Below are 230,686 nucleotides of genomic sequence, written 5' to 3'. Positions count from 1 at the left end.
GATGGTAAGCCATTTAGTCGTAATCACAGAGCGCTGGTTTACCGAAGATCGAAAGGAGTAAATGATACACATCCATTCGGTACACAATTGGAGATCAACAATGATCACTATGAGGCGATCAGGCATTCGATGTATGCGACTCCTCCGGTGAAGGAATTTCCAAGAGTAACTATTGGAAGTGGTGAATGTCGTCAACCCTACAGTGCCTCGGTATTGAATGTGTCGGCTATGAGCTATGGAGCACTTAGCAAGAATGCGACCATGTCGCTAAACCTGGGGGCGAAAAAAGGGAATTTCTATCATAACACTGGTGAAGGCTCAGTCTCGCATTACCATTTGCAGGGGGGAGATTTGGTCTGGCAAATAGGTACTGGCTATTTTGGATGCCGCCGTGAAGACGGTGGTTTTGATCCGGAAAAGTTTGAAGAAAAAGCCGCACTTCCGGAAGTGAAGATGATAGAGATTAAGTTGTCTCAAGGTGCTAAACCTGGTCATGGAGGAGTACTCCCGGCTTCTAAAAACAATGAAGAAATTGCCAAGATACGTGGTGTACAACCACATACCACAATCATTTCACCTCCAAGTCACCGGGACATTCATGGGCCGGAGGATTTGCTTCATTTCATTAAGCAGCTGAGAGACCTATCGAAGGGTAAACCTGTAGGGTTCAAGTTGTGTGTTGGCCGAACAGAAGAGTTCATTGCTTTGGTTGAGAAAATGGTGGAATTGCAGATTTGGCCGGACTTCATCACTGTGGATGGTGCTGAAGGAGGAACTGGAGCTGCACCGCTCGAATTCTCGGATTCCGTTGGTTTACCTCTAGAGCCGGCACTAATTTTTGTGAATCGCACGTTGGTTAAATTCAAACTTAGAGACGAAATTAAAATCGTTGCAAGTGGTAAAGTGCTTACTGCTTTTTCTATTCTTAGAATGCGTGCACTTGGTGCAGATATCTGTAATTCAGCAAGAGCGTTTATGTTTTCTGTGGGATGTATCCAGGCGCTTCGATGCAACAACAATTCTTGTCCAACGGGAGTAGCTACTACCAATAAAATGCTTACGAAAGGACTCGTGGTGAAAGACAAAGCCGAGCGAGTGTACAAGTTTCATCACAATACAATTCATGCCGTTTTGGAGCTTTTGGGTGCCTGTGGAGTGGCTCATACAGATGATATTACCATCGATATGTTTGTAAAAGGAGATGAAATGGTAGCGTTGACAAACAAATACTTCCCGGATTCGGTTCTTAATCGAGTGGAATAGCCAATTAAAAGGGAAAAATTTTGATCCTAATGATTTGTGTCGGATATTGTAACCTGCTCACATTAAGCAATCTATCAACAAACCATCGACATAATTATGAAAGGAACTATTCACTATTGTCTTGAAGAGACAATTATTAAATACCATGGTGAAGATGCCTGGACGCAGGTAACCAAAGGAGCTGGTCTTGGAGAAGACTTTAGCTATGGCACAAAAATAAGAGATGATATCGACGAAGTTCAAAGCATTGAATTGTTTGTCTTATCGGCTAATATTATTGGAATTGAGCTTAGTCAATTGTTTGATGAATTTGGAGAACATTGGTGTGTAGAATACTCTCCAAAAGTTTATGGAGTGTTTTACCGTGGGATGAATTCTACCAAGGAGGCTGTGACCAAACTGGATAGAGTACATGAAACAGTAACCAATCATATCCCGAATGCCTATCCTCCAAGATTTGTTTACAATTGGAAGGCAGACAATGTGCTTGAGTTGTTTTACAAATCTGATCGCAATCTGATTGATCTGTTTATTTCTCTTGTGAAAGGACTAAATAAAAAGTTCGGGGATTATACCGAGATTGAAAAGAAAAGTGAGCACATCGTTTTATTAACATTTCATCAGGAAGTTCCAGAATACCTTATTGAAAATCAGTTACAAGCCCAAAAAGCTTAGTTTTTGGGCGTATTGTAGATCAGGTTACCCTCGGCATCTTTTTCAAAAGCAATTCCTGCACCAGTAATGGTTATAGAGTAAAACCCTGTTATTTGAGAATAGTCGAGTTCCTTTTGAATGTTGGTTTTCTCAGGTTGGATTAATTCTATTGCCACTTCATCTCCACCTAGGACACGGATGAATACCTCTGGATTCTCCCGATCAAACACGTGTGTTCTATCCAAAGGGAAATTCATTTGATACCACTTTTCCTGACCGCCGATATCTTCTGTAATTAAACTGATGAAATAGGGCATTAATTTGTCTTGACCATTGTCTTCGAATAGTTGGATATAGTTGGCCTCAGGGTCTTTAACAAGAATCATCCTTCTATTGAGAATGGTGTCTTGCATAATGCCACCATGAAACTCTACTCCATTTTTTTTCAAATGCTCCACTAGCCCATCAAATTGATTGGTTTTGAAGCCGAATTTAAATATTCCAGGGAGGTAGTTGACATTGTAAGCACTCTCAACCGAGTCACGATATTTTGCCTCAGTGTTTTGAGTAAGCTTAATGGTCACATTTTCATGGTAAAGCAGTGAGTGATCCTTGCTATCCATAAAGCCAAAGTTTTTGGAATACCATTGACTCAATGCTTCAGAATCTCTAGTGACGATAGTTAATTCGTCAAATTTGAATTCCTCAGGAGTACTACAGAATGTAAATAATAAGGCGGTTGCAAAAAATATCACCAATGATCTCATGTCATAAAATTAATTGAACAGATTAACATTAAAATCAAGGTGGCCCGATTATTGAGTTTTAACCCGTAATATTCAATTGAATATTGACGAAATAATTCTTTAATCAAGAATAATTTGTCAGGTGATGACGGAGCTTTGCTTGTCACACCCTGACTTTACGTCATGGGGTAACCGCTGCGGCGGACCGACCTGACATTCGCCTTTTAGCGATTCGTCAGCCCAAGGCAAATTATGCATTAAAGCATAATTTGGGTTTAATATCTGATAAAACGTATCATCTTTGAAAAAGGATAATAAAAATTGAGAGAATGATTAGAAAAGGGGGCAGTTTATTAGCAGTATTTTTCATCAGCACTTCATTGTTTGCACAAATCGATGAGGCAAAAGTTTCGGAATTTGTTAGGCAAGTTGCTGAGCGGACGGATTATTCCAGAGAGGATCTGACAGTCATTATGAATGCTGCGAAATATGACCAGTCAATCATTGATAAAATTAGTAAGCCTGCAGAAGGCACCATGACGTGGGAGCGCTACCGCAATATCTTCATGAAAGATGAGCGTATTGAAGCTGGGGTTAAATTCTGGGATGAATATGCAGACGTGATTCGTCAGGTCAGTGAAGAATCCGGAGTAGCTGAGGAGGCTATTATCGGGATTATTGGTGTGGAAACCTATTTTGGGAGAATCAAAGGTTCTTATCGGGTTCTTGATGCTTTGTATACCCTGGCTTTTGGTTATCCAAAGCGTTCATCTTTCTTCAAAGCGGAGTTGGAAAACTATCTAACACTTGCTAAAAAGGAAAACCTGGATATCTACACGGTGAAAGGATCTTATGCGGGTGCCATGGGGTACTGTCAGTTCATGCCGAGTAGTTATGAGGCGTATGCGAAAAGTTTCGATGATGGTACGCGAGATCTGTTGACTCCAGAAGATGCCATTGCATCAGTAGCTAATTATTTGAAAGTCCACAGATGGGAAACAGGTGAGGGAGTGACTATGAAGGTTTCAAGTATTATCAATCCACAAGAAGTAAGTGCCAAATCGGTAAAACCAAGTAATTCATTGAGGTATTACAGCGATATGGGATACATGCCGTCTGGCAATATGTCGCCATCAGCAAAAGCTGCGTTGATAGAACTCGATCATGAAGATGGATCAAAAGAATATTGGTTTGGGTTCAATAACTTTTACGTGATAACTCGATACAATCACAGCAAGCTCTATGCAATGGCTGTTTACCAATTGGGGCAGGCTGTAAAAGCGGCAAGAGAGGGAGCTTAAGAGGAAAGTAATTACAAAAAATTGTGAAAATCTTTATAAGAACAGTTAACTGGTGTTAAAGTGCTAGTTAACGATTGTTAAAATCATTCTGCTGTTTTTAGATCTGTGATATGTTTGATTCATAGCTATTTAATCAAACTCACTTATTTATGAAAAACACAGCTTTAATGATCCTAATGCTATTGGCTAGCATGGCCTATGGTCAATCGAATAGGGTGAACCTAAAAGGAACCAACGAGATTGGTCTAAACTATAATCGGTGGAATGAGATCTACAATAGTAAGATCAATTCTCCAGCGTCTAATGATTACTTTACCATCGGGTACGGAAGATGGATTACCAATCACAGTGTGGTTGGTTCTAATATTGGTTATTCATACCAGGGTGTTCATCAACATCAGTGGAGTGCTAGTTTATTCTTAAAAGAATATGTTGTTTCAAGCCACCGATTTGGAGTTTATGGTAAAGCGGAAATTGGGATGCAGCAGCGAATAGTATCTACGGGTACGAGCAGAGATAGGGATCATATCACAACCACTTTATTAATCGGTCAAATAGGTGCCGGTGCCGAATATCGAATCACTCCCAAGTTTTCTGTCTTTGGAGAGGGAAATTACCTCCGAGCAAAACACAAACAAGAATCCAGGGGGTATTTCTCCTGGACTACTGGTCTTAGATTTCGATTTTAGAAGACATTGATGTTTTTACAAAACAGTTAATTGAAATATTACGTGTCAATTAACGTTATCTGCTAAATCAAACTCTCAATGTAATGAAAAACACAACTTTAATGATACTAATGCTATTGACTAGTTTTGCCTATGGTCAATCGGAACGAATTGAAATGAAAGGAACCAATGAGATTGGACTTAATTACAACAGTTGGCATAGAATATATGAAGATGGCATCGATGCCGCCGCAGGATATACTGAACTGGCGGTAGGTTATGGTCGTTGGGTTTCTGATTATATGGTGGTAGGTGGTAATCTAAGTTATACCAGAAATGGGGCTATCGCCGAGACATGGAATTTTTCAACTTCGAGTAAGTATTATTTCATTTCTAACAAAAGACTAGGTCTATATGCTAAGGCAGATGGAGGAGTTCTTTATCAGGAAAGAACACGAGATCGTGCTGGAGAGGAATCAACCTACGTCACTCCATACTTGTCTGCAGGAGGTGGAGCCGAATATAGAATAACTCCTAAATGGGTGGTGTTTAGTGAAGTGAGTTATCTACGAATGTTTAGTGATAATGTAATTTCACCAAAACGGAATTTTATGACCTGGACTCTCGGCTCAAAATTGAGGTTTTGATTAATCTCTTAAAATCCATTGATACAGTTGTGGTGAAGAATAAGCTTCCCTCTTGGAATTGTGGTCTTGTTTTGGAAGTTGGCTGAATAGTTATTCTCCACTTCAGAATATGATTCGGACAGTATTTGGGATTATTTTATTGAACCAGCTGGGATGTTACATAAACATCCCAGCTCCCATTCTTAATTCAGTCACTAGGCATCTGATTCATTGACGAGCCTTTCATCTACCTAGACTTACGCTTCAGATCCAGGAGAAGTGCAGCTTATAAGTAGAGTTGTGGCTTTGATGTTAATAGGTTCTTTTATTCATTTCTGAGGATTTGAGCTGGATTTACTCGTACCACTTTGTAGGATCTCAATGCTGCAGTGAGTAAAATAAGCATCATCAAAAGAAGTACTGGTAGTGTCAATAATATAGGCTGTAAGTTGATCGCATAGGCGAAGTTTTCCAGCCAGGCATTGAAGACATAGTATGCTGTAGGGATAGCAATAAATGCCGCTAGCAAAGACAGTACGCCAAATTCTTTGGTCATCAAACTAAGAATCTCAATAGTGGAGGCTCCGTGTACTTTGCGAATGCTCATTTCTTTCAGTCTTCGTTGTACGGTATAAGTAGTTAAGCCAAATAATCCTGCCAGGGAGATGAAAATGATTAGGAAAGAGAATCCTGCGAAAAGCTCCGCTCGCTTTTGATCTTTTTCGTATTGCTTCTGAAAGTGCTTGTCGAGGAAAGTGAATTCGGCTTGTTCGGTTCCTGCCGTTTCTTGCCAAATCTGATCAATTTCAGACATGAGCTTTTGATAGTCAGTGCTGGCACTTTTGATTAATAAGTCTCGCCCACCAACAATGTGTCGGATCACCATTGGTTCGATAGCGTGATGAAGAGAAACAAAGTGGAAGTCTTGCACCACACCAATGATTTTGTCTTCCCAACTTGTTCCAGATTTAAGTGTCTGTCCTACGGCTTCTTCTGGTGTCCAACCGCTTTCTTCTGCGAAAGCCTCATTGATCAATACTCCAATTCGTTTGCCGTCGTTGCCTCTGTAATCTTCAAAATCTTCACCAGCAATGATGTTCAGCTGAAGTGCTTCCACATAATGTTGGTCTGCCCAGATATGAGGGCAAACGACCTTTTTTACGCCATCTTTTGTGTTGTATTCGAAGTTATTAATCGGTGCCGTCTCACCTGGAGAATGTTCTGCTGAAGCTACAGTCTTCACTTCAGGCAACTGCATCAATTTATTATGGATCACCCAATAGTTCTTAATGGCTACATCATCCATTTTGGTGGTGATGATTTGATTCTGATTGAAGCCGAGTTGTTGGGAGGTCATGAATTGGTATTGCTGATAAACTACAGTAGTTCCAATCAGAACCAGGCAGCTAAGTGATAGCTGAAATAGGATCAATATGCTTCTAAATCTATTGGTTTTCGTCTTTAGTTCTTTTTGAAATGCTTTGATGCTGGAGAGTTTCAATGATGGGTAAATGCCACTGAAAAGTAAAATGAATAGGAGTACAGCAACGACCATTAAAATTGCTTTCCAGTTGAGCATCTCGAAGATGCTTAATTCAATTCCTGCGTAGCTCTGGAATAAGGATTGACCGCCAAGGATTATTAATAGGGAGAAAACCACTGATAAACTGATCATTAAGCCAGATTCGAAAAAGAACTGGCTAATGATTTGCATCTTTTGTGCACCAAACGTTTTTCTTACACCTACTTCTTTTAAGCGTTGGTGTGTTTGAGCGGTGGTTAGGTTGACATAATTTATAATGCTCATGGTCAAGATCAGAATCATTAATATCGAGAATCCTTGAATGTAGATTCTGTTGCCATCATTCGTCTCCATTTCAAATTTTCGATCTGAAATGAAATGAATGTCCGTAAGTTTTTCTGGCTGAATTATGATTTTGCCTCGTCCGCTTCCTCCTTTCTCTCCAAAGATTTCTGTACTTATATCTGCAAGGGATTGAGCAAACTTATTTGCATTAAATGATTCGGTCACTTTGACGTAGGTCACCCACCTCCAGGCATCCATTTGATTTACTACGTTAGGGTCTGATAGCGAGATGAATGCTTCCGGTTGAATATGAGAGTTGATCGGAGGATCAGCAATTATTCCAGTTATTGTGTACTTGTCTTCATTGTCTCTGGTAATGATCTGACCGACTGGATTGGAGTTATCGATTAATAGTTTGTCTGCTAGAGATTGGGTTAACACGATCGAATAAGGTTCTGACAGTGCTTTTTGAGAGTCTCCTGAGAGCCATTGATAATCTAGTATGTTTTGAAGTCCTGCTTCTGTTTGATAGACATGGCTGGTTTTTACCAATTCAGTTCCTTTCTTGAATTGAAAATTGCTGAATTTACGTAGCATGCCAAATGCTTCTACTTGTGGAGCTTTTTCACTTACCGCTTTCCCAAAACCAGACGGGGATATAGCTAGTTTGGTCATCTCGTCACCAAACTCCATGTCTAGCGTTAGGCGATAGATCCTATCATAATTCGCAAAATGGCGATCATAACTCCACTCTTGATAGATGTATTGGGCCAAAAAACCGCATGCAGTTAATCCCAATGTTAGACCAAGAAGATTGACCAGGGAGGAGGTTTTGTTTTTTAAAGCAGTTCTGATGCTGATTTTGAAGTAATTGCCAAGCATTGTGGTGAGTTGATAAGTGATTGATTTTCTTTTGTTAATAAAGGATGCTCTGAAGAAGCCAAGTGCTCTCCAGGTGTAGCGTCTTCTTGCTTTGGATGTGGAATACTCTTTGGATTCTAATTCGAATAATTCGAACAGGTCGCCTTCTATTCCTTCGATAAGATCCTGATCACAGAACCTTCGGAGCCACTTGACGATCCATTTGGGTTCTTGTCGGTCCATTACTTTTTGTTAAAAGCCATGTCTGGGATTGCATTCCAAAGTCCATTTCTGATTTCTCGAGAAGTATGAAGGACATTTTCTCCAGCTGTTGTGACACGAAACAGATGCTTGCGTCTTCCACCACGTTCATTGGTAGCTCCATCGTATCGAGATTCGCAATAGCCCTTCTCTTCGAGACGTTTCAGTACAGAGTGGACTGTGCTAATGGTGATCTTACGACCTGTTCGTTTCTCCACATCCTGCATCACTGCCACACCATAGGCGTCATCATACAGTGCTCCTACAGTCAATAAGATGATTTCTTCTAATTCTCCGAGCTGAGATCCTTTCATAATGTGTTACTATTAGCCTAAATGATTTACGCTAATGTAAATGATTAGTTTCGGTTTTGTCGAATTTGATGAAAATATTTGTTTCGTTTTTGTCGAAAAACTAATTTTTGAGCCTTATTGGTTGATTTTAGAAAATAATGAGTCGTACTCAGCGAGGTAGTTTTTGTGAAGTATGTGGTCTTCACCGAGTACTTTTTTACTGATTTCGATTGCTTGTTGATAGTGAAGTTCGGATTTCTGTAGCTGGTTCATTTCCCAGTAAAGTCTTCCAAGCAACCAATTCGAGTAGCTAATTTTTTGATGTTCCTCACCAAAATTCTTAGAGTAAATGGCATAAGCATTTTGGTAATATTCTTCAGCTTCTTTCCAGTTCTGAAGGTAGAACTGAACATTGCCTAAACTAACATAATCACCTGCTACGTAGGGGTGGTTATTACCCAATGTTTCCATGTCTGCATCCAGCACCTTTTCGAAATAACTATTTGCTTCCTTGTATTTGTCTTGACTAAGTTTAGAGTTACCTAGATTGTACAAAGTAGAAACTGTGTACTGGTTGGTGGGGCCATATTTTTCCAAATAGGTCTGGTAGGCTATTTCGGATAAAGAATCTGACATTTTATAATTCTCAATTTTATAATAGGCAGATCCTAAATTGGTCATAGTGACCATTAAACTGGGGTTGTGAACTTCATAGACTTCTAATTTCCTCGTGAGTTGTTGTGATAAAATTTCAATTTGTTTTTGATAAAGTCCAAGGCGCTCATATGCCAGGGCGATATTGTTTTGAGCTATAAAAAGAATATCGATGTTGGAGTTTTGATATTCCAACCCTATTTCGAGGGCTTTTTTGGCGTACTCTAAAGCTTCATTGTACTCTGATAATTCTCGTAGGTTGCTACTGTGGTAATTGTAAGCCATAGCTAATACCGCTTCAGGAGCTTCAGTATAATTTTGATTGGCAGCTATACCTTTTGAGATGGTTTCTTCAAGGAGGTTAATGGATTTTTTCGTAATGTCTTTTCCTTCTTCATATTGACCTAGAGAGTATTTGATATTCCCTTTGGTATGATATGCGAATGCCAAAGCCACGGGATAATCATTGCTTTGTTTCAATAGTTCAATACATAAGTCTATAGCAGAGTCGGCTTGTTCATATTGAGATACGTTTCGATAGTAACCGGCCATATTGCTGTACCCATTAGCTATGTCTATATCCTTACTTTCCGAACTATTCAAATAAATAAAGAGAGCCTTTTCATAAATTGGTTTAGTTTCTTTCCAGAGACCTATTTCTGAATAAATTTCTCCTAGTTGTGTCAGTGCATATGCTTTCACTTCTGTGTCCTCAAGCTTGTCAATTTCCAGCTTTGAGTTATTAAGCAGATCCCTTGCGGTCAAATCTGCCAGTTGAGTTTGGTTGGGATTATTAGCTAAAAATATGCTTTTGAGAAACTTATTAGCTTCTTCAACTTTGGCTTTCTCTTTTTGAGTTCTTTGAATTTGAAGTTGATTGGTTATGGCAGAGCTCAACGAAACGGCCAAAATTATGACGGTTAAACTCGCAGCGACCTTATTTCTACGGACGTAAAGGATCGTTTGCTCCAAAAAATCCGCTTCACTTGCCTGGGTAGGATGGAGAGTTTGATAATTGACTAAATCCTGTGCAAACTCAGAAGCAGATAGGTAGCGTTTTTCAACTTGAATTTCTAGTGATTTCTGGAGGATATCATTTAGTCTTCTTGAGATTATTGCACTAGGCTTGTTGTATTGCCAGTTTACTTTTTCCTTTTGAAGATCATCTTTGTTAGTGCTTATAAATGGGGAAGTCCCATTCAGTAATTCAAAGAGAATTAACCCTACTTGATAAAGATCTGATTGAGTGGTTGCTCGTTTTTGGTTTATAACTTCGGGAGGCATGTATCGAAGAGTGCCCGATTCACTGGCGCTATACTCAGTCTCAATATTCTGTCCAATTCCAAAGTCCACTATTTTTGGATCTCCTTCGGAAGTTATAAGAATATTGGCAGGTTTTAAATCACGGTGTAAAATGAATCTGTTGTGTACATGCTGTAATGCTCCCAGAATCTTAATGATTAAGGCGATTTTTTGGTCGATAGACAAATGTTTGGAAGAGCAATATTGATCAATAGGAGTTCCTTCGATGTACTCCATTACGATGTAGGGGATACCATCTGGAGTGATTCCTCCATCGAATATTTTGCCTATGTTGGGATGATTAAGGTTAGCTAAAAGCTCTCTCTCTTTATTGAAATGTACAATATGGCTTTCCGTCAGGTTATGCGGAGGGAGTAGTTTAATGGCTACTTGCTGTTCGAACAAGTTGTCGGCTCTTTTGGCTAAGTAGACATAAGCCATTCCCCCTTTACCTATCTGTTCTATCAGGGCATACTTGCCTATTCGATAACCTGGCTCCAGGTTAATCTCCAGACTGTCGGCAATCTCTTTTTCCAGGTTTTTGCTGAAATTATCAAAGAAATCATCTGCCTTTTCCTGATGAGTCAATAGATCATCTAGATCGGTATTTGCATCGATGGATGTGATGAATGCTATCCATTCATCACGAGAAATGTGATCTGACATGACGGTGATTTTGCTTATACTGGAACTGCAGTGATTTGCTGATGAAGCCATGTTTTGGCCATGGACCATTGTCTTTTTACGGTACTAGGGCTTGAGCCAACCACAGAGGCTGTTTCTTCAATGCTGAGTCCAGCAAAAAAACGACATTCCACAATTTTGGTATAATTGGGCTGCTTTTGTTCCAAGATATTTAGTGCATCCTGTATTTGTAATATGATGGATTTGCTTTCTTCTGATAAGCGAAGCTGCTCTTCCAAATCATCTATTTGCACTTTTTCTCCTGAACGTTTTTGTGTGCCCTTGCTTTGGCATGCATTCACCAGTATTTGACGGATGGCCTTGGATGCTAGGTTGAGAAAGTGAGCCTTGTTTTCAAGTTTTGATAAATCCGCTTTGGATAATTTCAAATAAGCTTCATGCACGAGGGCGGTCGTATTAAGTGTATCCTGGTTTCTAAAGCGAATTCGAATAATGTGGGCACTTTGTCTTAACTCTTGATAGACAAGTGGAAATAAGTGATCCAATGCTTGTTGATCACCAGCGTTAATTCGCTCAATGATTTTATTGAGTTCAGTTTCACTGATCATATGGACTAGGGCGTTTAGGCGAATTGGAAAGTTACTAATTATTATTTGAATAGTCCTGCTTAACTAATGCTATTAAATACAAAATCCCAGCCGAAAAGGCTGGGATTAGGAAACATATGAAGATGGGTTGGTGACCGCCTAGTTGCTACTACCATCTACATTGTCAGTGAATGTGTTATTAGCACTGGCATCTAGAATATTATTCAAATTGCCTATGGAGTATACTCCATAGGAGCTACTGTTAGAAATGACTGAATTGGTCATGGTTAGTTGAGCGTCTAATTCTACCCCAACATTGGCCGAGAAGTTGGCGCCGGTAAAATCGTGTGGAGAATTACCTCCATAGCTTACTTCTACAAAGTCTAGCTTGTTCAAGCTATTGCTAGATGTGAAAAATAACCCTTGCCAGTGTATTCCGCCGGACAGGTTTGCCGTAGTAAATGTGATCATCTCGCTGGCTGTTCCTTCTGCAATCAGCGCACCTGATCCACCAATGACCAATTGCACATCTTCGTTCATTTCGAATAATGCTCCTGCAGCTATATTAACCGTTCCTGTGAGATATAGATCTCCGGTTACGCGGTAGGCTGCATCTGATGAGAGTTTATTCCATGTCACATCTTTTGTTTCTGAAAGCGTAGTAGCAAAAACTTCCACTTCTGCATATGAATTTTGACTAAACGTGGTAGCACCATCTATAGCATCTACTTCGTCCACAGGAAGACCAACGGCTCTAACGTTATTGCTAAACGTATTGGTAGAGAAATCACCCAGCTGACCGCCATCATTGTCAATATACAGACCATAGTAGGCATTGTTAGAAATGGAGGAGTTAGTAACTGAAACTCGTGCATCATCTTCTACGCCAAGTGCTGCGGCATAATTTGCACCGGTAAAGTCCATTTCGCTATTTCCAGCATAGGAGATATCCGCAAAATCAAACTTGTTAAGGTTACTTGATGACTGAATGTAAATACCTTTCCAAAGAAGTCCTCCTGAGATATTGGAAGAAGTAAAGGTGATGTGGTCAGAAGCAGAACCTACTGCACTTATGGACCCTGTTACATGAACTAACACGTTTTCATCCAATTCAAAATTTGCTCCTGGATTGATTGTTAGTTCACCAACAATGTAAATAATACCTGAGATTCTGTAGGTGGCTGATCCAGTCAGTTTAACCCAGCTACTGCTTTTAGTGTCGGAGTAAGTAGAGCTAAATATTTCCACTTCAGCGGATGTGTTGTTCGTGAAGGTAGTTGCTTCATCAATGGCATCTACTTCATCTGCTGGTAAACCAACGGCTCTCGGGTTATTCTCGAAGTGATTAGCGGTGAATGTTTCCAGCTGACCTCCATCGTCATCAATGTATAAGGCATAACCATCATTATTGGTAAACACACTGTTGGTTACTGAAACTTTTCCACTTGCATCTACTCCGATTCCTGCTTTTACATTCGGGCCTGTGAAGTCCATTTCGGAATTTCCAGCATAAGAAATCGTGGTGTAATTAAATAGGTTTCTACTATCCCCAGAGTCTATATAGATTCCTTTCCAGTATAGATCCTGAGCTTCATTTGCAGAAGTGAAGCTAATCATGTTGGTTTCTGAACCATTTGCAATGATTGCTCCATACACACGAAGTATCACATCTTCTTCTACTTTGATCGAGGTTCCAGGCTCAATGTTCAGAGTTCCGTTAACATTTAAATTACCAGAGATAGTGTAAGAAGCATCTTCACTAAGCGCATGCCAGGTTATTTCTTCTCCTTCTGCTAAGTTGGAGCTGAATATTTCTACTTCTGCTCCGGTATTGTTGAGAAAAGTCGTTGTGTTGTCAATGTCTGCAGCCTCATTCATCCATACGGCTACTCCATTCACATTTGCTTCGAAATGGTTGTTGGCGAATGTGTTGAGTTGTCCACCATCATCGTCTGCATAAACTGCGTAGCCTTTGTTGTTGGTGAAAGTCGAATTGTTGATTTTAATGTTACCTGTAGATTCAATGGCGATTGCTGCTGGATAGTTTGATCCCGTTACGTCAAAATCAGAATTCCCTGCATAACTAACCTGTGCATATTGAATGCTGTTGACATTACTTCCTGAAGCTACATAGATTCCTTTCCAGTAAAGTTCACCGGCATCATTTGCTGAGGTAAAGATGATAGAGTCTGATGCGGTGCCTTCTGCTGTGATTGTTCCGGTAGAGGTGATGCTTAGAGAGGTGTTTTCCTGAAAAGCAATTTTTACACCTGGCTGAATGGTGAGGCCAGCCAAAACTTGTACATTGCCATCTACTAAGTAATCAATAAGAGAAGGATCCTCTTCATTAATGTTTTCTAGAATTCTGTCTGCTTCAATTGTTCCATTTAGTCTGATGAATCCTCCTGGAATCACCGTGATGGTGGATGATTTGGTGTCGGTTACTTCCCCGTCAAAACTTGTGATAGTCAGCTCAATAACGTAATCACCGATTTTATCTGGGGTAAAAGTGGCTTGAATGCCTGTGGAATTTGATAATTCTACATCACTTTCTTCTGGCATGGCGGTAAATGCCCAATTAATATCAAAACCGGTGGTTGATTCATCAAAAGACGTGGTTGCGTCTAGAGTTACTTCCTCTCCGATGGTAGGCGACTCTGGTGTGAAAGAGAAGGCTGCTACCAGTTTAACTTCATCAGTTGGATCTTCTGGCTCTGGATCTTCTTCAGTACAACTCGTCCAAATAATCATGCTAAGCATTGATAAAATCAATGCGAACATCTTGATAAGTTCTTTTTTTGATTTCATAGTTTCATTGTTTTTATGTTCCCTTTACAGGCCATTACAAGAAACTATGTGACATTGGGTCAACTGATCGAAAAAAAATCAAAAATTCTTTCCAAGAAATAAAATTGGGAAGGAGTTGTTGAGATGATTAGGAAAAACTCACACGAATTATTTCTAATTAAATAAGGGTAATGTGAAGGTCTGAGTTTGGTTAATGTTGAAGCTTCGTTATAAAATGCAGAGGTTAAAGCGTAATTGCCAGTAGCTAGTGAAGTAAATAGGGTAGGAGTAGCTCCTTCATTTCTTCTCTGGATGTATTCTTGTTCTCAATTAAAAAGCCAACAACATCAGGTGAAAAGCCTAATTTTTTAGCCATTTGCAGCACAAAATACTCTTCAGAGTTGGCAATGGTTTCGTCAGCAAGAACAACTAGCATACAGTCCATCATGAAGTCCATTTTGTCAATAACAGACATTGGTGCGAGACTTTCAGTATAACTTGGAGCATCGATGATTTCCTGAAGTTCGGCTTCTGTGGCGCCGTACTTATTGCTGATTTTTTGGATAACTGCTTTTTCCGCGTCAGCAAAGTCTTCATCAACCATGGCTATCTTTACCAGAATGCTTAGTTGCTTTTTTTGTTGGAAGTCTAACATATGTCTATTTTAAGCAATTTTCTTGATTTCTGTATGATGAACTTTTTGAATTTTTATAATTGGCACCTGGCAATGTCTTTTCTTTGAACTATGAATAAATGTGTTTTTCTGGATCGAGATGGAGTCATTAATAAAGACCATTCCAATTATACCTATTCACTAGATCGCTTTATCATTTTGCCAGGCGTACCTGAAGCAATAACTAAAATAAGGGCTGCTGGTTTTAAAATTGTTGTAATCACAAATCAATCTGGAATCTCGCAGAGCATTTACACTAGGTTTCAAATGCAGGAGTGTCATGATTTCATGCAAGAAAAGCTTAATTGCGAAATTGATAAAATTTATTATGCTCCCTGGCATCCTTCGGTATCTGATTCGTTAAGTCGAAAGCCGGGTACGCTCATGTTTGAGCGAGCCATTTCCAGGTTTGATATAGATGTTTCACAGTCCTGGATGATAGGAGATAAAGCTCGTGATATCACTCCTGCAAAGAAAATGGGCTTGCAGACCATCCAGGTTGGAGGTGATAATGATGGGCTGGCGGACTTTGTTTCGGAAGATTTATTATCTGCGGTTGAAATTATTATTTCATGAAACTGATTGCTAAAATTTCATAGAATATAATTCTATGAATAATTCATTATAAAGAATAATATTACATATTTAGGTCATTGAGTTAGGGAAAGTGTTTCATTTAGTTGTTATTGACTATAATTAATATCAACTAAACATAAAACTTATGAAAAAACATTACTCAATGATGTGGCTGATGGCCATATTACTGACTTTTGCTGTGCTTTCGGTGCATGCACAAGGGGTAGAAATTCAGGGGACGGTGACCTCTGGTGCCGATGGCGAAGGATTGCCTGGTACTACTGTTCTTGAAAAAGGTACAACCAATGGTACCATCACTGATCTGGATGGCAAGTTTCGATTAAACGTAGCACAAGGAGCCATAATTGTGGTCACTTCTGTCGGTTACAAAACGGTTGAAGTTAGTGCAAGTGCCAATATGACTGTATCTCTGGAAGAGGATGTGACCAAGCTAAGTGAAGTTGTTGTTTCTGGTTTGGCGTCAAGTGTTAAAAGAAGTAATCTAGCCAACTCCGTTGCTTCTATATCTTCCAAAGAGTTAACTTCCATGAGTAACCAAAGTACCATGGATGGAGCACTCTATGGTAAATTCAAAGGAGCCAACATCGTATCCAACTCTGGTGCTCCTGGTGGAGGTATTTCCATGAAACTCCGTGGTTTAACTTCTATCAATGGATCCAATGAACCTCTTTACATTATAGATGGTATTTATTTGGATAATTCATCGATTTCTGCAGGTTTGAATGTTGTTTCAGCTGCTGCAGGCGGTGGAAGCCAATCCAATCAGGATAACCCATCCAACAGAATTGCGGACATTGATCCAGAAGATATTGAGTCTATAGAGATATTGAAAGGTGCCAGTGCGGCTGCTATTTACGGTTCTCGTGCATCTGGTGGTGTGGTCATTATCACTACCAAAAGAGGATCTGAAGGGAAAACATCTGTTACTTTCTCTCAGGCATTAGGTGTTACTCAAATGCTGAATCCATTAGGAACCAGACAATGGGACGCTGCAAAAGTGGAAGCTGCCTTCGGTGCTGGTGAGGTGGCTAACTTCCAGGCTGCTCAGGCTGCCGGAACACTTCGAGACTATGAGAATGAACTGTACGGAAACAAAGGGCTTCTCTCTACTTCTAGAATAACTGCAACAGGAGGAACTGAAAGAACAAGTTATTTCCTCGGCGTGACTAGAAAGGATGATGAAGGGATCGTAAAAAATACAGGATATGAAAAAACTTCCATCCGTTTAAATCTAGATCAAAAAGTAGCTGATTGGTTGACTTTAAATGCGTCAACGAATTACATCAACTCATCTGCAGATCGTGGATTTTTTAATAATGACAACTCCGGTACTACAATGGGAGTTGCATTTGTAGCAACTCCATCATGGGCTCAATTGCTACCAGATGCTAATGGTAATTATCCTAACAACCCGTATGCGGCATCCAACTTCTTGCAAACAAGAGATCTGATCACTAACAATGAGACAGTGAACAGATTCCTGGTAGGAGGTAAGTTGACTGCTCGTTTGCTACAAAGAAATAATCAGTCGTTAAGATTGACTGCCAATGGAGGAATCGATCAATATACACTTTCAACTACTGCACTTTTCCCGAATTCATTACAGTTTCAGAAAAATGGTAATGGCTTGAATGGTGTAAGTGTGCAAGGGACAACAGTAACACAAAACAGTAACTACTCTTTCTTCCTGGTTCATGATTATTTCTTGTCATCAGGTTTGTCGTTTACCACTCAAGCAGGTTTGACATTCATTGATTTTGATCAAAACAATATCATTGCTACAGCAACCAATATGAATGGTTCTCAAACCAATTTAGATCAGTCAGGATCTGTAAGTGTTGCTCAAAATAGAATCATACAAAAAGATAGAGGGTTCTTTATACAGGAAGAAATCAATTTTAATGACATGATCATTGGTACTCTTGGTGTACGTGGGGATAAATCGACCAACAATGGAGATGTCAACGAACTGTATTACTATCCAAAGGGAGCATTAGCTGTAAATATTCACAAATTTGGGTTCTGGAATACAGGCTTCCTTGAAACCACCAAGGTAAGAGCTGCATACGGTGAAGCTGGTAATTTTGCGGTTTTTGGAGATAAATTCTCCGCATTAAACTCTATTAATATTGATGGATCAGGAGGATTGGTAATTGCCAACCTAAGAGGTAATGATGCGATTGGCCCAGAAAGACAGTCTGAGTTTGAGACAGGGATTGATTTCTCATTCCTTGGAGGAAAAATCGCCATCGACGCGACCTATTACATCAAAAAAGTGGATGATCTTTTGTTAAGATCACAAGTGCCGAGTTCAACAGGTCAGACCACAGCCGTGGTAAATGCAGCAACTATGGAGAATAAGGGTCTTGAAATTGGATTAACAATGAACCTTGTTAATAAAGAGGATTTGAAATGGTCCAGTACTACACAATTCTGGAATAACAGATCTAAAGTGACGAGATTAGATATTCCATCATACACGACTGGAGGTTTTGCAGATTTCTTAGGGCAGTTTAGAATCAAAGAAGGACATAGTCCAACAGAGATCATCGGTGTGGGTGATAACCCTGATGAAGATGGTTTGGTCGTTTTCGGTGATGCACAGCCAGATTTCCAAATGTCATTCCTGAACTCTGTGACTTATAAAAAATTGGAGTTTATGATGTTGTGGCACTGGAAGCAAGGTGGTGAAAACATCAACTTATCCGCACTGCTTTCTGACTTGAGTGGTACCAGTCCAGATTTTGATAAGATTGATCTGGATCCTGAGAGTAATTTAGGAAACGGTGATTATAGATTGTCTCAGTTGGGAGCCAATACAGGTCCTTATATTGAAAACGCAGGTTATATGAGAATGCGTGAAGTTGCATTGTACTACACGCTACCAAATTTCTTTGGAGATGCAGTTAAGTCAATTAAGATAGGAGCGTCAGGTAATAACCTGATTAACTTTTTTGAATATAGAAGTTATGACCCAGAGGTGTCCAACTTCGGAGGACAAGGCTTATCTACCGGTGTAGAAGTAACTCCGTTCCCATCATCTAAGAGATACAATTTCCACATCATCGCTAAATTCTAAGAACTATGAAGACTTTAAAATATACATTTTTGATTATGCTCATAGGTCTTTTCTCTTGTGAGCTGGAAGAAATTCAGGACCCAAATAATCCAAGTTTGGGGCAAATAGAAGCGAACGCTACGCTATCAGATATACAACTACTTGTTTCCGGAACAGAAGATCTTATGCGTTCGGAAGTAGGTTTTTATTATGACGTATTGGGAATCATGGGAAGAGAATATTATTTCTTTACCAATAGTGATCCGCGTTATACTGGGGAGTTATTAGGCAAGGGTGAGGCAGTGTTGGATGATGCCGGTTTTTATGGAACTCGTCCATATGCAGGTCGATACAAAGTGATTCGAAACGCGAACGTTTTGTTGACAGCTGTTGCTAATACCAACGAGTCCCTGACTAACGAACAGAAAAATGGCTTGACTGGATTTGCAAAAACTTGCCAGGCTTATTCTTATTTGTTGGCGCTGAACATGCAATATGAAAACGGAATCAGATTGGATGTATCAGATCCTCAGAATTTGGGGGAATTCGTAGGCTATGATCAAGCATTAACTGCTATAGCTACTTTGCTTGATGCAGCTCATACAGAGTTGACAGGTGCTGGTTCTGAGTTTGTATTCTCTCTATCAACTGGATTTGCGGGATTTGATGATCCAGCATCATTCGCAGCTTTTAACAGAGCTATTAAAGCTAGAGTTGCTTTGTATCAGGATAATAAATCAGGCGCATTGACGGCTTTGGATGATTCTTTTATGGATATGGCTGGCGACCTGGATATGGGGCCAGAGCATTATTATTCTGTTGCAGGAACTGATAAAGTCAATCCGGTATTCCGTACACCAGATCAAAGTGAAGCTCTTGTAGCACATCCATCATTTGTTGCCGATATCATGGCAGGTGATGATCGCATGGAGAAAGTAACTATGCGAACAACCACAGCAGTGCTTGATGGTCTTAGTGGAGATTATGACGTGACCATTTATTCTTCACTTGCATCATACATTCCTATAATTCGCAATGAAGAGTTGATCCTGATGTATGCGGAGGCAAATATTGGGTCTAACAATGTAGAAGCAATTGCTGCACTTAATGTGATTAGAACTGCACATGGTTTAGGCGCCTATACTGGTGGAACAACAGATAGTGAAGTGCTGACAGAGCTACTTTACAACAGAAGATATTCGTTGTTTGGTGAAGCGCATAGATGGATCGATATGAGACGATACAATATGTTGAATACATTGCCTATCGATCGTGCAAACGATGATGTGTGGTCACAATTACCAAGACCAGTTTCTGAAGTGAATCAATAATCAAATATCCCTATAGATAAAGCCAGTTTGACATTAGATTCAGACTGGCTTTTTTTATTGTTGGAAAGATTTAGTCATTACAGTGAGGTCATGACCAGCAACACTGAATCTGGAATCAGCAACTTCTTCATATCCTCTTTTTCCATAATAGGCCAATAAGTCCAAATGAGGAGTAAGTTTGACAAATGCTAAATCTTGCTCTTGAGCATAAGATTCTAAAAGATCCAGAATCTGAAAAGAATATCCTTTACCCCGATGTTCGGGGAGAACAGCAATTCTTGCTATTTGATTTTCTTTTAACGACAGACGACCTGTTCCTACGGGTTGTTCCTGGTCATAGATGACTACAATGAAACAATTAGTATCAGTGCCATCATCATCGAGATGAAAAGGAATACCTTGTTCTTGTTGAAAGACTAGATTTCTCACCCATAGTGAGTCTTTTACCAATTCAGGTTTGCCGATTCCATTTTGTATGGTAATCATCACTCACAAATCATGTACTCGGTGTATCCTACACCTAATTCTTTGGCCTTTTTCCAATCTTTTTCGGCAGCTTCTTTTTCGTTGATCATGCAATTGGCTGTGCCTCTGCTAACATAGGCTTCTGCAAACTCAGGATTGTATTTGATCACTTTGTCAAATTCTTTGATGGCCAGTTCTGCATTTTTATCTGACAGATAGATGTAGCCTTTTTCATAGTAAGCATCTGCATAATCTTCCTTAAGCTCAGTTGCTTTATCTAAGTCGTCCATAGCTCCTTTTTTCTCACCTGAAGCTGACTTGCAGACGCCTCGGAGATAGAATACTTCGGCATTATCAGGTGCGTAAGCTGCTGCTTTATTGAAATCTAAAATTGCCCCTTTGTAGTCCTCTTCCAGGTATTTGTCATATCCTGCATTGAGGTATTTTTCTGCACTATCTTGTAATGGAGAAAAGCTAAGGCTTATGAGTAATATTAATAGTTTCATCATCTCAAAGATATCAAACGCCAGTTATTCCATCTTGTTGCTCCTTATCCTAGTGTCTTGTCCAGATTGTAAGCCGCGCTTATTAGTGAAAGGTGTGTAAATGCTTGTGGGAAATTGCCTAAAGCTTCACCTCTAGGGCCAGTTTCTTCAGCATATAGTCCCAGGTGATTGGCGTATGTTAGCATTTGCTCAAACATTAATCGAGCTTTTTCCAACTTGTCTTTGTCCTGCTGGCCTGCACGGGTCAGTGCCTCCACCATCCAGAAGGTACACAAATTAAATGTTCCTTCCTCACCAGTAATACCATCATCCGTTTCATTGACATTGTATCGGTATACCAAACTGTCCATGAGCAAGCCTCCTTCTTCCGGAGATTTTAAGATGGCATTTATGGTCTTAATAATTCTTGTGTCGGAAGGAGAGACGAAGAAAGTCAGCGGCATCATTAAGTTAGAAGCGTCAAGTGTTTTACTTCCATAGTGCTGCACGAATGCTCCAATTTCAGCATCCCAGCCCTTGTCCATGATTTCTTCATAGATCTTGTCACGCTCTTTCATCCAAAGGTCTCGATCAGAAGGGAATGAACGTTTGTCAGCCAAACGAATTCCTCGATCCAAGGCTACCCAGCACATCAGTTTGGAGTAGACAAAGTGTTGTCTTCCGCCTCTTACTTCCCAGATTCCTTCATCTTTTAAATGCCAATTATTGGCAACCCAGTTAATGAGTTTTCGAAGTTGCTTCCAAAGGTCATAGGAGATGGGGTTGCCATATTTGTTGAAGAGGTAGACTGAATCGAGCAGCTCTCCATAGATATCTAACTGCAATTGGTCATAGGCTCCATTTCCTATACGTACAGGTTTTGATCCTTTGTAACCATCCAGGTGATCTAGTGTGTGTTCCTCCAAATGATGCCTTCCATCTATTCCATACATAATTTGGATGGAGCCGTCTTCATTCAGTTCGTAGCAGCGCTCTTCTACCCATTTCATGAAGTTTTCTGCTTCTTTGGTGAAGCCTATGCGCATCAATCCGTAAATGGTGAAAGCAGCATCCCTAATCCAGGTGTATCGATAATCCCAGTTACGAACACCACCTAATTCCTCAGGTAAGGCACAGGTTGGTGCTGCTACAATGGCCCCAGTTGGTTCGAAGGTCAAAAGTTTTAAAGTGAGAGCCGAGCGGATGACAATTTCACGCCAACGACCTTTGTAGGTGCATTGCTTTACCCAATCAGTCCAGTATTCTATAGTGCTAATGAGCCCTTCGTGTGCAATATCATCTGAAAAGCTTGTATCTCCTCCTTCAGATTCTTTGATGACGAAATTAGCAGTCTCACCACCTTGAAGTTCAATTTCGGTTGCCACTCCGGTACTAAAATTTTCGAGAGGTATGGAGGTGGAAAGCGTTAGTGATAGGTTTTTGGATTGAAAAGTGGCTCCCTGACTACTTATGATAGTCTGATGTTCATCTCTGGCATAATTAAAAGCAGGGATACACTCCACGCGCATCTTCATGCTACCACGGACCATTTTAACCCAGCGAACTAGTCGGTTTTGCTGCTCGCCTATTTTGGTTTTGCCTACAGGCATGAAGTCAATCACTTCACAAACGCCATGTTGCGCCAAGAATCGAGTGATCAGTACATTGGTGTCGGGCCAATAAAATTGTTTTTGGGTAACCTCTGAATCAGCCGGACTGATTTTGAAATAGCCAGCTTTTTTATCATCGAGAATTCTACCAAATACACTGGGAGAGTCAAAATGTGGGAAACAAAACCAATCAATAGAGCCATCGACACCTACCAAACAGCTTGTTCGCATATTGCCAATGATTCCGTAATCTTCAATTTTTTTATATGCCATAGCAACTTTTTACATCTTAGGTAACAAGAGCGCAGGTCAATATTGTTTTAGATTTTTTGGAAAGGGGTGAACCTTAAAGATAAGAATCGAAAGATAAACATGGGTTTTATCTACTGTAGAAAGTCGGTAATCTTCAGTTTTCCTGAAGTTGGGGTAAAGCGCTTTTTAACTCATCAGGATGTTGAGTGCCAATCATTATTTTGCGATTGTCTTGAAGTGTAAGTTCCAATCCCTTATTGCCATCTACATTATAAGCTATTCCACCTCTTCGGAAGCGGATTCCCCATCCGCCAAACTCTCCAAGAGCTGAATATTTACGAACAATCATGTTGTTTACCTCTTTCCAGTAGATTGATCTGTTGATAAATGGAAAGAATTTAATATTGATGTGATCACTGTAAACACTTGTTTCGAGTCTCATGACTAAAAACAGAATCAGCAGGCTCCCCGATATAGCAAGCCCATAGTATGAATCATTGCTTGAGATTGCTTGATAACCAGAATATCCAGTTACACTGATTAATATTAACCAAATCCACCATTGGCGGAATTGTTGTTTTTCATGAAAAAGTGGAGTTGCCATAATCGTCTATTGTGCTAATCAATACTTTATAAGTAACTGTTAACTAACAATTATGTTGAGAATCACATATTATAGCTGATTATGCTTCTACTTTAATTCCGTCATTTCCGATGAGGATAGGCTCTCCAAATCGACCATCTTCATCTTTGTTTTCTAAGTTTAGTACACCTCTAGGACACACGGCTGAGCAGACGCCACAACCTACACAACTTGAGCGAACGATGTTTTGTCCTCTCTGAGCGTACCATCTCACATCTATCCCCATTTCACAGTAGGTAGAACAGTTTCCACAAGAGATACACTGACCACCATTTGTGGTGATTCTAAATCTGGATTTGAATCGCTGTACTATTCCTAAATAAGCCGCCAATGGACATCCAAAACGACACCATACTCTGTTTCCCATAATTGGGTAAAAACCCGTTCCGATTACTCCAGAAAACATAGATCCGATTAAAAATCCATAGGGTTTGCGTAAGTAGGTATAAGTGTCAATTCCAAACATGGTATTTGATCCTGTAATGAACGAATACAAGACACCAATCGTCATGATCACGGCAAAAACCAGGATGGCATGAATAAGATATCGCTCGATATTCCAGGCTTTGAGTGACTTGTCAGATAATTGTCTAAATGAATCTCCTGCAGTTTCTGCTAGTCCACCACAGCCACAAACCCAGGAGCAGTACCATCTCTTACCGAAGAAAAACACAAAAACAGGGACTCCAACTGCAAAAAGGGTGATACCCCAGGCGAACATAAAGATCCCTAAACCTCCTGCTGATGTCAACGTGTTGATGTGCCATGCATCGAAGAAGTCGTAATCTAGAGGCCACATGTTTTTGAAATCAAAGTATGGTTGATTGAGCCGAACTAATATTTCAGGAAGCAAGAATGCGAAAGCGGTTTGAAAGAACATAACCGAGAGCGTTCTCACAATTTGGTATTTACTTTGTCGGTATTTGATGATCATCCGAATACCCATCACCAAAACAGAGAAGGTGTACAGGAATCCGTATAAGAACCACTGACTGGCTTGTGCGCCTGGGTTGATGAGTTTCTGAATTAGATCCACAAGAATGATCCAGTTCATGATGTATGCATCGAAGAAATAGAGTAATATGTAAAAAGTTACCAGTAGCACGCCAATGCTAATCCCTAGCCATCCTCGGTTATTCAGTGCATTGTGAAAAATGCCCGTGTTTTTGATGCCTGCTGGGCCTGCTAGTTTTACTTGAGGAGTTAAATACATCAATGCTCCAATGGTGCCAATGACGAATACCAATATGAAAAGCATTGTTGTTTGTTCTTTGATCAGGCCATGTGTTGCTGCCCGAGTTAGGCTGCTGGCATATTGATCATAAATGACCTTGTTCCACTGTTGCTTAGCACGCATTTGGGAGTTATTCTCGTCTATTGCGCCGTTCACTGCATTGACAAATGGGATGCTAAAGGAATATTCCTGATCGATGATATTATCAAACTTGTCAGCAAGCAGTTCCTGATGTTCTGGCTTGACAATATTTTGAAAATCTTCACGAGACAGAGTGTAGCTGGACATGAAAAATATTCCTAGAAAAAGAAAAAAGGAGAAAAGGAATAATAGAAGTCCTGTATATCTAATTGCTTTCATAATTATATTATCACCACAGAGAAACATAGAAAATCGAGCTATTTCTTACTCAGCGGTTCAGTTTTAATTAAATATTCTTTGGAAGAAAGTTGGCTTGCTGATTATTATGCTGTCACCATATTCTTCATTGTATTGTTGTTGAATTTCTGGTTCAAACCGCTTGAAAAACTCTGGATCAAAATTGGCTTTAGGTAAATGCTCCACAACATATGACAAGGTTTTTCCATCATTCAGCCATTTGTCCCAGACTTCATGCCTCATTCTAATTCCAAAGGTGTTAATACCTGTTACCTTTTGGTCTGCCTTTTCATACACTATATGTATGCATTTCTTTCCATCAGCTGCTTCCCAGTAAAATGACTCATGATTTTCATCCAACCGAGCAGGAACGGAGCCATATGTTTGATACTCAATATCAAAGAACTTCGCAGAGTTAAACCATATCCCTGGTTGGTATTTAGTAGGAGTTCCTGTGATCGTTTTGGCTACCGTTTCACCCATCATTCGACCCACATACCAAACCGCTTCAATTGGTCTTCTGTGGGATGGAGCAGATTTTAGCTGCGCACAATCACCAATCGCATAGACATCCGGAATGTTGGTGGCGAGGTGCTCATCTACCAATATGCCTTTATCTATTTCTAATGAGGTGTCTTTTAGAAAATCAATATTTGGTCTTACTCCAACTGTTAAACCAACGAACTGACAATCGATGACTTCACCTGATTTGGTTTTTATGCCTTTTACACTTCCTTTTCCGTCATCAATAATTTCTTCCAGTTCGGTTTCTTTTCGTAGATCAATATGGTGCTCTTTCAAGTGGCGATCTATGAGGGCTCCTTCTTTTTCAGGTAATACATTTCCCCAGAAACGAGATTCTCGAATTAGGTAGGTGACGTGAATTCCTCTGGAATGAAGCATTTCTGCCATTTCTACACCGATTAGTCCTCCACCAACGATAACAGCTCTTTTAACATGTTGAGTGGTTGTTTCCATCATGTCCAAATCTTGAAGGTTGTACAAGCCTTGGACTCCCCTTAGATTTTCTCCTGGCCATCCAAACTTGTTAGATTGGCTGCCAGTAGCCAAAATCAATCTGTCATAAGTTATTTCTTCAGAAGTGGAGGTAATCAGTTTTTTAGAATCAAAATCAATAGTCTTAATCCAGGCTTTTAAAAGATCAATCTTGTTTTTGGCCCAAAACCAATCTTCATAAGGCTTAGTGTGTTCATACTTCATATGTCCCATGTAGATATACATGAGTGCAGTTCTGCTAAAGAAATGATCAGATTCGCCACTAATAACTGTAATGGAGTCATTAGTATGTTTTCTGATATGTCGAGCAGCAGTGATTCCTGCTATTCCATTTCCAAGAATGACAATTTTTGACATTGCTGATTTTATTGAGTTTCAAAAGTACCTTCTTTGTCTCCCAAAATAATCACAGAAGTCTCACATGAGGCTCTATTGTCAATGAGTTGACACTTTTCGGCATTTCATCAGAATTTAGTGATTATCGATGAAACTAAATTCTTCATAGGGTTGAACCTTGTATACACCTAAATAGTTAATAGAATATCTGGAGATTGGAATCTAAAAGAATACATCTCTCGTATATTAAAAGACTGAGAGACAATAAAGTAGGTGTAAAAGGCTGCTTAGTTGTTTTGAAAGTATTAGAGCATTTAAAAACTTGGTGGGTTACTGATAAATAGGTTAGGTTAGGTTTGAAATCCCATCAATAAACAGCCCCGCCCGGATCAGCGGGGCTACTTTTTTCTCCATTAGTTAGTTGAATATCAGTTAGAAATTGCGTTACATGTCTTATTTTTGGACGATACCTAACTGTTACAGCCACAATGCCAACTAATCTTCCAGCTAGAGCTATCATTAGCTTTTTTCTGTTAATTATATCCTTGAGCACATTCTCACAATCGAGAGATACCATTTCCTCAGTAACAGGTGCTGCGAGATGTGGTGCGGGTACATCCGTGTTAAGAGCGAAAAGTGGATTTGATGGAGTAGCTCCTGTTACCTATCACTGGTTTGAATTTCTGGGAGGTGAATACAGGTCGGTAGGTAGTTTAGAAACAGGGATTTATGTTACTCCTACACTTATTCGATCCAAAGATTATTACGTGAGCGTGGAAGTGGGCGGAGTAATGAGTCGTCGTGAGAAGGTTTCAGTAATTATCAACAACACGGCTGGAATCTACGAAAATCCAGCTGTTAGTTTATGTGATTCGGTTATTCTGAATTCGTACACCACGTTTACCGACAAGCAGTTAGAAACTGCAGCTTTTCAATGGCAGCGATATGTGGTGGAGGAAAATGGAGATGGATATTACATTGATCTTGAGGACTCTGCCAGCAGAGTAGGGCTAGATCTTACAGTATATGATGCTGGGTTTTATCGAGTTATTATTTCTTTGGATAATGGATGTGAGGCTATTTCTGAGAGTGTGGAGGTCACTCCTGTTAATATTCTGGAATCTGTAATAAAACACGATTCAATTGTTTGTTTTACACCTAATGTTTTATCGGACTATACTGTAATAGAGAGTAAATATGCTCGTGAGATAACCCATTTTGAATGGGAAGAATCCGTTGATTCCGTGAATTTCTTTAGTGTAGGGAATGACTCTTCAAGAATTGCTGTATTTAATCCCATAATTGGAGATGATAATTTCGAAGAAAGATTCTATAGGTTAACTGTACTAGAGGAAGGGTGTAAGTTAGTATCCGAAATAGTGAAAATTATCTGGGCAAAGAATCCAGAGGGAAATATAACTCGACTTGGGAGTGAAGACGATTTCTTTTATTGTCCAGATGACCCGGAAAATTCAAGAGTCATAAAGTTCAATACAACAGATCATCCTGATTCAATTGATCATAATTGGTATCATTTTCAGTACACTTTGTGTGACGCATCTCTACAAAGTATAGAAGATTCAGATATTTTTGAATATGGGGATAACTTAGGAAGTGCAGATAGCATATTACTTGGAGAAGGGGCTTGGGGTACCTATGTTGTGTTGATGATTAATCCTATTACAGGATGTACCGAATTTACCAATCAGATTTATGTAGACAGTGCAATTCCTGATATAATTCAAAACCCTTTTTATCCTCAAGGGGCTGAAGGCTCTGCTGAGTTGTATGCCTACGATAGTGAAGCAGATGAGTATCAGTGGCTTTATAGCAAAACCGAATTTGGCACCTATTCCCAGGTAGGTACGGAGCGTTCATTAACAATCTCATTTTCAGAGGAAGTAAGTGAGGGATATTATAGATTAAGAGTGGTGAAAAATGGATGTGAAGCTATTTCTAATTCTTATTTCGTTGAAGAAAATAATACTCCTTACCCCTATATAGAGCTTACCGGAGGGGGCGATGAAATATCTGTATGTCCGGGGGAAATGGTTGAAATGTCTTCGTCGGTTGATGATCCTTCCTATTCTTATAGTTGGCATAGAATAGATACCTCAAGAATTTATTCAACAAATACTGTTTTCCAGACAGATGAGCCTGGTGAATATTACATGATTTTTAGAAGAGAATTATGCGAATTTAAGACTAATACAATTGATGTTGATTTATTTGATTTACCATCTACACGATTTATTGGATTAAAATCTGATTCCCTGTATTGCCAACCGACAACAATCGCTTTGGAGGAATCTCGTGAAGGTGATCAATATGAATGGTTTTATTCTGATGGAGGTAATTTTGAATTATTAACCAGTGATACTGCGGCTATTTATGCAGATAGTGTTGGTTCATATTATGTGGAGATAACTACAGTGGATGGATGTTTTCTAGCATCTGATACCATCGATATTTCTTCTGTACTTCAACCAGCAATGCTCGAAATTGGAGATTCAATTATGCTTTGCGGAAGTGATCCTCAATATATCCTGCAAACTCTTCCTTCTCCCGGACACCAGTTTACCTGGCTTTACAAATCCGATGAAGCTTCTGACTTTTCACAGTTTGCTCAGGGAGAAAACAGGTTTTCAATTACAGTGGATGAGCAAGGACTTTATCGAGTTCAAATCGATGAAGGGGGGTGTGCTGTGTCATCAGAAACCTATGTGACGATAAATACAGACCCACTTGAACCCTTTGATAGTGAAATTGTTGGTGATACAATCATCTGCGGTCATGATGCTATTTTAGAAAGTTCTTATACTTCTGATGCCGCCATTTATAAGTGGGAATATTCATTAGATCAAACGAATTATACTGAATTTGAAGCCGATAGTAGTCGTTTGATCTTGGACTCTACTTTTTTAGCTTCCATTCGTACGGAGGACTCTACTACTTTTTCAGTACGGTTAAACTTGAATGATGGCAGATGTAGAAATCTATCATTGGTTCATACAATACAATTATACAATGACTTGTCTCTGAGTATTTACAATCAGGGTGATCTCAATGATGAAGAGGCTATTTACTGTAATCAAACAGCTCCTACAGTTACTTTACAGGCTTCTACAGAGTGGACTACCTCCCTGGTGGCCTATCAGTGGGAAATGCTTAACACTGACAGTGTTTTCGTTGAAATCTCAGGAGCAACGTCAGATACATTTCAGCCAAATCAGGATGGGATCTATAGGTGTGTTGCTCAGCCAGCGATTGACGGAGTTTGTGCCGATACGAGCAATGTAATGTCAGTTGCTGTCTCCCATCATGTAGAGATTTACTCTAATCCTACCATTACTTTATGTGGAGATGCTCCATCTCATATATTGACAGCCAATACGGTGGAAGATGGGGATTATCATTGGTTCTTCAGGCCTTCAATAACCGATGCATTTACCTCTTTAGTTCAGGGGCAAGAATTGGAGCAAATTGAGGTGGTCAATGAGGGTGAATATATGCTGAAAATTACATCAGGTGCTTGTGAGTTATCTTCTGATACCATTACAGTGGAGATTGATGATACTCGAGAAGCTCCTGAAGTTGCTATTGAGGGATCATCCTATTTCTGTGATTCATCTGAGTCTTATTTGTACAGTTCATACACCTCAACAACCGCCTCATACAGCTGGTCGATAGCCATAAATGGTGGAGATTATGTCGATTATTCTTCTGTGGATAGCATTTTATTCGATCAGGATTTTATCAATGAACATTTGGTTCGTGATTCTCTGATGATCTCAGTAAGGCTACAAGTGAATGATGATGGATGTGATGCTGTTACAGAAGTTCATGAATTGGTTTATTATCAATCATTAAATGTGTCAATTGAAGCTCCAGATGGTTCTAGTAGTGATTTTTACTATTGTGATGATTCAGAACTAGGGTTTCTCCTGGAAGCAACTTCTAATGTGAGCATTGCTCAATATAGATGGCAGAAATCCAATGAAAACGGAGTGTTTGAAGATATACCATTAGCCATTTTGTCCTCCTATCAGCCGCCAGGTCCAGGTTTGTATCGATGTGAGATCAGTTTTGAGGGTAGTGATTGCGGTGCATTCAGTAATGGAATTCTTGTAGAAACTGCCCCGAAGCTAATTTATACTTCCAGTGATGATCAGCAATTGTGCGAAGGTGAGTCTATTGAGTTACTCGTAGACCCTGGAGAGCAAGATGAGTCTATTATATCGCTATTTGACATTCAATGGTATCGAGGTGATCAAAATGGGTATGTAGCTCTTGATGGAGAAACAACAGAAAGTTTATTCCTGGATTTTGGAGATCCTAATTATGGGAGTGGTGAGTTTTTTTATACAGCTACGAATGAACATTGTTCCACCTCTTCCGATACTATCGTCTTTTATGTAGAGCCCTTGCCACAGTACAGTGTGAATGTGGTTAACGCTACTTGTTTAGGGATCGAGGATGGAAAATTGTCAATTGTTCCAGCCATGGATTCGTCAATTGAAATGGGTTTTTACACCTATATCTTAAATGATACTTTGGTTGGCAAAAGTTCGCAGTTTGAGTCATTGAGTGGAGGCGATTATAAAATTAAAATTGTCACTCCATTAGGATGTGCAGATTCGTCAAGAATCGAAGTTGGTTTTGGTGAAGTAGTCGAAATGATAGTTGATGAATTTGAGCCTCAGCGACCTGGAATACCATTTCAATTGTCAGTAAGTGGAATTGATAGTGCCAGATGGACACCTGAGGGGTATTTTCACGAATCCTCAGATATGAACCCTACGGTTTTGATTCCATCAAATGTCGAATCTGATACTGTATATGTTGATTTGTATGGTTATTCCGACAAGGGATGTATGGCTTATGAACGCGTGGCAATACCAATGGAATATGAAGAGGATTTTGTTTTCTCGACGGTTGTAACTCCTAATGGAGATGGGTTTAATGATGTTTTTGAGGTGTTGTCCATTAAGGACGCCCAATCGGTGGATCTTACCATTTTAGATAACTGGGGACGTGAAATTTTCTATGGAAAAGATTATTCGAATAATAGTGATCAAGCCTATCGCCTAAGTTCCCTTCTAAAAGAAGGTGTCTATTTCTACATCTATAAGGTGGATAATCAAATTTTTAAAGGTAGTTTTTATTGCAAGCCATGATGAGAAGTAATCGACTAATTTGTAGCTGCCTGATGATTGTTTTTATGGCAATAGGGTACCATGGACTGGCTCAATCGGTGAGTATTCTTGGCCATCAACAGGACTTGCCAGGATATTATAACCCAGCATTAGCTAAGAATAATAAATATAGTGAAGTGGCAGCGGTGTATAGATCTCAATGGTCTGATCTGTCTTATCCAAGTGTAAGTACTTTGTATTTCCGCCATCCTCTTAAAACGGATCTGTCATTTTTAAATTTCCGATCTGTTGGATTGATTCTTCAAAATGAAGAATTTCAGTTGTTGACGAGAAATTCTGTTACACTTTTCACATCGAATACCTTATTTGAAGAAAAGGATTTTTCATTAACTGTAGGTTTTGGTGCGCAGTTAAGGATGCAAGGAATCAATCAATCTGAGTTAAGTCAGGAAGTGCTTTTGGACCCAGAAATTAGTGGGATCTCAAATTCTTATCAGGTAATTCCACACTTGGGATTAGGCGCTGAGATCAAAGGAACCAAAATGGGAGTGTCTCTTGATATGACTGCTGAAGATCCATTTCATACATTGCTTGGATATGCAGAGAAGCGCTTTCGACTTAAGTCTTCGAAAATAATGCTGGTTCCTAGTATCCTATATAGATATTCCCCAACAGGACAATCTCAGTTTGAAACACAATTTCGTACTGTTTATGATCGAAAAGTTGCTGTTACATTAGGATATCGGCAAGATTTTGGTCCAGTTGGTCAACTAGGTTTTTTGATTGGTGCATTTAAAGCATCCTATGGTGCGGAAACTCCTTCCAATGGAAGAAATGTATTGGGCTACACTCAAGAAATTTTAGCTAGTTATCAGTTTGAGTTTACACATAAGAAACAGCATAAACGTGATAGCGTGCTCAAACATCAGCGCGATTCTATCAATCAGGTAAGACTTCAGCAGCTCAAAGAAGCCAGGTTAGAGAATCTCAAGAAGAAAAAGGAGATGGCTAAAATTTCAGCTGATTCAGTGGCGGCTGATTCTACACAGAATCAGCAAGTTGCAGAGAAACGGATTGATCCTAAAAACCTCAAAAAGGTAACAGAAGATGAGGTAATTGATTTTGAGGAAATGCCGCTCCATTTGAAAGAAAAAATTACTCATGTAGTGCTTAGGGACATACGGTTTGAAACTGATTATGATATCTTGAAGCCATATGCTTATAAGGAGTTGGACAAACTCAGTGCTTTCATGCATCACCATCATCATTTCTTCATAGAGATACAAGGTCATACAGATGATGTAGGTACTGCGGAGGATAATTACGATTTGTCAAGGCGAAGAGCATTAATTGTGTTCAATTATCTGGTGCACAAGGGAATTGATGAGGCACGAATGAGTATTGTGGGATATGGTGAGGATAAACCCCTGGTAGAAAATACTTCAGACGAAGCAAGAAGCTATAATAGAAGGATTGAGGTGGTTTTTATTCGATCTGATGAATAGATTAAATAGATAATATATTATCTATTTAATACTATTATTGGTATATTTGGATAATATATTATCTATTATGTTTCCAAAGCTACCATCGGAAGTTATTCAGGATATTGCTACAAAGGTCAGAGATCTTCGCAAAATCAAAAAGCTCAGTCAGGAAGAGCTAGCTGAAAAATCTGGTGTCTCTTTTGGGAGTATCAAGCGATTTGAATCAACCGGAAAGATTTCCCTGGAATCATTGTTAAAAGTTGCTTTTGCACTCGATTCGCTAGGTGATTTTGAGAAGTTATTCGTTCACAAAGAGAGTCCAAAGTCGCTTGATGACATCATCAAATCACAAAATAAGCGATGAAACTGAATCCAATAGACGTACTAAATGTGTCCATTCACCTGGATAATGAAATGTGTTCCGTTGGAAGGTTGGCCATGTATCGTGGACAGATATTTTTTGAATATGATGCTGAGTTTTTGAATAGGAGAATTGAAATTTCTCCTTACAAGCTTCCACTTCAGTCCGGTGCTATTTCTTCGGAAGATCATGTTTTCGAAGGTCTATTTGGAGTGTTCAATGATTCGTTGCCTGACGGCTGGGGACGTCTCTTGCTGGATAGAGCTGTTCAGGCTAAGGGAATTCCGCATCAAAAGCTTACTCCACTCGATCGTCTAGCTCATGTAGGGCATCATGCAATGGGGGCATTAGAATATTCTCCTGATTACTCGGAGGTGTCAGAGAGTGATGAACTACTAAACTTATCTGCTCTTGAGCAGGAGGTCAATAAGGTAATAGAAGGAGAGCCAACAGCAATCTTACATGAATTGCTGGAGTTGGGAGGAAGTTCTGCTGGAGCACGACCGAAGATATTGGTAGGACTTAACCCTCATACAGGTAACCTGATCCATGGAGTGATGGATTTGCCACAGAGTTATGAGCATTGGATGGTTAAGTTTCCGTCTTCTCTGGATCAAAAAGACATAGCGAACATTGAATATGCTTATTCACTGATGGCTAAAGAAGCTGGAATCGAAATGCCTGAAACCAGATTGCTTGAAGGAGAGAATGGAAAATCTTACTTTGGAGTAAAGCGTTTTGATCGAATAGGAAACCAGAGAGTACACATGCATACTGCAGCTGGTTTATTCCACGCAGATCATCGTATTCCAAGTTTGGATTATGAAAATTTGTTGCGAGGAACTATGGCATTGACCAAAGACATGTCTGAGGTGGAAAAAGTATATCGTCTGGCTGTATTCAATGTATTCGCTCATAACAGAGACGATCACAGCAAGAACTTTTCCTTTCTAATGGACGGAAAAGGAGTATGGTCGTTTGCACCGGCTTATGATTTGACATTTTCTTATGGTCCTGGCAGAGAACATTCTTCTATGGTGATGGGAGAGGGCAGAAGCCCTGGAACGAAAGAACTGATCAAGCTGGGGGAGAAATTTCAGCTAAAGAAATCCAAACTGATCATTGAGGAAGTGCGAGAAGTGGTGAACAAATGGCGTGAATTTGCAAAAGACTCTAGTGTGTCTAATCAGTCTTTAGAAATCATTGACAAAACATTACCTACAATTCACTAAGGATGGTATCGTTATTGCAGTAAGTTTGATTTTTAAACTGCCTTGATGATGCTAATACTTCGCTTTACTATTCTCAGTATTCTTGCTGTTTTCTTATTTTCTCAATCTTCTTTTGCTCAAACAAGCAAATATGATACTTATCGTTGCTACGGAATAATAGTGGATAATGAAACAAATGAGCCATTACCTTTTGCACATATTGTTCTTCAGGGAAGTACCTACGGTACGATCGCCAACAGTGAAGGGAGGTTTTCCCTACCGATCGATCACGGAGTAGAGGTGGTTTTAGAAATATCCATCGTGGGCTATCAGAAGCGGATTTACAATATTGGAATTCTAACAGAAGATAAATACATCGAATCAAAGCATGCTTCTCATGAAAAGTTGCTCAAAGAGGTCGTTGTAAAACCAAAGAATTATGAGCAAAAGTTACTTAAAGCAGCGATCAATAAGATCCCAGATAATTATCCAGATCAAGAGGAGGTATTGAGGTTTTTTGCGAGGAATATAGGCAGAGCAAAGGATGCTCCTTACTATGTAATTGAATTTACAGGTTTGGCAGAAAAGAAACCCTATACCAGCGCTTCAAGTAGTGGAAATGTACAGGTGCTAGAAAGTCAGAAAGTTGAGTTTCAAGCTTTGGATTCGCTTGGTATTCGATTTTTCTCAGGGGGACATATAGCTCATTGGACAGATTATGTGGCTATGAGAGCTGCGGTTTTGAATTTAGATAAGCTTTCTGACTATGAATTGGAACTGACTGATACTATTCCATCGGAAAGTAATCCTATCTATGTGATCGATTTCTGGCCAAAGAGCAAAAGTGAAGTGCACGGTAAAGGTCAGGTGTTTATAGAGTCTCAATCTTATGCAATTGTCAAATTTAAGATAAGACATGAAGATGGTGATTTTGGTGCTTTGGAAGGACTAAAGACCGCATTAAATGGATATAATAGGCTATACAAAGACCTTGAAGTGTCTTACGTTCGTTCCGCCGATCATTGGCGACTGTCCAATGCTCATTATGAGACTGCTTTCGAAAAGAATGGTCAGCTAAAAGTGGAGCTCAAAGATGAACTCGTGGTATTAGGTGTAGACACTGTAAAGCAGATTGAGTATCTCGATCGTTTAGATTACCGAGATATTTTATTGGAACAAGTTGATGAGTATGATTCCAACTATTGGAAAGATCAAAATGTACTGTTGGCTAGCGAGGATGTGAAAAGGGCGTTGAGTGAGGCGGATGTGCGTGATAAACAGGAGCCTACCAAGCCGGAAAAGTTATTGAATTTACTAAGTCGTATTGAATTTTATTTCGGACTTGGTGTAACCGACTACAGGCTGTCAGCGACCAGAGTGGTATATAGTGTTCAGGAACAAAGGATTCTACATGACTGGCTAAGGATATTTCATGCCAATTATTACTATAGTTATGCATTGTCGGATCATTGGTCTGTGGGGTTCAGTGGATTATCGGCATATGGTGAAAGGCATAGATATGAGGCATATATGCCTGGTATAGCGTACCAAATTAATTTGAATAAAGGAGGAAGACCGATCAAAGTAAAACCTATGCTGTCAGCTGGTTACATGAATATGGAATTGAGAATGGGTTCAATTGAGAAGGAAAATTATGTGGGAGAGGCACTGCGTAAATTTGATGCAAATCATGCTAAAATGTTCTTAACTCAATCCTCCTTGACTGTAGGGACTCAACTAGAACTATCAATAGAATTTACGTCTCGATTAAGTTTTGGCATACAAGGAGGTATCAACCAGTTATTCTTTCCCCAGCATCGGCTAAAGTTGAAAGAGGATCAGTTTTTTCTTAAGCAGAAGTCAATCAAGTTAAAAAATGGTGAGGATGGTTTGATTATTGAACCATCCTCAGGTTTTGTATTGAAAAGCAACTGGAATTTAAGTGCCGGTTTAGTTTGGGGCTTTTAAGGAATTGAAATTCTACGCTCAGTTTCTTCAAATTCCAGGTCGTTGCGTAGGTATTTATCCAACCAGTTTTTTACATTTTTTTTGTATGGAGTGCCGCGCAGAGAGTGACCTCCTCCATCTACGGTTATGAATTGAAAGTCCCTATCCAAACTGTCGAGATTATGAGCGACCGTTTCGGCTTCTTCATAGGTTACTCGATCATCAGCTGTTCCATGCACCAATAAAATAGGAATGTCATCAAGCTTTTCCGTCCACTTGACTACAGAACGATTGAAGAGATGTTCCTCTTTGCGATTGTAATAGTCAGGCATTGTTTCAGCAAATACATAGGTTTCCATGTTTGGTCGGTGTGCTATGGTGGAGTATTTGTCTGCTGATCCGGCTAGAACCACTGCGGTCTTGAAAATATTATGATTTTGAAGAGCGAGGTATGTCATCATCCCTCCTCGACTATGTCCTATTAGACCTATTCTAGAAGTGTCTGCTTGATCTATTTCTGGCAGTACTTTTCGAAGATTCATAACGTCATTAATATCTGAACCTCCGAATTCATCTTTGCCTTGTCCACCGTTATTTCCACGATAGTTGGATGCGATGACTACATATCCTTCATTGGCATAAGGAATCATGAATTCAAATGCCTGGTGAAAGGTAAGTCTGCCTGAATTTCGATTTCCACCACGATTATAAATTAGACAAGGGAGGTTTCCTCCTTTTTCTGGTACTGCAAGTAATCCGTGAACTATTAGATCATCGCTTTTATAGGCTATAGCATATAGTTCCGTAGAATTTAATGAATTGAACTTCTCCTTTTGCTCAGGGAAGACAATGCTGGCCAATGAAATAACCCAGATTTTGAATGGTGCTATTTTTTCTTTTTTAAGAATTTCCCCTTCCTCAAAAGTGCCAAATTCAGCTTGAAGTTCTTCTGGAGTTTCAAGGTAGATGTTGTTGTTAATGGTAAAAAAGCAATAAAAAAAGACACCAACGACAGATGCAACGATTAGAAGTAGAATGCCTAGATATTTGAGTGTTTTTTTGATGATCTTCATGAAATATAAAAAGTTGCTTGAGTTATGAAGACGCTAAGTTCTTTTATTAGTTACAGCTTGAATAGACCTATTATTAGTGGTTTTTAAGTCACTAATTATAAGTAGTTTGTATAGCTAAATGAAAATTCTAGAGTTATAAGTGAAAAAGTGTATTTTAGCTAGACGATGATTGACTATTTGAAAAAACCTTTCACTAAAACAGAGCTGATATCAGGATCAATTTGGGCTGTTTTGAGCGTGCTGTTCTGCATTGTTCTATTCAATATTCGAGGTTGGGATAGGTCAGTTATCTATTATGTCACCACATTTATTTTTATTGTACTTGTGAGCTATGGAATAATAATAGGTGCTGTGGCATTATTCTTCAAGATTAAAGAGAGCTCCAATGTGTTGATAAAACTAATGACGATTATTCTGTTTATTCCTATTGTCTATTTTGCGGGATGGGTGTTATTTCTTGCGAAACTTTATCGTCAGGTCGGACTTTCCACTATCTAATTTTTCACTTTCACTAAACTAAATGCTAGAATGATTAGACTAATTATCGCCATCATATTAATACTTGTAGGATGTCTTTGGATCTTCATGAGCAGTCAAGTCGATGTATTTAAAATTATAATAGGATCATTGTTCATTATTTCAGGACTCCTTTCAGTTTTAAGTTACTATCAGGCCAAACGATCTTCCAATTAGTAAGCCTCATATCCCAGCAATTCTCCAGTTATTTAATAGTCTTTCTTGAAGAAGTGTTTATTGATTAATTTCAATTCAGTTGAAAATACATGGTCTCCATGTGACTAATTCAAAAACACTGAATACATGAAAAACTTATTATCACTTTTGATAAGTATATGCAGCGTTGCCGGAGCTATTGCTCAGGGAACTATGCTGCTTCGTGAACCGACATTGTCCAAAGAGAGTGTCGTGTTTATTTATGCCAACGACCTTTGGAAAGCTCCAATAGCAGGTGGTGATGCCATCAGGCTGACTTCTGGGGAAGGATATGAATCGTTTCCACACTTTAGTCCTGATGAGCAATGGATTGCTTTTTCCGCAGAATATGATGGCAACACCGATGTGTATGTCATTCCTGCAGAAGGAGGAACACCTAAAAGACTCACTTTTCATCCTGGAGCTGATATAGTGCAGGGCTGGTCACCAGAAGGTGAGGTATTGTTTAGATCGTCCAGGAATGGTCGACCAACCAGATTGAATCAACTGTTTACAGTGGATAAGGATGGCGGACTTCCCGTTGAAGTAGATGTGCCAAGAGCGGCATATGGTGAACTGTCTCCTGATGGCAAATTCATAGCCTATACACCAATCACGTTTTGGGATCCAGAGTGGAGAAACTACCGAGGAGGACAAGCTATGCCAATTTGGATTGTGAATTTGGAAACTAAGGAATTGGTCAGAACTCCCCAATTGGACAAAGAGCGGCATTTGTATCCAGTTTGGATTGGAAATAAAGTCTATTATACTTCAGAAAGAGACTATGCTTCCAACATCTGGAGCTTCGATATCAATACGAAGCAAGAAGAGCAAATCACTTTTCACAAGCAGTTTGATGTGAAGAGTTTAGATGCTGCAGGTGATAAAATTGTCTATGAGCAAGGAGGTTATCTTCATTTGCTAAATCCTTCAACTAATGTATCAACTCAGCTTAATATCAATGTAGCAGGAGATTTGAACTTTAGCCGTGAGCGTTGGGAGAGTGTTACATCTGGAAGCGTTACGAATCCAAACGTATCTCCAAATGGTAAACGGGCGATTTTTGAATACAGAGGAGATATTTTCACATTCCCGAAGGAGGAAGGAAGTTGGAGGAACTTGACTAATACCAGTGGAGTAGCGGATCGTTCACCTATCTGGTCACCAAATGGCGATCAGGTGGCGTGGTTCTCCGATGCAAGTGGTGAATATCAGTTGGTCGTTGCGGATCAGTTTGGGCAGAATCAAAAATCTTTTCCATTAAAAAATCCTACATTCTACTTCAGACCTGATTGGTCTCCAGATGGTAAGAAAATAGCTTATACCGATACTGATTATAATATTTGGACCATTGATTTGTCAACAGGTGGAGTAACTAAAGTGGATACGGATCGCTATGCACATCCTAACAGAGCAATGAATCCTGTTTGGTCTCCGGATAGCCGATTCCTGACTTATGAAAAGCAGCAAGATTCTCATTTCAAAGCCATTTTTATTTATGACTCTCAGTCTGGTCAAACTTATCAAGTAACTGATGGCATCGCTGATGCAACCAATCCGGTATGGGATCAGTCTGGTGAGTATTTATACTTCCTTGCTAGTACAGATTATGGCTTACAAACTGGTTGGTTGGACATGAGTTCGTATGATCCTGGTGTGACTAGAAGCTTGTATGCTTTGGTATTGAGTGCTTCAGGGAAAGCTCCAGGGCTTCTAAAAAGTGATGAGGAAGAAGCGTCTAAAAAAGAGGAAGCTTCTTCAGATTCAAAAAACGATAAAAAGTCTAAAGACAAGGAAGAGGAAAAGTCTGAGGACAAGGCTACGAAGATTGATTTCAGTGGAATCCAGCAGAGAGCCGTAGCACTGCACATGCTTCCAAGAAATTATGTGTTTTTAGTGCCAAGCAAGGCCAAACATGTACTGGTTGGGGAAGCCATTCCAAATGAGAACGGGATTAAGGTCATGGACTATGATGTGGAGAAGCAAGAAAGTGAGGAATTTACTTCAGGCGTGTCTTCTATGGTAGCATCTACTAATGCCGAACACGTATTGTTTCAATCCAATGGAAACTGGAGTGTTTCAAGTTCATCAGGTTCACCAAAGTCAGATGACAAGCTGACTGTTTCAGCACAAATGAAAGTGTCACCAGAAGCGGAATACGCTCAAATCTTTAAGGAGGCCTGGAGATATATGCGTGATTTCTTGTACGTGGACAATGTCCATGGTGCTCCATGGGATAAAGTCTACTCGTGGTATCAACCATGGGTGAAACATGTGAATCACCGAACTGATCTGAATTATCTAGTTGATATTTTGAGCGGTGAAGTTGCCATTGGACACTCTTATGTGTCTGGAGGTGATATGCCAGATGTAGACCGTGTGCCTGTTGGGTTGTTAGGAGCTGATTATGCGATCAAAGACGGTTATTATGTAATAGAAAAGATCTACACAGGTGAAACCTGGAATCCGTTTATTGATTCTCCACTGGGTTTACCTGGACTTGGAGTGAAAGAAGGAGACTTTTTGGTAGCAATAAATGGTCAGCCTCTTACGGCAGATCAAAGTATCTATCAAATGATGGAACAGACGGCTGGTAGAACGATCAGAATCTCTGTGAATAGCAAACCAGGAATGTCAGGAGCGACGACCGTAAATGTAAAACCGGTATCTAATGAATACATGCTTCGATATATTGATTGGGTGGAAGGAAACCGAAGAAAAGTGGATGAGCTTTCTGGAGGTAAGTTAGCCTATGTGTATATCCCCAACACCTCAGGCAACGGCTTCCAAAGTTTTAATCGCTACTACTTTTCACAACAAGATAAGAAAGGTGTCATTCTTGACGAACGAAACAATGGCGGTGGTTCTGCTGCGGATTATATGATTGATATTTTGACTCGTGAACCAATGGGTTATTTCAATAGCAAAGCCAATGATAGAAGACCATGGACTACCCCGATTTCTGGACTTTGGGGGCCCAAAGTGATGTTGATCAACGAGCGATCTGGTTCAGGAGGAGACTTGCTTCCGTATATGTTTAAGTTCAAGGATCTAGGTCCATTAGTCGGAACCAGAACCTGGGGTGGACTTGTAGGTACATGGGATACGCCACGCTTTATAGATGGAGGTAGAATGGTAGCTCCACGAGGAGGTTTTTATGATATCAATGGAGAGTGGGCAGTAGAAGGTGAAGGTATTGCTCCAGATGTGGAAGTGATTCAGGATCCAAAACTCGTTTTGGAAGGTCATGATCCGCAGCTCGAAAAAGGAGTTGAGGAAGCGCTGAAGTTGTTAGAAAAAGAAGGTGAATTTAAGCTAAAGCCAGAACCGGCTGCACCAGTTCGCTGGAAGCGTCCAGAAGGTTGGGAGAAGGAATAAATATGATTAAAAAAAGGGTTCATACCAGGTGTTTGGACCTTTTTTGATTTTAGTAGCACCAACTCTCAAAGTCTTAAAATAGCTTCTTTTTGCTCTCTGGCCCACATGGAAAGTTCATAAGCTTGCCCTGTCAATCCAAGTTTAGAAATGATGTTGCTTCTATGTTTTTCAATGGTGCGCTCGGATACGTGCAGTATTTCGGCGATTTCCTGAGAACTTAAAGGTTGAGCAATCATTTTCAGGATTTTCTTTTCAGAAGGAGATAACAACTGCATTTTGTCTAGTCTGTTCGAATAATCCTCAAGGCTACCTTGCGATATCGATTTGCTGATGTAGCGTTGGCCATTCATGAGATGTTCTATGCATTTGATAATTTCCAGGCTGGTATCTTCTTTCACCAGATATCCCGATATGTTCAGGTCTTTTGCTTTTTGAACCAGGTGAGGTTCCTTGTGGTAGGTCAGTAGTACAAACTGAGTTTTTGGAGACATTTCAGCACATTGCTTGGCAATATTGAATCCACTGAGGTACGGCATTTCTATATCAATGATAGCAATATGCGGTTGGTGATCAATAATTGCCTGCAATGCGGCAGCACCATCTTTTGCAGCGGCTAAAACTTTAATCCCATGTTTTTCCAAAGTCGTTTCCAGACCTTGTAGCATCATGGGGTGGTCATCAGCAATGACCACTCTGAGCTGTTGAATACTTACCGTCATTAGGGCTATTTAGGTAATTCCAATAAAATACTCGTTCCTTTGTTGTTTTCCGAATGGATGACAATTTTTCCATTCAGAATTTGAGTTCGTTCTTTGAGCGTTTTCATCCCAAGACTATTAGTAAAACTAGTACTTGTTAGGTCAAAACCAACGCCGAAATCACGAATATGTATGGTTACTTTGTTTTCTTGATTGGTGACCTGAATGTTGGCCGAAGGAGTATTGGCATGTTTGATCAAATTATTGATACTTTCCTGCACAATACGGAATATATGGAGTTCGTGCTCTTTGGTGAAAATGCCATCAATTTTATCGACTTCAGCGGTAAAAAAGATGTCTGTAGACTCATCAAACTCAAGGATCAACTTTTCGATACTAGCCGTAAGGCCGATTTCTTCCAGAAGTGCCGGATGTAAGGCTTTGGAGATACTTCGCACTTCTTCCAGCGCCTGACTGACCATGTCGGCCGTGTCGCCACCGCTATCCAGCAGGATTTTGTTTTTGATGAGCATAAGGCTTTGACCAACAGAGTCGTGCAGGTCTCGCGAAATTCTTTTGCGCTCTTCTTCATGAGAAGTTAGTAACATTTGTGAATAATGCTGATGTATGTCCTTCTCTTTCATGGCAAATCGCCTGGAGCGGATGACAAGAATTAATCCAAATAACAGGACGAGTCCTGATCCACCCATCCACAGCAGTTTTTGACGGTATGAATTGGTAGCATCCAGTAATGTGATCTGATGTTTCTGATCGGCAATTTGTCGTTCTTTTTGCTCAGACTCAAATTGTACCTGAAGCTGTGCCAATTGCGATGAAGTTTCACTATTCAGTAAACTATCGCTTAATTCAGTAAACTTTATCTGATGTGCGTAGGCCAGTTCATGGTTTTTGAGTTTGGAGTAAATCCTGGCAAGAATATAATGCGTGTCTTTTTGATAGATGATTTGATCTACTTGCTTCAGTTTCTCATTGGCACGCTCAGCATAGTGAAGAGCTTCTACATAGTTCTCGAGATCGTAATAAACAAAGGCCAATCCTTTCAATGAGGTGACAATCACCGGGCCATTTCCGATTTCTTCTGCCAGGCTTAAAGCTTCCTGAAAGTTGGCCAGTGCTTCGTTGAAGTTTTTCGATTTACGTTGAAGGCTGGCTATTGAATTGAGACAAGTAGCCAATCCACTTTTAACTCCTGTAGACCTTCTCAGCTCCAGGGCTTGTTCATAATACATCATGGCAGAGTCTGCATTGTTCAATTGCAGATGTAGTTTACCCAGATTATGAAGCGCATCCGCCTGACCATATTTGTCGCCACTTTCGGCCCAGATTGCAAATGCTTGTTCATATTGGGGGAGTGCTTCTTTAAATCTGCCTTGAAGCCTTTGCATGTCACCTATATTCATCAGTGAGGTAGCCATGCCAAAGGTGTCACCAATCTCTTTTCTGATTTCCAACGTTTGCTGATAGACTTCCAGCGCCTTGATAAACCAGCCTTTGTCATAGTAGTTTTGACCGATGTTATCCAGTGTTCCAGCCATGTAGCGCTTGTTTCCTGTTTGTGTATGTAGTTCTAAGGCCTTCTGATAGGCGTCCAGAGACTTTTCACTGTTGCCTTGCATGCCATAGACTATCCCGATATTGTTCCAGTTGATCGCAGCTCCGCTCAAAGCACCAATTTTTTCATTGAGCTCCAGAGATTTAAAGTAGTAGTCAAGTGCTTTTTCAAACTCTCCTTTGTAGTCGTAGACCAGTCCCACATTGCCTAGAGAGGAAGCTATGTCAATTTTTGAATTCAGTTTTTGACGTATATCCAGTGCTTTAAGAGCATGCTCCAGCGAAGTGTCAAATTCACCTTTTTGTTGGTAAACCAAACCTATCACATTGTGTGCGTAGGCTATCCAATAGTCGTTTTTGAGATGTATCGAAAGCTCAAGTCCTGATTCCAAATGGGCGATTGCTTCATCGAAATGTCCCTGGTATCGTTTGGTAATTCCAATCCGGATTTTGCCTTGTGCGATGGCGAGCTGGTCATCATTTTTTTGTGCCAGGCTTATTGCTTTATTGTATAGATACAAAGCAGTATCATAGTTGTTCTTTATATCGTAATAATTCCCCATTCTCAAGTAGGAAATAGCGACACCATGAGCATGATTAATCGTTTGGGCCAAATGAAAAGCCTCCTGCGCCTTTTGCAGACTTAGTTCTGGGTTAGAATTGATGAGTAATCCAGATAACTCATTCAATAAGGTTATTCTTTCAAGCCCATCATTTGTTTTGTTCAACAGATTTTCCAGACTGTCCTGTTCATTCTGAGAATGTACATGTCTAACGAGTAATGCAAGGAGTATCAAAACGAAATAGCTCTTGGTCGCCATAGGAGGTTAGGGTGAACTCAATTTAGGTTTAAAAATAGTGTTATCGAAAGATTATGTCACCGGTTTGTACCATCTCTTTGTACTACCTCTTATATAATTACGTAGTACCACGTATTCCTCAGGTTCTTGTTCATAGCTTTTTTTACATTTCAATAATCCGAGCATAAAGCCGATATCAAAATGTTATTTAAGACTATGCCAGCTATTAATCTAATAATCCAAAATTTCTTGAGTATTTCAAAAACGTTATTTGCAAGAAGGTGTGTTTTGCTTTCCTTGCTCTTGTGCACTTTGTCATTGCATGCCCAATCTCAGGGATTATCATTCTCACAGTCATCATTCTCACTTGAAGCTGAAACCGAAGAGACCGATTATGGATACTTTAGTATCATTAATGACACAGATAGTGCTATTGTCATTACAGAGGTTGTGATAACAGGACCCAACGCAGATGATTTTTCATTTTTAGGAGGAAACTATGGCTCTCCTCCTTATACTTTGGGTGGAACCGAGTCATTTGATAATCAAATGATGGTCTCTTTGGTTTTTAGCCCTATGGTTGCTGGAAGTAAAACAGCCACACTCAATGTGGTCACAGAGCAAAATGGTACTTATGAACTACCTATAGTAGCAATCAGCGAGGTAGCTATTAGGCCGGAGATGGAGATCACTATTCTTAATCAGCCATCTGGAACTACCATTTTTGATGCTTTAGCGGTGACGGTAGGAACTCCTGATACCATTCAGGCGATTATTAAGAACTTGGGGAATACCGATTTGAATATCAGTGATCTTTCATTGGAAGATATCACAGAGCAATACACCTTTGTTTCAGATTATACTACACCCCTGTCAATTGGTATTGGAGATTCCATTATCGTGAATATTCAGGTAGAGGCTACTTACCCTATTAGTATTCCTGGTCCTGGGATTACATCTATAACAGCAAAATTAGTTATTGAGCATGATGACCCAAAACAGGTTTCACCTTCCAAGAGTCATCTTGTTTTTTATGAAAAAGCTCCCAATCCGGTATTTAGTCCAGAGACTTTGGCCTATGGAAATGTTTTAATTGATACTGACAGTACTCTTACGTTCGATGTGTCCAATGAATTTATCAATCACAATATCAGCGCAGACCTGACAGTTACAGGGTTTGATTTTGGTGATTATGAATCAGTGTTTAGTAGCTCTACCTCATTTCCATTTACTCTAGCCACAGGTGAATCAACTACTGTTAGTTTAACTGTTTCTCCTGATGTTCATGAAAATCTCAATGGCCAGGTTACACTTTTGGGCAATGTCAATAAAGCGATCAATTTTACTGCATTTGGTGCGATCAGGGAATTGACTCTATCCATGGATACCTTAGATTTTGGAGATGTGCACAAGGATGTTGAATATGGTCAGAGTGTAGCGGATTTTGGATTGTCGCCAACTGGTGGGGCTCCTGTGACCATTACCGGATTGACTTTTTCGGGGCCAAATGCTAGCAGTTTTGAGTATTTCGGAGGTTTTCCATTTGAGGTTTCTGCCAGTAGTGTAAGAGGTATCTCATTCTTTCCAGGAGTCCGTGGTAAAGGAGAGAAATATGCGGTAGCAACAATTACTTCCAATGCTGAAAACAGCCCGCATACACTACATTTGGTTGCCAATGCAGTTTATCCTCCAATTCTAAATACAAGTACATCCTTAATTTCATTGGAAGCCGAAAGGTTAAAAGCTACAGACACCACTTTCATAATCAGCAATTCAGGAACTGAAAACCTAACCATCCATTCGGTTTCATTTGGTAGCAGCTCTTCTACAAGCGGTGAGGTTCAGTTTGTGGACTTTCCTACTTTTCCAGTAGTACTTGGAGATGGTGAGGAGTTGCCGATTACAGTCCGTTTTGCGCCAACTGGTCTGAATGATTTATATGCTACAGTCAATATCGTAAGTGGTCCTAATTTTAAAACAGTCAGCCTTCAGGCCGATGTAACCTACCCGATTGCATATATCTCAAATGAATTTGACTTGCCCTTAGATTCGCTCAATTTTGGAGGCGTATCCATAGAAGAAACAGTGGTTGATTCGCTAAAAGTAGTGAATGAAGGAGATGGTGATCTGGTTATTTCTTCTATCAACATTGTAGGTGCTGCTGGTGGTGACTTTGCGATTGATGCAGAATTATTCCCAATTGTAATACCGGCTGATACCGTAATTCGCATACCAATCAATATGAATCCTGCTATTAAGGGATCAAGATCTGCCACTTTGACCACAGTGAGTAACAACGTGCCGTCAGAAATGAGTGTGTCCTTGACTGGAAACGGAATAGAGCCCGTTTTGTCTTTTTCAAGCAGTATTTATGTTGGGCGAACCATCCAGGGAGATTCTGTAGAGTATGCTCAGGAGATTACCAACTTTGGGGACGATCCAGCAACGATATATGGCTTTGAACTGACTGGAGCAGATGCGGATTTGTTTTATGTGAATGATTTAGGATTCCCTCTTACTCTCGAAGCAGGGCAAACTACAGCTGTTCTCATTGGTTTTACTCCGGATGGAGATGGAAGTGCTACGGCTACTTTGACCATGAATTGCAATGTGGTGAATGGACCACTAATCGCAACACTTACAGCTGCTGGTTTTACGGCTCCTGATTTCTATGTTGCTAACGATACGGTGATAGTAGGTGGTGTAGAAGTAGGTCAAATGCAAACAGTTAAGTTTGGAGTTGAAAACAAGGGCAACCGTGATCTGGTTCTTACTTCTGCAGGTTTTGATGTTGGATCCAGTGGTGCTTTCAGTGGAGGGTCTAATGCCTTTGGTTTGCCTATGACAATTGCTCCTGGAGAAGTGGACTCCATTGAATTCCTCTTTTCTCCGATTGTTGGAGGATTATTTGAAGGTACACTTAGCATATTAACCAATGATGATTTTGCTTCAGAAAATTCACCAACAAATTATGCGAGGGTGCCTATCGTGGCAGAGGGTTTAGGGCCAGTTCCTGTTTTATCTCAGTCTTCATTCGATTTCGATAGTTCTTTCTATGGTTTTGAGCATATTTTGCCTTTTGTCTTGACCAATGAAGGTCAGGCGGACTTAAATTTTGATTTTGAGTTTCCAGATCCTGATGCTTTGTTTCATGTTTTGTATAGTGGGTATGATGCTCCAACAGTTGAGGGATCGTTCATTCCATTAACGTTAGCGCCTGGAGACTCCCAAGTGGTCAATGTGGTATTTCGTCCAGTTGATCTTGGTCTGATTCAAGATTCTATTCGTTTGGCTTTTCGCAATGCGAGAAATGAAGTGTATTATGAGAAACTTCCTGTTTCTGGTATTGGTGTTGAGCCACCGATTGTAACAATTGGTGCACTCACTTTTGTAGGCGATGACTTCCGTAGAGAAGGAGCAGTAAAAACACTGATAGGAAATGTACACGTGGGTGACCTTCAGCTGGGTGATGAAGTGGATATAGATTTGGAAAATGCCACTATAGAAGGGAATGGGAATGTATATGTGACGGATGTGCCGCCTAATGGAAACATGGCACATGGCATAGTGAATCTCCGAACAGGTGGATTTAAATACCACATCAACGGTGAAGATTCTACGCTTATGTTAAACCCAGAAGATGAATCAAGAGGGGAGAGTTTCTTTGAAATTATCGGCCTGGAGGTTAAGCTGAATGATTTAAAAATTAATGCAGAAGGTGTAAGAGCTGGTGGAGGACTATCGCTTCCTGAGGTAGTATTTGGTCCAGATGCAGGGTTCAATATGGATAATTTCTTCATCTCTAAAGACAGTGGAGTGTATGTTTCTGGAAAATTCGCTATTTCCAGTCCTCTGACTGTTTACGAGCTATTCAATATTGAGTCTGTCGAGTTTGAGTTTGATTCGTTTAAGGATGAATTCAGAGGTGCAGGATCCATTACATCTGAGGCAGGAGCTTTTGAGTTGAGTATCAATGCGGAGATTGTGATGAAAAAAGGCGGTCTGGATGGCGTATCGCTAGAGATTGAAACCCTCCCGGGAGTGCCACTTGGTACCACTGGGTTTGCTTTAGCTGGAGGTAATGGATCTATTACAGGTTTACAAGTACCGCCGCTTGCCATCGCCCTGGGAGTTGATATAGTTCCAGTGGCTCCCGGAATCAATAAAATTATTCGATTAAATAATGTAGGGTTTGAATACACCTTTGGAGTATCCATGAAGGCTGGAGGAACCCTCCAGTTGTTTAGTATGGACATAGCAGAAGCAGGTATTGAAGGAAACAATACTGCCATCAGTGCGGAAGCGTTTTTCTCTTTGTTAGAAATATTCAAAGGTAATGCTCGGATCAGTGTCATGCCGTTTGGAGATCAATTGAAAATATCCGGAAACGCAAGCCTGGCTTACACCATTCCTGAAATGCAGGAAGGTTTTCCTGATTTTATCAGAGGAGTTGTCAATGAGTTTTTGCCGATCACTTTGGCTGAAGTGAGTGTGGCTTTCAATGAAGAGCGTATTACAGGTGCGACAGTAATTCCTCCTGTTCCAATAAAAATATCTGCTACCATTACTCTAATTGGTGAAACTCCAACAATCACTTTTGGGGCTGAATTCACGATTTTGAATGATGAAGCCAGTTCGAGAAACGGAGCCCGATTCGCAATGGAAGAGCTTCCATATGCGATGAGATTTGAGAATGATTTTCTAACCGCAAAAAAACATCATCTGGAAGGTCAGAGTATTGTGATCAATAGCAACATCAATCCTCAAGGAAGACGATTGGATATTGAAAATACGGAGTTCCCATTCAGTTTGAGCAATAGCCTGGAAGCTGTGATCATTCGAGTGGAAGGCGAAGATGATATGCCGACTTTTAGCATGGTGTTGCCAACAGGACAGGAGGTAACTAAGGAAAATGCGTTTGAGATGGGCTATGCGTACACAGAGTTTGATGAGCGTAATCAGGCACACATCGTATTGACCAACACAATTCCTGGAGACTATCTAGTGAAAATAGCAGGAACAGGTCAGTTTGAGTTGGATATTGCAGGTGCTGAATTTGGTCCAACATTAACTATTGAAAGTGTCACAAATGATGGTGAATCAAATGAAATAGATATTCGATGGGAAGATGAAGATTTAGATTCTGATGCCACCCTTTCATTCTACTATGATATGGATGAGCAAGGAGCTGATGGCGTGCTGATCGCTGGTGGTATTTCTGAGGATGATGAATCTGACTTATTAACCTGGGATGTATCTGAGGTAGATAATGGTACTTATTATGTCTATGGTATTATTGATGATGGTAGCAATGCGCCGGTTATAACTTATTATGATGAAGCTATCCAGATCAATAAAGCTTCTCAGATTGAAGTGCCTGTATTGGAAGAGGCTGTGGTTAGCAATGATAACGTGTCTTTGAGCTGGTCAGCGAGTGCAGGTGCCAGTCGGTACCTGGTGTACCTACAAGAAGGTGAAGCGTTGACTTCAGCTAGTCAATCCTATAACTCAGGTAGTAAAACGACATTTACGTTTGTGGACTTACATCCAGGCAAATCCTATCAGTTTGCCGTTAGTGCTATGAATGCCGAAAAAGAGAGATCCAATCTGTCCAACATTATTTCCTTGGATTATATCAGTACTATTCACAATAACGAACCTGAGATTATGACTTCAAACATTCTAGACCATGTTCGGCTTGGTGATGTCTACACTCAAACGGTTGAAGCTTCAGATGCAGATGGAGATAATTTGACTTATCAATTAGTTGTTGCACCAGAAGAGATGACGATTAATAATGAAGTGATTTCGTGGACTCCAACCAGTAGCCAGGTAGGGGTAAGTCAGGTCAAAGTACTAGTTACTGATCCAACGCTGGCTAAGGACTCATTGATTTATACAGTGACCGTGACGGATGAACAGAGTTCCAGGGCGTCTTTCAATTTTAGCAGTACTAAAGTGAATGGACTTGATAAGAAAGTGACCGTTACACTTAAAGATGGGGGTGTTAACCAAAACCCATCTTTGAGAGAAGTTCAGGATGTAACAATTAGCTCAGTCAGTGATAGTGATGGAATCAACCTTACGCTGCAGGAAACAAGTTCTAATTCAGGGATATTTACTGGTTCGTTCGGGTTTACTGATGAAGTAAGTTCTGATAGGCAAATTCAAGTTGGAGTAGCTGATAGTGTATATGTGTCCTATTTGGATGATTATCCTGCAGAGGAGTTAGTTGGATTGGTGTTGTTTGAGCGAGCTACAGTACCTAATCAATTACCTACGTCTATCTCATTGAATAATCAGATTATTCAATATGCGTCTACTTCAGGAGATTTAGTAGGAGTGTTGTCGACAGAGGACGCAGATGATAATTCATTCACATATACACTTGCTTCAGGAGTTGGGTCTGAGGATAATGACTTATTTACCATTGATGGGCAATCACTAATTCTCAATACCGATGTGAGCGAGTTGGAGACTTCTTTTTTAAATGTGAGGATTAGAACCACAGATACAAAGAATGGTATTTACGAAAAGACGTTTGAGTTGGAGATTTCTTCCATACTTAGTGAAAATGATTCACCTGTCTTGCAGGAAGTGAGGCTATATCCAAACCCAACTTCACGAAAAGTGTACGTTCGCATTGATTCAGAAAAAGGAGCTGTAAAACTGACGTTGTTGTCATCAGATGGTCGTATCATTCAGACTGAATTATTCGAGAAAAACTGGAATGATTCAAAGGTGTCTATGAATATTTCAGACTTACCAAATGGCGTGTACTTTATGATGATAGAGCAAGAAGATAAGTTGATTACCAAAAGGCTCGTAAAGGAGTAGCATAGTCCACATGTCGTGGTTAGTGGTTGAAAACGCCTTGGCTTTTAAGCCAGGGCGTTCACATTTAAGTGAGCTACTGTTTTAATTTTTATCAATAATTGCATCGACGAAATAATTGTTTTCTTCGATAAATAACAGATATTAGCCGATTAATGATATAACAACCAATTTATGAAAAACGTAATTCGATTAACTTTTGTAGCAGCGGTAATGCTACTAACCTATTCGGCTAAGTCACAGGAATTTGTGACACCTTCTAACATGTTTTCACACCAGAAGGATGCTTTTGTGACACTAACTGATGGAACTGAGCTAGTGTGTAAAATTGATAAGATCAAGAGAAAAAAAGGATTGATCAAATTCATCCGAGTAGAAGTGGATGGTGTTGAGAGAGATCTTCAACCGTCAGAAGTGAGCTTCATGTACTTGCCTCCAAATGCTTTGGATAATTTGTCAAAAGCGACAGAATTTATCAATAAAGCTAACAAGTGGACAAATGAAAAGTTGAACAGAGATTTATTAAATCAAGGTTTAGCGTACTTTGAACAAACAGAGGTTCAAATCAAAAAGAAAAAGACGATGACTATGTTGATGCAGTTGCTCAACCCTTCATTTAGTGGTGGTGTGAAAGTATACCATGATCCGTTTGCTAAAGAAACTGCTTCTGTTGGAGTAGGTGGTTTTACTGTAGCTGGTGGCATCGCTAAGTCATACTTTGTTCAGAAAGGTGATAAACCTGCTGAAATGTTCGAAAAGAAAAAGTACAAGAAGAATTTTGACGAATTCTGGTCAGACTGTGAAGCAGTATTAAATGCTGAAAAGAATAATTGGGGTAGCTTCAATGAGCACGTTTACACTTACGATCAAGAGTGTATTAAATAAGCTATTCTAAAGATTGTAAAAAATCCCCAGCTCACCAGCTGGGGATTTTTTGTTTTATGATTCTGGTTTTTCTTCCTCTTTCTCGTCAACCGTTTTCGTGTTGTCCTGTGGATTTCGATCAATCAATTTATTGATTGGGTCGATTCCAGCTTTGGTTGGTTTGGCTCCAACTGTTAACGCGAATTTATTTTCTTCCTGGGTTATCTTATGCTTCTGCAGGTAAATCAAACTGTCTTTTCCTTTGCTGTCTTCCGTGAAGACTCCAATGTCTATCCAGTCTTTTAGGACTTGCTCTTCTTCATTTCCAAGACTATCCGCTTGATATTTGATGGTGCTCACCGTCAAGTCCACAACGTACTCTGAATCTGAGATTTCTTCATATTCAGCTTCAGTAGTTTTGTTTTCAAACAAAGTAATTGTCTCAAACATGTCTTTGATGATGTATTGCAGACTATCTGGAGTGACTGCTCTGTAGTACTTGAGCAAATCCTTGGAAGTAGGGTATGGAGCATCTTTGAATGCCCAATCCTGATTGAATCGCTTCAAAGCAGCATTCACGCTATCCTCTCCAATATAATCCTGAAGAGCATACATCACTAGAGATCCTTTTCGATAATGGATATAACCCTGTCCCTCTACCTGGTAAAGTGGCATTTCTTTTTTCTGTTCAAATGTTCTTCCCATCAGGTAAGAATTCAATTCGTATTTCAAGAATTCTTTGATGATCTCTTGAGGGAAATTGTGTTTCATTACCATCAGTGCAGAGTATTGCGAAAGCGTTTCTGATAACATCGCATTACCTTTTACTCCAGCTTCTGTCACCTGATGTCCCCACCACTGGTGAGCCACTTCATGTGCTGTTACATAGAATGGCAGGTCTACATCATCCGTTTTAATGTTTTGGATGAATCCAATTCCTTCAGAGAATGGCACTGTATTAGCAAACGACTGTGCAAAACTTCGATACTTCGGAAACTCCATAATTCGCAACTGTCTGAACTGATACGGACTGAAGTTATTGGTATAGTAGGTCAATGCTTCCTTCATACCACGCATCATTTTATCCGTATTGTATTCATGACCTTTATTGTAGTAAATTTCCAAAGCAACTTCAGGAAGTGAATCTACAGGTGGCTGCCACGTGTCTTTAATGACGGTGTAATCGGCAGAAATCATCGAATAGAAATTGACCATAGGAGTATCCATTTTGTAGTGGTAATACACCCGATCTCCTTCATTCCATTTTTTCTGAAGATATCCCGGAGCGATGGCTATTTGGCTGCTATCAGTGGATACGACAATTTCAAAAGTGATTTTGTCTGCATCATCTCCAAAAAGACTTTGAGCAATCCCTCTTGGATCATCCGTTTCCATCATTCGCTCTTTAGGTTCTAGCTTCTGCTCTTTCCGGTCATCATCACTACTCAACTCCGCAGCATCGTTGTATCCGATGGACGGAAAATACTGAGTATTATTAAAGAAAGTACCATTGTATACAATGTCAGTATTGGATCCTCCTTCTTTAAACCCAACAGTTGTGAAACTCACATCGATATTCATTTTGATTGTATCTCCTGGATACATCGGTTGGTCCAAAGTGTAAATCACATACCCAAATTCATTATTGGTCGTATCCTCAGTTACTCCTTTATCAAATGATAAGACTGTACTAACCTGATCATCTGCAGCATTCTGGATGTGAATAGCAGGTATGGTATCATTACTTTTATTTTTCAAAAGGAAATATCCTGATGCCTTGAAGTCTCGATTCTTAGGGAAGATGTCAACGTCCAGTTTCGTTCCAATGATTTTAGGCTGAACGAGCGTTTCATATTGCTTCAATGTGCGCTCATACTTAGCTCTCTCAGCTTTTCCATCATCGGAGTTTTGGTACTCATTCAGCACGTTGGTGTTGTAATAAATGTATCCTCCACTACCAGCAAAGACGATCAGGGCAAAAACAATCACCATGATCACTTGACCATTTACTCGTTGCTTTCCAAGTTTCAGTCGAATGAAGAAATTAGAGTCAATCCCTCGAACAGTGAACAGTATAGCTACCGAATACAGGATGACTGCAAAACCAAACCAATAGACATTGAGCCAGGAGAATGGCTGGAAGTAATGACCGAAATTGTTCATTTCTGAATATCCACCTAAGCCTGTTCTTCCGAAATAGAACATGGTGTGTTCAATTCCAAGTTCGCTCATTACGATCATGGAAATGTAGAAAATGAACATCAACCCAAATCCTATGAATTTATGATTCACTACTGCCTGAATAAATAAGCCAAGCATCAAGTAAAGAATCATAGTCCCGAGTGTGTCTATGAATAGCTCTGTGAAGTATAATGACCAATCGATTTCTGGATAACCACTTATCAATTGGATAATGATACCACAAAACATGAGTAGAAGCATAAGGGAGATACTCATCAGTACCATACCCAGAAACTTACTAGCCATGCTGATATAGTTTGGATAAGGGAGTGCATCATAGATGAGATTCATTTTAACATCTCGCTCTTTCCAAACCACTTCACCTGTGTAAAAAACAATGATGATGATAAAGAATAAGTTGAAAATCCCGATGAACTGTGTCACTCTGGAAGAGGTCATATACAGCTCAATTCCATAGCTTCCTTCAGCTCCTACAAATGCAATGATGAAAACAAAAGCTACACCTGCAAGCGCAATGAAAATAAATGGAAGTTGCTTGATGATCCATTTGAAATAAAAAATGGAAAGACTCTTGAGCTGAGTGATCTGCGCAGATAATCCAAATAGTTGATTGACGACAGGTGAAAGAATTTCTTCTTTATCCTCTCGGGCCATTTTTTTGGCTTTTTTCTTTGTTTTGGAAGAAGCATTTCCAGTAAGGTTAAAATCAAAGCGGATGTACAGGAAGATTAAACACGCCACACCAATAGCCAGCCAGATTAATCTATTGGATAGAATATAGCCTGAAAATGGCATGTATAATGTGTTTTGTTCAGCAACTGTCCAGTACTGTGTGGTCACTTGCAATGCTCCAAAACCAAACGGATCAAGAATGGCTGCCGTTCCTTGATTATCTAACTGGGCAATGAATGTTTGAGCTACCAGGTAACCCATAAATAGGATGATACCTTGCGCATATACCACCACCATTCTTTTACCCAAAGCGCCTCCAAGAAAGAATATTGCACTAAAAAAGAATAAGTTGGGTAGGACAAAGACCAGGTAAGGATTGATATATGCCATAATGTCAAAAGGCATCAATCGGTCTGCATTGTCCATCCATGACCAATCACCAGTTTGTCCTACTATCATCCCAATCACCAAGCCGGCAGTAATAATGAGTGTGGTTATGAAAGACCCAATAAACTTACCGGTGAGGTATTGAAATTTGTTAGTAGGAGTAGTGAATATCATGGAGTCTGTCTTGTGTTCGAAATCACGTAAAACAGGAACCCCCATTACAGCGGAAGTGATAAATGTTCCAAAGATCATCATGGCCACCATGAGCTGTGTGATCACAATAGGAGCATTCTCCATTACTTTTCCTCCGCTACCTCCAGCTCTTACGATATCCGTTCCTCCTGCAAGGAAGCCCATCAATATCATTAGAATGAGGTATATGTAGGTTGCCGGCCTGTTGAGGCGGTAACTCAATTCAAATCGTATAAACTCTAGCATGTGAAGTTTAGGTTAGTATTTTAATAATACGTTTATCTATTTTTTGGCAGAGTGGTATTCAGTAAAGGTTAATTCTCTATTTGGACCTGAGTCTGCCAGTTCGTGTTAGACTGCTTCAGCAGTTTGAGTTGTTTCTTTGATTTTGGAGAAATAGACATCCTCCAGGTCAGCAGGCTTAGGAGCGAAGCTGTCATCTGGACGTGAGTCACTATACACATGAATCTCAGGCTTTCCAGCTATCAATCGCTCAGAGATGACATTGTACTTGTCCTGATATGCTATAAGCTCCTCTTTATCGATGGTTTTGCTCCAGATTTTACCTTCTATGCTATTGATGGACTCGATTGGGTTCCCGGTTAGGAGCACTTCACCTTGATTGATGATGGCCATTTTAGTACATAGTTCTTTTACATCATCTACAATGTGTGTAGAAAGGATGACTACAGTGTTCTCACCAATCTCGCTCAATAGGTTAAGGAAGCGGTTTCTTTCCGCCGGGTCCAATCCAGCTGTTGGTTCATCCACGATGATAAGTTTAGGATCAGAAATCAATGCCTGGGCGATACCAAAGCGTTGCTTCATACCTCCTGAGTAACCACCAACACTATTTTTTCGGTGTTGCCAAAGGTTTGTCTTTTGAAGGAGTGATTTAACAAGCGCCTTACGTTCTTTACCGTTGGTAATTCCTTTAAGCACAGCAATGTGATCCAATAAATCGAGTGCTGATACTTTTGGATAGACCCCAAACTCCTGCGGAAGATATCCCAAAACTTTTCTGACCTCAGTTTTTTGAGTCAGTACGTTGAGATCGCCAAGCTGAATGCTTCCTGAATCGGGTTCTTGAAGAGTAGCAATGGTTCTCATCAATGATGATTTTCCTGCACCGTTTGGTCCAAGAAGTCCAAACATGCCGACAGGAATATCTAACGTGACGTTTTTCAGTGCTTGAACACCGTTAGGATAGGTTTTACTTAAATTCTGGATGGATAAATTCATAATGGTTAGCCTTGATTTTTGTGATTAGTAGATATAATCATGAGAAACTTACATTTCGATCTAAAAAAAATCTGATAGAGCGAAACAAATACTATTCTCAATTGGAATCAAATAAAATATATCAACAATGTCAAATACTCTGCAAAGGCATTAAAACAGTCTGCCAACCGGGTTGCAGATTTTAAAAAGGTGTTGGCAGACCGGATATTGGAGTTGGTAGATTAGGTGAGATTTCGCTGTTTTAACAGCAGCATATCTCTCTATATTTGGCCAATAACTTAAACTATGAAAGAAAAAACGCTCAAAATATTTGCTCAAGTATCGTACTGGCTAGTCCAATTAATTGTTGTTCTTTTCTTTATAAATATCAATGAAGAAAGAGAGATTTCATATTCGATCATCTGGGTTTTGATTTCCTTTCCATTCAAGTTGATCCTGTTTTACTCTTTCTTTTATTATTTCATTCCAAAATGGCTGAACAGTAAATCATTGCGATTTGCCTTAGTGTCAATTGGGATATTGATGCTTTACCCTTTACTCAAAATGAAAATTGACGATTGGGTAGGGATTGAATCCTTAGATGCCCTTCTCATTGGGATTGAAAGTGATAGCACCCTTAATTTTTGGTTAGAATTTATAAGGCGAGCCTTGACAGTTCTGCTAAATATTGCAAGTGCATTTATCGCTCGATTTACCGTTGATTGGTTTCGGAATCGTCAGTTGGCTTCACAGATGGAAAAGTACCGATTGCAAAGTGAGCTTGCGTTATTGCGAAACCAAATCAACCCACATTTCTTATTCAATACGCTCAATAATATTGATTCTCTTGTTTATAAAGTGTCAGAAGAGGCTTCTGATGCTATTATGAAGCTTTCAGCAATTATGCGTTATATGCTATATGAAAGTACTGCTCCATTTGTGCAGATAAATAAAGAAGTCGAGTATTTGCAAAGCTATTTTGACCTGGAGAGAATGAGAGTTAAACGAAAAGATCTTATTGAATTGGAAACTAACCTGGAAAATCCAATGACTCAGATTGCGCCAATGATGTTTATTCCATTTGTTGAAAACGCCTTCAAGCACGCCACTTCAACTCCCGAGGGTATCAAAGTCTATGGAAAGATTGTAGAATTAAGTGGAAAAGTGGAACTAACTGTAATTAATAGTTTTGATTCTGAAATGATCATCCAAAAAGACAAGACCGGAGGTATTGGGCTTCAGAACGTGAAACGACGTTTAGAGTTGATTTACCCTGAAAGACATTCAATGTCTGTGGAGATTTTAAATAATGAATATGTTTTGAACCTTAAAATTGATCTCAATGAAAATTAAATGCATTGCCATAGATGATGAGCCACTAGCATTGGAGAAATTGGTGGATTATATAGGACAAGTTCCGTTTTTTGAACTTCTAGGTTCTTTTGAAAACGGGTTGGATGCACTAGTCTTTTTACAAGATACCGATGTTGATCTGATTTTCTTAGATATTCAGATGCCCCAAATTTTGGGGACACAACTGGTTCAGGTGTTGACCAAAAAGCCTCAAATCATTTTTTCAACTGCATACAGTGAATATGCTGTAGATGGTTTTGAGCTGGATGTTACAGATTATCTGTTAAAACCGCTAAACTTTAGAAGATTCTTGCAAGCTTCTCAAAAAGCACTCCAACGAGCTAAAAATCAAGGAGTCAAAAAGGAAGCGACAGTCGAAGAAGTTGTAAAGGATTATGCTTTTGTCAAAACGGAGAACCGCTTGGTAAAGGTAATGCTGGACGATATCCTGTACATAGAAGGTCTGAAAGACTATTTGAGTATTTATACTTCTTCGGAGCGTATTCTGACCTTGCAAAGCTTTGCTGAGTTACAGTCTCAACTTTCATCCGATTTTGTACGAATTCATAAATCTTATCTAATTCCAATTGCTAAGATTGATGAAATAGAAAAGAACAGGGTTAGAATAGGTGATAAATACTTGCCAATTGGTGAGACTTATCGAAAGGCTTTCATGACCAAAATCAATTGATTGGTTAATGGGATGTCCTGAAAGTTGAGTTCATCAGATAATGGCTTGTTAGTATAATCGTACAAAACACGTTTATAACACTTTACTATATTATCTAATATTCAATTAAATCAGCTATTTGTTAAATAATATTTAAATATTTAGCTGATTATTGATTTGTAAATCAATCATGTCTTACTTTGTTGTAGAAATTAAAATACTCAAGGACATGGCTAACTCTAAATTCAGACTTTATTCTTTCCTGGATCTATCGATATCCATCATCGGAATTGCGTTGTGTGCATTTACCGTTTATTGGCTGTACACAGGAGTAGCTTTTGAGTTTTTACTATTCTGCGGGACACTTGGTGCAGTCATGACTGTGTTAGGTACTTCTTTGTTTATTGACCTAATCAAATTCAAAAACCGCCTAAACAAGCGCGGGATTTATTTCACCAATTGATTTAGTAAAAACTTCTAAAGGTGGGTTTGATACAGAAACCCAAACGGACTTTGGAAGTGAGCTCGTTGTAGTTGAGTAGATTTTCTGCATAGCCCTGATACCATTGTAAAAACACGTATTGATTCATCGACTCGAAAGGTCTGATGCTTACTTCAACAATCGTATTAACTCTCCCTCTTTTTCTTGGATTGATAGTAGCCGATACGTACAAAAAGTCATCTTTGGAATGATAATTAAAGGTTAGCTGGCCAATTCCTTTGTAACCAAACAGATCTTGATTTTCTTCAGCTAAGAAACCCATCCAGACTTTTCCAGTTAGAGAAATAGATCCATTTAGATAATAAGTCACATTACCCATGAGGTAATTCCAGCTTCTAGAGTAAATGGAGTCTCGCCCATTGGACTCATGCTCTAATCCTATATTAGCAATTCCCCAAAGTTTTCCTTTAGTGATAAGATGTCTGGAAAAAGCAAGTCCTGGATTAAAATTAGAATCTTTAAAGGGTAGAGACTCTTCATACACATTCCAAAATGATCGCTGCGTATAGGTAAGGAATAGTGCCGTGTTAAGCGGGAGCACTGTTTTGGTGACCCGGTGTCTAAAACTTACTTGGTATTTAGCATCGGCAGTATGTTGTGTCACTGCTTCATTGATAGGAATCCCAGTAATGAAATAGTTGTCCTGGTAAATGCCAAAAACAGGCATGTTATCAATGATATTCAGTATTTCTTCATCATCGATTTGCTTGTATTCTGGAATGAAAATTTCTGCAATGGATGCCGAATCTTCTCGAGTTAAGCTTGTGCTATCCGATTCGCTCTGAGCCGTTAATTGGTAGCGAAAACAGATTAACAAGAGGCAAAATACTAAGAGTCTTGTTGATTTATTGCGTGTTATTCGACTGAAGAATAGATGGTTGTAATTCGAATCTAAAAAAGTCATGAATGGCTATGAATGCGGAATATCTCCACTCCATAACGCCGGAGCCAGCAAAAAGTTAGGATCCGGATTTCTCATAGCATTCAAAATGCTTGATTTAATTTGTGGATTGTCCTCTTTCAGTTTGACTAATAAGTTTTTGATGTACTGGCGTTTCATACCATCTTGTGAGCCACACAGGTTACAGGGCACAATCGGCCACTCCTGATGTGCAGCATACTGCGCTATGATTTCTTCCTCAAGTGCATAAAGAGGTCTGATAACGCTGATGCCTTCTTTTTCTGTTTGGTAATGTGGTGCCATCGAGGCTAGCTGTCCGGAATAGAAGGCATTCATCAAAAATGTCTCTATCAAATCATCCAAATGATGACCTAGAGCCAATTTGTTGCACCCAAATTTCTTTGCCAGGTCATACAAAACCCCTCTGCGCAATCTGCTGCAGAGTGAGCAGTAGGTTTTTCCTCCCTTGATTTTATCAACGACTACCGAATAAGTATCCCGAAACTCGATATGGTGTGGCACCTCCCAGTTTTTGAACAACTCTGGGAGAATATGATCTGGAAAACCAGGTTGACCCTGATCAAGGTTTACTGCAAGTATTTCAAAATTGATAGGTGCTTTACTTTGGAAAGCTTTCAAAAAATGAAGCATGCATAAGCTGTCTTTTCCTCCACTTACGGCGATCATGATTTTATCACCTTCTTCGATCATTTTGAACTCAGCAATAGCTTTGCCAATCTCAGAATTGATGCGATTGTGTAATTTTTTGATTTCCGGGGGAGTAACAGCTGTTTCCATATCAGCCGCAAATATCGCCTAATGATTTAAAATCTAATTTGGTATTGACCAATAATCATGTATTTGTAGTCATCGACTGCTACTTTATCATTGATTTCGGCAAGAACAGGTCTTCTTTGAGCAGAGATTGATAGCTTAGATTTGTGACCATCTAGGTAATAACTCACTCCACCTTCAATCAAAAGCAAGCTGTCGTCAATAAATTCAAGTGTAGAAAATTGAGCAGAAATATTAGGTTGAACCACCCGATCGTTTTCTAGTTTGAAGCCCAGTCCAACTTGCGTAAATACTATCTGTCCGGTTCCTGTGATCGGGAAACTATTTCCTTTTCCATTCAGTGAGCCTAACCCAGACGAGCCATCAGCAGGGTTATTAGCACCTACCATTCGTATGAACTTTGGTCCGAAATTGTGATTGATGAGACCTATGTAGCCGGTGAATATTTTGTTGTTGTTCAATGGCATATCGGCAAACACGTCTATCGCCAAGGAAGTCATGGAATGAAATGTAGTGTCGCTGTTAATTAATGATTGAGTAGCTTTTTCATGTTGGTAAAAGCCTGCTCCGAAGGCGAGAATCTTCTTACTGCCTAGATATGACCAACTGCTCCATGCACTGGATAATGATTCATGATCAAAGAACTGGTATTTTAAATAGGTACTATAGATAAATGCTGTTGGCTCGTTCACAAAAGTTGCCTGATCACTCAGTGTTGGTGTGAGTGAATTGGTAAACGGCTTAGCCACTATTGCTCGATAATCCAATTGGCCAATTTGCCCATGAAAAGCGATAGCAATTCTTCTAAAGAAATCATCATGAACATTTAGGGAAGGTGTTGCAGCATAATTGATGTCTGAAGAAATGGCTCCAAAGGTAGATGGAGCTGCATATCGGGATAGGCCAGTCCATGCATGTTTCCCTGCAGTGATTTTCGTGTTATCGTTAATGTGCCAGGTAGCATATGCATCCAGTAGTTTAGGAGGCTGATCCTTTTGATATCTGCTCAGGTTGTTATTTCCGAGCTGGATATTGAAACTCAAATAGTCATAAGGTTGAGCTTTGAGTCCAATCCGATAACGTCTAATACTGAAGTCGAGAGAATTTATAGCTTCATTCGAGCCGATGGTAGAGCCTGGATTTAGGTCTGTATAGCGACCCCAGATTTGCATTCCTCCGTAGAGTGTTACTTTTTCTTGTCCGTGAAGGATCAACCCACAAACAAAAGTTAGTGTGTATAAAACAATTCTTTTCATCACTGATGATGTCAAATGGCAATATGAAAATCTTGATCGACCCACGACCTTTTAGGTATGGTGATAGTGGTCGTGAGCCGAATCAAACTCTTTATCTGGGTGAGATTATGTTGTCTTTCTTAAGTTGTTCAAGAGAACCGATTGATCTAAAATATCCATGTAAGATTGATATTCAAGACCTTTATCCAAAACGAATTGAGTAATCAACGTTTTGATAGTGGCGTGAAGATCGTCTTTTTTCCACGGTTTTTCAATATAATGATTCAAATGAGCACTGTTGATCGCCTCAATGGTGTCTTTATGGGTAGCCTGACCGGTCAAAAGGATCGTTTTGGTAGCCCCAAATCTTATGTCAGCACTAAGTTTCTTCAATAAATCAACACCTGTATTATTGGGCATTACCTGATCTGTAATGAGTAGGGCCACATAGTCGCCTTCGTTATCAACTTCTTCCATGACATCCCAGGCTTCTTTTACAGATTCGCATTCTTCAATTTTCACATGATTTTCAAAGACTTCCAGATCTTCCGTCAATGCATTGAGCACTTCACGCTGATCATCTACACATATGATATATAACTTGTCCATGACTATGAAATTAAGGGGATTTTTACTGTGAACTCTGTATGGCCAGGTTCGCTGTTTACTTCTATTACAGCATCGTGTTCTGTCACAATGCGCTGAACTACTGCCAGCCCAAGACCTAACCCAAAGTTTAGACCATCGACCTTAGTAGTAAAACTGGGCTCGAAAATTCGTTGTTTAATATCTTCAGGTATGCCTGGCCCATTGTCAGTAACTGTTATAATGATGTTTTTAGCATCATGGCCAGAGGCAATCCTGATTTGAGGGTCCTCTGTTTGGCTGGAAAGCATACTCTCAATGCCGTTTTTAACCAAATTGATCCAGACCTGAACGAGTTGTCCAGGGCATGCTTCAGTATTTGGGATATATTCATCCAGAAAGACTGTCGTTTTGACCCGCTTGGTTAAATTCTTCAAGATGACCATTGCTTCAGAGATGGTGTGATTGATGCTCACATCCTTTGACCACTGATGCTCAGTGACTCCAAGTTGCTTGACAGATCTCACAACATGCGTAGAGTGATTTGCTGCAATTTCCATATCATGCAGCGTACATCCCATTTCCCAAAACTCGTTGATACGATCAGCAGCTGATGGGTCTTTTTGCAATGTTTTGATTACTTCGTTTGCAGGAATGCCAGTTTTAGAAAGCTTTCGAATTTGACCATCGGTCAATCCCTTGATCTTTTCATATTGCTTTCTAATAGTTCTTGCTTCTTCTGAACTAATCTCCTGACCTTTTTTACCTGTTTCAAAGACATCTCGTAAATGATGATCTCCGTGGGAGTCTACGCATTTGTTGATAAACTCAGCAAGCCTTCCCATACTGCCGTCAATTACCCCAATGGAGTTGTTGAGCTCATGTGCAACTCCAGCTGCCATCTGACCAAGAGTTGACATTTTTTCAGCTTTCAACAACCGTTGACTATCGTTGTGGCGCTCCTGGGCCATTTTTTTAGCAAAGTATTGTCTGGCGTATAATTCATTTACCACGATGGATATATGAAATTGGGATAACCGCTGCATCTCCTCAGGAGTGTGCGCTTCCCTCACCTTGTCATAGTAATAAACTTCACTGTCTTCCACAGCTACTACTTTGGAATAGCTATAATGATCATCTGAGAAGTAACTGTATACACCAATGAACTTGTTTTCAGAGGCCTCAAAAACGGGGTAATTTCCAATTTCAGCATCACTCAGATAGCCCAAAAACTTACCTTTGGTAACCAGAAAGAGTCTGGTGTTTTTATGTTGGGGGTCCAGTAATACTTCTCCTTTCTTTACGTAAAGTTTCTTATTCTCATCAGAGAAAAACTCTTGTTTGACCCAGTTAAAACTTACTTTATCTTCCATATTCTTAATGATTTAGAAGAACCCAATGATGTCAAGAACATACATGAGTGCGTAATTCAATATCAATCCTACGATGGCGATGATCACTCCTGGTTTGGCCATTTGCTTTGTTTCAAGAGTTCCTGTTGCGAAAGCTAACGCATTTGGAGGTGTACTAATTGGCAAAGCCATACTCATAGAACAAGAGATAGTAGTAGCCAACACAATCATTTTATTGCCACCAAGTGGTCCAAGACTCATGATAGAAGTACCAAGAGCGGCTACCAATGGCAGAATTAAGTTAGATGTAGCCGTGTGAGACATGAAGTTGGCCATTAGCATCGCTATCACAGTGACAGACACGATGATGATCAATGGAGAAAATGTGCCAAACGGAATGGTGTTTACCAAACGTTCAGCCAGTCCACTCGCCTCAAGAGCCAGACCTAAAGCGATACCTCCAGATACCAACCAAAGCACATCCCAACTGATATTCTTCAAGTCATTTTTGTTGATGATGCCAAAAGCAGAGAAGACTGCTACAGGTACCATGGCAACTGTGTAAGAGTTCATTCCATGTATGAAATCTGTCAACCACAGCAGGATCGTTAATCCGAAAGTAGCATAAACGATGTAGGCTTTTCTATTCTTCAACCAGCTTCCAGTAATGGTAAGCTTGATTTTTGGCGTGCTAATTGGATAAAATAAAAGAAGTAAACCCCAGGCAAACAAAAGTAACACAATCACATAAGGAAGTGCCATTGCCATCCATGATCCAAATGAAATGTAATCTGGCCCGGTTAGGTATTTTAGAGCTACTGCATTTGGTGGTGTTCCGATTGGTGTACCAATTCCTCCAACGTTTGCCGCAAATGGCACAGCTAGTGTAAAGGCTACCTTTCCTTTATCTCCAGGTAAGAAAACCGCAAGCACTGGCACTAGTATTGAAAGCATCATGGCTGTAGTTGCTGTATTACTCATAAACATGGAGAAAAGCGCGGTGATGATCATTAATCCAAGCATTACCCATTTTGGGTTCTCACCGAAAGGCTTCAACAACACTTTGGCCAGGTTTTGATCCAGACGATATTTCGTAGCAGCCATCGCTAGAAAGAACCCTCCCAAAAACAGAATGATGATTGGAGAGGCAAAGGTGTGCATGATGTCCTTGTAACTGATTAAGGTTCCAAATTCCTCAGGTGAGTCCGGTGTAATAATGAACTTCAATCCTTTGGTGGATACCATGATCAGTTCCAGAAAAATGATCAACAGAGAAGTAGCATAGATTGGAATAGGTTCAAGAATCCAAAACAATGCTGCCATCAAGAAAATTGCTATGACACGTTGTTCAACTATTGTCAGACCTTCTATTTGAAAAGCTGAAATAGGTAACAATAATACAGTGACAGGTAGCAAAATTGAAATCAGTAATTTGATTCGTTGGCTAGTCATAACTCGTGGTGTTTAACGAAGACAAAGGTATGTTAGGCAACTCACTCAGGGGCTAAAAAACGTGAGCTGTACAGGTGACCTTTATCAGAGCACCCTATGGGTTTTGTCAGAGGTGTTGAATTATGAAAATAGTAGCTTTTGCCGTATACGCTATCGTTATTTTGAATAAAATATTTAATTCATTGAATGATTTGGTAATAAAATGCAATCGTTCTCATGTGCTTAAATCACAAGATAGCGAAGTTTTTAAAGAACGGAATTAGGTTGTTTAGTATCGGAATTCACTGTTGGAATCGTTCAATTCCCAGTTATAATCATAGGTGGTGATCTCATGCTCGGCTGGAATCTTGATCACTCGAAATTGGTTGACATAGTCCAAAACGGTCGTTGAATCAGAAACAAAATCGGGACGATACCATTCGAATACTTTGGAAACTGCTGTTTGCTTTTTCGAAACACGCACATACCAATCAATGTTGAGTACTTCCTCTGTTTTGTTTTGGAGAGTAGATTCCAATGAATCTGGTACAAATGCATAATCAGCGATTGGTGGGCATCCTACAGCTGCACAAACCAGGACAAAGTGAAGTCTAGGATCAGGAAATGCTGAGAAAAGAATGTTTTTCTCTAGTTCATCCAGTGTGACCATCTGGCCGGCTACCTCAAATTTTTGCGTGTCAAAAAAACCATTGACATCCCATGGGCCTTTAATGGGTAAATTATCAACCACTTGTTTGATGACCAAAATGTTGTAAGCATTGGTATAAAAAGCCTTCTGCGTTACAGGTTCTTTGCCAGCGATTAGATAATTGGCTATTTGATCAGTTAAGGTATTTAATAGGCTCGGGTTTTCATTTATTGACTGGTAATCTACCAATCCGTACTTGACCGAGTTTTGGAAAAATTGATTAGCGTTCGTGAAAAATGGGTCGGACTGAGCAGAAGATAGAAGTGTTATGAATAGGAGGTAGGAAGTGAATAAAACTCTCATTTTAGGTCAGATCAATGTTTACTAAACCGCCGTTATCTTCTCACTTAAATAAGAAGAACATTGGACTTGAGTTTAAACTATAAATCATTGAGTTTAGATACCAATTCTGTAATGGTATTCAGTTCAAATGTCTGCTGGGCAACATTTAATTTCCATGAGTTTGGATTAGCAAGAACTGTTACTTCAGCATTCTCTTCCAGTCGATAACCGTTTCTTTTTAGAGCTTGCTGAGTCCAGTAAACGACTTTTTCATCACCTGTTACATGAATAGAGCGTCCATTTTGATCAAGATCTACCGTGCCATGAATCATGTCATAGCCATAATCTTGCAGGTAAAGCGTTTGCTCCAGCGTGCCATCGAGAATCAAGTCTTCTGGACTTCCCTGCACAACAGGTTTGTTGAAGTTGAATAACCAAAGCTTATCTGAAAGCTGCGTACTGACTTGCATGTCATGCGTAGAAATAAGAATGGCCTTTCCCTTTCGAGCAATTTCTCTTAAAAGAACCATCACTTCTATTTTGTTGTAAAGGTCCAGGTGAGCGGCAGGTTCATCTAATAGAATGATGTCTGTTTCCTGTGCCAGCGCTCGAGCAATCATTACTTTTTGGAGCTGACCATCACTTAGTTCGTAAATTTTTCGATTTGCCAGGTAATTGATATGTGTTTCAGAAATAGCCCAATCAATGATTTCTTTATCATGAGATGAAAGTGTGCCCAGCCAACCAGAATAAGGGTGTCTACCAATGGCGATAAGTTCCAAAACTGAGAGGTTTTGGCTGTAGGGTTTTTCTGTGAGTACCACACTCAATTGCTGCGCAAGCTCAAGTTTGGAGAGCTTTGCAATGGACTTTCCTCCATATAAAATCTCACCTCCAAGTTGATCGAGCAGCCCTGAGATGGTTTTAATGAAAGTAGTTTTTCCGACACCATTTTGACCCATCAAGGAGATGATCTGTCCTTTTTCAAGGCTGACATTGATATCATGTTGGATGACCTTAACCTGATCCTTATTCCGGTATCCGATGGATAAATTTTTAACCTCCAAAACACCCATCAGTAACTATAGTTTAGGTTTCGTTTACGCATCAGGATGTAGATGACAAAAGGTGCTCCGAAAAGTGCGGTAACAGCATTGATTGGTAAGGTCGTTTCTAGTCCCGGAAGCTGAGCGATAAAGTCAAAAACCAACATGAGAGTTCCTCCAAAGAGGATCACCAATGGCGTTAAAAATAAATGGTTTGAGGTGTTAAAAAGCATTCTGGTTAAATGGGGAATGGCTATTCCAAAGAAAGCAATAGGACCACAAAAGGCTGTGACTGTTCCTGCTAAAATCGCCGTATTGATGATGATTAATAGTCTGGTTCGCTTTAGGTTTAACCCCAGGCTAACTGCATAGTTTTCACCGAGCAACAATGTATTAAGCGGTTTGCTCAATAGAATTGAAAGGATCAGTCCAATCACTAGAATAGGGATGAAAACAGATAATTCAGCCCAACTCAAACTGCCTAAGCTTCCAAATGACCAGATTACATACGCTTGAATGTTTTCTGCCTGGCTAAAGAATTGCAAAATGCTGACAAACGCTCCAGAAGCAGCACCAAACATTAAGCCGATGATCAGTAATGTGACGCTATCCTTGATCCTGGAAGCAGCGAGAGATATAATCAAGAGCACAGAAAGAGATCCAAGTCCCGCTGCTGCAACTAGCAACCAACTTCTTCCTATTCCGCTAAGTTCAAGAAATCCTCCAATGTAAAACCCTAAAAAGATGGCTATGGCTACTCCAAGACCTGCTCCAGAGCTGATTCCCAGTACATAAGGCCCTGCTAAAGGATTTCTAAAAAGGGTTTGCATTTGCAATCCGCTCACACTTAGTGCACTGCCAACAAGCAAGGCCGTAAGCGCTTTTGGAAGTCTGAAGTTTCTCAGGATTAAATCCCAGCCATTGTTTCCAGTAGAACCTGAGGTGAAGAAATCAAATACCTCTCCAAGACCAATTGATACAGATCCAAAGCATAGGTTTAGTCCAAAACAAAACACCATGGTTATGCTCAGGCTGATCAATACCTTAATCCATTTCTGTTTCGATTCTTCCAGGTGCTGATGGATCATTGAAGTTGTTCGTAATAGTAGGTTTCGTATTCTGGAAGTAATTCTGGGTGCAGAATCTTAATCATATCTGCTAGTACCAAGTCAGGTCTCGCATAGCCTGATTCAAAAAAATCATAGCCTCCAAATTCATTCAATCTCTTGCTGTAATTATACAGTTTGCCATTTTGGAATGCGTCAAAATCAGCATAGCGTTCGTCTTGACCTTTTAGGGCAGTTGCAGAATTGAAGGTACTTGTTCCGATCCAGTAATCGGCGGTTCTAGCCTTATCAAAAACAGACTCGAAACTTAGTTCCAGCCATCCGCCAGTAGAATCTTGTTCCCATAAATAATGTCCACCAGCATCTTTGAAGAAACCGGAGGCCCAGTTTTTTCCGCCCGGTAAAAACCACACATCACCATATAGTACTCCACTAACTATGCTAGGACGATTTTCTATTGATGCAGTTAATGTCTTCAGCGAATCATAGGTGTTGACAATCGTTGAGAAAATAGAGTCTGCTTCAGCTTCTTTGTGAAACAATGCCCCGAAAAATTTGATCCACTCGGCTCTACCTAGAGCAGACGATTCCAGATAGTCCGCGTCGTAAATCACCGGAATTCCAGCTTCAGCGATTTTGTCCAAGGAAGAAGATTCACTTCCCATATCAAAGGCGATCACTGCATCTGGATTGAGTGATATCAGTATTTCCAGATTAATATTTCCATCCGTTCCCAGGTCTTTTACTTTTCCTTCATCTACTAAGTTTCTGATTTTGTCCGAACTGATGTAGTTGGTGTTTGGAAAGCCAACTAATCGATCTTCAAGACCTAACAATTCCAAATAAGGGAGGTGTGTCGTAGAAGTAACAACGACTCGTTTGATGGAATCCTGAAGAGGATAAACCTTTGGTTTTACGGCTCCAGGCCAAGGTTTTGAAACGACTAATTCATTATTGGAGAATGTGAAATTGGTGGCAAATTCTAATTGGCCAGACGTCTGATAGGTTGACTCAGTAGACTGCTCTTGCTGATTAGATTGACAGCCAAAAATATAAAATGTGGTAAATGCTAAGACCCAATACTTCATGGGTCAAAATTGAATAAAAAATTTAAGACCAGTAAAAAATCTCAAGGTACTGCCTACATTTGCATCCGATTATGGTTATTGACGATGCTTCGCATGTCAGTATTAAAAGGGAATTCGGTGTAAATCCGAAGCTGTCCCCGCAACTGTAATTTCCGATTGACGATTTGTCTCATCATGCCACTGCGCTGACTATATCGAAGTGTGGGAAGGCGACAAATCAGGAAAAGCCAGGAGACCTGCCACGATCTTTTTTAATTCCAAGCTTCGGGTTGAAAGCAAAGGAGATAGAACACCTCTGGGTTTTCCATACTCTAATACTTTTTTCCGATGGCTTTGAATGAACTGTTAAGGTTTGATTCATGGTCTCGAGAATATGTGTGTATGTTGTTTTGTTGTCGCTGACACGCTTCGTGTTAGCTCAGGAAGATACCGTCCAGCTCGAGGCGATCACCGTATCCGCACTTCAGTTTGAGCGATTTACCACAGGGAGCCAGCTACAATCAATTAGCTTTGACGAAAGCTCATCTCTTGAGAAAGCTCTTTCTCAGCAAAGCAGCATTTATTTTAAGTCGTATGGCAATGGACAATTAGCTACGGTAGCTTTTCGAGGTACTTCTGCTAGCCAGACCAATGTCCTGTGGCATGGAATTCCTGCAAATTATCCCACGCTAGGGCAAATGGACTTTTCACAATGGCCAACATGGATGATGGATCAATTGCAACTAAGTCCTGGTGCCAATTCCTCTCTTTATGGAAGTGGAGCAATAGGAGGTTCCGTTTTAGTCGATTCTGATATTGCTCATCAGTCCGACAGGGCTTCACTTTTACTAGGATTAGGAAGTTTCGGTGAACTCAAGACGGGTATCAAAGCAACCTATGGTCAAGGTAGGTTCAAAGCACATACGAACCTTTATCGTTCCTTTTTACAGAATGACTTTCAATACGATTACAATGGTGAAACCCTTCGTCAGAACAATGCATCGTCATTGATGAAAGGCATCAAGCAGCAGTTTTCTTATTCAACTTTATATGGAACAAGTCTTTTCGCTGACTTTCAATATTTCGTAAATGATCGAGAGATACAACCGACCAAGAGTGCTCCAACTTCTCAAGACGAGTTGTTGACCAAAAATACTCGCTTGGCCTTCGGAGCAAATCAGGAATGGTCTAAAAGTAGCCTGAATGTTACTTTGGCGTATTTGCAAAACGATCAGGTCTACAATGAAACGGATCAAACGACAGGAAATCAATATTCTTCCTTAATCTCATATTGGTATCAGCTGAATGATCAATTGGAAATTCGGGTTGGGGGAAATACTAACCTATTTACTGCTTCCTCAGATAGTTATTCGGATAGATTTCATGATTTGCAGGCTGATGCTTTTACTTCTGTCAGTGCAAAGCCATTTCTTTCGTGGCAGTCGGTTCTTAATCTTCGTCAATCGTTTTATGCAGATCAGTCTCCATTTGTTCCTTCTTGGAGCAATCAGTTTGCTATTGTTCAAGGCGAGAAGGTTAAGCTTAGTTTCAATGAAAGTTTTGCCTTCGGGTTTCGATATCCTACACTAAATGACCGGCACTGGACACCTGGAGGTAATCCTGATTTGCAGCCTGAAAAGAGTAAAACCCTGGATGGTGAATTCGACCTGCAATTACCCGTTGTGTTGAATGGTGTTTCCATTAAGATAGGTGGATATCAAACATGGTCTGAAGATTGGATCGTCTGGTTGCCATCGGAAGCAGGATATTGGGTTCCGCAGAACTTTAGAGAAGTGGAGATCTCTGGATTAGAATCCTCGCTTGCAATTACAGGTGATCTTTTGGGTGTCTACACACTGAACGCTTCCTATACTTTTAATAGATCTGTTAACAAAACAGGTTCCAATTCAGGAAAATTACTCCCTTATACTCCAGAACATAATGCTCGAATCAGTTGGCAGCATCAAGTCAAAAAATATTTTAACTATAGCTTGAATTCCAATTTTACAGGAAAGCGATACACGACACTTGACAATACAGAAAGGTCATCGGTAGCTCCATTTTTTATTCTTGATTTTACATTGGGTCGAGAGTTTGAGCTACCACTTTTTGATATTTCAACTAATGCATCCATCAATAATCTGTTGGATGCCAATTATGAGAATTTAAACAATCGGGCCATGCCTGGTAGAAATTATCAGTTACAATTAATTATCAATTACAATCGATGAATACGTTTTTTAAATCACTTTTCTTTTTAGCGGTTATTTCAATTTTAGCTGCATGTGATGGCAATGATCCAGAGCCGGAAGTTGTGGGTCAGTTTGATGGAGGTGTTTTTGTTTCCAACGAAGGGAATTTTGGTGAGGGTGATGGCTCTTTAAGCTTTATCAGTAGCGAAGGTGAAGTAAGCAATGATTTATTCGCTAGTGTAAATGCGAAAGATCTAGGCGATGTAGTTCAGTCACTTCATATTTCTGGTGATTTGCTTTTTGCTGTGGTAAACAACTCCAATAAAATAGAGGTCGTAAGCCTATCTGATAGTTTAAAGAGTCAGTATACGATAGATGATGTAGCTCTTCCTAGATACATGGATTCTGATGAAGATAATGGGTATGTAACCGAATGGGTGAGTTTCACTGATCCTGGGCAAGTGACCATTTTTGATTTGGAATCGGGAAATATTTCAAAGTCAATAGAAGTAGGGTACGGTGCTGAAGGAGTGAAATTAGCAGGGGAGAAATTGTTCGTAGCAAATAATTTTGGAACCACAGTTAGTCTAATTGACCTAAATTCTGAGACAGTTACTGCTGATATTGAAGTGGGAACTTCACCTAAATTACTTGTAGTAGATGCTCAAGGTGATGTATGGGTGTCTTGTCAGGGGGGATATGACGAAAATTGGGCGCCAGCAAATGATGGAAAATTGGTTGAATTGGATGCAGCAACTGGTGATATTAAAACAACAGTAGAACTTGAGGCTAATTTCAATGGAAAGATTGATGTGAATGTAGATGGCACTAAGTTGTTTTATTCAGTAGGGCCAGCTATTTATTCTATCAATACATCAGGAACAGCTGATGCTCAGGAAATATATACATCTACTAGTCTGTTCTCTTATTATGGTTTGGCAGTAGGTCCAGATGACGTTCTTTATGTAACTGACGCTGCTGGATTTATCGAAGCGGGATCTGTATTAAAAATTTCAAGCGAAGGGTCATTAATCGGAACCTTCGATGTAGGTCGAGGACCAAACGGCTTTGCGTTTAACTAAATAACTGTGTGACTGCATGGCGGACTGATAGTTCGCCGGCAGTTACCTGTTTTTCCATTTCTTTGATGTTGTCGATTTTTTCTGGATTATGATAAAAGCTCTCTTCCAATTTTAATTTGATGAGCTCATGCATCCATTTTAAGTTTTGTCTTCTTCTGTTCTCTATTAAGAAGCGATTTCCAGAAAGTTTAGCTTCAAAATCACACATCATTTTCCAGATATTATCAATGCCTGTTTCTTCAACGGCCGAACACAGTTCTACAGGTACTATCCATCCACCTTCATGAGGAGGAAGTAAATGAAGAGCGTTCGTATAGTTCTTTTTCGCTCGTTTGGCTGAATTGATATTGTCACCATCGGCTTTATTGATCACCAAAGCATCAGCCATTTCCATAATGCCACGTTTTATTCCTTGAAGCTCATCACCACCACCAGCAAGCATTAGCAGTAGGAAGAAATCTACCATGTCTTTTACACTCGTTTCAGACTGTCCCACACCTACTGTTTCTACAATGATGACATCATATCCTGCAGCTTCACATAATAGTATAGTTTCTCGGGTCTTCTGAGCCACTCCTCCCAGCGAATTTCCAGATGGAGACGGTCTGATATACGCATTTGGATCCTTGGATAATCTGTTCATTCGAGTCTTGTCACCAAGAATACTTCCTCTGGTGATAGAACTACTGGGGTCAATAGATAGTACGGCCACTTTTTTTCCAATAGATGTGAGGTAAGATCCAAACGTGTCAATGAACGTGCTCTTACCTACTCCTGGAACACCTGTAATGCCTATTCGTATGCTCTTGCCGGTTTGTGGGATGATTTGATCCAATAAGTTCGCTGCTAACTTCTGGTCAAATGCTAATTTGCTCTCTATGACCGTGATAGCCCGACTAAGGATGATTCGGTTAGATTGATCGATACCTTTGGCCAGTTCGTCTAATGAGGGTCTGTTTATTGCTCGATCTTTCATTTTTTTATATGTATTTTGATTGAAAAATTGATTAATTTCAATAAAAAATTATATTTTACTTATATTGCATTTGATCTGTGGCCGAATGCTGGTTAATTGCGGGTAAAGTAAAATCTTTTTTAATCACCCGCTAACAGTTAAAAAGTATGTTTAGAAAGTTCTGGTTAGATGTAATATTCGGAACCATATTCATTTTCGGCTTGATGGGACTGTTCAACAGTTTCACAGCATTCAAGATCTTTGACGTATTTGACCCTATTGGTAATGCTTTTGGTGATATGGAGCTTACTGACATTGTGTTTTCACAACTTCGGGATGATCCTGTGGCAGATGATCGAGTAGTACTGGTCAACCTCAGCAACCTAAGTAGAGGTGAAATTGGGATGATGTTACAGATTATTGCTAAATACAATCCTGCATGTATCGGTATTGACTCCTTCTTTTACGATCCACATGAAGATGATCCAGAAGGTGATATGATGTTGATGTCTGGTCTTGAGAGTGTAGAAAACCTGATTTTGGCAGAAAAACTTCTGCTGGATGAGGAAGATCCGACCAATGATACGGTGGCTTATTCTTGGGAAGTATTTAATTCTTTTGCCAATCACAATGCTTTTGTGAATTTGGTGACGGATGCCGATACACAAGAAGAGTTGAAAATGTGTAGAACATTCATTCCTCAACAAGAAATCAATGGAGTGAATCATGTGGCATTTGCAGTTAAAATGGCAGAACAATATGATTCTTTAGCTGCAGCTGATTTTTTAGCAAGAAACAATCTTGAAGAAATTATCAACTACCGTGGCAATGTGCTTGATTATGGAGCTACCAAGTTTGGTAATAAATATTATGCACTGGATGTAGCTGATGTATTTGAAGAAAACTTCACTCCAGATATTATAGAGGACAAAGTAGTAATGTTTTGTTATTTAGGAAGATATCTGGGAGACAGAGAGTCTTTCGAAGATAAATTCTACACTCCATTAAATGAGATTTATATCGGTAGAGCATTTCCTGATATGTATGGTGGAGTTGTCCATGCCAATATCATATCAATGATCTTAAACAGGGATTATATCGATGATATGAGTGATGGAGCAGGCTATATTTTTGCGATTGTATTATGTTTTTTAAATGTGGCATTATTTTCGCTTATCTATCGCAAGATTCCAAAATGGTATGACGGGATCACCAAACTATTCCAGCTATTAGAGATTGGTGTTTTGACATATGGGGTCATATATATACTAGAGTTGTACAGCTTCAAAGCAGAAATCGGAGTAGCCCTGGCTGCAGTGGCCTTAGCAGGTGATTCTTTGGAGGTGTATTACGGAGTAGTAAAAAATTCATTTACCAAAGAGGGGCGAAAGTCTCTTTTTAAAGTTGATAAATTATAACTTTACAACACATTTTATACAAACGCTAAATGATTATGAGAAAGTTTATTTCTTATGCTTTTGTTGCTGGTATGATGCTAGTAAGCACTATCGTCACCGCTCAGGATTATGCTTTTAGAGTATTAGCAAACAAAGGTGAAAACCAAATTAAGAAAGCTGGTAGCGCTCAAGCTGAAACGCTAAAGACTGGTGCCAAGCTTAATTCAGGAGATGAGATCATTGCATCGGAAGGTGCATATATTGGTTTGATGCACAAGACTGGTAAAACCACTGAAATCAGAGGTGCCGGTACTAAAAAGGTGTCAGACATTGAGAAGAATATCAGTACTGGAAGTTCAAGTATCGCTAGCAGATACGCTCAATTCGTAATGAACAAAATGAACGAAGAAGAGGGTGGAAGCTACAGATCAAGAATGAATGCAACTGGAGCGGTTTCCAGAGCTACTGGTTCGGCAGCAATCAATGTGATGGCTCCATCACAAGCAGATCTTCTTGGTAGTACAGCTATCCTTAGATGGGATGCTCCAGAAGGTATGGAAGAAGGAGATCTTTACGTAGTGAAAATTGAGAACATCTTCAATGAAGAGATTTTCTCAAAAGAAACTGACAAAACTTCTATCGAACTTGATTTCTCTGATGAGGCATTAGCTTATGATATGGGCTTATACCTTGTTAAGATTCAAAAGAAAGGTGATGAAGAGATCTCTTCTGGTGAAATCGGAATCAAGAAAGTTAAGTCTGGTGACAAAGTTGAGGTTCAAGAAGGTCTTGCTAACTTGAAGAGCGAGGTTTCTGAGGATTCTCCGCTTAACAAAATCATCTACGCTTCTTTCTATGAAGAAAATGGTTTGATTCTAGATGCATTGACTAAGTATGAAGAAGCAATCAAAATGTCTCCAGATATCGAAGATTTTCAGGAGCTTTACGAAGGTTTCTTGATCAAAAATGGTCTTGCTGAGTAATTAGAAAAGTTCTTATAAAATATAAACCCTGACAGATTTGATTTGTCAGGGTTTTTTTATGCTCTTTGGCAAGTAGTCAAATGAGTTCTATTACAGCATATTGTCAAGAATCTCACTTGCTGCCTTGGAGATCACTGTTCCTGGGCCAAAGATGAATGATACACCAGCTTCTTTTAAGAATGGATAATCATTTTCAGGAATGATGCCTCCTGCTATTACCAGGATATCTTCTCTACCAATTTTTTTAAGTTCTTGTACCAATTCGGGCACCAAGGTTTTATGTCCTCCAGCCAGGGAAGATGCACCTACCATGTGAACATCATTTTCAGCTGCTTGTAGAGCTACTTCTTCTGGTGTTTGGAATAGTGGTCCCATATCTACGTCAAAGCCCAGATCAGCAAATGCTGTGGCAATTACTTTAGCTCCTCTGTCATGACCATCCTGACCCATTTTAGCGACAAGTATTCTTGGTCTTCGACCTTCCATTTCTTCAAACTTATCGGCCAGTTCTCTAGCGTTTTTGAAGTGTTCGTCTTGTTTGATTTCTGATGAATACACGCCTGATATTGTTTCGTTTTTTGCCTGGTATCTTCCGAATACCTCTTCCATAGCATTTGAGATTTCTCCTAAGGTTGCCCGTTCGCGTGCAGCATTTACGGCAAGTTCTAATAAGTTGCCAGTATTGTTCTTGCATGCTTCGGTAATCGCTTTTAGAGTTTGATCTACTGCTTCCTGATTTCTAGAGGCTTTGATTGATTCAAGTCTGGCTATTTGCTTGTTTCGTACTTCATTGTTATCAACTTCCAGTAGATCTATTTCGGTTTTTTCATCCGTGGCAAATCGATTGATACCTACTATTATTTCTTTTCCTGAATCAATTTTAGCCTGTTTTCTCGCCGCGGCTTCTTCGATTTTCATTTTCGGATAGCCAGATTCGATGGCCTTGGCCATACCGCCCATTTCTTCAACTTCCTGTATGATTTCCCAGGCTTCATTGATTAGATCGTTGGTCAATTTCTCCACCTCGTGAGATCCACCCCAAGGATCTACTACTTGTGTGATGTTAATTTCACTTTGCAGATACTTCTGAGTTTCTCTGGCGATGGCTGCAGAGTAATCTGTCGGTAAAGCGATGGCTTCATCTAGTGCATTGGTGTGCAAGGATTGCGTATGCCCAAATGCAGCGGCCAAAGCTTCAATAGCGGTTCTACCAACATTGTTGTATGGATCTTGAGCTGTTAAACTGTATCCTGATGTTTGGCTATGTGTTCTAAGTGCGAGTGATTTATCACTTTCCGGATTGAATTGATTGACCAATTTCGCCCATAGGATTCTTCCAGCTCGCATTTTGGCGATTTCAGTAAAGAAATTCATGCCTATTCCCCAGAAGAAAGAAAGTCTCGGAGCAAATGCATCGATTTTGATGCCTGCTTCCAGGCCTGTTTTGATGTATTCTACGCCATCCGCAAGGGTAAAAGCGAGCTCAATCGCAGCAGTAGCGCCTGCTTCATGCATGTGATAGCCACTGATACTGATAGAGTTGAATTTCGGCATTTTCTCTGAGGTATATCTGAAAATATCTGCGATGATTCGCATGGAAGGTTTAGGAGGGTAGATATACGTATTGCGCACCATGAACTCCTTGAGAATGTCATTCTGAATGGTTCCAGTCAATTTTTCTGGAGTTACTCCATGTTCTTCTGCGGCTACTATATAAAAGGCCATTACAGGAATTACCGCTCCATTCATGGTCATGGAGACTGACATTTCATCTAGTGGAATTTGATCAAACAAGATCTTCATATCCTCAACGGAATCAATAGCAACTCCCGCTTTACCCACATCTCCAGAAACTCGAGGGTGATCACTATCATAGCCCCGGTGCGTTGCCAAATCAAATGCCACAGAAAGTCCCTTTTGACCAGCTGCTAAATTGCGTCTATAAAATGCATTAGACTCTTCTGCTGTGGAGAAGCCTGCATATTGTCTGATAGTCCATGGTCTTACGGCATACATCGTTGCGTAGGGTCCACGCAGGAATGGGGGAACCCCAGCGGAATAGCCTAACTGAGAAAAATTAGGGCTTGGCGAAGTTTTTGCAATAGTAAAGGCTTCTTCAAAAGACTTATTTAATGTAAATACATCATCCAATTGTGTCCAAACTAAGCGAGCAAGCTGATCCGTAAGTGTGTCAATAAAGAAAGATCCGTTTGCTGCAGATTGAATGGTGCTCATCTTGGACTCATGACGAATCAGATTTCCGATATTTCTGCTGATGCGATGTGATCCTTTGGCTGCCCAGGAGGTTTCTCCTGGATTGAAGGTGATGCTGTCTACTCCACCAATAATGGCTGCAATACCAGAAGTAGTTTGTCTTAATAAGTGATTGCTCTCATCAGTTCCTTTTAATAAGGTGGCATGGATGGTGAAATCAAATACTTTTTTATGGAGTTTTTCAAGTCCTTTAGCTAAAAGCTTAATTGCTCGAATTTTGGATAATTCATGGAAGAAATCTGTTCCGATTTCCAACGAGATTGTCAATTTGGCCTTGGACTCGAAAAGATTCATCATGGCAAGAACTACTTGCTCGTTGATTTCACTGTTATCAATTTCAATCAATTCTCTAAACTGATCTCCAAAAGCAGTGCATCCTTTTCCAAAACCATCAATAGATTGGTTGATCGTTATCGGTACTCCAGAATTGTTGAAAGCCAATTGGCAATGTGCTGGTTCGATTCCGTCCAGTAACTCATCTATATTATAGGATGTTAAATCACCCTGAAATAAAATGCCTGAGCACCCATTCATCAATGCCTGTTTCGCATGCGCATTGGCTTCTTTTGTATTGACAACAATGACTCTTTCGTATTGAATCCACTCTGAAGAATCAGTTGGCTCTAGGATTTCGTTGATATAGTTAGTGGATATGGAATTGGACTCATCATAATAAGCTCCTAAATTGATGCCGTTTACGATTGACCATTGAAGCGCTTCTTTTGGAGATTTGCCTTTCAGTAATTTTGTGGCAGCGTTTTCCCACTCTTGGTAGGATGTTTTTGGGAATTCGTTAAAATTGGGGATGTTGTTTTTCATGATGGTCAAATTTATGAAATCACCAAGCCGTCTCACAGTAAATTTAGCTCTAAAAAATCTACTTGTATTTTTTCAAGAAAATTAGAGTTAAACCGTGCTTTTTTAGGCGGATAAAAGGATTATAAAAAGTCAAGAGCAAATGTCATTTTTTTCTTAAAAAATTTATCCACAATTTTGATGTCCCCCTAATCTGAAAGGGTATCTTTTTTGGTCTGTTTTCCAAAGTAAAAATTTAAATCGCCGATGCACGTAGAGACATGGGAAAAATGCCTCTTATTTATAAGAGAGCGCATTCCTGCTCAAAGTTTTTCAACCTGGTTTGAGCCAATTCAGCCTGTCAGACTTCATAATGAGGTGTTGACAATACAGGTTCCAAGTCAATTCTTTTACGAGTGGCTGGAGGAAAACTACGTGCATTTACTAAAGCAGGCAATCAAATCTCAAATCGGCGAAAATGGGAGATTGGAATATTCTGTTGTAGTAGATCGTGGTAATGACTCTGTGCAGCCAACAACGGTTAGCGTATCAGGAGGAAGCAATAATCACAATAAAAATCGTGTCAATGGATACGATGCCTACAAGAATCCAGACTTTTATCGTGAGTTAAAGAACAACTCAAATCTTAACTCTTCTTATAGATTCGATAATTTTATTGAAGGTGACTGCAACCGTTTAGCAAGATCAGCAGGTTTTGCCGTTGCACAGAAACCAGGCATTACTTCATTCAATCCGTTGATGTTTTACGGTGGAGTAGGCCTTGGGAAAACGCACCTTGTTCAGGCTATTGGTAATGAAATCATTTCAGCAGATAATACGAAAAAAATTATCTACGTTGCTTCTGAGAAGTTTACCAATCAATTCATTGATGCTCTAAGAAACAACAACCTTCAGGATTTCATCAACTACTATAAAGAAGTAGATGTCCTTATTCTGGATGATGTTCAGTTCCTAAGAGAGAAGGAAAAGACACAAGAAATTTTCTTCCATATTTTCAATCACTTACATCAAGGTGGTAAACAAATCATCATGACTTCTGATTGTGCTCCTAAAGATTTGAAAGGTCTTCAGGAAAGATTGGTGTCTAGATTCAAGTGGGGATTAACTGCCGATGTTCAGGCTCCTGATTTTGAAACAAGAATGGCAATCATCCAAACCAAGATGCAGGCTGATGGTATCAGTATTCCTGATGAGGTAGTTGAGTATATTGCTTATACAGTTGATACGAATATTCGAGAGCTAGAAGGTGTGGTAATCTCGCTTATCGCCCATGCTTCGCTTGCTAAGACCCAAATTGATTTGGAGTTGGCCAAGCAAATCTTGAAAAATATCGTTACTGATATCGATTCTGAGGTAGGTATTGACTACATCCAGAAAACCGTATCTGATTACTTCAAAGTAGAATTAGAGGATTTAAAAGCCAAGACTCGTAAGAAGGAGATTGTAATTGCTCGTCAGGTAGCCATGTATTTCTCTAAAGACTATACGAATCATAGCTTAAAGTCTATTGGATACCATTTTGGAGGAAGAGATCACTCTACTGTTATTCATGCAGTACAGTCTGTCAATGACATGATCGATACGAATGCTAAATTCCGATTTGCCATTGACGAACTAAAAAAGAAGCTGAAGATTAGAACTGCCGTAGCTTAAAAGCGGTACGGATAGTATACTTTTCTTCCTCTTTTGTCTATTCCTGCGATAATAACTCGTCCTTGAATTTTTTCTAGTATTTCAGCGAACTCTTTTGGGCTTTCGATGAGGGTGTTGTTAATATTGGTCACAATGAATCCTTCTGGAATTCCTAGTTCAGCAAACGGGCCTGTGCGTTTATAATCAATCACTTTGATTCCGTTTTTAATGCCCAGAAGGTCTCGTTCTACTTTAGATACATTCTCGAAACGAGCTCCGAGCCATTCTGAAGTGAATATCTCTCTTTTCAGGATGCCAGTACCGCCTTCTCTATTGGTTAAAGTGATTGACTTTTCGATCTGCTTGCCTTCACGCTCTACAGTTAGGTTGAGTTTGTCACCAGGATATAGATTTCCAATCATTTCTTCCAGATAAGCTTTGCTTTCTATTCGCTTGCCATTCACACTTCGAATGACATCTCCTTTTTCCAGGTTACTACTGGCTGCAGCTCCCTCACGCTGAACATTAGCCACTATCACACCATTGAGGTTTTGCAATTCCATACGGTCAGCCAACTCACTATTGATGTCAACGAACTCAGCTCCGGTGAATGCTTTTTGTACTTCTCCATATCGTTTGATGTCCTCATAAACTTTCTTGACGATGTTTGATGGTACTGAAAATCCATATCCTGCATAGGTGCCAGTTCTAGAAAGAATGGCTGTGTTGATACCAACAAGTTCACCTTGAGTGTTAACTAGCGCGCCTCCACTATTTCCAGGGTTGATGGCAGCATCAGTTTGGATGAAAGATTCTATTGGGAATTTGTCTTTTAAGATGTTGATGTTACGCCCTTTGGCACTAACAATTCCAGCAGTAACCGTAGATGTTAAATTGAATGGGTTTCCTACAGCAAGTACCCATTCTCCTACATTCAAGTCATCTGAATTACCAAATGCAATGGGAGGGAGATCTGAAACATTCACTTTAATAACTGCTAAATCAGTACTAGGATCGGTGCCTACCAACTCCGCATCATAAGTTCTTTTGCCATGTACCACTTGAATTCGATCAGCATCATCAATCACGTGATTGTTGGTGACGATGTATCCATCTTTCGATAGAATTACACCGGAACCACTTCCAATCTGTTGAGAGTTTCTTGGTTCGAAAAACCAATCTAACCAACTCCCTGTTCTGTATTCGTACTCATTGAGTGTTTGGATAAACACTACACTCGATTGGCTTTTATTGGATGCCAAAACAAAATCCTCGCTATTATCTGGAAGATAAGTTCTCGCGCTCGTCAATTGCGGGGTAAACCCAGCAATAGCTTCGTCGCTCTGACTAGTGTTTGTAAATTCTGTTTTCGGTGTTTCTTGATTGTTCTTTAATAAATGAACAGTGATTATGCTCCCACCAATAGCGGAGAATATGCTTGATAATGCGACAATATAGATGTATGACTTTTTCATTTGTATAAACGTTAAGAAACTCTAATTCCTTAATTACACTCATATATATGTGAATTCCGTAAAAATGTTATGTTAAATGATGCTAAAATTTTAATCTGTCAATTACCATTTTGTGTTTGTTAGGAATTAGAAAGGGCATTATGTTATTTTGAGCTACAGTAATTTTCACTATGGGATTCAGATCTGTATTAAGTAAGCCATTTGCGGCCTATATCAATGGACAAACCAAGAAATGGTCTTCCAATCCAGGGCTCTATCAGCAGAAGATTTTTCACGAGATAGTATCGAGTGCATCCAATACTCAGTTTGGAAAGGATCATGGTTTTGGAGATATCAAATCTCATGATGATTTTAAAAAGCACGTGCCGGTACAGGATTATGAAGGCTTGAAGCCTTATGTGCAGCAGGTGCTGGAAGGTAAGAGCGATGTGTTGTGGCCAGGTAAGCCAACTTACTTTGCGAAAACCTCAGGGACTACAAGTGGCACCAAATACATTCCTATTACTAAGGAGTCCATTCCCAATCACATCAATTCGGCAAGAAATGCACTTTTATCGTATGTGCATGAAACAGGCAAGGGGATGTTTTTGGATGGTAAACTGATCTTCTTGTCAGGAGCACCAACACTGGATCAAAAAGCTGGGATTCATACTGGAAGACTTTCAGGAATTGTGAATCATCACGTGCCAGGATACCTGCGCACCAATCAAATGCCTAGTTACGAGACCAATTGCATTGAGGATTGGGAGCAAAAGGTAGATACGATTGTTGAGGAGACCTATAATCAAAACATGACACTCATTTCAGGTATTCCGCCATGGGTGCAGATGTATTTTGATCGATTAAAAGAGAAAACTGGGAAGTCTATCAAGGACATCTTTCCCAACTTTGAAATGTTCGTTTATGGTGGAGTGAATTTTGAGCCCTACCGAGCGAAGTTGTTTGAGACAATCGGAAAGGTGATTCCTTCCATAGAGACTTATCCTGCTTCAGAAGGTTTTATTGCTTATCAGGACACTCAAACAGAGCCAGGATTGTTGCTTTTAGCCAACTCTGGAATCTTTTTTGAGTTTATTCCTGCCGATGAGTACTTCAATGAAAATCCTTCTCGATTATCTATTGAGGAAGTGGAGTTAGGAGTTAATTATGCTTTGGTGATCAATAGTAACGCCGGCTTGTGGGGATATTCTATCGGAGATACTGTTAAGTTTGTCAGTAAGGATCCTTATCGATTATTGGTAACCGGTAGAATCAAGCATTTTATCTCTGCCTTTGGCGAGCACGTGATAGGTGAAGAGGTGGAGCAGGCTATGAAAGCAACTTGTGAGAAGTTTCCAGAAACCGAATTAGTAGAGTTTACTGTGGCGCCAAATGTTACTCCGAAAGAAGGACTTCCATTGCATGAATGGTATGTTTCTTTTGCTTCAGAACCGTCAGATATATCGGCATTCGAAAAAGAATTAGATTTGCAGCTTCGCAAACGCAACACGTACTATGATGATCTCATTACGGGCTCTATTCTGAGACCTCTGGGAATTATCAAATTGCGCAATGATGCGTTTATCGAGTATATGAAATCAATTGGCAAACTAGGAGGACAAAATAAAGTTCCTAGACTATCTAACGATCGTAAAATTGCTGATGAGATCATTAAATTCAAGCTATGATATTAACACAGATTACCAATTTCAGAGGATTTAATGGATAAAGTGAAGCATATAGCCATTCTTGGCTCCACTGGCTCCATAGGGACCCAAGCTCTGGATGTGGTAGAGAGACATCCAGATCATTTTACTGTTGAAGTACTCACAGCTCAAAATAATTGGGAGTTACTAGTACAACAAGCCATCCAGTTCAAGCCAAACACTGTGGTTATCACCAACGAAGATCATTACGATAAGGTGTTTGATGCTTTGGATAGTCGTGACATCAAAGTGTATGCTGGAGACAGTGCACTGAGTCATGTAGTACAGATGGAAGATGTTAATGTAGTGCTGACCGCTTTGGTTGGATACTCAGGACTAGTTCCAACAGTAAAAGCCATAGAAAGTGGTAAGGATATTGCTTTGGCTAACAAGGAGACACTTGTAGTTGCTGGTGAGCTGGTGACTAAACTAGCCATGGAGCATAAAAGCAATATTCTCCCGGTCGACTCTGAGCATTCTGCGATTTTCCAATGTATAGTTGGGGAGTATCAAAATCCAATTGAAAAGCTGATTTTAACAGCTTCTGGAGGACCATTCAGGGGAAGAAAACGCGAAGAATTACTTCAGATAACTAAAGAACAAGCACTTAAACACCCTAATTGGGATATGGGAGCTAAAATCACCATAGACTCAGCAACTTTGATGAATAAAGGGCTGGAAGTGATTGAAGCCAAGTGGTTGTTCGGAACAGGTTTAGATCAAATTGAAGTAGTAGTACATCCACAAAGTATCATCCATAGCATGGTGCAGTTTGAGGATGGATCTATAAAAGCGCAACTCGGATTGCCGGATATGCGTTTGCCAATACAGTATGCGCTGACATTCCCGGATAGATTCAAGGCAGATTATCCTAGGTTTGATTTTGCCCAATATCCCCAGCTTACTTTCGAAAAGCCAGATACTGAGACATTTCGTAATTTACAGCTCGCTTATGACGCTTTAGGAAAAGGAGGTAATCATCCTTGTATTCTAAATGCAGCCAATGAAATTGCTGTAAGTGAATTTTTGAAAGATAAGATTGGTTTTTTAGAAATATCAGACGTCATTGCAGATTGCTTGGCGAAGGTTTCGTTTGTGAAACAGCCAAGTCTGGAAGACTTTATTAATACCGATAAGGAAACAAGAATTAAAGCATTAGAATTAATTAAATAGAATAAATGGAAGGATTGATTATGACCGCCCAACTGTTGTTGGGATTATCAATTTTAGTAGGGCTGCATGAATTGGGGCACTTATTAGCTGCCAAGGCTTTTGGAATGAGAGTGGAGAAATATTCTATTGGATTCCCTCCAAAAATTTGGGGTAAGCAAATTGGCGAAACAGAATACTCTATTGGAGCTATTCCTTTAGGTGGTTTTGTGAAAATCACTGGAATGATCGATGAGTCATTGGATACCAAAACACTTAGTGCAGAACCTGAACCTTGGGAGTTTAGAGCCAAGCCTGCATGGCAACGATTGATTGTAATGCTGGGAGGCATTATTGTTAATGTGATCACCGGTGTGTTCATTTTTATTCTTATCGTTTATTCTAGAGGTGAAAACTTCATCACCAAGCAAGAATTAAATAAACACGGTATTGTGGCTTATGATTTGGCACAACAACTTGGTCTTCAGACCGGTGATAAGATGATCAATGTCAATGGTAAGGATTTTGAAAAGTTGATGGATCTTAGAAGCCCGGAAGTTTTGTTAGGAACTGATGGATACTATACCGTAGAGCGTGATGGACAGCAACTAAGAGTTGATATTCCTAATGATATTATGGATAAACTGTCTGACAAGAACGTTGATTTCTTTAGCGTGAGAATGCCTTTCATTGTTGGGCAGATTCAAAAGGAAAGCAATGCTGAAAAAGGTGGTTTACAGCAAGGGGATAAGTTTATCTCACTAAACGATCAGAAGATTCAGTATTTTGATCAATTCAGTGCTGTTTTGGATGACATGTCAGGAAAAAGTATATCTGCCGTTGTTCTAAGAGATGGTGTTGAGAAAGAACTGAATCTGGATGTGACTGAAGAAGGCACCTTAGGTTTTGGTGTGGTACAGGATACCTCCATGTTGGCTTTGTCACATAGAGATTTCACACTGGGCGAATCTTTAGGTGCTGGTACTGCTCAGGCATTCAACGTGGTATTTTTGAACATCAAGGCGTTCGGTAAGATGTTCTCAGGAGACGTTTCTCCTTCTAAATCTTTATCTGGTCCAATTGGAATAGCTCAGTTCTTCGGAGGTGAGTGGGATTGGGCAAACTTCTGGAGAATTACAGGATTGCTTTCGATGGTATTGGCTTTCATGAATTTGTTGCCGATTCCAGCACTTGATGGAGGTCACGTAATGTTCTTGACCTGGGAGATTGTAACTGGCAGAAAGCCAAGTGATAAATTCCTTGAAAATGCTCAGAAAGTAGGGATGGTTCTACTTTTAGGTTTGATGACCTATGCTATCTTCAACGACGTTTATAAGTTATTTTAAGATATGAAATGGAGAGGAAGGATTAATTTTCTTCCTCTTCTTCTTGATTTCCCTCACGGAATATTTCGAATTCCACTCGGCGATTGATCGCCTTAGCTTCCTCTGAATTTTCTTCAATAATAGGCTTGGAACTTCCGTAACCTTCCCAGCTTACTCTGTCAGGAGCTACACCTGCAAACTCAACAACATAGTCTCGAATATTTCTAGCACGATCTTTAGATAACTGAAGGTTGAAATCCTCTGATCCGTAGCTGTCTGTGTGTCCAGAGATTTTTAGTTTAAAGTCCGGATTATCATAGAGGAAGTTGATGATTTTGTTGAGGTCACCATACATCTCCTGTTTAAGGGATGACTTTCCATTGTCAAACTCTATGGATTCAAACTTCACACGACTTGCCAAGGGCTCAGTAACCTTCTTGAGCTCCATGTTGCCATCCAAAAAGAAAGCATCTTCTATTCTAAAGAAATCATCTCCTTGTATGACCAATAGGTAGTTGCGTTGATCTATTAAATCAAACTCGAAACTACCATCATCCCTTAAGTATTTAGGAGCCACTTCAATTCCTTCATCTAAATCGATAATAGACACGATTCCTTTAAATGGCTTTCCTGTAATTGAATCGGTTAACGATCCAGTTACCCTGGTTGTAGCCAATGGCTGAGCAGACATTGGAAGTGGAAAAGAGTAAATGTCTTGTTTGTTCAGGTCACGAGATGTAGATCTCGCATAGAACAACAACTCACTTTTGTTGTCAATCGTGAAGTAATACTCACTGCCACGTCCATTTACCAAAGGGCCTATATTGATTGGCTCAGACCAGTTATTATTGATCAAGTGAGACTTGAAAATGTCATATTCTCCAAAATTGTATAACTGACCATTCGACCCGAAGTACAGTACGTCATAAATGGGATGATAGAATGGGCTGACATCATTGTTTCTGGTATTGATCACCGGACCCATGTTCTGAGCTTTTGACCACAATCCGTTTTTGTCTTTGTAAGTGAAATAGATGTCAGATAATCCAAACCCACCAAGCCTATCAGATGCGAAGTACAGTGTGTCCTCGGTATGAGATAGCGAAGGGTGTGAATCCCAGCTAACACTATTAACTCTAGAACCTAAATTTTTCACTTCGCCCCAGGTACTGTCTTGTTGAAGTTTAGCAGAGAACAAATCACAATCCCCATAGCAATCTGAGCAATCACATCTGGAGAAATAAATGGTTTGCCCGTCTCGAGTTAAAACCGCTGAGCCTTCTTTATATCTCGAATTCAATTGTGTCAGTTCTTCAGCAGTGGTCCAGTTTCCATAGTCATCTTTGATACTGAAGAATAGATCCTCACTAAATGTTCGTTTGATGCTAATTTCCGTCTCATTCCGTTGAGAGGTGAATATCAAAACATTGTTTTGTACGTTCAGAGAAGGTGCGTAATCTGCTTTATTGCTGTTGATTTCCTTGCCCATGTTGAGGAGTATTCCTCTTGGAGGTCTCAGGGTATCTATTAGTTTTCTGTACTCAACTAACTCGTAGTAATAATCCAGAGGGACGTACAAATCAGCTTCTTGTTTATTTAGTGAGTCATAGTACAATTCAATTTCTTGAATATTAATACCTGTATAGTGATGGCGAAGTACTAACCGATACAAATGCTTAGCCTCCTCCGGATCTCCGAATAGCTCTGTTAGTTTTGCTAATCTCCAAATGAGTCGAGTGTCTTTGTAGAAGTTTTGAATACCAAAATTTGCCACATAGTCTTTTAAGACTTCAAACAGCTTTTCCCAATCCTTGGCCTCTTCTAGTTTTCGGATTTGTTTCAACTTGTCTGCATCATAAAAATCAGCTTTCTGATTGATGTTTTTGAAGTTGTAAATATTGAGGATGACATTTTCAGGCAGAGAGTCGGTGCTTATTTTTTTGGTGGCGATTCTCTGTGCAGTTGAAGGCTGCAAAATGTAGGCAATACATATGATGGCTAAAAATATTCGCATTCAGGCTCGATCTTAAAACATGTCTAACAGACAGTTTCTTTCAAATCTGGTTAAAGATAATACCATTTATGGCACAGTCGCTAATTTGGCACAGGTATTGACCATTATATGATCAATCTTTTGTAAGTTGAATTAAATGGCAAAGTCTGCCATATTGACACGATATATAACTTTATGTTTGAAGATAATTCCAATGAGCCTATCATATTGACAGATTACCTGGATGATGAGTCAGGAGAACTGATTCAGTTGGTATCTGAAGATGATGAGGGTCCTTTAAGTGATGAAAACCTACCTGACGAATTACCGATTCTACCTATCAAGAATACGGTATTGTTCCCGGGAGTAGTAATTCCAATCACGGTAAGCCGAAATAAGTCCATTAAGTTGGTGAAGAAGGCTTATAAAGGTGATCGCATCATCGGGGTAGTAGCTCAGAAAAATCATAAAAAGGAAGAGGCATCATTTAATGATCTGTATGAGATCGGTACAGTTGCCAAAATCTTAAAAATGTTGGTTTTACCAGATGGTAACACCACTATCATAATTCAGGGGCGTCAGCGTTTTCAATTAGTAGAAGCACTTCAGGAAGAACCATTCCTCAAAGCTTCTTACACGGTTATTGAAGAGGAAGAAGATATTACTGAAGATGAAATGAAAGCCATCACTAGCTCTTTGAAAGAAGCTGCTTATAAAGTGATGAAACTAAATCCAGAGATTCCTAAAGAAGCTCAGGTAGCATTGGAAAATATCCAGAGCTACACTTTCCTGACTCATTTTCTTTCTAGTAATGTCAATGCAGATGTTTCAGATAAGCAAAAGCTTCTAGAGTCTAATAACCCTAAAGCCAGGGCAGAGTTGCTACTGAAGTTCATGCTGAAGGATATCCAAATGCTAGAATTGAAGCAGGAGATAGCTAGTAAGGTGCACTCGGATATAGATCAGCAGCAGAAGGAGTATTTTTTGCGTCAGCAAATGAAAGTGCTTCAAGACGAGCTTGGTCAGGATGGTCCAGATCAGGAAATCAATGCGCTGAGACAAAAAGCAAAGGATAAAAAATGGCCCGACGAAGTGAAAAAACACTTCGCTAAGGAATTAGATAAGATTGGTCGAATGAATCCTGCTGCCGCAGAATATCCTGTTGCGATGAGTTATGCCGAATTGTTGGTGGATTTACCATGGGATGAAGGAACTGAAGATAACTTCGACTTAAAGCATGCTCGTAAGGTATTGGATAGAGATCACTTTGGACTTGAAAAAGTTAAAGAAAGAATCTTAGAATATTTGGCAGTAAGAAAGCTGAAGAATGACCTGAAAGGTCCTATTCTTTGCCTTTATGGACCTCCAGGTGTTGGTAAAACATCTTTAGGGAAGTCAATTGCCGACGCACTAGGTAGAAAATACGTGCGTATGGCGTTAGGTGGTGTTCATGATGAAGCAGAAATCCGTGGACATAGAAAGACCTACATCGGAGCGATGCCTGGTAAGATCATTCAAAACATCAACAAGTCTAAAAGCTCAAACCCAGTTTTCATCCTCGATGAGATCGATAAAGTAAGTTCAGACTTTAGAGGGGATCCATCCAGTGCATTACTTGAGGTTTTGGATCCAGAGCAGAACAGTACTTTTAAGGATAATTACCTGGAAGTGGATTATGACTTGTCAAAAGTCTTGTTTATCGCCACTGCGAACTCATTAGAGTCTATACAGCCTCCATTGAGAGATCGTATGGAGATCATTGATATCACTGGATATACGCTGGAGGAGAAAGTTGAAATTGCTAAAAAGCACTTGATTCCAAAGCAGCGAGAAGAGCACGGATTGAAAGCAAAAGACGTTGCTTTTGATAAATCAGCAATCGTAAAACTAGTAAACGATTATACACGTGAATCAGGAGTAAGAAATCTGGAAAGAAAGGTAGCGTCAGTCATTCGTAACATCGCTAAATCCATAGCAATGGAAGAGGAGTATGATGCGAAAATCACAGAGGATCAAGTTAGAAAAATCCTGGGAGCTGAAGTCTTTGATAAAGAAGCCTACGAGGATAACAAAATGCCTGGTGTAGTAACAGGTCTGGCATGGACCCCTTCCGGAGGGGATATTTTGTTTATTGAAACTAGTCTGAGTAGAGGAAAAGGTAAATTAACCTTATCCGGTCAGCTTGGTGATGTGATGAAAGAGTCTGCAATGACTGCCTTGTCATATTTAAAGACACATGCGGATTCTCTAGGTATAGATTATCGTGTTTTTGAGCATTATGATTTGCATGTGCACGTACCCGCAGGAGCCATTCCAAAAGATGGACCAAGTGCAGGGATAACCATGCTTACTTCGTTGGCTTCCGTCTACACGCAGCGATTGGTGAAGAAAAAGCTAGCGATGACTGGTGAGATTACCTTGAGAGGCAAAGTGTTGCCTGTAGGTGGTATCAAAGAGAAGATTTTGGCGGCTAGAAGAGCAGGTATCAAAGAAATCATCATGTGCGAGCGAAATAAAAAGGACCTTGAAGAAGTTAATGAGAAGTACATCAAAGGTTTAGAGATACATTTCGTAAGCACAGTTGAGGATGTATTGGAAATTGCATTACTCAACCAAAAGGCCAAAGAGCCGATGGAATTTATCTTGCCAGAATCAGGTAAATAATATTTGAGAATACTTAGCATCATATTCGTACTGCTGAGCTTGTCAGTGCAGGCTCAGTTTAACACTTACCAAAGCGTCAATACTCCGTTTGGAGGTAGAAATGCTGCTTTGGGTGGAAAAGTTGTGAGTCTTGGAGATGGTGATGTGATGCAGTTTACTGATAATCCATCTGTTTTGGATTCAGTTGCCACTGGTGCTGTCGGCTTGAGTTATAGTCCGTTTTTTTCGGGGATATTTGGATTTCAGGGAGCTTACAGTCATCAGTTTGATCGGATTGGTAATATGTCTTTTGCTATCTCCTATCTGGACTATGGGGACTTTACCCAAACTGCAGATAATGGAGATGTAGAAGGCGAGTTTTCGGCAAATGATCTCATGATTGCCGTAGGAAAGAGTCACTCTGTAGGGAGTTTTTCGCTCGGAGTGAATCTCAAATATGCGCAAAGTGGCATTTCAAGCTACGGTTCTTCGATGATATTGGGAGATTTAGGTGGAGTATATCGTGCACCAAATCTGGACTGGACAATCGGATTGGTTTTGAGAAACTTTGGTTTCGTATTTAATCAATACACCGCAGCTAATTTGTCTGTGCCATTTGACGTAGTGATTGGAACTTCCATTAAACCGGAACATATGCCGTTTAGATTCTCAATTACAGGATATAATCTGGTGGAGCAGGATGTTTACTTTCAAGAATCGAACGATGTAAGTACTTCGAAATCAGTAGAAATTGCTGATCGATTCTTAAGACACATTACTGTAGGTACTGAACTGATTATTAGTGAAGGGCTGCAATTCTTGTTGGGATATAATCATTTGCGAAGACAAGAGCTAAAGGTGAATGATAATGGTTATGGTGCTGGATTTAGTTTTGGTTTAAAGCTGGCCATAAAACAATTTCAACTTCGGTATACTCATGCAACTTATCATGCAGCTGGAGGAACCGACTATTTTACGTTACAAACGAACATTAATTCCTTTAAAAAGGTATTATAACATATGAACAAGAATTTAACACCAAGGCAAATAGTTGCCGAGTTGGATAAATATATCATTGGTCAAAAAGACGCCAAGAGAAACGTTGCCATTGCACTCCGAAACCGCTGGAGACGCATGAATGTGAAGTCTGAAATTCAAGGAGAAATTGTGCCGAACAATATCTTGATGATTGGTGCTACTGGTGTTGGTAAGACAGAGATTGCTAGAAGATTGGCTTATTTGGCAGATGCTCCTTTCACTAAAGTGGAGGCTTCTAAATTCACTGAAGTTGGATACGTGGGTAGAGATGTGGAAAGCATGATCCGTGACCTGGTAGAACAAGCTGTGGATATGGTGAAAACTACCAAGAAGAAAGAGGTTGAGGAGAAGGCAAAGGATATTGTAGAAGGAATCATTTTGGATGCCTTGATTCCACCACTAAAAGGTACCCCAACTCCACACGCGTCTGGAATGGGTAAAGACCAACCTGAAGATGAGCGTGAGCTGAATGAAAAAACTCGTGAGCGATTCCGTGAAAAGATCCGTGATGGAGAGATGGATGAGCGTAAAATCGAGATAGATGTCAAACAAAATGCTAGTCCCGGCATGGGAATGATAGGTGGAGGTATGGACGAGGCTTCCATGATCAATCTACAAGAGATGCTGGGCAACATGATGCCGAAGAAAACTAAGAAACGTAAGGTTACAATCGCTGAGGCGAGAAAAATTCTTCTTGAAGAGGAGTCTTCTAAACTCATTGATATGGATGAGGTGAAAGAAGAGGCTCTTAGGAAGGCTGAAAATACAGGGATCGTTTTTATCGATGAAGTAGATAAAATCGCAGGAAATGCACGTGGTGGCCAGGGTGGCCCAGATGTGAGTAGAGAAGGAGTGCAGCGTGATATGCTGCCAATTGTTGAAGGGAGTTCTGTGAATACAAAATATGGTATTGTTCATACAGATCATATCCTTTTTATAGCTGCAGGTGCTTTCCACTTTAGTAAGCCGTCTGATTTGATTCCTGAGTTACAGGGTAGATTCCCAATTAGAGTAGAGCTGGATAATTTGACTAAAGAAGACTTCTTGAGTATTCTGAAGGAGCCAAAAAATGCTTTGACTAAGCAATACATTGCTTTGATTAATGCTGAGGATGTTGAGTTGACATTTCAGGATGATGCACTAGAAAGATTAGCGGAAATCGCCTTCCAAATCAACGAGGAGGTTGAGAATATTGGTGCCAGAAGGCTTCATACGGTTATGAGTAAATTACTCAATGATATCTTGTTTGAAATACCTGATACAATAGGGCCAAATGCACGCATCGTGGTAGATAGTGCTTTGGTTGAAGAGAAATTGAGTGGACTGGTCAAGAATAAGGACCTGAGTCAATACATACTTTAAGAATTAAGCCGCTTCTGCGGCTTTTTTTATGTCTTTACGTGTAGCCATCTCATAATCATCGTCATAATCCTGACGTATGGTTCCAAATAATCGATCCCAGACCAACGTGTAAAGACCGAAGTTGCCTGTAAACTTCTTATGATGTTGGTTATGTGCTACGGAGGTGTTGATATACCGGCCTATTTTGGTTTTATGAAATCCGCTAGGAAATAGCTCAAATCCGAGATGACCATAGACATTGTAAATGATCTGGAATATCATGAACAGCACAATGATAAAAGGATGTGTTGGTACAGTAAATACCAGTATTGGAATAATTAACGTCTCGATTACAGCTTCCAATGGATGAAAAGCATAAGCTGTCCAGGGAGATGGATTGGTTGATAAATGGTGCACTTTATGAACTGATGTGAAAATTTTTGGATGATGCATCAGACGATGTGCCCAATAAAAATAGAAGTCGTGAATGACGAAAATGGGTGCTACTGTAAGTAGCCAGTACCACCCAGACTTAGCATTCCAATCATAAATCAAAATGTTGTAACTTCTGAAGGTCACAAAACTCAAATGAGCGATTACTGTGAATATGGCAATAGTTACCAGGCTATAGACTAAATCTCGATAATAGTCTTTTTGTTTGGGGAATTTAGCCTGGATCTTTTTGAAGAACTTTTGCCTTCTAAAAATCACATAGAATAAGAGAAAAGCGATTCCGGCAGCTATCACATATCTGATACCTATTCTATAGTAGGTGTACGGAAAACTATTTAGGAAATCTTCCATTTCTGAAATTTAGCGAAAGTTCTCTTATTTGCTATGAAGTCTTTTTGGAGCGATATAGACCTTTTTCTCGGCGTTATCTTCTGAAATATCGGACCATTTTTTAGCTCTGAAGGTAAAGGCATAGACTCCACCTGTAGGTAGGTTGTCTAAGTATTCAGTGCCTAGAATGTTCACTAACTCAGTAAAGCCAGGGTTGTGTCCAAAAATGGCGATAGACTCCAGGTCATCACTCTGTCCTTTCAGAAAAGCTAAAATCTCGGAAGGTGCTGTGTGGTATAGTTCCTCACTTAGCTCGATTTCATTCTCTGGAAAACCCCACTCATCTGCAATGATTAAGGCTGTGTTCAATGCTCTGGCCGCAGGACTTGTGATTATATGATCAGGCGTTTCTTCCGTTTGACTCAGGTGAGCGCCGACACGCGGTGCATCTCTTCGCCCACGAACCCCTAATGGACGATCCTTATCTGGTAAATCAAATGACCAGGAAGATTTTGCATGACGTATGATATATAGGGTTTTCATTTTGATGTTAAAGGGTTAATCTGGGATGTAAAAGTCAAATTTCAGGTCGTTCATGCATTTGAAATGGCCTTTTGGGCATTTGTTATATCCAATCTTGCTACATGGTCTACACGATATCTTCTTGTTTTCAAAGATGGTAAACTTTGTTCTATACGGATACATCCCAAACTCAGGAATAGTACTGCCCCAGATGGTATAAATTGTTTTTTTAAAAGCAGCAGCCACGTGCATCATCCCAGTGTCATGGCTAAATACCCAATAGGCCTGTTTTACCAAAGATGCAGATTGATTAAAATTGAATTTTCCACAGCCATTGTATACGATAGTTTTTTTGCCGAGTTCCTCCAATCCTTTATCAAATTCAGTTGGCTGATCATACGGCTTGAAAAATTGTTCAATTTCGGCACCGGCTTCAGCGTCCTCTTTTCCTCCAATCAAAACGACTGGTTTGTTGATTCTATCACAGAGTTCAATTAGACGAGAAGTGGGTAGTTTTTTAGTGTTGTATTTACCTCCAATAATCACTGCAGCGAAGCCCTGTTGATATCCTTCAGGTAACCATTCTAATTCTACCTCATCTTTTTCTGGGATGAAGTAGTCTAGACCAAGATTGTCATTCGATACTTTTAATTCTTTTACAGTGTCAAGATATCTATCTACGATGTGTCTGTTAGGCAGCTTATTGATTTTAAAGGTTGTTAGCAGCCACTTACTAAGGTTTAGTTTATTTACTGAATAGGACTTGACCCCTAAAGCACGCTTGATCAAGAAAGTTCTTGCATTGTGATGTAAGTCTATAATCACATCAAAACGCTCTTTTTTCAGTTTCTTAATAAGGTTCCATATCCCTGAGTCATCCAGGAGATGCAGTTTGTCTACATAAGGGTTTTCTTGTAGAAGAAAAGCATTTCCTGACTTGGTAGCATAATGCACTTCCATGCCTTCGCTGGTGGTCTTTAAATTTCTAATGACCGGGGTGGTAAGTACAATATCACCAATGGAGGAAAACCGAACTACTAAAACTTTCATTATTGGGAAGATAATATCCTGAGTTGAATATTTATTACATTGTAATCAAAAGGTCTGATCATTTGTTCAATAGATGTTGATACTTTTTTTTATTAGTGTTGGTATAAGGTATTCTGTATTATGAGATGTCCTATGAGAGTGAAGACTTCCCTATTTCTGTTGTTATTTATTAACGTATTGATCCTGAGTGCTCAGCGCAAAAAAGATCAGGATACCAGTGCCGTTATTGTACAACCTGGACGAATCGAATTTAACCTGTATGATTTTAGCATGCAGTATGACATAGTCAACGGTGAAGACAATGGGCTGTTGGTGTATCTCGAAACAGAAGATCGGACCGATCATGGCTACAATTGGACATTTAATTTATTAGATACTGCTCTGAATCAGGTATGGACTCGGATTTTTCCTATTCCATTTGATTCCTATCTGACCGGTACGGAATATCATGATGGTAAATATTACTTACTATACAATGCTTCTCGATATCGGAATGAAGACCTTTTGCTGCTAGAGTTGGATGCAGAAACTGGAAATATTCAGATGATCGAAATCAATACTGTATTTCCTATTCAATTGACATTCTTTGAAGTTATTGATGATAATATTCTCTTGTCTGGATATACTAATTTTCGTCCTGTATTGCTTACTTTCAATTTAAATGTTCAGAAGCCACGTGTGGTGCCTGGGTTTTATGACAACAAGAGTGATATCATTGATATAGTTATCGATGATGAAGCGCATATGTTTACAGTGGTGCAGTCTGAGAAGATGAGGAATAATCACTACACTATGCGAGCTAAAACATTTACATCCGAAGGTGACCTCATTCAAAATAACATAATAGAGCCGGGGGAAAAGAAGAATTTAGTTGACGGAGCTAGCACTTCTTTTTACGGTGGATTTCAATACATCGCAGGAACATTTTCGAAAAAACCATCACAATATAGTCGAGGACTATACCTAACCAAATTTGTGAATGGTAGACAGCAGTTTACCAAATACCATTACTATGCGGATCTGACCAATTTTTTTGGATACATGAATTCTCGAAGAGAGCAACGGATTAAGGATCGAATAGAGCGTAAGAAAGAAAAAGGCAAGAAGCCAAAGTTTAGTTATCGGTTGTTGGTACATGATATCATTCAGAGAGATGGAGAATACCTTATGATCGCTGAGGCATATTACCCAAGATATTCATCTTACAGCTCTCCAGGGACATACGGCACAGGTGCGTATGGTGGATATAACTCATATAATCCTAGTTTCATGGGGTACAAGTATACCCATGCAATCATTGTTGCCTTTGATAGGAATGGAAATATCATCTGGGATAACAGCTTTGGAGTAGACGGAGTAGAGACATATTCTCTTGAAGAAAACGTTGCGGTAAATCATACCAATGACAAGACGGTGCTTATGTACCTGGATGAGAATACTATACGGTCGAAAATTGTCAAAGGAAATGAAGTGTATGAAGGTAAAACATTCAATCCTGTAAGACTCACTTATCAGTCTGATGAGATTAAATCTAAAGATCCTGAGATCGAAGGCTTAAAGAACTGGTATGGGAATGTGATGTATGCTTATGGTGAACAACGAATTCAAAATGATCAGGGAGAAGGTGGGCGAACTAGTAGAAGAGTCTTCTATATCAATAAGATAACCTACAACCTTCAAGAGGAGACAAATTAGCGATCAAAAAAATAAATCTCACCTGAGGAGGTTCGAGAAGATGCCTTTATATTTGCGCCAATCTGATCATGCAAAAACGTCTCCTGTTCAACAGTAAGCTGCTCCAGATCACAATCAGCCGATTGTGTCAACACCTCATTGAAAATCATGGTGATTTCGAAAATACGGTTATTCTTGGTATGCAGCCAAGAGGTATTTATCTGGCAGAAAGAATCCGAAAAGAGTTAGAAAAAGTATTAGGCATCAAGATTAATCTTGGATATCTGGATACTACTTTTCATAGAGACGATTTTAGACGAAGAGATCAGCCGATCACACCCAATCAAACAAAGGTTCCATTCTTAATTGAAGACAAAAAGGTCATCTTAATCGATGATGTGCTGTATACTGGGAGATCAGTTAGAGCTGCTCTGGATGCGATGACCATGTTTGGTAGACCAGCAAAGGTTGAGCTTTTGGTGTTGATCGATAGGATGTACAGTAGAGATATACCTGTTGCGGCGGATTATATTGGTCGCAAAGTGAATACCATGCCATCTCAGCGTGTATTGGTTGAGTTGGTAGAGCAAGGAAAAAAGGACAATATTTGGTTAATGAACGAAGCTGAATGAGTCAGTTAAAAACAAAACACCTCCTAGGAATTAAGAACCTCACTCCAGAGGAGATTCAGCTTATTTTCGAAACAGCTGACAATTTTAAAGATGTTTTGAACCGACCAATAAAGAAAGTGCCTTCGCTTCGGGATGTCACCGTGGCGAATGTGTTTTTCGAAAACTCTACCAGAACCAGATTGTCATTTGAGTTGGCTGAAAAACGACTTTCTGCTGATGTAATTAACTTTTCATCTGCTTCCTCTTCTGTAAAGAAAGGGGAGACGCTACTTGATACTGTAAATAATATTCTTGCGATGAAAGTGGATATGGTGGTCATGCGCCATAGCAGCCCCGGAGCTCCCAACTTTCTTGCAAAACACATAGATGCTAACATCATCAATGCGGGTGATGGTACTCATGAGCATCCTACACAAGCCTTATTAGATACTTTCTCTATTCGAGAAAAGCTGGGCGATGTGGCTGGTAAAAAAGTTGTGATTGTTGGAGATATCTTGCATTCACGCGTTGCTTTATCGAACATCTTTGCCTTGCAAAAACTCGGAGCAGAAGTAATGGTTTGTGGCCCTGCAACACTACTACCTAAATACATTGGTGATCTTGGAGTAAAAGTGGAATTGGATATACGCAAAGCGCTAGAGTGGTGTGATGTGGCCAATGTGCTTCGAATCCAATTAGAGCGCCAGAAAATGAGATATTTCCCATCTCTAAGAGAGTACTCACTTTACTATGGGATCAATAAGCAATTATTGCAGTCTTTGAATAAAGAGATTGTGATAATGCATCCAGGTCCAATCAATAGGGGAGTAGAGATTACCAGTGATGTGGCTGACTCTGAGCACTCGATCATCCTTGATCAGGTAGAGAATGGAGTAGCTGTACGAATGGCAGTATTATACCTTCTTGCTGGTAAGAAGGCATAATTGCCAATGATCTTTTATTTTCCTGTGTAGTTGAATGGAGTGATTTGCATCAATTCTTCTTTGATGCTAGCACTTACATCCAATCCTTCGATGAACGTATGAAGCGTTTCTCTTGTGATTTTATCTCCAGTTCGTGTCAAAGCTTTAAGCGCTTCATATGGGTTTGGATATGCCTCTCTTCTTAGGATCGTTTGGATAGCTTCAGCTGCCACTGCCCAGTTGTCATCCAGGTCTTTTCTTATCGCTTGCTCATTCACTTCCAATTTGTTAATTCCTTTCTTCAAAGAAGTTAATGCAAGCAAAGTATGTGCAACTGGTACGCCCACATTTCTCAATACCGTCGAGTCAGTTAGGTCTCTTTGAAGTCTTGAGATAGGAAGTTTAGCGCTCAAGTGCTCGAACAATGCATTGGCAATACCTAAGTTACCTTCTGCATTTTCAAAATCGATAGGATTGACTTTGTGTGGCATGGCAGATGATCCAACTTCATTTGGATTGATTTTCTGCTTGAAATAATTCATTGCTACATATTGCCATACGTCTTTGCTGAAGTCAAGAAGTATAGTGTTGATTCTTTTGATCACATCAAATAAGGCAGCGAATTGATCATAATGCTCAATTTGAGTAGTTGGGAAACTTCTTTTTAGTCCCAATTTCTCGCTTACGAATTTGTTGCCGAATGCATGCCAATCATTGTCTGGATACGCCACATAATGTGCGTTGAAGTTACCTGTAGCTCCTCCAAATTTAGCAGCATAAATGATGTCATTTAGCTGATCCAATTGGCCAGAAATTCTACTAACGAATACTTCAATTTCTTTACCTAAACGAGTAGGAGAGGCTGGCTGGCCGTGTGTTTTCGCAAGCATAGGAATAGTTTCCCACTGCTTAGCCACAGCACCAATCAACTGGTGAATTTCCTTCAAGTAAGGAATAAATACTTCTTCCAGCGCATCTTTAGTTGACAATGGGATAGAAGTGTTGTTGATGTCTTGAGAAGTCAATCCAAAATGGATGAATTCTTTGTATTGTGATAAGCCTAATTTGTCAAATTGCTCCTTAATGAAGTATTCAACGGCTTTTACGTCATGGTTAGTTACTTTCTCAATCTCTTTGATCTTCAAAGCGTCAGCTTCTGAGAAGTTTTCATAAATCGCTTTCAGCTGATCAAAAACACCATGATCTACCTCTTTCAATTGAGGTAGCGGGATCTCACAAAGCGCAATGAAGTAAAGAACTTCTACTTTAACTCGATATTTGATTAGAGCATATTCAGAAAAGTATGGCGCAAGTGCATCCACTTTACTTCTATACCTACCATCTATTGGTGAAATCGCTGTAAGATCGTTTAACTGCATGACGTTAGTTTTTTTAGAGCTGCAAAAATAGCTGTTTCGGATAACCAACGACTATAAAAACCATTTAATTGATCTGATAGTTATTCGGTCTTATCGATCATGATTTCCACTGGTGATTTGCTTCAAAGGAATTGGGCAATAATCGAGGGAATCATTGTCTGCCAAAACTAGGAGATTTACCTTTGCACGACTTTTAAAAACACAGGAATTATGGCCTTCGGATTTTTCAAGAAAAAGAAAAAAGAGAGTACAACGGATAGTAGATTTCAGAACTTCACTATTCGTGAGGTGGTTAACATTGCTGAAGAAGCAGTAAACCTTGTTTTTGAGAAGCCAGAGGGTGATTTTTCTTATAAGCCGGGTCAGTTTCTTACTTTAATTAAGGAAGTAGAAGGTAAAAAAGTTAGAAGAGCTTATTCCCTGTGTACTACTCCGTTTATCGATGAATATCCAGCAGTAACCGTAAAGCGTGTTCCTGGTGGGATTATGTCAAATTATTTGAATGATCACGCTAAAGCTGGTGATGTCATCGAAATCATGGAACCGATGGGAATGTTTACTACGGACTATGATGCAAGTGCATCAAGACATGTGGTGTTCCTTGGAGGAGGAAGTGGTATCACCCCACTTTATTCTATTCTGAGATCGGTGTTGCTAAAAGAACCTAACAGTAAAGTGTCTTTGGTATATGGTAATAGATCTAAAGACTATATCGTATTCAGAGAGGTATTGGAGCAATTGAAAAGCGAACATGGAGATCGTTTCCAGTTGGTTCATATTTTAGAAGAGAATGATGGCTATGCTGCTCACAGCGGTAGACCAACTGCCGAAACTATGAAATCCATCATTGATGGACTAAGTGTAGATAGTTCTACTGAGTTCTTTATTTGTGGACCTGAGCCAATGATGAATATCGCTTCTGAGGGATTAGGTTTACTAGGAATTGCGGCAGATAAAATTAGAATGGAGAGTTTCGATTCAGGAAAAACGTCTCCTTCTGTAGTTGTTGAGGAAAAATCTTCGAACTCAGATTTCGACAAGAGTCAGGTCACTATCATCATGGATGGTGAGGAGCACGTGGTTCAGGTATCCAAAGATGCAACTATTCTAGATGCAGGTTTGGATCAGGATATCGATATGCCGTATTCCTGTCAAAGCGGACTTTGCACTGCTTGTCGAGCTAAATGTCTGGAAGGTGAAGTTGATCAGGAGGACGCTCATGGTGTAAGTAAGTCGGAGCAGGAAGAAGGCTATGTTTTGCTATGTGTAGGAAAGCCTTTGTCTGATAAGATTAAAGTAGAGGTTGGTTAATCGCCTGTTTTCTTAGGTAATCTTCCAGCCTCCTTGAGTGCTTTATGAATCATCCATTCTAATTGTCCATTGGTGCTGCGAAATTCGTCCGCAGCCCATTTCTCAATGGCTTTGAATGTTTCTTCATCAATTCGTAATACAAATGGTTTCTTTTTAGCCATGTTTAATGCTGATTCCAGTTGTCTTTGAGCTGGTCTATCGCTCGTTTTAATTCTTCTGGTTTTTGGGTGCCAATTAATAATCGGTCTCCGTTGTTGAAGACCAACTGAAGTCCGTACGATCCCTTCATGTTATAGGCTTTGCCGTTTCTGGCGCTTATTCGGTATCCCCAACCTCCATACTCCAAAATTGGGTTGTACTTGCGAACTTCCACTTGTTTTAAGTCGTTTTTTCGAAGCTGTTTTTTGGATCTCACAAAAGGATAATAGGAATAGTAGAGGTTCTCGGAATCTATCTCTACTATCAACTTCATAGTGGTGAATAACCAATGTACTCCGCCCAATACAATTGCAGTGATGGTTGCAGCAATGATATTGGTGGGGTTGCCTAACGGCGTATTTACCCAGTCTTCTCCTGGAGAAAGGTTTATACTGATGCCATAGGCTAATCCACCGAGTGTGATTAATCCAACACCTACCTCAATCCACCAGAATATGGTGTTTTTGAAATGCTGCGTTTCACTGAAAAGTAATTTGCCTTTCATGACTAGTGATGTAAAGTGCCTGAATTCACAACTGGAGAAACGTCTTTATCAGCACAAAGAACCACCATCAAGTTGCTAACCATAGCTGCTTTTTTCTCTTCATCCAAATCGATCAATTGTTTTTGATTGATTTCGTGAAGCGCCATTTCTACCATGCTCACTGCGCCTTCAACAATCTTATGTCTAGCAGCAACAATAGCGGTTGCCTGCTGTCTGCGAAGCATCGCTCCAGCGATCTCCTCGGCATATGCTAAATAGCCAATTCGTGCTTCAAGTATTTCTATTCCAGCTATGGAAAGACGCTCTTCGATTTCTCGCTCCAGATGTTCGTTCACCTCATCTAAACCGGAACGAAGTGTAATTTCGGCTTGCGCATCATCAAAATTGTCATAAGGATAACTTCCAGCCAATTTTCGAACAGCAGCGTCAGTTTGCACACGTACAAAGTTTTCATAATCATCCACTTCGAAAGCAGCAGCAAATGTGTCTCTTACTCGCCAGACTAAAATGACAGAGATCAATATCGGGTTACCGATGCTGTCATTTACTTTGACTCTTTCACTGTCAAAATTTCTAGCTCTTAGTGAGATTTTCTTTTTGTAGTAGAATGGATTCACCCAAAAGAAGCCATTTTCTTTTACTGTGCCTTTGTATTTACCAAATAGCACCAATACTACTGAGCCATTTGGGTTGACGAAGAAAAAACCTGGTGTCATTATCAATCCCAATAGGAGGGTGATCCCGAATAAAGGGAACTTGGTTGCTATTAATAATCCAAGTGACCCTAGTATCAAAGCGATTGTAATTGTTAGGACCACATAACCCGATATAGGTGAAGATGATTTTTCTTTCGATTCCATAACTGTGAAGGTTAGTTGATTTATAGTGATATTAAAATGATATCATATCAATATACGGGAAATGAATTGAAAAGGTTATCAATTGAATTGTGATTAGTTTTGAGCGAAGTAAAAACTACAGGTATTTATGGCTGGGCAATACAATAGATGGGAACGATTTTATAACAGGTTGAATCTATGGTTTAATGGAACTGTAGCGCTATCAATCATTCCTTTTGGAATAGCTTTTCTGGACACACAAGATGAATTTCCGAGTCCACCAATAGTTGATAAATCCACTACACTTGGGCTGCAAATTGTCCTTAGTCTGATAGTTGCAGTGGTAATTTGGTTTGGCTTACATTATTCCAAGAAGAAGTTAAAAGCCATACCTGACGGTGAAATTGAAACGAAACTTCAGTCATATCTCACTATCAAAATGCGGTCATTTTTTATTTTGGAGATTGGGGCTGTACTAAGTGTGGTAGGTTTATACTTGACCAAAGATCATCTTTTCACTGGCCTATATTTAGTGGTAATGTTTGTGTTTAGTTTAACTAGACCGACTTTTGAAAAAATATCTTCTGACATCCGAGTAAGTCAAAAGTCTTTGACCGAATGGGGAAAAGAGGAAAACTAAAAGCATAAAAAAAGCTGCCAAAGGCAGCTTTTCATGTTGTATGCGGATTGCTACAGGGTGATTCCAAATGTTATGGCTTGCAATCCCTGGCCTCCTTCCGGTCCTCTGACACCAGTGAACACATTGTTTAAGTCATACATTGCAAATAGGTCTAGTCCTTTATAACCTACTTGTGCTCTCACGCCGTATCTGAAGTTCTCCAGGTAGTAATTTCCTCTGTCTTTGTCTTTTTGTTTCTTACCATCTTCACGGTATACGAACTTGGTGTTTCCTCCTATTCTGTAGCCGGCGTAACCACCTACACCGAATCTAATACCTTGCTTTTTGTAAGTCTTGAAGCTCACGCTACCTCTTTCAAGGTTTTTTACTTTTCGTTTTCCCTTGGCAAAATCAAGCATTGGAACGAATGATACATTTACATATGGTGCTGTTAATCTGCTTTTGATACCACTGATATCAGGGTTAGCCAACTGAACGTCGATAAATTCGATATTGTCAGGGCCTTTTTCTGCTACAATGTTGGGATCTTCCATTTTCCAATTGTACCAGCTGAATCCAAATCCCCATTCTGCAAACAATGGTCCAGTTACCCAGGTACGATTTACACTATTAAGCGCTACATACCAGCTTCCCCATGGTTTCACTGTGTAATTTTCTGCAGACGGGAATTTTCCACCGTTGTTTAGCCAGTTATTCATTCCAATGTCTACATTGAAGAAATGACTTGTTCTGTCGATTGATTTTTCCTCGTAATTGTATCTTGTGACAGGAAGATCATCATCAAACTCATCTTCTACTTCATCCCAATCATCAGCATCAACCATTAGCTCCAGGTTGCCAATCTTGATTCTCGTTTTTACTTCACTTTCTCCAATGATAAGCGTGGTGTCTTTCATGTATTTGTTGCCATTCTCATCTTGCAACTCAACTTTTTCGATTTTCTTAGATCCTAAAGCTTTGTTTAGGTCAGCAATCATTCGGTTGATATCATATTGCTGAAGATCCTTTAGTGCTTCCTTATCTTCGGTATAGATCAGAATCTTGCTTTTGTTGCTCAATTCTATGATTACCGTATCGCCTTCTGTTCCCGATGCTTGTGTGGTCTTTGGCAAAGCGAATAGCGCTATCGCCAAAAGAGTAGTTATTATCGCTTTCATGATCTTTTATTTTGAGTTTAGTTTCTGCTAAATATATTGTCCTTTGCATCTCTGATGTCTGCAAGTATTTCTATAGGAGATGCGTCTTTAGAAATAGTAGTGATAAGTGAATTCAACTTGTTCTTTTTCTGAACAGGGTCGTTTTCTGCTATATAAGTAATTTTTACAGTTGGTTTTTCTACAGTCATTACTTCAAAGCCGTAATTAAATTTTGGTTGAGGCAACTCTTGTAATCTTACTTCTTGAATCGCTACCAACTCCAGTGTTTCCATCTTAATAGGCTCTGTTTCTTCTATTTTCTTGTCAGTCTTAGTTGAGTTATTTGCGAATAAAACTGTTTGCTTGGTAGAAGGTGCAGTGATAGGTTTATCAGCCGGTGTTTCCACTTTTACTCCATTTTTTGGAATTAATATTCTGTCTGGATCAAGTGTTGGTTGCGGATAATCTATGTCAGCTACCTGAGGTCCATCCATAATTAAGCCTTGCTGATAGTTTTTCACTAGTAGAGCAGCAGTTATCAGTAAGAGTATTGCTGCCGCAATGCTTATAGGTAGCCATGCCGCTTTTTTCTTCTTATTGAGTATACTTTGAACCTCCTTCCAGCTTTGTGCCTGCGGAGTGACCTCATATTGGTCAAGTCCTTCCCGAAATAGTCTGTCTGTGTTATTTGCCATGACTATGATCTTTTAATTCTTTATTCTGTATTTCTGCCAGTCTGGTTTGAAGCAACTTTCTGGCCCTACTTAGCTGTGACTTGGAAGTGTTTTCATTGATCCCAAGGGTGTCAGCAATCTCTTTATGGTTATAACCTTCTATTGCATAGAGGTTAAATACTGTTCGATATCCCACTGGCAGTTCAGCAATCAAATTCATCAAATCCTGTGCCTCCAGTGTCTTTTCTAGTGTTTGATAGTTAGGTTCAAACTCCGCATGCTCTACATCCACTTCCAGAGACATGTTTTTATTCTTTCGGATGTACATCAGGGACTCATTAACCATTACTCTGCGTACCCATCCTTCCAAACTTCCTTCTCCTGAGAATTGATCTAGCTTTTCAAACACTTTTACCATTCCACCGATCATTACATGTTCGGCTTCTTCTCTGTCATGTATGTATCTGATACATACTCCCAACATCTTTGGTGCGAATCGCTCATAGAAAGCTTGCTGCGCACTAGACTTGCCTTTTCGGCAATCTCGCAGTAGAGCTTCTTCAGAGTTAGATTTGTTAATTCGCAACATTTTCAAGTTGGTTTTCATGAGGAAGATGCACGAAGGCGTATGGAAGTTGCGTGGGTTGTGAGATTTTTTCTAAAAAGTTTAAGGTAAAAGTAGCTAAACACGTGCTTTTTTTAGTCTCATGGCCCAGATAAGCCATTTTGGGACACTTTTGTGAGGTGATTTATTTTTTAAATTAATAACCAAACCAAGCTTTTTAATGATTGGAATGTAGTGAGCCTCCACCATTTCGATGAGAGTAGCATCTGGATCCTCCAGATATCCCCAATGCCCCTGAGCTTCACCCATTTTAAAATCTTCATTCGATAATATGGTGAATGGTGACTTGTTGCTAAAGTGATTTACCCATGATTTTAGATTGTAAACATCAAAGCATAAATGAATGAACCCTGGGTCTCCCCAATATCGGTTTTCATAGATTTTGTTGCCTCTATTGTCCTTTCTTTGAATAAGTGTAATAGCACTATTTCCGAAAAATGATCCAAATCGGCCAGAGGACTTGTCTTTAGAAAAAAGTGAAGCCTCTAAAAGATCAACATTATCAACTTGCTCGGTTAAACTATAGCCAAACTGCTGATAGAATTGAATAGATGCCTGAAGATCTGCTACACCAATTGTGCATTCTTTTACGCCAGTTACCAATACTTTAGGAGCTAATTCATTTGTTTGTTTTACATGAATCTGATTCCCGAAAGGATCAATAAGGAGAAGCTCGGAATCGGAAATGTCTTGATAATCTTGAAGATGTTGAGCGAGGTGATTTCTAAAGCCGTCTAAATTTCCTGAATGTAGGGAAATGAAGTTAATCCCAAGATCTCCGGCTTTAATTACTCTGTTTGGAGGTTGAGGAGTATGTTCTGTATGTTGCCAGAGTTCAAAGCCGCCACCTCCATTTGGGTTTAGTAAAATGATGGCCGACTTGTTTCTGCTTTTTCCTCCCATGTATGGAGCCATGTGAGTGGCAGGATTATGATCTTCAATGACTTTGATGTTGGCTTTTAAAATTAGAGCATACCATTTCTCAGCCCTAAATACATCGGTTACGCCAATTCCAACTTGTTGAATTCCATACAGAAGTCTGTCCGTCATAGAAGGTTAAAGCTAATCCGTTTTATAAAAAGATACGTGGTTTCTGATTGGATGGATTGTGATCTTAATGTTCATGTTGAAAACTTATCTTAAGATTAATTCATAAATCCTTCGACCATTCCCACCAATTCAATTAATTTTCCGCCGTGGAAAGTTTCGTAGTATCGGCACGGAAATACAGACCGCTAGGGTTTGACGAAGTAGTAGGCCAGGAGCATATTACTACTACGCTCAAAAACGCCATTGATAACAATCATTTGGCGCAAGCTCTCTTGTTTTGTGGCCCAAGAGGTGTCGGTAAAACCACTTGTGCCCGAATCATGGCCAGAATGGTCAATGGTTTTGAGGCTGAGAATGGTGAAGCTGCTGCAAACAATTTCAACATCTATGAGCTTGATGCCGCGTCTAACAACTCGGTAGACGATATCAGAAACCTGATCGATCAGGTGAGATATCCTCCTCAGCAAGGAAAGTATAAAGTTTATATCATAGATGAGGTTCACATGCTTTCGACACAGGCCTTTAATGCCTTTTTGAAGACATTGGAAGAACCGCCATCTTATGCGATCTTCATCCTGGCGACTACAGAGAAGCATAAAGTAATCCCTACGATCCTTTCAAGATGTCAGATCTACGATTTCAATAGAATCGAGATCAATGACATGGTGGTGCAATTGCAAAAGATTGCTTCAATGGAGGGAGTAGATGCTGAACCTGAGGCACTGCATTTGATTTCGCAAAAGGCGGATGGAGCAATGCGTGATGCCTTATCCATTTTCGATTTAATTGTTACTTTCTCTTCTGATAGCAAAGTAACCTATCAAAATACGATCAAGAATCTTCATATTCTTGATTACGATTATTACTTCAAGCTGTGTGATTTCTTCGTTGCAGAAGATATGTCTGGAGCCTTGTTGCTTTTTGATGAAATCCTCAGAAATGGATTTGATGGACATAACTTCCTGGTAGGATTGCAGGAGCATTTTAGAAACCTTTTGGTTTGTAAAAATCCAAATACACTTAAGTTGATGGAAGTTCCTGAGAACTCAATGGATAAATACCAGGAGCAAGCCAACGCCTTGAACTCATCTTATCTACTGACTGGTTTGAATTTGATGAATCAGGTGGATCTGAACTACAAGCAAAGTAAGAATCAGCGATTGCATGTGGAATTGTGTTTGATGAAGCTATCTCAGCTGAATAACGCAATTAAACTCAGCCAATTTGGCGGCTCCAATGGTGATGGGGCAAAAAAAAAAGTAGCAGTGAATTAAATTCACCTAAAGCGGAGAGTGCACCGCCTCCTGTTGCCGAGTCTGCGCCTCCACCAACTATACCTGTTTCATCTGCTCAGCCAAAACCTGCGCCTTCTACACCTAAAATTAAATTGCCTACTGCTCCTGGAGCAGAGAGTAAGGAAACACCAAGTCTATTTAGGCGTGATAAGGGAGTTAAATCTGCTGAAGAACAAGCAGAGAAGCAGGAAGAGTCTAAGCCATTATTAGAAGAAAGAAATTCTGAGTTCAGTGAAGAGCAGGTGGTAGCGGCCTGGGAAGAATTTAAATCCGAACGAATCGGAGCTGGTGCCTCTGAAACAGAAAAACTGGTACTGGATAGAAATGTGACTAAATCGGGAGATAAGGCGGTCAAGATAACTCTGGAAAGTCAGTTGGAAAATAGTATTCTTGATAAGATAGAAGTTGAATTAATTCGCTATTTCCGTAAAAAACTGGACAATACCTTTGTCCAACTGGAACGTGAAGTCTCTGAGATAGTTACAGCTAAGAATTTGTACACATCTAAGGAAAAATTCGAATATATGGCGAATTTGAATCCTGCGCTGCGAGACATGAAAGATCGATTGGGTCTTGACTTTGAATACTAAGATTTTACTTAGTGTAAGCATTTGTGTTGTTAAACCACAGATATTCGTCATTAGACGATAAATACTTGACCCTTTAAAATACTCTAGCGATCTTTCAACCTTTAACGAACTATGTATGAAGTTACGCGCTATTTCTATTGACGATGACCCAACATCAATCTTGATGGTCAAGCAATTGGCAGATAAAACCGAAAATTTGGAATTGGTTAATACCTATCAGGATGCCGTGAAAGGTGCGGCTGGGATTATTCTTGATAAGCCTGATGTATTGTTTTTGGACATAGAGATGCCAGAGTTCAATGGCATAGAGATCATGCGATCTTTGATGAAGCCACCCAAAATTATTGTAATCTCTGGTAACCCTAATTTTAAAGATAAAGCGCTGGAGTTGAATGCTGTGACTTTTATTTCCAAACCACCTGAGGAAGGGGAATTCAAAAGGGCAGTAGATAAGGTGCGAGATATTTTCAATCAAGAGTTAGCTAACGCCTGATCACCAACCTTGGTGTTAGCAATATGATTGAGGAAGTCAGGTTGTTCACAGCCTGACTTTTATTTTTTACGCACTTTCAATTCAGTTCCTACAGATAGGTTAGAGTTAGACATGTTGTTGAGTTTCATTATTTCATCAACTGTCATGTCAAAGTCTTTACTGATTTTATAAAGGCTATCTCCACCTTTTACAGTGTAAGTAGTATATCCGTCTTCCTTTTTCTGGGACTTCTTTTTTCCTATAACTAGCTCCTGACCTGGACTGATAGGATCGGACTCTTTCAGATTGTTCCAGTCTCGAATTTCTGCAACTGTCACGTCATACTTTTTAGAGATTCCCCATAAAGATTCACCGGCTGCAACAACATGTGTTTTGGAGTTTGAAGATGTCGATTTTTTAACCTCATCTCTTACATCTTTCTTGCCACCTAGTTCTGCAATGGTTTCATTTTCTGGAGTCTTAACTGGAGTTGAATAGTTACGCTTAGGGCGATAGATTACGATCTCTTCACCAATGCTCAAAGTACTATTGGTTTGGCGGCCATTCCAATCAGCAATATCACCTACTTCAACATTGTACCTTTTAGACAAGCTATAAAAAGAGTCTCCTCCTTGGATGATATGAATGATTTTGTCTCCATCAGGGATGTTTTTTGGTTCAAAACGTTCTTCGTTGGTGATTTTTTCAGGTTCCTCAGGTCTGGTCTCTACCACAATAGGTTTGCGAGTGATTACTTCTGGCTTTTTCGCCACATAAGTATTCTTTCGTTCTACTTTATGGTATTCCACAGGAGTGTCAGAAGGACGTTTTTTGCGCAACCACATCAACCTGCCTGGTTTAAGTGATTCATTGTCACTCATTCTATTCCTCTTTTTCAGCTGATCGAGTTTGATTCCATACTTCTGGGAAATATCCCATAGACTTTCATCATATTGAGCTACATGGTGATAAATGGACGATTTGTTTTTCTTGCTACGTACATAATAGATCTGTCCAGCTTCCACGGTGGCGGTGCTTTTCATGTCATTATAGTCTAGGAATTTACCTGGATCTATGCCCGCTTTCTTTGCTATGGACTGCACATTGTCATTTTTAGAAGCCATGGTGGCTTCAATGCCATTCACTTTTAGAAAAATCGATTGCTTCTTGGAAATAATATCTCCAGCTATTCTATCCGGATAGTTGCTTTGTTCTGGTTCCTTAATTGTCCTGGATAGTGGAGGGTTACTTTTGTCTTTAGAACTAGCAACTAAGCTACTCGGGATATTTCCTGTCATAGGAATGATCACCGTGTATTCTTTGTCATCAGGTACTTTGCCGTGAAGCAACCATTTGTTATAATCTTTTGCTAAATCTTCTTCTACTTCAAATTCTCTCGCTACTTGTTCGATCGATTTTCCTTCACCTTTGGTGTATTCTGCAAGTTTCAACCCTTCGCTGTGTGGTCTTCCGATTTCATCTTTGAATGCAATGACATGGGCAATGTATTTTAATACGTACCAATGTGTCTTTTTGGTAATCGTGAGTTTGTCTGATCCAAAATTTTCTTTGTCTACATATTGTTTGGCACCACCCGGACCTGCTTGATAGGCGCTTACCGCATAGATCCAGTTTTTAAAGAAGAAGTTATTTCTTTTGAAGTACTTGGCAGCACCTCTGGTTGCGGAAACGATGTTTTTACGTTCGTCAATCTTAGAGTCAACACGCAAGCCTACCTCTCTGGCTGTAAAATCTTTGAACTGCCAATATCCAACAGCATTGGAAGAAGAAACTGCATCAGAAATCAAAGCACTTTCCTGGATGGCCAGGTACTTTATGTCTTCAGGAACTCCTTCTTCTCTTAAAACACGCTCCACGATAGGGAAGTATAGGTTTACCCGATCCAGTTTGATGCGGAAATACTTGTCACTTGCTCGAAGCGCATTGACATGGCGCTGGATTTCTTCCTGTGCGTCGCTGGTGATTTTGAGTTTAACTCCAGCTATTTCGATAGAAGATGGTACCTGAGGTGTCTCAGCGTAAAGTAAGGTGGATAGAATACAAGTGATCGCTAGTAATACTGCTCTCATAGTTTTCTTAAAATCATTAAGCCGTCGCGAATTGGAAATAAGACATTTTGAACTCCGTCATGATCATGGACCATCTTATTAAATGCACGCATGGATTCGGTTGCTTTATCTGTTTTGTCCATCTCAGCCACTTTGCCACTCCAAAGTACATTGTCAATGATGATAAAACCACCTTTTTTCACCTTTGGTAAAGTCATTTCAAAGTAAGCAGGGTAGCTCCCTTTGTCAGCATCAATAAAAACCATGTCCCATTCATAACTCAGAGTTGGTATGATTTCTTGTGCATTGCCTACTTTAAATTCAATTTGATCTTTGTACTCGGATTGTTCAAAATAAGAATTTACCTGATCTTCCAGTTCTTCATTTACATCAATGGTGATGAGTTTTCCATCAGCACTCATTCCTTCAGCTAAACAAAGAGCTGAATACCCAGTATACGTTCCTATTTCCAGAATATTCGTAGGTCGGATCATATGACTCAACATCGATAAAACCCTGCCCTGCAAATGTCCGGAGAGCATTCTTGGTTTTAATACATTGAGGTGAGTTTCACGGTTGATTTGGTGGAGTAATCCACTTTCTGCTTCCGTGTTTTCTTCGATGTAGTGTTGAAGAGGTTCTGGTAGAAAATCCATGAGGTAAAATTAATGGATTTTCTACCGCAGTGCTACTTTGGAATGAAAGTTAGCTGACTCATTTCATCTTTATTGAAGTTTTGTCGTGCTAATTCCATCAAATGTTCCGCAGAAGCCTGATCTATTTTTTCAAATAGCTCATTGATGTCTGGTACTTTATTGAGATCCAGAATGCTTTTTGCCATCATCAGCATCATGGCGTTGTTGTTCTCTTCAGACATGGCCAGCTGACCTTTTAGCTGTTGCTTAGCCTTATGAAGTTGCATATGACCTAGTGGATTCTTTTTCAGAAGATCAAATTCTTTATCAATCAGGCGAAGACTTTTCTTAAGGTTTTTAGGGTCCGTAGCGAAATAAATCGCCAATGAGCCAGTCTCAATGTAAGGTGTATAGCTGGCATCTATTCCATAAACAAAGCCATGTTTTTCACGCAAGGACAAGTTAAGGCGTGAGTTCATACTTGGACCACCAAGGATATTGATCAATAGAAAGAACGGAATTCTATTCTCATCTTTCAAGCTGTAGCTGGTTCTGCCCAACGCAACATGTGCCTGGGTGATTGGCTTCTCAATAGTCTGAACTATGGGCGAAGTTGGAGTGAAATAGTTTCTTTCAGGAGTATGATTCTTATGAGGAATATCCTGTAGATATTTTTCAGCCATTCGCTTCAATTTCTTCGCGGAATAGTTTCCTACACTCGAAAGGATGATTCGCTCAGTGTTGAGATTCTTTTTCAAGAACTCTTTAAAATCATTTTGTTTAAAGGAATTAACAGTGTCTATTGTACCTAGAATATTGCTTCCCAGAGGGTGATTGTGAAACACTAATTCATCAAAATCATCCTGAATGGCATCTTCCGGAGTATCGCGATACATTGCCATTTCCTCCAGAATCACCATTCGCTCTTTTTCTATTTCCTTTTCCGGGAAGATGGAGTTGAAAGTGATGTCTGCAAGCAGCTCAACTGCTTTGTCCAAATGGTTGTCCAGGACGGAAGCGTAGAAACAGATTTTTTCCCTTGTTGTGTAAGCATTTAGCTCGCCACCAAGTGAGTCCAGTCTGTTGATGATGTGAAAAGACTTACGCTTTTTGGTTCCTTTGAAAGCCATGTGCTCCCAGAAATGAGCAATACCTTGCTCCTCAGGAGTTTCATCTCTGCTCCCAATATCCAGCATGATTCCCACATGGGCAATCTTAGTATTACTTATCTGTTTGTGAATAATCCGAATCCCATTCGGTAACTCTATCAGCTCATGATCATTCATAGGGGCGCAAATTTACTAATTTTAAAGCTCTCGAACCTAGTTTATGCAAATACTGATTATTCAGACGGCTTTTATTGGAGATGTGGTGTTGGCTACATCAGTTGCAGAGAAATTGCATCATCATTTCCCGAAGGCTTCCATCGATTTTTGCATTAGATCTGGCTATGAAGAGTTATTTGATCAGCATCCTTTTGTTCGAAGTGTACACTCTTTTAATAAGCTTCATAAAGGTTCCAGTCTTATACAATTAATTAAGAGGTTTAGATCCATTCATTATGATTTAGTGATCAATCTACATCGATTCTTGAGTAGTGGGATATTGGCGGCTTTTTCGGGTGCGGATCAAATCATAGGATTTAGGAAGAACCCCTTGTCATTTTTGTTTTCGGAGCGATATCCGCATTCATTTGATGGTCAACATGAAATCGAGCGTAATCACAGTTTGATTGCTGGGATTGTAGATGATCCTGATCCTCAGATACCAAAACTTTATGTGGATCACCTGATCAATAAATTAAAGGAAAGGTATGGTAAAGATTATGTTACCATATCTCCGGGATCGGTTTGGCAAACGAAAAAAGTGCCGCTGAATAAATGGATAGAGTTGATCAGGAATAAGTTATCTGGAAATAACATCTATTTACTTGGAGGAGCAGATGATTTATCCGATTGTCAATATATTCAAAATCAGTGCAAAGGCCTGTCTGTTATGGTGTTAGCAGGTCAGTTGTCAATGTTGGAGTCTGCTGCATTAATGAAAGGTGCCGACATGAATTATGTCAATGATTCTGCACCGATGCACTTTGCTTCAGCTGTAAATGCTTCTGTCACAGCAGCTTTTTGTTCAACAATTCCTGCCTTTGGATTTGCACCTTTGTCGGATATGTCGTTTATTGCTGAGACCGGTGAACAACTTCCATGCAGGCCCTGTGGAATTCACGGTAAACGCCAGTGTCCTCAAGGCCATTTTAGGTGTGGGAGTACAATAATTCTGTGAGTTATGTGATTGCAATCATATAACCGTTTGTACTAATGAGCCTAGATTTTAAAGAATTTGATTCCTCTGACAAGCTGAAGGAGGTAATCAAGTCTTTTTTTGTGATTAACTATGATGATGAGGAAAAACGCAAGGATTTCCTCCTTCCTAATGGTACGCCCTCTTTTTTTATAATTCAATCAGCAAGTGGTGTGGAAATCAGAATGATGGATTCCAAGAACTCACAGCTACTAAATGAAGGGATTTATATTGGGTATATCAGTAATTTGGTAGAATATTCGCACGAAAAGATTCGCGTAATAGGGGCATCCCTATATCCTATGTACATGTTTTTGCTGTTTGGAATAACCCCAAAGCAGCTAATGAATAGATTTATCAAACTAGAAGATTTTCCAGAACTCAGCCTTCTTAATGAGGTTTTTCAATTGGAAGATTTGTCGGAAGCGGAGATATTGGTCTTAATTGAGCAATTTGTTGAAGCCAGACTTAAAGCTAATGCTATTAGGGAGGATCTGCTTGATCTATTTAAGCGACTTACAGGGCCCGATGGTTATAAAATAAGTGTTGAGAAGATGGCGTCAGATATGGGATTTACGAGAAGACACATCTCAGATTTGTTCAATAAGTATTTTGGGATGTCTCCAAAACAGTTTGTGAAGCTGTCTCGATTTAATCAGGGGCTAAACTTGATTACGGAAATGAAGAGCGGAGATACCTATGCTTCTATTGCACAGCAACTTGGCTATCATGATCAGGCACATTTTATTCGTGACTTTAAGAGTATCTGTGGAAAAACGCCAAGTGAATTGAAAACTTTGCCAGAATCTTTGGCATATCAGTTTCGATATTTCAAATAGTTCTTGTTTGTACAATTAAAAGTCATTTGCTGATGCTTACTTTGAATAGCTTGTTTGCATTTAAATGTTGGATGCCTTAGTTACTTAAGGCATTCTCCGCTGGTAAGAGGGTCATGGTTTATAGAATCATGGCCTTTTTTAATTGCTCACATTTATGTGATAAGAAGATCTTATCTTTCTCATTCTTCGCCAAGTCAATCGCTTTTTCAGTGAGCTTAATTGCTTCCTGCAAATCGCCAAGCTGCTGATGAAGTTCTGCTTCCGTTGCTGCGAGTAAATGGTTAGAAAGTAATGATGACTCAGTTTTTAGCTTGTTTAGTTCTGTGAGTGCTGCTTCTGCTCCATGTACCATTGCGAAAGGATATATTCGATTGAGTGCTACTACTGGGTTAGGCCTTAATGCATACAAATGATTGTACAGCATTAAGATGTAGGTCCAGTTGGTGTCTTCCCATGTTTTGGCTGCACAGTGAATGCCACTGATAGCTGCTTGAATGAAATAAGTGTTTTTTATTCCATTCTCTATGGTCGTCAAATACCGGTTTCCAAAAGTAATATGGCGTTGATCCCATTTGGACCGGTCCTGGTCGGTGAGCGAAATGGCTAGCCCATATTCATCAACTCTGGAGTCGAATCGAGCCACTTGAAAATGCATCAACGCCATTAATGATCTTGACCATTCATTATTGGTAGAGGCGTTCTCTAACAAAAGTTGATTTAGACGCATGGCTTCCTCACACAAATCTCGTCGAATCAGTTGCTCACCTTCCGTGCTTTTATACCCTTCATTGAACAGTAAATAGATAGTTTTTAACACCATTAGTAGTCGATCATTAATGGCTTCATCTTCAGGGAGCTCAAGTTGAAGGTTTTCCTTTTGGAATTGTTTTTTAGCTCTGGTATAGGACTTGGCAATGGTTTCCTCCTTTTTTAATAGTGCAGATGCAATCTCTCGAATGGATAAACCACCTAATATTTTAAGTGTAAGTATGATTTGATAGTCTGCACTTAATTTTGGATTGCAGCACGCAAATATCATTTTGATCATTTCATCATTGAACTGTTCATCAGATGTGATCTGTTCATGATATGCCTGATCTGGAACTTGCGTGGCGTAGAAGACTTTTTGTTGTCTTCGTAAGTAGTCAATTATTTTGTTTTGAGCCACTCGTATGATCCAACCTGAAGGATTATCAGGGATCTTTCCAAAGCCCCAATTTTGCATGGCTTTGCCAAGGGCTTCCTGCACCGCATCTTCAGCTATCTCTAAATATTGAATCCCGAACTTTGAAGTCAATAAAGTGACAGCTTTTCCAAATTCATTTCTGAAAAAGTGATCTACAAGTTGATTGACCGGTTTTTGGGACATAGGATGTGGCCATTTTTGTCCATGACAAAAATGGCCTAATTCATTTACATGTCTACTGCTTCTCTTACTTCCACAATACCTCCAAAGTCAAATATTGGGCAGCCTTTAGATAATTCAACTGCTTCATCTAAAGTATTTGCTTCTACTATGACATATCCACCAACTATTTCCTTACCTTCAGGATAAGGGCCGTCAGTTATGATTTCGCCTCCTTTTTCAACTACTTTTCCTTCATTATTAAGAGGTAGCCCTGGAACAGGTTCATCAGTTTTACTTATTTGAATCATCCATTCATTCCACTTGGCCATGTGGTTTTGCATTTCTTCAGGTGATAATTGAGCATAACCTTCATCACCGCCTCGGAATAAGTACAAGAATTGTTTCATGATAAAAAATGTTTGAGTTTAGAATTTAACTTGTTTTGATCGAATGACGAACAGGCTTAATGAAAATGGACACACCGAATAAAAAAAATCTTAAAGAAGGCTATAATGTCCCTGTTTAGTAGGATGATTTCTTTGTTCTAGCGGATCCTGAATCTAAATGGACTATAAAAAGGAGGTTCTGTAGTTGAATGAACAGTTTAATAAGATGATTAATGTCGGGATTTACTCCCAGAAAATTTCTGTGACTTGCTGATCTAATAAGATACTCGTTTGCACTACACCTTCTGGTCTTTTGATTTTCAATTTGCCGTTTTGGCGATAAATGATCCGATGCAGCACATGGATGCTGTCTGTTTTGTGAAAAGCTACTGTGTATTTTACATCATCTGGTATTTTAATGGATACAACATCTTTTTTAGAATGAACAGGATGATTTAGCTCTCTCGGTTGGTTGTTGTAAACCTTAAGAATCTCTTCACATGTAGGTACTCCATACCCAAGATAGTTGTTGGGATAAGGATAAAAGTTGCCAGCTTTTCGAAAGATCTCGATAATCTCGAAATTGGTCAATGAGGTGTCCATTTGCCAAATACATGCTGCCATTCCTGTGATCACAGGGGCAGAAAAAGAAGTGCCTTCCGTAGAGTAGACAGCAATGTCAGGTTTTACAAAGTCTGTATAATTTGGCCCTATGCTGCTGTAATCCATTTTGTCCCACACTTTTTGTTTACTCGAGCCTACAGTTAGTGCATATCTGGCATCCCCTGGAGTGCTTAGTGTTTGCCACTTAATGGAGCCTTCATTTCCCGCGGCTACTATGATGAGCATGCCACGTTCTTTGGCTGCATAGTCAACTGCTTTGGCAACCATGGATGTTTTGCCGTCCATTTGGTCAGGGGTATAATTTTCATCCGAATTCGTAAACCCAAGATTATAGCCTAGTGACAGGTTAATCAATTTGACACCCATGCTATCCATGTCCTCTAATGCTTTGATGAGTAAGTCTTCCTCAATTCGTTTCTCGTATGCCCCATGGTCGGTTCGAGCCAAATAAATATCAGCCTCTGTGGCTAGTCCATACAAGATGTTTTTACCAGGATGGTTGCCTCCTATGAGTTGCCATACTTCTGTGCCATGATTGTCATCCAATCCTTTGATGCCACCATACATTTCTAACTCTGGAGTGACATAGTCTTTGTAATATTTGATTTGATCTGAATTGAAAAAATGAGCTAGTGATTCATTTTTATTTGCGCCTAGAAATCCGCCATCGATTATTCCAACCTTGATTCCAGAACCATTAAGTCCTTTGCGAATAAAATATTCTGCTTTGACTTGCTCCAGAGCAAACCCAAGTCTGTTTGATTTATTTTCTGACGACAGAGGTGCAAAACTGGCTACAGGATTTAAGCAAATATGTAGGTCTTGTAAATATTCTACTTCCTGTTGACTAAGCTCATAGCTGCAACTTTCCAACCACTCTGAGCATATCAAAGGGAGTTTCATCAAATGATTCTGAACTTCTGAAGAGCTTTCTTTTGCAACCCAATATTTACCCTGGCTCCAGGTTTTAAGTAAGCTGAATAATAGGAAGAGTAGAAGAAATGAGATTTTTTTTAGCACCATTGAATTTTATCAAATTCTAAGGTAAAAAGATATTGGGACACTTTTTTCTTCTCATCGGAAGTGTTTTTGTTTCATGATTTTCTTTTTCTGTTCAACAAAATAAATCTGGTTCATCTAGTACCCTCGTAGGTTAGCCGAGTACTCTGATAAATGTTTAATTCTTTAAAAACCTATGAAAATGACAATTAGTGATTTTTTCAAAAAAACAACATTAATGCTGCTTGTGCTAACAGTGGCATTCGTCGGATGTAACGACGAGGATGAAGACATGGAGCCTATGGATCCAACAGGTACTTTAACTGTTTCGGATCAGGCGTTGACTGAAAATAATAGCATAATAGTTTCTAGTGTCACTATGGATATGGATGGGTGGATTGTAGTCCATGCGTCTACTTCTGAAGGAGGTCCGGTTGTTCCGGGAATAATTTCTGAGGCCAAAATGGTGTCAGCCGGCACTTCTACCAACGTGGAAGTAATGCTAAATAGTGATGTGGAAATCGCAGATGGGGATGTAGTGTATGTAATGCTGCACACAGATGATGGGACCATTGGTACTTACGAGTTTGATGGCTCAAGTGGCTTTGATGGACCAATATTGGATTCAGATGGTAATATTGTTATGACTAGTATCACCTTATCTGTAGATGGAGATCCTACAGGCACATTGATGGTGTCTGATCAAACGCTTTCACAAAATATGGTTCACATTTCCAATGTGACTTTGGATAGAGCTGGTTGGGTGGTAGTTCATGCGTCCACTTCTGAAGGAGGACCGGTTGTGCCGGGTATCATTTCAGAACCAAAAATGGTGGCAGCCGGAAGTACTGACGATGTGATGGTAGAATTGACTGACTTTGCTGATTTGTCTGATGGAGCAACACTTCATGTAATGTTGCATACTGATGATGGTACTGCTGGAGAATATGAGTTCGATGGAGCTAATGGTTTCGATAACCCAATTTTTGATGAAGGAGGGAATATAGTAATGACCGGAATTACGGTGAGTGCACCTTCTATATCTGTAGAAAATCAGGTGGTGAGTGAGAATATGATCACAATTGGTGAGGTAAATGCAGCTGTTGATGGCTGGTTAGTAATACATGCAGACAATGGTGAAGGCTCTCCTGGTGATGTACTAGGGCAGACTATGGTGATGGCCGGATCAAATAGTGATGTTATGGTTGATCTGGGAACAGCAACTTATGCAGGAGGTGAAAAACTTTTCCCTATGCTTCACATTGAGTCTCCAGCAGATGGTATGTATGGATTCCCAGACAATGGTGATGGTCCTGAAATATTTGGTGAGGATGTAGTGGTTGTTGGATTTGAGACGATAGCTCCTTCTGGTGCCATTACTGTAGCGGATCAGATTTTACAAGGAAATACTCTTTCTGTGGGTACAATTACATTGGATGCAACCGGATGGGTAGTTGTTCATAAAAGTAACTCTACAAATGATGGGCCGGAAGTGCCGGGTATCATTTCTACACCTGTACAATTAGAAGCTGGTACTACGGCAGACGTTGAAGTTACTCTTACAGAAGCAGTAAGTGCCGACGCTATTTTATATGTGATGCTTCACACGGAAAATGGAACTATAGGTAGCTATGAATTTGATGGAGCCAATGGGTTTGATGCGCCAATTACAACAGAAACATTCTCAGTTTTGAGTTCTACGGGATCATTTACGGCGAATGATCAAGTTACTTCTCAAGATAAAATCGTTGTGGAAAGTATCACAGTTGGCCAGCCATCCTGGGTGGTGGTTCATAGAGATAATGGGGCAGGATCATTTGTTGCTCCTGGTATTATTTCTGTGCCTGTGGCTCTTGAGGCAGGTACGACTACAGATGTTGAGATATCTTTTGCTGATGGTGAAGAATTGACCGATGGAGAAACTCTATGGATCATGCTTCATAACGATAATGGAACTATTGGTAGCTATGAGTTTGATGGAGCTAATGGATTTGATGCACCAATAACATTTTCTTCAATTGACATTATGTCACCATCTGTAACGGCTGCTGATCAAGCAGTCTCATCTTCCAATACGGTGACGATTGATGAAGTGAAAGCTGGAGTAGACGGTTGGATTGTGATACATGCTGACAATGGAAGTGGTGCTCCTGGTGACGTATTAGGACAAACTATGGTGATGGCAGGAACGAACAGTAATGTGGAAGTTGATTTGGGAGATGCTTCTGTGAGTACTGGAGCCAAATTGTTCCCAATGCTTCACATAGAATCCCCAGCTGATGGAGAGTATGGGTTCCCTGATAATGGTGACGGTCCAGAGAAATTTAATGGAGAGGTAATTGTTGTTTCGTTCACGGTTCAATAAATCTTGAATTGAACATTTGATTGATGAAGGGAAGCCCGTGGCTTCCCTTTATTTGTTTGGTGTTTTGAGAACGAAAGAGTAATTATGGATGCTCTCAGACATGTCAGAACTGCCTAAATCCACAAATTTTAAAGAAACATGAGTGTTCCATGCTTCGGACATGTGCAGAAGCTCCAAACATGCGCGTTTGTTGGTTATTTAGGGCTGTGGAACACCCAAACATTCGCGTTTTTGCCTTCTGAAAGCCTTCGGAAGCCTCTTTCCTGGAGTTTTCTGCCTTCCGAACATGTGCGGAAGGTCCAAACATGTATGTTTCGGTTCATGTGAACGATCCCCTCATCTTTTCCTCTTTATTATTCTAAACTATTTTATGTTTTGCTGGTCTAAATAATGGCTTGAATGGGTAGAAATACTACCTTTGAATACTTCACACTATTACATAAGACAGCATTCCATGAGATATAAACAAATAGATAATCAGCTTTTTATTGAAAACAGAAAAAGACTGGTTTCTCGTTTGAAGCCCAACTCGATAGTAATTGTTCATAGCAATGACATCATGCCTACCAACGCTGATGGTACTATGGTTTTCAAACAAAATTCAGACTTGTTTTACTTGTCTGGGGTAGATCAGGAGGAGTCTATTTTATTATTAGCTCCAGATTTTCCGGATCCAAAATTCAGAGAAATATTATTCTTGCGAGAGACCAATGAAGAAATTGCTATCTGGGAAGGTCACAAACTCACCAAAGAAGAAGGCGAGCAAACGTCAGGGATCAAAAACATTAAATGGAATCAAGACTTTGAAAAGGTTTTGTATACCATACTTGCGGAATCGGAGCATATTTATCTGCCAAGCAATGAGCATATTCGAAATGCTTCATTAGTGGAAACTGCTAATGATCGATTCATCAAATCATGTATGGCAAAATACCCGCTGTATAAATATGAGCGACTTGCTCCAATCATTTATGATCTGCGAACCATCAAATCGGAGACTGAAGTAAAATTGATTGAGCATGCTTGTCATATCACCGAGCAGGGTTTTCGCAGAATATTAGAAACAGTAGAGCCGGGTGTTTGGGAATATGAAGTAGAGGCAGAATATGCTCATAAATTTTTATCCAATCGCTCGAAAGGTTTTGCGTACACTCCAATCATAGCTGGAGGTTTCAATGCATGTGTGCTTCACTACATCGAGAACAATCAGCAACTGAAAGATGGTGACTTGATGCTGATGGATGTGGGTGCAGAATATGCCAACTATAATGCAGACATGACAAGGACTATCCCGGTTAATGGTCGATTCACCAAGCGCCAGCGTCAGGTGTACGATGCGGTTTTGAGAGTGAAAAATCAAGCAACAGACCTTCTCAAGCCAGGAAGTGCTATTCCAGAATATCATGCTGCGGTAGGAGAGTTGATGACAGAAGAACTGATTGAGCTAGGGCTGATTGATCGTACTGATGTGAAAAATCAAGATCCGGAATGGCCGGCTTACAAAAGATATTTTATGCACGGAACCTCGCACCACTTAGGGTTGGATGTGCATGATGTCGCATCAATCTATAAGAAATTTGAGCCAGGCATGGTCTTCACTGTGGAGCCAGGTATTTATATCAGGGAAGAAAATATTGGTATTAGATTGGAAGACAATATCCTCATTACTAAAGATGGTCATAGAAACCTGATGAGAAATATTCCAATTCACGCGGATGAAATCGAAGATTTGATGAATAAGTAAACAATGAATATTCTGGTTAGACCTGGAAGCATAGATGAGGTGTTAGCTATTCAGGAGTTAGTTCCTGAATTTGACAAGCCTTATTCAAAGTCTGAATACAATCATCGGCTACTTGCTTCTGAACACGTCATTCTGATAGCAGAGTGCGATGGTGAAATTGCCGGTTTTAAAGTTGGGTATGACCGTTTTCTTGATGGTGAGGTATTTTACAGTTGGATGGGAGCGGTTATTCCTGAGCATCGGAGTAAAGGGATCGCGCGATTGTTATTACATAAAATGCAGGTCTGGTGTAAGCTGAAAGGCTATAAGGTGTTGAAGTTTAAAACCATGAATCGTCATCGTAACATGCTTCGATTTGCAATCAATGAAGGGTTTTATGTGGTTGATTTTGAGCCGTATCCTGATCCATTGTTGTCAAGAATTTATTTTGAGAAGAAACTATGAGTGTTTATCAATCCGATAAAGCGCCTGAGCCAGTAGGGCTATATCCTCACGCTAGAAAAGTTGGGGATTTGCTCTTTTTGTCTGGTGTCGGTCCCAGAGAAAAAGGAAAAAAGGAAATACCTGGAGTTACTTTGAATGATTCAGGCGAGATAGAAGCATATAATATTGAAAAACAGTGTCATTCAGTATTCAAGAATGTACGAGATATATTAGAGGCTTCTGGTGCTAAATGGGGGGATTTGGTGGATGTGACTGTGTTTTTGACAAACATGAAGGCTGATTTTAAGACATTCAATAAAATTTACGCAGAATACTTTCAAGATGTTCAGCCTTGCAGAACCACTGTTGAAGTAAATGCGTTACCTACACCTATAGCCATAGAATTAAAATGTATTGCCTACATAAAAACGTAATAACTACGAAATCAATTAGTTCTTAAAGTGTTGGCATAATACTATTTCATTATTTTTGAGCAAAATCTACAATATGAGTTTGGAATATAATACCCAGCGTTCACAGCTGACTTTGAAAGAGTACGGGAGAAACGTGCAGAATCTTGTGGCGCACATTAAAACGGTAGAAGATAAAGAGAAGCGTAACAAATTGGCAGCTACCTTAGTAGAGCTGATGAAAATGATCAACCCTGAGTTCAGTAAAGATGCGCAGGAGTACACTCAAAAAGTTTGGGACGACTTGTTTATCATTTCCAAATTTGACCTGGATGTAGAAAGCCCTTTCCCCATTCCAGAGTCTACGATTCTTGACCGCAAGCCGGACAGAATGAAGTATCAGTCTAATGAGATCAAGTTTAGACACTACGGTAGAAATATTGAGATTTTGATCAATGACGCTATCGCAATGGAAGATCCAGCTGAGAAAGAAGGAGCTATTATTGCTATCGGTAAATTGATGAAGTCATTTTACCAAACCTGGAACAAGGACAATATCGAAGATGAGCAGGTGTTGAAAAACATCAAACAGCTATCCAAAGATCAATTGGATATCGATATTGAAAAGGTGAAAGCGAATGGTTTGTTTGACTCTGAAAAGCGTCATTACGACAACAATAACAACAGACACCACAATAGAAACCGCAATAACAATAACAACAATAAAGGCGGTAAAAGAAATCACTCGAACAACAAAAGAAGAAGAAACAACAACTAATGGCTTCATTCCGTGTGAGAGGCGGCAAACGCCTCAAAGGGAGCATCACTCCGCAAGGAGCAAAAAACGAAGCGCTCCAGATTATCTCCGCTGTATTATTAACGGCTGAACCTGTTCATATTCATAAAATCCCAGCAATCAGAGACGTTCTCAAGCTCATTGATTTGTTGGCTGATTTGGGGGTTCAGATTGAGAAGACCGATGAAGAATCTTACAGGTTTACAGCTAGGGAAGTCAATCTAAAATTTTTAGACACACAGGAATTTAAAGAGAAGGCAGCTTCTTTGCGTGGTTCCATTATGATCCTAGGTCCATTGTTGGCTCGCTATGGCAAGGGTAAAATGCCTAAGCCAGGAGGAGATAAAATTGGCCGAAGAAGATTAGATACACACTTTGTAGGATTCCAGAAACTAGGTGCTGAGTTTCATTACGATTCTGCTACCAGCTTTTATACAGTAGACGGATCTAAGCTGAAAGGTACATATATGCACCTGGATGAGGCTTCTGTGACTGGTACGGCCAACATTATTATGGCAGCAGTGCTTGCTGAAGGAGAAACGACCATCTACAATGCAGCGTGTGAGCCGTATATCCAGCAGCTGTGTAACATGCTGGTGAGAATGGGAGCCAAAATAGAAGGAATAGGAAGTAACTTATTGAAAATTCAGGGAGTAGAAGTGTTAGGAGGTACCGAACACACCATGCTTCCGGATATGATTGAGATCGGTAGCTTTATAGGAATGGCAGCAATGACTCAGTCAGAGATCACCATCAAAGATGCTAGAATTGATATGCTGGGAATTATCCCTGATACATTCAAGCGTTTGGGGGTGAAAATGGAGTTCCGAGGAGATGATATCTTCATTCCAGCACAAGAGCACTACGAAATAGAAAGTTATATCGATGGATCTATACTGACCATCGCAGATGCTATTTGGCCTGGATTTACGCCTGACCTATTAAGTATTGTGTTGGTAACAGCTACTCAAGCCAAAGGAACCTGTTTGATCCATCAGAAAATGTTTGAGAGTAGGTTGTTCTTCGTTGATAAATTGATCGACATGGGTGCTCAGATCATCTTGTGTGACCCGCATAGAGCAACCGTAATTGGGTTGGATAGAGCATTTCCTCTTAGAGGAATTAGTATGACCTCTCCGGATATTCGTGCTGGAGTTTCTTTGTTAATCGCGGCATTATCTGCAGATGGCGATTCTACCATTCACAATATTGAGCAAATAGATCGTGGATATCAGTTTATTGATAAGCGATTGAAGCAACTGGGTGCCGATATCGAGCGATTCGATTAAAAAAAAACGCCGCGAATTCTCGCGGCGCTCATCAACCAGCTTTAAGCAGTTTCTATTAGAAACTATACTACACCTACGAAGTGAGCACGATGGTTGGATTTTGAGCGCGAAAAAAAATCCTGGATTTTTTTTAATTTCTTTTGAGACATAAAAAAACGTCGTGAAATTTTTCACGACGCTCATCAACCAGCTTTAAGCAGTTTCAATAGAAACTACAATACTCCTGTAAGGTACAGAATGAGAAATTTATTCACTTCATCAGATAACGTTGTTTTACCCATGTTCGTCGAAAACAGGTGGTTGTCTGTCGCTTGATCTGAATGTTAGAGACTGAAATGCAAAAAAAACGCCGTGATTTCTCACGGCGCTCATCAACCAGCTTTAAGCAGTTTCTAATAGAAACTATGAAGTACTTACGTAGTGAGGATGAAGATTGGATTTAATGGATTGAAAAAAAAGTGATTTTTTTTATCATAAAAAAAGCAAGGTGAAGACACCTTGCTTTGATTGAATTAAGTAATTGTAATTGATTGTTAAATCGCTTCTCCGTAAACCTGCATTGTGCTAAGTGTTGGACTTTCTGCACCACCGGTTTGCTCTATAGTTACAGCAAATGCATCTGCTTTTGCTATGTTTTTCATGATTTGGAAAGTTCCTTCTTTGGCGTCAAATACTCCAGCGTCTACCGGTACTCCATCTATGAGTGCCCATAGTTGATACTGTTGATTCTGAGCTAAAGCTGTCATGTTTGCAGAATTAATGTAAACCTCTTCCTCGGTAGGGTTCCAGTAGATAACTGCTTTTGCATCTTTTGCATTGTCAGTTCCATTTAGGATGATTCTACTGAATTCAGGGCTTACTAATACAGCAAGATCTTGACGTATGTCAGTCAGTTCTTGATTAACAGTATTATAAGATTCTGCAAGTTCTATATTCCTGGCTGTAAGCTGAGCAAGTCGATAATCTGTGTCTTGCCATTCACTCCAGAAATAATATGCGCTAAACATAGATGCAAGTGCGATAAGCACACTAGCTGCTAAGCCTAACTTTAGTCCAGCGCTGCTTGAAGACATTTCCGTGCTTAGATATTTCATCACACGTGAATCTTCCATAATCAATCTCTTGACTGCCTCAGATGTAGAAATAGAATATTGGAATGCTAAAGACTCTACAGTTTTTTGTAACTCGTAGTATTCATCCCTTATTTCTTCATCATCAGCAATAAATTGCTCTACCTCCGCAGCATCTGCCGTGCTCAGCTCCTCTGTAATGTATGCTGCCAGGTAACCTTCGTTTAAAATTTCTTCTCTACTCAAAATCTCTCCTTAGTTTATGTTTTATTTCCTTCAAACAATTCCTAAGACGCGTTTTCACGGTTCCAAGGGGCATATCCTCATTTTCCGAAATCTCGGCATGAGAATATCCTTCAAAGAAATTAAGCTGAATGAGTTTTTTACACATTTTGCCTATTTCATTTAGCACGGTTGATAGCCCGATGTAGTCTTCCTCGTTGTTGGAGGTTTCGAACATATCTACGAAGCCTGTAATGTCGTCGGATTTATCACTTGATTTAAAATCTTTCGACCGCCGTGCATCAATGGCCCTATTTCGGGCAATACGGTACATCCATGTAAAAAGTGTCCCTTTCTTAGCATCATAAGAATCAATTTGATCCCAGATTTTCATGAATACTTCATGAAGGGTTTCTTCAGCTATTTCTTGATGATTAAGTGTGCGATAGATAATTCCGTAGAGAGCATCTGAGTAGTGGTCATACAAGTAATCCAGTGCAGTGGTGTCCTTGTTTCTAAGACGTTTGACCAGTAGGGTGTTAAAATCGATAGTAGTTGTTGCCAAAACTTATTTTTGGTTGAGCGTTTAATATCTTTATTAAGATAATGCGTTAAGTCAACATATGAAGCTTATTTACGGAAGTTTGTTTGGTGTAATCCTTATTTTAGGTGTTTTGCTTATAGAACCTGGGTCAAATGCTTTGTCGTACCCAGAAAGGATAAACGGCGTTAGTCTGGTGAATCCATACAATCCAATTGATTCTGTAGATATGTCAGGGATCAAAAGAGTTAATGCTAACTGGGTAGCTATGATACCATTTGCCTTTTCCAAACAAGGTGAGCCGGGAGTTTACTTTAATCATGATCGGCAGTGGTGGGGAGAGAAAGTAGCGGGTTGTAAGTTGATGGTAAGCCTCGCTCAATCCAATGATTACAAAGTCATGATGAAGCCACATGTCTGGATGCGTGGGTATTGGATAGGTGAGTACTTTTTAGAATCTGAAGGAGATTGGCAAGAGTGGGAAAAGCAGTATTCAGCATATATTTTGGAATATGCGAAGCTTTCAGAAGAGATGAATGTGGAGTTGCTGTGCATAGGGACAGAACTCAAGCAAACTATTCTTAAAAGATCCAGCTATTGGGAGAAATTGATTCCTGAAATTCGTAAAGTTTATTCAGGTAAATTGACTTATGCATCCAATTGGGATAATTATACTCAAGTGACCTTTTGGGATCAATTAGACTACATAGGTGTGGATGCTTATTTTCCCTTGTCCAGTGCTGTTAATCCAGGGGATAAAGAACTTTTAGCTTCCTGTCAGCGATTAAAGTCCGAATTGAAAGAGTTTAGTCATGAAATAGGTAAACCGCTGTTATTTACTGAGTATGGATTTAGAAGCGCTGAAGGTGCTGCAGGAAATCATTGGGAGATTACAAGAGAGACTACCGTAGATCTGGATATTCAGGTGCGAGCATACGATGCTTTTTTATCTACGTTTTGGGGAGAGGATTGGTTTGCTGGTGGTTTTTTATGGAAATGGCACTTTCTACCAGATGCTGGCGGATTGCAGAATAATGATTTTACTCCTCAGAATAAGCCTGTTGAAGCCACCATCAAAAAATGGTATTCGAGAGCTACTCTCTAACGAGTATTAAATCGTCCAATTTGCTTTTCGGAATGATCGCTAATGGTCCATTGTAGATACCCGCATCACCGCCAAGGTCACTGACTCTTACGGATATAAGATTGGGCTCTCCTTTTTTAATCAACGATTTAGGAATGTCATAAACTCTGGGCTGTAAATAGGATGTGGTCCATCCGTAAGGCTTATGGTCGTTGGTTTCTCCTATTTTGACTCCATTAAAATAAGTCTCATCAAAGTCGTCAATCTTTCCTAGTACCAAAACAAGGTCCTCGTTGGTGTTGTACTTAGTAGGGAAAGTGACTTCCTTTCTATACCAAGCCACTCCTTTCTGAATGTGTGTCTTTTTAAGACTTCTCCATAGGCTTGGAACCATGATGTCTTGCCAGTCTCTATCTTCAAAGTCTTCTCTCGCCCATGTCTGGCTATCACCTTCTTTGAATTTCCAGTTTCCTTCTAGAAGAATTGTTTTCTCTGGGCAATTTTTATCCGAATAAATGCCTACATCACCTTTAATGATGCCCCCTTCCAAAATGGTGTCAAACACTCTAATGGCGATTAAATTTTTTCCGTTTCTATTCAGGTAAACTTCTGGGACATAATATTTTCTATAGGAGTTGTATGCAGTGTAGAAGTTTGGGGGAAATGAGCCACTATGACCAATAAGGTGACCATTTAAATAAACCTCATCTACATCGTCAATAAAACCCAGTACGAGAAAGAGATTTTGATCTGAAATGTTTTTAAAGTCTACAGTGATTCGGTACCACGCGTAACCGTCAAAGCCACTGAAACCTTCGTTTTCCCAGGGAGCAGGAACAAATATTTTCTCCCAACTTTGATCGTTGTATTCTGGATTGGACCAACGTGGATTATCTCCAATGGAGAACTTCCAGTAGCCACGCAGGTCTACCACACGTTTAAGCTCCTCCTGAGCAGAGGATAGGTATGGTAGTAGCAATACGACCAGGTAAATCAATCGTTTCATCTTCATCATTTCAGGTATTCAATATTACGCAACTATGCGCATTTGGCTGTCTGAATCATGTAAATGATTGTCATGAATTGTCTATAAAAACAAAAACCTTCCTGAATCAAGAAGGTATTTGTAATAGTATAAAGAAGTATTTTAAATATTTTGATGCCTTAGTTTTTAGCTAGGACAGTGTTAGCTTTTGTTAGTTGGTCTTTAATTTCAACCTTTTCAGAGATCACTCCGTATTTGTCTCTCAACTCTACGAAGTAAGTGCCTTTTTCAAGTTCGCTTAAATCATATCTCTGCATGAACCCGTCTTTGCTGTTGAATTTGTCAGCTCTTACTAGTTCCCCTTTGTCATTCTTGATCTTTACTCGAACTACAGTTGGTTCATCGTTTTGATAAAGAACTTTGTACGTTACATCTACTCCAGGAATGATTGCCGCTCTTTCTTTTTTAACGCCATTACCTGTTGCGAAAGCAGTGCCCATAACTGTTACGATTACTGCTAAAGTCATTGTTATCTTTTTCATGAGTTTTGAGTTTTTAACCTTTAGATTCCTTGATATTGTTTACAATACAATTTTACGTGGAAGTCTAAGCAGGTTTGTCACCCAGCAGTAAACGATTGTCATTAAATGTCACCGTTTTGTATGTAATGTTCAACAAAAGTATAAAACTATTGTAAAAATGAAATATGATAACGTTTGTATTTTTTGAGGAAGTACAAAAAGTTGTAGTGAATGTGCGAAATACGTGAGTGGGTGAGTATTAAGGAATTAGCTCAATGCTGCCACAGGCCACTTTTGCGTTGGGGTGAGTGTGCGTGTGGTCGTGACTTGGTTCACACTCTCCAATGAAGTCATCTTGCGTGTCATGCACAATTATTGAGAGTCCGATGATGTCTCTTGAATCCAGAGTAGATAATTTCCAAAGGTCAGTTTTTAAAGAGAAAAACCCTGTACCATCATAACTAACACTGACATTGCCTACATCTCCAGCACGTGGCTTATTCCATGGAATGCCTAGACTCTCTTCAGTGCAGTAATAAGTCATCATGTCTTGCCCCAGGTTCCAGTGCATGCCTGGTTGGCTACAGCTGCCGCTATGAATGTGAACTGAGTGTATGGAATTAGGAGGGAAATTTTCTAGATAAATATCTATAGTGACTACACTGTCTTCGTCCTGAATGAAATCTATTTTGCCATATGGCTCCTCACCAATGATAAATGTAGAATCAGTATCTGCATAGATACTTGTAAGAATGGCTTCTGCTTTTACTGTTCTGTCCTCAATATTTTCATCCGAACAAGAAAGCAGTGTAGTACATAGAATAATACTTACACTAAAAGTTAGTGCATAAATGAGTTGACTAATCTGATTACTCTTCTTCGTCATCGTTACTGCTGGAATCATCAGCGATGTAATCACTCATATAATCCAGATCCGAATATTTATTTTCGTAATCATCTTTGATGTCGTCTTTCAGATTTCCTTCATCATCAAAATCGTCATCATCAGCAATGATGGCTTTAGCTTCTGCTACGGTCATTCTGACCATGTAGTACTTCTCATCCGTTTCGAATGGTAAAGCAGATACTTTATTGCCTTCCTTGTTGTAGAAGTGAATTAATGAATCGTAAAACCCATATGGGTAAGCAAGCTTTATTTGCTCCTGAATTTCAGGATCAAGCTTTTCAAAGTCTTTAATGACGCGTGGTTTTGAGGACTGCATGAATATTAAATTTGGGCGAAAGGTAATAGAGGTTTTATAAAATCAAAAGGTACAGAAAGAACAAAAATGATTTTTTTATACAACTACCTTATATCCAGCTCCATGAACTGTGAGGATATGTTTAGGGTTGTTTGGGTTCTCTTCGATTTTCTGTCTAAGCTTTAAAATGAAATTATCTACAGTTCTGGTGGTGGGTTGTGAATCATATCCCCACACATCTTCTAGCAGTTGATAACGACTAACTACTTCACCTTTATGCTGAAGTAAGTAATTGAGAACTTCAAATTCTTTATGAGACATTTTTACTTCGCCATCCTGCTCATGAATGGCTGTGTAATGCGTGAAGTCTACAGTAAGATATCCCAAAGTTAATGGTCCGGCATCCTGTGGTGCGGCGATAGCCTTATCCATAGAATCCACACGTCTGAGTATTGCCTTTACGCGTGCTACCAACTCCCTTATACTAAATGGTTTAGTGATGTAATCATCGGCTCCCAGCTCTAGTCCCAGTACTTTGTCAATCTCTTCACCCTTGGCTGTTAGAAAGATAATAGGCGTACTTATTCCTTTGTTTCTGGCAGCTTTGCAAACGTCAAAGCCACTCATTTTTGGCATCATGACATCCAAAATGATAAGGTCAAAAGATTCTCTTAAAATGATATCTAATCCTTCCTGTCCATCTTTTGCAACTGTTACTTCAAATTGTTCAAACTCAAGGTTGTCCTTAAGTCCAATTTGCATGTTGGGTTCATCTTCTACTACTAATATTCTAGCCATGATTATCCAGATAAAATACTAATCTAAATTTACTTCCTTTTCCAGGGGTGCTGTCTACTTCTATATCTCCACCGTGAGAATCAACAATATGACTAACCAGCGCAAGTCCAAGACCAGCACCTCTTGTGGTTTGTACATTGCCTTCGGTCACACGATAAAATTTATCAAAAATCTGATGAATTCTGTCAGTTGGGATACCCATTCCTCGGTCTGCCACCTCTACCCAAACTGCATTGTCTCGTGTGCTTGTCTCAATGCTGATAAACTTCTCATTCGGACTGTACTTGATACTATTGTCTACCAGATTAACCAAAGCTTCATACAAGGCTTCTTTATCTACCTGCACGATTGGTAATTCTGGATAAAGATTGACACTGTATTCAAATCCATTGCGCTCTATGTGATAGGAATAATCGTGCATTAACTCTTTTACAAGATTATTCATGTTTACGCTAGACGGATTGTAGATACGTTTCTCCGCTTCAATTTGAGAGAAATTCAGAATCTTATTGACGATGTTTGTTAAGCGATTCGTCTCTTTAAATATGATTTCTTCGTATTCTTTTCTCTTTTCTTCACTATTAAATCGATTGAGCATCAAGGTTTCTGCAAACATGCTAATCAATGAAAGGGGAGTTCTTAATTCATGGGAGACGTTAGAGACAAAGTCTGCTTTGGTTTGTGCTAAATTGACTTCTCTGCGTATGTTGCGTATGACCAGTGAGAAGCCGAACACCAAAAGGAAGATCAGAATGAATGCCGCAATTAAATTGTATTGCGTTCTTTCTGCGACCAGCTCAGATACTGTTTTATTGGAAGAGCTAATACCTACATCCAAACTAGGTATCAGCCACATGCTTTTGCTTAGCATCACCTCTTTGTTGAGCGAATCTGTCACATATACATATTGATCTGAGTCTCGGTATCCTAAAGTAATAATTAAATCTCCTTCAGCGATCTGCTGCAACTTGGGTGCCAGTACATTGTTAGCAAAACCAGCGATACTGATAAATGCTGTAATGAAGACATTGTGATCACCATTGTCTATCACTGCATGTACTACTTGCATTCGATCATTGGCTTCAGAGATAGTTCCTTTAGGTGCTATTTTCCGATAGCCTCCTTCTTTGTATCGGATCAGCTGTGTTTTAAGGTCAGGATTAGCAAGTAAAATAGAGTCTTGAAGGTGTTTCCATTCTACATGATCGGTGGTGTCACCAATAATTCGTACAACTTTGGTCTTGGAATTAGTGAGATCTTCAAACACCAAAGTATGAATGCTGGAATAATCTAAGTAGGGTTCTGACTCATTAAAAGAAAGATCCCCTTTGAGTCCATTTTGAATCTTATCTAATAATCCGCTGATGTTGTCATTGGAGAATTGATTAATGGAGAAGATAATAGCATCTAACTGGTCACGATAGACCTTTTCGATCATTTCCTCATCTTCTTTTACAGAGGAAATCTCATATACCGAGTAAATGATCAATGGCAGCAGAATAGTGCCAATGACTGTACCAATAAGTCGGTTAGTTGCTGATTTCATTCGTTTAGTTAGAGTACTTAAGATACGAATGTATTCGTAGTTCGTTGGAATTCAAGCACCAAATATTTAATTTCCTTCCAAACCAGAACGGAATAACATGACAAATGATACAAAAGGTCAAGTAGAAGGAATACTTGCAGAATTAGGTAAGAAAATAGATCAACTTATCGTCGAAGCAAAAGGTGCAAGTAAGGAAGTTCGTGATGAAGTGGAAGTGAAAATTCAGGAGTTGAAGTCGAAAAAAGAGAAAATAGAAGAGGACTTCAACGATTACAAAGAGAAAAATGGGGATAAATGGGTAGAGGCCAAAAATCATCTGGCAGCGGCATTAGGTGAACTAAAAAAAGCTGTAGAATCCGTTTTTAAAGAAAATAAAGAGGCTTAAACCTTAAATTCTATCGAGGACCTTGACAATGAGTGAGTCAATCACTTTGTTTGGGTCCTTGGAGAATCTGTTCTTTACTCGATTGGCCAGGATGGCATTGAGGCTGATCATTTCATGACCAAGTGCTCTTGCTAGTCCATAGTATCCAGCAGTTTCCATTTCCATATTGGTGATCCAAAAATCATTGTGATGGAAATAGTTAAGCTTTTCTATCAGATCCGGATATCTAATAGGTATTCTTAGGGTCCTGCCTTGTGGTCCATAAAAACCATGACATGTCAATGTGTTTCCTGCGATGGTCACATCTTTGAACAACTCGATGAGCTCATCAGAACCACGAATGATGTAAGGAGAGTAGGGGAAGTCCAATGATTCTTGAAGGGCCGTGGCCACACCTTTTTCAAACTCGCCCATCTCAAATTGATAGAAATGCATCATTGGATCCATTCCTATTCCATATTCACTCATTACATGGCTTCCTAGTCGAATATCTTCCTGAATACTTCCGGAGGTTCCAACACGCACAATTCTGAGCGTAGTATGCTCTTTTTTGATTTCTCTCGTTTTCAGATCGATGTTGAAAAGCGCATCAAGCTCATTCATGAGAATCTCAACATTGTCTGTTCCCATACCAGTGCTGATCACCGTAAGACGTTTGCCTTTATACATGCCAGTGTGAGTGATGAACTCACGCTTGTTCATCTCAAAATCGACATTGTCAAAATGACTTGAGATTCTATGAACTCTACTAGGGTCACCTACCGTAATTATTTTTTCTGAAACGTGTTCAGGTTTTAGGTTAAGGTGGTAGACACTCCCATCCGGGTTTATTATAAGATCAGTTTCTGATATTTTGGACATAGGAGTGTCTTATCTAATTTATTCTGCTGTTTCTTTCTTTCGCTTCACTCCCCTGTAAGGATTGTAGCCATTCATTTCTTTCTGGTAATATCCAGATCCGTCATAAGGACGTACATCAGGATGCTTAGAGCATTCTTCCGAGCAACAGCCGTTGTATTTGTTGGCGCCTTCTTCACTCATTGGTATGTGCTTGTTGCAATGAGGATTCGCACAGTTGACCATACGGTCAGATGGCTGTCCTGTAACATAGCACTTAGAGATGGTTGTAGGATTAACCGTGTTCAGGTCTTTTACTATTCGATTGTCAAATACATAGCACTTGCCTTCAAAGTCCTCACCTTCTGCTTCCAGGCCATATTTGATGATGCCTCCATGAAGCTGATGAACATCTTCAAACCCTTGATCCAACAAGTAAGCACTTGCTTTTTCGCACTTGATTCCTCCAGTACAGTAAGTGATGACTTTTTTACCTTTTAGGTGATCTAGTTCTTTTACTTTTTCAGGGAAATCTCTGAAGTTTTCAATGTCAAGAGTGATGGCGTTTTTGAATTTACCAACATTGTGTTCGTAATTTGAACGCACGTCAAGAATCACTGTGTCTTCAGGTTGATCTCTCAAAATCTGTCTGAATTCCTCTGGCTCTACATAGCCACCAGTTCTTTTGCGTGGGTCAATCTGGTGAAGACTCGCGTGCACTATTTCAGGCTTCACTCTTACATGAAGTTTGGAGAAACAATGATCAGGAACTTCGTCCACTTTGAATTCGATATCTGCAAAGCGGGGATCAGCTTTTACATCAGCCATATACTGCTCACAATCGGCTCTTAGACCAGATACAGTGCCATTTAGCCCTTCTTCTGCAATGATGATTCTTCCTTTTAGGTTGAGCTCAAGGCATCTTAGGTGATGCTGCTCACGAAATGTTTCAGGATCCTCGATCCTTGAATAACAATAATAAAGTAATACTAGATAATCTTCTTTCATAACCTATGCCCTGTTTCCAGCAGGGTGTTGTGAATTAAAAATTATAATTAATGAGTCGTAATATAATGAACGACCTTGATTTATTCTTTCGCTAAATCGAAAATTACTTCTCGACTTTCATTGCTGGATTGCCAAAAACGGTTTCCCCATCTTTAACATCAGCAATTACCACTGATCCTGCACCTATTCGTGCTTTTTTACCAATCTTCACTCCAGCAATGATAGTAACGCCACTACCTATGAATGCTTCATTAGCGATCTCCACTCCAGCATTGATCACTGATCCTGCACCAATCTGTACAAAATCACCAACCTTTACATTGTATTCCAATATGGCAGCTGAGTTGATAATGCAGTGCTGTCCAATTTTGGAATCAGATCCAATCGTTGCTTTCGCATTGATAAAGTTTCCATGACCGATAGAGGCAGATTCGGAAATGTATGCTTCCTGATGAACTGCATTGGTAGGCATGACTTTTCTGGAATCCATCAACATTTTTACCTGCTTCTTTCTCAAAGCATTGTCATCAGTCGCAACGAAAGCCTCCGTTTTTTGACCAATTAATTTAATGAATCCGTGATCGTCTGTTTTACCTAAAACAGTAACATCATCTATCTCTGTACCATGAATGGTAGCATCATCATCCAAAAATCCGTAAACAACGATTCTGTTGCTCTTGAAAATCTCTAATGCTGCTTTAGCAATTCCTTTCCCTCCGAAGATTATTACTGGTTTGTCCATATCTCATTCTAAATCAGGCCGCAAAGTTAGTTACTTTCTTTCTTTTTTAGGAATAATCCCTGATATGGTGCTACGAGTAGTAGGAACATTAAAAATGGCATAAAAGCTGATTTGTATCTAACCAGTGATCCAAGGTTAGGGGAGGCCATAGGTAGTAATGTGGCTAAGGCAATACAGAAAAACAATGCTAATGTCCCGAGTTGGTTAATACTGATCTGTTTGAAGAAGATCCCGTTTTGAATCACCAACAAATAAATAAATAGTGATTCCAGTCCAAAAAAGATCATCCAGGAGTTGGTTTGCCAAATGGCAGGCCTAAATAATCCAGTGTATAGTGAATGAGGAATGTTTTTTATCAAAGACGAATAAGTGCCATCCAAATCAAATTGGATAATTTCATTGTCCTCAGAGAGGTTTTTCATCCGCTCGTAATTTTCTGTAATGGCTCCTGGAAGTTTATCCAGGTTCATGTTCCAGTTGAGCTGACTTGTGAGAGCAATAAGAATAACGAGTGCTGCTATACCGGATATCATTCGAATAGATTTTTTCTCAATGAAAGTGGAAGCAAGCTTGTCCCAAGCTAATAAACCCATTGAAATGCCCATTAATGCTGCTAGATAAAACTTCATGTAGAAAAGCATGGCTAAGCACAAAATGGCTACGGTGACTTGTGAAAACCTAAAACTGAACCCGAACTTGTATCGAATGCAAACTGCAGCAAGAAAGAATACACTTCCATTGACTAATGTGTCTTTCATGGCTCCGGATGACCAGAATAAACTTGTTGGCCAAAGCAAGAAAGCGATGAAGGCTGGAATCAATAATTTTGGGTAATGTCCAACAACCGATCTGAAAAGGAACCAACTACACAGAAATGAAAAGAAAGCAAGATATAATGCACTGATCCAATAATTTCCTTGAGTGGCGACGTATGGAATGCTTAAAATTTTCACAAAGAAGTCATTACGACCTTCGGCCATATACACTGGATGGTGGCCAGTAAAGAGGTAGCTAATGTATTGATTGAACGATTGTTCGGAAAGCTGAAATAGCTCAAACGCTTTTTCATGGAATGCTACTGTGTCTCCTGATTGCAGATAAGTGAAATAATACAAACCAAAAGCAATGGAAGCAGCAAACTTAGCTAAGAGGCCGAACCAATAGTGTTTGGTTGGTCCCTCTTCGGGTTGAAAACTAAGTGCAAGTGCTATTATGAGGATAATGTTGAGTGCCGTCCAAATCATGGTGCCAATTTAGGGCTAAGGATTGAAATACCTATGTTGCACTGTAGACATTTCTTTTCCTTGCACCAGTGATTGTACTGGTGAATCAGGGCTTGAGATTCGTAACTGTTACTACATTTTACTCCAGCATCTTTCCATTTATCAATAATGTGATTCTTCTCTGGCTTGATCTTTTCCAGGATGGCCTGGGCCTGATCCAAATACCTGACTTCATCAATGTATTTGCCATAAGCTGCTATTAAAGGCACTACCGTATTGATGATTAAATTATCAATCGCGGACGCTCCAATTGGGTGTGGTTTCTTAGTTGGTTTACTAAAGTCATAATGTTCTTCCCAATAGGTAGATAACGAATTCTGGAAAAATGAAATGGCATTTTTATGATCACTCAATTCTATCAGCTGCGCAAATAGTTGGGATTTATTGGTAAGTAAACTGGAGAGTTGTGCTAATCTCACTGTTGGGAAATTCGCTGGACGCATCCGTGATCTATTCCAATGATGTTTTTTTAAGATCGGAATCAGATTGTGTTTCGATTTTAAATAATCAAACTCGGTCAATAAGGAATTGGAATATTCATCTGTAGGCGACTCAAGAAAACCAGACATGCCAAAAAGTAGTGATTCAATAGCAATTGGTTTGTTTTTGTATTTCTTAATGACGGAGTAGGGTAGACTTTTAGAAAGCGTTTGAAAAGCCTCTTGATTGATTTTGAATCCGAAATTTTTCAATAAGAGTTGATATGCTGTTTCTTCCCAATCACCATTATTTTGATCAAGCATTTCCAGAATTGCCTTGCTTTTAACTTTAAGTCGATCACTCAATGCCTTATCAATCATTGAGATGATTTGAAGTTCGGCTATTTCACCGATCTGATCACTACAGCGTATGGTTGATGGCTGATTGATATAATGCTTGTAGGCAAGTTCTACATTTTCCAATACATAGGACATTAATTCCAATGTAGGGATGGGATTCCCATTGATCAGTACTTCCTGATCATGTTTCCATACCACATGTAGGATCACATTTTCGTAAGCCCGATCTTCCTGATGATTATGTTTATACCAGTCCGAGGATTTGAAATGCACTTCAACGGATCCAGACCATGTCAAGTCATCAATCTTGATTTTGGCTTCCTTGAAGTCTGGGCCTGAATCAGAATTTTGATATCCGGGAACGAAAACGTTCATAACAGAGCCGTTCGTCAGACTCAACTCATTGGAGTTGAACTTTTGAAAATTCCAGATGTATTGTAGAAAATATTCATCCATAGCGGTGGAGAAGATTTCCTAAGATACGGTTAGATATGGAAATATGAAATAGTTACAGATGTCTAAGTAGCTGGGCAGCCATGCTTACTTGCAATTCTTTAGCTGCAGCAGCCGCTTTTTCTGCAAAATCTTCACCATCACCCGCATAAATGATTCCTCTGGAGGAGTTGACCAATAGGCCGCATTGCTTGTTCATGCCGTAAGTACATACTTTCTCAAGGCTGCCACCTTGAGCTCCAACACCAGGGATTAACAAGAAGTGATCTGGAATCATTCGTCTGATGCCAATAAGTGTTTCTGCGCGTGTTGCACCAACCACATACATCATGTTGTTAGGATTACTCCATTCTGCACTTTTGGCAATCACTCGCTCGTAAAGTTTCTCACCTGTTTCATCCAGCAAGAGTTCCTGGAAGTCAAAAGAACCTTCATTGGAGGTAGCCGCTAATAGTACCACCCACTTTCTTTGGTATTCCAAATAAGGTGTTACCGAGTCCTTACCCATATATGGTGCTACTGTCACAGAATCAAAGTCCATGTTTTCGAAGAAAGCCTTTGCGTACATGTTGGAGGTATTACCAATATCACCGCGCTTCGCATCAGCAATAGTGAAAATATCCTTTGGGATGTACTCCATTGTCTTTTCAAGAGAAGCCAACCCCTTACTTCCATGTGCCTCGTAAAAAGCTAAGTTGGGTTTGTATGCTACGGCGTACTGAGCAGTAGCATCGATTATCTGCTTGTTGAATTCGAAAAGAGGATCTTCAGTGTCAAGCAAGTGTTTAGGAATCTTGTTGATGTCGGTGTCTAGTCCAACGCAAAGGAATGATTCTTTTTGCTTGATCTTATCAAATAATTGCTGACGTGTCATGAGGCTAACGATTTGCTGACACGAAATTAAGCATTATATGATATTAAGCTATTTTTCTTGCATAAAAGAGGCTGCAATCATGTTGCAGCCTCTTGTGTATTAATAGTTAATTTCTGATACTAATGGGCTATGGTCACAGATCTAAGTACCATGTCATTGAAATCATTATCTACCCAATCTTCAGATAATATAGTGACTACCTCAATGCCATTTTCATTATAAGGAATTGTAGTAAATACTTTGTTTGCAGCATTATTAACGAATGATCCATTAGGGTCATAGGCAAATGTAGCAGCAAGAGTGATGGGTAGTTTTGCGTTTTGAAATGACAGTACCGTTCCGGAGGCAGGAGACATCAACGGTGCTGGAGTGTTATTTTCTCCCTTGCCTTGAAATGTACCTTGTGCCACTGTGGTTCCATCAGCGTCAGTTACGGTAACGACAGCTCTTTGTGTGAATCCTGCATTGGTTACACATGAAATGGTTCCGGATGCAACAGTATTTGTTGCGCCTTGTGGGTTAATTGATTGATTTACTGGATTAGACATAATGATTCTTAATGAATGTTTAACCTACTCTTATGGATTTTCGGGTTACTCCTCTCAGGTGTCTGCTGAGATCAGTTCCTTTTTTTGAAAGTGGGGCGGTGGTCCACTTATCCGATCAGATGAGACAAAGTTGAGGAACCTGGAAGCGTTATGTAAGAGGATAAATCAGTGATTGTAAAAATGGGTATAAATACTTGTGTCCAATATAAATCCTTGTATTAAAGTTTGAGCATAAAAAAAGCCGATTCCGTCTGAATCGGCTATTATCATTCAACTTACCAGCTACTGTCAAATGATTAACATAATTTCTTGCTTTACGGCTTAGGATTCCATTTTAGAAAAAGAAGCTGAATCATAAATGAATCAGCTTCTCTACTTAGGTTTCCCAACCAATCATTGATCTGTGAACACAATAACCCTTAATCAATGAACTATTTCAAATAAGCTGTGAAATGGTTTTACCCATATCTTATGCGAACAAGGCGGTGATAGGCTTTAACTCATTTGAGACTTTACAAAGCTGGGATGGTTTCTTGAAACATATTAGAGGATAAATATCCGATTCGCAAAGCAGGTATTTATACCTGTTTTATGGTCGTGTATGAATAGTTATGTTTGATTTTTGATTCTATTATATGCTAAAGAGAAGTATTCGGATTAGCATTGTGTAAAACCAAATAACATGAAATATTTAGCGAAATTATCAATCCTTTCTGTGGTGGTTTGTTTGATGAATTGCCAGCAAACAGAGCCTACCAATACTATGGTTTCATTGTCTAGACAGATGAAAGATACTTCATTGTATGCCGTCTCCTACGACCTATTTCAGGAAGATACTGCAAGGTTTGCTCAGGTTTCCCGGAAGGTATTCTCACAGGTATCTGGATTCAGTTCGGATCTTGAGCCAATTAAAGCATTTACTGTTCATTCAGCTGATTTACTTGAAGTAATGGGACTGCCTCCTGAAGTGCAATGTCAAGAAGCTATAAAGTATGAATACGCTCGTCTATATTTAGGTTTGACAGCTGAAGGAGAGATAAAACTTTTTATGACACCAGTTGTTAATGCGAAACTATCTTCGGGAATCGCGGGAACAGATGTGATATTATCTGGCCCATATAAGGGAGATCCTAATAGCGTTTCTTCTTTGGAGGATCCTGAAGGCTCTTATGTGATGGATTTTTCTGCTCCGTGTCCTAAGACATGTCCTTAATAGAGGTATTTCAATTCTAGATTAAGCAGTTATGGAGCATGTGGCAGGTATAATAATTGAATACGCATTTTTACCGGTACTGATTACTGCAACTTATACTTTAGCAATTTTTCGCAGATTAGTTAATGAAATGAAGCATATTGGATACTTCATTTTGTTCTCAGCGGTTATTGAAATAGTATCTAAAATCTTGTGGTATCAAAAGGAAAATAACCTGCCTTTGCTCCATTTGTATGTTTTAATCGGGTTTTTACTGTTGATCTGGTTTTATCATCATGTGCTTAAGGAATACCTGCAAAGGAATGTACTTTTATCAATAGCTTGTTGCTTTTCTATTTTTACTGTTATCAATTCTATTGCTTTCGAAACCATATACACGTTCAATTCTACAGCACTTTCCATTCAAGCCATTCTCCTGATTATTATAAGTATTTTCACCTTCATTGTATTGATGAATGATATCGTAAAGGAAAATCGTTCAGGATTACATAAAAGCCTGAATTGGATTAATTCTGGAATATTTGTCTATTACCTTTCGAGTCTGATGGTTTTTTATTTTGGAAATGTTTTTATTCAATATTATTCCCCATTAACAAATCAATATTTGTGGTGCATGCATTCTCTTTTCTTGATGGTCATGTATAGTTGTTTCTTTATTGGATTATGGAAGAGTCCCAAGGCGTAGAAGTATTGAATATTTTGATTCCAGTCGTAGGAGTCATTTTTCTGATAGCCGTTGGGGTATTGCTATTAAATCAATACTTCCGAAAAAGTCTGGTGTTGCAGAAGTTGAGGGAAGAAGAACTGAAAAACAGACAGCAACAGGAATTGCTTCAGACAAGTTTGACTGTTCAGGAGAATGAAAGGAAACGCATTGCCCAGGACTTGCATGATGAGCTTGGTGCAACTTTGTCTATATCTCGGATGCATCTCATGAAGCTAGAGCAAAATCCTGATTTGGGTGATGGTATCAAATCGTCTATTCTAAATGTTCGTGCAGTAACTGAATCTGCTCTGACTTCCATGCGCCGAATTAGTCACGAGTTAATGCCTGCACAGCTAGGTAATTTTGGTCTTATAAAGACACTGCAGGGAGTGGTCAATCAGTTAAATGAAACACATCAGATCAAAGTAACTTTAGCCGCAGATACTTTTTCAAGGCTTGAATGGGAGGTTGAGGTTAGCTTGTATAGAATAGTAATGGAGTTAATTAATAATACCATTAAACACGCTAACGCAACCGAAATAACCATTGACCTGAAGCTCAATAAAAACGTACTTGAACTAATCTATGCTGATAATGGTGTAGGAATGGTTTCAAAAAGTGATTCATCACAAGGTTTAGGATTGAAAAATTTACTAGCGAGATCTAATGCCATTAATGGTTCTTTTGAGTTAATGGATGGTAATGGGTTTGGGGCCAAAGTATCTGTGCCAATAAATAGAAACTATGAGTAGTAATATTCGAATAGGATTGGTTGAAGATCAGCATCTATTTAGAGAAGGAATGAAAGCCATTCTCATGATGGAGGGTGATTTGGAAGTGACTTTTGAATCTTCGGATGGTTTTTCTGTATTAGATAGGCTATCCAATGAAGTTCAGGTTCCAAATGTGATGCTGGTAGATTTGTCGCTACCTCCTAATGGTCAGGAAGAATTTAATGGAGTGCATGTGACGGATCAATTATTGGAAAAATATCCAGACATGAAGGTGGTCATACTTTCAGTGCATGATGAGGAGGCATTTATTGCTGAGTTGATTGAGCATGGCGCTCATGGGTATCTGGTAAAAGATAGTGACCCAAATGAAGTGGTGGAAGCTATTAGGTCTGTACATTTTAAAGGCTCTTATATTAATCACAGGACATTAATGGCTATACAAAGTAAAATGAAGGGGAGTATTGGTTCTTCTGCCTCTTTTGTGCCTGTCATTGAAAATTTAACGAAGAGAGAAGTGGAGATACTTCAGTTGGTGTGTGAGCAACTCACTGCTGAAGAAATAGGAGAGCGCTTATTTATCAGTGAAAAAACCGTAAACGGCCATAAAAATAATTTGCTAAGAAAGACTCAATCTAGAAATATGGCTGGATTGGTTCTGTATGCTGTAAAAAATCAAATAGTCAGTCTCGAATGAGATGCAAATAAATAAGGCTCGGAATTCCGAGCCTTTATTTTTTATCTGAAGTCAATGACTTCTACATCTGGATATTTGCTGGTGTCGAATGTGAAATATGCATCACTCAAAGCCACCGATTTAAAGTTTTTGATATCGTAGATGTACTGGTTTCCTGTTTTTTCGAAAACCGTGAATTTCTTCAAGTCATCATTTTTGTCAATCACCAATCTGATCTTGTGATAACTCTTGTCGTTTTTCTCAGGACTAAGCTCTATGATTCTGTCGCCATTACCTTGAGTGCTCATTAGCACATACTTATAACCTTCTTTATATAGGTCATAGATATTGCCTAATGTGATTTCTTGCTCTTCTGGATCGAAGGTGCTAACAGTTACTTCCTGGATTTCTGCACTGTACGTGTAGACATCCGTTGCATTGTTGTAGATTTCCTGACCAGCAACTTTGAGGACATACATGTCACCTTTTACTGCGATCTCTCCTTTAATAGTTTCATCAATTCCTGCCCCCTCATTGATCATCTGCTGACTGAAGTTTGCCTGAAATGAAGGTATTTTTTTATACTTCGAGCTCATTGCATCCAATACAGCAAGCGCTTCAGGATCGTATTGTGCATAGGTCGTCAGGGCGGTGATGATTGCTGCAAATACAAAAATTACTTTTTTCATGTTTCTAAGTTTCTGGTGTTTTAACAAGTCAAACCACCGTTTTGTTAATACTTCTGATCTATCTCATTCAATAACTGTTCCAAAGAGTACTCATCAGGGATTAAAACTTCGCGAGCTTTACTTCCTTCGAACGGTCCTACGATCCCTGCAGCCTCCAATTGGTCAATTAAACGACCTGCTCTGTTGTATCCAAGCTTCATTTTTCTCTGAATGAGTGAGGTGCTTCCTTGCTGATGCATCACAATAAGTTTGGCTGCATCTTCAAACAAAGCATCACGCTCTGAAAGGTCAACTGCTCCAACTTCTCCTGATGATCCTTCATTGTCACCAACAAATTCTGGTAACAGATAAGCATCGTCATATCCTCGCTGCTCACCTACATACTCACAGATACGATCTACTTCCGGAGTATCTACGAACGCACACTGCAAACGAATTAGATCTGAGCCAAGTGAAAGTAACATATCTCCTTGTCCGATCAATTGCTCAGCTCCACCCGTATCTAAAATGGTTCTGGAGTCAATCTTAGATGTTACTCTAAAAGATAGACGTGCAGGGAAGTTTGCTTTAATAATACCGGTGATTACGTTTACCGATGGACGCTGGGTAGCTACGATCAAGTGAATACCAATCGCACGGGCAAGCTGTGCTAAACGAGCAATAGGAGTTTCTACTTCTTTGCCGGCAGTCATCATCAAATCCGCTAACTCATCTATGACCAATACTATATAAGGTAAGTATCTATGTCCTTTTTTAGGATTCAGTCTACGAGCGATGAATTTCTTGTTGTACTCTTTCAGGTTTCTACAAGCTGCATCTTTCAGCAGGTCATAGCGTCTATCCATTTCAATACACAATGAATTCAGTGTGTTGACCACTTTGCTGGTGTCCGTGATAATGGCTTCTTCACTATCAGGAAGTTTTGCCAGGAAGTGTCTTTCCAGGTGGTTGAAAAGTGTTAATTCCACTTTCTTAGGATCCACCATCACAAACTTCAACTGAGAAGGGTGCTTCTTATAGATAAGCGAAGTAATGATCATATTGAGACCAACCGACTTACCCTGACCAGTAGCACCAGCCATTAGTAAGTGAGGCATTTTAGCCAAATCAGTCACAAAAACGTCGTTGGAAATGGTCTTACCTAATACAATCGGTAGATCCATCTCACTCTTCATGAAGCGCTCCGTGGTGATGACAGATTTTACATCTACCATCTCCTTGTTTTTATTCGGAACCTCAATACCAATTGTTCCTCTACCTGGTATCGGGGCAATAATACGAATACCAAGGGCTGCTAAACTCAAGGCGATATCATCTTCCAGGTTTTTGATCTTGGAGATTTTAACACCGGCCTCTGGAACTATTTCATAAAGAGTAACAGTTGGTCCAATAGTAGCTTTAATGCTTGAGATACCAATCTTGAAGTTGATCAGTGTCTCTACAATCTTATCTTTATTCTGCTCTAATTCGTCTTTGGATACTTGAATGTCCTTTTTCGGATAATCAATCAAAAGATCAGCAGTTGGGTATCGGTATTTTGGAAGGTCAAGTGTAGGGTCATAATTCTCCATCTCCTCTACTCTCACTTCGTCATCTTCCGGAATATCAACAGGAATACTAAATCTTGGCTTTTCCTGAACAGGCTCATCTCTCTCGGTTGGCTGCTCAATATCAAGTTCTAAATCATCAGCCGGCGTAGCTTTTCTTGGCTTTGGTTTGTTCTCCAGAGTCCAAGTTTCTTCGATTTCTGCAGGTTCTTCTTTCTCCTCTACATCCTCTTCAGAATCACCCAGGTCGAAAGTTGGAACATTGCTGTGTTTTGGAGCAGGTTTGTCTTCTTCCTTTTCTTCAGGCTCTTCTTCTTCAGATGAATCTTCTTTTTCTACTTCTTCTTTTACTTGCTTCAAGATGAAATCTAGTGAATTGTCACGCTCTGGCTCAGCTTGACCCTCTTCTTCATCCTCATCATCGCTTTCTTCTTCCCTGGCAGGTTTTTCATCCTTTGCCAAAATAGAACTCATGCGTTCTCTCAAGCCCATAACTACTTCATCTACCACTGGAATCTGCGTAATATCAAAGAAGTACATGTTAAAGACCAGGAACAAGAATATTAAGAAAAGCACCGTTCCCCAGCCCATTAGGCTGTCCATAATGATTGCTAATTCAAAGCCTACACCACCACTCAGGAATCCCCATTCTGATACTTCATCGGAGCTAATTAGGAAATAACCCATTAAAATGCTTGTCCAAAGCAGGTAGAAGAAGGTAAAACCGAATGAACGGCTCAAAGAGAATACGCGTCTTCTCCAGACTATTCGATGGCCTGCTAAAAACAGAAATGGAGGGATTAAAAGAGCGGCAACACCAAACCACAAGAAAATAAAGTAGTGAGCAGTTACTGCACCGAATGTGCCAAACCAGTTTTCCACTTCCATGCCAGAAGCTTTGATATCTGTTTGCGTAATTGCTTCAACCACACTTTGATCGGCCTTTCCTGTAATCAAATAGGAGACGAATGATACAATGAGGAAAAACGATGACAACAGTAAGAACATACCAATTGCCAAATGGAATTTCCGATCATTGAAAAAATCTACCTTGAACTTGAAAGAGCGGGAAGATGATTGCTTTTGTTTCTTGTAGGTGTTTTGTGCCATGTTGATCTTAACGAACAAAAATAAAGGAGATTGACTCCATCATCAAGCATTTTCTAAGATTGCCTTTTTGATCTCCTTGATAAGTCCTGGTCCTCTGTAAACCAGGCCACTATATACCTGAACCAGATTCGCACCAGCTTGGAACTTAGCTACTGCATCTGCTCCAGACATAATTCCTCCAACAGCTATGATTGGAATGTTCTTGTTTCTTTTTCTTAAATACTTAATTACTTCAGTAGACCGCTCAAATACCGGAGCGCCACTCAATCCACCAGCACCAATTTCTTCAAGTGATTTGTCTGATTCTTTCAATCCACTACGGTCTATTGTGGTATTGGTAGCAATTAATCCATCTAAATTAATAGTTGTAGCGATATCTATGATATCATCTAGCTGAGAATCGGTCAAATCCGGTGCAATTTTCAGCAAAATAGGCTTTGTTACCGTTTTCTTCTCATTAGCGGCTTGAAGGCTTACCAATAGTTTGGTAAGAGGCTCTTTTTCCTGAAGCTCACGCAATCCCGGTGTATTTGGAGAGCTTACGTTCACCACAAAGTAATCTACCACAGGGTATAATTTCTCAAAGCATTTCAGGTAATCGCTGGTTGCTTCTTCATTTGGTGTAACCTTGTTCTTGCCAATGTTTCCACCAATGATGATATTTCTTGGCCTGTTTTGAAGATTGTCAAAAGCGGCATCCATGCCTTCATTGTTGAATCCCATGCGGTTAATTAGCGCATGATCTTCTTTCAATCGGAATAAGCGAGGTTTAGGATTGCCAGGCTGTGCTAATGGTGTAACCGTCCCGATCTCTATAAAACCAAAACCCATCGCTTCAAACTCATGTATGTGTTCTGCATTCTTATCAAAACCTGCAGCTAGTCCAATTGGGTTCTTAAATTTCAATCCAAATAGTGTTTGCTCCAGGTTTGGATGCTTATAGTCGTAAATGGATTTGAAGATTGGCTTAACCAAAGGAACCTTGAAAAGCCCTTTTAGCATGCCCGTTGTAAAGTGATGTGCCTTTTCGGCCGACATCTGAAAAAGAAATGATTTGGCTAATTGATACATTCAGAAGATGGAATCAGGTTTTGAAGCAGCGCAAAAATATAGGATTTAATAATGAGGTCAAGAGCTTTTAATGCTTGATTTGCTTCTGATTGAAAATCAGCGTTTTGCAGATTAACTCAGGAATATTCCCTCTCACCGAGTGATAATACCTATTCTTCGAATGTTTACATCCTTTCTTTCTTTAGTTATGTAGAATTACATAACCAAATTGTGGGTCCTTATGACAGCTTTAGACACCATTAAACAGCAAGTGAGTCAATTACCAACCAATGAATTGTACTCTCTGAAATCGTTTCTGAATCATGAGATCATCCAGGAGAAAATCATGGATGTTCAGCGCAAGCAAGGAATGCAGGAGATCAGAACGGCGCTAAAATCGGGTTATCAATTTTAAGATAATTCGTTTTGAAGGATTTGTCTGAGACTGGAGCACACGCTGTGCTTCAGCTTCTTGGATGAAATTCGTTAATTACCTGCTTCAGGTAGTCCCTATCCAGATGTGTATAGATTTCTGTGGTGGTGATGGATTCATGACCCAGCATTTCCTGTACCGCTCTGAGATCGGCACCACCTTCTATTAAATGTGTTGCAAAGGAGTGCCTAAAAGTATGCGGGCTAATATTTTTCACAACTCCAGCTTTCAGAGCCAGATCTTTGATGATTGTAAACACGCTCACTCTAGAAATTCTCGAACCACGCAAATTCAGGAATAGATAATCCTCTTGTCCTTTTTTGATATCCTGATGTATACGGACTTGATCCTTGTATATTTTGATATACTTCAGAGCGGCTTTACCTACCGGCACTAATCGTTCTTTGTTGCCTTTACCAATAATTCTGAGGAATCCAACATCATCATAAATGTTGCTGATTTTTAGCTCTATGAGTTCGGATACGCGTAAACCAGAGCTATAAAGTGTTTCTAGCATTGCACGATTTCTAGCTCCGGCTTCCGTGGATAAGTCTATTTCCGCAAGGATCCTTTCTATTTCATGGAATTCGAGCGTGTCAGGCAGCTTGCGCCCTATTTTTGGGGATTCGAGCAATTCAGAAGGATCTTTCTCGATTAGCTCTTCGTAGATCAAAAACTTATAAAAAGATTTGATGCCGGAGAGTATTCGAGCCTGAGAGTAGGGGGACATGCCCAGTTCATTGACGAACTCTACAAAATTGATTAAGTCATTTTGCGAAACCTTGAGAGGACTTAACGTTAAGTTTTTGATTTCGAAAAACTGTCTTAATTTCGTAATATCATGCAAATAGGCATCGATGGAATTATCTGCAAGAGATCGTTCCAGTTTTAGATAGCTTCGATATTGCTTGATATATGTTTCCCAGCTCACGGAGCGAATTTACGAGAAATGAATCTAGGCGCAAGCCTTTACCCAGACCATCATGAAGATAATCATTATCAACGGACCAAACTTGAACCTGCTAGGTACTCGCGAAACAGACATTTACGGAAGTCAGAAATTTGAAGAATATTTCGAGACCTTAAATGGAAAGTTCGAGGATATAGACCTGGAGTACTTCCAATCCAATCATGAGGGGGCTTTAATTGATAAACTGCACGAGGTAGGATTTTCATACGATGGAATCATCGTCAATCTTGCTGGGTATACACATACATCTGTGTCTCTGGCAGATGCCATTGCTGCCATCAACGTACCTGTGGTAGAAGTGCATATTTCCAATATTCATGCGAGAGAAGCATTTAGAACTCACACATATACAGGAGCAAAGGCAAAGGGAATTATTTCTGGCCTTGGCTTAAAAGGGTATGAGTTGGCGATCAATTACTTCAAAGGATAATGAATCAAGCAAACTTTTATCCCGGACCTTCAAGAGTATATTCTAACATTACTGAATACATCTATGAAGCTTACATGGAGGGTTATATGTCCATTAACCATCGTAGTGAGCAGTTTATGGAGCTTTACCGCAATGTGAAAGCAGAATTGCGAACGAAGCTTCTCATTCCAGAAGACTATGAAATCATTTTCACTTCCTCAGCTACAGAGTCATGGGAGATCATTGCACAATCCCTGACAGTCAAAGGAAGTCAGCATTTCTTCAATGGAGCATTTGGAGACAAATGGGCGAGTTATGCAGCAGAGTTGACTGCTGTAACAAAAACTCACTTTGGAGTAAATGAAAAACTACCAACTGGAGATATCGCTGAAAATGTAGATGTACTGTGTGTGACGCACAATGAAACATCTAATGCGACAATGGTTTCAATGGATAGTATGAGAATGCTGCGTTCTGAGAATGAAGGAAAGCTCATCGCTGTAGATGTGACTTCTTCTTTTGGTGGAGTGCAGCTAGATTATTCGTTGGCAGATATTTGGTATGGGAGTGTGCAGAAATGTCTCGGATTACCTGCAGGTATGGGCTTTATGATCTTGTCGCCAAAGGCTATTCATCAGGCAGAGAGTATTGGCGAGAATAAGCGATATAATAGTTTGGTTCGATTGCTGGAAAATGCGGCTAAAGATCAAACATCCTATACGCCAAATGTGCTGAGTATCTACTTGCTATACCGAACTCAGCAGGCTTCCAAAGGAATAGATTATGTTGCTGAGAAGCTTGCCAATCGCATGAACTCTTACACTGATTTGTTTAGTAAAACAGAGGGGATCAGTTTTTTGGTGGAGAATGAGAAGTTAAGATCATCTACTGTACTGGCTCTTTCTACGAACACACCCGGCAAAATCAAAGAAAAGGCACTTGAGCGAGGAATTATCCTGGGAAGTGGATATGGCCCATGGAAAAAATCAACATTTAGAATAGCGAACTTCCCTGCCTTAAAGACAAAAGAGGTTGAGAAGTTAATGGCATTTTTTGCCAAGTACTATTAAGCATAAAAAAGAGGCCGGCTCAAATACTTTTGAGCCGGCCTCTTCTCATTTAAAGTTATTTTAAAGGATTAATTACGTCTTTTGATCGTTACCGATTCGTTGATCCAACAATCCACAGTGAGTTTTTGTCCTTCTTCATAGCTTTCGCTGAATATCTCCTCGATTGACGGGAACTGAGCTTCAGCTGCAGCCATTTGCTTCGTGTTCCCAGCTTTTTGATACATTTCGTAAGCAGCTAAAAATACTCCACGATCTTTCACGCGAGATTCACCACCCTTGCATTCTTCAAAACTTACAAAGTACAAGTTTCCTATCAAGTTGTAAGCTTCAGCAGAACCAGGTTTTACGCTCAATGCTTCATAAGCCAAAGAACGAGATCTTCTCTTGTCACCTTGTTTGAATGCTACAGAAGCTAAGCCCATGTAAGCATCAAACTTCTGCTCTGGATCCTCTGTAAGATCTTTTGCTTTGCCGTAATACTCAGTGGCCTTAGCGTAATCATCAGATCTGTAATACTTATCAGCTAAAGCTTTAGCTAGTGAGAAGGAAGGTTCAGTAGTAAACAACACTTCTCCTGCTTGTACGAAGTATGGCTGATCTGAACACTTTGCTGTTAATGAATAGGAGAAAATTTTCTTAGCCGTGTTCACATCATTTGGATTGGCCTTCAATTTCGGAACCAGATTTTCCTCAATGAAATCACAGCTAATCAAGTTGCTTCCCAATGAACTAAGGAATGCATCAATTTTATCTTGCTCTTTGCTGAGTTTATCTTTATTCCCGCCAGTTGAAATTTTCTCTTCTATAACCGACGTGATTTTGGTATGAATATCGAGTACATCAGTCGCTGGCAATTCATCTGGCTTCGACTTATAATAATAAGTTGCCAGAGTCATATATGGCGTTAAGTTGAAATCTGAGATGTCATTGGCGCTAAAGCTGTATAGTTTGTCATACAGTTCTTTCAGCAATGCATACTTGGAAGGAACTTTGTAATACATTTTGAAAGCGGAATAGGCTTTACGATCAATTACAGACGCTTCATCTCCGAAGTATTTGATTCGCATGTCATACGTCCACAAAAGAGAATCTCTCAAAACCTGTGCTCTTTTGTCAGATACACCCTTTTCTATTAAGTTGTCGATGATTTTAGGGCCATCCTGATAAATCGATTCGTGCAGATCTGGTGTGTTGGCATACAACCACTGTACACTCTGCCAGCATTCTTGCCATTTGTCAGTTGTCATTAGCAGTTTGTAATAAGCCTGCTTTTCTTTGGCCATGTCATGCTTTTCAGGGTCTTCTGGCCAATTCCAACCACTTTGAGCTGTGGCAGCAATAGTCAATAATAGACCCATACTTAGTCCTACTAGTCTAAACATTAGAGATTGAGTTATTTTTTAGCAATTTGGTTAAAAAAGATTCATCTTGGCAAGCATCCCAATTAGCTTTGCGTTAAAATTTTCAGGACGAGTGTTCAATTTTAAAGAAATTCTTTCGGTTTCACTGATTCTTTTTTCAGTAATAGACATTCTAGGTAGTGTCCCGATCATCATTGATTTACGTAAAAAGGCCGGACATGTTCAGTCTGAGAAGGCAACTTTAGCCTCAGGACTGTTAATGGTGCTTTTTTTATTCCTTGGAGAAAGCATTTTAAAGCTTTTTGGGATCGATATTGGGTCTTTCGCAATAGCTGGTGGGTTGATTATGTTTTTTATTGGTTTGGAAATGGTACTTGGTATTCACTTCTTCAAAGCCGATGAATCAGATCTTTCTTCTTCATCCATTGTTCCATTGGCCTTTCCATTAATTGCGGGAGCTGGGACTTTGACTACTTTGATCTCACTAAAAGCCATTTACGCGACACCAAATATTTTGGTAGGAGTACTATTAAATTTATTGTTCGTTTATCTAGTGTTGAAGACCTCCGGTTGGCTGGAAAAGAAGATTGGTACGGCTGGTTTCAATGTATTCAGAAAAGTATTTGGCATTATCTTGTTGTCTATCGCTATCAAGATTTTCAAAACCTATTTATTCCAATAAATGATTACGATTTACACAGACGGAGCAGCAAAAGGAAATCCCGGACCGGGTGGATATGGAGCTATTCTAGACTACAAAGGAAAGCGTAAAGAGCTTTCTGAAGGATTTAGAAATACAACCAACAACAGAATGGAGTTGCTTGCTGTGATCAAAGCATTGGAGGCTATCAAAAAACCAGGATGGAATGTTCTGGTTTACTCTGATTCCAAATATGTGGTGGATGCTGTGGAGAAAGGCTGGCTTGCTGGATGGGTGCGCAAAGGATTTAAAGGGAAAAAGAATCCTGACCTCTGGAAGCGCTACCTGGAAGTAAGCAAGCCTCACAATGTCAAGTTCCAGTGGGTAAAGGGGCATGCAGGTCATCCGGAAAACGAACGATGTGATGAGTTAGCGGTAGAGGCAGCTGAAAGTTTTGATTTGAAGATTGATCATGAATTTGAAGCCAATCAGGAAGATACAGGAATGTTCTAAAAGATAATACCACCCCAAGCACTGCAGAGCCAATCTCACAATGCTTAAAGGTGGTACCCAACCAGCTACATAAATTTCTTTCCACCAATTAAGGGCAATTGGATCAGGATTTAAAATAAATGTTGTGAACGACACGATTTCTGTGGAGTTTGACATAGGGCATTGTAAAATGAGGAAGAAAAACACGTTTTTCCAGTTCAAACAGTTTAAAATAGATCAGAGACAGACCGCTATGAAAGTGACTACCGAAGGGTGTATTTTCGGTGCATGGGTGGCACGTCAACCTATATCTGCTGAGCGTGTTTTGGACATTGGAACAGGAACTGGTTTGCTATCTTTGATGCTCGCTCAAGAATTGGCAGAAGCAGAAATTCACGCTGTAGAAATTAATGAGGAGGCTGCTAGTCAAGCCCGGCAAAATTTTAAAGAAAGTTCGTGGAATAGGCGGCTGTCAATACACCAGCAAACGATTCAAGAATTTCAGAATGTAGGAAAGTTTGATCTAATCATTTCCAATCCACCTTTTTTCAAACAGTCGCTTAATTCCCCAAAGGCAAATGTGAATCTGGCTCGTCATGATGACAGTCTTTCACAACAAGATTTGATCGATGCAATTAAGCTGAATTTGAGCCAGGAGGGGCGGGCCTATATTCTTTATCCTGAGAGAGAGGCAAATAGTTTCAGACAGCTTGCAATTGCAGAAGGACTTTGTCCTGTAGAAGAACTTACTGTTTTCAATTCACCGGACTCAAAAATTTTTAGAACCATTATGGCCTATACCAAACAGGAGAGTAGTCTGGAGAAGTCTGATCTGGTGATTAAAGATGCGGAAGGGAATTATACTGCAGATTTTGTTGAGCTTTTAAAGGAGTATTATTTGCATTTATAAGTCATTTCTGGGAACCAAATCTACTGATGTTATAAAGCATCATACGCGCGATATTACCTGCTCGATCTTTTGCTTCTTCTGCTTTGCGACCTTCGAATAACTCATCTACTGTGATAGTAAATAACTTGAGCCATTCGGTAAATTCTACATCTGTCATGTCGGTAAGTCTGCTCAATGCATAGTGTTTGCGCATTGGGTTACCAACAAACGACTTTTCTCCAAGCAGCATACTCGCCCAAAAAGCATACATCTGAGGAAGGTGAGCATCCCAGTTGATTTGAGCTACTTTATCGAATATAAAACCGATGACTTCATTGGCTCTAACCTTCTGATAAAAGGTATTGACTAATAGCTCAATGTCTTCTCGATTTTGGATGTCTGGTTTCATTGGAGAATAATGATAGAAGTAAAGTTTCTAATTTGAAGATAGACGGAATTGAGTTTAAGAAATAGTAAATTCAAAATTAACTTAACGCATATAACTGAATGGATAATTGAGGTTACAACCTGTTTTGTGATAATTTATTTTATTACGAAGCCGTTTTGAGGTAAAAATAGGTTATTATTACGTTGTGTGAAATAAGAAAGATAATGATTATGAAAAAGCTAAATTTATTATCAGTTGGATTGATTTTTATTGTTTTTGGCTGTACGACAAATGGAATTGATGAGCCAATTATTCTTGAAGAAGCTTCAGCATTAAATGATCCAATAAGTTGTGATATTAATGGGTTGGAAAATGTTTGCGCAGGAAGTACTCGTACATATACTTTTAAACCTACATCATATGTTCCAACTAGTTTTTCTTGGCAAGTTGTAAGTGGTAACATGTCAATTGTAGGTAGTCAATCATCTAACTCTGTGACAGTTCAATTTGCAAGTAATTTTACCACAGGAAGACTGGAAGGTACTGGAGGGAATAGTAATAATGAAAGTTGTACAAATTTTATCGATATTGATAAAATTGTGGATCCTACTTCAACACCTCAATTGAGTGGCTGGGAATTAATTCCAGGCTATCTTCCGAACAAGAGAACTCACTGGGAGTATGAAATAACTAATCCAATCTCTGGAGTTGTATATAACTGGTATGTCAACGGAATTCAGCAGACTCATACTGGTACAGGATTTTTGTATGGAGCTTATTGTGGTCAAACAACTTCTGTATATGCTCGAGCAAATTACACGTGTTCTTCTAAAACAAGCAATGTGGTAACTATGTATCCTCATTGCCCATAAGTATTTGTATTTAAATAGCTTACAGTTTAAGTCAGCTGTAAGCTATTTTTCAAAATTATCCGATCTCCCGCTCACTAAACTCAAATCCCATTTGTTCTAATTCATCAAGAATTGGTTCATAGATTTCCTTAATGGTTGGGATGTTTACGCCAGTAGTTTTTAGTTTTCCTTGCAATACCAATTTGGCAGCGATCGCAAGAGGTAAACCTACGGTTTTGGACATAGCTGTGTTCACACTATCATCTCCAACAGCTACCATGTGAGATTGGATCTCTTTAGGTTGACCATTGTCCAGATAATTGAACTTGTGCCACATGACAATCATGTCTTTATCCTCAGCGTCCAGCGTCCACTTTTTCTTTAAGATGTGCTCAAGTATTTGTGCTGGTGTTCCTTTCTCTAGACCAACGAGCTCATCAGTAAACATGTCCAGCCATTGCATCTTGAACATCTCTTCTGACTCCATCCCGATGTTCATGTAATGAGCTAGTTTCAGCTCCACCGAATCATGAGGGTTGTACTGAAGGAATGAGTTGATGAACTGTCTGTGAGTCATTTCACTCACGTTTTCCATATAATAGGTATCGTCAGTCGCTCCTAGCTGCACAAAAATGTTCCAGGCTTTGCAATATCCAGGTCGTCTTAGTGTGCCTCGATATAGGGTTTTTATTCCTCTTAGTCCATACAAGTCCAGATACTTGAGAGAATCTCTGTTGGCATATCCTTCAAAGTAGCCATAACCAGGCACGTGAATTACTTCCGTTCTGGCAAACAGTCGCTGATATGGGATGTACTTGTAGCGATCTTCCTGAATGAATTTAACATTGCCGGTTCCTGCCAATACAACGTTTCTTGGGTTCCAGGTAAACTTGTATTTCCATGGATTTTCCATTTTATCATCATTGGCAAGTAGTCCGCCGGTAAATGTCTCGAAAGCAGTCAATTCATGACCTTCAGACTTTATACGATCCAGCACCTTCATGGCAGACATGTGATCAATACCCGGATCTAAGCCGAGTTCCATGATGCACTGTTTGCCTTTTTCGGTGAACTGATCTGAGAGTGCTTTGATGTCGTCAGATACATACGATGCTGTAAGCATGTCTCGGCCTACTTCTACGCAGATTTTCGCAACGTAAATATGCAGGCTTGCTGGAATCATACTGATGACCAGATCTGCTTTTTCTATTTCTGCTTTGGACTGCACATGATTCATGATGTCAAATGCAATCACCTCTGCTTCAGGGAATTTCTTTTGGGCTAGAGCGGTATCCTGCTCTCCGATGATGACTTTCCAGTCATTTTCAGAGGCATGCTCCAGTAGATAATTGATCAATGAGGTAGAGGAGCGTCCTGCTCCTAAGATCAAAACGTGCTTCATAAAGGTTTTCTAGATGTTTGGGTAATGTTGTTGCCGCAAACCTAATTGAAGCATTGACTATTGCAAGGGGCTGCTTAGCTTTTCTTATTTACCATAGTTGCAGATGCCTGCGCAGATGGGAAAACGAGCATATCGGCAATGTTGACATGGGCTGGACGGGAGAGAATGAATTCAATTGTCTCTGCGATATCTACAGCCTGCAGCGCATCAAATCCCTGGTACACTTTGTCTGCTTTTTCTTTGTCCCCTTTAAATCTTACTTCAGAAAACTCTGTTTGGACGAGACCTGGCTTGATCTCACTTACTTTGATATTGTGAGGGTTAAGGTCCAGGCGCATGCCTTGAGAAATGGCATTTACTCCAAATTTTGAAGCATTGTATACATTGCCATTTGGATAAGCTTCTATTCCGGCAATAGAACCGATATTGATGATGTGTCCTTTTTTACGTGATACCATTCCAGGAATGATGGCCTTGCTCACATAAAGAAGTCCTTTCACGTTGATGTCAATCATAGCATCCCAATCATCTACGCTTCCATCTTGAATCGGAGCTAATCCGTGTGCATTGCCAGCGTTATTTATCAGCACATCAATTTCTTGCCATTCTGCTGGTAAGCTTTCAATTGCTTGATTTACTGCTTCACGATCACGAACATCAAAATTCAATGTGATGACTTCCGTATCTAATTCATTTTTTACCTGATCAAGTCGTTCACTTCGACGACCAGTAATGATCAATCGGTATTTCGGTGCTAATATTCTTGCTGTTGCTTCTCCTATTCCACTAGTAGCTCCGGTAATTAACGCGATTGGTTTCATTTCTTTTTTCTATTTCTCAAGTAGGATGGACCACCTTCAAAAGTGATGTAGAAGGTGATGTTCTGATAGGTCAATTTTTTAAGTGCTTCATCATAGGAGTTTGGTTCTCCACCGGTAAGCATATTTCTGAATCCCCAGGAGTAGCGCACCTCAGGGGAAAATTTGAATAGTGGAAAATACAAATCAAATCCTACTCCAGCATCAATAGCCATGTTAATATCTCTGAGTCGTAATCTTTCTCTTGTATCTAGCTCATCTCCTTTACCAGATGCTTCAATAGAAGGGCTAAATCCTCCTGTTACGTACATGGCTACATTGCCTCTTCTTGCTGATTTGTACTTCAACATTAGTGGCAACTCCACCATGGTGGCGTCCTTCAATTCAGTTCGTGATGTTCTATCTCGGTAGCGGTAGGTAAGGTTCTGCTCATAAAAACCTACAGTCGGCAGCACTCGGAAACTCAAATAGTTTAAAAGTGCCATGTCCACCACGAAGCCTACTTTCCAGCCTGGAAGTGCTCCTGGAACTATAGAGTGTAGAGTGTCAAAGGCATCTGTGGTGTAAGCATCTGAATATTGAATTCTGTATTTAGATTCATGAATTCCAATTAAGAAACCATAGTGAATCCATTCCTGGTCATAATCCAGTAGGTTTTCAGCTACGTTGTTCTGAGCTTTGGCAGGAGTTGCTAGAATGAATAGTAATCCAAGGACAACTACTTGGTGCCAACGTATATGGAACTTATTCCTAGAGTTAATGGCTTGCATTTAGTTTCTTTAAAACCAACCTTATCTAAAATTTGTAAGAAATTCTTTCCGTCTGGAAACTCCCGTACTGATTCAGGTAAGTAGGTATAAGCAGCTTGGTCTTTTGATATTGTATTGCCTATTTTAGGTAAAATCCACTTAAAATAAAAACTGTATAGCTGCTTGAAAGGGAACATTTTCGGCTTAGAAAACTCTAAAATCACCGTTTTTCCACCAGGTTTCAATACGCGGTGCATGTCCGATAGTCCCTTTTCCAGGTTTTCAAAATTTCGTACCCCAAAGGAAACGATCACTGCATCGAACTTATTGTCTTCAAATTGAAGTTGCTCAGAGTCACCGGAGAATAATTCGATCTTATCAGAAAGACCTTTCTTCTTCATTTTTTCTCTTCCCACAGAAAGCATTCCTTCGGAGATGTCTACTCCTGTTACTTTATCTGGGTTTAAGGCAAGTGCTTCTATAGCAAAATCACCTGTTCCTGTAGCAATATCAAGGATTTGCTTAGGTTGATCCTTCTTGAGCATCTTGATCGCTTTCTTTCTCCAGGTGATGTCAATCCCCATGCTTAAGAAGTGATTTAGGAAATCATATTTCCCACTGATGCTATCAAACATGCTGGCAACCTGTTCTTTCTTGCTGCCCTGCTTATCTTTGTAAGGTACTACCGTCATAATTGTTTGCAATATTAACCCATTAACAGCGCGTTTTCCTTTATTGTTAAAAAATATTCCATGAACCCAATCAAATCTGCGGAGTTTGTAAAAAGTAGTTCGAGAGTAGAGGAGTGTCCTTCGCCGGATAGACCGGAATATGCTTTCATCGGACGTTCCAATGTAGGTAAGTCCTCATTGATCAACCTACTCACCAATAATGGTAAACTGGCCAAGGTGTCTTCCAAGCCTGGAAAAACTCAACTCATTAATCATTTCATGATTGATAATACCTGGTATCTGGTCGATTTGCCCGGATATGGATGGGCGAGAGTGAGTAAAAAGAGTCAGGCAGAATGGAAGAAGATGATCAGCCGCTATTTTCAGGAAAGAGAGAATCTGACTATGGTGTTTGTGTTAATTGACTCGCGTCATGATCCACAGCAGATAGATCTTGATTTTATCAATTCATTGGGGCAGTCTGGAATTCCCCTGGGATTGGTTTTTACCAAAGCAGATAAGAACGGAGTAACAAAAGCTCAGTCCAGTGTGGCAAAATTCAAAAGAACCCTGAAAAAAGAGTGGGAGGAGCTGCCTCCCGATTTCTTGACATCTACAGTTTCTGGTTTCGGAAAGGATGAATTAATTCAATATATACGTGATGTCAATGCTGGACTATCGCAACATTGATTTTGCGATTAGTTGCTAATGGCTATTTTTGCCGTCTCATAAGATATAGACTTATAATTACATATGGATTTTAGTGAAGTAGCATCAGTATCCGGTAAAGGCGGATTGTACCGAGTAGTATCACCAACCAGAACAGGTGTGATCCTCGAGACTTTAGATGATTCTAAAAAGAAGATGATTGCCAACATGCAATCAAAAGTTTCTATCCTTTCGGATATTTCGATCTATACAACTGATGAAGAGGGCGCTGTTCCTTTGAAAGATGTAATGGTGAAAATTCATAAAGAATTCAATGGAGATACTGGTTTGTCATCTACTTCTGAAGGTGATGAATTGAAGTCTTTCTTGAAATTCATCTTGCCAGAATATGATGAAGAGCGTGTATATGTTTCTGACATCAAGAAGTTGGTAACCTGGTACAACTTATTAGCAGCTAAGCTTCCAGAACTATTCGAAGAACCGAAAGAGGAAAAGGAAGAAAAAGCAGAGAAGAAAGAGAAAAAGGCTCCTAAGAAGTCGACTAAAAAAATGGAGGAAGAATAATTGGAGCCTTTTAAGCAGGAATTTCAAGTGATATGGGCGGATCTAGATCCAAATGCTCATATGAGGCACACCGCATACAATGATTATGCGGCGCAAGTGAGAGTAGGATTGTTTGATGAGCTCAACTTGCCTTTAGCAAAGTTGGTGGCTTCGGGTTATGGTCCTATTCTATTTCATGAGGATACATCATTCAAGAGTGAGGTATTTATGAATGAGCGTATCACTGTGACATGCACAGCTCAAGCTTTTAGAAAAGACTTGAAAATCTGGAAATTCCGTCAGGATGTTTTGAAGCAGAATGGCAAGCTTGCTTGTACTATTATAGCTACTGGCGCATTCATGGATTTGAAACAACGCAAGGTAGTGGTGCCTCCACAAGAAATTATCGATATGCTGGAGTCAATTCCTCAGGCGGAAGATTTCTACTGGTTGGAAAAAGAATAAATTGAAATCAAAATATTTAAAAGGGACATGTATCTGATGCATGTCCCTTTTTTATTTTGTCCGAATCTAGATTCGAATACCTACGTGATATCCAATCCAGAGTTTATAATTAATGTTTTGGTATTCGTTCGTGGTTTCGTAAAGTGGTTTTGGAGTAATGTCAGAACCAATCACACCTGACTCAGGATCCATGTGCTCAGATGCCATAAAGTTAAGAGTTGGACCTGCAAAGATTCCAAAATCTCCTAGATGGAAGCTTGGGAGTAATCTGAATCGACTTAGGAGATTGAGTTCGAAATCACTGAATCCTCCATTGGGAAATTCATCCTCTACTACATAATAGGATATGATGTCGGTGTTCAATCTGACATCTCCACGTCCCCATTGACTACCAAACCCATAGCCATATGCCCATCTATTTTTGTAATCTGTTTCATAGGAAAACGCGAAAATGTTGTGGAAATGAGGTGCGCCTACTTTTAAGGCCATGTTGGCTTGGAAGTCGTCTGAGTAGAACACTTCCAAATCAAAGTAGCCATTTCGTTTTGCCAAACAGAATAGACCGATTGGTGTGCCGTGCATCTCATCACTAATATTGATGAGTCCAATTTGGACACCTTTTACCTTTTTGGCGATGTTCAGGAAAGGTGCTATTTGAGCACCCTGGATATCACCTGCTCGGTTGATAAAACCAGAGACTTGAGCTCCATATATCTTACCTGCTTTATTATATAGACCTGCAACTTGAGCACCATTCATTCGAGATACGTTGTTCACAAGGCATGATGCTTGAATTCCGTTCATGGCCCAGGCAGAGTTGTAAATTCCTGACAGTTGACCAAAACGTGATCTTCCATACGAAATATTGGTAATTCCGGCGGCTTGAAACCCGCTTTCTGCTCCTTTAGAAATGTTGCTGATTCCAGCGATTTGAGCGCCAAGGTTTCGATCATAGCTGATGTTTGCAATACCTGCAGCTTGAACCCCTTCAAAGTCATACCAGGTAATATTCGTGATTCCGGCAAACTGGCCACCATTCATGCTTCCATTGACAAGGTTGGCTACACCTGAAATTTGTATGCCATCTGCATTGCCCTTGATGATACTTGCCACACCAGCGAATTCAAACCCTTCTAAACCTCCAGAAAGTCCTGAAATGAGATGGAATGATAGGTTGTTTACATAGTTTTTAGCATTGTACCCATTGGTGCTAAACGGGTAAAATAGTCCTGCATGAGCGACTCTTGTTTTAAGAGGTTCTTCGTCAATGCTATCTTCTTCCTGGCTGAATAATCGCTGAATTGGCCCGGGATCTTCATATTCAATAACCTCTTCTTTTTTATCTCCAGACTTATAAGTGATTAGGACTCCCGAGCCTGGATTGTATCGCTTTACGGGAGCATATTCTTCCTGAGGGTCTTCTTCAGCTATGGAGAATTCTTCTAATTCTGGACTAGGTTCTGTTTCAATTTGATCCGGTTGAGTTCCTCCTAAAACGATGTTTTGATTTGGGTTCTCTGAATCTTCTTCTGGTTCTGGATTTTCCTCTTCTTCAGGAATGGTATCTGTCGGTAAGACTTTAGATTCATCCTCAGCTATTGGAGTAGCTTTTTTGATGATGATCTTTCCGGATTTCGAAATATGATCATATCCAAACCCATCGAGCAGATTGGATAGAGCGTGATCTAGGCTGATTCCTTCAAAATCTACATCCATTTTATTGCCAGGCAAGTCATTATTTAAGTAAGAAAACGAAACATCATATTTATCGGAGATAAGTTTCAGTATTTCCTCCAAAGATTTATCAGTAGCCTTAATACTGATGGACTGGTTTAAGTCCTGACCGAATAGGTATCCGGTCAGGCTTAGTATTAGCAAAAATGTGAGTATTGAGTTTTTGATCATGATTTTTTGATTAGGCTTTTAGTTGCAAGGAGATCCAGAAACCTGGAAGCCTTGATTCGTTTGAGTTATTTTGAGATTTCCTGTTAGTTCTAATATTTCCAGTACTTCGTCCAGTGATTGATTGTCAAAAGAGGTGGTGAAGCGGCAGTTCTGGAGGTTGTTGCTGACTTCTATGTTGGTCTGATAATATTCTTCTAATGTTTCGAATAAGGTAGATGCTGGCGTATTGTTAAAAGCCAGTTTATGCGTCTGCCACGATCGGTAATTTTCATCCTGAACCTCACTGGTGGTTATCATTTGAGCCCTTTTGGGTGTGTATTCGGCCTGTTTTCCTGGAGTTAAGAATACGGTCTGTTTCATATTGATTTCACTGAAAGCAACTTTTCCTGTGGTCACTTGTATAGCTACTTGTCCATTAGCTTTGGTCTCCAGATTAAAAGAAGTTCCAAGTACTTGAGTTTTGGTGTTGGCACTGAACACGGTAAAAGGTTGTCCATTTCTTTTTGCTACTTCAAAGAAGGCTTTTCCAGAAAGGTGTATTTCTCTGTTATCCAGAAAATTGTTTTCATAGTAAATTGAGGTTCCAGGACTTAGCCAGATCATCGATCCATCAGGGAGGTCAACTTTTTTAATATCATTCTGAGCTAATTCAGTTATCTGACTGGGTTGAAGAGTATAAAGAAACCAAGCGGTGATACTTGCTGCTATTAATAGTGCAACTACAGCAGCGTATTTCCATGGATTTACTGGTTGAGGTCTCTGTCTAAATTGTCTCTTGATCTCAACCTGCTTTAGTGCTTGATTTACATTGGGTGTAAATTTTTCAGCACTTGGAGTAGTCTTTTCCCAAAGCTTTTTAGTTGCCTCAAAAAGATCTTGCTCTTCTGGACTAGCTGATATAAGCCAAAGTTCAAATTGCTTCGTCTCTTGTTCGCTCATATTGCGAGTGAGGTAGCTGGCTATTTGCTCGTATGTGTGGTTAATTTTTGTCATCTCTATTTACCTAATCGATAAATGAGCGATGACCCTACTCGACTGTTGAGATTTTTTATAAAAACTTCATAAATATGATCAGTAATAGGGTGGTGAGGTGTTCGTTTAGAGAAACACGGAGTTGCTGAAGTGCCTTGCCCATGTGTTTTTCTATAGACTTAACGGAGAGGTTCAGCTGTTCTGCTATCTGTTTGTAGGAAAGTTCTTCATACCTGCTTAGCGTGAAGATTAGTTGTGTTTTTTCAGGAAGGGATGCTATCGCTAGTTGGATTTTTTCGTTTAGCTCTCGTGATAAAATAGTCTCATCTGTTTGCTGTGAGGTAGCAATCTTCTCATTGGAGTCTGTTTCTAATTGGTAAGTTTTACTGCCGAGATATTTTAAAGCTGCATGATAGCAGGAGCGTTTTAAATAATAAATGAATCGATCTGTGATTTCAACATCGTTTTGTTTTTCCCACACTGTAATAAAAACTTCTTGAACCAGATCTTCAGATAGTGATTCATCTCTCAAAAGCTTATTGACATCATTGCATAGCATGCTGTAGTGCTCTCGAAAGAGTTGAGCAATCCGGTCATCATTGGATTGGGCTTGTCTGGATGAAGAATTAATTAAGGTCATTAAGCGATAGTCTTCCAAATCTATTGAATTGGTCGAAACTGTGAATTTACATGTCTAGTTTTACAGTTCTATGAGTGAAAAGAAAATTATAGCAATCAGTCGAGAATTGATCCAAAAAGATTTTGGCTTAGAGGAAAAAATTATTCTCGATGATGAAAATAATGAAGAGCAACTGATTAGTCATTTGATCAAAGTAGTAAAGTACCTTCTGGATCATGACTTTGAGAGGCTATTGAACATCATGTATCGCATTGACCTTCCCGAAAATAGGGTAAAAAATGTTTTAAGTACAAGTAGTCCTCAAAACCTCGATAGAGAGCTCTCAGTGATGATTTTGGACCGTGAAAAGAGCAAGGCAACCACAAGAATTCAATATTCCAAATAATTTATTGAAAATTCTTCTACCCAAAATTGGGTATTTTCATTTACCTGTTTTACATTTGGGTATTAGTTAATCATTATGGCGGTGAATGCCCTGCAGCTATCCTAGTTGTGGGGCTTCTTTTTTATAGGCGATCCAACCCTCGTACCGTTTTCTTCGTTTTTTAATTCCAACCATAATAACTCATTGAGTGTCTCGTTATTATGTCGCCTAAAACGCCAAAACTATGACTCGTCTAACAGTAGTATTTTTTGCCTTGGTAGGAATTGTAGCAATGTCCTGCGAAGATGATTTCGGAAAGAAAACAGTTACCTACACCAAAGCCTCCGCTATTTATGGTGATCTTGATGAATTAAGAGCTACCCCTTTGGTTGGTTTGCCTCGTGAAATCACGGACCCTGGTAAGATTTTCGTTCATGATAATTTGATCCTTGTAGGAGAGGAAGGATATGGAATTCATATTATAGATAATTCAGATCCTCAAAATCCAGTGCCTAAGTCATTTTTAAATATTCCTGGTAATAGAGAGTATTTTGTTTCTGATGGTTACTTGTACGCAGAAAGTATTTATGACATGCTAAAGGTAGATATTAGCAATGTAGCTGATCCAATAATAGAATCACGTGTGAATAATGCGTTTTTGGAGACCATTTACGCTAATGATGGACGTGCAATCATAGGGTTTGAATACAAAGAAATTACTGAAGAGCTAAGTTTAGATGATCCTGTATTCACTTACGATACACATGATAATGTCTACTACTATGATATTGATAATGCTTTGATTCCACCTTCTTCTGTTCCAGCTTCTTTTGCTGGAAACAGTAGTAATGGTATTGGTTCGGTCAATAGAATCATTGAGTATGATGATCATGTATATGCTGTAAGTAGAGGTAACCTGAATATTTTCACAACAGATGTAGGGTTTGAACAAGTATTTAGTCAGAACATGGGATCTAATATGGAGACAGTTTTCCCGATGGGAGATCGTCTATTTATTGGAACAAGTAATTCTGTAGATATCTATGATATTAGTGATAGAGAGCAGCCAATGTGGTTGACTGCTTATTGGCACATGACTTCTTGTGATCCGGTATTGCCTGTCAATGAAACTACTGCTTATGTAACCTTAAGAACTGGGGAGTTTTCAGAATGTCCAGGTGATGAAAACGAATTGTTAGTTATCGATATTGAAAGCAACGAATTTGTTACTGAGATTCAAGAAATCATTATGGATAGCCCATTTGGAATGACGCTGATTGGTGATGATTTGTATGTGGGAGAAGGTGAAAGTGGCTTAAAGGTGTTTGATGCTTCTGACAGAAGATCTCTTGTATTGAAAGAGACGATCAACGACTTTTCTGCGTATGATGTAATGGCTCATCCAAACAGATCGGATATATTATTGATAGCTACACCAGATGGTTTGGTTCAATATCAATTAGATAATAACTTCGATCTATTGCTTATCAGTAATATTCGGTTTTGATTAGACAGCTCTTTATTATATGCTGCTTGTGCTTGATAGGAATGGGGCTTTCAGCACAAGCTTCTCCACCAGAAAAAGCACTCGTGACCTATCATGATGGGTCCTATTTTGTGGGTCATATTTTGCAAAGAAATGGTCCTATTTGGGATTTTAAACTTTCCACAGAGGATACCATTCATATAGAAGTTAAAAAGATCGTTGACTACTTGTCAGCTTCTGAAGTTTTCTTCTATAAGCATAGACGTTATCATACTAAGAAAAGCTTTTTTGCAGGTACGAGTTTGGCTTTCCATGCTGGATGGGAGTCAAGTATTCAATGGGATGGAACTCTTGGAATGTCTCTAAGCGAAAAGTTTGATATTGGAGCTGGAATAGGTATTTCCGGACACGATCTGGATATGGGTGATGATTGGGTTTACAATGACTTTGTAAACTTCTTTGGGTACGGTCGCTATTATTTGAATGAGCGAGCCATGAGAATTTATGTGGATGCCAAAGCGGGATATGCTGCTCCCATAAATGTGTGGGATGAAAGCCATACTGGAGGTGTTTATATACAGCCTGGTGCTGGAGTGATTATCGCCTCTAAAAACTATTTCAAATGGCATTTTGGACTATCACAATACATACTTCATACCAAGGGAGAAACCACCTCTTGGGGATTCCAGGGGAATGCCATAGAGGTGGATTATGATATTTGGTACAACAGGACTGTGTTTCAGTTTGGGGTTACCATGATGTTATTGCCTAGGGAGTTATTAGGCTTCAGCCTTTTCTAAACTGACAAATTCCAAAACCTTCTCTACCATATTTTTTGATCCTATGTAAAAAGGAGTTCTTTGATGAAATGTGGTAGGTTGGATTTCTAAAATACGTTGCTCACCATCAGTCGCCATGCCGCCGGCTTGTTCTGCTATAAACGCTAGTGCATTGCATTCGTAAATAAGTCTCAACTTGCCATTAGGAGCTTTTTTAGTATTTGGGTATAGATAAACCCCACCTTTTAACATATTCCTATGATAGTCTGCTACCAATGAGCCGATATAGCGTGCTGTTAATTCCTCTTTTTTGCACCAGTCAGTATACTGCTGCATCGATTTGTCAAACTGATGATAACTCCCTTCGTTGATAGAGTAGATATTGCCATCGTCTGGGCACACCATGTTTGTATGAGATAGCACAAATTCACCCAAAGAAGGCTCTAAAGTAAATCCATTTACTCCATGACCAGTCGTGTAAACAAGCATGGTAGAAGAGCCATAAAGGATGTAGCCTGCAGCCACTTGTTCAGTGCCTGGTTGAAGAATGTCCTCTTCATTGACTGGTCCACCAACGGGCGACTTACGTCTATATATAGAGAAAATAGTGCCGATAGATACGTTTACGTCTATGTTTGATGATCCATCTAGGGGGTCAATTGCCACGATGTATCTACAGTTTGGATTGAGGTGTACGATTTCCTCATCTTCTTCGCTTACTACAGCACATACTTGACCTCCATTGCGTAAAGCTCTGATAAAACGTATGTTAGCGATCACATCAAGTTTTTGTTGATCTTCTCCCTGAACATTCTTGGATCCGTATGCTCCGGCAATATCGAGAAGGCCAGATTTATTAACCTCGCGGTTAATGATTTTACCTGCAAGTGCTATATCTCTAAGTAATTGAGAGAGCTCACCTGTTGCAAACTCAAACTCATCTTGTTTTTTCTTGATAAAACGATCAAGAGTGGTGCCGATCGGTAGACCTAGACTATTTTTGTTCATCTGTTGGATAGTGTTATAGCAGTTTTCAAAACACGAAAATAGGCCTTTTTTATTGATTTAAATCGTTTGCAAGATGCGAATTTTCAAATTTGGTGGTGCATCCGTGAAGGATGCAGATGGGGTAAGGAATTTATATCAGATAGTTAGTCTTCATAGGGATAAGCCATTGGTCATAGTGGTTTCCGCCATGGGGAAGACGACCAATGCGTTGGAAGTGATTGCTAAAAAAGCATATGCTAAGGAAAATTTTCAAGAAGAGTTGATGCAGTTGGTGGATTATCATCAAGCAGTATGTAATGATTTATTTAGCGAAACTCCACAGGATATTTCTAACTGGTTGGTTCAATTGGATGAAACTTTGAAAGGCCCTGGTAAGAACTGGTTGCAGTTTTACGACCAAATCATACCATTTGGTGAGCTGATTTCAACGTCCATAGTATATCATTATATCAAAGAACAGGTGAGTTGTGACTGGTTGGATGCTCGATCTGTAATTAAAACCAATAGTTTTTTCACCGAAGCAAATATTGATTGGCAATTAACAGAGCATTTTATTGCTCGTGATTTACCAGAACTGCTTGAAAATGGCCCGGTTGTAACTCAAGGGTTTATTGGTTCTGATTTGACAGGCAAGACTACAACATTGGGTAGGGAAGGATCAGATTTTTCGGGAGCTATATTCGCCTACTGTCTAAAAGCTGAAAGCTTGACAGTTTGGAAGGATGTTCCTGGTTTGCTCAACGCAGACCCTAAGAAGTTTGAAGGAGCTGAATTGTTTGATGAGCTGTCTTATCAGGAAGTGACCGAACTAACTTTCTATGGAGCGAAAGTTATTCACCCTAAAACTATTCGTCCTTTAGCTCAGAGGGATATTCCTCTTTACGTAAAGTCATTCATTGATCCATCCGGTGCTGGAACTGTCATTGCAGATAAGGAGAAAATTAGTACGAAGCACTGCTTCGTTTTTAAGGAAAATCAGCTGCTGGTTACACTTCGGGTAAAAGATAGTAGTTTGATGGATGAAAAGAAATTGGTGAAGATCTTTCAGGCCACTAGTCACGCTAATATTAAAATTAATCTGATGCATAACTCGGCTTTGACATTTACCATCTGTATGGATGATAACATGGATAAGCTCGACAAGCTAAAAGATTATTTGGCCGGTGATTTTTCTGTTCTCTACAATGAAGGTTTGCATTTGGCGACAATTAAAAATTATGAATCAGGGTCGTTTTCGATGCTGCCAGCAATGGGCGAGAAGATTTTAGAACAACAAACTCGAAATAATTACCAGGTACTTTACCGTCCGGCTTAATTGAATCGTTTGACGGTGCTTTGAATACCGGAGAGATACGATGGACCAAATAGGTTAACATGGACCAGTAACGGATAAATATTGTAAATATCAATCCGATCTTCAAATCCGGAACTCAATGGGAAAGTTTCATTGTAGCTGAAATAAAACTGTCGATCGAATCCTCCAAATAGTCGAGTGAAGGCTAATTCCATTTCACGATGACCGTAATAAACGGCGGGATCAAATATGGTTGGTGAACCTTCACGATTGGCCATGAAGTTTCCGCTCCATAAATCTCCATGTAGAAGAGAAGGCTTTTCTGTTGGAAAGATTTCTGGTAGATAGTGATATAAGCTTCTTATTTGGTCAGTTAGAGACGAGCTAATTTGGTTATTGTCTAATGCTAACATTAGCTGAGGCTCGATTCTTTGCTCTATGAAAAAGTCAACCCAGTTGGATTTTGGCGTATTTGATTGAGGAAGTTTGCCAATGTAGTTGTCATGATCCAGGCCAAAATGCTCTTGTGTGTTTCTATGGAGATCGGCCATTTGGGTTCCGAATTTTTCCCAGAATTTGGGTTGAGGAGCTCCTTTTTCCAGGTATTCAAGAATCAGGTAAGGTGTTTGTTCGTGATATCCTTGATCTAACACGTTTGGAATATGAATTGCCTTCGAGTCTAGTAGGATTTTCATTCCCAGACGCTCTTTTTCAAATAAGTCTCCAACAGATGGTTGGTTCGTCTTGATGAAAAAGATACTGTCTTGAGTGGTTACTTTGTAAGCATCATTGATGTCGCCTCCTGTAATACGCGAAATTGCTTTGATTGAAATAGGATGCTCTAAAACCCTTTCAAGTATTTGGCTGAAAAAGGTGTGTTGATCCTTCATGAATTACAGGTTGTGTTCTTTCACAATGTATTCTAGCAATTCATCACAAGATCTGTCCAGCATCTGATAGACATTTTCAAACCCATCAGCACCTCCATAATATGGATCGGGCACTTCTTCTCCTTTGCCATCTGGATCAAAGTCTCTCATGAGAAATAGACCTTCATGTTTATAACCAAGCTCGTGAATAATATTCCGATGATTGGATTGGTCCATGGCCATGATGTAATCAAACGCTTCGCCATGTGTATGATGAAATTGTTGGCCTTTATGCTGAATGGGAACACCATGTTTTACCGCCACAGCGATACTTCTGGTGTCCGGATCATCCCCTACATGATAATTTGCAGTACCTGCAGAATCACTGCTTATCTTGTCTTGAAGCCCTTTTTGATTGACTTTGTGCTGGAAGATAGCCTCAGCTAATGGAGACCTGCAGATGTTGCCGAGACATACGAAAATAATTTTTATCATTTTTTTTAATCTACTGGTTACCTTTTGTAAAGGTACTGTATATATAGATGCATAACACAAATTTTATATTCATACACCTGTTTGACATCTTTGAAGAGTCCCGGCATTGTCGGGACTTTTCTTTTTATCTAAACGGAGCGATTGTAGGCTTGAATCGGAAGATGTTTGTCAGTGTTATGGGCACTGTACTGGAGAAGGAAATAAGTGTTTGCCGCTCTAGTTGTTGTCCGGTTAGGAAATGTGTCATTCTAAGTTCGAATGTACTGAATGCTAAACTTTCATTTCTTACTCGGATTCCGGCACCCATTCCCTGATAACCATGGCTGAAGGATCTTTCTTCTCTATAATCCCATACTTCACCAACATTGTAATAGAAAAACGGCGCAAAACGGAAGCCATAGAAATACCAGGGTGTATAGGTTACCTGCTCTACGGAAAGTGAAATGGCCGCGTTTCCACCAAATTCAGTTCCATGAATATCCCTAATTCGATCTTCGAGATTAATGGCGCTATTCAATGGCTGATCAATACCTTTCACCAGGTTGATCTTTAGAAAATTTCTCAAGCGATAATTATTGAGGTCTATTAGTGGGCTGAAGTAATTGACTGTGGTTCTGTAAACCCCACGTTTATCAGTCTCATGATCGAATGTTCCGACTTCCTGGTTGAAAAGTAAATATCCCCAATTCACAAAATAGGTGCTCCAGAAGATTTGGAAGCCAACATAGTTTTGTTGATAGAATTCATTGAAGTCTTTTCCTGCAATGACAGAAAAGCGATAACCAGTTGGAATATCCTCAGATATACCGAATGATGTGATATAGTTGCTTTTAAGGAACTTCTGGGATGAAATACTGAGTTCAGAAAGGACCAGGTTTCGATTGTAATAGAAGCTATTGCTGTCATAAGAAACAAACGGTCTGTCATCAAAATGGTGTCTCAGCCATCTGGTGGTGAAGGTAATGTTTTGTCTCTGATAGGTAGATGGTAAAGCAAAAGACCTGCCGATCCACACATCCTGATAGTGTAAATTATACTTACCTGTAAACTCTCGGTCTCCATCGAAAGTTAGCATCGTGTCTTTTACATTTCTTAGATCAATACCTCCGCCATACTTCGTCCCTGGAGTTAGGAATGGTTTGTCAAGATATAAACCCCATTCGCTACGATCGTGTATGTTGGTGTGATTGAGGCGCCAGGTGGCATTCAGTTTTTTGATTTGTTGACCTCCTGTTTCAATGGAGTAACCATGTGGCGAACCATCAGGTCTTTGGTCATAGATGTAAGATGCTGAAGCATATTTTCCAATCCCCGCAATATTTCTGTTGATCAAGCGAGTTTCTATATTGTCTAAACCATCTACATTAAGTTTTAGTCCCCAGGCAAATCGGTCCTGGACAACTACAAGTAGATTTGCCTCTTCGTCATCTGTAGATTGCTGGATGTAAATACGTGCATCCTGAATAAACTGTAATCTTCTGAGTAGTCGCTCGCTATCGGCGATTGAATAGGGGTTTATTTCTTCTCCGCTTTTGACTGTGATGGTATTTCTTATGAGAGTATTCCATGTTTTGAAATGCAAATGATTGGCCATTTTAGCATAATAGGAAGTTGCAACTCTGGCAGTGTCATTTACATCTCCTTGAAGAATGTCTACATGTTTGATGTGAATTTTTCCTATTCTCAAGTGCTCATAGTCCACGAAAGGTTCTATGGATTCTCGGCTTTCTGAATCTTCATCGTATTCGGTGGTGGCTCCGGGTTCTATATAGATTAAATCAAAGAGTCTTGATGTAATCTTATTGTGGCCGGTAATCTCTTGCACTTTTGCATAGAAGGATTGTGATGTTTTGTAGGGGTTTTGTTTTAGTTTATATGGTTCATCTACGATAAAGATAGTGTCTGCTTCAGGAGCTATCACAGTGTCGTCCAATACCAGAAGTTCATTTTTTTTAACCCTAACAGTGTCTAATGCACTAGCGAGCAGATGTAATGGAAGGATAGTAAATAAGACGAGAAAAGCTCTAACCATTAATGCGAAGCAACAAAAAAAGCGGGATATACCCGCTTCTTAGAACTTGATATTTTAGTATTTATTATCTCACATTGATTCCAAAACCGAATGAATGAGTGTTGTATTTCTGTAAAGTATAAGCGTAATGGAAAGTGAAAACAGCTAATTTAAGTCGAGCTCCCAAAGTCAATCTTGCTCCACCTGCACCTTTGAATGTAAGATCTATTGGGTCAGATACTGTTTCACTTTGAGTTTGTCCTAGAGGATCTTCGGTTTCAACTGTATAATCGCCAGAAACATCAAATGTTGTTTTTACAGCATTAAAGCCTAATGCCGCATAAGGAGTTAAAACTGCTAACTTTTTAGAAATTATTGCCTGAACTGTTGTAGAGTTGGTTTTGAAAGTAGCTACTCCAGATCCTTCAAAACTAGTTGAACCATCTTGATTATTAACTTCAATGTCTTTTTCAGCCGTCATTGTAGTTGTACCAAAGAAACCTGAAAGATCAAATGGTAAGTTTTTAATACCAGGAATCCATTGCTTTACATCATGCATTACCCCTATGCCGAACATTCCGAATTTATACCCATCTATGTTTTGCTGAGGGATAAATCTTAATTTAAGGTCGGTGTTTTTGTAAATACCGACACCTAAGTTGAAGGTTGGAGTTGGTACACCTGTTACCACAGGAACTTCGCTTAGGTTGAAGCCGCTTGGCACGTCAAAAGTTACTTCATCTTCAATAGTTACTCCGTTGATGGTTTGTCCAGCTTCTATATACAATTCAGAGCCATTTTCAGCATCTCCACCTGCAAGGGTTGGTACCATGCCGTCAGAGTCACCTCTAAGCTGTAAGTTTCTAAACCCAGCTTCAGCAAAGTCAAACATCATGTCTTCATTTGGTACTGCGGCCATGTTAAAAGAAACAGTCAAATCAAATCCTAAAGTCTTGTGTGCTTTGGCTGTGTTATACCATCCACCAGCTAAACCCACTCCGAATGAGTTAATTACTGGTGCAGCATAATTTTCTAAATAAGTATTAGCATCCTCAGTTCCTGCAGACATGATTTCTCCAAAATCCTGAGCATTTGAAAAGTTAAAAGCGAGTCCTAGGGTTAGGGCGGTAGCCATAAACCGCACAATTATGCGTGATTTCATCTCAATAAGTTTATGTTATGATTTTAACAAAAATAGCGATTCCTCTTGATTCATTAATTCATTACAAATTTATTTGGACAGATGGGTCAGTTCCATACCATGTATTTGGTATATCGGCGGATGAAACCCATTATTTAACCATTACGTGTTAAATCAGCTCGATTTAAGAATTTGATTCTTTTTCAATAACTAAAAGTAATTGCAGCATAAATCCTTATTAATGGGTTTTGTTTGGTTCAGCTATATGAAGCGGTTAATTTTGCTGCAAGAAAGGGGTCAGCAACTATTTCATCTAATAAAGTGGATGTGCGGTTGTGAAACTCTTAATGAAAAGATTAATTTTTTATAAATCATAAAAGCAGACTAATAATTATGTCATTAGTAGGAAAAAAAGCACCAGTATTTAATGCTCCAGCAGTAATCAACGGAGATGAAATCGTTGAATCATTCTCATTAGAGCAGTATGTAGGTCAAAAAGAAGTGATTTTCTTCTTCTACCCGAAAGATTTCACTTTCGTTTGCCCAACTGAAATTCACGCTTTCCAGGCGAAACTTGCTGAGTTTGAGAAAAGAGGTGTTCAAGTTGTAGGTGCATCTTGTGATACAGAAGAAACTCACCTTGCTTGGTTGATGACTGAGAAAGATAAAGGTGGTATCGAAGGTGTTACTTACCCATTAGTAGCAGATAGCTCTAAAACTGTAGCTAACAACTTCGGTGTGCTTGCAGGAGACTGGAATTACAACGAAGAAGGAGAATTGGTATTCGAAGGTGCTCCAGTAGCATACAGAGGTACATTCTTCATTGACAAAGAAGGTGTAGTAAGACACGAAACTATCAATGACCTTCCATTGGGAAGAAACATTGATGAAATGTTGAGAATTGTAGATGCTTGGCATCACGTAGAAAAGCATGGCGAAGTTTGTCCTGCAAACTGGGAAGAAGGTAAAGATGCTATGTCAGCAACTAGAGATGGTGTTTCATCATACCTTGCATCTCACTAAGTTGATTTAGTTTTAGATCATCAATAATTACAGAAAAGCTGCACGAAAGTGCGGCTTTTTTTATTTCTTGTAAGTGATTGATTGCCAACCAACCTTTGAGATGCACTGGGTCTACAACCTTACGATAGCGCTATACCATTTTGTTCTGCTTTTGGTAGCTCCTTTTTATCAGAAGGCTAGAGACTTTCGAAATGGCCGCAAAGATTGGAGGGCTACCTTGAAAGAATCATTGGTGCAAAGAAAGGATAAGCTCATCTGGGTGCATGCAGCTTCTCAAGGAGAATATCAGCAAGGACTTCCAGTGATTAAGGAGTTAAAAAGAATTCATGAAGATGTATTCATTTTAGTGACCTTCTTTTCACCTTCAGGATATCAGGCATTTGAGGAATCTGATTTTGTAGATGCCATTGCTTACTTGCCTTTGGATTATACAAGAAATGCGAAAGATTTTCTTGATATCACTAAACCACAGTTGGCCCTTTTCATCAAATATGAGTTTTGGTACAATTACATGATTGCCTTAAGTCAGCGATCAATCCCATTGGTTTTGATTTCTTCTGTTTTTAGATCGGATCAAATGTTCTTTCATTCCATGGGAAGCTTTTATTTGACAGCTCTGAAAAACACGACTCACTTCTTTGTTCAGGACAATCGATCTGCTCAACTGTTGAAAAGTCATGGGATGGAGCAATACACCATAGCCGGTGATTCTAGACTTGATCATATGCTGACAATAAAAAATAGTACCTGGTCTGATCAAAAGATCGTTCAATTCATTGACGATTCATTGACCATGGTTTGTGGTAGTGTATGGCCTTCTGACTGGAAGTATTTGAAACTTCTGATCAATCGCTTTAAAGAGGTGAAGTTTGTCATTGCTCCACACGAAGTGTCAGAAGATAGTTTGAAATTATATGACGAGATTTCTTCGGGTGTTGCTCATTCAGGTTGGGAAGGAGAGAATGCGCAGGTGATGATTGTTGATTCCATAGGCACGCTGAAGTTTCTATATAGATATGCAGATGTTGCTTATGTTGGAGGAGCATTAAGAGGCGCAGTTCACAATACGGTTGAGCCAGCGGTGTATGGTATTCCTGTCATCATAGCAGAACACACCAAAAATGTGAAGTTTAATGAAGTAGTAGATCTGAAAAATGCTGGGGGATTGCTCACTTTTGATGATGAAGACCAACTATTTGATATTTTTGAGCAATTAATTCATGATCGGAAACAGCGCGAGCTTCTGGGTAAGAAAAATATGGACTATGTGATGTCCAGATCTGGAGCTACTGAAAAAATCATGGCCAAGTTGAGTGAGTATTTATGAGAGGATTGGTGACTAAGTCTACAGGTTCATGGTATAGAGTTTTACTAGATCGGGGAACTGAAGTAGATGCCAGAATTCGTGGGAAATTTAAGCTGGAGAATAAGAAAATTACGAACCCTATTGCCGTTGGTGATTATGTAGGTCTCGAGGAAAATTCCGGAGAATACGTGATTGTTGAGATTGAAGAGCGTGAGAACTATATCATTCGCCAATCGCCTCGAAAAAAGCATCATGATCACCTAATTGCAGCCAATGTTGATCAGGCGGTGCTAATTGCTACACTTAAAATGCCCAGAACTTCTCTTGGCTTCATTGATCGTTTTTTAGTTACGCTGGAAGCATTTAGAATTCCTGGGATTATCCTTTTCAATAAAACCGACTTACTAACAGAAGAAGAAAAAGATGAAGTTGGTTATTTGTGTTTTCTATATGAGAAGCACGTTGGTTACAAGTGTCTTCAAACATCTTTTACAGCAAATGGCCTGACAGATGATGTGCAATCCTTGTTCCAGGGAAAGAAAACTTTGCTTTCTGGACATTCTGGTGCTGGGAAATCTACTTTGATCAATCTTCTTTTTCCGGATAAGGAACAAAAAGTATCTGAAGTCTCAAGTTTCGCTAACAAAGGTGTTCACACGACAACATTTGCTGAGATGTTTTTAATCGATGAGGATTCAGCAGTAATTGATACTCCCGGAATCAAAGAGCTAGGTTTGTCAGAAATAGATCCTGAGGAATTGGCTCATTATTTTCCTGAGATGCGAGACCTTTTAGGGCAATGTAAGTTTCATAATTGCATTCATACCAATGAACCTGGCTGTGCTGTAAAAGCCGCTGTGGAAGAAGGAATAATATCCGAGGAACGCTATTATAGCTACATGTCCATGCTGGAAAGCGATGATAATCGTCGCTGAGCATCTTTGATCAGGTTACGGTACTTAGCAATCAAGCTCAAATTGAGCGTTTTCACGCATTGTTTGATTTCATATTTGCAGCGATCAATTAAAGCACTAATTTCAGATGCACTTTGACATAGATCAAGTGCTTTATCGCAAACCTGATAGGTGGTTTGAAAGTGCTTGCTTCTGATGGAAAATTGTGTTTTTCCTAATGATTTTGGAACGTCTCTTTTCTTAACAAGTGGGGCTGGGTTAAAGATGTATTCAAATTCTCTTGACGATCGAATCCAAAAGTCAAAGTCTTCATAACTGAGGTGCTCATCATATCCATTTAAACGATCCAAAACCTCCCTTTTGAACATCATGGTCGGAGGGCAGATGAAGTATTTCTCAATCAATTGTTGGAAAATGTCTCCTGATGGGGGAGTGTTAATTAGTTGTCCGTCTTCACTTCTCTCATAAAAAGTGTTCATAGTGCTTCCATCTACATTGATCATAAAGGCATCGCTAAAATGAACGCCCGTTTTGGTAGAAGCTTTCATAAAGTCACCTAAGCCTATCTCAATTCTAAATGGAAGTAATAGATCATCAGCAGCCAGATCAATTAAATATTCTCCTTTGGAGGCTGCGTACCCTTTATTGAATGCTGCGCAGTTCCCTATGTTTTCTTCAAGTTCAATGAACTGGACATTTGTACCTATCAACTCTTCTTTGATGACTTCCTGACTACCATCGCTACTTGCATCATCCACTACGATGAGTTCTATGTTTCGATAAGTCTGCGTTAATACAGATCTGATGGCCGCACCAACATAGTCTTTTTGGTTATAGCAAAGACATATAACGGAGACCAGGGGCGTGTTCATGAGGCGCTAATTGGTTTGTGGATCATTGATATCAAACTATTCAAAATTAAATAAGGATTGGTTGACTAGCATCATGCTGTAAAAAAGAGGCATTTTTTAGCGATTTGAGTGAATCATTCACGATGGATTGGAATAACTTTCTACTTTCAATTCACAATGAAAAAGATTCAGTTGATTCGGTCATTAGAAAAGGTGATGGATGTCCTCCCTAGAAGACATGCTATTGCAACTGAATTATCTGTTGTGCCATTTTTCGCTTTTGGATCTGGTAGAAATGGAAGTACGTTATTCAACCGGATGCTGAATCAACATAGTGAATTATATGCGCCACCTGAACAATATTTTTTAGGTACATTGATCGCACGCTTCAAATTACTAAATCATTTGCCCTGGTCAGTATTAGTCGATTTGTTGTCCAAACATGTTCGTGAAGTAGAAAAGAGTGATTGGTGTAGCATAACCAAAATTGATTGGTCAGACATTCTTTCCTGGGGAGTAGAAAAGCGATCTCTACAGCAATTAATTGTGTATTTATATCAATCTGAAGATCCGGGTCAAAAACGTCTTTGGGGAGATACCACGCATCTCAATTACCATTACATTCCTGAGATCTATTCAGTGTTTCCGAATGCCAAATTCATTTTCATGATTCGGGATGGAAGAGCTGTAGTGCATTCTTTTATGAAAGCTGGTTCTATCATGGGAGATCGCTCCAATCCTGTAGTTGCTGCTAAACAATGGATGAAAACGATTAAGGTTTATGAAGAGCTGAAAAGTCAAACATCATTGATTGTCTTGAAATATGAGGATCTAGTTGAGGATCCAAAGTCTGAATTGGAAAGGGTATGTGAGCATCTCGGAGTGAGTTATGAGGATCATATGCTTCAGTTCTATAATCATGTGCCCAATGCTGATGTATTTAAATTAGACATTCATAAAGGACTTTATCGTCCGGTATTTAGTGATTCACTTTCTAAGTGGGAAGACAAGTTACCCAGAGCAACTAGAAATGAAGTGGTCCGGATAATGAAAGAGGGTTTGAATAAGTTTGGCTACGTATGAATGTATTCATCATCCCATCCTGGTATCCATCGGTGTCTTATCCGTCCACCGGAATATTCTTCAAAGAGCAAGCACAAGTTTTGGCAAAGCATAGGCCGGATTGGAATATTGGTATCAGTGTTTGGGGTTCTCATGAACCAGGGCTTTGGTTGCCTCTTATTAAACCACTTACCAGTTTGCTTAGGTATGGTTCCAAGCCAAGTGTTAAAAGAAAAGATACTCTACTAGAGCCTAATTGCGCTGAGTTTTTAACCCCAGCCTTTACTTGGACTCGAAAGATTAAAAAGGGAAACATCGAAGGGATCATTCAGGCGAATGAAGAGAATTTTGATCGCTTCATTCAGAGTTATGGTAAGCCAGACGTGATTCATGCACATGTGGCGTATCCTGCCGGCTATATCGCTCAGCGTCTTTCTGAGAAGCATCATATTCCTTTTGTAATCACCGAGCATATGAGTCCCTTTCCGCTCCCAACCTTTAAATCGGAAGTGAAGAAGTTGTTGCTGCCAAGACTTCAAATGGCGAATCAGGTGATTGTGGTAGGTCAGCAACTTGCTAATGAGTTGAAGGGATATGGAGTTGAATCTATCGTTGTAGATAATTTTATCGATTTTAATCTTTTCAATGCAGAAAACCGATCCACCAATAATGAGGAGCCTGTACTTTTTCATTTAGGACGTCTCGAGGATCAGAAAAATCAATCTGGATTGTTGGAAGCTTTGGCTGAATGCAAAGGCTTCAAGTGGCAATTGATTATTGGAGGTGAAGGTAGGCTTATGAAACGTTTGAAGGTACAAACTGAGCGATTGGGTCTAGGTGATCGAGTCACTTTCAAGGGGCATATGTCACCAAATGAAATTGCTTCAACCCTCAAAGAATCTTCATTATTTCTGATGCCAAGCAAACATGAATCCTATGGAGTAGCGACGCTTGAGGCTCTTGCTTCTGGAGTGCCAGTATTAATGACTAAATGCGGGGGTATCGATGAAAAGTTAACCTCTGAAGTATCGTGTGTCGTTGAGCATGGGCATGATTATTTGGTTGAAGGATTGCAGGACATGCTAGGTAGACTGTCCGACTTTAATGCAAATGAGATTCGTTCTTTCGCTGAGAAAACTTTAGGGCCAGAGATCGCAATTAATAAAATGGAGGCAGTTTATCGATCTGTGGTTAAATCAAGTGAATAGGTTGATTTAGGGAAATAGATCCCTCCCATACGTTCCTTGAAAGTGATCAATGAAGTTTGTGGTTTTCCCTCTATAGATGAAACCCCAAGATCTAAATAATCATAGTCTAAAGTTTTCAGTTGATCATAGATGAATACCATTAAACTGACCATTGGACTCTCTTTTTTATACTTAGGATTAGTTGCTGGTAAGAAATAGTACGCAATGTTATCCAAAGGGAGAGTGATAATACAGGCAGCGGCTAGTTCATGATCTTTCTTAGCAACAAAAAATAAAAATCGATCTTGAAATGCTTCAATTTGTTTGGAAAGACTATCCAGAGAAATATTGATCTCCAAATCTTGACTTGCTCGACAATCTGCGATAAATGAGTGCATATCACTCAGTTTGGATAGAGGAGCCACTTCCAGCGAAAATTGGGATGCTTTCAGTTTACGTTGCTGCATGTTGTGTAAGCGATCTAATGTGAAGTTATTCAGATCAATGTAGTGAGCAATTTCGGTTGTCGATTGCTGGAAGCCATACTCCTGTAGCCAGGAATCATTTGTAGTTGGGTAGATAGAGCCAGGATGCTTGATAATTAGTTCATTGGATTTTGTTTTTAAGTCTTTGATGATTTCATCTAACCAATGGAATAATTTTTGCTTGTTTACGTTATCTACAAGTAATCCTCCAAAAGGACTTTTGGAGAGACTCGTAGCAATTTGAGATTGTATAACAACTGGAAAAATTCCTATGTCCGAGACGAACAATTTATACCCCTTCAGTTGTTGAATCTTAGCGTACTGAGGATCAAATAAATAACAATTTGGAACAGACATTTTGAGAATCAATCCATCTTTTTTGTAAAACTATGAGTCTTCTTCTTAAGGTACAACGTGTTTTTGATTGTGCAAACCAAAAGGTAACTTGCTCAAGATTAATTATCATAACATTCGCAATTCAGACAAATTGAGAGGAGTTTTCGTCGCCATACTTTTTTTGATGTGTCAGGTGTCATTTGGCCAACTTTTCGATAATCCATCGAACATTAAGTTAGTTAAAAGATGCGTGGATTACATTTATAATGTCCAGACGGATTCAGCAAATGTTTTAATCGCAAAAATAGAGAAGCGACTTCCTGAACACCCTTCCGTTCCGATGTTGAAAGGATTGAATGTCCTTTGGACCAATATTCCGGTTGTAACTGTGGACTCAGTATTCAATGATTTTAGTGGGCATCTTCGAGAAACCATCAGACTAGCAAATAAAATGGATGGTGGTCGTCAAGAACACCCGGAAGCGATATTCTTCGAAATGTCAGCTCGTGGTTTATTGGCAGAATACTATGCTGATGATGGACATTACATGAAAGCACTGTCTGAAGCAGGTAAGGCTTATGATCTGGTGAAAAGTGGATTTAAGCTGAGTGAAGAAGTGCCTGACTTTTTAATGACTACCGGAGTATACAATTACTTCAGAGAGAAGTACCCTGAGAAGTACCCAGTATATAAGCCACTTCTTTGGTTTTTCAAGAGCGGAGATATCGAACTAGGGATACAACAAATAGAGCAGGCCACTCAAAAAGCTGTTCTGACGAGTGTAGAAGCATATGTTTATCTGGCTTATATCTACTTACGGTATGAGTATCAGCCTCAAAAAGCTCAGAAATACATGTGGTATTTGGTGAAGCGTTATCCGAATAATCTCTATATGAAGTCTAAGTTATTGGAGTCCTTAAATTCAGGAGATGATTTCAAAAAGGCTCCTTATTCAATGATCAAAGAGCTTATCAAATCTCCACGTCCTTACTATACCATGGCAGGTAAAGCATTTGATGGATTGTATCACGAAAAAGTAAAAAACGATCAAGAAAAGGCGATTTCCGCCTATAGAAATGGAATTGCTTCTGGAACCGAAATTACTGGTCATGGCACCTATTATCGTAGTATGAGTTATCTTGGTCTCGGAAGAATCTATGCCAGTCAAGGTTTGAAGGATAAAGCCATATATAATCTCGAAAAAGCGATTGAAGTATCAGAATCTGAAGCTATTGATAAGGAAGCTCAGCAGATTCTTGACAGTATCCGATGAACGAATTTTTTACGATAAGTAATAGTCCTGAAGGGTTTTATAAAGAGAAGGGGAGTAAATTCATTGCTCGTGCCTATCATGTAAAAACAGAGGAGGAGATTAAAGAGAAACTTGAGGAACTAAGAAAGGAGTTTTATGATGCACGTCATCATTGCTACGCGTATATCATAGGGCTTAAAAATCAAGCTTTTCGAGCCAATGATGATGGAGAACCAAATCACTCTGCTGGCGACCCTATTCTAGGGCAAATCAGATCAAAAAACCTTACCAATACGCTGGTAGTGGTAGTTCGGTATTTCGGGGGCACAAAATTGGGGGTTGGAGGTTTGATCAATGCCTACAAAGTATCAACTGAGGATGCTCTGAATCAAGCTACGATCGAGACCGTTTATTCTCAGACAGGGTTTAGTATTCATTTCGGATATGATGTGACAGCAGAAGTTGAGCGTGCATTGGGGGAATTTGATATCGTCTATTTGGATAAACAATATACCGATGATTGTCTCTTCAAAGGTTTGTTGAAGGATGAGGATGTACCTCGACTGGCTAAGAAATTAGAACTTACTAAGAATGTAGCGCTCGATTTCGAGGATTAGATATAGCCTTTTTGGCTAAGCATTGAATAAATCTTGGTGCAGATCCATGCATCGGTTGCAGCATAGGAAAGTTGGCCAGCACTAAGTTCTTTGGACTCCCAATTGGAAGTTTGTTGACTCTTACTTACTCGACCTTTGAGGAAAATTCCAGCTAAGCTGCGCATACCTATTTGTGTAATTCCAAGATCCGCAGCAATATCATTCAAATCAATAAAACCACCAGGCCTGTAAGGTCTCAGTTTCTTCAGCTCCTTAATATCATCTCTAATGCTTATTCCAACTTTTAGGATTTCTCTGTCCTCCAGAAGGTTTTTGAGAGGATTGTTGATGCCCAGATCCTTCACTCTAATAATGTAGGCATCTGTCATGGTAGACAGCTGGATGAGGGCTGTTTGATTGTATTCTCCTTTGTTGAAAGTAGGCTTTGTTTCCGTATCAAATCCAAGAAATGGTTCGCGCTGTAAACCCTTGAGCGCGTCATTCAACTCTTCTTCAGTAGCGATGAGATGAATAGTACCGCTGAATTTCATCAGCGGCAAATGTTTGATATCTTCTTTGGGTATATGACTTGGAAACATGGGGCTTACTCTGTCACTAATTTCTTAATTTTTATTCCAACGAATGCAAAAAACATCGTCATAAGTGGGCTGATGATGTTGAAAAAGCAATAGGGTGCATAGGCAAAAGTAGAGACACCCAATACACTAGAGTGGTATGCTCCACAGGTATTCCAGGGGATTAATACGGAAGTAACTGTTCCGGAATCCTCCAGGGATCTACTTAAATTCTCAGGTGCTAAGCCTTTTCGTTTATAAATATCAGCATACATTCTTCCCGGTACAACAATTGCTAGATATTGATCTGATGCGGTAACGTTGAAGAATACACAAGTGCCTACTGTTGAGGCAACTAAAGCTCCGGTACTATTCACCATGCTGATGATGGCTTTTGCAATTCGTTTCAACATGCCTGAAGCTTCCATGACACCACCAAAAATCATGGCTGAGAGAATCAACCAGATGGTTCCAAGCATACCTGCCATTCCGCCACTACTTAAAAGCTCATTAACCATGTCGTTTGATGTAGTAATTGAAATATCTCCGTAAAGCGATTTCATAATTCCAATGAACATGCCTGAAGCGGTCATGCTTCCTCCAATTCCAGCTACAAGATCAGGTTGGAAGATCAAGGCAAAAACAGCACCTAATAATGTTCCTGCCAACAATGCAGGAATAGCAGGCACCTTTCTTACGATCATAAAGACTACAACTGCAGGGACAATGAATAACCATCCAGAAATATAGTACTGTCCACTGATCGCGTCTAAAATTTCTTGTGTTTCAACAGCCGTTCCAGAAGTGGATTGTGTAAATCCAAGGATAAGGAAGATGATTAACGTAATTGAGATACTCGGAACTGTAGTTAACGCCATGTATCTGATGTGTGTAAACAAATCGGTTCCAGCCATTGCAGGAGCCAAGTTGGTTGTATCAGAAAGTGGAGACATTTTATCGCCAAAATAGGCTCCAGAAAGTATCGCTCCAGCAATCATTCCTTCAGAAACACCTAGTGCTTTGCCGATTCCTATCAATGCAATACCAACAGTGGCTGCTGTTGTCCAGGAGCTACCAGTGGCTACAGATACAATAGAGCAAACAATACATGCAGCGAACAGGAATATGGAAGGATTTAATATTTGAAGACCATAGTAAATCATGGCTGGTACAATCCCACTGAGCAACCATGTTCCTGCTAATGATCCGATTAATAAAAGGATCAATAAAGAAGTCATAGCTGAACTAATGCTTTTGACAATTCCATCTTGAATTTCATCCCACTTGTAGCCTAGTCTTACAGCGACTATTGTGGCTACTGCCGCGGATAATATCAGTACAATTTGATTTGAACCGTCAAGGGCGGCATCTCCAAAAATGCTTACATTGATAGAAAGTAATGCTATAAGAAAAAGAACCGGTATAAAAGCTTCAAATAAAGTAGGAGGTCGCTTAATTGCCATTCAATAGATTTTTTGCAAAACGAAAAGTTAACACAAATTTCAAAAATGATTTTGGGATATTTCAGTGGCAAGTTCCTCGCCTACCAAACTTCCTAGAGCTACACCCATGCCTCCCAGGCGTACACCAAGGTATTGTCTCGTAGCTAACTTCTTCACTATCGGGGCTTTAGTGTCTCCAAAGGCCATGATTCCTGACCATTTCATCTCTACTTCAAAGTCAATATTGGGTAGGATGATATTTTTTAGATCGGCGAGAAGTTTTTCCTCAATTTTAGCATTTAGACCAAATTCGGTGGTGTTTTCTTCTTCAATAGCCAGGTTTCTACCCCCTCCAAAGATTACATGATCTTCAAAGTCACGGAAGTAATAATAGCCTTCGTCGTAGTGAAATGTTCCTTTGAATGGGAGTGGTTTCGTTGGTTTAACCAGCATCACCATGCCGCGACCTGGTTGAATGTTTAGTTGCTCCTTAATTAATGCTGGAGTAAAGGCATTGGTGCAAATAGCAACAGCTTTTGATTGGAAACTATGTGCAGTTGAAATGATGGTAACACCTTGCTCATCTTCCAGGATTTCATTTACAGAAGTTCCTGTTATGATTTGAATGCCCAATTCACCGCAGTATTTCCATAAGCTCTTCATCAGCTTACCTGTATGAAGTTGTGCTTCATATGGATTGAAAACCATTGAGGAGGTTTCACCGAAACCAAACGATTTCAACCGATCAGTCGCGTCAACAAAAACTGGTTCTTTGAATAGAGGCTTGAGAATGGTGTTCACCTCATCCATATAGTTGAGATAATAGTCGGTTTCTTCTCTTAATAGTTCATAACCTCCTTGTTTTAATAGACCAATATTTGACTCACCTAATCGTGAAATGGTTTTTTGAAGTCCTGACCATCTTCTATTGACTAATGAAAGCATGCCGTCATCTCCGAGTGTCTTTTGGTCAATGGCGAGTTCAGAGATGCTTCCAAAACAGGCAAAACCAGCATTTTTAGTACTTGCTCCAGTTGGTAAAGAGCCTCGCTCTACTATGAGTACATTCGCTGAAGGGTGTTTTTCTTTGAAAGATGCGGCTGTCGACATGCCAGTGATTCCAGCTCCGATTACGATCAAATCATAAGATGTAAAGGATTCTCGCTCCCAAAAACTTAACATAGGGTAGTGTTGTTTTGGGCAAAAATAGGAAAACCAAAGTTTTACTTAGAGTGCGTCCTGATAGATCTGCTCCATGATGCCCACACTTCTTTCTGGTGTTATTTTGCTTGCTTCCTTTTGGCACGTAGAAATCACGTCTTTACGATAATGATCATCAGTCATCAATCGCTCAATAAGCCTGATATAAGAATAATGATCCCAACGCTCTACTTGTGGAATACTTGGGATAAACTCTCCAAGTCCTATACCTCTCGCTGCAGCAACAGGAATGCCTTTCAATATGGCTTCCATAGCTACCAGACCAAATGGTTCTGAAGCAGATGGCACTACTAAAAGATCGATTGTAGAGAACTTTTTAAGTACTTCCGAACGATCCAGAAATCCTTCAAAGACAATTCGATCCGAGAAGTTGGAAGTAGCTACACGATTTTCAAGATCTCCTCTTAAATAGCCATCACCGATGATGGAGAAATTAAAATCGTATCCTTTCGAACACAAGTCACGAGCCAGATCAATGAAAATGGATGGGCTCTTTTGATGAGTTAATCGGCCAACGAAAGCGATGTGTTTAGGCTTTCGAATGCCTGGCTTCGAAGTTTTGATGTTTAGGATATTAGGTACCACTTTGATCTTACTGCTGTCAATTCCGTACGATCCAATGATGGTGTATTTTAGCTTTTGACTCACCGCGATGATTTGATCGGCTTGCTCAAAACCTGTTCGTTCTTCATCGATTACATGTTGCTGTGCATAGACACCATTTCTGTCATGCTCTGTACTGTGTGTATGAAGGATAATCGGAATATTCAATGTCTTTTTAATCAGCACTGCTGCTCTAAAAGTGATCCAATCATGAGCATGGATGATTTCTGGTTGCTCTTCTTTGGCAACCTGCACCGCAAGCATCGCATACTTTAATAGTTCGGCTCCTAGATTTGACTCGTATGTGCCAGTGAGCTCAATCCGTTCCAGTAACTCAGACTCTTCAGTATTTTCAAGTGTTACTTTTTCTACTGATTTGGTCTTATTATTTACGAAAATCTCTGGATCGAGATAAGGCATCAACATACTGCCAATAGAAGTTTCGGATAGTGTTTCTGTATAAACCTTTTTCCTTTTCCAAAATTCTACATCAGGAGTTAGTCCAGATGCGTCAACAAGATTCACATCATTACTCACCTGGGTGCTGTCTTTCTTTGGAAGCAAAAAGGAGACTTCATGACCTTTTTGGGCTAAAGCTTCTGCAAGGCTTTTACTTGCTACTCCTAATCCACCTGAAATCTTTGGTGGAAACTCCCACCCCAGCATGAGTACTTTCATAAATCTGTTGTTTGAGTCAATAAGATAATCCAACTTATTGATTAGAGAAATGGATTAACTCATAAATGATAAAAGTTAAATCAATCGTATTTTATTCGAAGAATATCGGATTTGATTTTTTGTTCCTGAAAGAAGTCTAGCCAGAACAATTGCTGAGCAGACAGATGATCATTAGGCGACTTGATTTCAAAAAACTGATAATCGTTTTCATGCCAAATGAATAGGTCCGGGAATCCTGTGCTATTGTCTTTGACGTTCTTTGCTATTTCCAAAAGGACTGCTTTTATACCTTTGAGAGGCAAGTGTTGAATACATGCTGATAAAGTTGGGATCAGTGATTCATGCCAGCCGACCATAGGGTTGTTAATTCCCTGCTTGAGTAGATAAGTCTCCTCAATGAATGAAATGAGCTGCTTTTTGCCTCTAAACTGCTTGATCTTGCTTTCAAGATGTGTTTTACGATTGATGTAAAATGCTTCCGTGTGCAAGTCGCTTGGCATTCGCTGCAATGGATTATGAAATGTTGCTTGATCAGTTCCGAAGAGTTCTTCCCAAAACACCAATCCGAACATGCCGCGCCAGAGATAATTCTCAGCATGGACACCATTATATCCTAGCTCTTCATAATAGGAGAGAGCATGGTTTTCTACTCGGTGGCCCCTTGGCTCAGTAATCGTAATCTCAGGACTTTCATTGATACGTGCAGTAGTGCTTCGGTAATTGCGCTTGCTTTTCTTTTGGAGAAAGTCTTTCGCAAAGATTTTCTCAGAAGCATTGAAGGGACTTTCAAACGCTACTTCAGCAATCTCCTTTGCATACTCAGTTTCACCCAACTTTTCATGAATGCGTATTCGGCGTTCTCTTGCAGGGTGTTTTCTTGCAAGACTGTAGTAAGTTAGAGCATCTTCATAGAAACCTGATTTTTCAAAATATTCTCCCAATCGGAGCATGAATTTATCGCCGATCTTTCGGGATTTAGGGTGATTTAAATAGATGCTCCAATTCACCGAGCCACACAATTCGGCAATTTCTTCTGGCAATAATGCTGGAATAGCATGCTTGATAGTTCGATCCCATTTGTAGAGTTCAAAAACACTTTTGGCCTCGTCTAGGGTATCAAACCATGGAGTGAATTCTACTCCATCCATGTTTTCGAGCTTCACATTTCCAATATCTCGGATGACAAACTCTGTCATCATGCCGTGAGCATGACCAAAGAACAACAACTTCAAATATTCAATCTGCTCTTGAATGAGTAAGTGCATGATGGTGTATTTGGATCGCAGGGCATCATAATCTTCGGATGCATTTTCTTCCGCAAGTTCCAGAATTATGTGGTCTTTGTATTTCTTCTGAAAATCACGTCCCGGATAAAGTTGATGTAGCTCTGCCTTGGTAAACAGATTGAAGAGTAGAAAGTCGTTTGGAGGATCAAGTGAGATCAATTCAGCTTCTACCAATTCTTCTGCAGCAGCCGGGATGTTTTCAATTTCAACGTAACTGAATTTTTCTAGACGGAAATACTCTCCTTTTCTATTCATCATGCGCACCATGAGGCATTGAGCATCTTCACTCAAACTATCAAAAAGAGCAATAAAGCTTTCATCATCATGCGATAGCAGATGACTTGAACCTGAAGTGATAAACTCCAACAAGTACTTAAAGTAATCTAGATAGTACTTCGGGGGTAGTATGATTTTTTCCTTGTCGGACATCGTTCTGCAATTTTACGAATCCTAAAAGGATCAGATTGAAAGATTCCCAATAAATTGCTGCATGCCTGAGCTGGTTTCTATAATCATCCCAACATACAATCGTCCCGATACGCTGAAAAGAGCTATTTCATCAGCTTTAAATCAGCAATATGAAAATGTGGAAATATTGGTGATTAATGACGGAGGAATGATTGGAAACCTTGAAAATGAGTTCAATGATGCTCGAATAGGCTTTTATCATTTAGAAATTAATGGCGGAGTTTCTGCAGCTCGGAATCACGGAATTGAAAATGCATCTGGTAATTTTCTGCTGTTTTTGGATGATGACGATGAGCTAGCATCGGACTTCCTGGAAAATGCGTTGAATAGAATCTCTGAAAATTCGGACATCTTGATTGCTCATGCAGAGTTGAATGGAAATATGGTTGATTCGCATTTTAGAAAAATCAAGAAGCTCAATGATGAGCTCTTTCATCAATACCATTATAAGTCAACCGACAGTTGGTTTTATTTCCTGTATTATATGCCGGCCTTTCACAGCATATTGTTTCGAACTGGTCTTTTTGAGCAGGTGAAGTTTAATGAAACCATCCAATATAGTGAGGATCGATTATTGATGCTTGAATTCAGAAATCAAAATGTGACCATGCAGCCTGTTGATTTAATTGCAGGGACGTACCATTATCATCAGAAGGTGATTAATCCATCTAAAATACATGAGTTTACAACTCTTGCTCGATCCACAGTGACTGATCGGAAATCAATTGCTTATACAAGGTTATTAGATGCTTTCTACTGGTACCAGGAAAGCAAGTATTTAAGGTTTTTGCATTCAATTATTCATTCATTGAAATCTCCTCATGTCGTTGTGAAACAGTTTGTTCTGTTCTTACGTTTGATCAAGTTGCGATAAGTAATTATCAACCGATACCAACGAGACAAGATTACCTAAAATGAAGTATTTATACGCATCACTAGTATTTATGGCTTGCTATTCTGTGCAGGCACAAACCATATCCATTGGAGATGTAAATCCTCACACAGTTGAAGTCAGGGCGTTTAATTTGACTCAACCTACTGAAATAGAAATCACAGGAACAGGCGGAATTTTCAGGGATGATTACAAACTCCTCGTTTACTATGCCTGGATATTGGATAGTAAAACACGTAAGGTTGTTTGGCATGCCTATGATGATATTCGTGACAAAGAAGATTTAAAAGATCGTGAAGGTAAGTTTGATCTGAATGATGATATTAAACTTCCTGCAGGTAATTATGAGTTATACTTTACTGGAGCTCATCACAACTATGGTTGGGGTGGCGACTGGGGAATCGAAGATCTTGGTGATTTGATTGCTGAAATATTTAGTAGTCGCAGTGAACAGAACTTTAGAAGATCGCTACAAGACGATTTGTTTGTTCAAATTCGTGGAGCTGGTATCAAGGAAGTAGGAGTTAGCGAGGTGATGGAAACGCAACTAAAAGATGCGATTGCCTATTTTGTGAGAGCTGAGGATAACGAGCTTTTCGAGCAAGGTTTTTCATTATCGGCACCAACTAATATTAGAGTGTACTCCATTGGAGAAGGTCGTAAAGATCAAACGTTCGATTATATGCGAATTGTAGATGCAAATTCACAAGAACGTGTTTTCGAAATGAGCTATCGCAATACGCGTTTTGCAGGTGGAGCGGATAAAAATATTCGCTTAGACGAGACCATCGAGTTGCCTGCAGGGTCATACATCGTTAGTTACCGTACGGACGATTCTCATTCGTATAAATATTGGAATCAATTACCTCCAGATGATCCTCAGTTCTGGGGAGTTGCCGTTTATCCTGCTGCTGCGGTAGATAAAAAGAATGTGATTCCATACACTGCACCTAAAACATTAGAGCCGGTTGTTGAATTGACCAGAGTCAGAAATTACGAATTGGTATCGGAAGGTTTTGAATTGAAAAAAGACATGGATCTCCGTGTTTTGTGCATTGGTGAGCAAGATCATGGAGATGAAATGGCGGATTTTGGCTGGATAGTAGACGCAGATACTCGAGAGACTGTTTGGAAGATGAGACCTTATCGTTCTGAACATGCTGGAGGAGCAGAAAAGAACAGATTGATCAATGATAAAATAGAGTTGCCGAAAGGAAAGTATATCGCTTATTACAGAACGGATGGATCACATGCGTACAATGCCTGGAATAGTACCAGGCCGGATGATGAGATCCACTGGGGAATTACGCTTTGGGCAATTAATGAAGCAGACATGTCATCTGTTGTTAAGTTTGATGAAGAAGTATACACTGCTGAAAATGTAGTGGTAGAGATTAATATGATCACTGATCGTGATTATCGAAGAGAGCATTTTTCACTGGAGAATACTACCAAAGTAACCATCATCGCCATGGGAGAAGGATCTGATGGTCGCATGAGCGATACTGCCTGGATCAAAAATATGGATACAGGAAGAATAGTTTGGGAAATGGACTACTATGAAACAGAACATGCCGGTGGTGCTAGAAAGAATCGAAGAGTTCATGAGACGGTTACTTTGCCAGCTGGTGATTACAATGTCTACTATGAATCTGATGGATCCCATAGCTTCTCCCGATGGAATGCAGCTCCACCTGACGACCCACAGAGTTATGGTGTGAGAGTGCTTGTCACCGAATAAAAACTTTCAAAGCCATTCTGATTTTCACATCAGGGTGGCTTTTTTCTTTATATAGTGATGCCTTGTAGATCAAACCGGTCTGCTGACTGAATAATTTGGATCTCAACCAAAGAGAAATTTCCCCAAAGTTGTGCTAATACTTTTTTGACCATGATGGTAGGGTGTATTCCAGGTTGCCCGTTTCAATAGCAACTATAGAATAACCAACATGATAAAATTGAATCGCTACTTATTACTGGCATTGTTGTTTGCCACTTTTACCATCACCTCTTGTGATACCGAAGATCCTGCGGATGCTGTGAAGAAAGAAGAGCAGCAAGAGGAGGAACAACAAGAGGAAGAGCAAGAAGAAAACGAAGAGGAGGAGGAAGAAGAGGAAACTGAGGCTAATGATATTAGTGTGTTGGTTTCTAAGTTCTACAATACTGAGGCCTTAACGATTACTGTAGAAGAAGAGTACGTCATCATTGAGTCGGGTAACCTTCCAGATCATAAGAGCATGTATTATGATCAAAGTAATGACTTGTATGAAGCTTACGATGAGCCAGATAATCCAGATTTTAAGAAAAACCCGAACTCCATCGAAGTGCAGGATTTCGTTTATAAAATCCCTCGTTTCCCGGTAGAGGCTATACAAAAAGAAACAACCCCAATGGGGCCAATGGGTGTAGCTGTTAATAGCGTGGCATTTTTTAATCAACAAGCGGCTCCTGGTGATGATATTCTAGATGAGTTAAACACATTTGATCAGTATGAAGGTCATCCTGCTCAGTCTGGTGACTATCACTACCACATTGAGCCGGTTTGGTTAACAGAGGATGAATTAGATAAAGAGTCTTTCCTAGGATTATTGTTGGATGGTTTTCCTGTATATGGGCCTGAAGAGGACGGTGTAGTGCTTACCAATGACGATCTGGATGATTACCATGGTCATATTGGTGCAACAGCTGAATTTCCTAATGGAATTTATCACTATCACATTACAGAAGACCTGCCATGGATCAATGGTGACGGTTTTTATGGTGTGACAGGTACGATTACTCAGTAATGAAAGCAATTATCATTATTACCGTTTTTTTGCTCATGGGCTGTTCTGGGATACCTAAACTGGAGGTGTCCTATGAACACCCTGGGGTAGCGAACATCAATGGAGTCCTTCATCTGGACTCCATTCCCTTCTCAGGGTATATCGTTGATTATTATGAAAATGGAAGTTTAAAGACAAAAACTCCCTACAAGCATGGTCAGGAGCATGGAATGAAAATAGCTTATTATGAAGATGGAAGTATTCGATACTACCGCAATTTTAAGCATGGTCAAAAAGACGGAATTCATCAGGGTTTTTATGCTGGTGGTGCCAAAAAATTTGAATACCGGTTTAAAAATGGAGATAATCTCGGCACTCACTATGACTGGTTTGAGAATGGTCAGTTAGCTAAACTCACCAATTTCAAAGATGGAAAGCCATTTGGTGAACAGAAAATGTGGCGCTCCGATGGGAAAATACGGTCCAACTATGTCATCCGAGAAGATGGTCGAAGATATGGACTAGTAGGGCTAAAGCGTTGTAAAAATATTGATACAGTAGAAGAAGAAATTGAACCGTTAACAGTTGCAATTTATGATCAGAAATAGTCTTTTATTCGTACTTGCAATCTATTTGCTAGGATGTAATACTAAGCCATCAGAGGTAACAATGCCGTACTATACGCAAGCAGATTTCACTCCCAGATGGATTGAAGGAAATACCGATACCATTCACAGAGTTGCTGACTTTGCATTGACAAACCAGGATGGACAAACCATATCCAATGCAGACCTTAAAGGTAAAATCTACGTCACCAATTTCTTCTTTACCATCTGCCCTACAGTTTGTCCAAGAATGACCAATAACCTTCAACGCATTCAGGAAGCATTCGCGCAAGATGTTGAAGTGCTGCTGGTTTCTCACAGTGTGATGCCATGGATGGATTCCGTAGAAGTATTAAAAGAATACGCTATGGAAAATAACATTGACGCATCCAAGTGGCATCTTTTGACTGGAGACAAAGACCTAATCTATCGTCTCGGAAGACAGTCCTATTTCGCTGACGAGGGCTTTGGTAAATCCGTAACTGATATCGATGATTTCCTGCACACAGAAAATATCGTGCTAGTCGATGAGCAGCAGCATATCCGAGGCGTCTACAATGGTACTTTGCCATTGGAAATGACTCGACTGATCGAAGACATTCACCGACTAAAGCAAGAAACGAAGAAGTCTTAATCGAGAACTTCTTCGATTACAGATTCTCCAATAAGGTCATCGCCATCCCAACTCCATTTTTCATAGAGCTTGATGCGGCCATCCTCTAAAACTTCCGGGGTAGAAGTACACTTTCCACTACGGATCGTGCCTTCACCATTTACATGCTGATAAGAAAACTCTAAAGAGCCATCTTCTTTTACCAACCCTGTGATTGTTCCCAGTTTGATGCTTGCTCCCTGGTATACTGCCCAGAGTACATCTCCTTGCTGAGAATAATGAAAAAGGGTTTTACTATCAACTTCACCTGTTTCGCTGTTCGAAACTGCCTTAAAACGCTTCTTGTGGTAATTAATCTTCAATGATTCTGAGTTTTGCAAAACTTAGTAATAGGGTTTTTTCGCCAACATTGTCAAAGTTGACACGGGCCTTTCTATTGGCTCCGTCTGCATCAATCACGCTCACTGTTCCAAAACCAAATTTTGGATGCTCTACTTTCATGCCTTCTGTGAGTCCAGAAGTGTCGCTTGGTTTGAAATCAGCACTAGGTTGATGCTTGGGTGCAGAAGCGAATTTTCTATTGGATTTATCCTTCTGCATGTTGTTTACAAAGTTTTTCGTTACATAGCTTTCTGCTGAGCTCAAGGGAGCTGTGCTGGAGAACTTACGATTCACTTTGATATATCTTGGATCTATTTCTTCAATAAATCGACTCGGCTCACATGCCTTTAGTCGACCGAATCTGTATCGGTTGAGTGCATAGCTTAAATGCAATTTATCCTTAGCACGTGTGATGGCTACATAAAACAATCTACGTTCTTCTTCAAGATCCGCACGGCTGCTGAGCATCATTTGAGAAGGGAATAATTCTTCTTCCATTCCCACGATGTACACGTACTTAAACTCCAATCCTTTCGCCATGTGAATGGTCATCAACGTAATGGCTTCTTCTGGATTGGCATTTCGATCTTCGTCAGTCAGCAAGGTCACTTCCTGTAAGAAAGCAGCAAGACTTTTGTCTTCTCTCTCCTGATCATCGGTAAACTCTTTGATTGCGTTGAGTAATTCCTGAACGTTCTCATAGCGGCTCATGCCTTCTATGGTCTTGTCCGCATAGAGTTCTTTCAGAAGTCCTGAGTTCTTAGCAACAAGTGCCGCCGTGTCGTAAGCATCTTTCTTTTCGGCTGTCAGACGGAAACTTTTGATCAAATTGACGTATTCTTCAACCTGCTTGCCACCACGGCCACCTACATGATTTGTAGCCTGTGTCATGATTTCCCAAAGAGGTTTGTTATGCTCGGCAGAAGCTACCACTAGTTTCTCAATTGTTCCAGGACCAATTCCTCTTTTCGGGAGGTTGATGGATCGTCTCATTGCTTGCTCATCATTCGGATTGACGATGAATCGTAGATAAGCAATGATGTCTTTAATTTCTTTACGTTGATAGAAAGACAGCCCGCCAACTACCCGATATTTCAGGTTGTTTCTACGTAGGGCTTCCTCCATCGCTCTCGACTGACTGTTGGTTCGGTACAAGATCGCAAAGTCGTTATTACTCGACTGAGTTTGCATCTTGGTTTCGAAAATAGAAGAAGCAATTAATTTGCCTTCCTCATTGTCAGAAGTGGCTTTAATCAATTCAATCAAATCACCGTCTTCATTGTCAGTCCAGACGTTCTTTTTGAGCTGCGCCGTATTCTTATTGATTACAGAGTTGGCAGCTTCTACAATATTTTTAGTCGAGCGATAGTTCTGCTCGAGTTTGATCACTTTTAGATCTGGATAGTCTCGCTCAAAGTTCAATATGTTCTGAATATCCGCTCCACGGAACGCGTAGATACTTTGTGCATCATCACCCACTACAGCAATGTTTTGACGTACCGCGGCTAAACGCTTCGCAATCAAATACTGAGAAATGTTGGTATCCTGAAACTCATCAATCAGGAGGTAGTGAAAGCGGTGCTGGTATTTGTTCAGTACATCTGGATGCTCCTGGAATAATACGTTGGTATTGAATAGGAGGTCATCAAAATCCATTGCACCAGCATTGTAGCAACGGGCTACATAGACCTGGTATAGTTTACCCATTTCAGGGCGCATGTTGGATGCATCATCCTCTGCATAGATTGGATTGTTGATATAGTCTCTCCAGGAAACGAGTCTGTTTTTGGCAGCAGAGATTCTGTTATACACCACATTGGCTTTGTACAGCTTGTCATCCAGGTTGTTTTCTTTAACAATCTGCTTGATCAATGTTTTGGAATCATCCGTATCGTAAATGGTGAAGTTGCTTGGGTAACCCAATTTAGAAGCTTCCGAGCGAAGAATCCTTGCAAAAACCGAGTGAAATGTCCCCATATAGAGGTTCTTAGCATCACTTCCTACAACCTTTTCAATTCGCTCACGCATTTCACGAGCGGCCTTATTGGTAAAGGTTAGCGCCATGATGTTGAACGGATCCACCTTATGGTAACGCATCAAATGTGCGATGCGGTAGGTGAGTACACGTGTTTTTCCAGAGCCCGCACCAGCTATCAGCATGGTGGGTCCTTCTGTGTTTACTACGCCTTCTCGCTGTGGGGGATTGAGTTCGTTGAGATAGTCTGCCTGCACTTCACTTGCCATTTTGCAAATCTAATAATCCGATGGCTATATCTTAATAAAAAGTCAAAAACCCAATAAACTGTCCTTTCGATCTCGATAGCTATCGAGAAGAGAAATCTTCCTTATTAGTACATCTGATTAAAATTTATTGTCTAGAACTATAAAAGAGATAGTTATCTCCATTTCATTGCGATAAGACAATTTGTTTGTTGGGTTTACAATGGTAATAGCTTTAGTCAACTTCTTTTTTCCTGAGGAGAATGAGAAATGTGTCTCAAAATTCCATTCGAAATCATTTTGATTGCTCAATCGTTATAACCTTATGATCTCGCCAACCAAAATTCTCGTGCTTCTATTTAGTATGCTACTGACCATCAGTGCATCCGCTCAATATTATTTTCTCGGTACGGCCGGTAATATGGCCAATGGTTGTATTCAGTTAACTCCAGATGAACCCTACTCTGAAGGACTTGCTTACAACTATCAAAAACTCGATCTCACGCGATATTTTGAAATACAGTTTGACTTGTATCTAGGTGATAAAGATGTAGGAGCAGATGGGGTAACTTTTGTAGTGCACAATGATGTGCGTGGCTATGAGGCTTTTGGCCAATGGGGTGAATGCATGGGGTATGGTCGATTCAATCCCTATGCACCTGGAAATTCCATTGATCCATCAGTTGCAGTAGAGTTTGATACCTACCCCAATCGCTATCAGAATGACCCACTATGTGATCATGTGGCTTACCTGGAAAATGGAGTTAGCAGGCATGAGACGTATTGGAACAATGATAACTCCAACTACAATATGGAAGACGACCGGTTACACGATTTTCGCTTTCGGTGGAACCCAGAAACGAAGTTGCTAGAAGTGTTTTGGGATGGTGTACGCGTTGTGAACCTAAAGCGAGATTTAATCAACGATATATTTGAAGGGGAAACTCAGGCAATTTGGGGGTTTACTGCAAGTACTGGCAGAGCGCACAATCTGCAGTATTTCTGTTTGCGTAGAATGGTTTATAATGAGCTTACAGTAGGAAGCGATAGAAATGGTTGAGAACAACCATTAATAAAAATCCGAGTAAAACCCCGATTTCCATTATCAGAAGGATGTTTTTCCAGTTTGGCTTATCCTTTTTCACAAGATTCTCGATAGCGCTGTACAATGGTTGATGTCTATGGTTTCTCTTAAAGAGGTAACAAATTAAAAAAATATTACCGAATTATTAACCAGACTTTACGTGTAAAAATGAATTTTACCCCTTGCTGTTTTTCGGCGGGCAAATAAAGGAAGCATTAAGTTAATATGAAAATAAACTGCATACTCCTTTGGTTTGGACTTTGAAGAATCGGTTTCATGACAACTATAAAACCTGAAGAATTCAGGGTAGTTTCGCTTTATGAGAACTGAACACACGGTGTATTTTCATGTGGGGTTGGGGAAAACCGGATCTACTTTTTTACAAAAGGAGGTTTTTCCAAAGCTTGATAGAATACAGTATGTTGGTCCTCAGCAGTATAAAAAAGCTAAGGCAATTATTAAGCAGTATGGTGAGTCAAAGATTTTGGTTTCCAGAGAGTTTGATAAACAGCTGGAGACGGAACTCCGTTCTTTTTGCGATCAGGTTGCGAATGTGCGGGTGATTGTTTGCTTTCGCAGACAAGATGAGTGGATGGCATCACAGTATCGTAGGCGTGTGAAAAATGGCTGGCTGATGCCGTTTCATGATTTTATAGATGTGGAGGAGAATACCGGTTATTGGAAAGTAGAGGAGCTATACTATCAATCTAAGGTGGAGCTAATCCGATCCATTACAGGAAATGAGCCACTGATTTTGCTGTATAATGAACTGCGTGATGATCCTAAGGTCTACCTTCAACGCATTACTGATTTTATAGGTATTGAGCTACCTCAAAACCTATCATTCAAACCTCGTCACCGATCGTTTAGTGATAAGCAGCTGATTGTGCTTCAGTCCTTTTGTCGGAAGTATGTGAAGTCCGTGCCCAAAGGCCGATCCAATAAGCTAATGCACTGGTTGCTTTACCGACCTGTTTGGGCGTTTTATCACATAGTCTTGTACGCTGCTAACCTTATTCCCTGGAGTCTGATATCCCGAAAGGAGTTGATTGCATCCGATGAATTGGAGAAAGTAAGGGCCTTCTTTGAAGAGGATTGGGAGTGTTTGAGGAAGATGTAATAGAGAGATGTTTTGCTTGCTGCGGAGGTGAAATTCCGTTATTTTGGAGTGATACTAACTAACTATTAACTAGGTTACTCGAATAACTAGGTTACTTGAAGTAACCTAGTTAATAGAATAAGTAGTTGAACCATAATGCTAATGGAAATCAGAAAAATACCGCTTGAGCCAGGGAAGTTTTATCACATCTACAATCGTGGAATTAATAAGTCACAGGTGTTTTTTGAAGATAAGAACTATCATTTTTTTCTAGAAAAGTATGCGGGGTATGTTTATCCGTGGGTGAAAACATATGCTTATTGCTTGCTAGGAAATCATTATCACTTTCTTATTCAGGTAAGGGAAGAACATGAATTGAGTATTTCTGAAAACTCTGATAAGAGTTGCTCATGGCATGTCAGCAATGCGTTTTCTAGCTTTTTGCAGAGCTATACTCGAGCGATGAACAAAGTATATGGCCGTTCAGGTTCTTTGTTTGAGTCACCTTTCAAAAGAATAACAGTTACCGATGAATCATATTTTTCGAGACTAGTCTCATACATTCATCAAAATCCTCAAAAGCATGGAATTGTTGAGGATTTTAAAGATAACCCGTATTCATCCTATTGGTCTCATCTCTTCACATCTAAAAAATCAATATTGGAGCGGGATTATGTTTTAGATTGGTTTGGAGGTGATCAATCCTACCGTAAATTTCATAAAACTGATTTGAGTAATTTTGAACTGGATCTTATGTTAGAAGATTAGTCAAACAAAGACTAAGACTAACCAGGTTACTCGAAGTAACCTGGTTAGTCCTATGATTTAAAAAACTCCATAATGAAACTAGAAAACAACTGGCGATATAAGAATCTTGCATCTCTAGAAAAGAAAAATTTAGGACCAACTCCAAGTTATGGGAGCTATCTGGCAACAACTGTTCATGAGCTATACAAGAAGCAACTGAGTGAGTTTACCATTGAAGATTTAAGAATCATGATTGGTCAAAATATTGGGTTGCCATTTCTTATTCCTTTGGCTATCGAACAATTGGCTATTGATTTGCTGGCAGAAGGAGATATGTATGAAGGTGACTTGCTGGTGAATGTACTTAAAAGCGATGTTGCGTATTGGAAGTCAGAGAAACCCAATTGGAAAAAGGTGGTAGACCTTTACTTTAAGAATAAAGTGATGCTTGATGAAGTAGATACAACAAACAGTATTAGAAACGGATGGATAGAAGCTTTTCATGAGTTTAAAAAGTTTCATGAAAAGAAGTGATTTGTGTTTGCATAGTGAACTATTCTCCCACTAATCACTTTTTACTTTTAAACTAGTTTTCACCCCATTCTTACCAACAACTTCTCAAACGTCTCTTCGATGATCAGTTCATCACATTGCTGCTGAGACAGGAAGCCTTCAGATACACTGTGCTCGATAAATGAGAAAAACTTGTTGTAATAGCCAGATGTATTGAGGAAAGCGCAAGGCTTGTTGTGATAGCCAATCTGGTGCCAGGTAAATACTTCGATGATTTCTTCCATCGTGCCAATGCCACCAGGTAGAGCGACAAACCCATCGGATAGGTCGGCCATCATCGCTTTGCGCTCATGCATGGTTTTTACAATGTGAAGTTCTGTTAGACCATCATGACCTACTTCCCATTCCATCAGTTTTTCTGGAATCACCCCAATGACTTTGCCGCCATGTTCCAGAGCAGCATCAGCCACTACTCCCATCAGCCCAACTTTGCCACCTCCGTAGATCACTTCAATGCCTTTTTTTGCCATTAATTTGCCGACCTGGTAGGCTTCTTCTTTGTAAATGGGGTTGTTTCCGGCGCTAGAACCACAAAATATTGCTAGTCTTTGGATCATCCTGTTGTCTTATGTACCTGAAGGTATTTATGAAGTTATTTGAATTTGTCAAGAGACGCTTGATATTAAGGTTCCTATTATGTGGCTCCTTAGCATACCCAACTTACTTGATTGTTCAAAACTAGGTAATTGTTTGATTCCAATCGCAAGGAAACAATTATGGACTTACTAACATTGTATTACTATTAATAGAATCATAGGCAAAATGAAATATAGAAGACTCGGACGAACAGGTTTAGAAATTTCAGAAATCTCACTTGGTACCTGGCAGGTAGGTGGAGGCTGGGGTGGCTCTTTTGATCGTAAAGTGGCGGATGAAATTATTCAGACAGCTCTGGAGCATGGGGTGAATTTCCTGGATACGGCTGACGTGTATGACGATCAGCAAAGTGAAGGAGCAGTAGCTGATTTTGTAAGAAAAGATCGCGATAAAGTATACATAGCTACCAAGATCGGTAGAAGACTCAATCCCCATACTGCCGATGCCTACACTCCGGAGGCTTTGGAGGAGTTTGTGAACGATGCATTGAAAAATACAGGATTGGATTATTTGGATTTGGTGCAGTTACATTGTCCACCAACCCCAGTTTATGACTTTCAGGAAGTCTTCCAAAAGCTGGAAGAGATTAAGCAATCAGGTAAAGTCCGTCACTTTGGTGTAAGCGTGGAAAAAGTAGAGGAGGCTGAGATGGCTGCTACTTATGAAGTGGTGGAGTCTGTGCAGATTATTTTTAACATGTTCCGTCAGAAATCAGCTGATAGTTTGTTGAAGATGTTGCATTCGAGAGGTATTGGAGTGATTGCTCGTGTGCCATTAGCAAGTGGATTGTTGTCAGGTAAGATGACAGCCGATAGAGAATTTGATAAGAATGATCATCGTCATTTCAATAGAAATGGAGAACTTTTTGATAAAGGGGAGACCTTCTCAGGTGTGCCGTTGGATTTAGGTTTGAAAGCTGTCAATGAGTTGAAGACCTTATTTGGAGATGAGGAATTGTACAAATATGCCTTGAAGTGGATCTTATCTTTTGAAGCAGTGAGTACCGTAATCCCAGGTGCCAGTCGACCTGAACAGGTGATTTCCAATATCAAATCAGCAAGTCTTCCAGGTTTCAATGAAGATCAGATGAAGTCTGTGAAAAAGATATATGATGAATACATCAAGGCGGAAGTGCATCACTTGTGGTGATGGATTATTTCCTTAACTGATTTGAGGGTTTACTAAAGATTATTAGCGCCTTACTAAAAGGTGCTTTTTTGTGTGTAACGTATTCAGGACTTTCATGCTAAATATTACTGCTATGAAAAAACTTTTTTACACACTATTTATTGTTTTAGTTGCCCATTTAGTTGGGGTTGCTAAAGACCGCTCCAGAAATGAGAGCACAACACCGGCAATGACTGAAAGAGCTATTGCTGCGGGAATCAATCACACTTTGATTATCCAGGAGGGTTTTGTTTATGCTTCTGGTGATAACAATATGGGTCAATTGGGTGATGGAACTACGAGACCATCAGCATTCAATACCATGGTTTTAAATCTGGATCATGTCATTGCGGTTGCGGCAGGAAGGCATCATAGCATGGCTTTACGTGCCGATGGTACTGTCTTTGTTTGGGGGGATAATGCTCAGACACAGCTTGGTCAGCCGTCGCCTCGAACGAATTTGCCGATTCCTGTTCCCGGGCTGGCTGATGTTATTGATATCTATGCGGGTGAGTTTTTCTGCTTGGCGCTCAAAAGTGATGGAACAGTTATAGGTTGGGGTAGAAACTGGGAAGGGCAGTTAGGTAAGGGATTCGTTTCAGCTTCTGAGCCTCCAGGTCCTGTATTGGAGGCTACTACTATGAGTCCTCTTACAGGAATAACCTTGATTTCTGGTGGTTTGCGACACAGTATGGCTATTCAGGATGGACATGTGCTTGCCTGGGGAGATAATGCCAATTCACAATTGGGAAATCCGGTAGGCGGACTGAGTACACTGCCAGTAAATGTGACTGTAGCAGGTTCATTCACCGATTTATTAGGAGTGATTTCTTTGTCTGGTGGAGATACTCATTCTATGGCAATAGATGAGTCTGGAATGCTTTGGACATGGGGTGAAGGACTTAATGGTCAGTTAGGAATGGGGCCAGTAAATCCTGCAGATCCCATGACTTTTACACGTGTCAACGCTGATACGGTAGTATCAGGAGTTAGAACTATGGCTGCAGGAGTAACCCATAGTCTGTTTGTGGATGGAAAGGGTACACTTCATTTCTTTGGTTCTAATGCCATGGGCCAGCTTGGGATAGCTGGTCCTCCACAGGTTGATATTCCAGCTGCAAGTAGTATGCATACAAGTGTAGCTCTTGCTGCGGGTAGTGATTTTTCGCTGTTGCTAGAGTCCAATGGGTTAGTCAATGGAGCAGGAAGTAATATCTTTAATCAAATTGATGCTTCAGGAATGGGTAGATCATTTTTTGCTCCATTCTTTGCGAAACAAGACAAGATAGCACAGGTTGCTAATCAATTGAATTCGTTCGTTTTAAAATCGGATGGCACCGTATGGGCTACTGGAGATAAAGATTATATCGGATTTACGACTACTTCTGATGTGGCCACTCCTACTCAGATTGGAAGTTTAACTGATATTATTGCTATTGGCTCCGCTAATACAACAGTCTTTGCTTTGGATGTTTTTGGAGATGTTTGGACCTGGGGTGATAATCAATCTGGCGTTTGTGGAATAGGAAGCACCTCATTAACGATCGGTTTACCTACTAAAATGCCTCTGGCTGAGGTAGTATACGTTCAGGGTGCCGGACAGTCAAATATTGGTTGTTCTTCTGGTGATTGCTCCTATGCCTCTGCTGTGGATGTCAACGGAGATCTCTATATGTGGGGAAATAATGATGACTATGTGTTGGGAGATAATACAACCACCTTGCGAAGTTCTCCTGTGAAGGCCACGGCAGCGGGTAAGGTGTTTTCAACCGACTTGGGTGCAAGGTTAGGAGCAGCATTATATGCAGATAACACTGTTAGCGTGTGGGGGCATCGATATTACAGTGGAATTGGTCCCACTGGAGCAAAGCTAAAAGTGGCTACACCAATGATGTTGTCACAAAAAATTAAAGCCATCACTTTTAATCGCTATTTAAGAATGATATTGACTGTAGATGGTCAGGTTTTGATTTGGGGTCGCTCTATCAATTCTCCACACTTCTTTTCCATTTGTCAGAAGACCTACGATGATAGAGAGTTTCACCCATCCACTGTTTATGAAGATACTATTTCGACTATTCCGGTATCTAACGTAAAGTTTATAGAGACCGGAGATTTTGTTGCTTTTTTTATTAAAGCGGATGGGTCTACCTGGGCCTGGGGTCGTAATGATTTTGGTGAGTTAGGCAGAGGTTATACATCTACAGAAGAATTGGTTCCAGCGCAAATATCTAATTGCTCTACTTATGGGGTGTCTTTATTTCATGCTTTGTCTGCAGAGCATCATGTGTTAGCAAACAGAGCAACTAATAAAGTGGAGAGTTGGGGTGCTAATAAACATGGAGAGGTTGGAACAGGGACGATTACGCCTTTTGCACCGGTTTTAGGCTGCAATGCGATGTTGCGAATAGCTGAAATTGTCCCTGAATTTGAGGATCAGGAAGCATTGGTTATTTACCCAAGTCCAACTACTGATGTGGTGAATTTGCAACTTCCTTCGTCGTTTGTTGAGGAATCAACATTGTTGAGAATAATCGATGAGTCTGGTCGTATAGTTTTGGAAACTCAAGGTCTTCATGTTGGGACAGAGATTGAAGTTGCTGATTGGAAGCCGGGGGTTTACATTCTTGAAGTTGCGGAGGGTAGAAGACGTGTTAAAAAGCGTTTTATAGTTCAATAACTTGAAAGATTGTTGATGGTGAAAGGTCTGGGGTTTCTCAGGCCTTTGTTTTTTAACTTTCAGTTATTTGAAATTATTGTTCTATCTTAACCTGTCGCCTAGTATTATTTGATTTTGAGATCAATTTGTTTTATCACTATTCTATCCCTTTTTCCTCTGAGTTTACATGCTCAGCAGGACTCCTTGTGGTTAGCATTAGATGATACAAAGGAAGTAGTGAGTCAATGTGTGATCTACTCGGCGCTTTTTGATGCTTATTATGATCAAGGAAATGATTCTTGTTTAATCGCAGCGGAACGATTGTATCAATTGTCTTCTGAAATTTCTGATGACAACTACATTATCAAATCTCTTCTTGATTTTGGCTTGTATTATGAGGTATTAGCGAATGAACCACAGCGTGGGTTGGAATACTACCAACAGGCTTATACGTTGGCTTCTGACAAAAACTCCGAGAAACTTAAAGATGTAACTTATTTTATGGGGACGTTTTTTCATTATCTAGATGATTATGAAAAAGCAGAGGGTTATTATAAACAAACTATTGAATTAGCAGAAGTTTATAATGATCAATACAGGAGAAAAGCCACTAGTATTAATCTGGCATCCATTTATAGCAGTCAGAAAAAGTATGAACTGGCTGAGAGAGCGTTTATGAAAATTCTAGATTCTGCTAGTGTAGGAACTGAACCTTATCTCGATGCTATGGCTCAGTCAAATTTGGGTAATCTTTATATACGACAGGGGAATTTTAAGAAGGCAATCATTTGTCTCAATGCTTGTGTTACCTATTTTAAGCAGGCAGATATGCTCACTGACTATTTACTTTGCCTAACCTATATCGCAGAGGCAAGTATTGGTCAAGGTCAATCTGATCATCTAGAAAAGGTAATTGAGGAATTGAAGTTTAATCTGCCAGGACTTCAGGATGTGAGGACCAAATCATTGGTTTATTCATCATTGTCAGATGTCTATGAGTTCTTAGGAGATTACAAACAAGCTTTGATGATGAAGAATCAGCATTTCGTTTATTTTGATAGTTTGAAGCAAGAACAGCGCGAAGAAGCGATATATGAGTTAGAGGCTAAATACCAAAGTGAGCTTAGAAAAAATGAACTAAATGAACTTAAGATAAAATCTCAACAGGCTGAAATTAATCTGGCAACACAGAAAAACAAGCAGGTTATTTTGATACTCACCTCTTTGGTGTTTCTTATATTGATCATTGTTTTTATACTAAGGTCTCGCAATGCTTCCAGACACGCATTGGTCTTGCAAGGGAAAAATGAACAAATCGCGACTGCACTTAGTGAGCGAGAAATTCTTCTTAAAGAAATTCATCATCGTGTTAAAAACAATCTTCAGGTGATTTCCAGTCTATTAAACTTACAGGTAGAAGAGCTTGAAGAGGAAGCTGCAGCGGCGGTTCGAGATGGTCAATATCGTGTGAAATCTATGGCCTTAATTCATCAAAAGCTTTATCAGGAGAATGACCTCATAGGAGTGAGGGTGGGTGATTATTTGGAGAGTTTGATAGATGAGCTGGTGGATGTATTCTTCGGTGACTCAAGGGAGGTTGATGTGAAAGTCAATGCAAGTTTTCTAAAACTCGATGTAGATACGCTAATCCCTTTGGGACTGATAATTAATGAATTGGTGACCAATAGCTTGAAATATGCATTTGAGGGGGTTTGTCAACCTTTACTTGAAGTAAAAATTACTGAAGTAGAAAACATACTGCATGTATATGTTCGTGACAATGGTGTAGGAATGGGTAGTTCTCGGCTAGAAGAGTTGAATGGATTTGGTTGGAAAATGATTCGGTCGCTTTGTCGTCAGTTGAAAGCTACTATAGCAGTAAAACAAGATGAGGGCACTAGTGTCTATTTGCAAGTTGGTAGATATACTTTGATATCATGAGCAAGGCATCAATATTGATCGTGGAAGATGAAGCGTTGGTGGCTGATGATATTGCACGAATGCTCACTCAAGAGGGGTACACAGTGTTGGATATCGCTGACAATGCTGAGGATGTGTTGAAAATTCTTGATAAAAAGGTTCCAGATGTGATACTTCTGGATATTAATATCAAAGGAGGTCAAGACGGAATCGAATTGTCTAGCGCTCTAAAGGTTCCATTCATTTATTTGACTTCTTATTATGATCAACATACTATAGAGAGAGCAAGTAAGACGAAACCTGCAGGATATGTGTTGAAGCCGTTTACTAATAAGGATCTTATGGTCAATATAGAATTGGCCTTAAAGAAAACTTCGGAGGTGAAAGTTGTTCATGCGGAATCGATGAAGATTTTCGTTAGAAAGGATCAAGAATTAATTTCAATCAGTTCTGATGATATTTTGTATGTAGAGGCTTTCGATAATTATGCATACGTCTATACGAGTGATCAAAAATATATGGTCAGTCATACGTTAAAGAGTATTCAGGAGAAGCTTGAGCCTTTTGGGTTTGTCCGTGTTCACCGTTCTTTTTTAGTCAACTATGAAGCGATTGAGGCTATCTCTGAGGGGTTTGTTCTTTTGAATGGATGCAAGGTGCTCATAGGTAGATCTTACCGCAGAAGTTTAATGAATATTCTATCGTTATTGTAATAGTCCTCTGAACTATTTCTTAAATAGCAATTCATAAGGTTCTGTAATAGCCGGGCCTTTTTTCATTTCTGATAGGAGAAATTCAAAGGTTGGTTTGTTATTGCTTTCATACAGGAGTTTGACAAATCCATACATTTCGTGGTAATAACTAGTTAGATTAAATTGCCCTAATTCACTTTTTGAGGTTGCTTTTATTACTGAACATTCAAGATCTCCAAAAGGAGTAATAATGGATTCGACACCAGAATTGGAATACCGAAGATTGAGCAAAATTCTGGTTTTGTTGTCTATGGAGTCAATCCAGTGACCGCCAAATTCAAGTTTGTCAGTCCAGGCTTCCAGATTGTACTTTATGTAGGGAAACGGATATATTTCCAACGCTTTGAATTGACCATTTCTTGGTGGGTGAATCAATAGGTTTTTATCAGTTTCTACAATGCCTGTTTGTTCCAGTAGATTTTTGGAGTAAGAATAAGTAATCCCAACTTCTGTCTGTCCTTTGTTCGTTTTATCCTTTTTCTTAATCGACAATACGGCGTACTGAACAGTCATAGTGTCCTCAGGGCTGGTGTGATTGATTACCTCAAAAATTAGTTGTGTTCCGGCACTAAAGATTGTGTTGTCAGAGTCTGTGTCTTTAGAGTTATCCTTTTTTAGGTTAGGATATTCCTGAGCTAGAGTCAGATTGGATAATGTTGCTAGAAAAATAAGTGTTAAGTAGTTTTTCATCTTATGGCTAAAAAAAATTACGCGCCAGGTCGTAAGGGGCGCGTAATCTGAAGAGGATTGAAGAAGTATGTGTACTCAATCTGTCAATAAAGGTCGGAAAAAAACCGATCAGAAGCAATACCACGAAAAGGGTATTTTACATCTCACTTCTTCAGTTTGATGTTGTAAAGATCTAGTCTTCGGTCCTTTAAGTTTCGAACACTTCCAAATTCATGCAGCTCTTTAAGTAGCTCCAGATCCAGGTCTCCGATAACGGTCATTTCCGTGTTTGGAGTGGCTTCCGCTTTGATTGCATTGGTAGGGAAAGCAAAGTCCGAAGGAGTGAAAATCGCACTCTGAGCATACTGAATGTCCATGTTGTTTACTTTTGGTAAGTTGCCTACACATCCTGCTACCGCTACGTAGCACTCATTCTCTATCGCACGAGCCTGTGCGCAGTATCTCACACGATTGTATCCGTTAGGCGTATCCGTCAAGAATGGAACGAACAAAATTTGTACTCCCTGCTCGGCGTATAATCGAGAAATTTCTGGAAATTCTACATCATAGCATATCGTGATGCCAATTTTACCAGCATCTGTATCAAAAACTTTTACTTTATTTCCTCCGGTCATGCCCCAAGAGCTTTGCTCAGAAGGTGTGATGTGGATTTTTTCATAGCTATCCCATGAGCCATCTCGGCGACACAAGTAGGAGACGTTGTAAAGTTGTTCGTCACGAATCTCAGGCATCGATCCTGTAATGATGTTGACATTATAAGCAATAGCAAACTCTGTAAACTTTTCTCTTAAGTATTGCGTGTATTTGGCCAGTCCACGTATCGCTTCAGGCTCACCTAAATGGTTGAACTCCGCCATTAATGGGGCATTGAACAGTTCGGGAAAGAGGATGAAGTCTGACTGGTAATCACCGAATGCATCAATGAAATACTCCATTTGCTCTACAAGAGAGTTTACATCTTTGAATGGACGCATTTGCCACTGTACCAATCCAATGCGTATGTAGGTTCTAGGAGCATTGATCAGTTGTTCTTTCTCCACATAGTAGATGTTGTTCCACTCTAAGAGTGTGGCGTAATCCTTTGATTTAGTGTCTCCTGGAAGGTAATTTTTAAGGATTTTCTTAACGTGAAAATCATTACTGATCTGGAAGTTGAGAATTGGGTCATGAATTTCTCGAGCTTTTACCGCATCAATGTATTGACGAGGAGTCATTTCATCAGCATAATCTCCATAATTCGGGATTCTACCTCCAGCAACGATCGATTTCAGGTTGAGATTTTCGCAAAGTTCCTTTCGGCCGTCATACAATCTTCGGCCCAGACGCATGCCTCTATAGTCAGGGTGAACAAACACGTCTATTCCATACAGTACGTTGCCGTTTTCATCATGTGTATTGAAAGTTTCATTGCCTGTAATCTTGCTATACGTGTGATTGTCACCAAATTTTTTATAATCAACAATGATTGCCAGGGCAGCAGCCACCATTTTTCCTTCTACTTCTATACATAGCTGACCTTCTGGGAATACCTTGAGAAGACGCTTGATGTCCATCTTTTCCCAGTAAGGATCGTTCACGCCTTCATAGACACGTTCCATGATTTCTCTTAACTCCGGATAATCAGAGAGTTGCAGATGTCTCAGGTGAACATTGAGTGATTTTTCGTTAGTACTGTCGCTAGATCTTTCCATATCCATATAAGAATAAACCTAAATATGGTGTTTTTGATTGGAACTTGTTGAAAAAGAATTCAATCTCATAGGTGAGGAGGTGCTTTTCCTTAATTTTGCGATCGAATAAAACCGACACTCGCATGCGATATTACAATACTTTGATCGAAACTATCGGTGACACCCCGCTGGTAAAGTTGAACAGTGTAAACAAAGGGATCAAAGGCACCATATTGGTGAAAGTAGAATACTTCAATCCAGGTAACTCGGTAAAAGATAGAATTGCCCTGAAAATGATTGAAGATGCTGAAAAAGAAGGAATTCTCAAGCCAGGAGGAACAATCATTGAAGGGACATCTGGAAATACCGGAATGGGCCTTGCTTTGGTTGCTCAGGCAAAAGGATATAAATGTATCTTCACTTTAGCAGACAAACAGTCTCCTGAGAAAATGGATATTTTGAGAGCTGTAGGAGCAGAAGTAATTGTTTGTCCTACAAACGTTTCCCCAGATGATCCAAGATCTTATTATTCAGTAGCTAAGAAGTTGAATCAGGATATTCCCAATTCTTTCTATCCAAACCAGTACGACAATGTATCCAATACCAAGGCGCATTATGAGAGTACAGGTCCAGAGATATGGAGAGATACAGAAGGTAAGGTAACACATTACGCAGCTGGAATGGGTACTGGTGGTACTATCTGTGGTACATCTAAGTATTTGAAAGAGCAAAATGCTGGAGTAGTATCTGTGGCAATCGACTCTTACGGATCAGTATTTAAGAAATATAAGGAGACAGGAATCTTTGATGAAAAGGAAATATACCCATACCTCACAGAAGGTATTGGTGAAGATATCCTGCCAAAGAATGTTGACTTTGATATGATTGATCATATCGTGAAAGTGACGGATAAGGATGGCGCTGTGATGGCACGGAAGTTGGCTCGTGAAGAAGGTCTTTTTGTGGGTTGGTCTTGTGGTTCTGCTGTGCATGGAGCACTAGAGTATGCTAAGGAAAATCTAAAGGAAGATGATGTGATGGTGATTTTGCTTCCGGATCATGGAACTCGTTATTTGGGTAAAGTCTACAATGACAACTGGATGAAAGATCACGGATTCCTGGAGTCAAGGAAATTTGCTACGGCAAAAGACATTATTTCGAATAGAAATGGCTCCGCAGATTTGAAAACCATCAATAAAGAGATGACTGTTGGTGATGCTATTTTGACCATGAATGAAAATGGTATTGATCAGGTGCCAGTAGTTGATGCTTCCGGAGAATTTGTAGGTAGCCTTAATGATACCAAGGTGCTGAAGAGTTTATTAGACAATCCTGATATTAAAAACTCCGCAGTTGGTGAAATTATGGATCCTCCGTTCCAGTTTGTGGGTATGGACAATACCATAGATGTGCTGTCTTCTTTGATTAGTAAAAATGCTAACGCTCTGTTAGTGAGAGATGATCAAAATAAGGTGCATATCGTAACACAAAGTGACTTGTTGATGGCAATAAGTTCTAACTAAAACTTATTAGGAAGTTTATCAATCGTGTCTTAACTTTGGTTAAGTACAAAATAAATCTTAACTCTTTGCTTGCAAGCCCTCTCTTACACAGGAGAGGGTTTTTTATATTACTTCGTTGATAGCTTGCTCCAAAATCTCAGCTGTTTTTACTTCTGTTTTGCTGATGAATTTATCTATTGGAATTGTCACGGCATTATTGCCGTCCAGATGTCCAGAGATCACAATTACCTTAGGAGGGTTATCAAGAGTTTCCAAAGCTTCCATTCCATCCAAATAGGGCATTTCAAGATCAAGCAGTAAAACATCTGGTTGTTCTTTTACGCACGCCATGATGCCCTCTACTGGATTTGAGTATGTAGAAATGAGTTCTGCAGTCTTCATATCCTCAAAGTAGACTTTTAAAAGTTTCAAGAATAAGGGGTCATCGTCAATTGCCAAGCATCTGATCATAACTTATTGCCTAAGTTTATAGAGTTTTTTCGAAACGTTAATGGGCGGGACTGGTTACTAAATTACAATTAAAAATGAATTATAGGATGAAAGATATCACATTCAGGAATAAAGATAAAATGGCAATTCTTGGTTTAGGTACCTGGAAGTCAGATAAAGGCTTGGTTTACAATGCAGTAAGAAAAGCAATAGAAGTTGGTTATCGCCATATCGATTGTGCAGCGGTCTATGGAAATGAGGCTGAAATAGGTGAAGCCTTTCGGGATGCATTCAAAGCTGGGGATATAAAAAGAGAAGATTTGTGGGTGACATCCAAGCTTTGGAACTCTGCACATAAAAAGGAGGCAGTCCAGCCTGCACTGGAAAAAACACTTTCTGATTTACAATTAGATTATCTGGACCTGTATTTGATGCACTGGCCAATTGCTGTGAAAGAAAGTGCTGGTTTCCCATTCAAAGGGGATGATTTTCTTACACTTGAGGAAGTTCCATTGGAGGAAACTTGGGAAGCGATGCTTGTTCAAAAAGAAGCTGGATTAGCTAAACATATGGGTGTAAGTAATTTTCATATTGCTAACCTGGAGCTTCTAGGTAAAATCGAGTTTCCTGAAATGAACCAGGTAGAAATGCATCCATTATTGCCTCAGCAAAAGTTGGCTGATTATTGCAAATCCAAAGGAATTCATATGACTGCTTATTCTCCTCTGGGCTCTATGGATCGACCAGCAAGAGCTAAATCAGATGATGAGCCAATTCTTTTGGAGCAGCCTATAATTGAAAAAATTGCGGAAAGTCATAATGCCACTCCGGCACAAGTATTGATTAGTTGGTCTATAAATCGTGGAATAGCTGTGATTCCAAAGTCAACCAATGAAAAGCGAATTGCAGAAAATTTGGCTGCAGCTAGTTTGGAGTTGACGACTCAAGAATTAGAACATATCAATGGAATTCAATCAGGCTTCAGGTTCATTGATGGTTCTATTTGGGTGGTGGAAGGATCGCCATACAGTTTAGAAGATCTTTGGGAGTCTGAATAATAAGGAAAGGCCCTGACAGAAATATCAGGGCCATCTAGTTAATCGGCCGAACGGCGAAGGTTAGGTTAGAGGTTTAATTAGTTGCCTTTAGATGTTTGCAGTTGTTTGGCCATTGCAGCACCTATCAAGCTTTCTAGTGGGGTTCCGCTTTTGTCATCACCTCCCATAATCATCGTTTCAGGGAATTTGATCTTAGCGATCTCCGCGGCTACTTTCACATCTCTGTCAAGCTCCATTTTCAACTTCACTTCAGGGGTGATACCGGCAGTTACTTTCTTCGCAATCTCATAGGCATCAGCATCAGCTTGTACCTTTTTGCGTTGCGCATTCAGTCTTTCTGTTTCCAGAGCGATGGCAGCAAGCTTCTTGTTTGTTTCCTCTTGCTTTAGCTTCGTCTCAATGGCGATCAAGGCTTTTACTTGCTCTTTCTCCTGCGCTACACGTTCTGCGGCTTTGTCTCTTTCACCCTCAGCGATGATACGTTGCTGTGCGTCTTTAGCGGTTTCCACTTTTTGTTGCTCCAGTTGTCTTTTTGCTGATTCATCTCTCTGAGCTTCAAGTCGTTGCTTGAAGGTGGCTTCCAGTTCGATATTGTCCACAATTACTTGAGACACGATGATGTTGTTCTCACTTAATTCATGTTGAATTCGCTTCGGAATACCATTGTCAAGTATTTTCTTCACTTCGTAAGAAGTCTTGATTTCCTTGATCCCACGATCTGTTTCATCTTGCTTGATCGCTGTGAAAACCGTATCTCTCTTTTCGATTTTCTCAACGGCATAAGCTCCACCTTTCAGTTGCTCTTCAAATGCCTGACGGAAACTCTGAGCTTCACCAGAGATGTAATCTTGTGCGGCAAACATGTACGCTGTGTTGATTAGTTGTTCTTTTACAGTTGGCACAATCGTATTGTTTACCAGGTTGCTCATTGTTCTGAATTTCACGGCAAGACTGATGAAGCTTTCTTCATCGCGAGGTAGCTCAAAACGAGTAGATACATATCCTGCAGCGGTCACCTGATCAATAAATCGAAGGGGAATAGGCTTCATCACGCCACTTACTTCAGATTCATCGATTTCAATGTTTTGTCCCACTACTTTGACGTCAATGTATTTTTCCCATTTGTCTATTTTGGCAAAACCTCTCCATTTGATCCCTTGCTCCATTACCGCACTCATTTGTCCAGTCGGATATACGAGTAGATAGTTAAAGCCTCTATCTGCAAAGAAGAACAGTGAGTTCATAAGCATTAGGACGATTCCCAGAAGCATGATTATTAATCCCTGTGTTCGTTTGAATTTTTTCATCCAGGCAAGTGCTGGAATGGAGATGTCAATTCGGGCAATTATAAAAATCAAAATTCCCGCCAATAGGGCGATTATTCCAAAGAATGTTAGCATAGTTAAGTCGTTAATAGGTTATTAAAATGTATGTCAGTGTATTAATTATGGGCTATTGATTGAGTGGTTAAAGCGAATGCTCAAAAAAATAGCATAAATAATATCTGTGTATACGATTATACGGTTAAATATAAAATAAGGTTATAATTAGCTTTAAATAAATCTATAAAATATAGTAATGCTCAAAAAATGAGCATACTGATAATTAATTAATCCGGTTTCGCTCTTTTTGATGAGTTTTAATTAGAGCATTTTGTTCAGGTAATGAGTTGTTTTTGAGTCAGGTGTTATGATTGCCTATCTTGCTTCTTATGTTATTAGAAATACTATGGTATTCTTTATTTGCAGGGGTTACGGTCTTGATTGGAGGTGTGTTGGCTAATGCATTCAATCATCATGCTGAAGAATCTCCGGTTAAGTATGAAATCACCCATACTATGATGGCTTTCGGTGGAGGAATTATTCTGTCTGCTGTAGGGTTGGTGTTAGTGCCTAAAGGGTTGGAGTTGCTTACACTTTGGCCTATGATTCTCTGTTTTGTTGCTGGTGCTGTGTTGTTCTTTTTGATAGATAGGTGGTTGGCGAAAAAGGGAGGGCAAATGGCTACATTGTTGGCTATGCTGATGGATTTTATTCCTGAGTCCATTGCATTGGGATCCATTTTCGCTACAGATAAAAGTACTGGAACTTTACTTGCCGTTTTTATTGGGTTGCAAAATTTACCTGAGGCCTTCAACTCATTTAGAGATATGGTTTTGAGTGGGTTTAGTGTGAAAAAGACTTTGGTGATCTTCTCTTTTCTAAGTTTTTCTGGTGTGATAGGAGCGCTGTTAGGGTATTTTTTCCTTTCGGAATACCCTGATGTCACAGCATGCTTAATGGTTTTTGCGAGTGGAGGTATTCTGTATTTGATCTTTCAGGATATTGCTCCAGCGAGTAAAATGAAAGAAAGCTTTGTGCCTTCATTAGGAGCTACTGCCGGTTTCTTGGTAGGCATGATAGGTGAGAAAGTAATTTGATCAATTGTTTGAATCCTTGTTTAAATAGCTATTCCTGAATTCTTTGGGAGTTGTCCCGGTGTATTGCTTAAATACTCTTGAGAAGTAAGAATACTCTTCAAACCCTAATTGAAAACTGACATCTTTTAAAGGGATTTCCTTATACAAGAGAATCCTTTTGGCTTCCAATATGATGCGTTCATTAATCACTTGTGTGGTGCTTTTTCCTATTAATTCTTGAGTAATCCGATTTAGATGTCTTACTGAGATGTTTAATAAGTCGGCATATGCAGCGGGAGATTTTATTCGACTGAAATTATTTTCCAGGTGGCTTTCTAATTGATGAAGGTAGTAGTTGTTTTTTGATGCATTTGCTGTCTTCTGATCTGATTTTGCCAAATAGAACCGACTCAGTTCTATGTAAAGGATCCCAAGAAGATGGTTGATTTTTTGTTTTTTATATCGCTCTCTTTGATAATTCTCGCAGAGTATTTCTTTGAAAAGTGATTCAATTCCTGAAGACTCTATTGGGTTGAGATGAAGTGTGGGACTGCTGTGATTGGAAAAATAGAAAGGAAAATCACTGATTGATTGTGTGGTGAATTCAAGGTTGTAAAAATCGAACGAATGAAATAGAATATATCCTTCTATGTCTTCTGATAGTACCCAATGATGTGTTTGGCCAGGTTTTAAGAAGAATACTTTTCCCGGTTTTATTTTATAGGTGTTGAAGTCTATTTCATGTGTCCCCGAGCCATGAGTAAATAGTACGCATAGATAGAAGTTGTGTTTGTGGGGGATTGTAATTGCCTTGTGATGTGCTTTTACGTGTTGGCTAAACACATTACAGTAAAAGCTATCGGCCTCTAAATCTTTAAAGGAATTAATATCTAGAATGCTAATTGATTTCAACGTGTAATGTCCTTTTTGTATAAATATTGGAAACTTAAGTGTAAGTAAATCATTTACATGCTAATCTAACTTTGTGGGGCAGTTTTAATGGATTGAAATGAAATTAATAACAAAACTCTGGAAAGAAAAGTGTCCATCGTGTGGTGATGGGGATGTGTATGAGTCTAAAGGGAATGTCCTGTTATTTAAAGTTCCTAAGATGAGGGAGCAATGTGAGGTATGTAATTATCGATTCGAAAAAGAGCCTGGATATTTTACTGGTGCAATGTATGTGAGTTATGCTTTGTGTATAGCTGAGATGCTCGTGACCGTTTTGCTGGGTTTGGTATTTGACTATTCATTAGAGCAAATGGTTTATCCGCTGGTTTTAGTCATTGTATTGTTTTGGACCTTCAATTTCAGAATGTCCAGATTGATTTGGATGTATTTTGTGTAATTGTTGTTGATCAGTGTTGGATGCTGTATGAATAACCTTTTAACGCTAAGTCATTTGGTTAGGTAATTGAGCGCTTCCAATTTCGTGTCAAACATTTGAATGCCTGCTCCTCTACTCAATGCATTGTATCCTTTCAGGAGTACTTTTTTAATGCCAGTAACTCCTAGTGCAGCTCCTTTAGCTGTTTTTTGCTTGTAGAATTTTTCACGTTCTTCTTTCACTACTTTCATGAACTCCGAGCTTAAATAAGTGTCTGTGTAATCGAATAAGACGAGTACTTCTTTTTCTGATTGTTCCAGTAGAAAGCTCGTTAGCTCTCGTGCTAGTTGCATCATCTCCTCTTTGCCATTGCAATCAGAATAATCTGCATAGATGATCTTGCGTCCATTATGAAGTAAGGTGGAAAGTGCCATTTTAGTCGGTGAATGGTTTTAGGTATCTTAAGATAATGAGAATTTTGGCCAAATCATCAATTCTGCATTTTCAGAATCACAAAAAAAAGTGTCTTAAGGCTCTTTGTGTTGTGTGGAGTAGTACACTCTTAAGTAGTTAATGGGCAACATGCAAAGTTGTCCAAACATCGACTAGTTTTTTACACATCTCTTTTCACGTATGTGTAAATGCTTCAGATAGATTTTCTGAACTTTTCACAGTTTCATCATTGATGGTTTCACATGATATTCATGAACTAAATCAACCAGTGCTGAGGTTTTATTTGGCTAATGTATTTTTAAATAAGAAGGGCTGGTAAACTGATAGGTAGTGCCCTGAATCAATTTCAGGGCACTTGGTTTTTACTTTAGTTTAATGATAAAACCCCCACGGCCTCTCAATGCATTGTTGTCTGAATTGCCATCGAATGGTTTGTAAAAATGGTAGCCTAATTCGAAATTAACGGCAAATTTATCGTTGAAGAAGTATGCGAGTCCAGCACCTGGTGTAAGGTTTGATTGGTTTTCATTGTATTTATCATTTACTAAGTCAGTTTTCACCTTATTGGAATAAGAGTAAAAGCCGTATTCTACACCGATATAGGGTTTTAAGGCTGTTTCACCAAAATAGTACCTTATTGATGGGGCAAGGCCTATGGAATTGGAGGTGAATTCACTAGTCTCGGTTTCTGAGTGACTGAAAGAATAAGGAATGGAAAGTCCCAATGAGAGATTGTTAATGATAAAATAGTGCGCTCCGGGAGAAATGCTGAAACTATTATAATCAGAACTGAATCCCATTCCTAGGAATGAGTCTCCTCCAACAAAAATGGAGCCCTTCTCCGTTTGGCCATAAGAAATGGTGGAGCATAGTAAGGCTATGAGCACAGTTAGTGTGTGGTGAATTTTCATAATAAGTTAAGTTTTTGATTGGATATTAATTAATCAATAGACTCTAACGTTACTTATGAAGTTAATGTTCGTCTCAATTGGTAAACTTGTAATGAATGAGGATAAAAAGCCCTGTTGTTACCAGGGCTCAGTGATTATTTTAATCGTATCATGAAACCGGCTTTACTTCTTAATGAATTATTAAAGGAACTACCATTGAATGGTTGGAAAATGCCATAACCAACATCAAAGTTTACAGCAAATTTGTCGTTGATGAAGTAAGCAAAACCACCGCCAAAATTAAGGATTGAGGTGCTGGATGTATTTTTATATAGTTCTCCATTTATCTGTGATTTTGAAAATTGAGATTCGAATTCATACTTCACTCCAACGAAAGGTTTAAATGCAGATTCTCCAAAGTAATACTTCACATATGGAGATAGACCAAATGTATGAAAGGAATGTTTTTGTCCATCTGGTCTAGAAACACTAAACGAATAAGGTAAGTCTGTGCCAATTGAGAAGTTTTTTAAAATGAAATACTCAGCGGATGGTGCGATGTTAAAGTATTTCCAGGACTGGTTTTGAGGGTTAGTAACCCCCATTGATAAATTAGATCCTCCACCTAAATAGAGAGAACCTTTTTCAGTTTGACCGAAAGCCATTGTGGAGCACAACAGTGCTGCAAGCAAGGTAAGAGTGTGATAAGTTTTCATAAGTAGTTAATTAAATGGCATAGCAATTAAAGATTGTATGTCAATACGTTATTAGACATTAAATAATGATGCAATATCAGATTTTAGTAATCTTCTTGCTAATGGAAGAGTCCTAATTAACTTTAATTAACCGGCCTTAGAAAATTTGTTAAATTCTTAATCCCACAAAATCAGAACAATAGCAGTGCTGTTTTGCTTATTTTTGTGGTTACCCAAAATCAACATAAAACCCCAAAACATAAAACATCACTTATGTCTCAAAGCATTGCCCCTTACAAACCAACGAATCATATCCGCATAGTCACTGCAGCTTCCCTTTTTGATGGACATGATGCAGCAATCAATATCATGCGTCGAATCATTCAGTCTACAGGCTGTGAAGTGATTCATTTGGGTCATAATCGTTCCGTACAGGAAATTGTAGATTGTGCTGTTCAAGAAGATGCACAAGCCATTGCGATCACATCCTATCAGGGAGGTCACGTAGAGTACTTCAAGTACATGTATGACTTGTTGAAAGAGCGCGGTGCAGAGCAAATTCGCATCTATGGTGGAGGAGGAGGTACTATTCTTCCTGAGGAGATTGATGAACTACATGCTTACGGTATTGCTCGTATCTACAGTCCGGATGATGGACGTGAGATGGGATTGCAGGGAATGATCAATGACCTGGTAAAAGGAGCTGATTTTGCTGTTGGACAGAATCTTAATGGACAAGTTAAGAAATTGGATAAGCAGGTTGCAGGAGATATAGCACGAGTGATCTCTGCAGCAGAGAATTATCCTGAAGAAAATAAAGGAATGTTGGAAGAGATCCGTAAAACGATCGAATCCAAAAAAGTAGCTCCGGTTTTAGGAATCACAGGAACAGGTGGAGCTGGTAAATCTTCATTGGTTGATGAATTGGTAAGAAGGTTCTTGCTAGATTTTGAAGCTAAGAAAATTGCAGTGATCTCTGTAGATCCATCCAAGCGTAAAACAGGAGGAGCACTGTTGGGAGATAGAATTCGAATGAACTCTATTTTTTCAGATCGTGTATACATGCGTTCTTTAGCGACAAGACAGAGTAATTTGGCTTTGTCCAAATATGTGAAAGATGCTGTAGACATCACCAAAGCGGCTGGATTTGATTTGATCATTCTGGAGACTTCTGGTATTGGTCAGTCAGATACGGAGATTACAGACCATTCTGATTTGTCACTTTATGTGATGACTCCTGAATACGGTGCTGCTACTCAGCTAGAGAAAATTGATATGCTTGACTTTGCAGATGTCATAGCATTGAACAAGTTTGACAAGCGCGGGGCTCTAGATGCGCTGCGTGATGTGAAGAAACAATACAAGCGTAATCACGGACTTTGGGAAACCAAAGATGAGGAACTTCCTGTCTATGGTACGATCGCGAGTCAGTTCAATGATCCGGGTATGAATCAGCTGTACAAAGCGATTATGGATCAACTGGCAGAAAAAACAGGAGCTGATTTGAAATCCAACTTCAAATCAACAAAGGAGATGTCGGAGAAGATCTACATCATTCCTCCGAAGCGCACGAGATACCTGTCGGAGATTTCTGAAACGATCCGTGATTACAATGAGACTGTTGAGAAACAGCGAGAATTGGCTCAAAAACTCTATGGCCTGGATAAGTCACTGGAAGTGATGAAAGCGATGGACAAATCGGAAGCCATCAAAGCGATAGAAGAAGCTAAGGTACAGTTGGAGTTGGATCTTGATCCGCACAATAAGAAACTGCTCGAAGAGTGGGATACCAAGAAGGCGAACTACGAAGGCGATACGTTCACTTATGAAGTAAGAGGAAAGAAAATCGAGGTAGAGACCAAGACAGAAACTTTGTCGCACTCTATGGTGCCAAAAGTGAGTTTGCCAAAATATGAAGGCTGGGGAGATGTGTTGAAGTGGAGTCTTCAGGAAAATGTACCAGGAGAGTTTCCATATACCTCTGGTGTGTTCCCATTCAAGAGAAAAGGTGAAGACCCAACCCGAATGTTTGCTGGAGAGGGTGGTCCTGAGCGTACCAACAAGCGATTCCACTACGTCTCGCATGGTTTGCCAGCGGCGAGATTGTCTACCGCATTTGATTCGGTAACACTCTATGGCGAAGACCCGGATCACCGTCCGGATATTTATGGAAAGATCGGTAATTCAGGAGTGAGCATCTGTTGTTTAGATGATGCGAAAAAGCTCTACTCGGGCTTTAACTTATGCGAGCCTACGACATCTGTTTCCATGACCATCAATGGTCCTGCTGCAACCATAGCAGCGTTCTTTATGAATGCCGCAATTGATCAGCAATGTGAGCTTTACATCAAGGAAAATGGCCTGGAGGCTGAAGTTGAAGAGAAGATCAAGAAGATCTATGAGCAATTAGGTAGTCCAAGACCGCAATACAATGCAGAATTGCCTCAAGGTCATAATGGACTGGGTTTGATGCTACTGGGAGTTACAGGTGATGATGTACTTCCTGCAGATGTTTACGGTGAAATCAAAGCTCGTACCTTGTCAACAGTTAGAGGTACGGTGCAGGCGGATATATTGAAAGAAGATCAGGCACAAAATACCTGCATTTTCTCAACGGAATTTTCCCTGCGTTTGATGGGGGATGTGCAGCAGTACTTTATTGATAATATCGTAAGGAATTTCTATTCGGTTTCTATTTCTGGCTATCATATAGCAGAAGCTGGAGCTAACCCGATTACGCAGTTGGCTTTTACACTGGCGAACGGATTCACTTTCGTGGAATATTACCTGTCACGAGGAATGGACATCAACAAGTTTGCTCCAAACCTTTCATTCTTCTTTTCCAATGGAGTGGATGCAGAATATGCAGTGATTGGTAGAGTAGCTAGAAGAATTTGGGCGAAAGCCATGAAAATCAAATATGGTGCAGATAGTCGCTCGCAGATGCTGAAATACCATATCCAGACTTCTGGTAGATCGCTTCATGCTCAGGAGATTGACTTCAACGATATCCGCACCACGTTGCAGGCGCTTTACGCGATTTATGACAACTGTAATTCTTTGCATACCAACGCGTATGATGAAGCTATCACTACACCAACTGAGCACTCAGTTAGAAGGGCAATGGCCATTCAGTTGATTATCAATAAAGAACTTGGTTTAGCTAGAAATGAGAACCCTATGCAAGGCTCATTCATTACAGAGGAGTTGACAGATTTGGTGGAAGAAGCCGTGATGGTGGAGTTTGATAGAATCACGGAAAGAGGCGGAGTTCTTGGTGCCATGGAAAGCATGTATCAGCGTGGTAAGATTCAGGAAGAGAGCTTGTACTACGAAACCAAGAAACATAATGGCGAGCTTCCAATCATTGGAGTAAACACCTTCTTGTCATCTAAAGGTTCTCCTACGATCATTCCGGATGAGGTCATCAGAGCTACTACTGAAGAGAAAGAGGCTCAGATTAGCAATCTGAATGCGTTGCATCATCGAAATGAAGAGCACAGTGACAACATGCTGAAGCTGCTTCAAGATGTGGCTTTGAACAACGGCAATACCTTTGAGCAATTGATGGAAACAACCAAGTATTGTTCACTTGGTCAGATCACCAATGCCATGTTTGAAGTAGGTGGTCAGTATCGACGAAATATGTAATTAAATCATTTTGGATAGAGATTGAAAGGCTGCCATCGTGTAGCCTTTTTTTATGCTTTTGTAACCATGTTTATAAAGGCTACGTTTAGGACTTTTATATTTTAGCTACAAACAGGATTTTAATTTATGGGTAAGAATACAATTGGGGAATTTGAGGAGATATTGATGTTGACAGTAGGGGTGCTTTATAAGGAAGCCTACGGTATTGCCATTAAAGAAGAAATAGAGTCTAAGCTAAAGCGAAAAGTGAGTGTGGGAGCGATGCGCACTGCACTGAAAAGATTGGAAAAGAAGGGATTGCTGAAGTCACATTTAGGTGAGGCTACAGCTATCAGAGGAGGAAAGAGAAAACGCTATTTTGTTGTCACTCCATTGGGCCAAAAGGTTCTGAAGGAAGTGATGGATACAAGAAAACAACTGTGGGAATCCATTCCAGATGTGGCGTTTGACTTGAAACTTATATGAAGGGGACTTTCGCTAAACCTCCGAAAATTCCCCTGCATTTTCTCAGGTGGTTCTGTGATCCGGACATGTTGGAAGACATTGAAGGTGATTTAACGGAGCTTTTTGGAGTTCGGGCCAAGAACAAGCCTCGTTTAGCAAAATTCATTTTTTGGTTGGATGTGCTCATTATGTTTCGCCCAGGAGTGATCAGAAACTTTGAATATCAAAAACTCAACAACTACGACATGTTTAAGAACTATTTGATTGCCGCTTGGCGCAATCTGATGAAAAATAAGCGTTTTTCATCCATCAATATCTTCAGTCTTACTCTAGGGATTGCAGCATGCATCATCATCTTTTTGTTTGTGAAAGAAGAGCAGGCATTCGATGCTTTTCATTCCAGGAAGGATCAAATTTATCGTCTTTGTGAGGTGCAGTCTTTCCCAGGTACGAACACTCAAAAAGTGGCGCTTTCCATGCCAGGTATGGGACCAACCATGAAAGAGGAGTTTCCTGAGATAGAGACGTATGCACGGTTCTGGTCTTTTCGTAACCAGCCGGCAAGAGTAGGTGACAAGCATTTCATGATTGATAAGGTGCGTGGAGTGGATAGTACGTTCTTATCTATTTTCGATTTCCCGATTATAGCAGGAGATCCATCAGGAAAAATGGATGGAAAGGAAGCGTACATTACTAGGTCTACGGCTACCAAATTATTTGGATCAATCGATGTAGTGGGTCAGCAGTTTGAAATGGATGATGATTTGCTGTCAGTGAAAGGAGTATTAGAAGATGTTCCAGATGGCTCGCATTTGCAATTTGATATGCTGTGCAGTATTTACTTAGGTACTGATGATCCGGCTGATTTTGATCACAGGTTTGGTAGCAACTATCTTAATACCTATTTCATTCTAAATGATGGTGCCAATTTGGAGGATATGGCTCAGCGATATCCAGAGTACCTATCCAGAATGATGGACAATGAGGATATCAACGATTTCTACAAGCTGTTCTTGCAGCCTCTTGAAGATGTGCATTTAGCTTCTACAGATATTGAGCATGATTACAATAATCACCGAAAATTCAATGGTACCTATATTGATGTATTTGTTCTAATTGGAGTCTTTATTCTGATCATTGCATCCGTGAATTTCATGAATCTGACGACAGCTCGGGCAAGTACCCGAGCTAAGGAAGTTGGAGTTCGTAAAACCATTGGAGCACTTCGCAATCAGCTGTTTTTCCAGTTCATATTGGAGTCTACTATCATGGCCTTAATTGCTTTCGCGCTAGCTATTGTGATTGATTTTATCTCTATCCCATCATTAAATATTTTGATCGATCGGGATTTCTCCATGATTCAGTTTGTGAGCTCTGAATTTATCGTGGTGGCTTTTCTCTTCACTTTGGCGCTTGGTATTATCACAGGAATGTACCCAGCACTTTATTTGTCATCTTTCAGGCCAGTCACCGTCTTGAAAGGCTTGAAGTCAGGAGAGAAAAAATCTCTTTTCAGAAGTTCGTTGATTGTGTTGCAATTTGGTCTGGCTGTAGGTTTGATCGTCTGCACGTTGGTCGTCGTACAGCAATTGAACTATATGAAAAACAAGGATATTGGCTACAGTACAGATCATATCATGGTGGTTAGTCTCAACTATGATGCTCGTGATAACTATCAGCAGATTAAAGATGAGCTTTTAAAGCAATCAAGTGTTCTTGGTGTGACTGCCTCAGGTCAGCGAATTGGTAATAATTTTCATCAATGGGGTTTTAAGGTTAAGAAAGATACGGGGATAGTTGATTTTACACCCTCTAATGTGGTGGTAGACTATGACTATCTCGATGTATACGATATCAAACTTAAGGATGGCAGGACCTTTAGTAAGGAACATGCAAAGGATAATGGATTGGCATTTATTGTCAACGAAGCTTTTGCCAAAGAAATTGGTTTTGAAGATCCACTGGGTCAGCGTGTGGGACATGGTTGGTATCCGGATGATTCATTGGGAACTATCATTGGTGTGACGGAGGACTTTAATTTCAATTCATTGCACTACAAAGTCAATACCTTGTCGATGGTTGTTCACTCTGATTGGGGATACAGTGAGATGTCTGTTAAGCTCAATGGCTCCAATATTGCGCAGGGTATCAAAGAAGTGGAAAGTGTCTACAATCAGTTTGTGAGTAATTACCCTTTTGAGTACGAGTTTTTAGATGATCATTTTGCAGAATTGTACAAAGCAGATAATCAACTGGGATCCATTATTACCATCATTGCTGTGTTGGCTATTATGATTGGGGGAATGGGGCTGTTTGGGTTGGCAAGTATATCCATCAACCGACGAATTAAAGAGATTGGAATTAGAAAAGTATTGGGAGCCAGCTCTAAAGATTTAATGGTCTTGTTATCCAAGAATTTTGGGATATTGATACTTATTTCTTTCGTAATTGCGGTGCCATTTACCTGGATCTATTTAGCGGGCTGGTTAGAGGGATTTGCTTATCGCATATCTATAAACCCATTGGTTTTCTTGTTGGGAGGAGTGATGGCCTTGGTAGTTGCAATGATTACCATTTCTCTTCATGTCATTCGGGCTGCGTATTCTAATCCAGTTACTTCTTTGAGGTACGAATAATTGAAAATGCAAATTGATTGATGAAGAAGCCAGTACTTGCTGGCTTTTTCTATTTTATGCATATCTAGATTATTTCTTTCCCGCTCATTCGGATTTCAAATCCGAATGTAAAGAGTCAAGGAATTTGTAATTCCATTAAGTCCGAACTAACTAAATCCTGCATTTTCCTCTCTCCAAAATCTCCAAAACACCCGAAACTGGAGATTTCACCTCAGCCAAGTATTTGGTGGTTTGTAATACTCCTTCAGTGAACGATTGTTCGCAAGGCTAAAATGGGTTAGATTAGTCATGTTATAATAAAATAACATGACCATTGGTCATGTTACAACATTGTTAGGAATAATTCAGATTAACTAAGAACATGAATCATACAAAAATCAAAAACTCACTTTCAGCACTAATAATATTGCTTTTCATAGGATGTGAGGGAGAACAAGGACAAATTGGACCTGCGGGAGAGGACGGAACAAATGGCTTGAGTAGTCTGGTAAACATAACCAATGAACCTTCCGGAACTAACTGTGAAAATGGGGGTATTAAAGTAGATGTTGGAATTGACAATAACTCGAATGGATCTTTGGATACCGACGAAATACTTGCCACCAGCTATGTCTGCAACGGAGTTGACGGTAACACAAGTTTAACATCTGTATCAACTGAACCAGCTGGAACAAATTGTGATAACGGAGGATTGAAAATCGACTCTGGCGTTGATGTCGACGGAGATGGAACTCTTAACGATACTGAAATATCTGCAACAGCTTATGTCTGTAATGGAATTGATGGAAATAACTCTATTACCAAAATAACCAGCGAAGCTGCTGGTTTTAACTGTGAAAGCGGTGGATTAAAAATTGATTCTGGCATTGACGCCAATGGAGATGGAACTCTTAACGATACTGAAATATCTGCAACAGCTTTTGTCTGCAATGGAATTGATGGGAATAACTCTCTAACTAAAATAACCAACGAAGCGGCAGGAACTAACTGTGATAATGGAGGAATTAAAATTGATACGGGTATAGATAGTAATTCTAACGGAGCACTTGACGATTCCGAAATAAATGCTACCGCATATACATGTAATGGGCTTGATGGTAGTGTTAGTTTGGTCAACATTTCAGATGAAGCAGCAGGATCAAATTGTGAAAATGGTGGAATTAAAATTGATTCGGGCGTTGATGATGATGGTGATGGAATACTTGATAACGAGGAGATCAGTGTAACCAGATATGTCTGCAATGGAATAGATGGAGGGTTTGATGAGCAGATCCAGGTGATCATTGCCGCTATGGGGCCCGCCGGTGCTTATACAGGAAGCGGTACAACTGGCAGAATTGGTGGAGAATTATTGGACTTTAATAAACAACACTATACCAATGTTGATAGTATTGTTTTTGTTATTGAAGCCATGAGAGTTACAGACGGAACACAAACTGCCTACCTTTCATTATATGACCTTTCTGCCGATGAGGTAATCTCTGGTACTGAAATTTCGACATCAAGCACTAACTATGTTTCTTTAAAAACATCAAATATCTACAGCAACTTACCAGCAAGTAGTATTGATCTGGGGCTCTTTTTAAGTACCTCCTCTCCTTCCTCCACAGTATGGATTACCAAAAAATGCTATTTGATTTTGTATAGGAGTAATTAAATCTGATAAAATCCCTAAGAAATACTAAAATGAATATGCGAACTGAGCCATTTGGAAGGATAATGCAAAATAGAGTCCTCTCTGCTTCGAGCAACTAGGACGCATACTCATTTTAGTTGGGCGTTATCCACAATCTCTCCTAACATGAAGTTCGAAGCAAACTGGAAGTTTAAGAGTCTTGATAGTCTAGAAAAAGTCAATTGGGGTTATCCTGAACATGATAGCTATCTTGTGAAGACTGTGCACAAACTCAGGTCGGTTCCGCTCAACGAATATCAAATTGAAGACTTGAGAATCATGATCGGTCAGAATATTGGACTAAAATTTCTTGTTCCACTGGCTTTAGAACAATTGGAAAAAAATCTGTTTGCAGAAGGCGATTTTTATGAAGGGGATTTGTTGCAAGCGACTCTAAATGCTGAATCAGACTTTTGGGAGCTAAACCCTCAGCTATGGGTGCGACTGAACAAGATGATCGGCAAAAGGTTAGACGAGCTCGATACTGAAAGAATCAAATATGCAGAATTTCAAAACTTAAACGTTGGAAAATAGACCTTACATAAAAGTATTTGGACGTGAACATGACTTTCGGGTTAAGTATCGACTGTTTAACCCTGAAGAAGGTGGAAGACACACTCTCGCTTTTCAAGGAATTCGGTGGGACTTCTGGTATCCTGACCATCCAGTAGGACATCTTTTTATGATCTATCCTGAATTTGAGGATAGTGATGGTGAACTTCTGAAGTCTGAAATTCCAATAAGTAGTGAAGGATTTGCTAACATGTGGATTCTTAACCCAGAGTACTTTACTTATCATCGGGAACGATTAACTGTTGGAACTCAAGGAACATTTAACGAAGGAAAACCAATCGCTGAACGTGAGGTAATCTCACTAAACTTTAAGAAGACTTTTGAAATAAAGCATTTCAAGAAAAAGCATCAGAACCGGGTCTCCTTTGTCAAACTTCTAACTGAATTCAATCCGTCTATAACTCTCAAACCAGCCAAAGAACTTCTTGACTTAATGCTGGATGGAGAACCAATTCGATATGAAGTTGAGAACCATCAAGCCAATGAATTCGCTAAGAACTTAGAAGAGCATAACCTTGAATTCGAAATTATAATGGATAACAGGCGCTAAGCCTAATCGACTTACTTAGTTGTTTGCAAAGAGCATTTGAATCCAGCTCATTCGGATTTGTAATCCGGATGGAAAGAGTCAAGGAATTGGTAAATCAATAAAGCTCCAACTAACAAAACCCTTCAATTTCCTCTCTCCAAAATCCTCAGAATACCCAAAACTGAAGATTTCACCTCAGTCAGATATTTGGTGGTTTGTAACACTCCTTCAGTGAACGATTGTTCACAAGGCTAAAATGGGTTAGATTAGTCATGTTATAATATTGTTATAGGTCATATCTAGAATGAGAGAAATTGAAGGAATAGAACACGCAGTTGAAATTCTTAAGCCTCACATGGCCGAGATTGACGAGCATTTCAACACTGAGAACGAGAAATTCAAAGAACTTTTTAGCAGAGATCATGATGATATTGGGAGAATTCTTAAATGCCATCTCATTGTAGAGCATTATGTAAATCAATTTCTAATTTCTCATTATTCTTTCGGTGACCTAGGTAAACTAAGACTTTCATTTTCCCAAAAAGCTAACATGCTTCCATCTGAAGCGAATGCTGTTGCATTTATTAAACCAGGGGTTCTTAGGCTCAACAAAATAAGAAACCAATTTAGTCATGATCTTAATACCAACATTTTCGGCTTGGATCTCGGTGCTATGAACGAAATTGTTGATTCTATCCGTCCTAAGATTACATTTGAACATCCAACTGATAAAGTAGAAGCTTTTACAACAATTGCGTGTACGTGGATGATCATTCCTCCTAAGAACCTTCAAGATGTATTTATGGAAGCATTCAGTAATATCAGGCCTAACAAAGACTTATAACAAGCGCTGAAAGTGCATATGCCCCACTCATTCGGATTTGAAATCCGAATGTAAAGAGTCAAGGAATTTGTAATTCCAAAGAACTCCCAACTATCTAAATCCCCAAAACACCCCAAACTGTAGTATTCTGTCTTCCAGAGATCTAGAAATGATCAAAACACGAGTTTACAACTTACTCTCAATAGACACCAGCAATTATCAGATAAACCCGGATTATTCAATAGAATACTTCAGAACAGCAAGCGAAATATTCTTTTGAATAATGACGAAATAATTTTTAATTCTAAAATTATTTGTCAGGGTAACCGCTGCGGCGGACCGTCCTGACAAAGCGAAGCTTTCGTCAGCCCTTTGGGCAAATTATGCTTTAGTGCATAATTTGGGATAAAATATGATACGACTTGAAGGATACCTAGATTTGTAATCGAAAGAAAACACATCAACCCATTACGATACATTGTAATTATGAAAAAGCGAATTGAAAAACCCACTCCTGAAGCAAAAGCACTTTCGCTTTTTTTGATGGCCTACAAAACAAATGCTCCTATTTACAAAGAGAAATTGAAGTGGATTAATAGACAGTGGGATCTGGTTCAATCTGGAGATCTAAGTAGAAAAGGATATCAGGAAGAAGTGGAGAAGATGCTGAAATCATATGGAGGGTATGATAAGGTT

Annotated in this window: 197 protein-coding genes, 2 pseudogenes and 1 riboswitch (2 of these 200 running past the window's edge); of the genes and pseudogenes, 98 read left to right on the top strand and 101 right to left on the bottom strand. The window is 39.6% G+C overall.

Annotated elements, in window-relative coordinates; genetic code table 11:
- Together NXS00_RS09295 and NXS00_RS09290 are read left to right on the top strand one after the other, a co-directional pair.
- A protein-coding gene (locus NXS00_RS09295) for an FMN-binding glutamate synthase family protein (RefSeq protein WP_258098895.1) crosses the window boundary here: on the top strand, positions 1-1,263 show its 3' portion. It extends 243 nt beyond the left edge of the window; only the last 1,263 of its 1,506 coding nucleotides appear in the window; the start codon falls outside the window, past its left edge; the stop codon is at positions 1,261-1,263.
- Positions 1,264-1,359: 96 nt separating this feature from the next.
- Positions 1,360-1,938, top strand: coding sequence for a heme NO-binding domain-containing protein (locus NXS00_RS09290; RefSeq protein ID WP_258098894.1), 579 nt, complete (start codon positions 1,360-1,362; stop codon positions 1,936-1,938).
- Here NXS00_RS09290 and NXS00_RS09285 read toward each other — a convergent pair.
- The gene (locus NXS00_RS09285) at positions 1,935-2,684 is read right to left on the bottom strand and encodes a VOC family protein (protein ID WP_258098893.1); all 750 of its coding nucleotides are present in this window, start codon (positions 2,682-2,684) and stop codon (positions 1,935-1,937) included. The genes NXS00_RS09290 and NXS00_RS09285 overlap by 4 nt on opposite strands.
- A gap of 308 nt (positions 2,685-2,992) precedes the next feature.
- Between NXS00_RS09285 and mltB the strand changes: the two genes are divergently transcribed.
- The 3 genes from mltB (at position 2,993) to NXS00_RS09270 (ending at position 5,279) form a co-directional block, all read left to right on the top strand.
- Positions 2,993-3,964 (top strand): lytic murein transglycosylase B, encoded by a 972-nt coding sequence (gene mltB / locus NXS00_RS09280; RefSeq protein ID WP_258098892.1) that lies wholly within the window; start codon positions 2,993-2,995, stop codon positions 3,962-3,964.
- A 149-nt stretch (positions 3,965-4,113) separates the two neighbouring features.
- On the top strand, positions 4,114-4,653 hold the full coding sequence (locus NXS00_RS09275) for a putative outer membrane beta-barrel protein (protein ID WP_258098891.1): 540 nt from the start codon (positions 4,114-4,116) through the stop codon (positions 4,651-4,653).
- 83 nt (positions 4,654-4,736) lie between these two features.
- The gene (locus tag NXS00_RS09270) at positions 4,737-5,279 is read left to right on the top strand and encodes a putative outer membrane beta-barrel protein (protein ID WP_258098890.1); all 543 of its coding nucleotides are present in this window, start codon (positions 4,737-4,739) and stop codon (positions 5,277-5,279) included.
- A 304-nt stretch (positions 5,280-5,583) separates the two neighbouring features.
- Here the strand turns inward: NXS00_RS09270 and NXS00_RS09265 are convergent, their stop codons facing one another.
- The 6 genes from NXS00_RS09265 to NXS00_RS09240 form a co-directional block, all read right to left on the bottom strand.
- Complete coding sequence (locus NXS00_RS09265) at positions 5,584-8,169, bottom strand: FtsX-like permease family protein (RefSeq protein WP_258098889.1); 2,586 nt, start codon at positions 8,167-8,169, stop codon at positions 5,584-5,586.
- On the bottom strand, positions 8,169-8,501 hold the full coding sequence (locus NXS00_RS09260; RefSeq protein ID WP_258098888.1) for a PadR family transcriptional regulator: 333 nt from the start codon (positions 8,499-8,501) through the stop codon (positions 8,169-8,171). The genes NXS00_RS09265 and NXS00_RS09260 overlap by 1 nt, the downstream gene beginning before the upstream one ends.
- Positions 8,502-8,615: 114 nt before the next feature.
- On the bottom strand, positions 8,616-11,102 hold the full coding sequence (locus NXS00_RS09255; RefSeq protein ID WP_258098887.1) for a serine/threonine-protein kinase: 2,487 nt from the start codon (positions 11,100-11,102) through the stop codon (positions 8,616-8,618).
- Between the two features lie 14 nt (positions 11,103-11,116).
- A complete protein-coding gene (locus NXS00_RS09250) occupies positions 11,117-11,689 on the bottom strand; it encodes an ECF-type sigma factor (RefSeq protein ID WP_258098886.1) in 573 nt (190 codons plus the stop codon).
- A 138-nt stretch (positions 11,690-11,827) separates the two neighbouring features.
- Positions 11,828-14,476 carry a right-handed parallel beta-helix repeat-containing protein gene (locus tag NXS00_RS09245; protein ID WP_258098885.1) on the bottom strand — a complete coding sequence of 883 codons (2,649 nt, stop codon included), beginning with the start codon at positions 14,474-14,476 and terminating at the stop codon, positions 11,828-11,830.
- A gap of 244 nt (positions 14,477-14,720) precedes the next feature.
- The gene (locus tag NXS00_RS09240) at positions 14,721-15,110 is read right to left on the bottom strand and encodes a tellurite resistance TerB family protein (protein ID WP_258098884.1); all 390 of its coding nucleotides are present in this window, start codon (positions 15,108-15,110) and stop codon (positions 14,721-14,723) included.
- 90 nt (positions 15,111-15,200) lie between these two features.
- Here NXS00_RS09240 and NXS00_RS09235 point away from each other — a divergent pair, with 90 nt between their 5' ends.
- From NXS00_RS09235 to NXS00_RS09225, 3 genes are all read left to right on the top strand, one after another.
- The gene (locus NXS00_RS09235; protein ID WP_258098883.1) at positions 15,201-15,704 is read left to right on the top strand and encodes a D-glycero-alpha-D-manno-heptose-1,7-bisphosphate 7-phosphatase; all 504 of its coding nucleotides are present in this window, start codon (positions 15,201-15,203) and stop codon (positions 15,702-15,704) included.
- Positions 15,705-15,849: 145 nt separating this feature from the next.
- The gene (locus tag NXS00_RS09230; protein WP_258098882.1) at positions 15,850-18,804 is read left to right on the top strand and encodes a SusC/RagA family TonB-linked outer membrane protein; all 2,955 of its coding nucleotides are present in this window, start codon (positions 15,850-15,852) and stop codon (positions 18,802-18,804) included.
- A 5-nt stretch (positions 18,805-18,809) separates the two neighbouring features.
- Entirely contained in the window at positions 18,810-20,114 is a 1,305-nt protein-coding gene (locus NXS00_RS09225) for a RagB/SusD family nutrient uptake outer membrane protein (protein ID WP_258098881.1), read from the top strand.
- 54 nt (positions 20,115-20,168) lie between these two features.
- Here NXS00_RS09225 and NXS00_RS09220 read toward each other — a convergent pair whose 3' ends face one another.
- From NXS00_RS09220 to NXS00_RS09195, 6 genes are all read right to left on the bottom strand, one after another.
- Positions 20,169-20,600 (bottom strand): GNAT family N-acetyltransferase, encoded by a 432-nt coding sequence (locus NXS00_RS09220; protein WP_258098880.1) that lies wholly within the window; start codon positions 20,598-20,600, stop codon positions 20,169-20,171.
- On the bottom strand, positions 20,600-21,088 hold the full coding sequence (locus tag NXS00_RS09215) for a tetratricopeptide repeat protein (protein WP_258098879.1): 489 nt from the start codon (positions 21,086-21,088) through the stop codon (positions 20,600-20,602). Before NXS00_RS09215 ends, NXS00_RS09220 begins: the two co-directional genes overlap by 1 nt.
- A gap of 41 nt (positions 21,089-21,129) precedes the next feature.
- Positions 21,130-22,947, bottom strand: coding sequence for a glycoside hydrolase family 15 protein (locus NXS00_RS09210; RefSeq protein ID WP_258098878.1), 1,818 nt, complete (start codon positions 22,945-22,947; stop codon positions 21,130-21,132).
- A gap of 133 nt (positions 22,948-23,080) precedes the next feature.
- Complete coding sequence (locus NXS00_RS09205) at positions 23,081-23,530, bottom strand: hypothetical protein (RefSeq protein ID WP_258098877.1); 450 nt, start codon at positions 23,528-23,530, stop codon at positions 23,081-23,083.
- A 79-nt stretch (positions 23,531-23,609) separates the two neighbouring features.
- Positions 23,610-25,163 carry a 4Fe-4S binding protein gene (locus tag NXS00_RS09200; protein WP_258098876.1) on the bottom strand — a complete coding sequence of 518 codons (1,554 nt, stop codon included), beginning with the start codon at positions 25,161-25,163 and terminating at the stop codon, positions 23,610-23,612.
- Between the two features lie 63 nt (positions 25,164-25,226).
- Positions 25,227-26,555 (bottom strand): NAD(P)/FAD-dependent oxidoreductase, encoded by a 1,329-nt coding sequence (locus NXS00_RS09195; RefSeq protein WP_258098875.1) that lies wholly within the window; start codon positions 26,553-26,555, stop codon positions 25,227-25,229.
- A 467-nt stretch (positions 26,556-27,022) separates the two neighbouring features.
- Here NXS00_RS09195 and NXS00_RS09190 point away from each other — a divergent pair, with 467 nt between their 5' ends.
- From NXS00_RS09190 to NXS00_RS09170, 5 genes are all read left to right on the top strand, one after another.
- Positions 27,023-31,711, top strand: coding sequence for a T9SS type B sorting domain-containing protein (locus NXS00_RS09190; RefSeq protein ID WP_258098874.1), 4,689 nt, complete (start codon positions 27,023-27,025; stop codon positions 31,709-31,711).
- A 44-nt stretch (positions 31,712-31,755) separates the two neighbouring features.
- Positions 31,756-33,195 (top strand): OmpA family protein, encoded by a 1,440-nt coding sequence (locus tag NXS00_RS09185; RefSeq protein ID WP_258098873.1) that lies wholly within the window; start codon positions 31,756-31,758, stop codon positions 33,193-33,195.
- Positions 33,196-33,262: 67 nt separating this feature from the next.
- Positions 33,263-33,541 (top strand): helix-turn-helix domain-containing protein, encoded by a 279-nt coding sequence (locus NXS00_RS09180; RefSeq protein ID WP_258098872.1) that lies wholly within the window; start codon positions 33,263-33,265, stop codon positions 33,539-33,541.
- A complete protein-coding gene (locus tag NXS00_RS09175; protein WP_258098871.1) occupies positions 33,538-34,770 on the top strand; it encodes a type II toxin-antitoxin system HipA family toxin in 1,233 nt (410 codons plus the stop codon). The genes NXS00_RS09180 and NXS00_RS09175 overlap by 4 nt, the downstream gene beginning before the upstream one ends.
- A gap of 45 nt (positions 34,771-34,815) precedes the next feature.
- Complete coding sequence (locus NXS00_RS09170; protein WP_258098870.1) at positions 34,816-36,717, top strand: carboxypeptidase-like regulatory domain-containing protein; 1,902 nt, start codon at positions 34,816-34,818, stop codon at positions 36,715-36,717.
- On the opposite strand, the gene NXS00_RS09165 is transcribed toward NXS00_RS09170, so the two are convergent.
- Positions 36,714-37,769: an alpha/beta hydrolase family protein gene (locus NXS00_RS09165; protein WP_258098869.1), complete on the bottom strand. Its 1,056-nt coding sequence runs from the start codon at positions 37,767-37,769 to the stop codon at positions 36,714-36,716. The two genes, NXS00_RS09170 and NXS00_RS09165, sit on opposite strands and share 4 nt — an antisense overlap.
- A 165-nt stretch (positions 37,770-37,934) precedes the next feature.
- Between NXS00_RS09165 and NXS00_RS09160 the strand changes: the two genes are divergently transcribed.
- Positions 37,935-38,267: a hypothetical protein gene (locus NXS00_RS09160; protein ID WP_258098868.1), complete on the top strand. Its 333-nt coding sequence runs from the start codon at positions 37,935-37,937 to the stop codon at positions 38,265-38,267.
- Positions 38,268-38,588: 321 nt separating this feature from the next.
- Positions 38,589-41,858 (top strand): S41 family peptidase, encoded by a 3,270-nt coding sequence (locus NXS00_RS09155; RefSeq protein ID WP_258098867.1) that lies wholly within the window; start codon positions 38,589-38,591, stop codon positions 41,856-41,858.
- Between the two features lie 65 nt (positions 41,859-41,923).
- On the opposite strand, the gene NXS00_RS09150 is transcribed toward NXS00_RS09155, so the two are convergent.
- Positions 41,924-42,577 (bottom strand): response regulator transcription factor, encoded by a 654-nt coding sequence (locus NXS00_RS09150; protein WP_258098866.1) that lies wholly within the window; start codon positions 42,575-42,577, stop codon positions 41,924-41,926.
- Positions 42,578-42,582: 5 nt separating this feature from the next.
- Positions 42,583-44,949, bottom strand: a complete 2,367-nt coding sequence (locus NXS00_RS09145) for a tetratricopeptide repeat-containing sensor histidine kinase (protein WP_258098865.1) — start codon at positions 44,947-44,949, stop codon at positions 42,583-42,585.
- A gap of 228 nt (positions 44,950-45,177) precedes the next feature.
- Between NXS00_RS09145 and NXS00_RS09140 the strand changes: the two genes are divergently transcribed.
- Positions 45,178-51,765, top strand: a complete 6,588-nt coding sequence (locus NXS00_RS09140) for a choice-of-anchor D domain-containing protein (RefSeq protein ID WP_258098864.1) — start codon at positions 45,178-45,180, stop codon at positions 51,763-51,765.
- A gap of 171 nt (positions 51,766-51,936) precedes the next feature.
- Positions 51,937-52,647, top strand: coding sequence for a hypothetical protein (locus NXS00_RS09135; protein ID WP_258098863.1), 711 nt, complete (start codon positions 51,937-51,939; stop codon positions 52,645-52,647).
- A 54-nt stretch (positions 52,648-52,701) separates the two neighbouring features.
- Here the strand turns inward: NXS00_RS09135 and NXS00_RS09130 are convergent, their stop codons facing one another.
- Both NXS00_RS09130 and NXS00_RS09125 read right to left on the bottom strand, forming a co-directional pair.
- Entirely contained in the window at positions 52,702-56,325 is a 3,624-nt protein-coding gene (locus NXS00_RS09130) for a M1 family aminopeptidase (protein WP_258098862.1), read from the bottom strand.
- 105 nt (positions 56,326-56,430) lie between these two features.
- A complete protein-coding gene (locus NXS00_RS09125; RefSeq protein WP_258098861.1) occupies positions 56,431-57,321 on the bottom strand; it encodes an ABC transporter ATP-binding protein in 891 nt (296 codons plus the stop codon).
- 285 nt (positions 57,322-57,606) lie between these two features.
- Between NXS00_RS09125 and NXS00_RS09120 the strand changes: the two genes are divergently transcribed.
- The 3 genes from NXS00_RS09120 (at position 57,607) to NXS00_RS09110 (ending at position 59,786) form a co-directional block, all read left to right on the top strand.
- The gene (locus NXS00_RS09120) at positions 57,607-58,653 is read left to right on the top strand and encodes a sensor histidine kinase (protein ID WP_258098860.1); all 1,047 of its coding nucleotides are present in this window, start codon (positions 57,607-57,609) and stop codon (positions 58,651-58,653) included.
- Positions 58,643-59,344: a LytR/AlgR family response regulator transcription factor gene (locus NXS00_RS09115; RefSeq protein ID WP_258098859.1), complete on the top strand. Its 702-nt coding sequence runs from the start codon at positions 58,643-58,645 to the stop codon at positions 59,342-59,344. Before NXS00_RS09120 ends, NXS00_RS09115 begins: the two co-directional genes overlap by 11 nt.
- Positions 59,345-59,513: 169 nt before the next feature.
- Entirely contained in the window at positions 59,514-59,786 is a 273-nt protein-coding gene (locus NXS00_RS09110) for a hypothetical protein (protein ID WP_258098858.1), read from the top strand.
- A gap of 1 nt (position 59,787) precedes the next feature.
- On the opposite strand, the gene NXS00_RS09105 is transcribed toward NXS00_RS09110, so the two are convergent.
- From NXS00_RS09105 to NXS00_RS09060, 10 genes are all read right to left on the bottom strand, one after another.
- A complete protein-coding gene (locus NXS00_RS09105; protein WP_258098857.1) occupies positions 59,788-60,642 on the bottom strand; it encodes a phospholipase A in 855 nt (284 codons plus the stop codon).
- Between the two features lie 93 nt (positions 60,643-60,735).
- Positions 60,736-61,524 carry a tRNA 2-thiocytidine(32) synthetase TtcA gene (ttcA, locus tag NXS00_RS09100; protein WP_258098856.1) on the bottom strand — a complete coding sequence of 263 codons (789 nt, stop codon included), beginning with the start codon at positions 61,522-61,524 and terminating at the stop codon, positions 60,736-60,738.
- Positions 61,525-61,550: 26 nt separating this feature from the next.
- Entirely contained in the window at positions 61,551-62,777 is a 1,227-nt protein-coding gene (locus NXS00_RS09095; protein WP_258098855.1) for a porin, read from the bottom strand.
- A 105-nt stretch (positions 62,778-62,882) separates the two neighbouring features.
- Positions 62,883-63,365: a response regulator gene (locus NXS00_RS09090; protein WP_258098854.1), complete on the bottom strand. Its 483-nt coding sequence runs from the start codon at positions 63,363-63,365 to the stop codon at positions 62,883-62,885.
- A 2-nt stretch (positions 63,366-63,367) separates the two neighbouring features.
- The gene (locus tag NXS00_RS09085; protein ID WP_258098853.1) at positions 63,368-64,714 is read right to left on the bottom strand and encodes an ATP-binding protein; all 1,347 of its coding nucleotides are present in this window, start codon (positions 64,712-64,714) and stop codon (positions 63,368-63,370) included.
- A 12-nt stretch (positions 64,715-64,726) separates the two neighbouring features.
- Positions 64,727-66,145, bottom strand: a complete 1,419-nt coding sequence (locus NXS00_RS09080) for an SLC13 family permease (protein WP_258098852.1) — start codon at positions 66,143-66,145, stop codon at positions 64,727-64,729.
- Between the two features lie 268 nt (positions 66,146-66,413).
- A complete protein-coding gene (locus NXS00_RS09075) occupies positions 66,414-67,136 on the bottom strand; it encodes a DUF547 domain-containing protein (protein WP_258098851.1) in 723 nt (240 codons plus the stop codon).
- A 77-nt stretch (positions 67,137-67,213) separates the two neighbouring features.
- On the bottom strand, positions 67,214-68,191 hold the full coding sequence (locus NXS00_RS09070; RefSeq protein WP_258098850.1) for an ABC transporter ATP-binding protein: 978 nt from the start codon (positions 68,189-68,191) through the stop codon (positions 67,214-67,216).
- Positions 68,191-69,249, bottom strand: coding sequence for an iron chelate uptake ABC transporter family permease subunit (locus NXS00_RS09065; protein ID WP_258098849.1), 1,059 nt, complete (start codon positions 69,247-69,249; stop codon positions 68,191-68,193). The genes NXS00_RS09070 and NXS00_RS09065 overlap by 1 nt, the downstream gene beginning before the upstream one ends.
- Positions 69,246-70,316: an ABC transporter substrate-binding protein gene (locus NXS00_RS09060; protein WP_258098848.1), complete on the bottom strand. Its 1,071-nt coding sequence runs from the start codon at positions 70,314-70,316 to the stop codon at positions 69,246-69,248. Before NXS00_RS09060 ends, NXS00_RS09065 begins: the two co-directional genes overlap by 4 nt.
- Before the next feature lie 55 nt (positions 70,317-70,371).
- A riboswitch (cobalamin riboswitch) is annotated at positions 70,372-70,574 on the top strand.
- Between the two features lie 101 nt (positions 70,575-70,675).
- Between NXS00_RS09060 and NXS00_RS09055 the strand changes: the two genes are divergently transcribed.
- Together NXS00_RS09055 and NXS00_RS09050 are read left to right on the top strand one after the other, a co-directional pair.
- Positions 70,676-72,526 (top strand): TonB-dependent receptor plug domain-containing protein, encoded by a 1,851-nt coding sequence (locus NXS00_RS09055; RefSeq protein WP_258098847.1) that lies wholly within the window; start codon positions 70,676-70,678, stop codon positions 72,524-72,526.
- Positions 72,523-73,569: a DUF5074 domain-containing protein gene (locus tag NXS00_RS09050; protein ID WP_258098846.1), complete on the top strand. Its 1,047-nt coding sequence runs from the start codon at positions 72,523-72,525 to the stop codon at positions 73,567-73,569. Before NXS00_RS09055 ends, NXS00_RS09050 begins: the two co-directional genes overlap by 4 nt.
- Here the strand turns inward: NXS00_RS09050 and meaB are convergent.
- Complete coding sequence (meaB, locus tag NXS00_RS09045; RefSeq protein ID WP_258098845.1) at positions 73,562-74,545, bottom strand: methylmalonyl Co-A mutase-associated GTPase MeaB; 984 nt, start codon at positions 74,543-74,545, stop codon at positions 73,562-73,564. The two genes, NXS00_RS09050 and meaB, sit on opposite strands and share 8 nt — an antisense overlap.
- A gap of 146 nt (positions 74,546-74,691) precedes the next feature.
- On the opposite strand from meaB, the gene NXS00_RS09040 reads away from it, so the two are divergent.
- Entirely contained in the window at positions 74,692-75,942 is a 1,251-nt protein-coding gene (locus tag NXS00_RS09040; RefSeq protein ID WP_258098844.1) for a CHASE2 domain-containing protein, read from the top strand.
- Positions 75,943-75,977: 35 nt separating this feature from the next.
- A complete protein-coding gene (locus NXS00_RS09035) occupies positions 75,978-76,904 on the top strand; it encodes a hypothetical protein (protein ID WP_258098843.1) in 927 nt (308 codons plus the stop codon).
- Positions 76,905-76,994: 90 nt separating this feature from the next.
- On the opposite strand, the pseudogene scpA reads toward NXS00_RS09035, so the two are convergent.
- A pseudogene (gene scpA, locus NXS00_RS09030) lies at positions 76,995-78,971 on the bottom strand (methylmalonyl-CoA mutase); the annotation flags it as partial.
- A gap of 84 nt (positions 78,972-79,055) precedes the next feature.
- A pseudogene (locus NXS00_RS26980) lies at positions 79,056-79,472 on the bottom strand (methylmalonyl-CoA mutase family protein); the annotation flags it as partial.
- Between the two features lie 768 nt (positions 79,473-80,240).
- Between NXS00_RS26980 and dnaA the strand changes: the two are divergent.
- Positions 80,241-81,647, top strand: coding sequence for a chromosomal replication initiator protein DnaA (gene dnaA, locus NXS00_RS09025; RefSeq protein WP_258098842.1), 1,407 nt, complete (start codon positions 80,241-80,243; stop codon positions 81,645-81,647).
- Here the strand turns inward: dnaA and NXS00_RS09020 are convergent.
- Positions 81,644-83,101: a trypsin-like peptidase domain-containing protein gene (locus NXS00_RS09020; RefSeq protein ID WP_258098841.1), complete on the bottom strand. Its 1,458-nt coding sequence runs from the start codon at positions 83,099-83,101 to the stop codon at positions 81,644-81,646. The genes dnaA and NXS00_RS09020 overlap by 4 nt on opposite strands.
- A 170-nt stretch (positions 83,102-83,271) precedes the next feature.
- Between NXS00_RS09020 and NXS00_RS09015 the strand changes: the two genes are divergently transcribed.
- The 3 genes from NXS00_RS09015 to rseP are packed head-to-tail and all read left to right on the top strand — an operon-like array spanning position 83,272 to position 87,281.
- Entirely contained in the window at positions 83,272-84,768 is a 1,497-nt protein-coding gene (locus tag NXS00_RS09015; protein ID WP_258098840.1) for a GH3 auxin-responsive promoter family protein, read from the top strand.
- A gap of 33 nt (positions 84,769-84,801) precedes the next feature.
- On the top strand, positions 84,802-85,959 hold the full coding sequence (locus tag NXS00_RS09010) for a 1-deoxy-D-xylulose-5-phosphate reductoisomerase (RefSeq protein WP_258098839.1): 1,158 nt from the start codon (positions 84,802-84,804) through the stop codon (positions 85,957-85,959).
- 5 nt (positions 85,960-85,964) lie between these two features.
- A complete protein-coding gene (rseP, locus tag NXS00_RS09005; protein ID WP_258098838.1) occupies positions 85,965-87,281 on the top strand; it encodes an RIP metalloprotease RseP in 1,317 nt (438 codons plus the stop codon).
- A gap of 22 nt (positions 87,282-87,303) precedes the next feature.
- Here the strand turns inward: rseP and NXS00_RS09000 are convergent, their stop codons facing one another.
- On the bottom strand, positions 87,304-89,274 hold the full coding sequence (locus tag NXS00_RS09000) for an OmpA family protein (protein ID WP_258098837.1): 1,971 nt from the start codon (positions 89,272-89,274) through the stop codon (positions 87,304-87,306).
- A 174-nt stretch (positions 89,275-89,448) separates the two neighbouring features.
- Here NXS00_RS09000 and lon point away from each other — a divergent pair, with 174 nt between their 5' ends.
- Genes lon through hslU form a run of 3 tightly spaced genes read left to right on the top strand, consistent with a single transcriptional unit; the run spans position 89,449 to position 94,296 of the window.
- Positions 89,449-91,917 (top strand): endopeptidase La, encoded by a 2,469-nt coding sequence (gene lon, locus NXS00_RS08995; protein ID WP_258098836.1) that lies wholly within the window; start codon positions 89,449-89,451, stop codon positions 91,915-91,917.
- A 3-nt stretch (positions 91,918-91,920) separates the two neighbouring features.
- Positions 91,921-92,913 (top strand): type IX secretion system protein PorQ, encoded by a 993-nt coding sequence (gene porQ / locus NXS00_RS08990; RefSeq protein WP_258098835.1) that lies wholly within the window; start codon positions 91,921-91,923, stop codon positions 92,911-92,913.
- A gap of 3 nt (positions 92,914-92,916) precedes the next feature.
- Positions 92,917-94,296 carry an ATP-dependent protease ATPase subunit HslU gene (hslU, locus tag NXS00_RS08985; protein WP_258098834.1) on the top strand — a complete coding sequence of 460 codons (1,380 nt, stop codon included), beginning with the start codon at positions 92,917-92,919 and terminating at the stop codon, positions 94,294-94,296.
- A 3-nt stretch (positions 94,297-94,299) separates the two neighbouring features.
- On the opposite strand, the gene NXS00_RS08980 is transcribed toward hslU, so the two are convergent.
- The 3 genes from NXS00_RS08980 to NXS00_RS08970 are packed head-to-tail and all read right to left on the bottom strand — an operon-like array spanning position 94,300 to position 96,630.
- The gene (locus tag NXS00_RS08980; RefSeq protein WP_258098833.1) at positions 94,300-95,079 is read right to left on the bottom strand and encodes a sterol desaturase family protein; all 780 of its coding nucleotides are present in this window, start codon (positions 95,077-95,079) and stop codon (positions 94,300-94,302) included.
- Positions 95,080-95,103: 24 nt separating this feature from the next.
- On the bottom strand, positions 95,104-95,601 hold the full coding sequence (locus NXS00_RS08975; RefSeq protein ID WP_258098832.1) for a SixA phosphatase family protein: 498 nt from the start codon (positions 95,599-95,601) through the stop codon (positions 95,104-95,106).
- Between the two features lie 15 nt (positions 95,602-95,616).
- Complete coding sequence (locus NXS00_RS08970; RefSeq protein WP_258098831.1) at positions 95,617-96,630, bottom strand: glycosyltransferase family 9 protein; 1,014 nt, start codon at positions 96,628-96,630, stop codon at positions 95,617-95,619.
- Positions 96,631-96,762: 132 nt separating this feature from the next.
- Here NXS00_RS08970 and NXS00_RS08965 point away from each other — a divergent pair, with 132 nt between their 5' ends.
- The 3 genes from NXS00_RS08965 (at position 96,763) to NXS00_RS08955 (ending at position 99,859) form a co-directional block, all read left to right on the top strand.
- Positions 96,763-98,325, top strand: coding sequence for a hypothetical protein (locus NXS00_RS08965; RefSeq protein ID WP_258098830.1), 1,563 nt, complete (start codon positions 96,763-96,765; stop codon positions 98,323-98,325).
- 68 nt (positions 98,326-98,393) lie between these two features.
- On the top strand, positions 98,394-98,936 hold the full coding sequence (pyrR, locus tag NXS00_RS08960; protein ID WP_258098829.1) for a bifunctional pyr operon transcriptional regulator/uracil phosphoribosyltransferase PyrR: 543 nt from the start codon (positions 98,394-98,396) through the stop codon (positions 98,934-98,936).
- The gene (locus tag NXS00_RS08955; RefSeq protein WP_258098828.1) at positions 98,933-99,859 is read left to right on the top strand and encodes an aspartate carbamoyltransferase catalytic subunit; all 927 of its coding nucleotides are present in this window, start codon (positions 98,933-98,935) and stop codon (positions 99,857-99,859) included. Before pyrR ends, NXS00_RS08955 begins: the two co-directional genes overlap by 4 nt.
- A gap of 14 nt (positions 99,860-99,873) precedes the next feature.
- Here the strand turns inward: NXS00_RS08955 and purB are convergent, their stop codons facing one another.
- A complete protein-coding gene (gene purB / locus NXS00_RS08950; RefSeq protein WP_258098827.1) occupies positions 99,874-101,217 on the bottom strand; it encodes an adenylosuccinate lyase in 1,344 nt (447 codons plus the stop codon).
- A 210-nt stretch (positions 101,218-101,427) separates the two neighbouring features.
- Between purB and NXS00_RS08945 the strand changes: the two genes are divergently transcribed.
- Positions 101,428-102,528, top strand: coding sequence for a ferredoxin--NADP reductase (locus tag NXS00_RS08945; RefSeq protein ID WP_258098826.1), 1,101 nt, complete (start codon positions 101,428-101,430; stop codon positions 102,526-102,528).
- Here NXS00_RS08945 and NXS00_RS08940 read toward each other — a convergent pair.
- The 3 genes from NXS00_RS08940 to NXS00_RS08930 are packed head-to-tail and all read right to left on the bottom strand — an operon-like array spanning position 102,525 to position 104,091.
- Complete coding sequence (locus NXS00_RS08940) at positions 102,525-102,689, bottom strand: type II toxin-antitoxin system antitoxin (RefSeq protein ID WP_258098825.1); 165 nt, start codon at positions 102,687-102,689, stop codon at positions 102,525-102,527. The genes NXS00_RS08945 and NXS00_RS08940 overlap by 4 nt on opposite strands.
- Before the next feature lie 2 nt (positions 102,690-102,691).
- Positions 102,692-103,231, bottom strand: a complete 540-nt coding sequence (locus NXS00_RS08935) for a hypothetical protein (RefSeq protein WP_258098824.1) — start codon at positions 103,229-103,231, stop codon at positions 102,692-102,694.
- A 2-nt stretch (positions 103,232-103,233) separates the two neighbouring features.
- A complete protein-coding gene (locus NXS00_RS08930; RefSeq protein WP_258098823.1) occupies positions 103,234-104,091 on the bottom strand; it encodes an SPFH domain-containing protein in 858 nt (285 codons plus the stop codon).
- Positions 104,092-104,218: 127 nt separating this feature from the next.
- On the opposite strand from NXS00_RS08930, the gene NXS00_RS08925 reads away from it, so the two are divergent.
- On the top strand, positions 104,219-104,710 hold the full coding sequence (locus NXS00_RS08925) for a hypothetical protein (protein ID WP_258098822.1): 492 nt from the start codon (positions 104,219-104,221) through the stop codon (positions 104,708-104,710).
- Positions 104,711-104,760: 50 nt separating this feature from the next.
- Here NXS00_RS08925 and NXS00_RS08920 read toward each other — a convergent pair whose 3' ends face one another.
- From NXS00_RS08920 to NXS00_RS08905, 4 genes are all read right to left on the bottom strand, one after another.
- Positions 104,761-105,867, bottom strand: coding sequence for a hypothetical protein (locus NXS00_RS08920; protein WP_258098821.1), 1,107 nt, complete (start codon positions 105,865-105,867; stop codon positions 104,761-104,763).
- 17 nt (positions 105,868-105,884) lie between these two features.
- Positions 105,885-106,541 (bottom strand): hypothetical protein, encoded by a 657-nt coding sequence (locus NXS00_RS08915; RefSeq protein WP_258098820.1) that lies wholly within the window; start codon positions 106,539-106,541, stop codon positions 105,885-105,887.
- Entirely contained in the window at positions 106,531-107,109 is a 579-nt protein-coding gene (locus NXS00_RS08910) for an RNA polymerase sigma factor (RefSeq protein WP_258098819.1), read from the bottom strand. Before NXS00_RS08910 ends, NXS00_RS08915 begins: the two co-directional genes overlap by 11 nt.
- 93 nt (positions 107,110-107,202) lie before the next feature.
- Positions 107,203-108,195, bottom strand: a complete 993-nt coding sequence (locus tag NXS00_RS08905) for a VOC family protein (protein WP_258098818.1) — start codon at positions 108,193-108,195, stop codon at positions 107,203-107,205.
- Between the two features lie 146 nt (positions 108,196-108,341).
- On the opposite strand from NXS00_RS08905, the gene dnaX reads away from it, so the two are divergent.
- The 3 genes from dnaX to NXS00_RS08890 all read left to right on the top strand — a co-directional run bounded on the left by dnaX (position 108,342) and on the right by NXS00_RS08890 (position 110,573).
- Entirely contained in the window at positions 108,342-109,469 is a 1,128-nt protein-coding gene (gene dnaX / locus NXS00_RS08900; protein ID WP_258098817.1) for a DNA polymerase III subunit gamma/tau, read from the top strand.
- Between the two features lie 113 nt (positions 109,470-109,582).
- Positions 109,583-110,080 (top strand): DUF8493 domain-containing protein, encoded by a 498-nt coding sequence (locus NXS00_RS08895; RefSeq protein ID WP_258098816.1) that lies wholly within the window; start codon positions 109,583-109,585, stop codon positions 110,078-110,080.
- Between the two features lie 115 nt (positions 110,081-110,195).
- Complete coding sequence (locus tag NXS00_RS08890; protein ID WP_258098814.1) at positions 110,196-110,573, top strand: LytR/AlgR family response regulator transcription factor; 378 nt, start codon at positions 110,196-110,198, stop codon at positions 110,571-110,573.
- Positions 110,574-110,632: 59 nt separating this feature from the next.
- Here the strand turns inward: NXS00_RS08890 and NXS00_RS08885 are convergent, their stop codons facing one another.
- The 3 genes from NXS00_RS08885 to NXS00_RS08875 are packed head-to-tail and all read right to left on the bottom strand — an operon-like array spanning position 110,633 to position 114,542.
- Positions 110,633-112,642 carry a LysM peptidoglycan-binding domain-containing protein gene (locus NXS00_RS08885; protein WP_258098813.1) on the bottom strand — a complete coding sequence of 670 codons (2,010 nt, stop codon included), beginning with the start codon at positions 112,640-112,642 and terminating at the stop codon, positions 110,633-110,635.
- Entirely contained in the window at positions 112,639-113,277 is a 639-nt protein-coding gene (locus NXS00_RS08880; protein ID WP_258098812.1) for an O-methyltransferase, read from the bottom strand. Before NXS00_RS08880 ends, NXS00_RS08885 begins: the two co-directional genes overlap by 4 nt.
- Positions 113,278-113,309: 32 nt before the next feature.
- Complete coding sequence (locus NXS00_RS08875) at positions 113,310-114,542, bottom strand: M16 family metallopeptidase (RefSeq protein ID WP_258098811.1); 1,233 nt, start codon at positions 114,540-114,542, stop codon at positions 113,310-113,312.
- Positions 114,543-114,585: 43 nt separating this feature from the next.
- On the opposite strand from NXS00_RS08875, the gene NXS00_RS08870 reads away from it, so the two are divergent.
- Both NXS00_RS08870 and NXS00_RS08865 read left to right on the top strand, forming a co-directional pair.
- Entirely contained in the window at positions 114,586-115,539 is a 954-nt protein-coding gene (locus tag NXS00_RS08870; RefSeq protein WP_258098810.1) for a glycosyltransferase family 9 protein, read from the top strand.
- Positions 115,540-115,574: 35 nt separating this feature from the next.
- Positions 115,575-116,396 (top strand): helix-turn-helix domain-containing protein, encoded by an 822-nt coding sequence (locus NXS00_RS08865; protein ID WP_258098809.1) that lies wholly within the window; start codon positions 115,575-115,577, stop codon positions 116,394-116,396.
- Between the two features lie 118 nt (positions 116,397-116,514).
- Here NXS00_RS08865 and NXS00_RS08860 read toward each other — a convergent pair whose 3' ends face one another.
- The 3 genes from NXS00_RS08860 to NXS00_RS08850 all read right to left on the bottom strand — a co-directional run bounded on the left by NXS00_RS08860 (position 116,515) and on the right by NXS00_RS08850 (position 119,657).
- A complete protein-coding gene (locus tag NXS00_RS08860) occupies positions 116,515-117,765 on the bottom strand; it encodes an RNA polymerase sigma factor (protein WP_258098808.1) in 1,251 nt (416 codons plus the stop codon).
- 44 nt (positions 117,766-117,809) lie between these two features.
- Positions 117,810-118,151: a YciI family protein gene (locus NXS00_RS08855; RefSeq protein ID WP_258098807.1), complete on the bottom strand. Its 342-nt coding sequence runs from the start codon at positions 118,149-118,151 to the stop codon at positions 117,810-117,812.
- Positions 118,152-118,373: 222 nt separating this feature from the next.
- Positions 118,374-119,657: a S8 family serine peptidase gene (locus tag NXS00_RS08850; protein WP_258098806.1), complete on the bottom strand. Its 1,284-nt coding sequence runs from the start codon at positions 119,655-119,657 to the stop codon at positions 118,374-118,376.
- A gap of 292 nt (positions 119,658-119,949) precedes the next feature.
- Here NXS00_RS08850 and NXS00_RS08845 point away from each other — a divergent pair, with 292 nt between their 5' ends.
- The 6 genes from NXS00_RS08845 (at position 119,950) to murA (ending at position 126,780) form a co-directional block, all read left to right on the top strand.
- On the top strand, positions 119,950-122,118 hold the full coding sequence (locus tag NXS00_RS08845; RefSeq protein ID WP_258098805.1) for a DUF7282 domain-containing protein: 2,169 nt from the start codon (positions 119,950-119,952) through the stop codon (positions 122,116-122,118).
- Positions 122,119-122,572: 454 nt separating this feature from the next.
- Positions 122,573-123,862: an aminopeptidase P family protein gene (locus tag NXS00_RS08840; RefSeq protein ID WP_258098804.1), complete on the top strand. Its 1,290-nt coding sequence runs from the start codon at positions 122,573-122,575 to the stop codon at positions 123,860-123,862.
- A gap of 3 nt (positions 123,863-123,865) precedes the next feature.
- Positions 123,866-124,306: a GNAT family N-acetyltransferase gene (locus tag NXS00_RS08835; protein ID WP_258098803.1), complete on the top strand. Its 441-nt coding sequence runs from the start codon at positions 123,866-123,868 to the stop codon at positions 124,304-124,306.
- Positions 124,303-124,719 (top strand): RidA family protein, encoded by a 417-nt coding sequence (locus NXS00_RS08830; protein WP_258098802.1) that lies wholly within the window; start codon positions 124,303-124,305, stop codon positions 124,717-124,719. The genes NXS00_RS08835 and NXS00_RS08830 overlap by 4 nt, the downstream gene beginning before the upstream one ends.
- Positions 124,720-124,792: 73 nt before the next feature.
- On the top strand, positions 124,793-125,473 hold the full coding sequence (locus NXS00_RS08825) for a DUF4290 domain-containing protein (RefSeq protein WP_258098801.1): 681 nt from the start codon (positions 124,793-124,795) through the stop codon (positions 125,471-125,473).
- Positions 125,473-126,780: a UDP-N-acetylglucosamine 1-carboxyvinyltransferase gene (gene murA / locus NXS00_RS08820; RefSeq protein ID WP_258098800.1), complete on the top strand. Its 1,308-nt coding sequence runs from the start codon at positions 125,473-125,475 to the stop codon at positions 126,778-126,780. The genes NXS00_RS08825 and murA overlap by 1 nt, the downstream gene beginning before the upstream one ends.
- 533 nt (positions 126,781-127,313) lie before the next feature.
- Here murA and NXS00_RS08815 read toward each other — a convergent pair.
- Both NXS00_RS08815 and NXS00_RS08810 read right to left on the bottom strand, forming a co-directional pair.
- Positions 127,314-128,096, bottom strand: coding sequence for an anti-sigma factor (locus tag NXS00_RS08815; RefSeq protein WP_258098799.1), 783 nt, complete (start codon positions 128,094-128,096; stop codon positions 127,314-127,316).
- Complete coding sequence (locus NXS00_RS08810; RefSeq protein WP_258098798.1) at positions 128,089-128,637, bottom strand: RNA polymerase sigma factor; 549 nt, start codon at positions 128,635-128,637, stop codon at positions 128,089-128,091. The genes NXS00_RS08815 and NXS00_RS08810 overlap by 8 nt, the downstream gene beginning before the upstream one ends.
- 58 nt (positions 128,638-128,695) lie before the next feature.
- Between NXS00_RS08810 and NXS00_RS08805 the strand changes: the two genes are divergently transcribed.
- Complete coding sequence (locus NXS00_RS08805; protein WP_258098797.1) at positions 128,696-129,718, top strand: glycoside hydrolase family 113; 1,023 nt, start codon at positions 128,696-128,698, stop codon at positions 129,716-129,718.
- Here NXS00_RS08805 and NXS00_RS08800 read toward each other — a convergent pair.
- The 6 genes from NXS00_RS08800 to NXS00_RS08775 all read right to left on the bottom strand — a co-directional run bounded on the left by NXS00_RS08800 (position 129,708) and on the right by NXS00_RS08775 (position 134,749).
- The gene (locus NXS00_RS08800) at positions 129,708-130,712 is read right to left on the bottom strand and encodes a beta galactosidase jelly roll domain-containing protein (RefSeq protein ID WP_258098796.1); all 1,005 of its coding nucleotides are present in this window, start codon (positions 130,710-130,712) and stop codon (positions 129,708-129,710) included. The genes NXS00_RS08805 and NXS00_RS08800 overlap by 11 nt on opposite strands.
- 149 nt (positions 130,713-130,861) lie before the next feature.
- Complete coding sequence (locus NXS00_RS08795) at positions 130,862-131,224, bottom strand: T9SS type A sorting domain-containing protein (protein ID WP_258098795.1); 363 nt, start codon at positions 131,222-131,224, stop codon at positions 130,862-130,864.
- Between the two features lie 238 nt (positions 131,225-131,462).
- Entirely contained in the window at positions 131,463-132,107 is a 645-nt protein-coding gene (locus tag NXS00_RS08790) for a superoxide dismutase family protein (RefSeq protein ID WP_258098794.1), read from the bottom strand.
- Positions 132,073-132,426 carry a hypothetical protein gene (locus tag NXS00_RS08785; protein WP_258098793.1) on the bottom strand — a complete coding sequence of 118 codons (354 nt, stop codon included), beginning with the start codon at positions 132,424-132,426 and terminating at the stop codon, positions 132,073-132,075. Before NXS00_RS08785 ends, NXS00_RS08790 begins: the two co-directional genes overlap by 35 nt.
- A gap of 75 nt (positions 132,427-132,501) precedes the next feature.
- Positions 132,502-133,203 (bottom strand): response regulator transcription factor, encoded by a 702-nt coding sequence (locus tag NXS00_RS08780; protein ID WP_258098792.1) that lies wholly within the window; start codon positions 133,201-133,203, stop codon positions 132,502-132,504.
- Positions 133,196-134,749: a sensor histidine kinase gene (locus NXS00_RS08775; RefSeq protein WP_258098791.1), complete on the bottom strand. Its 1,554-nt coding sequence runs from the start codon at positions 134,747-134,749 to the stop codon at positions 133,196-133,198. The genes NXS00_RS08780 and NXS00_RS08775 overlap by 8 nt, the downstream gene beginning before the upstream one ends.
- Positions 134,750-134,846: 97 nt before the next feature.
- Here NXS00_RS08775 and NXS00_RS08770 point away from each other — a divergent pair, with 97 nt between their 5' ends.
- Entirely contained in the window at positions 134,847-135,134 is a 288-nt protein-coding gene (locus tag NXS00_RS08770) for a sll1863 family stress response protein (protein WP_258098790.1), read from the top strand.
- A gap of 3 nt (positions 135,135-135,137) precedes the next feature.
- On the opposite strand, the gene NXS00_RS08765 is transcribed toward NXS00_RS08770, so the two are convergent.
- The 7 genes from NXS00_RS08765 to NXS00_RS08735 all read right to left on the bottom strand — a co-directional run bounded on the left by NXS00_RS08765 (position 135,138) and on the right by NXS00_RS08735 (position 141,658).
- Positions 135,138-135,995, bottom strand: a complete 858-nt coding sequence (locus NXS00_RS08765; RefSeq protein WP_258098789.1) for a nucleoside phosphorylase — start codon at positions 135,993-135,995, stop codon at positions 135,138-135,140.
- An 18-nt stretch (positions 135,996-136,013) separates the two neighbouring features.
- Entirely contained in the window at positions 136,014-136,979 is a 966-nt protein-coding gene (gene trhO / locus NXS00_RS08760; protein WP_258098788.1) for an oxygen-dependent tRNA uridine(34) hydroxylase TrhO, read from the bottom strand.
- Between the two features lie 103 nt (positions 136,980-137,082).
- Complete coding sequence (locus NXS00_RS08755) at positions 137,083-137,721, bottom strand: acetyltransferase (RefSeq protein ID WP_258098787.1); 639 nt, start codon at positions 137,719-137,721, stop codon at positions 137,083-137,085.
- A gap of 26 nt (positions 137,722-137,747) precedes the next feature.
- The gene (locus NXS00_RS08750) at positions 137,748-138,965 is read right to left on the bottom strand and encodes a hypothetical protein (RefSeq protein ID WP_258098786.1); all 1,218 of its coding nucleotides are present in this window, start codon (positions 138,963-138,965) and stop codon (positions 137,748-137,750) included.
- Positions 138,962-140,239: a DUF2851 family protein gene (locus NXS00_RS08745; protein WP_258098785.1), complete on the bottom strand. Its 1,278-nt coding sequence runs from the start codon at positions 140,237-140,239 to the stop codon at positions 138,962-138,964. The genes NXS00_RS08750 and NXS00_RS08745 overlap by 4 nt, the downstream gene beginning before the upstream one ends.
- 52 nt (positions 140,240-140,291) lie before the next feature.
- Entirely contained in the window at positions 140,292-141,110 is an 819-nt protein-coding gene (gene pyrF, locus NXS00_RS08740; RefSeq protein WP_258098784.1) for an orotidine-5'-phosphate decarboxylase, read from the bottom strand.
- A 119-nt stretch (positions 141,111-141,229) separates the two neighbouring features.
- Entirely contained in the window at positions 141,230-141,658 is a 429-nt protein-coding gene (locus NXS00_RS08735; RefSeq protein ID WP_258098783.1) for a fucose-binding lectin II, read from the bottom strand.
- 682 nt (positions 141,659-142,340) lie between these two features.
- Here NXS00_RS08735 and NXS00_RS08730 point away from each other — a divergent pair.
- From NXS00_RS08730 to NXS00_RS08720, 3 genes are all read left to right on the top strand, one after another.
- The gene (locus NXS00_RS08730) at positions 142,341-142,871 is read left to right on the top strand and encodes a hypothetical protein (protein WP_258098782.1); all 531 of its coding nucleotides are present in this window, start codon (positions 142,341-142,343) and stop codon (positions 142,869-142,871) included.
- A 663-nt stretch (positions 142,872-143,534) separates the two neighbouring features.
- Complete coding sequence (locus NXS00_RS08725; RefSeq protein ID WP_258098781.1) at positions 143,535-144,329, top strand: sensor histidine kinase; 795 nt, start codon at positions 143,535-143,537, stop codon at positions 144,327-144,329.
- A complete protein-coding gene (locus NXS00_RS08720; RefSeq protein ID WP_258098780.1) occupies positions 144,322-145,005 on the top strand; it encodes a response regulator transcription factor in 684 nt (227 codons plus the stop codon). Before NXS00_RS08725 ends, NXS00_RS08720 begins: the two co-directional genes overlap by 8 nt.
- A gap of 41 nt (positions 145,006-145,046) precedes the next feature.
- Here NXS00_RS08720 and lolA1 read toward each other — a convergent pair whose 3' ends face one another.
- Genes lolA1 through NXS00_RS08705 form a run of 3 tightly spaced genes read right to left on the bottom strand, consistent with a single transcriptional unit; the run spans position 145,047 to position 149,401 of the window.
- On the bottom strand, positions 145,047-145,673 hold the full coding sequence (gene lolA1 / locus NXS00_RS08715; protein ID WP_258098779.1) for an outer membrane lipoprotein periplasmic chaperone LolA1: 627 nt from the start codon (positions 145,671-145,673) through the stop codon (positions 145,047-145,049).
- Between the two features lie 44 nt (positions 145,674-145,717).
- Complete coding sequence (locus tag NXS00_RS08710) at positions 145,718-148,330, bottom strand: FtsK/SpoIIIE family DNA translocase (RefSeq protein WP_258098778.1); 2,613 nt, start codon at positions 148,328-148,330, stop codon at positions 145,718-145,720.
- A 42-nt stretch (positions 148,331-148,372) separates the two neighbouring features.
- Positions 148,373-149,401 carry a quinone-dependent dihydroorotate dehydrogenase gene (locus NXS00_RS08705; protein ID WP_258098777.1) on the bottom strand — a complete coding sequence of 343 codons (1,029 nt, stop codon included), beginning with the start codon at positions 149,399-149,401 and terminating at the stop codon, positions 148,373-148,375.
- Positions 149,402-149,621: 220 nt separating this feature from the next.
- Here NXS00_RS08705 and NXS00_RS08700 point away from each other — a divergent pair, with 220 nt between their 5' ends.
- Positions 149,622-149,795 (top strand): hypothetical protein, encoded by a 174-nt coding sequence (locus NXS00_RS08700; RefSeq protein ID WP_258098776.1) that lies wholly within the window; start codon positions 149,622-149,624, stop codon positions 149,793-149,795.
- A gap of 49 nt (positions 149,796-149,844) precedes the next feature.
- On the opposite strand, the gene xerD is transcribed toward NXS00_RS08700, so the two are convergent.
- On the bottom strand, positions 149,845-150,744 hold the full coding sequence (xerD, locus tag NXS00_RS08695; protein WP_258098775.1) for a site-specific tyrosine recombinase XerD: 900 nt from the start codon (positions 150,742-150,744) through the stop codon (positions 149,845-149,847).
- Positions 150,745-150,796: 52 nt separating this feature from the next.
- Between xerD and aroQ the strand changes: the two genes are divergently transcribed.
- Entirely contained in the window at positions 150,797-151,213 is a 417-nt protein-coding gene (gene aroQ, locus NXS00_RS08690; RefSeq protein WP_258098774.1) for a type II 3-dehydroquinate dehydratase, read from the top strand.
- Positions 151,213-152,262, top strand: coding sequence for an aminotransferase class V-fold PLP-dependent enzyme (locus tag NXS00_RS08685; RefSeq protein WP_258098773.1), 1,050 nt, complete (start codon positions 151,213-151,215; stop codon positions 152,260-152,262). The genes aroQ and NXS00_RS08685 overlap by 1 nt, the downstream gene beginning before the upstream one ends.
- Positions 152,263-152,330: 68 nt before the next feature.
- Here NXS00_RS08685 and NXS00_RS08680 read toward each other — a convergent pair whose 3' ends face one another.
- A complete protein-coding gene (locus tag NXS00_RS08680) occupies positions 152,331-153,644 on the bottom strand; it encodes a tetratricopeptide repeat protein (protein ID WP_258098772.1) in 1,314 nt (437 codons plus the stop codon).
- A 91-nt stretch (positions 153,645-153,735) separates the two neighbouring features.
- Here NXS00_RS08680 and NXS00_RS08675 point away from each other — a divergent pair, with 91 nt between their 5' ends.
- From NXS00_RS08675 to NXS00_RS08665, 3 genes are all read left to right on the top strand, one after another.
- Positions 153,736-154,305: a MarC family protein gene (locus NXS00_RS08675; protein ID WP_258098916.1), complete on the top strand. Its 570-nt coding sequence runs from the start codon at positions 153,736-153,738 to the stop codon at positions 154,303-154,305.
- Complete coding sequence (gene rnhA, locus NXS00_RS08670; protein ID WP_258098770.1) at positions 154,306-154,776, top strand: ribonuclease HI; 471 nt, start codon at positions 154,306-154,308, stop codon at positions 154,774-154,776. It begins immediately after the preceding gene.
- A gap of 124 nt (positions 154,777-154,900) precedes the next feature.
- Complete coding sequence (locus NXS00_RS08665; RefSeq protein ID WP_258098769.1) at positions 154,901-155,665, top strand: tRNA1(Val) (adenine(37)-N6)-methyltransferase; 765 nt, start codon at positions 154,901-154,903, stop codon at positions 155,663-155,665.
- A gap of 1 nt (position 155,666) precedes the next feature.
- On the opposite strand, the gene NXS00_RS08660 is transcribed toward NXS00_RS08665, so the two are convergent.
- Positions 155,667-156,053 carry a group III truncated hemoglobin gene (locus tag NXS00_RS08660; protein ID WP_258098768.1) on the bottom strand — a complete coding sequence of 129 codons (387 nt, stop codon included), beginning with the start codon at positions 156,051-156,053 and terminating at the stop codon, positions 155,667-155,669.
- A gap of 209 nt (positions 156,054-156,262) precedes the next feature.
- Here NXS00_RS08660 and NXS00_RS08655 point away from each other — a divergent pair, with 209 nt between their 5' ends.
- Positions 156,263-156,904 carry a PKD-like domain-containing protein gene (locus tag NXS00_RS08655; protein WP_258098767.1) on the top strand — a complete coding sequence of 214 codons (642 nt, stop codon included), beginning with the start codon at positions 156,263-156,265 and terminating at the stop codon, positions 156,902-156,904.
- Positions 156,905-156,959: 55 nt separating this feature from the next.
- Here the strand turns inward: NXS00_RS08655 and NXS00_RS08650 are convergent, their stop codons facing one another.
- The 4 genes from NXS00_RS08650 to ubiE all read right to left on the bottom strand — a co-directional run bounded on the left by NXS00_RS08650 (position 156,960) and on the right by ubiE (position 160,544).
- A complete protein-coding gene (locus tag NXS00_RS08650) occupies positions 156,960-158,285 on the bottom strand; it encodes a saccharopine dehydrogenase family protein (protein ID WP_258098766.1) in 1,326 nt (441 codons plus the stop codon).
- 74 nt (positions 158,286-158,359) lie between these two features.
- Positions 158,360-159,106 carry an SDR family NAD(P)-dependent oxidoreductase gene (locus NXS00_RS08645; protein WP_258098765.1) on the bottom strand — a complete coding sequence of 249 codons (747 nt, stop codon included), beginning with the start codon at positions 159,104-159,106 and terminating at the stop codon, positions 158,360-158,362.
- A complete protein-coding gene (gene porT / locus NXS00_RS08640; protein WP_258098764.1) occupies positions 159,103-159,873 on the bottom strand; it encodes a type IX secretion/gliding motility protein PorT/SprT in 771 nt (256 codons plus the stop codon). Before porT ends, NXS00_RS08645 begins: the two co-directional genes overlap by 4 nt.
- Complete coding sequence (gene ubiE / locus NXS00_RS08635) at positions 159,822-160,544, bottom strand: bifunctional demethylmenaquinone methyltransferase/2-methoxy-6-polyprenyl-1,4-benzoquinol methylase UbiE (RefSeq protein WP_258098763.1); 723 nt, start codon at positions 160,542-160,544, stop codon at positions 159,822-159,824. The genes porT and ubiE overlap by 52 nt, the downstream gene beginning before the upstream one ends.
- 60 nt (positions 160,545-160,604) lie before the next feature.
- On the opposite strand from ubiE, the gene yihA reads away from it, so the two are divergent.
- From yihA to NXS00_RS08620, 3 genes are all read left to right on the top strand, one after another.
- A complete protein-coding gene (gene yihA, locus NXS00_RS08630) occupies positions 160,605-161,213 on the top strand; it encodes a ribosome biogenesis GTP-binding protein YihA/YsxC (RefSeq protein WP_258098762.1) in 609 nt (202 codons plus the stop codon).
- A gap of 63 nt (positions 161,214-161,276) precedes the next feature.
- A complete protein-coding gene (locus tag NXS00_RS08625; protein ID WP_258098761.1) occupies positions 161,277-161,756 on the top strand; it encodes a DUF5606 family protein in 480 nt (159 codons plus the stop codon).
- Positions 161,757-161,783: 27 nt separating this feature from the next.
- Positions 161,784-162,200, top strand: a complete 417-nt coding sequence (locus tag NXS00_RS08620; RefSeq protein WP_258098915.1) for an acyl-CoA thioesterase — start codon at positions 161,784-161,786, stop codon at positions 162,198-162,200.
- Positions 162,201-162,266: 66 nt separating this feature from the next.
- On the opposite strand, the gene NXS00_RS08615 is transcribed toward NXS00_RS08620, so the two are convergent.
- The 3 genes from NXS00_RS08615 to NXS00_RS08605 are packed head-to-tail and all read right to left on the bottom strand — an operon-like array spanning position 162,267 to position 165,717.
- Positions 162,267-164,105 carry a hypothetical protein gene (locus NXS00_RS08615; RefSeq protein WP_258098760.1) on the bottom strand — a complete coding sequence of 613 codons (1,839 nt, stop codon included), beginning with the start codon at positions 164,103-164,105 and terminating at the stop codon, positions 162,267-162,269.
- 18 nt (positions 164,106-164,123) lie between these two features.
- Positions 164,124-165,098, bottom strand: coding sequence for a FecR family protein (locus NXS00_RS08610; RefSeq protein ID WP_258098759.1), 975 nt, complete (start codon positions 165,096-165,098; stop codon positions 164,124-164,126).
- A 55-nt stretch (positions 165,099-165,153) separates the two neighbouring features.
- A complete protein-coding gene (locus NXS00_RS08605) occupies positions 165,154-165,717 on the bottom strand; it encodes an RNA polymerase sigma-70 factor (RefSeq protein ID WP_258098758.1) in 564 nt (187 codons plus the stop codon).
- 70 nt (positions 165,718-165,787) lie between these two features.
- On the opposite strand from NXS00_RS08605, the gene NXS00_RS08600 reads away from it, so the two are divergent.
- The 3 genes from NXS00_RS08600 to NXS00_RS08590 all read left to right on the top strand — a co-directional run bounded on the left by NXS00_RS08600 (position 165,788) and on the right by NXS00_RS08590 (position 168,367).
- Positions 165,788-166,102 carry a hypothetical protein gene (locus NXS00_RS08600; RefSeq protein WP_258098757.1) on the top strand — a complete coding sequence of 105 codons (315 nt, stop codon included), beginning with the start codon at positions 165,788-165,790 and terminating at the stop codon, positions 166,100-166,102.
- Positions 166,103-166,325: 223 nt separating this feature from the next.
- Positions 166,326-167,588: an LVIVD repeat-containing protein gene (locus NXS00_RS08595; protein ID WP_258098756.1), complete on the top strand. Its 1,263-nt coding sequence runs from the start codon at positions 166,326-166,328 to the stop codon at positions 167,586-167,588.
- Positions 167,589-167,629: 41 nt separating this feature from the next.
- Positions 167,630-168,367 carry a hypothetical protein gene (locus NXS00_RS08590; RefSeq protein WP_258098755.1) on the top strand — a complete coding sequence of 246 codons (738 nt, stop codon included), beginning with the start codon at positions 167,630-167,632 and terminating at the stop codon, positions 168,365-168,367.
- Here NXS00_RS08590 and fbp read toward each other — a convergent pair.
- Positions 168,347-169,354: a class 1 fructose-bisphosphatase gene (fbp, locus tag NXS00_RS08585; RefSeq protein WP_258098754.1), complete on the bottom strand. Its 1,008-nt coding sequence runs from the start codon at positions 169,352-169,354 to the stop codon at positions 168,347-168,349. The genes NXS00_RS08590 and fbp overlap by 21 nt on opposite strands.
- Positions 169,355-169,427: 73 nt before the next feature.
- Here fbp and NXS00_RS08580 point away from each other — a divergent pair, with 73 nt between their 5' ends.
- Positions 169,428-170,669 carry an aspartate kinase gene (locus tag NXS00_RS08580; RefSeq protein WP_258098753.1) on the top strand — a complete coding sequence of 414 codons (1,242 nt, stop codon included), beginning with the start codon at positions 169,428-169,430 and terminating at the stop codon, positions 170,667-170,669.
- Here the strand turns inward: NXS00_RS08580 and NXS00_RS08575 are convergent.
- The 4 genes from NXS00_RS08575 to NXS00_RS08560 all read right to left on the bottom strand — a co-directional run bounded on the left by NXS00_RS08575 (position 170,666) and on the right by NXS00_RS08560 (position 175,185).
- Positions 170,666-171,538, bottom strand: a complete 873-nt coding sequence (locus NXS00_RS08575; RefSeq protein ID WP_258098752.1) for a fructosamine kinase family protein — start codon at positions 171,536-171,538, stop codon at positions 170,666-170,668. The genes NXS00_RS08580 and NXS00_RS08575 overlap by 4 nt on opposite strands.
- Before the next feature lie 3 nt (positions 171,539-171,541).
- Complete coding sequence (locus NXS00_RS08570; RefSeq protein WP_258098751.1) at positions 171,542-172,012, bottom strand: low molecular weight protein-tyrosine-phosphatase; 471 nt, start codon at positions 172,010-172,012, stop codon at positions 171,542-171,544.
- A gap of 124 nt (positions 172,013-172,136) precedes the next feature.
- Positions 172,137-174,044: a hypothetical protein gene (locus tag NXS00_RS08565; RefSeq protein WP_258098750.1), complete on the bottom strand. Its 1,908-nt coding sequence runs from the start codon at positions 174,042-174,044 to the stop codon at positions 172,137-172,139.
- Between the two features lie 64 nt (positions 174,045-174,108).
- The gene (locus NXS00_RS08560; protein ID WP_258098749.1) at positions 174,109-175,185 is read right to left on the bottom strand and encodes a DUF6588 family protein; all 1,077 of its coding nucleotides are present in this window, start codon (positions 175,183-175,185) and stop codon (positions 174,109-174,111) included.
- Between the two features lie 372 nt (positions 175,186-175,557).
- Between NXS00_RS08560 and NXS00_RS08555 the strand changes: the two genes are divergently transcribed.
- From NXS00_RS08555 to rsgA, 3 genes are all read left to right on the top strand, one after another.
- Positions 175,558-176,187: a peroxiredoxin gene (locus NXS00_RS08555; protein ID WP_258098748.1), complete on the top strand. Its 630-nt coding sequence runs from the start codon at positions 175,558-175,560 to the stop codon at positions 176,185-176,187.
- A gap of 100 nt (positions 176,188-176,287) precedes the next feature.
- On the top strand, positions 176,288-177,514 hold the full coding sequence (locus NXS00_RS08550; protein ID WP_258098747.1) for a 3-deoxy-D-manno-octulosonic acid transferase: 1,227 nt from the start codon (positions 176,288-176,290) through the stop codon (positions 177,512-177,514).
- Positions 177,511-178,428, top strand: coding sequence for a ribosome small subunit-dependent GTPase A (gene rsgA, locus NXS00_RS08545; protein ID WP_258098746.1), 918 nt, complete (start codon positions 177,511-177,513; stop codon positions 178,426-178,428). Before NXS00_RS08550 ends, rsgA begins: the two co-directional genes overlap by 4 nt.
- On the opposite strand, the gene NXS00_RS08540 is transcribed toward rsgA, so the two are convergent.
- Positions 178,389-179,279, bottom strand: a complete 891-nt coding sequence (locus tag NXS00_RS08540; protein WP_258098745.1) for a glycosyltransferase family 2 protein — start codon at positions 179,277-179,279, stop codon at positions 178,389-178,391. The two genes, rsgA and NXS00_RS08540, sit on opposite strands and share 40 nt — an antisense overlap.
- A 156-nt stretch (positions 179,280-179,435) precedes the next feature.
- On the opposite strand from NXS00_RS08540, the gene NXS00_RS08535 reads away from it, so the two are divergent.
- Positions 179,436-180,341 (top strand): sulfotransferase family protein, encoded by a 906-nt coding sequence (locus tag NXS00_RS08535; protein ID WP_258098744.1) that lies wholly within the window; start codon positions 179,436-179,438, stop codon positions 180,339-180,341.
- Positions 180,338-181,528 (top strand): glycosyltransferase, encoded by a 1,191-nt coding sequence (locus tag NXS00_RS08530; RefSeq protein ID WP_258098743.1) that lies wholly within the window; start codon positions 180,338-180,340, stop codon positions 181,526-181,528. Before NXS00_RS08535 ends, NXS00_RS08530 begins: the two co-directional genes overlap by 4 nt.
- Here NXS00_RS08530 and NXS00_RS08525 read toward each other — a convergent pair.
- On the bottom strand, positions 181,498-182,349 hold the full coding sequence (locus NXS00_RS08525; RefSeq protein ID WP_258098742.1) for a GNAT family N-acetyltransferase: 852 nt from the start codon (positions 182,347-182,349) through the stop codon (positions 181,498-181,500). The two genes, NXS00_RS08530 and NXS00_RS08525, sit on opposite strands and share 31 nt — an antisense overlap.
- Before the next feature lie 229 nt (positions 182,350-182,578).
- Between NXS00_RS08525 and NXS00_RS08520 the strand changes: the two genes are divergently transcribed.
- Together NXS00_RS08520 and NXS00_RS08515 are read left to right on the top strand one after the other, a co-directional pair.
- Positions 182,579-183,601: a tetratricopeptide repeat protein gene (locus tag NXS00_RS08520; protein WP_258098741.1), complete on the top strand. Its 1,023-nt coding sequence runs from the start codon at positions 182,579-182,581 to the stop codon at positions 183,599-183,601.
- Positions 183,598-184,197: an IMPACT family protein gene (locus NXS00_RS08515; RefSeq protein ID WP_258098740.1), complete on the top strand. Its 600-nt coding sequence runs from the start codon at positions 183,598-183,600 to the stop codon at positions 184,195-184,197. The genes NXS00_RS08520 and NXS00_RS08515 overlap by 4 nt, the downstream gene beginning before the upstream one ends.
- Here the strand turns inward: NXS00_RS08515 and NXS00_RS08510 are convergent.
- The 5 genes from NXS00_RS08510 to NXS00_RS08490 form a co-directional block, all read right to left on the bottom strand.
- A complete protein-coding gene (locus NXS00_RS08510; RefSeq protein ID WP_258098739.1) occupies positions 184,194-184,727 on the bottom strand; it encodes a 3'-5' exonuclease in 534 nt (177 codons plus the stop codon). The two genes, NXS00_RS08515 and NXS00_RS08510, sit on opposite strands and share 4 nt — an antisense overlap.
- Before the next feature lie 53 nt (positions 184,728-184,780).
- Positions 184,781-186,214: a Na+/H+ antiporter NhaC gene (nhaC, locus tag NXS00_RS08505; RefSeq protein ID WP_258098738.1), complete on the bottom strand. Its 1,434-nt coding sequence runs from the start codon at positions 186,212-186,214 to the stop codon at positions 184,781-184,783.
- Between the two features lie 39 nt (positions 186,215-186,253).
- Positions 186,254-187,375: an NAD(P)/FAD-dependent oxidoreductase gene (locus NXS00_RS08500; RefSeq protein ID WP_258098737.1), complete on the bottom strand. Its 1,122-nt coding sequence runs from the start codon at positions 187,373-187,375 to the stop codon at positions 186,254-186,256.
- A gap of 45 nt (positions 187,376-187,420) precedes the next feature.
- The gene (locus NXS00_RS08495; RefSeq protein WP_258098736.1) at positions 187,421-188,695 is read right to left on the bottom strand and encodes a glycosyltransferase family 4 protein; all 1,275 of its coding nucleotides are present in this window, start codon (positions 188,693-188,695) and stop codon (positions 187,421-187,423) included.
- Positions 188,696-188,775: 80 nt separating this feature from the next.
- Positions 188,776-190,410, bottom strand: coding sequence for a VRR-NUC domain-containing protein (locus NXS00_RS08490; RefSeq protein ID WP_258098735.1), 1,635 nt, complete (start codon positions 190,408-190,410; stop codon positions 188,776-188,778).
- Between the two features lie 61 nt (positions 190,411-190,471).
- On the opposite strand from NXS00_RS08490, the gene NXS00_RS08485 reads away from it, so the two are divergent.
- The 5 genes from NXS00_RS08485 to NXS00_RS08465 all read left to right on the top strand — a co-directional run bounded on the left by NXS00_RS08485 (position 190,472) and on the right by NXS00_RS08465 (position 195,348).
- The gene (locus NXS00_RS08485; RefSeq protein ID WP_258098734.1) at positions 190,472-191,323 is read left to right on the top strand and encodes a glycosyltransferase family 2 protein; all 852 of its coding nucleotides are present in this window, start codon (positions 190,472-190,474) and stop codon (positions 191,321-191,323) included.
- 40 nt (positions 191,324-191,363) lie between these two features.
- Complete coding sequence (locus NXS00_RS08480) at positions 191,364-193,082, top strand: hypothetical protein (protein WP_258098733.1); 1,719 nt, start codon at positions 191,364-191,366, stop codon at positions 193,080-193,082.
- A gap of 208 nt (positions 193,083-193,290) precedes the next feature.
- Positions 193,291-194,130 (top strand): YHYH protein, encoded by an 840-nt coding sequence (locus tag NXS00_RS08475; protein ID WP_258098732.1) that lies wholly within the window; start codon positions 193,291-193,293, stop codon positions 194,128-194,130.
- Entirely contained in the window at positions 194,130-194,717 is a 588-nt protein-coding gene (locus NXS00_RS08470) for a toxin-antitoxin system YwqK family antitoxin (protein ID WP_258098731.1), read from the top strand. The genes NXS00_RS08475 and NXS00_RS08470 overlap by 1 nt, the downstream gene beginning before the upstream one ends.
- Positions 194,704-195,348, top strand: coding sequence for an SCO family protein (locus NXS00_RS08465; protein ID WP_258098730.1), 645 nt, complete (start codon positions 194,704-194,706; stop codon positions 195,346-195,348). The genes NXS00_RS08470 and NXS00_RS08465 overlap by 14 nt, the downstream gene beginning before the upstream one ends.
- Here the strand turns inward: NXS00_RS08465 and NXS00_RS08460 are convergent.
- Together NXS00_RS08460 and NXS00_RS08455 are read right to left on the bottom strand one after the other, a co-directional pair.
- Entirely contained in the window at positions 195,345-195,689 is a 345-nt protein-coding gene (locus NXS00_RS08460) for an avidin-fold protein (protein WP_258098729.1), read from the bottom strand. The two genes, NXS00_RS08465 and NXS00_RS08460, sit on opposite strands and share 4 nt — an antisense overlap.
- Entirely contained in the window at positions 195,679-197,952 is a 2,274-nt protein-coding gene (locus tag NXS00_RS08455; protein ID WP_258098728.1) for an ATP-dependent helicase, read from the bottom strand. The genes NXS00_RS08460 and NXS00_RS08455 overlap by 11 nt, the downstream gene beginning before the upstream one ends.
- 325 nt (positions 197,953-198,277) lie before the next feature.
- Here NXS00_RS08455 and NXS00_RS08450 point away from each other — a divergent pair, with 325 nt between their 5' ends.
- From NXS00_RS08450 to NXS00_RS08435, 4 genes are all read left to right on the top strand, one after another.
- Complete coding sequence (locus tag NXS00_RS08450; protein WP_258098727.1) at positions 198,278-198,988, top strand: L-type lectin-domain containing protein; 711 nt, start codon at positions 198,278-198,280, stop codon at positions 198,986-198,988.
- Positions 198,989-199,331: 343 nt separating this feature from the next.
- Entirely contained in the window at positions 199,332-200,132 is an 801-nt protein-coding gene (locus NXS00_RS08445; protein WP_258098726.1) for a hypothetical protein, read from the top strand.
- A 141-nt stretch (positions 200,133-200,273) separates the two neighbouring features.
- Positions 200,274-200,879 carry a hypothetical protein gene (locus NXS00_RS08440; protein ID WP_258098725.1) on the top strand — a complete coding sequence of 202 codons (606 nt, stop codon included), beginning with the start codon at positions 200,274-200,276 and terminating at the stop codon, positions 200,877-200,879.
- Between the two features lie 72 nt (positions 200,880-200,951).
- Positions 200,952-201,392: a contact-dependent growth inhibition system immunity protein gene (locus NXS00_RS08435; protein ID WP_258098724.1), complete on the top strand. Its 441-nt coding sequence runs from the start codon at positions 200,952-200,954 to the stop codon at positions 201,390-201,392.
- Positions 201,393-201,451: 59 nt separating this feature from the next.
- Here the strand turns inward: NXS00_RS08435 and NXS00_RS08430 are convergent, their stop codons facing one another.
- On the bottom strand, positions 201,452-201,988 hold the full coding sequence (locus tag NXS00_RS08430) for an LOG family protein (RefSeq protein ID WP_258098723.1): 537 nt from the start codon (positions 201,986-201,988) through the stop codon (positions 201,452-201,454).
- A gap of 205 nt (positions 201,989-202,193) precedes the next feature.
- Here NXS00_RS08430 and NXS00_RS08425 point away from each other — a divergent pair, with 205 nt between their 5' ends.
- The 4 genes from NXS00_RS08425 to NXS00_RS08410 all read left to right on the top strand — a co-directional run bounded on the left by NXS00_RS08425 (position 202,194) and on the right by NXS00_RS08410 (position 208,487).
- The gene (locus NXS00_RS08425) at positions 202,194-203,177 is read left to right on the top strand and encodes an aldo/keto reductase (RefSeq protein WP_258098722.1); all 984 of its coding nucleotides are present in this window, start codon (positions 202,194-202,196) and stop codon (positions 203,175-203,177) included.
- Positions 203,178-203,289: 112 nt separating this feature from the next.
- A complete protein-coding gene (locus tag NXS00_RS08420) occupies positions 203,290-205,875 on the top strand; it encodes a T9SS type A sorting domain-containing protein (RefSeq protein WP_258098721.1) in 2,586 nt (861 codons plus the stop codon).
- Between the two features lie 183 nt (positions 205,876-206,058).
- Complete coding sequence (locus NXS00_RS08415) at positions 206,059-207,795, top strand: tetratricopeptide repeat-containing sensor histidine kinase (protein ID WP_258098720.1); 1,737 nt, start codon at positions 206,059-206,061, stop codon at positions 207,793-207,795.
- The gene (locus tag NXS00_RS08410) at positions 207,792-208,487 is read left to right on the top strand and encodes a LytR/AlgR family response regulator transcription factor (RefSeq protein ID WP_258098719.1); all 696 of its coding nucleotides are present in this window, start codon (positions 207,792-207,794) and stop codon (positions 208,485-208,487) included. The genes NXS00_RS08415 and NXS00_RS08410 overlap by 4 nt, the downstream gene beginning before the upstream one ends.
- A gap of 12 nt (positions 208,488-208,499) precedes the next feature.
- Here the strand turns inward: NXS00_RS08410 and NXS00_RS08405 are convergent, their stop codons facing one another.
- Both NXS00_RS08405 and NXS00_RS08400 read right to left on the bottom strand, forming a co-directional pair.
- Complete coding sequence (locus NXS00_RS08405; protein WP_258098718.1) at positions 208,500-209,216, bottom strand: hypothetical protein; 717 nt, start codon at positions 209,214-209,216, stop codon at positions 208,500-208,502.
- 143 nt (positions 209,217-209,359) lie between these two features.
- A complete protein-coding gene (locus NXS00_RS08400; protein WP_258098717.1) occupies positions 209,360-210,907 on the bottom strand; it encodes a bifunctional GNAT family N-acetyltransferase/carbon-nitrogen hydrolase family protein in 1,548 nt (515 codons plus the stop codon).
- A 122-nt stretch (positions 210,908-211,029) separates the two neighbouring features.
- Between NXS00_RS08400 and NXS00_RS08395 the strand changes: the two genes are divergently transcribed.
- Positions 211,030-212,409 carry a cystathionine beta-synthase gene (locus NXS00_RS08395; RefSeq protein ID WP_258098716.1) on the top strand — a complete coding sequence of 460 codons (1,380 nt, stop codon included), beginning with the start codon at positions 211,030-211,032 and terminating at the stop codon, positions 212,407-212,409.
- A gap of 102 nt (positions 212,410-212,511) precedes the next feature.
- Here NXS00_RS08395 and NXS00_RS08390 read toward each other — a convergent pair whose 3' ends face one another.
- Positions 212,512-212,859, bottom strand: coding sequence for a LytR/AlgR family response regulator transcription factor (locus NXS00_RS08390; protein WP_258098715.1), 348 nt, complete (start codon positions 212,857-212,859; stop codon positions 212,512-212,514).
- An 86-nt stretch (positions 212,860-212,945) separates the two neighbouring features.
- Between NXS00_RS08390 and NXS00_RS08385 the strand changes: the two genes are divergently transcribed.
- Positions 212,946-213,896: an aldo/keto reductase gene (locus NXS00_RS08385; protein ID WP_258098713.1), complete on the top strand. Its 951-nt coding sequence runs from the start codon at positions 212,946-212,948 to the stop codon at positions 213,894-213,896.
- A 77-nt stretch (positions 213,897-213,973) separates the two neighbouring features.
- Here the strand turns inward: NXS00_RS08385 and NXS00_RS08380 are convergent, their stop codons facing one another.
- On the bottom strand, positions 213,974-215,296 hold the full coding sequence (locus NXS00_RS08380) for an SPFH domain-containing protein (RefSeq protein ID WP_258098712.1): 1,323 nt from the start codon (positions 215,294-215,296) through the stop codon (positions 213,974-213,976).
- A 311-nt stretch (positions 215,297-215,607) separates the two neighbouring features.
- Here NXS00_RS08380 and NXS00_RS08375 point away from each other — a divergent pair, with 311 nt between their 5' ends.
- Positions 215,608-216,315 (top strand): ZIP family metal transporter, encoded by a 708-nt coding sequence (locus NXS00_RS08375; protein WP_258098711.1) that lies wholly within the window; start codon positions 215,608-215,610, stop codon positions 216,313-216,315.
- Here NXS00_RS08375 and NXS00_RS08370 read toward each other — a convergent pair whose 3' ends face one another.
- Positions 216,316-217,206: an AraC family transcriptional regulator gene (locus tag NXS00_RS08370; RefSeq protein ID WP_258098710.1), complete on the bottom strand. Its 891-nt coding sequence runs from the start codon at positions 217,204-217,206 to the stop codon at positions 216,316-216,318.
- 97 nt (positions 217,207-217,303) lie between these two features.
- Between NXS00_RS08370 and NXS00_RS08365 the strand changes: the two genes are divergently transcribed.
- Positions 217,304-217,642, top strand: a complete 339-nt coding sequence (locus tag NXS00_RS08365) for a DUF983 domain-containing protein (RefSeq protein WP_258098709.1) — start codon at positions 217,304-217,306, stop codon at positions 217,640-217,642.
- A gap of 50 nt (positions 217,643-217,692) precedes the next feature.
- On the opposite strand, the gene NXS00_RS08360 is transcribed toward NXS00_RS08365, so the two are convergent.
- From NXS00_RS08360 to NXS00_RS08350, 3 genes are all read right to left on the bottom strand, one after another.
- The gene (locus NXS00_RS08360) at positions 217,693-218,055 is read right to left on the bottom strand and encodes a hypothetical protein (RefSeq protein WP_258098708.1); all 363 of its coding nucleotides are present in this window, start codon (positions 218,053-218,055) and stop codon (positions 217,693-217,695) included.
- A 381-nt stretch (positions 218,056-218,436) separates the two neighbouring features.
- Positions 218,437-218,985 (bottom strand): outer membrane beta-barrel protein, encoded by a 549-nt coding sequence (locus NXS00_RS08355; RefSeq protein ID WP_258098707.1) that lies wholly within the window; start codon positions 218,983-218,985, stop codon positions 218,437-218,439.
- 134 nt (positions 218,986-219,119) lie between these two features.
- A complete protein-coding gene (locus NXS00_RS08350) occupies positions 219,120-219,680 on the bottom strand; it encodes an outer membrane beta-barrel protein (protein ID WP_258098706.1) in 561 nt (186 codons plus the stop codon).
- 252 nt (positions 219,681-219,932) lie between these two features.
- Between NXS00_RS08350 and NXS00_RS08345 the strand changes: the two genes are divergently transcribed.
- The 8 genes from NXS00_RS08345 to NXS00_RS08310 form a co-directional block, all read left to right on the top strand.
- Positions 219,933-223,310, top strand: coding sequence for a methylmalonyl-CoA mutase family protein (locus NXS00_RS08345; protein ID WP_258098705.1), 3,378 nt, complete (start codon positions 219,933-219,935; stop codon positions 223,308-223,310).
- A gap of 126 nt (positions 223,311-223,436) precedes the next feature.
- On the top strand, positions 223,437-223,775 hold the full coding sequence (locus NXS00_RS08340) for a PadR family transcriptional regulator (protein WP_258098704.1): 339 nt from the start codon (positions 223,437-223,439) through the stop codon (positions 223,773-223,775).
- Complete coding sequence (locus NXS00_RS08335; RefSeq protein ID WP_258098703.1) at positions 223,772-226,390, top strand: ABC transporter permease; 2,619 nt, start codon at positions 223,772-223,774, stop codon at positions 226,388-226,390. The genes NXS00_RS08340 and NXS00_RS08335 overlap by 4 nt, the downstream gene beginning before the upstream one ends.
- A gap of 361 nt (positions 226,391-226,751) precedes the next feature.
- Complete coding sequence (locus tag NXS00_RS08330; RefSeq protein WP_258098702.1) at positions 226,752-228,047, top strand: DUF7151 family protein; 1,296 nt, start codon at positions 226,752-226,754, stop codon at positions 228,045-228,047.
- 144 nt (positions 228,048-228,191) lie between these two features.
- Positions 228,192-228,599 carry a contact-dependent growth inhibition system immunity protein gene (locus NXS00_RS08325; protein WP_258098701.1) on the top strand — a complete coding sequence of 136 codons (408 nt, stop codon included), beginning with the start codon at positions 228,192-228,194 and terminating at the stop codon, positions 228,597-228,599.
- Positions 228,589-229,188 (top strand): hypothetical protein, encoded by a 600-nt coding sequence (locus tag NXS00_RS08320; RefSeq protein WP_258098700.1) that lies wholly within the window; start codon positions 228,589-228,591, stop codon positions 229,186-229,188. Before NXS00_RS08325 ends, NXS00_RS08320 begins: the two co-directional genes overlap by 11 nt.
- Before the next feature lie 283 nt (positions 229,189-229,471).
- Positions 229,472-230,011, top strand: coding sequence for a hypothetical protein (locus NXS00_RS08315; RefSeq protein WP_258098699.1), 540 nt, complete (start codon positions 229,472-229,474; stop codon positions 230,009-230,011).
- A gap of 465 nt (positions 230,012-230,476) precedes the next feature.
- On the top strand, positions 230,477-230,686 hold the 5' portion of the coding sequence (locus NXS00_RS08310; RefSeq protein WP_258098698.1) for a hypothetical protein. Its footprint extends 114 nt past the window's final position; the window shows 210 of its 324 coding nt (coding positions 1-210); the start codon lies at positions 230,477-230,479; its stop codon lies off the right edge, out of view.

The sequence above is a fragment of the Marinoscillum pacificum genome (assembly GCF_024714495.1).
In the GTDB taxonomy this organism is placed as follows: Bacteria; Bacteroidota; Bacteroidia; order Cytophagales; family Cyclobacteriaceae; genus Marinoscillum; species Marinoscillum pacificum.
The sequence above is the reverse complement of the archived record's forward strand: the minus strand, read 5'-3'. Positions and strand labels throughout refer to the sequence as shown.

Excerpts from the sequence above, each read along its gene's own strand:
- NXS00_RS09290 (WP_258098894.1), top strand. The coding sequence starts at position 1,360 with ATGAAAGGAACTATTCACTATTGTCTTGAAGAGACAATTATTAAATAC.
- NXS00_RS09285 (WP_258098893.1), bottom strand. The coding sequence starts at position 2,684 with ATGAGATCATTGGTGATATTTTTTGCAACCGCCTTATTATTTACATTC.
- mltB (WP_258098892.1), top strand. The coding sequence starts at position 2,993 with ATGATTAGAAAAGGGGGCAGTTTATTAGCAGTATTTTTCATCAGCACT.
- NXS00_RS09275 (WP_258098891.1), top strand. The coding sequence starts at position 4,114 with ATGAAAAACACAGCTTTAATGATCCTAATGCTATTGGCTAGCATGGCC.
- NXS00_RS09270 (WP_258098890.1), top strand. The coding sequence starts at position 4,737 with ATGAAAAACACAACTTTAATGATACTAATGCTATTGACTAGTTTTGCC.
- NXS00_RS09265 (WP_258098889.1), bottom strand. The coding sequence starts at position 8,169 with ATGGACCGACAAGAACCCAAATGGATCGTCAAGTGGCTCCGAAGGTTC.
- NXS00_RS09260 (WP_258098888.1), bottom strand. The coding sequence starts at position 8,501 with ATGAAAGGATCTCAGCTCGGAGAATTAGAAGAAATCATCTTATTGACT.
- NXS00_RS09255 (WP_258098887.1), bottom strand. The coding sequence starts at position 11,102 with ATGTCAGATCACATTTCTCGTGATGAATGGATAGCATTCATCACATCC.
- NXS00_RS09250 (WP_258098886.1), bottom strand. The coding sequence starts at position 11,689 with ATGATCAGTGAAACTGAACTCAATAAAATCATTGAGCGAATTAACGCT.
- NXS00_RS09245 (WP_258098885.1), bottom strand. The coding sequence starts at position 14,476 with ATGAAATCAAAAAAAGAACTTATCAAGATGTTCGCATTGATTTTATCA.
- NXS00_RS09240 (WP_258098884.1), bottom strand. The coding sequence starts at position 15,110 with ATGTTAGACTTCCAACAAAAAAAGCAACTAAGCATTCTGGTAAAGATA.
- NXS00_RS09235 (WP_258098883.1), top strand. The coding sequence starts at position 15,201 with ATGAATAAATGTGTTTTTCTGGATCGAGATGGAGTCATTAATAAAGAC.
- NXS00_RS09230 (WP_258098882.1), top strand. The coding sequence starts at position 15,850 with ATGAAAAAACATTACTCAATGATGTGGCTGATGGCCATATTACTGACT.
- NXS00_RS09225 (WP_258098881.1), top strand. The coding sequence starts at position 18,810 with ATGAAGACTTTAAAATATACATTTTTGATTATGCTCATAGGTCTTTTC.
- NXS00_RS09220 (WP_258098880.1), bottom strand. The coding sequence starts at position 20,600 with ATGATTACCATACAAAATGGAATCGGCAAACCTGAATTGGTAAAAGAC.
- NXS00_RS09215 (WP_258098879.1), bottom strand. The coding sequence starts at position 21,088 with ATGATGAAACTATTAATATTACTCATAAGCCTTAGCTTTTCTCCATTA.
- NXS00_RS09210 (WP_258098878.1), bottom strand. The coding sequence starts at position 22,947 with ATGGCATATAAAAAAATTGAAGATTACGGAATCATTGGCAATATGCGA.
- NXS00_RS09205 (WP_258098877.1), bottom strand. The coding sequence starts at position 23,530 with ATGGCAACTCCACTTTTTCATGAAAAACAACAATTCCGCCAATGGTGG.
- NXS00_RS09200 (WP_258098876.1), bottom strand. The coding sequence starts at position 25,163 with ATGAAAGCAATTAGATATACAGGACTTCTATTATTCCTTTTCTCCTTT.
- NXS00_RS09195 (WP_258098875.1), bottom strand. The coding sequence starts at position 26,555 with ATGTCAAAAATTGTCATTCTTGGAAATGGAATAGCAGGAATCACTGCT.
- NXS00_RS09190 (WP_258098874.1), top strand. The coding sequence starts at position 27,023 with ATGCCAACTAATCTTCCAGCTAGAGCTATCATTAGCTTTTTTCTGTTA.
- NXS00_RS09185 (WP_258098873.1), top strand. The coding sequence starts at position 31,756 with ATGGCAATAGGGTACCATGGACTGGCTCAATCGGTGAGTATTCTTGGC.
- NXS00_RS09180 (WP_258098872.1), top strand. The coding sequence starts at position 33,263 with ATGTTTCCAAAGCTACCATCGGAAGTTATTCAGGATATTGCTACAAAG.
- NXS00_RS09175 (WP_258098871.1), top strand. The coding sequence starts at position 33,538 with ATGAAACTGAATCCAATAGACGTACTAAATGTGTCCATTCACCTGGAT.
- NXS00_RS09170 (WP_258098870.1), top strand. The coding sequence starts at position 34,816 with ATGATGCTAATACTTCGCTTTACTATTCTCAGTATTCTTGCTGTTTTC.
- NXS00_RS09165 (WP_258098869.1), bottom strand. The coding sequence starts at position 37,769 with ATGAAGATCATCAAAAAAACACTCAAATATCTAGGCATTCTACTTCTA.
- NXS00_RS09160 (WP_258098868.1), top strand. The coding sequence starts at position 37,935 with ATGATTGACTATTTGAAAAAACCTTTCACTAAAACAGAGCTGATATCA.
- NXS00_RS09155 (WP_258098867.1), top strand. The coding sequence starts at position 38,589 with ATGAAAAACTTATTATCACTTTTGATAAGTATATGCAGCGTTGCCGGA.
- NXS00_RS09150 (WP_258098866.1), bottom strand. The coding sequence starts at position 42,577 with ATGACGGTAAGTATTCAACAGCTCAGAGTGGTCATTGCTGATGACCAC.
- NXS00_RS09145 (WP_258098865.1), bottom strand. The coding sequence starts at position 44,949 with ATGGCGACCAAGAGCTATTTCGTTTTGATACTCCTTGCATTACTCGTT.
- NXS00_RS09135 (WP_258098863.1), top strand. The coding sequence starts at position 51,937 with ATGAAAAACGTAATTCGATTAACTTTTGTAGCAGCGGTAATGCTACTA.
- NXS00_RS09130 (WP_258098862.1), bottom strand. The coding sequence starts at position 56,325 with ATGCTAGAGTTTATACGATTTGAATTGAGTTACCGCCTCAACAGGCCG.
- NXS00_RS09125 (WP_258098861.1), bottom strand. The coding sequence starts at position 57,321 with ATGAATTTATCCATCCAGAATTTAAGTAAAACCTATCCTAACGGTGTT.
- NXS00_RS09120 (WP_258098860.1), top strand. The coding sequence starts at position 57,607 with ATGAAAGAAAAAACGCTCAAAATATTTGCTCAAGTATCGTACTGGCTA.
- NXS00_RS09115 (WP_258098859.1), top strand. The coding sequence starts at position 58,643 with ATGAAAATTAAATGCATTGCCATAGATGATGAGCCACTAGCATTGGAG.
- NXS00_RS09110 (WP_258098858.1), top strand. The coding sequence starts at position 59,514 with ATGTCTTACTTTGTTGTAGAAATTAAAATACTCAAGGACATGGCTAAC.
- ttcA (WP_258098856.1), bottom strand. The coding sequence starts at position 61,524 with ATGGAAACAGCTGTTACTCCCCCGGAAATCAAAAAATTACACAATCGC.
- NXS00_RS09095 (WP_258098855.1), bottom strand. The coding sequence starts at position 62,777 with ATGAAAAGAATTGTTTTATACACACTAACTTTTGTTTGTGGGTTGATC.
- NXS00_RS09090 (WP_258098854.1), bottom strand. The coding sequence starts at position 63,365 with ATGGACAAGTTATATATCATATGTGTAGATGATCAGCGTGAAGTGCTC.
- NXS00_RS09085 (WP_258098853.1), bottom strand. The coding sequence starts at position 64,714 with ATGGAAGATAAAGTAAGTTTTAACTGGGTCAAACAAGAGTTTTTCTCT.
- NXS00_RS09080 (WP_258098852.1), bottom strand. The coding sequence starts at position 66,145 with ATGACTAGCCAACGAATCAAATTACTGATTTCAATTTTGCTACCTGTC.
- NXS00_RS09075 (WP_258098851.1), bottom strand. The coding sequence starts at position 67,136 with ATGAGAGTTTTATTCACTTCCTACCTCCTATTCATAACACTTCTATCT.
- NXS00_RS09070 (WP_258098850.1), bottom strand. The coding sequence starts at position 68,191 with ATGGGTGTTTTGGAGGTTAAAAATTTATCCATCGGATACCGGAATAAG.
- NXS00_RS09065 (WP_258098849.1), bottom strand. The coding sequence starts at position 69,249 with ATGATCCATCAGCACCTGGAAGAATCGAAACAGAAATGGATTAAGGTA.
- NXS00_RS09060 (WP_258098848.1), bottom strand. The coding sequence starts at position 70,316 with ATGAAGTATTGGGTCTTAGCATTTACCACATTTTATATTTTTGGCTGT.
- NXS00_RS09055 (WP_258098847.1), top strand. The coding sequence starts at position 70,676 with ATGGTCTCGAGAATATGTGTGTATGTTGTTTTGTTGTCGCTGACACGC.
- NXS00_RS09050 (WP_258098846.1), top strand. The coding sequence starts at position 72,523 with ATGAATACGTTTTTTAAATCACTTTTCTTTTTAGCGGTTATTTCAATT.
- meaB (WP_258098845.1), bottom strand. The coding sequence starts at position 74,545 with ATGAAAGATCGAGCAATAAACAGACCCTCATTAGACGAACTGGCCAAA.
- NXS00_RS09040 (WP_258098844.1), top strand. The coding sequence starts at position 74,692 with ATGTTTAGAAAGTTCTGGTTAGATGTAATATTCGGAACCATATTCATT.
- NXS00_RS09035 (WP_258098843.1), top strand. The coding sequence starts at position 75,978 with ATGAGAAAGTTTATTTCTTATGCTTTTGTTGCTGGTATGATGCTAGTA.
- dnaA (WP_258098842.1), top strand. The coding sequence starts at position 80,241 with ATGCACGTAGAGACATGGGAAAAATGCCTCTTATTTATAAGAGAGCGC.
- NXS00_RS09020 (WP_258098841.1), bottom strand. The coding sequence starts at position 83,101 with ATGAAAAAGTCATACATCTATATTGTCGCATTATCAAGCATATTCTCC.
- NXS00_RS09015 (WP_258098840.1), top strand. The coding sequence starts at position 83,272 with ATGGGATTCAGATCTGTATTAAGTAAGCCATTTGCGGCCTATATCAAT.
- NXS00_RS09010 (WP_258098839.1), top strand. The coding sequence starts at position 84,802 with ATGGATAAAGTGAAGCATATAGCCATTCTTGGCTCCACTGGCTCCATA.
- rseP (WP_258098838.1), top strand. The coding sequence starts at position 85,965 with ATGGAAGGATTGATTATGACCGCCCAACTGTTGTTGGGATTATCAATT.
- NXS00_RS09000 (WP_258098837.1), bottom strand. The coding sequence starts at position 89,274 with ATGCGAATATTTTTAGCCATCATATGTATTGCCTACATTTTGCAGCCT.
- lon (WP_258098836.1), top strand. The coding sequence starts at position 89,449 with ATGTTTGAAGATAATTCCAATGAGCCTATCATATTGACAGATTACCTG.
- hslU (WP_258098834.1), top strand. The coding sequence starts at position 92,917 with ATGAACAAGAATTTAACACCAAGGCAAATAGTTGCCGAGTTGGATAAA.
- NXS00_RS08980 (WP_258098833.1), bottom strand. The coding sequence starts at position 95,079 with ATGGAAGATTTCCTAAATAGTTTTCCGTACACCTACTATAGAATAGGT.
- NXS00_RS08975 (WP_258098832.1), bottom strand. The coding sequence starts at position 95,601 with ATGAAAACCCTATATATCATACGTCATGCAAAATCTTCCTGGTCATTT.
- NXS00_RS08970 (WP_258098831.1), bottom strand. The coding sequence starts at position 96,630 with ATGAAAGTTTTAGTAGTTCGGTTTTCCTCCATTGGTGATATTGTACTT.
- NXS00_RS08965 (WP_258098830.1), top strand. The coding sequence starts at position 96,763 with ATGAGAGTGAAGACTTCCCTATTTCTGTTGTTATTTATTAACGTATTG.
- pyrR (WP_258098829.1), top strand. The coding sequence starts at position 98,394 with ATGCAAAAACGTCTCCTGTTCAACAGTAAGCTGCTCCAGATCACAATC.
- NXS00_RS08955 (WP_258098828.1), top strand. The coding sequence starts at position 98,933 with ATGAGTCAGTTAAAAACAAAACACCTCCTAGGAATTAAGAACCTCACT.
- purB (WP_258098827.1), bottom strand. The coding sequence starts at position 101,217 with ATGCAGTTAAACGATCTTACAGCGATTTCACCAATAGATGGTAGGTAT.
- NXS00_RS08945 (WP_258098826.1), top strand. The coding sequence starts at position 101,428 with ATGGCCTTCGGATTTTTCAAGAAAAAGAAAAAAGAGAGTACAACGGAT.
- NXS00_RS08940 (WP_258098825.1), bottom strand. The coding sequence starts at position 102,689 with ATGGCTAAAAAGAAACCATTTGTATTACGAATTGATGAAGAAACATTC.
- NXS00_RS08935 (WP_258098824.1), bottom strand. The coding sequence starts at position 103,231 with ATGAAAGGCAAATTACTTTTCAGTGAAACGCAGCATTTCAAAAACACC.
- NXS00_RS08930 (WP_258098823.1), bottom strand. The coding sequence starts at position 104,091 with ATGGAATCGAAAGAAAAATCATCTTCACCTATATCGGGTTATGTGGTC.
- NXS00_RS08925 (WP_258098822.1), top strand. The coding sequence starts at position 104,219 with ATGGCTGGGCAATACAATAGATGGGAACGATTTTATAACAGGTTGAAT.
- NXS00_RS08920 (WP_258098821.1), bottom strand. The coding sequence starts at position 105,867 with ATGAAAGCGATAATAACTACTCTTTTGGCGATAGCGCTATTCGCTTTG.
- NXS00_RS08915 (WP_258098820.1), bottom strand. The coding sequence starts at position 106,541 with ATGGCAAATAACACAGACAGACTATTTCGGGAAGGACTTGACCAATAT.
- NXS00_RS08910 (WP_258098819.1), bottom strand. The coding sequence starts at position 107,109 with ATGTTGCGAATTAACAAATCTAACTCTGAAGAAGCTCTACTGCGAGAT.
- NXS00_RS08905 (WP_258098818.1), bottom strand. The coding sequence starts at position 108,195 with ATGACGGACAGACTTCTGTATGGAATTCAACAAGTTGGAATTGGCGTA.
- NXS00_RS08890 (WP_258098814.1), top strand. The coding sequence starts at position 110,196 with ATGAAGTTACGCGCTATTTCTATTGACGATGACCCAACATCAATCTTG.
- NXS00_RS08885 (WP_258098813.1), bottom strand. The coding sequence starts at position 112,642 with ATGAGAGCAGTATTACTAGCGATCACTTGTATTCTATCCACCTTACTT.
- NXS00_RS08880 (WP_258098812.1), bottom strand. The coding sequence starts at position 113,277 with ATGGATTTTCTACCAGAACCTCTTCAACACTACATCGAAGAAAACACG.
- NXS00_RS08875 (WP_258098811.1), bottom strand. The coding sequence starts at position 114,542 with ATGAATGATCATGAGCTGATAGAGTTACCGAATGGGATTCGGATTATT.
- NXS00_RS08870 (WP_258098810.1), top strand. The coding sequence starts at position 114,586 with ATGCAAATACTGATTATTCAGACGGCTTTTATTGGAGATGTGGTGTTG.
- NXS00_RS08865 (WP_258098809.1), top strand. The coding sequence starts at position 115,575 with ATGAGCCTAGATTTTAAAGAATTTGATTCCTCTGACAAGCTGAAGGAG.
- NXS00_RS08860 (WP_258098808.1), bottom strand. The coding sequence starts at position 117,765 with ATGTCCCAAAAACCGGTCAATCAACTTGTAGATCACTTTTTCAGAAAT.
- NXS00_RS08855 (WP_258098807.1), bottom strand. The coding sequence starts at position 118,151 with ATGAAACAATTCTTGTACTTATTCCGAGGCGGTGATGAAGGTTATGCT.
- NXS00_RS08850 (WP_258098806.1), bottom strand. The coding sequence starts at position 119,657 with ATGAAACTCCCTTTGATATGCTCAGAGTGGTTGGAAAGTTGCAGCTAT.
- NXS00_RS08845 (WP_258098805.1), top strand. The coding sequence starts at position 119,950 with ATGAAAATGACAATTAGTGATTTTTTCAAAAAAACAACATTAATGCTG.
- NXS00_RS08840 (WP_258098804.1), top strand. The coding sequence starts at position 122,573 with ATGAGATATAAACAAATAGATAATCAGCTTTTTATTGAAAACAGAAAA.
- NXS00_RS08835 (WP_258098803.1), top strand. The coding sequence starts at position 123,866 with ATGAATATTCTGGTTAGACCTGGAAGCATAGATGAGGTGTTAGCTATT.
- NXS00_RS08830 (WP_258098802.1), top strand. The coding sequence starts at position 124,303 with ATGAGTGTTTATCAATCCGATAAAGCGCCTGAGCCAGTAGGGCTATAT.
- NXS00_RS08825 (WP_258098801.1), top strand. The coding sequence starts at position 124,793 with ATGAGTTTGGAATATAATACCCAGCGTTCACAGCTGACTTTGAAAGAG.
- murA (WP_258098800.1), top strand. The coding sequence starts at position 125,473 with ATGGCTTCATTCCGTGTGAGAGGCGGCAAACGCCTCAAAGGGAGCATC.
- NXS00_RS08805 (WP_258098797.1), top strand. The coding sequence starts at position 128,696 with ATGAAGCTTATTTACGGAAGTTTGTTTGGTGTAATCCTTATTTTAGGT.
- NXS00_RS08800 (WP_258098796.1), bottom strand. The coding sequence starts at position 130,712 with ATGATGAAGATGAAACGATTGATTTACCTGGTCGTATTGCTACTACCA.
- NXS00_RS08795 (WP_258098795.1), bottom strand. The coding sequence starts at position 131,224 with ATGAAAAAGATAACAATGACTTTAGCAGTAATCGTAACAGTTATGGGC.
- NXS00_RS08790 (WP_258098794.1), bottom strand. The coding sequence starts at position 132,107 with ATGATTCCAGCAGTAACGATGACGAAGAAGAGTAATCAGATTAGTCAA.
- NXS00_RS08785 (WP_258098793.1), bottom strand. The coding sequence starts at position 132,426 with ATGCAGTCCTCAAAACCACGCGTCATTAAAGACTTTGAAAAGCTTGAT.
- NXS00_RS08780 (WP_258098792.1), bottom strand. The coding sequence starts at position 133,203 with ATGGCTAGAATATTAGTAGTAGAAGATGAACCCAACATGCAAATTGGA.
- NXS00_RS08775 (WP_258098791.1), bottom strand. The coding sequence starts at position 134,749 with ATGAAATCAGCAACTAACCGACTTATTGGTACAGTCATTGGCACTATT.
- NXS00_RS08770 (WP_258098790.1), top strand. The coding sequence starts at position 134,847 with ATGACAAATGATACAAAAGGTCAAGTAGAAGGAATACTTGCAGAATTA.
- NXS00_RS08765 (WP_258098789.1), bottom strand. The coding sequence starts at position 135,995 with ATGTCCAAAATATCAGAAACTGATCTTATAATAAACCCGGATGGGAGT.
- trhO (WP_258098788.1), bottom strand. The coding sequence starts at position 136,979 with ATGAAAGAAGATTATCTAGTATTACTTTATTATTGTTATTCAAGGATC.
- NXS00_RS08755 (WP_258098787.1), bottom strand. The coding sequence starts at position 137,721 with ATGGACAAACCAGTAATAATCTTCGGAGGGAAAGGAATTGCTAAAGCA.
- NXS00_RS08750 (WP_258098786.1), bottom strand. The coding sequence starts at position 138,965 with ATGATTTGGACGGCACTCAACATTATCCTCATAATAGCACTTGCACTT.
- NXS00_RS08745 (WP_258098785.1), bottom strand. The coding sequence starts at position 140,239 with ATGGATGAATATTTTCTACAATACATCTGGAATTTTCAAAAGTTCAAC.
- pyrF (WP_258098784.1), bottom strand. The coding sequence starts at position 141,110 with ATGACACGTCAGCAATTATTTGATAAGATCAAGCAAAAAGAATCATTC.
- NXS00_RS08735 (WP_258098783.1), bottom strand. The coding sequence starts at position 141,658 with ATGTCTAATCCAGTAAATCAATCAATTAACCCACAAGGCGCAACAAAT.
- NXS00_RS08730 (WP_258098782.1), top strand. The coding sequence starts at position 142,341 with ATGAAATATTTAGCGAAATTATCAATCCTTTCTGTGGTGGTTTGTTTG.
- NXS00_RS08725 (WP_258098781.1), top strand. The coding sequence starts at position 143,535 with ATGGAAGAGTCCCAAGGCGTAGAAGTATTGAATATTTTGATTCCAGTC.
- NXS00_RS08720 (WP_258098780.1), top strand. The coding sequence starts at position 144,322 with ATGAGTAGTAATATTCGAATAGGATTGGTTGAAGATCAGCATCTATTT.
- lolA1 (WP_258098779.1), bottom strand. The coding sequence starts at position 145,673 with ATGAAAAAAGTAATTTTTGTATTTGCAGCAATCATCACCGCCCTGACG.
- NXS00_RS08710 (WP_258098778.1), bottom strand. The coding sequence starts at position 148,330 with ATGGCACAAAACACCTACAAGAAACAAAAGCAATCATCTTCCCGCTCT.
- NXS00_RS08705 (WP_258098777.1), bottom strand. The coding sequence starts at position 149,401 with ATGTATCAATTAGCCAAATCATTTCTTTTTCAGATGTCGGCCGAAAAG.
- NXS00_RS08700 (WP_258098776.1), top strand. The coding sequence starts at position 149,622 with ATGACAGCTTTAGACACCATTAAACAGCAAGTGAGTCAATTACCAACC.
- aroQ (WP_258098774.1), top strand. The coding sequence starts at position 150,797 with ATGAAGATAATCATTATCAACGGACCAAACTTGAACCTGCTAGGTACT.
- NXS00_RS08685 (WP_258098773.1), top strand. The coding sequence starts at position 151,213 with ATGAATCAAGCAAACTTTTATCCCGGACCTTCAAGAGTATATTCTAAC.
- NXS00_RS08680 (WP_258098772.1), bottom strand. The coding sequence starts at position 153,644 with ATGTTTAGACTAGTAGGACTAAGTATGGGTCTATTATTGACTATTGCT.
- rnhA (WP_258098770.1), top strand. The coding sequence starts at position 154,306 with ATGATTACGATTTACACAGACGGAGCAGCAAAAGGAAATCCCGGACCG.
- NXS00_RS08660 (WP_258098768.1), bottom strand. The coding sequence starts at position 156,053 with ATGAAACCAGACATCCAAAATCGAGAAGACATTGAGCTATTAGTCAAT.
- NXS00_RS08655 (WP_258098767.1), top strand. The coding sequence starts at position 156,263 with ATGAAAAAGCTAAATTTATTATCAGTTGGATTGATTTTTATTGTTTTT.
- NXS00_RS08650 (WP_258098766.1), bottom strand. The coding sequence starts at position 158,285 with ATGAAGCACGTTTTGATCTTAGGAGCAGGACGCTCCTCTACCTCATTG.
- NXS00_RS08645 (WP_258098765.1), bottom strand. The coding sequence starts at position 159,106 with ATGAAACCAATCGCGTTAATTACCGGAGCTACTAGTGGAATAGGAGAA.
- porT (WP_258098764.1), bottom strand. The coding sequence starts at position 159,873 with ATGCAAGCCATTAACTCTAGGAATAAGTTCCATATACGTTGGCACCAA.
- ubiE (WP_258098763.1), bottom strand. The coding sequence starts at position 160,544 with ATGACGGTAGTACCTTACAAAGATAAGCAGGGCAGCAAGAAAGAACAG.
- yihA (WP_258098762.1), top strand. The coding sequence starts at position 160,605 with ATGAACCCAATCAAATCTGCGGAGTTTGTAAAAAGTAGTTCGAGAGTA.
- NXS00_RS08625 (WP_258098761.1), top strand. The coding sequence starts at position 161,277 with ATGGATTTTAGTGAAGTAGCATCAGTATCCGGTAAAGGCGGATTGTAC.
- NXS00_RS08615 (WP_258098760.1), bottom strand. The coding sequence starts at position 164,105 with ATGATCAAAAACTCAATACTCACATTTTTGCTAATACTAAGCCTGACC.
- NXS00_RS08610 (WP_258098759.1), bottom strand. The coding sequence starts at position 165,098 with ATGACAAAAATTAACCACACATACGAGCAAATAGCCAGCTACCTCACT.
- NXS00_RS08605 (WP_258098758.1), bottom strand. The coding sequence starts at position 165,717 with ATGACCTTAATTAATTCTTCATCCAGACAAGCCCAATCCAATGATGAC.
- NXS00_RS08600 (WP_258098757.1), top strand. The coding sequence starts at position 165,788 with ATGAGTGAAAAGAAAATTATAGCAATCAGTCGAGAATTGATCCAAAAA.
- NXS00_RS08595 (WP_258098756.1), top strand. The coding sequence starts at position 166,326 with ATGACTCGTCTAACAGTAGTATTTTTTGCCTTGGTAGGAATTGTAGCA.
- NXS00_RS08590 (WP_258098755.1), top strand. The coding sequence starts at position 167,630 with ATGGGGCTTTCAGCACAAGCTTCTCCACCAGAAAAAGCACTCGTGACC.
- fbp (WP_258098754.1), bottom strand. The coding sequence starts at position 169,354 with ATGAACAAAAATAGTCTAGGTCTACCGATCGGCACCACTCTTGATCGT.
- NXS00_RS08580 (WP_258098753.1), top strand. The coding sequence starts at position 169,428 with ATGCGAATTTTCAAATTTGGTGGTGCATCCGTGAAGGATGCAGATGGG.
- NXS00_RS08575 (WP_258098752.1), bottom strand. The coding sequence starts at position 171,538 with ATGAAGGATCAACACACCTTTTTCAGCCAAATACTTGAAAGGGTTTTA.
- NXS00_RS08570 (WP_258098751.1), bottom strand. The coding sequence starts at position 172,012 with ATGATAAAAATTATTTTCGTATGTCTCGGCAACATCTGCAGGTCTCCA.
- NXS00_RS08565 (WP_258098750.1), bottom strand. The coding sequence starts at position 174,044 with ATGGTTAGAGCTTTTCTCGTCTTATTTACTATCCTTCCATTACATCTG.
- NXS00_RS08560 (WP_258098749.1), bottom strand. The coding sequence starts at position 175,185 with ATGAAATCACGCATAATTGTGCGGTTTATGGCTACCGCCCTAACCCTA.
- NXS00_RS08555 (WP_258098748.1), top strand. The coding sequence starts at position 175,558 with ATGTCATTAGTAGGAAAAAAAGCACCAGTATTTAATGCTCCAGCAGTA.
- NXS00_RS08550 (WP_258098747.1), top strand. The coding sequence starts at position 176,288 with ATGCACTGGGTCTACAACCTTACGATAGCGCTATACCATTTTGTTCTG.
- rsgA (WP_258098746.1), top strand. The coding sequence starts at position 177,511 with ATGAGAGGATTGGTGACTAAGTCTACAGGTTCATGGTATAGAGTTTTA.
- NXS00_RS08540 (WP_258098745.1), bottom strand. The coding sequence starts at position 179,279 with ATGAACACGCCCCTGGTCTCCGTTATATGTCTTTGCTATAACCAAAAA.
- NXS00_RS08535 (WP_258098744.1), top strand. The coding sequence starts at position 179,436 with ATGAAAAAGATTCAGTTGATTCGGTCATTAGAAAAGGTGATGGATGTC.
- NXS00_RS08530 (WP_258098743.1), top strand. The coding sequence starts at position 180,338 with ATGAATGTATTCATCATCCCATCCTGGTATCCATCGGTGTCTTATCCG.
- NXS00_RS08525 (WP_258098742.1), bottom strand. The coding sequence starts at position 182,349 with ATGTCTGTTCCAAATTGTTATTTATTTGATCCTCAGTACGCTAAGATT.
- NXS00_RS08515 (WP_258098740.1), top strand. The coding sequence starts at position 183,598 with ATGAACGAATTTTTTACGATAAGTAATAGTCCTGAAGGGTTTTATAAA.
- NXS00_RS08510 (WP_258098739.1), bottom strand. The coding sequence starts at position 184,727 with ATGAAATTCAGCGGTACTATTCATCTCATCGCTACTGAAGAAGAGTTG.
- nhaC (WP_258098738.1), bottom strand. The coding sequence starts at position 186,214 with ATGGCAATTAAGCGACCTCCTACTTTATTTGAAGCTTTTATACCGGTT.
- NXS00_RS08500 (WP_258098737.1), bottom strand. The coding sequence starts at position 187,375 with ATGTTAAGTTTTTGGGAGCGAGAATCCTTTACATCTTATGATTTGATC.
- NXS00_RS08495 (WP_258098736.1), bottom strand. The coding sequence starts at position 188,695 with ATGAAAGTACTCATGCTGGGGTGGGAGTTTCCACCAAAGATTTCAGGT.
- NXS00_RS08490 (WP_258098735.1), bottom strand. The coding sequence starts at position 190,410 with ATGTCCGACAAGGAAAAAATCATACTACCCCCGAAGTACTATCTAGAT.
- NXS00_RS08485 (WP_258098734.1), top strand. The coding sequence starts at position 190,472 with ATGCCTGAGCTGGTTTCTATAATCATCCCAACATACAATCGTCCCGAT.
- NXS00_RS08480 (WP_258098733.1), top strand. The coding sequence starts at position 191,364 with ATGAAGTATTTATACGCATCACTAGTATTTATGGCTTGCTATTCTGTG.
- NXS00_RS08475 (WP_258098732.1), top strand. The coding sequence starts at position 193,291 with ATGATAAAATTGAATCGCTACTTATTACTGGCATTGTTGTTTGCCACT.
- NXS00_RS08470 (WP_258098731.1), top strand. The coding sequence starts at position 194,130 with ATGAAAGCAATTATCATTATTACCGTTTTTTTGCTCATGGGCTGTTCT.
- NXS00_RS08465 (WP_258098730.1), top strand. The coding sequence starts at position 194,704 with ATGATCAGAAATAGTCTTTTATTCGTACTTGCAATCTATTTGCTAGGA.
- NXS00_RS08455 (WP_258098728.1), bottom strand. The coding sequence starts at position 197,952 with ATGGCAAGTGAAGTGCAGGCAGACTATCTCAACGAACTCAATCCCCCA.
- NXS00_RS08445 (WP_258098726.1), top strand. The coding sequence starts at position 199,332 with ATGAGAACTGAACACACGGTGTATTTTCATGTGGGGTTGGGGAAAACC.
- NXS00_RS08440 (WP_258098725.1), top strand. The coding sequence starts at position 200,274 with ATGGAAATCAGAAAAATACCGCTTGAGCCAGGGAAGTTTTATCACATC.
- NXS00_RS08435 (WP_258098724.1), top strand. The coding sequence starts at position 200,952 with ATGAAACTAGAAAACAACTGGCGATATAAGAATCTTGCATCTCTAGAA.
- NXS00_RS08430 (WP_258098723.1), bottom strand. The coding sequence starts at position 201,988 with ATGATCCAAAGACTAGCAATATTTTGTGGTTCTAGCGCCGGAAACAAC.
- NXS00_RS08425 (WP_258098722.1), top strand. The coding sequence starts at position 202,194 with ATGAAATATAGAAGACTCGGACGAACAGGTTTAGAAATTTCAGAAATC.
- NXS00_RS08420 (WP_258098721.1), top strand. The coding sequence starts at position 203,290 with ATGAAAAAACTTTTTTACACACTATTTATTGTTTTAGTTGCCCATTTA.
- NXS00_RS08410 (WP_258098719.1), top strand. The coding sequence starts at position 207,792 with ATGAGCAAGGCATCAATATTGATCGTGGAAGATGAAGCGTTGGTGGCT.
- NXS00_RS08405 (WP_258098718.1), bottom strand. The coding sequence starts at position 209,216 with ATGAAAAACTACTTAACACTTATTTTTCTAGCAACATTATCCAATCTG.
- NXS00_RS08400 (WP_258098717.1), bottom strand. The coding sequence starts at position 210,907 with ATGGAAAGATCTAGCGACAGTACTAACGAAAAATCACTCAATGTTCAC.
- NXS00_RS08395 (WP_258098716.1), top strand. The coding sequence starts at position 211,030 with ATGCGATATTACAATACTTTGATCGAAACTATCGGTGACACCCCGCTG.
- NXS00_RS08390 (WP_258098715.1), bottom strand. The coding sequence starts at position 212,859 with ATGATCAGATGCTTGGCAATTGACGATGACCCCTTATTCTTGAAACTT.
- NXS00_RS08385 (WP_258098713.1), top strand. The coding sequence starts at position 212,946 with ATGAAAGATATCACATTCAGGAATAAAGATAAAATGGCAATTCTTGGT.
- NXS00_RS08380 (WP_258098712.1), bottom strand. The coding sequence starts at position 215,296 with ATGCTAACATTCTTTGGAATAATCGCCCTATTGGCGGGAATTTTGATT.
- NXS00_RS08375 (WP_258098711.1), top strand. The coding sequence starts at position 215,608 with ATGTTATTAGAAATACTATGGTATTCTTTATTTGCAGGGGTTACGGTC.
- NXS00_RS08365 (WP_258098709.1), top strand. The coding sequence starts at position 217,304 with ATGAAATTAATAACAAAACTCTGGAAAGAAAAGTGTCCATCGTGTGGT.
- NXS00_RS08360 (WP_258098708.1), bottom strand. The coding sequence starts at position 218,055 with ATGGCACTTTCCACCTTACTTCATAATGGACGCAAGATCATCTATGCA.
- NXS00_RS08355 (WP_258098707.1), bottom strand. The coding sequence starts at position 218,985 with ATGAAAATTCACCACACACTAACTGTGCTCATAGCCTTACTATGCTCC.
- NXS00_RS08350 (WP_258098706.1), bottom strand. The coding sequence starts at position 219,680 with ATGAAAACTTATCACACTCTTACCTTGCTTGCAGCACTGTTGTGCTCC.
- NXS00_RS08345 (WP_258098705.1), top strand. The coding sequence starts at position 219,933 with ATGTCTCAAAGCATTGCCCCTTACAAACCAACGAATCATATCCGCATA.
- NXS00_RS08340 (WP_258098704.1), top strand. The coding sequence starts at position 223,437 with ATGGGTAAGAATACAATTGGGGAATTTGAGGAGATATTGATGTTGACA.
- NXS00_RS08335 (WP_258098703.1), top strand. The coding sequence starts at position 223,772 with ATGAAGGGGACTTTCGCTAAACCTCCGAAAATTCCCCTGCATTTTCTC.
- NXS00_RS08330 (WP_258098702.1), top strand. The coding sequence starts at position 226,752 with ATGAATCATACAAAAATCAAAAACTCACTTTCAGCACTAATAATATTG.
- NXS00_RS08325 (WP_258098701.1), top strand. The coding sequence starts at position 228,192 with ATGAAGTTCGAAGCAAACTGGAAGTTTAAGAGTCTTGATAGTCTAGAA.
- NXS00_RS08315 (WP_258098699.1), top strand. The coding sequence starts at position 229,472 with ATGAGAGAAATTGAAGGAATAGAACACGCAGTTGAAATTCTTAAGCCT.